Below are 230686 nucleotides of genomic sequence, written 5' to 3'. Positions count from 1 at the left end.
AGCGGACCTTTTTTATCGATGATGCGGATACAGGCTTCGTGCGTACGAATGGTCACTTTTTCGATATCCGCCGCCGTTTTACCTGCGGCCTGCAGTTGCTCGTACAGCGTCATTGCCGCTTCTACCGCAGTCTGCGAGTGGAACTCGGCCGGGAAGGAGATTTTAAACAGCACGTTTTCCATTACGTAAGAACCGTACGGGCGCTGGAAGCGGAACGACTCACCTTTAAAAGAGACGTCATAAAAGCCCCAGGTTTTCGCCGTCAGTGCGGACGGGTATCCCATCTCACCGGTTTTCGCCATCAGCGCCAGACGTACCGCACGCGAGGTGGCATCGCCTGCCGCCCAGGATTTACGCGTGCCGGTATTTGGCGCATGACGATAGGTACGCAGCGCCTGGCCGTCGACCCATGCCAGCGACACGGCGTTAAGAATTTCATCCCGGCTCAGGCCAAGCATCTCGGCAACCACCGCCGTCGAGGCCACTTTGACCAACAGGACGTGATCGAGACCTACGCGGTTAAAAGAGTTTTCCAGCGCGATACAGCCCTGAATTTCATGGGCTTTAATCATTCCGGTTAACACTTTTTTCATGGTTAACGGCGCTTTCCCCACCGCCACCGCATTGCGCGACAGCCAGTCAGCCGTAGCCAGAATACCGCCGAGGTTATCGGAAGGATGGCCCCATTCCGCGGCCAGCCAGGTGTCGTTAAAGTCCAGCCAACGGATCATCGCACCGATATTAAACGCCGCCTGCACCGGGTCAAGCTGGAACTGGGTGCCCGGAACGCGCACGCCGTTCGGCACCACAGTCCCGGGGACGACCGGCCCCAGCAGTTTTTTACAGGCCGGATATTCCAGCGCTTCCAGGCCGCAGCCTAAGGTATCCAGCAGGCAATAATGCGCGGTGTCATACGCCACCTTCGAGGTGATTTCGTAGTTCATGACGTAATCAACGATATCAACGATTTCACGGTCAAATTCCGGGCGGACGTTCGAAATATGTGCAGACATAGGGTACATTTCCTGTTTTTTATCTTTCGAGGTTTGGTATTAGCAACGTTCTTCAATCGCGACAAATTCGCGATCTTCCGGGCCGGTATAGTTGGCGGAAGGACGGATAATTTTGTTGTCCTGGCGCTGTTCGATGATGTGCGCCGCCCAGCCAGTGACGCGGGCGATGACAAACAGCGGAGTGAACATTTCAGTGGGGACGCCCATCATGTTGTAGGAAACCGCCGAGAACCAGTCGAGGTTCGGGAACATCTTTTTCGTTTCCCACATCACCTCTTCCAGGCGGTCGGCGATGTTGTACATTTTCAGTGAACCGCCTTCCTGTGAAAGCTGTTTCGCCACGCGTTTAATCACCTGATGACGCGGGTCGGCGATGGTGTAAACCGGGTGGCCAAAGCCAATCACCACCTCTTTGTTTTCAACGCGTTTACGGATATCCGCTTCAGCTTCGTCCGGCGTTTCGTAGCGCTGCTGGATCTCCAGCGACACTTCATTCGCTCCGCCATGTTTCGGCCCGCGCAGTGCGCCAATCGCCCCGATAATGGCGGAATACATATCGGAGCCTGTCCCTGCAATCACGCGACCGGTAAAGGTGGAAGCGTTAAATTCATGCTCGGCATACAGCACCAGCGAAATATGCATCGCCTTTTCCCAACTTTGCGACGGCTTTTCGCCATGCAGCAGGTGCAGAAAGTGGCCGCCGATGGAATCATCGTCGGTTTCCGGCTGAATGCGCTCGCCGTTATGGCTGTAGTGATACCAGTACAGAAGGATTGAACTGAGCGACGCCAGCAGCTTGTCGGCAATATCGCGTGCGCCGGAAACGGTATGCCCCTCTTTTTCCGGCAGCGTACAGCCCAGCGCGGAGACGCCGGTGCGCATCACGTCCATCGGATGCGAGGCGGCAGGTAGCGCTTCCAGCACGGTACGCACGTTAGCGGGCAATCCACGCAGCGCTTTTAATTTAATCTTGTAGGCGTTGAGTTCATCGCGGGTAGGCAATTTTCCGTGGATCAGCAGGTGCGCAACTTCTTCAAATTCGCACTGCTGCGCCAGGTCGAGAATATCGTAGCCGCGATAGTGCAGGTCGTTACCGCTTTTTCCTACGGTGCACAGCGCGGTATTTCCGGCGGTGACGCCTGACAGCGCAACCGATTTTTTAGGTTTAATGACATGGGTACTGTTTTGCAGGATCGTTGTGTCGCTCATGTTGTCCTCGTCATTTTTATAATATGTAGGGTGCTGAGGGTGTGCGAGTAGCTACGCAGGCCGGATAAACGCAGTGCCATCCGGCATTGCCTGATGGCGGCTTCGCCTTATCAGGCCTACGTGGCTACTTTTTTGTGTACAGCGCGTCGAGTTTCTCTTCGAACTGGTAGTAATTGATGCTTTCGTACAGTTCGTTGCGCGTCTGCATAATGTCGATAACGCTCTTTTGCGTTCCTTCCTGGCGCAGCACGTTATAAACCTTTTCCGCCGCGCGGTTCATGGCGCGGAAGGCTGACAACGGATACAGCGCCATCGCGACGTTCGCGCTGCGCAGTTCATCGGTGGTGAACAGCGGCGTAGCGCCAAATTCGGTAATATTGGCGAGGATCGGCACCTGTACCGCATCGGCAAACTGGCGGTACATCGCAAGTTCGGTAATGGCTTCCGGGAACAGCATGTCCGCACCCGCTTCAACGTATGCCTGGGCACGATCGATAGCCGCCTCTAACCCTTCCACCGCCAACGCATCGGTTCGCGCCATGATGACAAAGTTGGGATCGGTACGCGCATCCACGGCGGCGCGGATCCTGTCGACCATCTCTTCTTTCGAGACGATCGCTTTGTTCGGGCGATGACCGCAACGCTTGGCGCCGATCTGATCTTCAATATGCAGCGCGGCGGCACCGGCTTTGGCAATCGACTTCACGGTTCGCGCCACGTTGAACGCTGACGATCCAAAACCGATATCTGCATCCACCAGCAGCGGCAGCGGGCAAACGTCAGTAATGCGACGAATATCGGTCAACACGTCATCAAGGGTAGAAATACCGAGATCCGGCAAACCCAAAGAGCCCGCCGCGACGCCGCCGCCAGAGAGGTAAATGGCCTGATATCCGGCGCGTTGGGCCAGCAGAGCGTGATTGGCGTTGATGGTGCCTACGATTTGTAATGGATTTTCTTTGCTGAGCGCGGCGCGAAACGCCAGCCCTGGGGAGTGTAGAGACATATCTCGTCCTCTTGTTATCAACTTGTTAGCATTCGTTGATTTACTTAAAGCAAGGGGTATGCCAAAGACCTTAATTTTAAATTAATTTATGAATTTTAATTTAAAAACAATATGTTAAGGTCAATCATTGTCTCTGTGTTGCACAAAAGCGTGTCAGCTATCGTTTCAAGAAACGTTCCTTCACGTTTCATTGCAACATTTATGAAACACAACTAAACCCTAATACTCGGTTCCTTACTTTTTGGGTTGGTTATGGCTGATACGCATCTTCCGCCGCGGGTGAACGATGACAAACCGGTTATCTGGACGGTTTCGGTCACGCGTCTGTTCGAACTGTTTCGCGACATCAGCCTCGAGTTCGACCATCTGGCGACCATCACCCCTATTCAGCTTGGTTTCGAAAAGGCGGTGACGTATATCCGCAAGAAGTTGGCCACCGAGCGCTGTGATGCCATCATTGCCGCGGGCTCCAACGGAGCATATCTGAAAAGCCGTTTATCGATTCCGGTGATCCTGATTAAACCCAGCGGGTTTGACGTACTACAGGCGCTGGCAAAAGCGGGAAAGCTCACCTCGTCGATTGGCGTCATTACCTATCAGGAAACCATCCCTGCGCTTCTCGCCTTTCAAAAGACCTTCAATTTGCAGCTTGAACAGCGCAGCTATATCACCGAAGAAGATGCCCGTGGGCAAATCAACGAGCTGAAGGCCAGCGGCACGCAGGCAGTGGTCGGCGCGGGGTTGATCACCGACCTGGCGGAAGAAGCAGGCATGACCGGTATTTTTATCTATTCAGCAGCTACCGTGCGCCAGGCTTTTGTCGATGCGCTGGATATGACCCGGCTGACGCTGCGCAGAAACGGTCAGTACGCCTCTGGCGATACGCTACGCACCCGCTATGCGCTGGGGGATATGCGCGGTCAATCTGCGCAAATGGAACAGGTGCGGCACACCATTATGCTCTACGCCCGTTCGCGTGCGCCGGTGCTGATTCAGGGCGAAACCGGCACGGGCAAAGAGCTGGCGGCGCAGGCCATTCACCGTGAGTTTTTCACCCGTCAGGACAATCGCCGCGGGAAGCCCTCGCCGCCGTTTGTTGCTGTCAACTGCGGGGCAATCACTGAATCATTGCTGGAAGCTGAACTGTTTGGCTATGAAGATGGCGCTTTTACCGGCTCCCGTCGGGGAGGACGTGCGGGCCTGTTTGAAATCGCCCACGGCGGTACGCTGTTTCTTGATGAAATAGGCGAGATGCCGCTGCCGTTACAAACCCGACTACTGCGCGTGCTGGAAGAAAAAGAAGTTACCCGGGTCGGTGGACATCAGCCGATTCCGGTCGATGTACGTGTGATTAGCGCCACTCACTGTAATCTGGAGCAGGAGATGAAGCAGGGAGAGTTTCGTACCGATCTGTTTTATCGCCTGAGCATTTTACGCCTTAAGCTGCCGCCGCTACGCGAGCGGTTGCCCGACATCCTGCCGCTGGCGGAAGGCTTTTTAAAACAGTCGCTGGCGGAGCTGGATGTGCCGTTTTCTGAACCCGTGCGTAAGGGGCTGGGACTGAGTCAACCGACGTTGCTCAATTATGGCTGGCCGGGAAATATCCGCGAACTGCGTAATATGATGGAGCGTCTGGCGCTGTTTTTAAGCGTCGAGCCGCAGCCTGAGCTGAATGTACAATTCCTGCAGCAGTTGTTACCGGAACTGGTCGTTGCTGCTGACTCCCCGCAGCTATCCACATCGTTGACGCCGCAGCAGGTGCTGGCACAATTCAATGGTGATAAAACCGCGGCTGCACGCTATCTCGGAATTAGCAGAACCACGTTCTGGCGCAGATTAAAAGAAAACCCGCCAGTACAATGACCGACGGGTGGCGTATTTTTCACAGCAGCACGTTATTTTTTCTTGTAAATATTAGCTGTGCCATGGATTTTGTTATCCGTTTGGCCGGAGGTTAATACCACCACATCAGCGCCTTTCTCTTCAGCTTTCTTCAGCAGCTCTTCTTTAGCATCTGCAACAGAAACTTCATTACTCGTTGAAATATCACCGATTTTTGTGTACTGCGACTCAACCTTTTCAAACTCAAGTTTTGTCATAAATTCCGCAGCATAGGCGTTGGAAAAAACTAAAGCTAACGCACCAATAAGTACTTTATATCCAGTTTTCATATAAAAGCTCCAGGTTTTGTTATATATGCCATCATCGCCCCCTGAACATTCGACACGCGAGTCAAGGATGATTAATAAGTAGTTCAGGCTGATAAAAAGATCCAGAGCAGGCGGAAATATAAAGATATTTTGCTAATCGTTAAATACGCAAAACGCGCAGTGTGAGTGAATACGCAGAATGACGTGGATACTAAAATTATAGTGTTAGCTGACCCTGCTTCCGCCCTCACTAATGGATACGTTGTCTATGGAACCTCTGCACGCCGTCATACTCACCGTCAGCCTGTTTGTTTTAACTTTTTTTAATCCCGGCGCGAATCTGTTTGTGGTGGTGCAAACCAGCCTGGCGTCAGGACGACGCGCAGGCGTCATGACCGGTCTGGGCGTGGCCTTAGGCGATGCGTTTTACTCCGGCCTCGGGCTCTTTGGTATGGCGACGCTTATCACCCAGTGTGAAGAGATCTTTTCGTTGATTAAGATTGTCGGCGGCGCCTATCTGCTGTGGTTCGCCTGGAACAGCATCCGGCATCAGGCTACGCCGCAAATGGCAACGTTACAACAGCCGCTTTCCGCCCCGTGGTATGTGTTTTTCCGCCGTGGATTATTAACGGATTTATCTAATCCGCAAACCGTGCTGTTTTTTATTAGTATCTTCTCGGTCACCTTAAGCGCTGACACGCCAACGTGGGCCAGGTTGATGGCCTGGGCAGGCATTATATTGTCTTCCGTTATCTGGCGTATTTTTCTCAGTCAGGCGTTTTCATTGCCCGCCGTGCGCCGTGCTTATGGCCGAATCCAGCGGGTTGCCAGCCGGGTGATTGGCGCCATTATCGGTGTCTTCGCGCTCAGGCTTATTTATGAAGGTATTAGCCATCGATAAGAGAGTTTAACTTGACCATCGTGAGGTAATTGTCCGTAATACCGCCTGAATTTTTAATCGCACGTTGAGTGGCAGTGAGATGGAACAGGTTGAACCGGTAAACGACACATTACTCCTTACAGAATGGCAGGCGCTGATACGACAAACATCGCCTGAAGTTCACACGCTCCTGACATCGTTAAGCGATGAAGAGATCCGCCATTTAGTGACCGTTTTTTATGACTATATGCTCTCCCACGCCCAGAGCGCATTATTCCTCAATACAGAACAGGTCAGTACCCGCCTCAGCGGCAGCATGTTTGACTGGCTGCGCAGCGTCCTTGGCAGCGCGCATGAAGATCTCTCGCAACTGCTGGCCAAACAACGCAAAATTGGCGTGGTGCATGCCCGCATCGGTCTGCCCATCGATCTGGTGAACCGCGGCGCGCGTAAGCTCAAAGATGAGCTGTATCGGGTGTTGAAAACCAAAGCGGACTATTCGTCCTCTCTGCTGAGCGATGCTATCTGTTTCAGCAGTCTGGCAATGGATACCGCACTGGAGGCCATGACCGTCTCCTATTCCCCAAGCCATCAAAACTCGCTGCATACTCAGGAGCAGTATCGTCTGCAGACTATTTACGATGACGTTAACGTCGAGCGTGAGCGGCAAATCCGTTCGTTTACTGACTGGGAAAACCAGTTTATCTATAACATTGCCACCGCAATGCCTTTCGGTGAAATGGTATTTCTGGCGAACTCTGATTTTGGTATGTGGTTCTCGCATAAGGGAAAACATATTCTTGGCAACAGCAATTTGCTCAACGAAATGGAATCACTGATTGCAGAGATCGACACTCGTCTGACGACCACCCTGTCACCTCAGCATCAACCGACAGAGCCCGAACGGATGAGCTTATTACAGGATGTTCGCCAGCTCTCAGCAAAAATCCATTTCCTGCTCGCCTCAATGTTTGAGGCGCTGGTTAAGCAGGAAAATGGTAAAGATTCGCTGACCCAGTTGCTTAACCGCCGCTTTATTCCGACCATCATGCGACGCGAAATCTCGCTGGCGTTACATGCGCGTAAGCCTTTTAGCCTGGCAATGCTGGATATCGACTACTTTAAGCAAATTAACGATAACTTCGGACATAATACCGGTGATCTGACGCTCAAAAGCGTCGCGGCGGTTATTTATGATCATATCCGTAGCAGCGATTACGTGTTCCGCTACGGTGGTGAAGAATTTATGATTCTGCTCGTCGAGTCAGATGAATCGCAGGCCAGTATTATTCTGGAAACGCTGCGTATGAAAATTGCCGGGATGCGCATGGCCGCCTCTGCGACAGAAACGTTTTCCATTACCGTCAGTATCGGTATTGCCGAATATGACTATCATCCCGACTACAAACAACTGGTTGATAAAGCCGATCGCGCACTTTATCAGGCAAAAAGTAATGGTCGTGACCGCGTTGAGGTTTATCAGGAATAACCATTGCGCTGCAGAGAAATAAATACCCCGTTCAGGGTATTTATCTGACCTGTGATAAATATCAGGCTGTTATTATTATTCAGGTATTTTCGCATGATAAAAATAACAGCCGCGTAATAAGATGCAAATCAAATACACCAAATCTGAATAGCGCTAGCATATCCCGGTGATGACGCCTTCTGAATGCAGAAGGGGAAATATGAGGGACAGTATAAAATCATGAACGGGAAGAAGAGAACGCGCTGGCAGCGCCGCCCAGGCACGACCGGAGGCAAACTGCCCTGGAATGACTGGCGCAATGCCAGCAGTTGGCGAAAAGCCACCCAATTTCTCCTGCTGGCTATCAATATTTATATTGGCGTGACGTTCTGGTATTGGGTCCGCTATTTCGAAACCGCCGGTACCAGCGTCTATGTACCAAGGCCCGGCGGTATTGAGGGATGGCTACCGATAGCGGGCTTAATGAATATCCGCTATACGCTGGAGACCGGTTTTCTTCCGCCCATCCATGCCGCCTCCATGCTGCTGTTAGTTGCGTTTATCCTGATCAGCCTGTTGTTAAAAAAAGCCTTCTGTTCGTGGTTATGTCCGGTGGGCACGCTTTCCGAACAGCTCGGCAATTTGGGCAAAAAATTATTCGGTCGCAACTTCACGTTGCCGCGCTGGCTGGATATCCCGCTGCTCAGCCTGAAGTATTTGCTGCTGAGCTTCTTCTTGTATATCGCCCTGTCGATGCCCGCCCAGGGGATCCAATATTTTCTGACCTCAGCCTATGGCATCATTATCGATGTCAAGATGCTGGATTTCTTTCGCCATATTGGCTCCGCCACGCTTATCTCCGTGGTGGTTATCAGCATTCTGAGTCTGTTTATTCGCAACGCCTGGTGTCGTTATCTGTGCCCTTACGGCGCGTTGCTTGGGCTTTTCTCGCTGCTCTCACCGTTTAAAATCCGCCGCAATGCCGACAGTTGCATCGACTGCGGGAAATGCGCGAAAAACTGCCCGTCGAATATCCCGGTAGACAGACTGATTCAGGTGCGAACCGTGGAATGCACTGGCTGCATGACCTGCGTTGAATCCTGCCCGGTAGCCTCAACGCTGAGCTTTTCCCTGCAGACACCGCCAGGTGCGCAAGGCAACGGTGGTAAACCATTATGGCGCCAGACGGCGCTGTCGGGTGTTGCTATGACAATACTGGTGCTGGGAATTCTGTTTGCCACTATTGGTTACGCTGTATATGCCAATGTCTGGGATACACCGGTACCCGATCACATGTATTTCCAGCTGATCCCGAAAGCAAACATGATCGGCCATTAATTCTTTATCAGTCTGTTCAAAAACCCTGCCAATTCTGGCAGGGTTTCCCGCCTGTTACATCATTTTAAGACTATTGAACTTGTGTCATCGTGTCCTCGTTTATACAACCTTAACTATCACCCGTAATCATTTCTCTATTCTGTTATGGGCGACTGGGACCACAATAATGAACGGGATAACATCATGACTAAAATAAAACTGGCACTGCTATTACCTTTATTTCTGGCGGGCTGTACGATGAGCGACGGAGAATTAAGAAACGCCTACGCTCAGCATTATCAGCAACCCGCCGCCTATGTCGATATTTATAAGCAGAAAATAGCCAGCATGGATATTAATGCGCTGGCCCAATACGCCGCCGCAGAAGACAAGAAAAAAATGCGTGGGCAGCCAAGGCTGAAAATCGACGAATTCATTACCATTGAGAACGTGCAGGCGAAAGGAAATCGGGTGGTCTACGATTACTCGCTGTCCGAAAGCTGGCTGGCGCTGTCTGCAGATAAACAGCGCGAAAAGCAGACCAATATGAATAAAGACCTGGTCTACCGTACCTGCTCGCTGGAAACGGTACGCCTGGCGCAGGCCAAAGGGCTGGAAGAAGAGCATAACTACTACAGTCAGTACCCGGACAAGGTCGCCTTTACGCTGAGAACCAGCGCGCAAATTTGTATGCAAAACGGTTTTACAAAATAGCCGCAATCCACTATGCCTGATGCGCTGCGCTTATCAGGCATACATTTTGCGCACTGCCGGAGGCCGGATAAGGCGCCAGCGCCGCATCCGGCTAAAGCATCAGAACTTCCACGAAACGCTACCAACAATGCTGCGCTCGGCGCCGAAGTAGCAGTACGAGAGCGAGTTACAGGCCGCAACGTAGCGCTTGTCGGTCAGGTTGTTGACGTTCAACTGCGCGCTCAATCCTTTAATGCCGATATTCGTTAAGTCGTAGCCAATTGCCATATCCACCAGCGTGTAGGACGGCAGAGTGTGAGTATTCAGGCGATCGCTGGCAATACCATTCACATAACGTACGCCTGAGCCCAACGTCAGGCCGTCCAGCGGGCCGCTTTTCACCTCGTAGCTCAGCCAGGTACTGGCCTGGTTACGCGGGGCATACACTGCGCGCTTACCCTGCTCTTCCGGGCTGCTTTTCTTATAGCGAATGTCGGTATAGGTATACGCCGCCTGCAAACGGAAGCTATCCGTCAGTTGGCTAATTGCCTCCAGTTCCACCCCTTCAGATTCAATTTCCCCAATCGAGCGGTACGGATCGGTCGGCTCTTCTTTGGTGGCGATATTCGTCTGATTGATACGGAATACCGATGCGCTGAACTGGCTGTTGAGCCCTTCCGGCTCATATTTCAGCCCGGCTTCCCACTGCTTGCCTTTCATCGGATCCAGCAGATTACCGTTCTCATCGGCAAAGCTGGTTGGCGTAAAGGCAGTGGAATAACTCACGTACGGCGCAAAGCCGTTATCGAATAAATAGAGCAGCGCGGCGCGGGTACTGAAGTTGTTTTTATCCAGATCGCTGCGGGTATCGTTGATCTTATCAATGTTAGAGACGCTGACCTGATCGTAGCGACCGCCAAGCGTAATACGCCAGCGATCCCATGACATCTGATCCTGTAAATAGTACCCCGTCTGACGCAGCTTGTGCTTTTCGCGCGCATACATGTCGATGTAATCAGGCTTCGCGCCGTACACCGGATTAAAGGCATTAATCGGCGGGAACGCGCCGTAGTAGCCAGTGGTATTATTGCTGCGATCCTGATAGTCGATCCCCACCAGCAGACGGTGGTTAACCTGCCAGGTATCAAAGCTGCCGTCGAGCTGGTTATCCAACGTAATCGCCGACATTTTTTCATCGGAGCCGGAGTAGCCGCGATTAAGTTCGGTTTCATTCAGCCAGCCCGCCGCATAGACCTGGTTCAGCTCCACGTCGGTATGCAGGTAGCGCAGCTTTTGCCGCACCGACCAGCCGTTATCAAACAGGTGCTCAATGTTGTAGCCCACCATGTTTTCACGGCGATCGTATTTATCATAATCATCCTCGCCTTCGTAAAAGGTGTTGGAGATCTTTTGTCCGTAATGCGGAACCACGGTGCCGTCATACGGCAGACCAGAATGGCTACCGCCTTCCGGGTCACGGTGCAGATAGGCCATCAGATCCAAACGCGTCTGGTCGGTGATGCGCCAGGTCAGGCTGGGCATCAGCGCATAACGTTCTTCCTTCAATGGACCAAACTGCGAGTCCGCGTAACGCGTCATTCCGCTCAGTCGCGCCGCCACGCGATCGTTATCATCCAGCGCCCCGGTGACGTCAAACGCCGCGCCGCGTTGGTTATTGTTGCCGGCAAACAGCTTTACTTCTCCACCCGCATCAAACGATGGCTTACGTGAGGTCAGCGCCACAATACCGCCCGGAGAGGAGCGGCCATACAGTACGGAAGCCGGGCCGCGCACCACTTCGATATCTTCGAGGAACCACGGATCGACCACCAGCGAGCTGTGAGAGTTGGTGTCGCCCATCATCTTCAGACCATCGAGATAGACGTTGTCCAGGCTGCCGTCAGAAAAGCCGCGCAACACGATGTAGTCAAAGCGATTGGAAGCGCCAATCTGATTGCTGTACACCCCCGGCGTATAGCTGACGGCCTGGCGCACGCTGGTTGCGCCCTGCTCTTCAAATTGTTCACGGGTAACGATCGATACCGACTGCGGCGTTTCAATATCCGGCGTGGCAAGCTTCGTGGCCCCGCTCTGCATCTGTGAGGTGACAACCACCGTATCGTTTTTTGTTGTTTCCTGCGCCAGCAGAGGAAAAGCCACGCTGCCGGTAACCCATCCCACCAGCAGCGCCAAGCGAGTCTTCGCGAACATGAATATCTCCAAAGGCATGTCTAATTGTAATTGAGAATTATTACCTTTTTGCTGACGGAGATAGCTATGCCGGATGCCAGGTTGCCTATGCGCAGTGCCAAATTGTCAGGAAATCACGTGCGTAAAACGCAAATATGGATTAGCAAGGTTTGAGCAAATCGCCCGGCGAAAAGCCGTAACGGCGACGAAAAGCGGTAGAAAAGTTGGTGGCGTGCTGATAACCCGACATCCAGGCCGCCTGTTGTACGCTGTATCCTTCCAGTAGATAGCCGCGCGCACGTTCCAGACGGCAATCGCGCAGGTAGTCGAATACCGAACAGCCATAGGCCGCGCGAAACTTACTGCGCAGGCTGCTGGGACTCATCGCCGCGCGTTGGGCCAGTTCATTAAGGGTGTAGTCATTTTCGGGACTCTGCTCCAGCAGACGGCGAACGACCTCCAGCCGTTGTTGCTCACCGCTGGCCGCAAGGCGTTTGCCGCTCTCAACCTGACACACGCTAAGGCCATGGCCGAACAGTTGTAATATCAGCCCTTCCAGCATCAACTGGCGAGAAACATGGCTAATCGTGCTCTGCTGCGCGTACTGCAGTCCGCTGAGTAAAAACCCCGGTACCTGCCATATAAGCGTCGGTGTCTGGCATCTTTCCCACTCACGCATCAATGATTCAAGCAACCCCGTGCGCCACGCGCCGTCGGGATACAGACCAAGCGATAAGGTTCGCAGTTTGCAGTCGGCATGATGGCGGGCACGCATCGTCTGGTGCTCGCTCAGGCGTGAGCTAAACGCCATCCCGGAACGCACCATATGCTCCTGCCCGTTGAGCGTCAGGATCACGCAACCTTCCATGACTACCAGCATATAGAGAGGGCTGCTGTGGCGGGAGGTGGTTTCGTAAGGTTGCAATACCTGTACGTCGGAGTGCGTCACGCACATCCCGCAGGGGAGCGTCATCTCCTCCACCTCACCTTGCAGAACGGGGCTGCAGGACGGTAAATCCGGCTTTTGCGCCAACAGGGGAAAACGGTAATCAATCCCGTAGCGTTCACCAAAATCCATAAACTCGCTGACGGAAAAGGTGCGAGCAACGCGTCTGGAGGCATTCAGGGCGGTGGTGTTCTTCATGCTGTCTTCTGCACAGGAAATGGGATTAACGATTTATCACTGAAGCAACATTACCATTCCCTGAACAACACGACAATAATAATGAGAACTATTATCAATTAAATAATAACGCAGTCTCTCGCCAACCCGCCATCTCATCAGGCGGAATAACCCACTGATGAGATGAGCAGCGCCGGGTTAACGCCCTGAACACTATGCTACGATTTTTCTTCCACCTGAAACACAGCCACCGCCTCGGACAGCATGGCCGACTGCTCTTCCACACTGCCTGTCGTGGCGGCAATCTCCTCAACCAACGATGCGTTCTGTTGAGTCACTTGCTCCATCTGCGTTACCGCGACCCGGATCTGTTCAATACCACGGCTTTGTTCTCCTGATGCGCCGGAGATATCTTCCATTAATACGTTGATGTTGCGTATCGCTTTGGCGAGATCCGCCATCATGACCCCACTATTTTCAGCTATCTCAACGCCTTCTTTGACGCTGATTGCCGCTTTGGCTACCAGTTCACTGATCTCTTTCGCCGAGGCGGCGCTACGCTGGGCAAGGGTTCTGACTTCACTGGCTACAACGGCAAACCCACGCCCGGATTCACCTGTGCGTGCTGCTTCAACCGCGGCGTTTAACGCCAGGATATTGGTCTGGAACGCAATACTATCAATAACATGTGATATTTCGTTTACGCTTTGCGCATTGATGCTGATCAGGTGAATTTTCTCGACCATCTCACTCATCAAACGCTCGCCGCGCAGGGCCATTTCTGTGCTTTCACTGGTCATGGCAGATGCCTGGTGGGACTTATCGGAGTTATTTCTTGTCGTTACCGAAATCTGTTCCATGCTGGCAGCTGTTTCCACTACTGCCGCCGCCTGCTGCTCCGTTCTGGTCGATAAGTCTGAATTACCGGAAGCAATTTCCTGCATACCCGTATTAATCGATTCGACGCCATCGCGAATGGTGCTGACCGTCTCACGCAGACCGTTCTGCATATTTTGTAAATTCAAACACAACAGACCTATCTCATTATTACCCGATACCTTAACCGGATGACTCAGATCGCCTTTGCCAATCCGTGAAAAATGCTCAGACACGATATTTAATGGCCGAATGATTGTCCGGTTCATCCAGATATTGCAGATAAAAAAGATAAGTACTGTTACCATCAGGATCACAGATACCTTCAGTACTGAATTATTAAACTGAACGTGGGTCTGTTCTACGATCTTTTCACCGACCAACAGTGTTGATTTGTAATAATTCTCCACCTGGCTATCAAAGTTTTTGCGAATAGCAAGCAGTTCAGGCTCGATAGTTACCTGTGTATCCACAATACTGCCGGTAGAAATCATCTCATTTAATTTATCAACATGTTTTTGTGCCGCATTCATTTGTTGTTCAAATGCTGCCCTGATAGCTTTACCGATCTGCGGATCATCAGCGGTTAAACCTGGTATGTCCCAGAAATTATTGAACTGTTTTCTGGCTTTACCAATCTCCTCTTGCGCCTGGCTCAATGTTTGTTGGGTATCAGACACATTATTCAACTGAATATTATCAAGTCCCCCTCTTATTTTATAAACAGCCTCAGCAACCTGATGCAATGCATCCTGTTCCTTAATGACATTATGCAGTAAAAGTGTACTTTTTTGGTTCTCTTTGAGATCGATGAGCTCAAATCCATTAGAAAAAAACTGCATAAAAGTGAATAACAACAGCAATAATAACAGACTGGTTTTAATCCTCATATCCTTTAACATTTGAACATCTCCATAACAATAAAGTTCATCCACGACCTAATTGTTATCGACCCGCAAAGAAATACCTTAACCTGTAAAATGGTTAATTATCAGAACGTATTTTTGCTGGCTTTCTCGTCATAAATTAGTTGCACGATCCCACACTCTGCGGCCGGCCGCATATATCTCAAGCAGGGATAAATAAAACCAGAACAAACCCACATTAATATTATTTATGGATAATAAAATGATACGCAAATTGAACGCCAACAAGCCATTGAGAATAGCTGAGTTGGCGTTATCTGACTTAAACCAGGCAGCGAATATAGACGGTAACCTCTGCCTGTCTATCGCCCGGAACCCGCACCCAGGACAACGAATCAACGGTGATTGGCGCCATTTCATTTTCTAAGCGTAATAAAGGCGTACTGCCATCTGGCGTACCTGTGCTTTCCGCTATCTCGAGAACGCCCCGAAAAGAAATGGATACGTTGTCTGGAATATTAGACAACCTAATCCATTCACTGCCGATCGCTAACTTTCGCGTAAACATTCGCTATCCTTGGCGCGTGGTTTATATCCGATACATTGATATGTAGAACAATACATTGTTCGAATTATCAGCACACTGCTCAGTTCGTCAGTTAAGCATTACTTACCTGAAGAAAATGGAAGTGGTAAAACTCATTCGATATGTGCTTTACAAATTCAACTGCGAGGTTATGTTTGATGAAAGTTAACTTTGCAAACTCAACATCACCATACACCCGGATACAGAAGGGGTTAACAATCTCTCCCTGAATGCCAAAGCACTCCTGAAGTCTGGTGTCATCCATAAAAATAAAATTACCGTCTCTTACCTTAATTTTTTCATGCAGATCTCGCCATTTTTCCGGCGTAAGCAAAAAACTTTCCCAGCCATTATTTCTCAATACCTCGATCGTATGAGTAAACTTAAAATAGTCGTTTTGCATTGTTACATCACCACTCGAAGTCGAGTACAGGTATTCTATTTTAAATTTAAGCTGTGCATTGATGCTTTTTTTCTTTCCTTCATCAATTAACCACTGAAGCTCATTGACGATACTCCTTGAAAAGAGTTTTCTTTTTTTAGCGATGGCCAGCCAATGCATAATAAAAAGATGTTCTGACATTTTAGAGTTAATCTTACGATCCTGTGTTGCAATACCGATTGCAACTAATGCACTCCAGGTAAACGCTTCCAGGTCATCCTGATAATGGTGTCGTAACGTACTAACTTTTCCTGAATCTTTTACCACTGAAACCTGCCCAAATAAATCATTATTTCATGTCAACCTTGCATCATTCCATTTAAAAAGTACTACAACTAAAAACCTCAAAATATGATCCAGATTAATATATTTCAATGTAAAAAAAGAACCCTGAAACACATTATCTTTATTAATCATTAATAGTTGAAAGGTTGACCACAAATAATAAGAATAGCTCAATAAAGCTGAAAGCTAATAATAATTACCAGCAATCAATGCAACAACATATCAAACCAGAAAACCTCCAGATTCAATGAATCGGAGGTTTGCCTGTGCCTGCAATTGTTAATAGAAAATACCGATGATCAGAGTATGAGTAACAAAACCTACGATCAACGGCACGGCGGTCCGTTTCACCACATCAAATGGGGTTATTTTGGCTCCGCTGGAAACGGCAATCACCACGCCGGATACCGGTGAAATTGCCCGTCCCATATGCGATGCCTGCTGCATCGGCAGGATCATGGCAACAGCATTAGCCCCCATGCTGGCGGCGATTTGCGGGATGAGCTCAACAAAGGCGAGGAATGGCGCATTTCCCGAGCCCATAATGATAGCCGCGGCCAGCGTCACCAACGCAAATACCACCGCCATGGCAAACGGTGGTAACCCCACGTGTTCAGCCATCAGTATAAGTTGGTCGATCGCACCGATAACCTTAATGCCATGAGCAAAAACCCCCGCCGCCACCAACAGTCCAACCACGCCAGTAAACGCAGTGCCCATTCCCTTAAGGAAATGGCTGAATCCTTCGCATACCGACTTTAAATCACGCACCCGCAACCACTCGATCAGCATACAGATTGCCATTGAAATGAGGACAATGGTGATAATATTCAGGTTAATACCGCTGACGAACATCTCGGATGATCCCACTGCCATCAGAATTGGTAGCATCGGAAGCAGCGCGTAAAATGCCGGAGCTTTTCCTGAGTCAGTCACCTCAGCGCTACTGATTTCCCGTGGTAACGTCCCCGCTTTACGGTCACAATGTCGCTGCCAAAAAAAATGGCAAACGCCGACGACCAGAACCGTTGCCAGCGCGGCGGGTCCCTGGTGGTAGACAACATATTCCACCACATCCATATTGACCGCTTTAGAGCCCCGGATAGCATCGATTGCCGTCGGGGTGTAAGCCACGCCAAGCGAAGTGGCAATAACCCCGGCAGCCGAAGCCGCAGAAAGCCCTAATCCCAGCATAATGGGGAACATCGTCCCCATCAGCAATACGGCAAGCCCGGTTGCTGAAGGAATGGCCAACTGCAGGAGGCTGGCGAGCAGGTAGGAGAAAAAGAGCAGCACATAGGGTGAACGCAGCGTCCGTAAGGGTTTCGTGACGACGCGCACGACCGCTTCATTTGCCCCGATGTGGTCCATGTAATGCGCAAATCCCATTAACGCCATGATCATCAGGCCGAGATCGGCGGCACGGGTGCTGAAGAGATCGCGCATCACCTCGAAAGGATCAAGGAAGGAAATCCCCGTACTGGCAACGCCCTTCGGTAATACCGTCCCCCATCCGGTTAACGCGGTGCAAATCATCAGAACTAAGCCCGCAATAAATAGCACAGGTTCAGCGCGATAACCTTTCAGAATCAGACGCGCCACCATCACGATAACCAGAAGCGCGATTAACACCTGAATCATGGCTGAGCTCTCCGCTGCGAGAACTCAGTATACGTTTCCTCAATGACCGCCACCACGACATCGCTGGCAGCCCGTAAGGAACGTACCGGCAGATACTCATAAATTGAATGGAAGTTATGAGCACCGGTAAAAATATTTGGGCACGGCAATCCTTTTTGCGACAGAACCGCGCCATCATACCCGCCACGCATAGCGACAGGGGCTGGGGTAATGCCACATTTCTGATAAGCGCGTAATGCAATATCAATCGGATAGCGCGCATCACCCTGCAGGCTATTAAACACATTCTGATAGCGATCGGCTAAATGACAGACCACGCTGTTTTCTCCCCACAGCGCACAGGTGCTTACGGCAAGCTGACGGATAAACGCCATTCGCGCCTTATAACCTTCTTCACTGAAGTCGCGGATATCCAGCTTAAGGACCGTACGGGCGCTGTTACCCTGTAGCTGTTTTACCCAGTAATAACCTTCGCGCCCTTCCGTATACTCAGGCGCTTCTCCCCCTGGTAGCATCGCAATAAACTTATGCGCCATCAGCAGCGAGTTCTTGAGCTTACCTTTGGCCGACATCGGGTGTGCGGACTGCCCGGTAAAGATGATTTCCGCATCACCCGCATTCCAGTTTTCGTAAACAAACTCACCGATACCGCAGCAGTCCAGGGTATAGCCAAAATCAGCACCAAATGCCGCAACATCAAACGCTTTTGCGCCACGCAGGCCCTGTTCCTCGTCCGGGACAAAACCGACTTTCACCGGCCCATGTTTAATCTCCGGATGCGTAATCAGATACTCCAGGGCATTCATAATTGCGGCGATGGCGGCTTTATCGTCTGCTCCTAACAGACTGGTTCCATCCGTTACCAACAGGTCATCACCGATATAATTTTTCAGTTCTGGAAATTCACTTTCGCGCAGGTAAATATTCAGCTCTTTGTTCAGGCATAAATCCCCCCCGCGATAATGCAGACGCTGTGCTTTGGTGTCTGCGGTCTGTTCCGCACTGGTATCCAGATGACCAAAAAAGGAGACCACCGGGATCGCGTCATCGGTATTGCCAGGTAAGGTTGCCGTCACAATAGCGGTATCCCTGACCTCAATGTTTTCCATTCCTAATGCTTCAAGTTCTGCTGCAAGCAGTTTTGCCAGTTCCATTTGACCTGGGGAAGAAGGCATTATCCCATTAGCGCCGTTTTCCCTTGATGTCGTGGTATTGATTTTCGTGTAGTTTATAAAGCGTTCAACAATATCCATTCCAGGTGATCCTTAATGTATCATTTAAGAGGTACTGCGAGAGAAGACCAGCATGCAGCGCGGGTTGATGAATCTGAGAACCGAATAAAATCAGCGTTCATCCCAGAACGCTGATTTTATGGGCACTACGACAACGATTTATATAAAGGAAGATAAAAAGGCCAGTGGTTGTACCTGTGATTAAAAACTCCTTTCTGATTGATGAAATCATATTCCCTGTCTGTTTTTACTGCTATTTCCCATGGTGTTGAGCTAACAGAAGTCATAAATAGTATCCGTATACCTAAGAGATAATAGAAATCATTTAGATTCCTGTATTCTGCACCGGTATAAGACGTACCATCGCTATATTTTTTTAATGAACGAATACTGTTACAGCTACATGCAACCGTTTGCACTTCTCTACAAATAGCCAGTTAGCGCACTAAAATCCGTGAACAAAATCACAATTACTTCAAAATCACGCTTTTCTCATTATCATGAAAAACAGTTAGTTATAAGAGAAATCATATAATACCTCTATAAATTAAGGTGGATCCATACTATTCACAATGGAATATGTTCATAGTGGTACTATTTCAATATTACAAGACCCGTTAAGCAAAGATCTCACAAGACATTATTAAAAAGGCTCCAACAACAATATTAATATTTTATTCAAAGTGCTTAACAAATTTATCCACATACAAAAAAAACCTCTCCCCTGAGAAGAGATTCATGGCAGAGGTAATACGGGTGTTAAGGACATATTTATAGTTTTAATGATAACAGAAGAGCTTCTTGCAGGATCGAGTATACACACTTAGCAACATTAAGAAAATTCTTAAAGCAATGAAATTAAAAATTTAATTTAAAACCACTTTTATAATCAAGAAGTATTTATCAAAGCAAAAAAGCAAGCAACAGAAAACTTTAATCGCATTAATCAATGATGTCATAATAATTAAACAGCAACGCTGCGTGGCTAACGATGACGATATTTACGATGTTCAAATATTAAATTATATTGATACATCAACGCATTTTCACATAACAAGAATTAAAAAGTCGTTAAATAAGCAAAATACACTTTTTCGTTACTGATCACACTTCGTCCACAGGGAGATTCCCCCTGCTGTTCCTTGCTGGTATGATTCAGCAGGTAAATACCTTCTAACTCAACCCGAGGCTTTGATGCTGGAGAATGTAATCATCTGATAATCAGCTTCCCGACCTTTTCAGGCCGGACTGGTTATCAATGCGCCGAAATCGAATGCGGACACCGCTGTGTGTTTGCACGTTTTGCACATGATGATTAAACAGGTTTTCCAGTATGAATTTATCCCGTCAGGAACAACGTACCTTACACGTTCTCGCCAAAGGTGGTCGTATTGCTCACGTCCGCGATGCCTCAGGCCGCGTCACTTCCGTCGAATGCTATAGCCGCGAAGGATTGCTTCTCTGCGACTGCACACTCGACGTATTCAAAAAGCTCAGAACCAAAAAGCTGATCAAATCCGTCAATGGTCAGCCCTACCGTATCAATACTACCGGGCTGAACAACGTTCGCGCCCAACTGGATAATCGCTAAGGAGAGAGAAATGGATATCCCGAAGATTTTTACAATCAGCGAAAGCGCACATCGCATTCATAATCCGTTCACCGCGCAGAAATACGCCACGTTAGGTCAGGCTTTGCGAATGGCCTCAGGCACCCGCATCCTGGACCTTGGCAGCGGATCGGGTGAGATGTTGTGCACCTGGGCACGCGATCATAATATTTCCGGCGTAGGTCTCGATATGAGCATGCTGTTCAGTGAGCAAGCCACTCTACGAGCCAAAGAATTGGGCGTCACTGAGCGCGTGCGTTTTATTCATGCCGATGCAACAGGTTATATCGCTGAAGAAAAATTCGATATTGCCGCCTGCGTTGGCGCAACCTGGATTGCAGGCGGCGTTGCCGGAACGGTCAGACAGCTGGAACAAAGTCTCAAACCCGGCGGGATCATACTCATCGGCGAACCATACTGGCGTCAGATGCCCGCAACGGAGGAGATTGCCCAGACTTGCGGCGCGACGTCAGTGACTGATTTCCTCTCTCTGCCGGAACTCGTTTCGTCTTTCGACCAGCTCGGTTATGACGTGGTTGAAATGGTACTGGCTGACCAGGAGGGTTGGGACAGATACGAGGCGGCAAAATGGTTAACGATGCGCCGGTGGCTGGAGGCAAATCCGAACGATGACTTTGCCCCGGAAGTCAGAGAACAACTGAGAGGTTCACCAGCACGCCACGTTGCATTCACCCGTGAATACATTGGCTGGGGCGTGTTCGCACTTATGCAGAGGTAATAGGTAAAGTCGGTATAGCCAGGCAGGTTGTACCGACTTTCTCATGGCTTACTTCATTAATACTTCAACAAATTTAGCCAGCCATTGCGGATGCGCGGGCCATGCCGGCGCGGTAATCAGATTGCCATCAACGTGGGCCTGGTCAATACCGATGTCTGCGTAATGTCCACCGCTCAGACGAACCTCTGGCGCACAGGCCGGATAGGCGCTACAGGTCCGATTTTCTAACACCCCCGCCGCCGCTAACAGCTGAGGCCCATGACAAACCGCGGCGATAGGTTTACCGGCTGCGTTGAAATCTTGCACCAGCTTGATGACATCCGGATTCAATCGGAGATATTCCGGAGCACGTCCGCCAGGGATCAGCAGCGCGTCGTAATCTGCGGCCCGCGCCTCGGCAAAATTCGCATTCAACGTAAAACGATGCCCGGGCTTTTCACTGTAGGTCTGCGCCCCATCAAAATCATGAATAGCGGTTTGAACGTAGTCACCCTGGCTTTTATCCGGACAGACAGCATCAACACGATGGCCCAGCATTTGCAGTGCCTGAAAAGGCACCATCGTTTCATAATCTTCGACATAATCTCCGACCAGCATCAGTATCTTCTTCATTCACATCCCCCGCTCTCGATTATTAATGATGAGAAATAACGGCCATCTTTACTATAGCCCACGCATTTCACGGCATTAATAAATACAACAGAACACGCCGTAACCGACGTCAGAAAGTAGTTATCCTTGTCCCTCCATCAGATACAGGCATGTGATGATTCACCGCCGGCTGAACCCATTTTAATCTCTATAATGATGCCGTGATTGCACCAGTATTAGATACTATTCTGAATAATGGCGGCCTTTACAATATTCTGTTTATCAAAGAAATATGAGAATCCTGCCATACATCCTCAGGGCTAATAAATCCTTTCGGATTATATGCAATGCTAATTCCGGCATTGTTGAAGCAAGCGTAGACGAGTTCGGAGCAGATGTATTCCCTGTCCTTTTTCGATTTTCCCTTCCCAAGTGCTATCCTCGCAAGGATGCGTGCTATTTCTTCTTTATCATATGGACGGGTTAGTTCATTAAGACCAAAAGCGGCTACTTGCTCAACGGCAGACTTAGACAACGCATCATACCTGGCGAGAACAACCCGGCCTTTGTAAGGTTTCCCAATATCATCATAATCAGATAGATATTTTGATAATGGAGCAAGTCGTACCCCCATATCTTCCACGCTTTCCAGGAGCAACACGCGATCTATTTGCGGTAAAACAAAAACAATCCCCACATGGCTCCATGGTGAATCAGTCATCTTTTCAATTGCTTTTGATACCAGGTAGTCTCCGGAGGCGAAAAAAAGGTCACCTGATTTTAACGTTTCACGCAACGTGGCATAATTAACCACTTTCATCGCTTTGACTTGTGCTAAATCAATATGATTTGGCATGTGAACCTCGAAGAGAAAAAGGATGGCATTAAAAGTTTATCCAACCTGCTGCTATATCTCTCTACGACGAAATAACGATACCGGATCTCTTTTTACGGCCGAGGGCGCCCTTGACGGCACGCCCTGTTGTTAATACCCGAAATAGCAATGTGGTTCGTCGTCTGATTTATTCCCCATCACTCCCAGGCCCGCTCAGATTTCGCGGCATCAAACTGCGGCGGCGGTTTGCGAAAACGTCCGGTCAGCCAGGCGAGATACACCAACCCTAACCCGGCCCATACCAGTCCCAGCGTCAACGATGTCACCTCCAGATTCACCCACAGTACGGCAACGGTGGCGGCACCGACCATCGGCAATACCAGATAATGCAGCTTCTCTTGCCAGGTATGCTTGCGTCCTTCACGACGCCAGAAGTGGTTAAACACGGAGAGATTAACGAACGTAAAGGCCACCAGCGCGCCAAAATTAATCAACGCCGTAGCGGTCACCAAATCAAAAAACAGGGCCGACAGCGCCACAATCCCGACCATAATGACGTTCAGCGCGGGTGTACGCCATTTCGGATGAACATAGCCAAAGTACTTCTCCGGGAAGACATTATCGCGGCCCATCACGTACAGCAGACGCGAAACACTGGCATGCGACGCCAGACCTGACGCCAGCGTATTCACAAAGGTGGTACACAGGAAAATTGACTGGAACAGTTTACCGCCGACGTACAACGCAATCTCCGGCAGCGCCGCATCCGGGTCTTTAAATCGGCTAATGTCTGGAAAGAACAACTGCATAAAGAACGAAGCGGCAATGAAGATCAGTCCGCCGTACAGCGCGGTGAGGAAAATAGCTTTTGGGATGGTACGTGCGGCATCCGGCGTCTCTTCAGAGAGCGTCGTTACCGCATCAAAACCGAGAAACGAGAAACAGACAATGGTCGCCCCGGTGATAATCGGGATCAAATGCGCATTCTGGCTGATAAACGGTTGCAGCGACCAGACGGTCCCTACCCCCTCGCCTTTATGCAGCCCCTGTACCACGAGGAAAATGAACACCACGATTATCGCCACCTGTACCAGGACAAACAGCGCATTAAAGTTCGCCACCAGGTTAACGCTTTTCAAATTGGCCGCGGTGAGGATCGCCACGAACATCACTACCCAAATCCATGGCGCAACCCCCGGGAACAACGCGGAAAGGTAAATTTTCGCCAGTAGGACGTTAATCATCGGCAGGAAAAGATAGTCAAGCAGTGACGACCAGCCGACCATAAACCCCACATGCGGATTAATCGCTTTTTGCGCGTAGGTATAGGCCGAACCGGCTTGTGGAAACTGGCGCACCAGCTTTCCATAACTGATGGCGGTAAACAGTACTCCCGCCAGGGCCAGCAGATAAGAGGCCGGAACATGGCCGTTGCTGATACCCGAAACAATGCCAAAGGTGTCAAACACCGTCATCGGCGTGAGATAGGCCAGCCCCATCACCACCACCTGCCACAGCTTCAGGGATTTTCGCAGCTGTGCTTTGCCCGGCTGGGCAGCATGATCCGCAGAAGGATTAGTCGACATAGCGTTCCTCCCCGCGACGAGCCCTGATCTGCGTTCGAAACGTGGGTACAGCAGACCTGGGTCGTGTCGGGGAGGAGAGCCATAAGAAAGGCGTCAATGTTGCACCGCACAGGAGCGGTCCGTACTTACTGCGGGAGCCATGGATGCTCACGCGGGGCTGTTTTTTAAACATAGGCATCATCACATTTCCTCGTCACAAACTCTGTCGGTTATCTGAAGACCCGTTGTCGCCCGCGCTCCGTTACGCGACATCCGGGAAATGGCAGGTGATCCTGCAATTTTTACGGGCTGGCTCCGCTCAGCCCGCATGATGCGACTTCTTTTTCAATGACCTGTACAACGGTCAGGCGTTTTTCAGCATCCACTCAATTTCGGTGTCGGTTATCAGGCGTTCAAACTGGATCAGCTCATCGTTTTTACAGGCGTGATACACATGGCTAAAACGCTCCCCGAGCAATTCACGCAGATTGTCATTTTGCATGAACTCCCACAGCGCATCGCTCTGGCGGATAGGAAACGGTAGCCCTTCCTGCTCCAGTCCGTTGCCTTCCACCTCATCCTGCAACGGCAGTTCGTTATCCAGACCGTGGAGGATCCCGGCCAAAATGGTCGACATCACCAGGTACGGGTTAGCATCCGCCCCCGCCACGCGATATTCAACCCGATGGTTATCACGATCGCCGCAGGGAATACGCAGCGCCATCGTACGGTTGTTGTGCCCCCAGGAAGCCTGGGTCGGAACATACATCCCCGGCTGGAAACGGCGATAAGAGTTCACGTTCGGCGCCAGCAACGCCATTGACGCGGGCATCAGATCAATCATCCCGGCAAGCGCACGCTTAAGTAATGCGGAATCATCGCCATTCGCATCTGCCAGCACGTTCTCGCCTTTGTTATTCATAATGCTGATGTGGATATGCATCCCGCTACCGGCATGCTCCTCATAAGGCTTTGCCATAAACGTGGCATGCATCTTGTGTTTTTCTGCCACCAGCCGTACCAGGCGTTTCAGCGCCAGCGCGTCGTCGCAGGCGTCGAGTACGTTATCGGTATGGTAGAGATTGATTTCAAACTGCCCCGGGGAGGCTTCAGCTACCGCGCCGTCTGCCGGGATCAGCTGCAAACGGGCCAGTTCATCGATATCGTTGAGCACATCTGCAAAGTGGTTCAGGTTATCAACAGAGTAAACCTGACTTTGGGTATTACGATCGTCCGTTCCCGGCGCGCACGGCGGCTGCAGATAACCTTCGGGATCGCGCTTACGATCGAGTAAATAGAACTCCAGCTCTACCGCTACGACGGGGAACAGACCGCGCTGGCGTAGTTTCTGCCAGAGTCGGTTAAGTACGTTCCGCGGCTCAACGTCAAAGGGAGCGCCATCTTCATCCAGCATCGTCAGCATCATCTGCGCAATAAACTCCGGATCGGCGGCCGAAGGGGTTAACGTGCCGGCCACCGGAACACAGGTCCGATCCGGTTCGCCAAGCTCCTGGCCTAATCCAGCCTCTTCGACCACATTGCCAAGAATATCCATCGCGAAAACGGATGCCGGGAAATAGCAGCCTTTCTCTAACTTATGTAATCCTGCAACCGGAAGGCGCTTACCGCGAAAACAGCCATTAAGGTCGGTTAACAGCACATCCACATACTGCGTATTGGGATACCGTTCCAGATACTGTTTAACTTCACGCGCAAACGCGCTACTTCGTCTCTCTTCAGAATGCTGAACAAAATTCTCAACTTCTACGATATTGGTTTCCATGATTCACCGCCGTTGGCCTGGTAAGCTGTTCTGTGATTTGACTGTTAAATATAATGTCCACTCTTCGACTCTGGATGCAAACAAATTGTTTGCCAAATGTTAAATTAAGTTTGCTAGAAGGTTATTCCGCTGCTAGATTGAGAAAATAATGAACGGAATGGCGCAACAAGGAACCGTTTGGCAATAATTTATTCCAAAACGTGAGGTCGATCATGGGCAATATATTTGACAAGCCAGTTATTGGTGTCGTGATGTGCAGGAACAGGCTTAAGGGTCACCAGACCCAGACTCTGCAAGAAAAGTACCTGAATGCGGTATTAAATGCCGGTGGATTACCGATAGCGCTTCCCCATGCGCTCGCGGAACCCGAATTGCTAAACGCACTGTTACCGAAACTGGATGGTATCTTCCTGCCAGGAAGCCCAAGCAATGTGCAGCCGCACCTCTATGGTGAAAATGGCGATGAGTCTGACGCCGATCCCGGGCGTGATCTTCTGAGCATGGCGCTAATTACCGCCGGGCTCGAAAGGCGCATTCCCATTTTCGCCATCTGCCGGGGCTTACAGGAATTAGTTGTCGCCACTGGCGGGACTCTGTATCGTCGCCTGTGCGATCACTCACAGTTCCTGGAACATCGTGAAGATGCAGAACTCCCGGTGGAGCAGCAATATGCGCCATCTCATGAAGTCCAGGTTCAACAGGGAGGATTGCTATCTCAGTTAATACCAGGTTGCAGCACATTTTGGGTTAACTCCTTGCATGGACAGGGCGCAAAAACCCTTGGCCCGCTGCTGCGCGTGGAAGCACGCTCGCAGGATGGATTAGTGGAAGCTGCCAGCGTCCATGACCATCCTTTCGCGCTCGGCGTGCAGTGGCACCCGGAATGGAACAGTAGCGAATACGCCCTGTCGCGTTTGTTACTTGAAGGTTTTATCACCGCTTGTCAGAACCACCTCGCTGAAAAACAGCGACTCTGACCACTACTGTTAAGGAAATGCAATTATGAGCGATGACGGCCTGGCGCCGGGTAAACGTTTGTCAGAGATCCGCCAGCAATTGGGTCTTTCGCAGCGTCGTGCCGCCGAACTGTCTGGGTTAACGCATAGCGCCATCAGCACCATAGAGCAGGATAAAGTCAGTCCTGCCATCAGTACGCTGCAAAAGCTATTGAAAGTATATGGGCTGTCGCTCTCCGAGTTCTTCGCGGAACCGGAAAAGCCTGACGAACCGCAGGTGGTTATCAATCAGGAAGATTTGATTGAGATCGGGAGTCAGGGAGTATCCATGAAGCTGGTACACAACGGAAATCCGAATCGTACGCTGGCAATGATGTTTGAAACCTATCAGCCAGGCACGACAACCGGGGAGAGAATTAAACACCAGGGTGAAGAGATTGGCACAATACTGGAAGGTGAAGTGATACTGACCGTCAATGGTCAAACGTATCCTCTGGTTGCAGGACAAAGTTATGCCATAAACACCGGCATACCTCATAGTTTCAGCAACACCTCGGCAGGGATCTGCCGCATCATCAGTGCCCACACTCCCACCACTTTCTAATAAGTAGCGGCCTGAGTTTCTCAGGCCTTCTTAAGTAACGCGCATTAACAGGGTACATCCCTGGGGCATCGTGCAGCCTGATTTTGCCTGAAAAAGAACAGCAACGAACTTTATCTTATTGATATAAAAGGAGTAGCTATGAACTTTCAGAATCTTAAATATTGGCGTGAGAAAGCCAACCATTATTCGCCGGAAACCCGTTTATTTATTAACGGCGAATATTGTACCGCCGCCGATAACGAAACCTTTATTACGCTGGATCCGGCAGGACAACGTCCACTGGCTAAAGTCGCCCGCGGTAAAAAAGCGGATGTGGACCGCGCGGTCACCGCAGCCCGTACCGTATTTGAACGCGGGGACTGGTCGCAAGCCTCACCCACGGAGCGCAAAGCGGTACTGCACAAACTCGCCGATTTAATGGAGCAGCATCACGAGGAACTGGCACTACTGGAAACGCTCGATACCGGTAAACCGATTCGCCATAGCCTGCGTGATGATATTCCAGGCGCCGCACGTGCCATCCGTTGGTACGCCGAGGCGATAGATAAAGTCTATGGCGAAGTTGCCACCACCTCGGTGAACGATCTGGCGCTGATTGTGCGCGAACCGGTGGGCGTGATTGCGGCTATCGTCCCGTGGAATTTTCCCCTGCTGCTGGCCTGCTGGAAACTTGGCCCGGCACTGGCTGCCGGCAATAGCGTGATCCTCAAACCTTCCGAAAAATCACCGCTGACCGCCATTCGCCTTGCTGCGCTGGCTAAAAAAGCAGGTTTGCCCGATGGCGTTCTCAGCGTTGTTAGCGGATATGGTCACGAAGCGGGCCAGGCGTTGTCGCTGCATCCGGATGTCGATGTGATCACCTTTACCGGCTCGACCCGTACCGGCAAGCAACTGCTCAAAGACGCTGGCGACAGCAATATGAAACGCGTCTGGCTGGAGGCCGGAGGTAAAAGCGCCAACATCGTGTTTGCCGACTGTCCGGATCTACCGAAAGCCGCCGCGAATGCTGCGGCAGGTATCTTCTATAACCAGGGTCAGGTCTGTATCGCCGGTACGCGTCTGCTGCTGGAAGAGAGTATTGCCGATGAGTTCATCGCGCTGCTGAAAGAGCAGGCGAAAAACTGGCAGCCCGGCAACCCACTGGATCCGGAAACCACGATGGGCACGCTTATCGACAACGCGCATGCCGACACCGTGCACGGTTTTATTCGCGACGGTGAAGCGCAAGGCACGCTGGCGCTGGATGGCCGCAGCCACGTACATCCGGCGGCTATCGGCCCGACTATTTTTGTCGATACCGCGCCGCAAACCCACGTCAGCCGCGATGAGATCTTCGGTCCGGTACTGGTCGTCACCCGTTTTAGCAGCGAAGCCGAAGCCCTGGCGCTGGCCAACGACAGTGACTACGGCCTGGGCGCTGCGGTCTGGACCCGCGATTTGTCGCGCGCCCACCGTATGAGCCGGCGCCTGAAGGCCGGTTCGGTCTTCGTGAATAACTACAACGACGGTGATATGACCGTGCCGTTCGGCGGCTATAAGCAAAGCGGTAACGGACGCGATAAGTCCCTGCATGCGCTGGAAAAATTTAGCGAACTGAAAACCATCTGGATCTCCCTGGAGTCTTAATCATGACTGAACATACCAGCAGTTATTACGCCGCAAGCGCCAATCAGTACGAACCGTTTCCCACCCTCAGCGAATCGGTGAGCTGTGATGTTTGCGTCGTGGGCGGTGGCTATACCGGTCTCTCCTCAGCCCTGCACTTAGCCGAGATGGGTTACGACGTGGTGTTACTGGAATCCGCGCGGATTGGCTTTGGGGCCAGCGGGCGCAACGGCGGTCAGTTGGTGAACTCCTACAGTCGCGATATCGACGTCATCGAACGCACCTACGGCCCGGATGCTGCCAAAATGCTTGGCAGCATGATGTTTGAAGGCGGCAATATCATCCGCGAACGCATCAAGCGTTATCAGATCGAATGCGATTATCGTCCCGGTGGGCTGTTTGTGGCGCTGAACCACAAACAGATGGAAACGCTGGAAGAACAGAAGTCGAACTGGGAACGCTACGGCAACACGCAGCTTGAGCTATTAGACAGCAGTGAAATTCGCCGCGAAGTCAGCAGCGATCGTTATGTCGGCGCGCTGCTTGACCACAGCGGTGGCCATATTCATCCGCTGAACCTGGCGATTGGCGAAGCTAACGCCATTCGTCTGAACGGCGGACGCGTCTTCGAACAGTCGCCGGTTACCCGAATTCAACACACCAGCCCGGCGGTGGTCAGCACGGAAAAAGGTCAGGTGACGGCACGCTTTGTGATCGTCGCGGGCAATGCCTACCTCGGTGACAAACTGGAGCCTGCGCTGGCAAAAAGCAGCATGCCGTGCGGCACGCAGGTGTTAACCACCGAACCGCTGTCTGCGGAGATGGCGCGCTCGCTAATCCCGAAAAACTACTGTGTGGAAGATTGTAACTACCTGCTGGATTACTACCGTCTGACCGGCGATAACCGCCTGCTGTACGGAGGTGGCGTAGTCTACGGCGCTCGCGATCCGGACGATATTGAGCGTCTGGTGATGCCGAAACTGCTGAAGACCTTCCCGCAATTGCAGGGGGTAAAAATTGATTACCGCTGGACCGGTAATTTCCTGTTAACGCTGTCTCGCATGCCGCAGTTCGGGCGTCTTGATACCAACATCTACTATATGCAGGGCTACAGCGGTCACGGCGTGACCTGTACCCACCTGGCAGGACGGCTGATTTCGGAACTGCTGCGCGGGGACGCCGAGCGCTTTGACGCGTTCGCCAAATTGCCGCACTACCCGTTCCCGGGAGGCCGCAGCCTGCGCATTCCGTTTACCGCCATGGGGGCGGCATACTACAGCTTACGCGATCGCCTTGGGGTTTAAGTTCTTCCGCGATAAACCCGACGCACAGGGCGGTCCCCCTGTGCGTTTTTTTATTCCTGGGAAGCGAAAAACAGTGGCGATTTTTGTGCGCTTCACTGACCCTGGCCAGCGTGATCTTCACCGCCAAAATCACCCCGTTTATTCGGGGAGCCTTTTATCCCCTTTCCATCAGTTCCCCAAGACGTTTAATCTGCCGTCCCTGGCTATCGAAATTACCCTCATCGAGCCACAAATCGTAGGCAGGACGGAGTATCGGGTACTCGCCGTCAATGATTGAGTACCATGCGGTATCACGATTTCGTCCGCGGGTAACGATAGCCTGCCGAAATATACCTTCAAAACTGAAGCCAAAGCGCTCTGCCGCCCTACGGGAAGGCGCATTGAGGGCATCACATTTCCATTCAAAACGGCGATAGCCCAGATCCTCAAAAACGTACTTTAAAAGCAAGGATATGACTTCCGTTGAAATTCGCGTGCGCTTCATGCGAACGGAGTAAGAAACATGCCCTACCTCAATCACACCATTTGCGGGATCAATACGCATCAGTGCAAACGTACCAACAGGCTTCATACTGACTAAATCGATCACAGCAAAATGCATTGGATCTGTCTGTTCTTCCATCTTTTTTACATTAACCAGGAAGGCATCAAATGTTTCAAAAGGCCCAACTGGCAGATATGTCCAGTCACGATTATCGCTTGCTTCGCCGTACGCTTCATAAAGATCCTTTGCATGGCGTTCGGCGTTAATACGTTCAAGCTTGCAATAGCGACCTGCCATTTGCTGAACCAGTGGAAAGGGAGCACCTTTCCAGTCAGACAAAGACTGACCTACGGGTTGATGGAATTGATTAAAGCTGCCCGACATATCCACACCTCTTACAAAACAGGACTAAACCCGCGCAGAATATGATCAAACCAACCCGACCAAAAGAACCACAATGCGTGTTTTTTACGGATCCACAGTATTTCATTGTGCAAAAAACAGACATCATATTTTAGGCGTAGTCAAAAAAGCGCACGACAGCATTAATGATAAGAGCCGAATACACTATAATTTAAATAACCTGAGCCAGACGGCGTATTCCATCAATAATTGCTTCAGAAGGATGATTAGCAAAACCAATCAAAATTCCCTGTCGCGAGACATCTCCCTGATAATAACGACTCAGTGATAGTATCCCCATTCCGAGAGATCTGGCTTTCTCCTCGACTTCATTTCCGGTCAATCCGTTTTGAAGCCAGCACACAATATGAACCCCAGAGTCCGAAGGTTGGACAATCATTTTATCAGCCAGATATTGGTGAATGGCGCTGACCAGCGTAGTTCTTCTTTCATAACACGCCTTGCGAATTCGACGCACATGGCTGGCATAATATCCATCCTCTATAAAATTGGCCATCACTGCCTGCTCAAGATAGCTGGTACCGAGATCGGTAAAATATTTCGTCACCATAATCTGTTCTTGTAAGCCTGGCGGGACAACTAAAAAACCTAAACGAAACTCTGGATACATCATTTTAGAAAACGTTCCGGCATAAATTACCCGTTGGTTCTGATCTAATCCCTGCAATGCTTGTAAAGAACGATCGGCATAACGGAATTCACTATTATAATCATCTTCAAATATCCATGCCCGGTTAGACCTCGCCCATTCCAGCAACTCAAAACGCCGGGAGAAACTTAACGCTCCACTTAAAGGGTATTGATCCGACGGAACAACGTAGGCGAGCTTAGCGTCAGGAAAATGATCAATACCATAGCGGACGTTCATTCCTTCGCTATCTACCGGTACCGGCCTCACCATTGCGCCAACAGACATAAAAGCCCCTCGGGCGCCTTTGTAACCCGGGTCATCCAGCCAAACCTCATTTCCTGCCGACAGCAGCGCTCGTGCAGTGATGTTCAATGCCTGTTGAATACCATTTACGATGATTATCTGTTCTTCGTTACAGTTCACTCCACGCGTTGTTTTAATGTAGTGGCAAACTGCTTTTCTCAAAGGAAGGTATCCGCAAGGATGAGTATGAGCCCCCAGTTGATGTCGGGATTGTCTCCAGACCCGTTGCAGTAGCTTTCCCCATAATGCATGCGGGAAGAGATCCGTACAGCCAACGCCAACCGCGAATAGACGGTTCATGCCGCGCCCTTCATACTCATTTGACCATAAATCGTGAACAGGATTATCTCGGCTGTGAACCTGTTCATCAGGCGCGACGACGCCCCCCGACTGCACATTTGGGTAGCTATTGCTGATACTCCGATCCGGAATATTGTGTGCGACATACGTTCCAGACCCTTTGCGGGTCAGGATATACCCTTCATCTAATAGCCGGTCATAACCGGCAATCACTGAGTTTCGTGAAATTGACATCATCTCGGACAACGCCCGGGTTGAAGGCATCTTCGTTCCTGCTGGTAATCGGCCTGCAAGAATGTGATCACGAAGAGTGTGGTAGACTTGTTCTTTCACGACACCTTTTCCTAAAACAAATCCTTGAAATAAAGGTGCATTATTTTTTTTCATTGTATTAACCTTTACGCTAAAAGTGGATCCTATCAATAGATGAAAAGTGTCTCTTTACGATAATTTATAAAAACCTTAGGATCATCATCCTAACACATTATTCTTATAAAATATCAGGAGAGATATATGAACAACAAAAACAGTATTACTATTGAAGCCGCAAAACAGCAAGACTACGTCAACTGGCTTCCTTTATGGATAAATTACCAAACATTTTATCGTACTAAAATTTCAGATGAAGTAACAAAATTAACATGGGAGCGTTTCCTTACGCCGAGTGAACCTCTTTATTGTGCTGTCGCGAAATATGATGGCAAAATAGTAGGTCTGGTGCATTATCTCTTTCACCGCTCAACCTGGGCAGAATCAAATTATTGCTATCTCGAAGATCTATTTGTTAGTGAAGAGGTTCGTGGTCAACATATCGGGAAACAACTTATCGAGTATGTTCAACAGCAAGCACAGAATCACCACGCATCAAGATTATACTGGCACACGCATGAAACTAACCTGCGTGGACAACGACTGTATGACTGGGTTGCCAAAAAGAGCGGGATGATCGAATATCGTATGTGAGGAAAGTAATACTCAGGACAAATATTAATTATTCAATACTAAAAAATAAAAGATTAGCCTCTGAGTAGATATACTCAGAGGATGTATCTATCAAGCATCAAAAAGGTAAAGAGCCGGTATGGCAAAAATAAAGTAAAAATCCCCGCCATCCGATGATGGATGCGGGGACATTCACAAAGATCATAGAGAGTTAAAATTATTAAACTCGCCGTTATTATGCTTAAACGTCTTTTATTTCGTAGTCCGGTAGATGACATTGCGTAATAAAAGCATTCAGCGCTTCGATATTCGGCAGTGCGGTCAGCGCCCCCTTGCGGGTTGTCGCGAGCGCACCGCAGCCACTGGCCCAGGCGATAGCCTGGTGGAGCTGCTCAACGGACTCTGGCATCCGGTTGTCTGCAAGCCATGCCAGCAAACCGGCGACAAAAGCATCCCCTGCCCCAGTTGTATCAATGCTATCGACGGTATAGCCGTTGAAATGGATCACATTATCCTGCCAAAGCACCATTGCGCCTTGCGCTCCGTAGGTCACAACTTTCAATTGTGCAGGAAGCGCTTTAAGGCCGTCGAGCGCATGGGCAAAATCGTGTGTACCCGTCATCCAGTACCACTCTTCTTCTGAAAGCTTAAGAATGTCAGCCTGTGAAGAATACTGGCGCACCACCTTGAGCATTTCATATTTATCAGGCCACATTTGTTCGCGTAAATTCACATCGAAACTCAGTAATCCGCCGCATTTCTTAACCTGACAGATTGCGGTAGCCAATGTATCACGGCAAGTCTCGGCAACCAGAGCCAGGGAACAGAAGTGCAGAATATCGTCGCTGAAGTCTGGAAGCGCAGCGGGTGTTAAATATTGATCCGCGGAGGGATTAGTTAAAAATGTAAATCCGCGTTCTCCGCCGTTACCCAGCGAGACCAGCACCGTACTGGTTTGGTGCTGATTATCCAACTGAAGGCTTGTGGTTGAGACGCCTGCATCGAACAATGTTTTTTTCAGAAAATGGCCAAAATCGTCATCACCAACCCGGCCAATAAAACCACTTTGTCTGTCTAAACGCGCAGTACCAATTGCCACATTGAATGGCGCTCCTCCTGCACAAGCTTGATATTGCATGTCTGCAAGCGGTAAAAGATCCACCACCGCATCGCCAAGCGTCCAGATATTCATGGTATTTCCTCAACAATAATTAACGCATTTATTTAAACGTGACTGTTAAAAGTTATAATCCAGCATCAGCTTATAGTCGGTCGTTATGGCATCACCATTAGTGACCCAACTGCCACTCTGGTTTATTAACGAACCGGTAATCTCCCCGGACACCGTAAACCGAGAGGTCAATGGATAATTTGCTGACAATTTCAGAAAACGGTTACGGGTATTCTGGAATACCTCTCCATCTTCATCCCGCGCATTATTTTTCTTATAATGCCCATATCCACCGCTAAATGTTGTGGATAATTTACCCCAGTTACGCCAGACGCCGACTGATGTTGTCCAACTTTTTTCATCAATATCCCCCCATTGCGCGCGGTCTAAAATTGCAGAAGCGAATTGCTGGCGGAACCAAACTCCGGTGGTATTGTTAATAATGTATTGAACGCCAGGTTCAATCTGAAAAGAACGTATATCCCGATCATTTTGTGCCCCCCCATTACGACGATGGTCAATCTGCTGATACAGGTAATTAAAGAATGAGAAGCTGTCCGTAACACGCAGATCGGTAAAGAATTTGATACGTCCCTGCCACCGATCCTCGATGGAAGAACTTCCTCCCATGACGTCCCAGCCATAGCGTAGACGCTTGTAGAAATATTCATGGCCGATAATCAACTGAGTCCACTGATTTTGGCTGAGGTATGTTTGATCCTCCCATGTCCCGTTATAGTTGGTGGTTCTACCTTCAGAAAATGCTAAGTACCAGCCGGGTAACGCATCATGGCGCATCACCCCTTGTACAAATGTCAGTGAATCATTTCCGCTGTGGAAATGGCTGTTACGCCAGTTATTGTCCTCAATGGCATATTTCATTTTCAGTTGACCATGAACACGACCACCGGCGGGGTTGGAGGAACGGGTTGAGGTCCACATCACGTCTTCATCCAGATAAGACCATGGATCCACAGCAATAACTTTTCCCGATGCATCCTTCATGATGCTCATGCTCGCATTCGCCAGCGACGGAAACAGAAGAACAAAAATAACAGACAGGGCATGATAGTTTTTCATAGTAATATCTCGTTATATTATTTCTTTTATTTTCAATGTGGCGTGAAAATTATCATTTTGCGGCAGGCTAATACTCCATGGTTTCTCCGGCATGGAATACATTCGGGTACTGAATGCGGCTTTGTTATTTATATAAAAAACAGCAACTGAGTCTTGAAGCAAAACACGTAACTCTATTTTCTCATCAAGAGAAACATTTACCCATGACTCCGCGTTCGCCTGATGAATAGAGGCAAGTGGTGCATTGAAAAAATAGACCTTGCCTTTGCTCTTATTGAACACAACGTTGAGCTTTGCGTCGCTCACCCTGTCGTCAATCAGACCAAAACTCATCACCATTCCGGCAGAGGGGATATCTATCGTTGCACTTAACTCACCTCGTTTGGGCAGCGGTGGGTATACCGCAGATTGTAATGGACCAAACTGTGTTGCTGTTTTTAGCATTTTACCGCTTTTTAAGGTGGTCACCGGACCGGGGTTGTCATTAATGACTGTCTGAAGTTCCTGCGAGAGGATGCTTTTGAGCTGCCCCTGCTCATCCGCGATGAGCTCATGAACAACCAAATTTCCAGCCCAATCAATGTTACCACTGTCACTGCTTCCTGCCTTAGTTGGGATCCAACCAAAAACAAACAAACGATCGTTTTTAAGCGCCAGTTTTCCCGCATAAAACCCCGAGCCATCGACCGCATAATTGTCCATCTTTCGCCACGGCCCATCAGGATTATCCGCAACCCGGTACTGGGTCAAGCGTAGCGGCCATTGGTCGCTAAAGCTGAGATACCAACGTCCGTTAAAGAAAACCAGTGTCGGACATTCGAGGTTAGAGTTACTGGTAATCGTGTCATTATCAAAAAATACACCACGGTCTTCCCAGTTCTTCAAATCGGTTGAACTGTACCGGGCAATGACACCGCGCCCGTCGCGACGGGTAGTAATTAACATCCAGTACTCTTTCTTTTCTTCGACCCAAACAACATGAGGATCCCGGAAGTCATTCCCGCGATAATTATCGCCTGGCAGGATCGTATCTTGTGGATGTTTCACCCAGTGAAGACGGTCTTTACTGGTCGCGTGCATAATGGACTCAACCGGAAACACATTTTCATTGTGCGCGGTATACCAGGCATGCCAGGTATCGCCAACTTTCACAATCGAACCGGTTCCTAATAATAGTTCAGGGTCGTCAACGTCATTAACGTAAGGAATCACCTCGGAATGGTTCTGATAGTTATATAAATTGGTACTCGATAGCAAATGAATAGCATGGACCCCCAAATCGCTACCACCGCGCACATCATTAAGATAAAAAATATCAAATTCACCATCATTATAAACAGGCATTGGGTCACCAATAAAAGAACCTTCTACCCGCGGAAAAAAATCATTAACATAGCTAATACTTTTATTGTGTAATGTTTCTTTAGACGGCTGCGACCAGGCTGGCATATTGATAAGCGAAAGCGCCAACAGAGCGGCAGATACCACTAATATTATTTTTTTCATATCACACCTGAATATCAGAAGTTATAATTCACGCCAACCACGGTAAAGGGATTCCACGAATGGCCGGTAGAAGTCCAGAGCCCGGACTCTTTTGTGAATTGTGCTTTGAATTCACCATATAATCGAACTTCACCAAAGACTGGATAGCTGATGGTACCGCCAATGAATTTATAACGACCGTCATAAAAAATTTCTTTAGCATTGCTGGCGTTATCTATTTTGTCCTGACCGAAGCCTAAATACAGGGAGGTTAACAGAGGATACCAGTTTCGCCAGAGTCCAGCCGTAACCTTCCATTCTTCTTCTACAATATCGCCCCAGCTCTCGCGTTCCTGCCGGTTATAGTAATAATAGGGCCGCAAATACAGACCAAGATCGGGATTCACGCGATATTGAATAGCAGGCTCGATTTCAAAAATATATTGCTCAAGATCGCCATTCCCCGGCTCGTTGCCCTGCGGCTGGTATTCACCATAGGCGTAACCGGCCAGGCTCCATTTGTTGCTCAGTCGCAGATCTTGCCAGATTTTGTACCTATTTTTCCAACGTTTAGTTGCTGTTTCCGAACCAACCATAACCTCCGTACCGATATTACCGCGCCAGGTTTCAAAAATATGACCGACAAAAAACTCATTGATCGTATTTGTGCCCTTGTAATCCTGGTTACTAAATTGACCTTTATAGCTATCCTCGCGGGCGTTCCAGAAACCAAAGTACCAGTTTGGTAACTCATCATGCCTTAAAAAAGCCTGAATAGTGGCAAGTTTGAATTTGCCACTATTTTTCCTATTATCGCTCCAACGAACATCATCAATCTCTATCTGAGTTCCAATATTTCCGTGTAGACCACCAGCCTCCATATTGCGGCCAATACTGTTCCAGTGAACAGGAGGATCTTCCTGCCTTAAACGCAACAGACTGACATCTTCTGGGGAATCTCCTTTATTATTCGCATTCACCTCATAGGTTTTATTTTCAGTTGCTGCGGATAACGTTGCAGGCTTGGACGACGTCGTTGGCAGCGCCGTTTTACCTACAGCGTTACGTGACGTTTGCTCATTACCTTTAATTGTTGACGATGTACTCGTTACGTTGGTTTCAGATTCATCCAGAAAATAGCTTTGATAGTTTCCTGTATAAGTAACTGGTTGTTCTGTATTATCCTCAGCGATAGCGGAAAACGCTGTGACTGACGTTATAACACAGGCTAGTATCTTCTGTTTTAAAATAAGCCTTTTGATATTCATCGCAGAAACGCGATAGTGAGGCATTAATATTTCATCCATTTCGTTATCTCATTATTTTAGGCAAAATATGCCAGCCAAAGACTGGCACAAATAAAAGCTCACAATGTAAGAGGTAAAGCGAATCGGGACTATATTATTTATCTAAAGACCAGTATCCGGCTTGCTGTAATGTGGCAACTCCATGATTCGCAAACAGTGAAAGATCGCGCTGGGCCGGGTGAGGATATATTCGGCTACTTAAGCACGCATCACCATCATTAACAAATACCTCTACTGATGAGCGGTCGATAAATATACGTAATGTCAGTAAACCGTCTGCTGGCAACGGAATACTGCGAGTTCCTACCAGCGAATATTCTGGATAGCGACGCTCCACTATCAGACGCTGGGCTTGATTATCGGCGTAAATTCTTAGTCCATCCCCTAATGCCATACCAAACTGTTCAGCCGTAGAGGCGTTCAGATCCCATACCAGTTGTACCTCGACCGCTTCGGCATCAGCCGTAATAAGGACTTTCTGATTACGCAGGCAACACGCGGGTGTTGGATAATAGCTGCCACGCAGCGCGGTGACTTCGTCAGCGGGTTTCATCCTCACCCGATAGTCATCACCAAGGCTCAGTTCACGCGGTAGAGACAACATTCCGGCCCAGCCGTCCTGCTGCTCAGGCATCGGCGATTCCCACATATCCAACCAACCGATAACAATGCGACGATTATCCGGAGTCAGAAAGCTTTGCGGAGCATAAAAGTCATGACCGTGGTCCAGCTCAATAAATTGTCCATCATGGGTGAATGGTTGACCGGGCTGCCATTCACCAAGTAAATAACCGCTCTGAAAAAGGTTGCGATTGCGATAACCTTCCGCCGCGATCCCCTGCGGAGAAAACATCAGCACCCGCTTCCCTTCCAGAGTAAAGAAATCAGGGCATTCCCACATATATCCCATTCCTTCATCAGCCTCGGCAAATATCCCTTCGTCTTGCCATTTACGGAGATCGGATGAACTATACAGACGAACCTGCCCCGTATTTTCCACACGGGAACCGACCACCATGTACCAGCGCTCACCTTCGCGCCATACCTTCGGATCGCGAAAATGATGCAGCCCTGACGGTGTATCAATGACCATACCATGTCGCTCAAAATGGATACCGTCACGACTGGTTGCCAGGCACTGCACCTGGTAGAGATTGTCGTCTGTGTCTGGCGAACCGTGAAATTTATGTCCGGTATAAATCAGCGCCAGCGTATCGCCATCCACCACGGCGGAGCCGGAGAAACAGCCGTCCACATCTGCTGGACCTTCCGGCGCCAGCGCGACTGGCATATGTTCCCAGTGCACCAAATCTTTGCTGCGAGCATGCCCCCAGTGCATTGGTCCCCATTCAGGAGAATAAGGGTGATGTTGATAAAACGCATGATACCACCCATCAAACCATACCAGGCCGTTAGGATCGTTCATCCAGCCTGCGCGAGCAGCGAGGTGATACCGCGGATACCAACGCGGATTAATATCGGCTTGTGCTTTTTCAAGCATCTGTTCGGTCTGTTCTAACAAGGATGTCATCGTCTTTACTCTCAGTACATTACGCAACGTTTTGCTGCAAAAAGGATGGCTCAGATGAGGACTTATTTGAGCGCAAAAGGAAAATGGAAATAAACGTGGTGCAAAACACCATAATTCCCATGATTAGATAGGATTGGGCGAAGCCAAATTTTTCATAGCTAAAGCCTGCCAGTGGGGACAGTACGGTGCCAATAATTGAACTGGTGCAGGCGAATCCAACCAGATAAATCGTGGAGGACAGACGCTTGTCAAAATTCAGACTGTTGTATTTAAAAATGGCGACTAACAATATCGGCAGTTCGACAGCGTGAAGTAATTTTGTAATGGAAATAAGCAGTGGCCCTTCCACCAGCCCGGAAGCGATCATACGCATCGCCATCACCATTCCTGCGAATATCAAGCCATTTTTAGCGCCAATACGGTTAACCAACCAGGGGGCGCAAAACATGCCAGCGGCCTCCAGAAAAACCTGGAAAGAGTTTAAATAGCCAAACATTTCATTCCCTTCTCTTAATGACGGGAACTGTGAAGAGAAATAGACAGGGAATTGCTGATCGTATACGCCGTAAATGCAGGTGCCGACCACGAAGAATATCAACGCCCAGAAACGTGGAAGAGTAAGGAGATTCAGAGCATCTTCCAGAGAGACTTTTTTAGCACCGATTTCGAGTTTTTCCATGCTTGCCGGAGCCGCGACTTTTAAGCGGGCCAGCAGACAGAAGAAAATTATCCCAGAGCAAGAAGCCACCAGGAAGTTAAGGTCAGGGTTAATGTTAAACAGTAGCCCGGCAAAAAACGTAGCCACAGCCCAGCCCAGAGACCCCCACATGCGTGCCCGACCAAACTCAAAGGTACTCTGACGCGCAACACGCTCGGTGTAGGACTCCAGAACGCCAATACCGCCGTTAAATGTCAGCCCGATAAACAAACCGCCGAATACGCTCCCAAGCAAAATGTTGATACTCAGTAAATAGCTAAACAGCAAATAAGCGGGACCGGAGAGAATGAGTAATGTGGTGATGCACCATAACAGATGTTTGCGTAAGCCTAGTCGGTCCTGAATAAAGCCATAACAAACCTGAGCAAACAGCGCGGAGACGGATAGCACGGAAAAGATAATTCCGGTTTCCGACGCCTTTAGTCCCACTTCCTGATGCAGCCAAATAGAGAGGAGTGAACTTGATGAGGACCAGGTCACAAAGAAAAAGAACAACAGCGCGCTGAGCAGCAGATAGCTGCGAGAAGGTCTTTTTTTCATTTACGTAATCTCAGGGAAATGACATGTCAGGATGGTAACGTTAACATTTTGCAGGTACACTTGATTTTGGCGCGATAATCGATGTTAATCACAAAAGTTAACGTTAACATTATTATGTTAGGATCAAGCTCACATTTTTTATCGTCGCTTGCAATTCTTCATGGTTCGATGCCTAGAATAGGTATTTGTCTTTGTTCACAACCCGTTAATAGATGGATTGGGTACAAAATCTGGATTGGGTAGTTAGTATTTTTACGGAAGACTATGGCATCTCTAAAGGATGTGGCCAGACTGGCCAATGTATCGCTAATGACCGTATCTCGGGTGCTGAACGATCCGAAACGTGTGAAGCCAGAAACCCTGTCCAGGGTACAGGAGGCTATATTACAGCTCAATTATGTACCGGACCTCTCTGCCCGCCAGGTTCGTCGTGTCGGTTCCAGGAATAAAACGATTGGCGTGCTCGCGTTGGATACTGTCACAACCCCTTTTTCAGTGGACATTACGTTGTCTATCGAGGAAACCGCACGCGCGTACGGCTGGAATAGCTTCGTGGTTAACATGTTTGCTGATGACAATCCTGACGATATTGTTGATCTACTACTCGCACACCGACCCGGAGGGATCATTTTCACCACGATGGGATTACGTGAGGTGAACGTTCCTTCCAGGCTGCTGAAGCATCCTTGCGTACTGGCCAACTGTGAGAATAAAGGAGAACCCGTTGCCAGCTATATTCCCAATGATGAACAAGGGCAGTATACGGCAGTAAAGGCGCTATTATCAGCGGGGTACTGTCGCCCTCTTTGCTTGCATTTACCGGTCAACCATTTAGCAACACGACGCCGCCGTCGGGGGCTTGATCGTGCCTGCCGTGAAGCCAATATTAATCCTGACACGCTCAATCACTGCTATATGCAATATGGAGATGAACACTATCGTGATATTCCGGACATTTTGCTGAGATATATAGTTCAGGGCATACCACAATTTGATTCGGTAATTTGTGGTAATGACCGTATCGCATTTATGGTATATCAGACCCTGTTAACACAGGGGATCCGCATCCCACAGGACATTGCCGTTCTGGGATATGATAACCTCGTCGGGATTGGAAATTTATTCTTACCGCCGCTATCCACAGTCCAGTTACCACATTATGAGATTGGTCGGTTAAGTACGTTGCACATTATCAATGGCGACAGCCACCGGGAGAAAATTCTGGTCGACAGCCCCTGGCTACAACGAGAATCATTTTGAACATGCCGACAGGTTCCCCCATTTACGTCATTATGACGGGATAACCATCAGGTACTGCTGGCGCAGGCTATGATTATGACCTGAAACTCATCTTTATATTCCTCTTTCCTGATATCGGGCCGTTGCCATAGCGATTGAGTTGAATTCGAGTCTTGATTTCACCAGTGCTCAAAAATCGTTCCCCCCCTAAGTCCTCTCGCCATCAATTGTATGTTTATTAATCAGAATAAAACTACTTGGGCAACCGCAGGCCAGGCGTGATGAAGAAGGTGTGCCGTGAGGAACGTTCAACGGCAACCACTCCGTTGGCCTGTGCATCGGCTGCCCCTTTGATTGACAACCTGCCAGACCTGGTAACGGCACGTTGGTGGCGCTGAAAGCGCATTCCGTCTAGCATACTAAGCAGTTGTACCTACTCGCACTAAGCCTGGGCAACAAAGATGAAGGCGCGCCGGGGCATGGGCCCGCAGTATGGTCAGGGCTACTACAGTAGTACCTAAGTATGTGATCCGGATGGCAATAAGCTCGCGTCTATCTATTATGCGGCAGTACCCGGACGGATGCATTACTCAGCAGTTCTGTCTACGGGGATACTTAACGAGATCACTATTTCAGCCCAGGTGATCCCTTATAAAAAGTTGCTGCTCTACGACTGCACGCAAGACATGTTCAAAAAACTTAGAACCAAACAGCGGATTAAATCCTTCCCCTAAGATGAAAAGACATGAATACGACACGAGGGGTGAAACGTGGTAATCGTTACATGACAAAGGTAACGATACTCACAGTTGTAAGATGAACGTTGTCGGTCAAAAGACGAGTAAGTTATGTGAATTGCATAGAACTGAGATGCCTGCGGGCTCTATTTTCAGAAGGCAGTTTACCTTTATTAGGGTAATCCCATATATGGCAAAGAGCAGGCGTTTCACTAATAATCTGGTACTGCGCAATCGTTGTCATTGAACAGCCCAGAGCCGACAACATTACACAACAAATTCTGTCTGTGGCGGATCTCAAGGGCCACAACCTGCACAGGGAAAAGTTCAACGTTAATGATCTCCCCATCCTAAATCAAGCAGCTCCAATGAACACAGATATAGGTACTTACACAACTTACAGTCGAAATAAATCATTTCACTTTTGATATTACATTTTGTATCACGGTGAAAATTGTACATACATTTAAATATTAAAATTCCGAATTAGAGTGTTGACATCAAGTTATGATTTAATTGATTGATTTAACTGATTAAATTCACACCAGAACTTAATTTATTTTTGTAGTTAATTTCGAAATTAATAATGTAATGTGAATGTGGTCACAACATAGCACATATTGCATGCTATAAGGTCTACCTGCAGTATTAAGTCTCGACTTCTAATCTATGGCAGGGGAATATTTCTTACCCAGGAACTTTATGTTTCTGGATATGAATGAATTGCTTTTCCTGTCATGCATTCTATCGTCTTGAGACAAGGCAAATCATTTTTCTGAGCATTACGCATTATTACAAGACTATGGTGTCAATTGGGAGTCGTTAGAGAAATCAGTGATTTTTTGATGGAGCATCAATTATGTGGAAATTATTTGAACCACCTAAGCACAAAGAAAAAATCCCCGATAAGAAAATTGATGGCGAATATAAACAAATGCGCTTTCAACTGTTTATTGGTATCTTTCTTGGTTATGCTGGTTATTACTTCGTACGGAATAATTTTGCATTGGCTGAGCCACATCTTATTCAGCAGGGATTTTCGCATGCCGATGTGGGAATTGCGCTATCTGCGGTAGGGATAGCATACGGACTGTCGAAATTTTTTATGGGCAACATTTCTGACCGGGCCAATGCCAGAATATTCCTTCCTTTCGGGTTGCTGTTGTCCGGGCTTGTCATGTTATTTATGGGATTTGTCCCTTGGGCCATGTCAAGCGTGACAGTTATGTTTATTTTGCTGTTTATTAATGGCTGGCTGCAGGGAATGGGATGGCCGCCCTGTGGACGAGTTATGGTTCACTGGTGGACGAAGAAGGAGCGAGGACGAATTGTCGCTGTGTGGAACTGTGCACATAATGTTGGTGGTGCCGTACCTTCTCTGCTATTTATTTTAGGTATGTGGTGGTTAAAAGATTGGCGATCTGCTATTTACCTTCCCGCATTTGCGGCCATTGTATTGTCAATTATTGCTTTCATACTGGTACGTGATACCCCGCAGTCCTGTGGATTGCCTTCGGTAGAGGAATGGAAAAACGAATACCCTGAAGATTACGATGCTAAAAGAGATGAGGAAGAGTTCAGTGCCAGGGAGATTTTCGTCACTTATGTTCTGAAAAATAAAGCATTATGGTTGATTGCACTGGCAAATATTTTCGTTTATCTGATGCGGTATGGAATACTAAACTGGTCACCCGCCTACTTACAGGAAGTTAAACATTTTACGGTAACGCAATCATCTCTGGCCTATGCATACTTTGAATATGCAGGCATCCCGGGCACTATAATTTGTGGTTGGGTATCAGATAAAATCTTTAAAACAAATAGGGGAGCTGCTGGAGTAGTATTTATGATTTTAGTACTTATCTGTACTATTATTTACTGGCTTAATCCTCCAGGCCATTATGGTATAGATGTTGCGTGTATTACAGCAGAAGGTTTTTTAATTTATGGGCCTGTAATGTTGATTGGTTTACATGCGTTAGAACTTGTTCCTAAAAAAGCTGCAGGTACCGCGGCAGGGTTTACAGGCCTGTTCGGTTATTTAGGGGGTTCTACTGCTGCAAACGCTATAGTTGGTATAATGGTTGACCATTTTGGTTGGAATGGCGGTTTTTTAACAATGATAATAGGTTGTATCATTGCAATCATTTTACTTGCGTGGACCATGCTGATTGAGAAAAGGCATCATTTAGAAATTCAAAAAAAAGAAGCCAAATTATTGGCACCAAAAGGCATTTAACAATATATAAGGCATAATATTTATGAAAAAGGAAATTTTAAGCATTTTAATGATGGCATTGTTACCTAAAATGCTATTGGCACAAGAGGTTACTACTAAAGATGATATCGCATTTAATAAGACAAAAATCGGTCATGATATTTTAGTTATAGGACATCGTGGTTATCCTGGTATAATGCCAGAAGAGACAAGACCTTCTTATGAGTCAGCAGCAACAAACGGTGCTGATTACCTTGAACTTGATTTGCACATGACAAAGGATTGTCAATTAATTGCACGTCATAATCCCTGGATGAAGGATAATACAAATATTGAGGAAGTTGCTAAAACTAATCCAGAGGTTGCTAAAAGGAAAAGAACCACTCCAGGACGTTATGTAGACATAAAATGGCAGCGTGAAGTTAAAGATCATGGTCCGGATAAATACTTGACTGATTTAGTTGATCCTAACGATTATAAATCACGCTTAAAAGCGTTAATTGTAGACGGTGAAGATCATACTAATGATTGGGCTGTTAGTGACTTTACGCTTAAAGAATTAAAAGATTGGATAGGTGGTACATCATTTGATGCTGCTACTGATAGACCATCTTCTTTAAATGGTAAATTCCCAATTTTAACTTTCCAGGAAGTTATTGATATAGCCAAGGAAGAAACAAAGCGTACAGGACGTACAATTGGTATTTACCCTGAATCAAAAAACCCGATCTGGAATAATGGTCAGGCTATCGCAAATGGATGTGGGACATTAGGTTCACATCCATTCGAAGATTCTATCTTGAAAGTCATTGAAAAAAACAACTTAAACTCAAAAGAATCTCCAATTATAGTACAAAGTTTTGATCCACAAAGCCTAAAATATTTAAGGTCTAAAGGGCTAAAGACCAGGGTTATTCAGTTAATGGATGGAAATAATGTAGATTATTACACAGGGAAAGTTATTTATAATACAAATAACTATCTTACGTTTGTCTCTGGTCGTCCATACAGCTGGACTATTGAAGGAAACCCTGATTATTTTGGAAGTATGTTTACACCCGCAGGATTAAAAGAAATTGCTACATACGCTGATATTATTGGGCCATGGAAAATGGAAGTCATGACATTTCTCAACACAAAAAAAACAGGTAATCGCAATGATATAAAGTTAGTGAACTCAGTTAAGCCTAATGAAGTAATTGCTAATGCACATATATTAGGATTATTAGTACATTCATTTACTTTCAGGAATGAAAAACAGTATTTGGCAGGTATTTACCATAACCAACCAATTAATGAACTTCTTGACTTTTATGAGGCTGGTATTGATGGGGTGTTTACTGATTATACTGGGACAGCTATAGATGCGCGTGGTATATTTGAGGGAGCGATAAAACCCTTGTCCTCAACGGAGGATTCAAACTTAACTAAATTATGATAATTGATAATTAAATTTGGTAACCCCCGGCTTTGTCGGGGGAATCCTGGAAATTAAACTCATTGAGAAATGGGACTGGCAGGCTGACTAAACACCAATGAACGTGAGCACTCGAAAGATGCCAGAGCGGGAAAAAACTACGAGCTGCGCAGCAGTATCAATATTCTGCGTCTGGCTTGCGCGTATTTTAAGAAGGTGGCGTTGGGTCGTCTGTTTAACATCATGAAAATTGAGAGAAATTGTCTACAGCGATGACATGTTCTCAACGTTATTTTCAACAATGCGGTCCTGTCATATTATTTCATAATCATTTTTTTGAGTGAAGCGGCTACCTGTTCTGCAGTTTGGCCCTCGACATCAACTTTCTGCGTTTCCAATAAGTTACACGACTTTAGCCGAGAAAGTGCTCGCGGTATAATATCGATTTTACGAACACCACAAGATATATCTTTATTTAATCTCTTCAGCAGCTCCGTTTCAGAACAAGTAAGAGTATAAATATGTATATTGCATGATTCTTTATCTATCTTGCTACAAATATCATTTAACAGTAGCTTGTCGTGCAGTACCCAACAAAAAACGACGAACTGATAGGCGGAACAACCAATAAAATTATTAAGTAATGTTGTTATGTTTTTTTTAACCAACTCAATCGTTTCATCATTGACTATAAAGGGGTGGCTATCCCAACACCAGTCACCATCTAAAAAAACATTAGAGGGTAAGATTTCACATAAAGCTCTTGAAACTGTCGACTTACCAACCCCCATCGCACCATTGATAATAATAACCTTTTTCATTTTCTCCTCTTTTAAAATTGGTTATTAAGTATAATTATTCACAATCGAAATTTCCTCCGATTTGCACTCGAAGTCAATTTTAGCGCTCATAAACTATTACCATAACCTAAACCAGTGCACTTATCGAGAATAGAAAGAACGACCTCCAAATACAAACCAGCATTATCTGCGAGCTTATAGGCCTATCTCAGGGTTTAACAACGTCTACCTGTCACGCATTAACCTTCATTGGGGGTATCTCCCTAAACCGAACACAGAATGCCCCCACTTATGCCCCCAACGGTGACTTGATTCCGGTGAGTCCAGTTGATAACAGGAGATAAGACACGGGCCAGAAACCGCAGTATACGAACTTTACGTTGATTTCGGTAAACCAGGGAGAAATGTGAAATGGTGCCGATAATAGGAGTCGAACCTACGACCTTCGCATTACGAATGCGCTGCTCTACCAACTGAGCTATATCGGCCCTGAAAAGGACATGTCCACGAATGTGAGCACGGGGTAGAAGGTTAAAACTAACCGGGCGATGCGTCAATGGCCTTGTGAATCAAACGCCTAATTTTGCATCATCCGGTTTCAATAACGCACGAATCGTGTCGTGACAGGAATGCTTGTACCCGGTCGGGTAAGACTATAGCCAGCGGCGAACCTGCCGCTCAAAGCGATCCCATTCCAGCCCGAAGTGTTTTCGCAATTGTTCCTCTTCAAAATCAATATGCAATTTGGCAACCGCCAGCATAAACAGCGGTACTGCCACTACGCCAGCCGGGCTGCCGACGAACAGAGCAAAGGCAAGCTGGAGCCCGCTCATACCAAGGTAGATCGGGTTGCGACTCCAGGCGTAACATCCGCCGGTAACCAGCGTGGTCGATTTATTTGCATGAAGCGGGTTCAGGGTCGTACGTTTCATCCGCATCTGCCATGCGGTATGCAGTATCATCCACAAACTGACGCTGGCCAGTAATGCGCTTATCACGATATTTACCGCGCCAAATGTGAAACGTGGGCTCGCCGTCAACGCATCGGCAACGAGGAAAAGTACTAAGATGAATGGCGGCGGAAACCAGACTCTTAATTTTTGCAGGAAATGACGCATGGCTATGGACTAACCTCGGAAGCAGTTTGATTAACGCTGATACCGCTATAAATACCCTGTAAAAGACACATAAACAAACGATGCTTCCCTCACAACAGGCTATCGCCTTCACCAGACAGGCAGGATCTGTAGTACCAACCTCTGCAAAAATACCGGCATCAGAGGCATCCGCCCCTGATGTTCCCGACAGGTTTACGCTGAAAAAGTTGAATCCGACGCTGATTCAAACAGCCCTACAGACTGCTTGTAAAAACGCATAAAATCATCAAACATCACTGGCGGTAAAAATTGATAGCCCTGCAGGTAATCCACATTATTTTTCCCCAACCATTGCTGCTGATAGCCGTATTCAACGCCTTCCGCCACCATGCGTAATCCCAGGAGCCCGGAAAGATGAATGATTGACTCGAGCATAGGGATATGTTGCTCAGCTTCTTTAATAGCCTTGATGAACGTTTTATCAATTTTGATAACATCCAGGTCTAACTCATTGAGATAGCAGAGGTTAGCGTATCCCGTCCCAAAATCATCTAAAGCAAACAGAACCCCTCGGTTTCGCAACGATCGTATCAGCTCTTTGATGGCTGGAGTGATAGTGAGAGTCTGATTTTCGGTTATTTCAATCATTAATTTTATCGGTAGCCTTTGCGTTATCTCCATAAAATTAAGGCATTCCCAATAAAAAACGGGATTACTTAAACCTGATGGACTGACATTAAAGGAGACGAATAGCGTTTTATTTATACCCTCGCTTCCGTCGACCAGATTACGCGCAACGGTGGTCATTAAATAGCTCGTTAACTCATTCATTAAGCCACTTTTTTCAGCCAGAGGTATAAACTCACGCTGAGAAATCGCATAATTATGGCCCTGTGGCCATCGAGCTAAAACCTCAACACCACAGACATCCCCACTGATATTTACGATGGGCTGAAAATAAGGAATGATTTCTTCATTCCTTATTGCCATACTCAGTCGGCCAGAATCTGAGACATCATATGCATCGCCGTAAATTACATTCTCACCAGAATGATTGTTTGTCGGGTAACCTTCATGCAATAAATTATTCCTGGTTAAAAAAATGATGGTTTCATTAAAATGAGAAAATCCCAGTCGAGCGGTTATCCTTTCCCGATATCGATACACTGACTTAGTTGTTAGTGAGTTAGCAATACAAAAATCGTGCAATTTTTCTTTTGTGAATGATGCATACAACATTTCCTCTTCAAATTCAGTCAAATGAAAAGTAAACATCGTCGAACCTTTAGTGACCTCCACAACCTCATTGGGTGCCATTAAATTGGCTCTGAGCTGAGAAATCAATTGATCAGATAATTCTCTTCCATTAATGAATGCATACTCCTCATATCCTCGATTAACAGAACGAGTTTCATTCATCCGAAGAACAATACAGTTTATGTTGATAAACTGCGTGCTATTTCTCTGAAACCATTTTCTGACCAGTAGCAATGGTAACCGGTTATCGATCACCAGCAAACAGGACGGGTATCGTGGAATAACTGATTGGGTACCAGAAATAAATGATCGCGCATCAACCAGTACCAAATTAGGCAGCCACGCTTTTATTCCCGAGAAAAGAAAAATATCATAACTGAGCAGAAAAATCTTTTTCGTATTCATAGTTACCACCAACTTAAATTTATGGCATAGCAGGTCCCTCGTTATATACACGAGAGAATATACAACACCTTCAGCCTCCAGCAATTATAAGGCGGTTCGTGAATTAACTTTATCCATAAGTCATATCACGTAGTTTCAGAGTTTATAATCACAATTATCCATATGCGTATTCCCATTAAATGGTAAATCCATTTTAAATATCGAAAAAGGAAAATTCCTAATTTTCACCAGTACAAATCCTTTTACTCATTTTCACCACAAGACAAAATAAAAGACCACAAATACTATTAACAGCAAAACATACAACCACTAAAATCAAAATACTAACACATTACCTCGATTCATGCTGCCCGACAAACCATGAGCGTACGTCGCAGATCTCTTATCGCATAGACATTCCCGGCGATACGGATGACCTTATAATAGAAAATATCCTGTTGAGACATAAGCAGTTCGGTAATTTCATCGGGAACATTATCGTTTTTATTTTTGACAATAGCCAAGCGACGAGTCTGCACATATCCGTCGCGGTCTTTGCCAATAAAATTCAGGACAACATTACGATCTACGGCATAGTGCTTACCCTGAATATTAAGGCTCCCTACCTGGGATACCCGCCCTTCGGTAGCAGATGAAATACGAAAAACCAACAGAACTTCACCTTCAATTTTTACGCCCTGAGTTTGCGCTTGCAGATGAAGGTAATTCTTGGCAGAGCAGGTCAGCGTCTCAGGTTCTTGATGGCGATAAAAAAAGTATGCTGTTATCACAGCAAGAAAGATCGCCCCGCTAATAAATATAATTTTCGCATTCACGGGCAGCACCTCCTTTATCCAGCGTACAGATCCCCAAAAAATTCTCTTTAAGATCATTACCTGCCGATAAATTATTATCATCATAAAAAACTATTGTTTTCTTGCCATCATGACAGGTCGCGTTTAATTTTCTCCACATATCAGAAGATAAAAACGCTTTCGTTTTATCAGCATTATTGTCATCGGCTGTATAAAGTTCACAATCACCTATTGCCCTAATATAGATAAAATTCGTGGTACCTGAGTTAAGAGTTGGCAATATCAAAACCGCGCTCCCAAGAAAGGCAAACAATAAAATAAATAGAAGAATGTTTTTGCGTTTCGGTGTTGCGGGTGAGTTCACCGTTTCTGTTACCGAACGAACAGGTACATCTCCACTGAAAGATGACTGTTCATCATTGACCGAAGCATGGAACAAAAATCCCTGCCGGGGCAACGTTTCAATGGGATTTTCTGCCCCCAACTCACTAAATGCTTTTCGCAATATACTGATACTTTTATTAAGGCTATGACCCGATGGGGCCATACCATGCTTTTTCCATACTTCTTCAATGATAAACTCACGGTGGAGTTGTTGATTTTTATGGGCAATGAATAGCTCAAGTAATCTCGCTGTAGATGCCGAAAGGATTATTGTAGTATCGCGATGTTTCAGGCTTTTTCTGGTGGAATCGTACTCAACCTGATCATTAATTATACTTTTCATACTACCTGACTCTTAAATACCGTGACATGGAGTACAAATGACCAAAGTTTCATCTGTGCCGAGCTGATTACTGCATTGTATAAAGATAGTTACAGTATAGGTTCGATATCTAACCATGACATATCGGATCAGACTCAATGCTTACTATTGATTGAGTTTGAAGCACCCCTGGCCTACTGGGATGTATTTCTGCAACGCTACGATAAACTTTCGGTTTTTTGTTTTCAGCTCACTACTACGCCAGGTTTCACCCGGCAACACATAACGCATGGTGGCTTCATCATCGGTTGAGTTGCACCCCTGGTGTACGATGATTTTAAAAAAAGTATTCCCGGTGTTTTTCAGTGTTCCGTTAGCCTCATCAATGGTGTAAGCCAGATTTATGTTTCTCGGGCGAACAACCAATATGGTGTCCATAGCGATCACCGGGAGAGCCTGGCCGCCTTTCCCTTGATTACGTTCGGTAAACAGCGTGATCGGCATTTCACGAAACAGAATTCGGTAATAGCGTTCTTTATCATCCTGCGGCCCACGGTAGAAAATCTTAAAAAACTCACTCGCCTGCGGAGCCAGTGAAAAATTCAGCGGAGTAAACAGAAGTTCGCCTTCAGCAATAGCACTTCTGTTTTCACCTCCCGCTCCCGGCTTATCAATTTTTACTGCGCCGATACTGTATAAATTCTGTTTCTGACTATCGTTATAGATTCGTTTACTGATAAATGATTTATCCGATGGCATCTCATAAATGGTCGACTCCAGGTAGACTGCCTGTGTAGAGAATGCTGTCAGACCGGAAAGTAGAATAAATACCCATCTAAGCGCCAGACGGCGGCGGTTCATGGCGTCACTCCCACCCAATTCGCCGTGACTTTTATCTCTCCACTGGCGCTGACGACACCTTCCCAGTCAGCGCCGGAAACGGTTAACATCGAACGTGAATCATTCATTGGGAAAAGCAACTTTAAATCAGTAGCATAATAGCTTCCATCGTCATTGTTATTTGCGTCCCAGGGCGTCTGTTGCCACTGCGCATCTCTCATACTGACTGCCGCTTCACTGCAGCTATTTCGTTTTTGCACCACGCCCCCCGACTGACTGTTGTACTGCAGAAAAGCGGGAATTGGGACGGACAGCCCGCCTTGCGCAGACGTAAACAGACAGTAAGGGACACTGTTTATCGTCGTACTTTCCCCAATAACTTGCGCGGTAATACTGTCGGCCTGACGGGGGCCTGAGACGGTTACGGTGTAATCCATTTCTATAGGAGCGGCATTGCCAATCGTGCCACTACCGCTCGCAGAAGCTGTGTTGTCCGAAGAGACGATACTGATCCCATACTCCTTCGGCACAATATTGAGCTGTAGCGAAGGGGTAAACTGGTAGTGTCCTGACTCTGGTGTTAAGCCATTATAAAAGCCGAAGGTAAACGGCTGACTGTTAGTAATGCTGATCCCTGAATCAACAAGCTTCTTCAAAAATGCTTTTGACAGAAAAATATAAATGTATTCTCCAGAGGTGGTAAAAACGTTGTAATAAGCAGTTGAAGTACCATAGTTATACCAGTTTGAACCATTCCCGGAGTATCTCACGGTGGCCGCTCCAGGCGTAAAACCAAGCATCGCCGTGTCGACAAAAGCGCGAAATGTCAAGGAGCCGGTCAGATTGGCCGTTTGTTGCAAGTTATAACTCACCATTTTGCAAATCACACCGTCAGTACCGCCCACCACGCCAAGTTCGCAATAACCAGAGTCTTTGGTGATGCTCGGCGTACCATCGCTGGCAACCCAAAGCTCCTGAAATGCGTTAGTCGAGACAAGTGACAGATGACCGCGTTTAGTTAACGTGTAATTGACGTAATTCCATGATCCTGTCGATTGGTCTTTGCACCGTTGCCCGGAAGAATAATCATAATTTACAGAAGTATAACAGCGGTTGAACACATAGGTTTCGCTGCTACCGGTAGGCACATTGCGGAAGTACTCATAAGCAGTATCGGTCAGGGAAGCGAATCCGTAGGCGCCACCAATAACGCCTGCGACAGAGCCGACCTGCGCATGATAAAAACCGTTTTTGTCAGTGCCCAATCCGGCAATAAACCCGGTTGATGGGCACTGGGTGCCACTATAACAACGGATTCCCCGGAAAGGCCCGTTAATCGGGGAGTTATCAATCCACATGTCCTGATAATAATTTCCAGGCGCAGTCCAGCCGACAAAACCTAAATACCCGAGACTCACCTGAGAGGTACCGTATTTTATCCACGTGTTTGACCCGCTGAAACGCGGATCAAGTGCCGATGGGGTAATAAAGTATTCACTATCAATGGCATTTTCGATAAACAAATAGTTATTACTGACTGAGCCGGAAGAGATTGCATTCAACGCCAAAGCAGGTACAGGTGAAAAACTCCCTACGGCACAGATTACAGTAGCTAATTTAATTAATACTTTCATTTTATTACCTCTGCGCCATCGTGGTTTGCGTTGCACATTTCACATCACCAACCCACGCTGCGCCGCGTGCTTTTTCCAAATCAAGATCGGCTTCGCATATATTGCCATTGGCTGAAATTAACGTGATGACCGGATACTTTTTATCGATATCGATAGCAAACTCACCCTTTTCATCCGTACGCGTTTTACCGATGTGGTTATGGATATCGGTATTTGTAGCCAACTGTCCATCGGGATAACGAATGCGCCCGAATACGGTGACCATGCTTTTCACTTCAGGGTTGATAACACCCACGTTACCCGGATATAGCGTCAGCTCCTGTTTGCGTCCTGAAACAATATCGAAGCTGTCCTCAGAGTTTTTATCATTAAGGATTTCCAGCTTGTACTGAGCATAGGGCGGCAGTGCAATGAAATTTGATTTACCGCTGAGAAGATAATTGCGGTTATTAATCTTCGCAGCCAGTTTCCCCTCGCCGGTCAAATCTGTTTTCACAATGATGCCAGACCGCTGTCGCTCTTTACTCAGGCCGAAATCTTTACCTGCCCACGCCAGAGAACCCTGGGAAGAGAAGTTCATATTGGTGGAGTTGTCAGCAGAACGCGTTACCGATACGGTGCCGGCGTTATATTTCGTGTCATAACTCAAATTGCCGTTTACCGAATAATTATTGTCGTAATACTGTTCGCCACTCAGACGCGTTGATGCCGACAATCCGACCGATTTAATCGGGCCCTCAGCATACTGCTTGCGCGCGCTGAGATTACCCTGAGTACTGCCATAGCGATCGCGGGAGACGCCCATACTCAACCAGGATGCCAACGGCAACGATAAATCCAGACTGACATAACGTTCCTGCCGCCCATCGTCATTCCGGTTGTTGTAGTAATAACGCTGAATACCTGCACGCAACCCAACCGTGGCATACCTGCCTGAATAAAGGGTCGTGCTGTAGTCCAGATTACGATATTTATTTCCCGAGTAGCGATTCTCCGTCTGACTCACGGTGAGCGAGCCGCCATGAGGAATAAACTTTCCGAGGTTAAGAGTCCCGCCAATGGAATAATTATCACGCTCCTGCATGGGCAGACGATCGCCAATTTTACTGTCTTCACGAGATGCCCAAAGGGAACCGTATCCCTCAGGTACATTAAGGTTGATGTTACTGATATTTCGCCATGACGAATCGTTCGCCACCAGCGTCTGATTGCCAATGCTTACGTATTCATTCACATTGAGCGTGACATCCGTTTCATTAACCGCATTGTTGTCAAAACCGTAGAGCGTGGACTTCAGGCCCAGCCCCGACAATATTGCCAGCGTCACCGATGCGGCCCCCCCGGCAATCCAGGTCTGCTCGCTGCCCAAATCCTGATAATGATTTCGCTTATAACTCACACGGTCATAATCCAGTGAGCCACCAAACAGTTGCCACGAGAGCTGATCAATCCCGGCAGCTTGTTGGCGGGCAAAGATTTTATTAACCCTGCTGATACGACTATTAATTGTCCGGCCATTGACCACGATATCTACCGTGACGTCATAAACTCCATACGGAAAACGACTGGTATCAATTTCATAACTGCCCATATTAAAGTTCTGGACGCTGAGCAAACGCCCATCACGGAAGACATGAACCTCGCCAGCGGCTGGCAAAAATACGGTAATCGGCGTGAGTGAAAGCGCGGTATTCTCAACAACCGTACTTCCTTTGTTTCCGTAGCTCACACCGTAAATTTTCCCGCCATTCAGCGCATTCAGGCTGGCAATAGACTGGACATTCCAGGTGTCGAGCATCCCAAGCGCCAGTCGATAACCGTCATAATCACGCTCATACATCGCACGATAGAGTTTACTGGTGCCGTTGCTGTCGCCGATGCCGTAAAACGAACCGTTAATGTTGATATGGTGCTCGCGCAGCGATGTAGTATTGTCCACCGTCAGATAGCTGCGGGTACTGCTGCCATTATGATAATCGTTGTAGTAGGTACCAAAGTTATAGTTCAGGACGTTAGAGAGAGACTCCACGCTGGAAGGTCCAAGCAGGCTGCTGCGTGCGACAATCGCCTCAGTTAACGCATCTTTGCTGACAATCATCTCCAGGTGAAATGAAGAAACGTTGAGCTGCAGGCGTGCATTGTCCGATAGCTCGATATTGGTGTTATCGTGAAATTTCACATCACGAATTTTTTCTACCAACGCACGAGTTTTTCCAGATAACACGGCATTATTAGGCAATTCAGCAAGAGTCAGGGCTTTAACTGTAATATTGCCATCAACAAGTGAAATCACCGCATCGGCAATTTTTTGCTGACTTTTCTCGTCAGTCTCGTTGTAACGAATATATACCGGCACCGTCATTCCCTGCTCCAGTGAACGGGCGAAAGCGCTGGGAATAACGTAATTACCCACTTTTACTGGGGCTGCATGTGAAAATCCTGGTGTCAGCGCAAGAAAAAAACAAATGCTACCGCCGACAATATTTGTTGTTGTCATATGCATCCTTACATTCCGGTATTTTTATTTATCCCGTACAGATGGCTGCAATCGACCATCACTTCACTGTAATAAACTGCTTACCGTGCCAAATACCAATGCGTGAACGGCTATTGCTGATGTCGGTAAACTGTAATTTTATTTTCGTACCCGGCATAATGTAATAACGTTCGCGACAACCTCGTCCCTGATCGCGAGCCTTATCCTTACACGCGCCATAGGCGATCACACGAAACGAAACATTGCCAGTATTGGTAATAACATCGCCATTTCGGCTATATTCAAAACGCTCTTTTCGCGGCGCGACCACCAGAATAGTGCCAATTTCAGCCGACGCTGTTGCAACCGCCATTTTATTCGCCCGAGTTTCCGCGCTCTCGGTGACCGGCTCATCTATCCATTGCAGACGATAATAACGTTCGAGATCATCTGCAGGTCCTTTATAAAAGAAGCGAAAAACATCCTTTGCCTGACCAGGAAGAATAAGATTGGCAGGTGTAGAAAGTAACTCTCCGGAATTGACAGGTTTTATTTCGACTCCCCCCGCCAAAGGTGATGACAATTGTTTTACCGAAACACTGACATAACGCGCTGCATCAGTTGTATTAGTAATTTCTTTCGATAATGAACTCTCAGCAGAAGTCATTATCGATGTGATTTCACCCACATTAATTGCCAATCCGGGAAAAGATACTACTAACCCTACCAACATCGCTGTCGGTAAATATTTTTTCATGACGCCATTCCTGATAAATTCGGGAGAAAAAATTCTCCCGAATTTTTATTACTTAGGCAGACGGAGTCGTCCAGGTTGCATTAAACTGTACTTTTACATCTCCAGTCCAATAGCCGTCTGGCAGAGCAGAGTAATCCGTTACTGCCTGGCTACCATCAGAAGTCGCTGACGCGATGGTGAATTTGAAGTTGGATTGATCGCTGACACGAGCAGCACCGTTATAAGCGCCATCAGCCATCAGGCTTTCAAGACCAGAAGTCGAGCTGGAGTTAACCAGGACAGTATCTGATGAGTTAGTCAGCGCGGTGCCATTCCATGCCACCCCTACGTTCAGGGTAGACGCATCGCCACTGGCGTTGGTCAGCGTGTTACTAATGATCTGAGCAGTCAGCTCAAAATCAGTTGCCGTTTCCTGACCCTGAATAGTCACATCAAAAGCACCGTCCTGAGAGTTGAAGGCTTTCAGACCTTCAGCATACTGGAAAGTCAAAGAGTTCAGCGGGGTGACAACCAACATACTGGTGGTATCTTTTGTTGCCGTCGCGTCCCACGAGGCAGTTGCAGAAGCAGTAACGTCTGCCATTGCATTTGCTGCAACAAATACAGAAGCCAGAGAGGTTACTAATAATAATTTTTTCATTTTTATCTTCTCCTAAGAACAAACTCACCACCGAGTCTTATTTTTAAGTCACTCCAGCGGTTCCATTAATTGCGAGCCAGAATTGCCGCGCCAAAAAATTATCATTTGAATTAAGTAACATCTCAACAAACCCTGAAACGCAAAAATTACAAAAAACTAAGAATTTTCCCACAAAAAAATTTATCTAAGAAGTTTCCTAAGATAAAATTACTTGAAATACGCCTTGTTACAGAATTATCACCCACACAAATAAGTAATACCAAACAATTCATCTTTTTTATGTTTTTGATAAATATCAAAAAGATCATACAAATACCACCTAAGCAAAACCCTTACAAAACATAAAGATAATTAACGCCTCCATATTTTCTCTATAATGCTTATTATTTGTTGCAATTATGCTAAATTTTTAACTTCACAAGAAAATTCTCATAAAATATTCATATGAGGGGGAATATTCTTATAAAATAATCATTAAGTTGGAGGATTAGTATTCGAATTGATAATTATTTCACAAAAATAAAACCAGGAATTTTCCATATAAAAAGAATATTCCTGGAATATCAAGTGTTATATAACGTTCAACCAGGAGAGATTTAGCTGAAACCTTTTAATCCCAAATAACTATTAAGTGTTACCGTACGCACCCGATGTAGGGTAATCAAATTTTGTTGTTCGAGAGATTTAAATGACCGGCTAACGGTTTCAATTTTAAGGTCGAGATAACTGGCAATTTCCTCCCGGGAGAATGGCAAGTGAAGCGTCGTTTCTGGCCTGCCAATACGTAAATGCATCTCGTAAAACTCCACCAGAAAAGCAGCGATCCTGGCCTCAGCCTGTTTATTCGCATAGCGCCGCAGTTTTTCAACAATGAATCCATTGTCCCTGCAGAGAAACTTGATGACTGCGGCAGCAACCGACGGATCCTTTTCTGCTACTTTGAACAACCGCGCAATATCGATATGACATACCTCCGCAGCCGTTGCCGCCTTAATCGTTGTCAGGTACTTCCCCCCTTCGACAGCATCCAGCGCCATGATATCTCCCGGAACATAAAAGCGACTGATAAAATCGTTATCGCCACATTCCACGCTGGACTTGCAGTACCCCTCATGAATCACAAAAAGCATGTTTGCGGCTTCATCCTGCCGGGCGAGTATCTCCCCTGCTTTAAACCTTCTTCTTTTGTCTATTAATCGGTGTTGATTATCACGATCAATTGCCGCTCCCTTTGGACACAGCGAACAATGGCGGGGGGGAAACGGGTTGCCGAGCGGCACAACAGGAATACGATGTTTGTGAATATCCGATTTCACGCAACAACTCCTCATAAAAATGAGACTGATTCTAATAGATCGAACCATAGGAACAATACGTGAACGGCAGACCAGGAAAATTCATGCTGGCAGGGAAAATTCTGTGATACGTCGCCTTTCGGCCTCCGGTGAGAGCGTAGGTCAAAAACAGACTGATGCGGATGATGTTAAAACGCAGGATAGAAAAATAAATGCGGCAGCGAAGTGAAGTTTAGAATTAAGCGGGAGATGCCTTAATAGCTTTAAAATTAAGAGCACTATTATGGCATCGCCCGTTTTCAATTACGCCCGGATCGTGTCGTCACCGAAGCCAATCCACTTATATGTGGTCAGCGCTTCCAGCCCCATTGGGCCACGCGCGTGCAGCTTTTGCGTGCTAACTGCCACTTCCGCCCCCAGTCCGAACTGACCGCCATCGGTAAAACGAGTAGAAGCGTTCACGTACACGGCAGAAGAGTCCACTTCATTCACGAAACGGTTGGCGTTGCTGAGCGTGCGCGTCAGGATAGCATCCGAGTGCTGGGTGCCGTGTTCGCGAATATGGGCGATTGCGCCATCCATATTTTCGACCACCACTACGTTCAGATCCAGAGACAGAAACTCGTTATCCAGCTCTTCCGGTTTCAGCGGCACCAGTTTGGCCGGGCCACACAGTACCTGCATCACGATTTCGTCACCGTGCAGCGTAACACCGCTATCCGCCATCTTTTGGCTTAATGCAGGCAGGAAACGCTCAGCGATATCCTGATGCACCAGCAGAGTTTCTACGGTGTTACAGGTGCTTGGACGCTGAGTTTTGGCATTAACGATAATCTTTAACGCCGGGGCTATCTCAGCAGAATCATCAACATAAATATGGCATACGCCAATGCCGCCGGTGATGACTGGGATGGTCGACTGCTCACGACACAGCTTATGCAGGCCCGCGCCACCGCGTGGGATCAGCATATCGATGTACTTGTCCATACGCAGCATTTCAGCGACCAGCGCGCGGTCCGGATTATCTATCGACTGCACCGCTGCTGCGGGTAAACCGCAGGCTTCCAGCGCCTTTTGGATCACCGCCACGGTCGCGGCGTTGGTCCGGTACGTCTCTTTCCCACCGCGCAGAATTGCCGCATTACCGGTTTTCAGGCACAGGGAAGCAACATCAACGGTGACGTTTGGGCGCGCTTCATAAATCACGCCAATCACACCCAGCGGAACGCGACGACGTTCAAGGCGCAGGCCGCTATCCAGCAGACCACCGTCAATCACCTGCCCGACCGGGTCGGCGAGATTACAGACCTGACGCACATCGTCAGCAATCGCTTTCAAACGCGCAGGAGTCAGCGCCAGGCGATCGAGCATCGCTTCGCTCAGACCATTTTCACGCGCCTGTTCTACATCCTGCTTGTTAGCGCTAAGGATACTTTCCATTTGCGCTTCCAGCTCATCAGCAATGGTTTCCAGTACGCGATTTTTTTCACGACTGGAGAGTAGCGCCAGCTTGTATGACGCAGCTTTGGCAGCAATGCCCATTTGTTCCAGCATATGCCTGTTCCTTAACGGGTGATCATATCGTCGCGATGGACAGCAACCGGACCGTATTCGTAGCCCAGGATGGTGTCGATCTGTTGTGAGTGATGTCCGGCAATACGGCGCAGCGCATCGCTGTTATAGCGTGTAACACCGTGGGCAATATCGCGCCCTTCGAGATTACAGATACGGATCACTTCACCACGAGAGAAGTTGCCTGTCACGCTTTTAATGCCTTTTGGCAGTAATGAGCTACCGCGTTCCAGAATCGCTGCGGTCGCGCCCTCATCGACGGTAATTTCCCCGGCAGGCGGTGCGCCGAAGATCCAGCGTTTACGGTTTTCCAGCGGAGAGGCCTGAGCATGAAAACGCGTCCCGACAGAAACGCCTTCCATCACATCGCCAATAACGCCAGGCTTGCTGCCAGCGGCAATAATGGTGTCGATCCCGGCGCGGCACGCGACATCGGCAGCCTGCAGTTTTGTTCCCATGCCACCGGTTCCCAGACCCGAAACGCTATCTCCGGCAATGGCGCGCAGCGCATCATCAATACCGTGCACGTCTTTGATCAGCTCAGCCTGCGGGTTGGTGCGTGGATCGGCGGTGAACAGCCCTTGCTGATCGGTCAGCAGCAGCAGCTTATCGGCCCCGGCCAGAATCGCCGCCAGCGCAGATAGGTTGTCGTTATCACCGACTTTAATCTCGGCGGTCGCTACGGCGTCATTCTCATTAATGACAGGAACAATGTTGTTATCCAGCAGCGCACGTAGCGTATCGCGGGCATTGAGGAAGCGCTCTCTGTCTTCCATATCCGCACGCGTCAGCAGCATCTGGCCGATATGAATACCGTAAATCGAGAAAAGCTGTTCCCACAGTTGAATCAGTCGGCTCTGCCCTACCGCCGCCAACAGCTGTTTCGAGGCTATCGTTGCCGGGAGCTCAGGATAACCAAGATGCTCACGTCCGGCGGCAATCGCGCCCGAGGTAACGATAACAATACGATGCCCTGCGGCATGGAGCTGTGCGCACTGGCGAACCAGCTCTACGATATGGGCGCGGTTCAGGCGGCGCGATCCGCCCGTTAACACACTGGTGCCAAGTTTTACCACCAGCGTCTGGCTGTCACTCATGATTCTCTGCCATTCAAAATTGGGGAAAATGATATCAAACGAACGTTTTAGCAGGACTGGCCCCGGTTGCCAACAACCAGCGCACAAAGCATGAAAATTTATTGCGCAGGATCAGCAAGCGTAACGGCAGATTTTGACGCATTTATTACAGAAACAAAAAAACATCCTTTTTTAAAAATATTCTTACTTTGTCATAAAACGTTCATTGCCAGACGTTAAAAACCTTCCTGTCTTTTAACGGGGATCACACCCAGTGAATATTAGCGCGTACTTTTAATCAGGAATGAAAATGAAAAAGAGCACTCTGGCATTAGTGGTGATGGGTATTGTTGCGTCGGCATCCGTACAGGCAGCGGAAGTGTATAACAAGAACGGTAATAAACTGGACCTGTACGGTAAAGTAAAAGCCATGCATTACATGACGGATTATGACAGCAAGGACGGCGACCAAAGCTATATCCGTTTAGGCTTTAAGGGCGAAACGCAAATTAATGATGAACTGACGGGTTATGGTCGCTGGGAAGCAGAGTTCGCAGGCAATAAAGCTGAAAGTGATTCCAACCAGCAAAAAACACGTCTGGCCTTTGCCGGTCTGAAATTAAAAAATCTTGGCTCGTTTGATTATGGTCGTAACCTCGGCGCGCTGTACGATGTAGAGGCGTGGACCGATATGTTCCCGGAATTCGGTGGCGATTCATCTGCGCAGACCGATAACTTTATGACCAAACGCGCCAGCGGCCTGGCGACTTACCGTAACACCGACTTCTTCGGCGTCGTGGATGGACTGGATCTGACCCTGCAGTATCAGGGTAAAAACCAGGATCGCGATGTGAAAAAACAGAACGGCGACGGTTTTGGTACCTCCGTTACCTATGACTTTGGCGGCAGCGATTTCGCGGTCAGCGGCGCTTATACTAACTCCGATCGTACCAATCAGCAGAATCTGCAAACTCGTGGTACAGGCGATAAAGCAGAAGCCTGGGCAACCGGCTTAAAATATGATGCTAACGATATTTATATTGCGACGTTCTATTCTGAAACACGCAATATGACGCCGATTTCCGGCGGCTTCGCCAATAAAGCACAGAACTTCGAAGCGGTTGTTCAGTACCAGTTTGACTTTGGTCTGCGTCCGTCACTGGGTTATGTGCTGTCAAAAGGTAAAGATATTGAAGGCGTAGGTAATGAGGATCTGGTGAATTATATCGACGTGGGCGCAACATACTATTTCAACAAAAATATGTCCGCGTTTGTCGACTATAAAATCAACCAGCTCGATAGCGATAATAAGCTGGGCATCAACGATGATGATATCGTCGCTGTCGGTATGGTCTACCAGTTCTGATATAGCATAAAAAAATGCCGGATGGGGTTGCGCCGCCATCCGGCATTTTACTGTTCATTACGCCGTTAATTTAACCGGCTCATCGTTAAAATCGTCAGCAGGCTCCAGCGCCAGATTCAGCGAGGTTAACAACCCACGTAATTTTTCATGAAATTCACGTAAGGTGTATTCCAGTCGCTCTACCACTTCAGTCTCTTTCACCGGCACCGCCGTCCAGTTCCCGTCTTTATCAAACAAGCCAAACTGGTAGCTGTAGGTGAAGCGTTTTTCCTGCGCCTCCAGTTCCATCCACCAGCCCCAAAACTCGCGTTTTTCAGGGGCGGGTTTCACATTGACGCAAACAGCCAGACAATCGAAAAAAAACCGATTATCTTCGCACTGCCCTTCCCGGATGTACGGGCCAAGCGCGGTGAATTTCTTGATCAATCTACTTTTCGGATGCCCACTCGGTAACGTCATTACGATCTCCTTAGGTGAAGCACCTGTTTTACCAAATCGATAAAATTTAGCAAACTTTTAACACAATCTCTGATTGATCCAACCAGTGATTTCCTGCAGGCCTTTGTCAAAATTGCGATACACCGGGTTGAATGGAATCTCCAGCAGCTTACCGTCGGAAGATGAAGATGTGATTAAACGCGACTCCTCTTCCGGGCTAAATGGATCGTTTTTCCAGAACCCCGACAGCATTGGCGTTGGGCAGCGTCGACCCAGCAGGCCCTGCACTTTTAATGAATAGCGATTAAGCTCAACGCGTAGCGCTTCATCGGATGCGTCGTGCATCCCGAGGCGACTGGCCAGAACGTCAAGATACATTTCCGGGACGCTTGCCTGACGTTGTGGGTCACTTAGCAGCGCATGCACTACCGGACCAAGACAGGCAACCGCCTTCAGACGCGATGATTCCAGATACGCCAGGCGTACCGCCACGTTAGCACCAAAGCGGAAACCGAAGGCCGCCACGCGGGTGTGATCCACCCATGGAACATTCGGCAGCGCTTTTAATACGTGCTGGTGCAGCAGGCTGGAATCCTGGGTCAGTTTCCATTTTGATGAGAACCCGACCGACGGCATATCCAGCGTCAGCATAGCAATACCGCGCGGGGCAAAGTAACGCTCATACAGACTGTAATAATCCGTTTGCATGGAGTCGAGGCCACCGCACATCAACACCGTCGGGAACGGACCGTCGCCTTTTGGCATATGCAGGAAACCGGTGATCGGCGCGCCGCCGGTTACGGCAAACTCCATCTCACGCAGCGTGCCCGGCAGACGCTGCGCAGCTTCTTCATAAGCGCGATTGGCCAGAGCCTGCGCCTGCTCTGCCAGCTCATCGCCTTTTAAGTGTGGATACGCGGCAATGTTGTACAACGTGGAAGCATGCAGCCAGTGGCGTCCACTCACCTGCGGATCCTCCTCCATAGACGCTTTCTGTTGCCAGTCCATCGCCTGCTTCGCCCACTCGTAGATCCAGTTTCCACCGCGATAGCCGATGACCGTGTCATAGAGCTCTTTATCCGTGCGTTCGGCTTCGCTCATGACGATACGAGCCTGGACTTCGAGGATTTCGCGCGGATCGACGCCACGCCAGATCCACATCAGGCGATTCACCATGCGATACCAGTGTGGAACGGTTTTGCCATCCAGGGCGGATTGTACGGATGGCTGCGCGCCGTGATTAAAACGACGAACCAGCGTTGACGTTTCAGGGTGTTTGAAGCGGGGTTTAAACAGGACTTCGCTGAGGTTAGCCTGTGACATGATTGCAGCCTCCATGAGTACTCACTAAGGCATAGTGTAACCTGACACAGTGCAAAAAGAACAACGCCCGGCAGTTGCCAGGCGTTGAAAACTTTTTAGATTAGCGACCAGAGATCGGCGGGACGAACACTACGCCCATATCCCACGGCTGCTCAATCCAGGTATCCTGAGGGATATCAACAACATAATCATTCACCAGCGGGCGACCAGCCGGCTTAGCGAAAATAGTAACGAAATGCGCTTTAGGGTACATTTCGCGGATCGCAACGGCAGTTCCACCGGTGTCAACCAGGTCATCAATGACGATGAAACCTTCACCGTCGCCTTCGGCACGCTTCAGCACTTTCAGTTCGCGCTGGTTGTCGTGATCGTAGCTGGAGATGCATACGGTATCGACATGACGAATACCCAATTCACGCGCCAGCAATGCGCCCGGCACCAGACCACCACGGCTAACGGCAATAATGCCTTTCCATTGTTCAGAAGGCATCAGGCGGCTTGCCAGTTTACGTGCATGGATCTGCAACATGTCCCAGGTGACGACGTATTTTTCGCTCATGTGAAGTGTCCCAGCCTGTTTATCTACGGCTTAAAAAGTGTTCGAGGGGGAAATAGGTTGCGCGAGATTATAGAGATCTGAAGCACTAAAAACCAGTGTTTCGCGGAATCCCCGCCTCTTTTTGCATGCTTTATGCTAGCCGTCAGCGGAGAAAGTGGTATTCTCAATCGCATCGCGCAAGCCTGACTTGTGATGTTTTTAATTCTGCTAACCCCGTGGCCTGCAAGCAAGTTTTGTAGGACATCGCCAAGGAGACTCAACGTGTCTGAACTGTCTCAGTTATCCCCGCAACCGCTGTGGGATATTTTTGCCAAAATCTGTTCTATTCCTCATCCGTCTTACCATGAAGAACAGCTCGCTGAACACATTCTGAGCTGGGCCCAGGAGAAAGGTTTCCACGTCGAGCGCGATCAAGTCGGTAATATCCTGATTCGCAAACCTGCTACCGCAGGCATGGAAAATCGCAAGCCGGTCGTTCTGCAAGCGCACCTGGATATGGTCCCGCAGAAAAACAACGACACCGTACACGACTTCACTAAAGATCCTATCCAGCCTTATATTGACGGCGAATGGGTAAAAGCCCGTGGCACCACGCTGGGTGCGGATAACGGCATCGGTATGGCGTCTGCGCTGGCCGTTCTGGCTGATGACAACGTGGTACACGGCCCGTTAGAAGTCCTGCTCACCATGACCGAAGAAGCGGGTATGGATGGCGCGTTTGGTCTGCAGGCTAACTGGCTGCAGGCAGATATTCTGATCAACACCGACTCTGAAGAAGAAGGTGAGATCTACATGGGTTGCGCAGGCGGTATCGACTTTACCTCTAACCTGCCGCTGTCCCGTGAAGCAATCCCGGCTGGCTTCCAGAGCTTTAAGCTGACGTTGAAAGGCCTGAAAGGCGGCCACTCCGGCGGCGAAATCCACGTGGGTCTTGGTAACGCCAACAAGCTTCTGGTCCGCTTCCTGGCGGGTCACGCCCAAGAGCTGGATCTGCGTCTGGTTGATTTCAACGGCGGTACGCTGCGCAACGCGATTCCGCGTGAAGCCTTTGCTACCCTCGCCGTAGCTGCAGATAAAGTTGATGCGTTAAAAGCGCTGGTCGGCACTTACCAGGAAATCCTGAAAAACGAACTGGAAGCCAAAGAGAAGAACCTGGCTCTGCTGCTGGATGCCGTGACTCAAGATAAAGCCGCGCTGACCGCTCAGTCTCGCGACAGCTTCGTGCGTCTGCTGAACGCCACCCCGAACGGCGTTATCCGCAATTCCGACGTAGCAAAAGGCGTGGTAGAAACCTCCCTGAACGTCGGTGTGGTCACCATGACTGACGATAATGTACAGATCCACTGTCTGGTTCGCTCGCTGATCGATAGCGGTAAAGACTACGTGGTGAGCATGCTGGATTCACTCGGCAAGCTCGCGGGTGCCAAAACGGAAGCCAAAGGCGCGTATCCTGGCTGGCAGCCGGATGCTAACTCCCCGGTTATGCACCTGGTGCGCGAAACCTATCAGCGTCTGTTCAACAAAACGCCGAACATCCAGATTATCCACGCCGGTCTGGAATGTGGTCTGTTCAAGAAACCGTATCCAGAAATGGACATGGTTTCCATTGGGCCAACCATCACGGGTCCGCACTCCCCGGATGAGCAGGTTCATATTGAAAGCGTCGGCCACTACTGGACGCTTCTGACTGAACTGCTGAAGTCGATTCCAGCGAAGTAAGGTTCTGCGCTAAATGCCGGATGGCGCTACGCTTATCCGGCCTACACGCTAATTTGTAGGCCTGAGAAAGTTTTTACGCCGCCATCCGGTAATTGTTCTGAGTCACAGCCCCAACAGTAGCTGTCTTTCCATTTGTGGATCCAGCAGCGTGACGTGTAATCCCACCAGCCTCACACCACGCCCTCCCCGACGTTCATCCCAGGTTTTGCGCGCCGTCGCAATCAAGTCATCTTTATTTAAGCGCGGCCAGACGTGCTCCTGCGTGGTCTGCTGAAAATCATTAAACTTGAGTTTTATCCCCTGGCGAGCGATCAGGAGATCCGGCTTTACCTTTGCCAGACGCCGTTCCAGTTCGGGATACAGCCGCTCAATAATTGCCTCGCACTCTGGCCACTCGTGAATATCTTCCGCCAGCGTGCGCTCCACGCCGATGGATTTGCGCAGCCTGTCGTTGTTGACGTCCCGCTCATCAATGCCCTGGCTACGCTCCCACAGCACGCGACCAAACTTACCAAAACGTTTGAGCAACATTGCCAGGTCGTATTTTTGAACATCCTCGCAGGTACGTAATCCCATTGCTTCCAGCTTAGCGGCGGAGACTTTGCCGACGCCGGGAATTTTGCCTAACGGTAACGTTTTGAGAAATTCAGGAACGTCGGCAGGAGTAATCACATATTGCCCGTTAGGCTTGTTGAGATCGGAGGCAATTTTTGCCAGGAATTTAACCGGCGCAATTCCGGCGGAGGCGGTGAGCTGCAGCTCGTTAAAAATCGTCTGGCGGATCTCCTGGGCGATCAGCGTAGCAGAACCGTGACAGTGGGTACTGTCGGTGACATCCAGATAGGCTTCATCCAGCGAAAGAGGTTCAATCAGTGAGGTATAGCGAGAGAAGATCGCCTGAATCTGCCGGGAAGCTTCTTTATAAGCCTCATAGCGACCAGGCAATAAAGTGAGATGCGGGCACAGCTTTAACGCCATTCCCGTTGGCATCGCGCTACGTACGCCAAATTTGCGCGCCGGGTAATTGGCTGTGCTGATAACTCCCCGGCGCTCGCGGCTGCCGCCGATGGCAATGGGAATGTCTCGCAGGGCGGGGTTATCGCGCATTTCCACCGCCGCGAAAAAGCAGTCCATATCAACATGTATGATTTTGCGCATCACTCGCCTCCCACAACACTGTTTAAGTATACAGTATTTTTATAGTGTGAGAAGTATGATTATACCTTATGCCGGACCATTCATGACGAAGCGCGCATCGCACAGGTAACGCACAATATCCGTTTTCGTATGTTCCGCTGGATTGCCCGCCGTACTGACAAACAGTTTATTTACTTTGCGAATATTTGCCCGCAGCAGTTTTTCGATTGTCATCAGGCGAAAGGCATCATTCTCAACGCAGAAAAGCTCGTAATCGCCCAGACGTTCGCCACAAATTTCACAATGGTTCATCCAGTAGCGTAGCCCGGTGGTTTTACTTTTATCGAGATAGTAATTGCTGGCTTTGATGTTCTTTTTTATCTCTTCAGGCAGAGAATTAATGTGGAACAAAAAGCTGTTACGCCTGACCGACTGCCAGCCCTGACCATCCTGATTTTTCTTAATAAAGCGGGTAAACATCACGCCATGAATACGGGTAATTTGGTGGCAGCTCCAGCAGTGCATCTTCGAGGTAATCACCAGATAGTACGGGGCGACGATATTGAAACTGTCGGTATCATAAACATAGTCACGCAGCGCCCCGTTTAACTCATGGGGTTCGGTGTACCAGATACCTGAAACTTTGTCGAAATGCGCGCCCTGACAGGCCACATCGGTGACGTTATCAGTATCAATATCCAAGGGAATAATATGGGTTACATCTATCACATTGCCTTCCTGAGGGATAATTTGCCCCCACGTTGCGTGGGGGACGGGAACAGAATTAATGAGTGACGGGAGCAGATTGTTGACGTAAAGAAGTCACCTGCTTTTGCTTGTCCAGCTTATCAACCAGCGGTTGCACAACCTTCTCTCCCTGCTGGCCGAAATATTGATACAGCGTATCGGAAGCGCTTTGCGTCAACACCATGATCTCAATGCGACGGTTACCGGCGCTTTCCGGGTTTTTCGCATCCAGCAACATTTGGTCCGCCATCGCGCTGACCTGCATAACTTTATCCTGCGGCATTCCGGCATCTTCCAGTACGCGTCGTGCCGACAATGCGCGGTCGCCGGAGAGGTTCCAGTTGTTGTAAATATTGCTCTTATAGCTCATCGCGTCAGTATGCCCGGTGATGATTATCTTGTTATCCAGCGAGTCAAACACGGGAGCCAGCTCAACCAGCAGAGATTTAAAGAACGGCATAATTTTGGCGCTACCGCGTTCAAACATATTGCGGTTCTGGTCATCTTTAATCAGTACGCGCAGCCCCTGAGGAACAATCTCCATCTCGAGGTTAGTTTCCATATGCGCGTTGCGGGCGATGACGTTAATGTCGGTCGCCAGCTCGCCCAATTCACGGGCTGATTTTTGCTTCAGTAACGTTGTTTTCTCGTTCACGTCTAACGCCTTTTTCGCGTTTTCTTCCGTGATCTTCGCCGTCTCCTGCGGGTTGGCGGTTTTATCGAGTTTGTTACGCGTGACGTTTTTCTTCTGCGCACCCGGCGCTATCGGCTGCTTGCCCAGCTTGTTTAACGGCGCCATACCGCCACCGTTAAAGATTGATTGGCCATGCAGCGCTGCCACGATGTTTTCACGGTCAGCTTTACTGACGCTGTTCACGATCCACAGCGTCATAAACAGCGCCATCATCGCCAGCGTAAAGTCAGCAAATGCCACTTTCCACGCTCCACCATGATGACCTGCATGGTTCTTTTTAATTTGTCGGCGGATAATGGTGGTTTTCGCGCCGCGATCGCGACGATTTGGCCCCTTCCTCATGCTTATTCTTGCTCCAGCATCGCATTCACCCACGCATCCAGATTGGCGAATGTGGGTTTGGAAGCCAGATGAAGAAGTTTACGTCCGGCATCGACCGCCAGCAGCGTCGGCTTACCGCCCGCCTGCGCCACCAGCACGGTACGTACGCATTCAAGCAATGAGTGTTCTGCCCGCGCCTGCTGTTCCATGGCGTTTGCCAATGGGTCCATCAGGCAATAACAGATGAATACCCCCAGGAATGTCCCCACCAGCGCCGCCGCGACTTTCAGACCGATAAGCGCAATGGAACCGTCGATAGACTGCATGGTGATGATGATACCCAACACCGCCGCGCAAATCCCGAAGCCAGGCATCGCCTCGGCGGTACGTTGCAGGGAGCGCGATGGGGTTAACAGCGATTCTTCCGCCGTATCCAGTTCCTGATCGAGGATCCCTTCCAGCTCGTGGGCATCAATTTTCCCCATCGCCATCAGACGGAAATTATCGGCGATAAATGTCACCAGGCGTTTTTGAGTCAGTACCAGCGGGTATTTCTGGAAAATAGTACTTTCTTCCGGCTGTTCGATATGCTGATCCAGCATGCGCAGACCGCCGTTTTGCACCATTTCCAGTAGCTCATACAGGCACATCAGCAGTTGGCGCTGGAACTCCGGTCCCATTTTCTTTTTACTGATCACCCCTTTAATCTGGTGGACGATCTCTTTGAGTACGTGCACCGGGTTACCAATGATCATCGCCCCCAGACCCGCACCAAAGATAATAATAATTTCTGCCGGCTGCCAGATGGCAATTAATTGTCCGCCAGCCTCAAAGTAGCCACCAAATACGCAGCCTAAAACCACCAGTAAACCAAAAATCTTTTGCATTACGTCCTCCGCATGTTGATTCGGAATTGTTAATCTGGATATAAACAATCACGAATCTTGTGCGTGATTTTTTTATTCATTTGACAAATACGGGCTTCAGTCAGCCCTAATACCAGCGCAATCTCTTTTAAATTCATATCGTGCTGGTAATACATTGAGAGCACCAGTCCCTCTTTTTCGCTGAGTTGGCTCAGGGCATAACCCAGCATTTCCTGCGTGACGAATTGTTCCTCAAGCCCCCGCCCTTCGAGCGGCGCAATCGGTATATCGCCATTCAGTAACTCATCCAGACTGGCCAGCGATTCGGCGCCCTCCAGTTGTTGGTATTCCTGATAATCTTCAGACGACAACCCCAGCCGGGAAAGCTCCTCCCATGAGGGTTCATGCCCGAGCCGGGTACGCGCATCACGAATCAAATCTTTAATCTGATGGTATTTTTGTCGTAGCTGACGAGGCCGCCAGTCGAGGCTGCGCAGCTCATCGAGTATGGCGCCACGAATACGGTGGACGGCATAACCGGCAAAGCCTTCATCCGGTTGACCATAGCGGCGAATCGCATTCAGCAATCCCATCAGCGCCGTTTGTTCCATATCCTGCCTGTCCATAACGCAGGTACATTGCGGCGCAAGTTGACGCACCACTTTGCGCACCAAAGGAAGATAGGCCTGTAAATAATGGCTCTCTTGCTTTGGCGTTAGCACGGGCGTCGCATTAAAGTCTTCTGACTCGTAAGCATCCTGGATCATGTTATTTCCTGGCGTGTCGCTTATTGAAACACGACTTTTTTCACCAAAATGTCCTTATAAGGTGTCGCCATTTTGCGTTTCGCTAATTCAATTTTCAGATTTTCAAAAACTTTCTTTCTGATATCGGAGATCTTCAGCGCCCGAATATCCTCATATTTCATATTCGAGAGTTCATCTACTGTAATACTTTGATAGAGCGGTTCGTCTTTCTTAATTTTTTCAGCGTCTTTCTCTGAATCAACGACCATCACCAGCTCTGCCACCATGTATCTGTCTTCCCCTTCATTATCATGAAGCGTAACCACCGTTTCCGGCAGGGAGACAAAAATACTGCTGGACTCATCCTGGCTATCTTCCGCTTCATGCGCAGGCTTATCTGCTGCTGTTGCGGTTCCTTTAGTCATAGAATGATAAATGCCCCATCCTGCGCCCCCTGCAATACCCAGCGCCACGACGGAGCTAATCAGACACGCGATAACAATTTTCTTCATCTTGCTTTTACACTTTGATCAGAACGGATTCGTTCTGTTGAAATTGAGGCTCATCGTTAAGCGTTAGCGCCGACGTAACCTCCTCCTGTTGATGATCTGACTGCTGTTGCTGCTGTTGCGATTGCCCCTCGGAAGAGACCTGAACGTTCACTTCCATGAAGTTTTGCGCCGTGAGGTGCTGGCGTAAGTTTTCGCTAAATTGCTGCAACGAGCGGCAGACATCACTCTGATTTGCGCCGATGTGAACCATCAGCTTTCCGGCATCCAGCTGCACGGCAATTTCCAGTTTGCCAAGCGAAGGAGGATCAAGACGAATAGTCGACACCTGCTGTTGCTGGCCCAACTGGAATTGAATTCTGTCTTTGAGCAGCGCGGTAAGCTTCTCTCCGAGTTCCTCTGTTGACAGCGTGGTCGGCGTCGAAACTTGCGTCGACACCACGCTATGATCGCTCAGAGCATTCACCGGCTGATTTCCCTGTGCCGCCGTATTGAGCAAACTTTGCGTCGCAAGCGTTGGGTTAACCGCCACGCTATCCGTTTTTCTCACCGCCATCGGGCGAGGAACGCTATGATCCTCAGACTTCACGCGGGCGGAAATTTGCTGTGACGTCGAAAGCGAAGCAGGTTCAGGCGCGATCGCGCGCAGATCCTGGGAGGAGAATGTCGCCAGTTTGGCCTGCTGATCCGGCGTTGCCTGAGGCAAATCCTCGCCGATCGACGCCAGCAACGTTTGCAGCTTTGGCGGCAGTGACGATAAATCAGTGGCATGCTGCTCAGCCGACGGCGAGGACGTTTTTCCTTGTTGAGCCATCGCGCCCGCCAGTTGACGCAGCAGCGATGAACCTGATTGGGAGGTTTGCACCTGCGCCAGCATTTTCAGCATCTCACCGTCCGGCTGCTTCTGGGTTGGTGCAGACGCTGACGCCTGAGCCGGTTGCGCCAGCAGCATCGCCAGCAATGCCTGCATAGCCGCAGGATCTGCATCATCGCGCTGATGCCCGGCCGCCGACGCCTGCTGTTGGTTGACTTTTGCGCCGATCAAACGTTCAGCCACCGCGTTAAGCCCAGCCTGCGGCAAAGAAAACGTGCTGCCGCTCGTTGACGTTGTTGGGGCTGAGATAGCCGCCTTTTCCGGTGTGGCCTCTGCCAACGCACTGGCCGAGGCCAGTAATACAGGATTCATGCCTTCTCCGAAATTAAATTAACCATTGAGTACGCCAACATTCCTTCCTGATTTTGCTGATGTTGATCCATGCGCGCTTTGAGTTCTTCCGCACGCTGCGTTCGCCGGGTTATTAGCGCCTCAAACGCCGCATGCATTTTGCTTTTCACTTCCCTCAGCGCCCCGGCATCAGTTTCCCAGGCGGCATAGTCATGAAAAACGCGCATCACCTGCTGATGCAGGCCGGGTAATCGTCGCCAACGCTTGTTATCCAGCGCGTCGTTCATCTCTTGTACCAGGGCATAAAGCTGCTGTTGCTGTTGCAGACGCTCTCTTTGCATCGCCTTATCCCAGTTTTGCCGACAGACCTTCCCAGCCCGTGCGCAGATTCGTCAGGATGAGGATCACTTCATCAATTTTTTCCAGCGACAATTCGCCGCTGGCTTCGTACAGGCGGTAGACGCAGTGGTCATACAGCCGGGACAAATTCACCACCAGCTCGCCGCCGGTTTCAAACTCCAGCGAGCTGGTTAAGGCGTTGAGAATATCAATGCATTTGTTGATGCTTTGCGCCTTACGCTCATAGCGTTTGTTCTCAATGTGGCTTTTGGCGCGTTCCAGCTCGTCCATCAGCCCCGAAAACAGCACCAGCACCAGCTCTAACGGCGATGCTGCTGCGGTACGCGCAGCAAGATCCATCTCTTTGTATTGCGAATAACCATCCTGCGTGTCGTACATGTTGATTCTCAGTCCTTCTCTTAAACCAGCCGGTTACATAAACGCGGCCATACTCACTTTCATGGTGTACGTTTCAACCAGCGTATTGGTGTACTCTTCCACGTAGCGCTCGTAGTTGGTGTTATAGGTTTCAGTCAGTTGATCGCTTTCGTCCTGAATTTTGCTCTGCTGGTCATCAATGTTTTCCTGACGCATGGCGATGATGCCGTTGCTGGAATCCAGATAGCTTTCCATCAGGTCGTCCATCTGCGCGACCATGCTGTCTTCCCCGACGAAAATAGAGGTCAAACCGTCCGGATTTTCTTCCATTTCTTCGCTGAACTGGGTGGAGTCAATTTGTAAGTGACCGTCGGAATCCAGCGTGATGCCATAGTCGACAATCGAAACACCGCCATAGGAGGCGTGAGCAATATCATCCATCTGATTTGCCAGCGAATTCATCCCGGCGTCACCGGCAAAAACCCCGGCAGCCGTGTCGTCATCGCCATAGCTGGTCAACGAATCGATGGTGTCGATTAACGTGTTGTAGGCATCCACAAAGGTCTGCACTTTGGCCTGCGATCCGCTGGAGTCTTCCGCGACGGTAAACGTGGTCACATCGTCAGGATCGGTAGGGTCGCTGACCTCAGAAAAGGTCATCGTCACGCCGGGGATAACATCATCAAACGTATTGGAGCTGCTGGTAATGGCAGGGCCGTCCTCGTTACCCAAATGGATTTCGGCGTCCTGTGGATTCGTTAACATCTGCTCACTAGATGACTCCGCCGCAGCAAGATCGTCGTTGCCAGAAACGCTCACCGAAAAACCGCTTTGCTTTCCCGTAGTATCAGAGGTCAGCATGATGGTGGTGGTGCCATCGGTTTTAACCAATGCCGCCGACACGCCGGGGTTGTCGTCCGAGTCATTGATCGCGTCAACCAGTTCACTGGCATCAATGAAACTGTCGCCATCTTCATCGGCAGCAGCAAGATCGATATCCATGGTCGTGCCGTCATCCATCGATAACGTAAAGGTACCGGATGCGCTGTACTGGTCATCGCTCATGCTGAAGGTGGTTTGTTGCGCCTGCGCAAGCGCCGAAACATAAAACGAGTAAGTCCCGGCCTGCGCCTCGGAGTTCGCCGATACGGTATTCGCGTCATTATTAGAGGTAGCAGAAAACGTCAGCGGGCCGTCTGTGTTGCTGTTCAGCGCATCGATGGCCGTCTGAAAATTCGTCAGCGCGGTACTGAGCGAGTCCAGACCGCTGCTCTCTGCATTCAATTCGTTCTGTTCGTTCTGCAAATTCGCCGCCTGGGTAGCAATATCGGCGTAGGCAAACTCTTGTGCTAATTTTTGGATCGGACTCGTAAAGCTCATAATCGATGACTCCGTGCAACGTTATTTATGTAATAGCAAAAAGCATGCCAAAATTTTTTATTATTCAGATTCAGTAAGTTAACTTAGTGGCGGAAAGGCGTTTTCCCTTCCCCAGGAAGGTTTCCAGGTAAAAGCCAGGTCGCTGAAAGCACAACACCGCCGGATGGCGGTGTTGTGAATGACGTTAAGTCAGGAATTACTGCAGCAGGCTGGAAACCATGCTGGACATGCTGTTGGACTGCTTCAGCATGGTGATGCCAGTTTGCATCAGCACCTGTTGCTGGGTCATGTTGGACGCTTCCGTCGCGTAGTCGGTATCCATAATGTTACCGATCGCCACTTCAGTGTTATCCTGCATGCTGGTCAGGTTAGCTGCGGTATCGTTCAGACGGTTGATAGATGCGCCCAGTTTGGACTGGATCTTAGACACGTCATCCATTGCAGTCTGAATAGTGGTGATCATCTGGTTTGCAGAACCAGAAGTGGTCAGCTCAGTACCACCAGAGATACCGGCAGCACCAGACTGGTCAGCTTTGAAAGAGGCGCTAACATCATCCAGCGCATTAACCAGATCGCCCAGCTGGCTGGAGATATCAACGGTCATGGTGTCAGAAGACTCAGCACCAACCTGGAAGGTTACCGCACCCTGGAACAGACCATTTTTACCGGTGTTGCTGGTACCGGAAACACCGAACAGGTTGGTGCCGCCGTAAGTGGTGTTCTGCAGCATATCGGACATCTGCTGACCCAGTTCGTCGTATTCGTCCTGCATCGCCTGCAAATCTTCGTCGTTGTAGGTTCCGTTCGCTGCCTGAGTGGACAGGTCTTTCATACGGCCCAGTACGTCGGTCATTTCATCAAACATGCTGTCTGCAGTCTGCAGCATCGCAGTCGCATCGTTGATGTTGCTCAGCGCAACGCCCATACCGCTGGACTGCGCAGTCAGACGGCTGGCAATCTGTTTGCCCGCAGCGTCATCTGCAGAAGAGTTAATACGGTTACCTGTCGCCAGACGTTCCATAGAAGTAGACAGTGATGCGCTGCTTTTGTTGATAGCATTAACAGCAGACATTGATGCGGTATTAGTATTAATCGATAACATGGTACAGCTCCTTGGGAATAATCGTTTTCGTTTCGATACTCTGTAAAAACGACCACCCGTCTGGAAAACTTAAAGCGCTGCAAAAAAAATTTTTACGCTCCTCACCACCTCATTAACCAGAGAGATAAACCTCAACTCTATTTTAGCTTTCCGTGCTTCCCTTTCACCAACACCCACTACATAAAGGAGATCTCAATCAAGATTTAATTAAAAGATTATTAGAAATATCTAATAATGGGTTGATTGCTTACACACCAACAGGGCTAACATCATGATACCAATGAGATTATACTCAATCAAAAGCGCTTTAATCACCCACTCCCTGACCTTATTTTACATTTAGTTGCAAATACCCTGTATTTTTATATTGTGAGTCTCAGGCACTTTCGTTACATTTCAAATCCCTTTTTGCACAGCATAAAAAACACTCAATAGCGATTCGGCTGCTGTTTCACAGCCAAAAGACATTTCAATTTCTCCAGAATTTTAATGCACTGATTTTTAACGGTGTGACACCAGGGATATAAAAATCTTGCGCGGGTATATAAAACCATGAGTATTGTAGTCAACAACTGGCGGATGGATTCCTCGCTTAATGCGCTAATCCATTGTGAAACAGGCGAGATACGTCGTCTGGGCGAATACCATTTTATTCTGTTAGAAACATTAGCTAAAAATGCCGATGTTGTTTTATCTCGTTCATTTTTAATGACCGCAGTATGGAAGAATCGCATCGTCGGTGGAAATAGTCTGCCGACAGCCGTTCATGCCCTGCGCGTTGCTATCGATGATGATGGTAAACAGCAGGAGATTATTAAAACCATACCTAAAAAAGGGTATTTATTTAATAAAAACTATCTGACTGAAATCATTGATCCTAATGAAAATAAAGCTGATGACAGCGCCGTTGAGGTAACCGAAGAGAATGCTGAGGTGGCTGAAACCCTTGCATCTGAAGAGCGTCTACCATCAACAACAAAAGAAAAAATATATCTAAATAATAGTCATTTAAACGCAAGCAGCAAAAAAAAACTGGCAACCAGACGTCACCCTTACCGGGCCGTACTGATTACGTTACCCGTTATCGTTGTCGCCTTGTCGCTGTTTGCCCTGATCTCTTATTTTAAAGCGCCGTCAGAAACAAAAACGCCAGAAGCCCCGCAACTGGTTAAAGAGACGCTGGAAAACGCCAATCGTATTACGGCTTATCAACTTTATGATCCAGGTGAGAATAAGAAATCATTATCACTCGTTTCACAACATATTCTTCCTGGTGTCGAGCAGATCAATCAACTATTGGTCACGCATAGCGCCTCGATGACCTTGTATTATCGGGTGTCACTCAACAAGCTTGCCCTTGATATTGTGCTAAGCAATCAATGCAATGACAACTGGCAGTTAGCGCTGAGCTTTGATAACTGGCTAAATAAAGATAATGAAATGAATGGTATTTTAATTAAAGAAGTGGAGAAAATGTTAAATGAAATGCCAAAATGCAAATAATTACTTTTTCCCCTGCCTGTCCGCTTTAACGTTATTTTGTACCTTTATGGCCCAAGCCCACATTGAAAATACGGTTATTGTTAATTACGATCTTAATTCTGGCAAAAACGTACATTATGAACTCATTACGAGTCCACTGAATAAAAACACGACCGTTACTCTCGTCCCATTGGAGCAAAGTAACAAAACGCCATCAACGTTTAAGATCGCCGCCTGTATTAACCATTATGCTGGCACGTCGAAACAGGGGGAGTTTCATTTTAGTACGACCAAAACCGATCAAAACGATTCTCGGCTGGCGAATTTCGGGTCGTTTGTGACAGAACACAACCTGCATACGTGGTGGATTCATTTAGACGCGCAGCAAAATTTGCTTTTTACACAGGATGTAGGAGGTCTGTTAATCACAGACCCCTCTGCTTTTACTTTCTCAACAAAAGCATGCCATCAGGATTAGCTTAATAAACTACGGACCGTCTGGCTGGAAAGCCGGGCTTGTCCGTTTACCGCCTGTGCTAAAACCTGATAATTGTGATTAGCATGATCCAATATCCCGCCCAGTGATTCCGAAGCTTTAACCGCACTTTCTGCCTGCGGAAAACGCGCCATACCGTCAATCAGCTGTCGGGCCTTCTCCTGCTGCGCGGCCATTTGCGCACGCTGATCGCCAATGACATCCAGCGTCTGCTGTAAGCCATCCTGAGAACGGGAACCGCCCTGCGCGATATGTTGCAGAAGGTCTTCTGAACGGGACGGATCGGCAAACGTTTTGAGTAGGGTAAACGCCGATGACTTCGCATCAACATCGCGTACGCTCAGGGTTTGTTGGATCTGTGGCCACTGCTTTTCCGCAGTGGAAAAGCTCAGCGCCCCCTGCTGATCGTGCACCTGCACCCCGACACGACGCAGCGCGTTGCTCATCATCATTTTGTACTGACCGGGATCCAGATCTTCACCGACCACCACCGCCGAGTGCTGCGTTTGCCGCCCGTCAGAGACGCTGAACATACGTGAACTTATGGCGTTTTTTTGCAGCATTTGCGCCAGTTCAGGTGAGTGAAATGTCACTCGCGCCTCGCCCTGCAAAACCGGACGCAATTGCCTGTCCACCGCGCCGCCGGATAACGCCGTTCTTTTATCCAGCCACTGTGACAGCTCGGTCCCTTTTTGCTGCTGCGCCTGTGGGCCGCGGCGCGATGCGTGGCGATAGTCAAGCAAATGCTGTTCCAGTTGTCCCAGGTAGTGGTCAGCCTGCTGCAGCGTGGTGAGCTGATCGTTAAGCTGCACACTGTAGCGCTGAGGCCGGGTGGTAATGAGTGGTGAGGCCGGATAATCACTCGCCGTTGCGGGTAACTTTTGACGGACAGGGGCATTCTGCGCAACGGTATGCTGCTGCACAGAAGGATTAAGCGCTCCGCTACCGGAGAGTGATGTTGTATTTAAACCGACCTGCATACTATTCCTGAGCTACTGCTAACTGTTAAATCACACTGAAAAGGTTCAACTCACTCACTTTGGAGTAAGTTTTTAAGGTGGCTTCCATCGCCATTTCCAGACCGGTAAAGGTAATGGAGGCTGGGCCATAATCCAGATCGCTAAGTTGACTGATCAACTGATCGTTGGAGGTGGTGATATCCGTCTGAGCGCCGCTCAGCATGGTCATCGTATTCTGCGTTTCACCAATGGTAGCGATAGAGGCGTTGAGCGCGTCAGAGGCCACATCAACCGTATCGATGGCATTTTGAATATCGCTTTGTACCTGCGGATCGGCAGGGTCCACCGACGGATCCTGCAACTCTTTTGACAGCGATGTCAGGGTGTTCAGAACGTCGAGGCTGTCGCCGAAGAAATCGCTGACCGCAACATTGGTATCAACCTCGACGCCATTAGACACCGTGGTCTGGCGATGATCGTCGTTACCCTGATAGGTATAGCTGTCGGTCACCCCGTCGCCATCCTCATCCACCGCGACAATTGGTGGTTGATCGTTCACCGTCCCGCCAAACACATAGTGACCGTCTTCATCCTGATAATTCAGCGCTGAGACCATCGCTTCGGTCATCGACTGAATATCCTGCCCCAGGCTGGACAACGACTCGGCGGTATTGGTGCCGTTGGCGGCCTCCAGCAGATCGTCACGAATCGCTAACAGATCGTTATTGACGCCATCCAGAATAGACTCCTGCTGGCTCATCCCCGCTGAGGCGGAATCAATATTAGTTTGATACTGATCGAGTGCCGATTGCTGGCGGTTAAGCTGGGTGATGCGTGTCGCAGCGATAGGATCGTCTGACGGCAGCAGAATACTTTTCCCCGTCGCCATCTGCGTGACGACGTGGGAAAGATCGCTGGAAAGGTCGTTAAAACTCTGCGTCATGGACACATAGGACTGTTGTGTAGTGACTCGCATATTGATTCCTCTTCCGGTTAGCTACACATTTCCAGCACAGAGTCGAAAATATCTGCGCCCGTTGAGATAACTTTGAGGTTGGCCTCGTAAATTTGCTGGTAGGTAATGAGGTTCACCGCTTCTTCATCCATGCTGACGCCGCTAACGCTGCTCTGCTGGTTCTGCGCTTCGGAGTACACGTTCGCCGCTGCTTCCGCTTCCGTCTGGTTTTGCTGGCTGTAAATACCGATGTTACTGATGATCGACGAACAGGCTTCGCCCACGGTTACGCTGCCTAGCCCCTCTATATCCAGCGGTTCAGTAGAGATGTTGATCAGCGCCTGCAGGTTATCGCTGTTGCCGCTTTCGTCCGGCGAGCTGGAAAATGCCAGCTCATCGGCGGTGATATCAGGGTTCACCTCCAGCGGGCCATCCGATGAGTTTTCATCATAGATAAACAGCGGTTCACCGGGATTTCCGTTCAGGTCGTAGCCCTGCGCCAGTTGGGTGTTCACCGCATCGGTAAACTGCTCCGCCATGCTGTTAATCGTTCCCGTCAGCGGCGTCAGCACTTCATTCTGATAATCAAACAGCGCACCCAGCGAGCCGCCGGTATCGGTGTTCATGGATGACGTGGTTCCGGCGAACGTCAGCGACATGCTCTGCGTGCCATCGGCGTTGGTATCCAGTTCGATGGTGGAACTCTCCTGCCCGCTGACTAACGGCTGACCGTTTTGCAGCGTGACGTTATAGTTGCCTTCATCATCAATATTGACCTGGACATCCATGATGCCGCTCAGTTCTTCCACCATCTGGTCGCGGGCGTCGTACAGCGCAGAGGCGTTATCGCCATTGGCTTCAGCTTCGGCGATTTGCTGGTTATAGCTGGCAATGCCGCTGGTCAGGGTGTTCACCTGCGCCACCATCGCCTGTTCCTGGCTGACTATCTCACTGCTTTGCGAGTCGATGTAATCGAGGGTGTTATCCACGCGCAGCGCCAGCGCCCCGGACTCGCTGATCACCTGCTCACGCAGAGCGGAATCATCCGGGCTGGTAGTCGCTTCGTTGAGGGCGGCAAAAAAGTTGTCAAAGCCGCCACTCAGGCTGCTGTTATCATCGCTGAGCACGGTTTCCAGCTGAGTTAAATACTCCTGCTGGGTGTTGTAATAACCGTAATCGCTGGCGGCATACCAGACCTGGTTCACCTGATACTGGTTAGATACCCGGCGAATACTGTCCACCTGCACACCGTTACCCGCGCTGTTCGCAGAACCGGAGCTGGCGCCTATGGTACTGGTAATGGCCACCTGGCGGGTGTAACCGTCGGTCATGGCGTTGGCCGTGTTTTGCGCCGTTACGTTAAGCTCAACCTGCGCTGTCGATGCGCCGCTGTAGCCAATGTTAATCATGTCCATCAAAGAGTCCTCGCCGGTCAGTTCCCCGGTCTGTCGTTAACAACCTTGCCGATTAAAAGCGGCGAAAAAACCGCAGTTCTTAAGCCGCCGCGCAACCTTTATCCTTTGTGATGCGGGGAGAGCTGTTTGACGATCATCGCCGCAATCCCAATGCCGTGCTGCTGGGCCAGGCTGTTGCATAGCTGATCGTCGTAAAACCCCTGCATCATGCGCACCGAATCGCTGTTAAACGGGTTATCTTTGGAGTCGAAGATCTCATTGGTTTTACGCATTTCTTTCAGCATGTTGCGTAAGAAAATGGCTTCAAACTGCTGAGCGGCTTTCTGCAAATCGTTATCTTTAATTTTCGGGCCCATTAACGCATCGCTGCCGTCAATGCCCCCGCTATGATTCACTTTGATGTCGGCCATTAAATTACCTCCAGATCGGCATCCAGCGCCCCGGCTTCATGCAGGGCCTGTAAAATGGACATAATGTCGTCCGGCGTGGCCCCCAGGCTGTTGAGCGCATTAACCAACGTCTTCAGGCTGCTGGATTCAGGCAGCGTTATCATCCCCGGTCGGGCATGATTCACCGAAATATTGCTCTGCGGCGTTACCGCCGTACGACCGCCGGCAAAGGCATTCGGCTGGCTGACGTTGCTGCTTTCATTGATGGAAACCGTCAGGCTGCCATGCGATACCGCCGCCGCGTGCAGGGCAATGCCATCACCCATCACCACCGTGCCGGTACGCGAGTTAAACACCACGCGGGCGCGTACTTTCTCGGCCTGAACCTGAACGTCGTCTAACTGAGACATAAAGGCGACGCGCGCCCCGGGGCTGGTTGGCGCGCGGACGCTGACATTGGTTGAGCTTTGTGCCGTGGCAATGCCGCCAAACGAGGCGTTAATTGCCGCCGCGATGTTATTGGCATCTTTGAAGGAGGGACGCTTCAGATTAAGCGTAATGGTGTCACCCATCTGGAAGTCGCTGGGAATTTCACGTTCGACCGACGCACCGTTCGGTATCAGCCCGGCAGTGGGCGTATTCACGGTCACGCTGGAGCCGCTCGCCCCGGTCGCGTTCATCCCGCCGACCACCACGCTCCCTTGTGCGAGGGCATAAACCTCCCCATCCGCGCCGTGTAGCTGAGTGAGCAATAACGTGCCGCCGCGCAGGCTTTTGGCATCACCGATCGAGGAGACCGTGACATCAATAGTCTGTCCGCGCGAATACATTGGCGGCAGCGTCGCGCTGACCGCCACCGCCGCGACGTTTTTCACCTTCGGATCGATTTTGCTCGGCAGCTGTACGCCAAACTGGCGCAGCATGTTGGTAATGGTTTGGTTGGTGAATTTGACCTGGTTTTTATCCCCGGTTCCGTCCAGCCCCACCACCAGGCTGTAGCCGACGAGTTGGTTTTCCCTGACGCCCTGGACGTTGACCAGCGACTCCAGAGATTGCGCCTGCGTGGTGCCCGGCAGCGCCAGGCTCAGGGCGATAACGATGCCGTTTAACGCCTTCATCCAGCGCCCGCTTAAGTGTTGCATATCAAAATCCTGCATTAGATCGGGAAGAGAGGATGGTTAAACAGACGCGTCAGCCAGCCCGCCGCATTGGCATCGCTCAAGGCACCGCGGCCCGCATAGGAGATACGCGCATCGGCAATGCGCTGCGATGAGACGGAGTTGTCGTTTTGAATATCATCGGCACGCACCAGACCGCTCAGGCGGATGTACTCATCCCCCTGATTGAGGGTGAGCCATTTTTCGCCGCGAATTTCCAGAATGCCGTTCGACTGTACCGAGTGTACCGACACCGTAATTTCGCCGCGCAAACTGTTTTGCTGCTGCGAGGTCGCCGTTCCGTTGAAATCGCGATTGGCGTCCACGGAAGCGGAAAGGTTATCTTTGGTATGCCCAAACAGAGTCGGTGCGCCGATATCGACAGTATTATTCTTACCGAAATTGGTTTTCGCCTGTTTGCTCGACTGGGTAGATTCTTCCAACATCACGGTCAGGATGTCGCCCACCCGATAGGCACGGCGGTCCGCCGTCAGCGACCAGTTATACCCTGTTTCAAACACGCCACCCGCACGGCCATCCGCCGTTGGCGGCGCCTCGGTTTTGGGAGGAGCAAAGAATTCGTCATTTTTTTTGACCAGAATAGCCTGCGATTCGCACCCGCTTAACAGGGGAAGCAGGACCACCAGCCAGAGATATTTTTTCACGTTCTGCCTATATTCTGCCGGATGGCGCTACGCTTATCCGGCCTACAAATGGGTGTTGCTTATTGGCCGGATAAGCGTAGCGCCACCCGGCATATCACGTTCTTGCGTTACAGCGTCTGACTAATAAACTGCAGCATGTCGTCTGCCGCGGAGACCATTTTGGCGTTCATCTCATAGGCACGCTGTACGGTGATCATCGCCACCATTTCATTGACGATGTCGACGTTTGAGCCTTCCAGTGCGCTGTCCTGCAATGTTCCCAGGCCATCTTCCCCTGGGATACCTTCCGTCGGTTGGCCGCTGGCTGCCGTTTCCAGGTACAGGTTGTCGCCTTCGGCTGAAAGCCCCGCTGGGTTAGCGAAGTTCACCAGCGTCAGTTGCCCCAGTTCGGTCGGGTCGCTATCGCCGGGAAGGATCGCCGTCACGGTGCCGTCTTCGCCAAATGCCACGTTAGTTGCGCCGGATGGCACGTCAATTTCCGGTTGGAGGGGTAAGCCTTCGGAGTTGGTTAGCACACCGTCGGCGTTAATCTGCATGTTGCCGTCACGGGTATACGCAATATCCCCGTTGGCCTTTTGCACCTGCCAGAACCCCTGCCCCATGATGGCGACGTTCATCGCGTTGTCGGTGGTTTCCACATTCCCTTCGGTGAAGGTTTTTTGCGTTCCAACAATGCGCACACCGCTACCGAACTGCATTCCGGTCGGCATGATGTTGTTTTGATCGAGCATGGCGCCCGGCGCTTCCTGAGTCTGATAAAACAGATCCTGGAACATCACGCGGTCACGCTTAAAGCCCGTGGTGTTGACGTTAGCGATGTTGTTGGCAATCGCACTCATCTCAGCATCCTGCGCCGACAGGCCGGTTTTACTGATCCATAACGCTGCGTTCATAAAACTTTATTCCTGATTAAAGGCAACGACTCAGGAGCCGCGTAGCAGCCTGTTGCCGGAGTCGCTGAGATCTTCAGCCGTTTTCATCATCTTGATTTGCGCTTCAAACTGGCGGTTCATCGCAATGGACGACATCATTTCGCTCACCGCAGACACGTTACTGCCTTCCAGAAAGCCGCCGCTCACTTTGATGTTTTCATCGCGCTGCGCCGGTACGCCATCCACTGTCACCAGCATCCCCTCGCTATTCTTCGCCAGATTAGCAACCGGAATATCCACCAGCTTCAGACGATCGATATCCATGGTGGCGGTAACATCACCGTCGTCGGGCGTAACTGACAGCGTGCCGTCGCTGCCGAAAGAGGCAATCGCATTCGGCGGCAAAATAATCGGGCCGTTATCCCCGAGCACCACGTTACCGTCGATGGTCAGTTGCCCCTGATCGTCCTGCTGAATATTGCCGTTGCGGGTATAGACCTCGTTTCCGGCTTTATCCTGCACGGCGATATAGCCGGTACCCTGAATGGCGACGTCCAGCGGGCGTTCGGTTTTTTCCGCCACGCCGGTGCTGTCATTGACGCCGCTGGGACTTTCCTTCGCCATAAAACGCGTGTCGAAGCCACCGCCCTTCACTTTGTCATTGCTCGCCATCGCCATATCCGCACGAAAACCATTGGTGTTGACGTTGGCAAGGTTATTGGCGCTAATCTGCTGCTCCAGTAGCGTCTGGGTGGCGCCGCTCAACGCGGTATAAATCAACCGATCCATTTCTTAGCCTTACATCGCCTGGAAGAGAGCCTGATCCAGCTGCGTACTGGTGGAGATCACCTTGGTGTTCGCCTGGTAGTTACGCTGGGCGGTCATGAGATTGACCAGCTCGTTGGTAATATCCACGTTGGAGCTTTCGAGCATGCCGGAGGAGAGCGTGCCGCAGGAGCCGGAGCCTGGCGTGCCAATCAGCGGCGTACCGGATTCGCCCGTCTGCACCCAGGCAGTCCCGCTTACCGCTTCCAGCCCGTTCTCATCCGGGAAAGTGGCCAGCACCACCTGCCCCTGCAGCATGCGTTCGCCGTTGCTGTAGGTGGCGTAAACTTTTCCGTCGTCATCAACCTGCACGCCGTTTTGCGTCGCGGAGGCATAACCAGTCGCGGAGTTGGTGGTGACCGAGAAATCAGAGCCGTACTGAGTACAGTCAGAGTAGTCAATGGTCATCGAAATCGGTGCGGCTTCATCGGTGGTGAAGGTAATGGTTTGCGGCGTGGTGGGATCCGTCAGCTTACCGGTATTCGGATCGAAGGTCAGCGTGGTCGGCGGTACGCCACTTTGCGCTTCACCATCAAAGGTGTACTGCACTTCCCAGGTGTTATCCCCGGTTTTAGTAAAGTACTGGCTAACCGAATGCTCATTACCCAGCGAGTCATACACGGTGGTGGTGTAGCTGTCGGTGTAGGTATCGCTGTTATTCGCGTCAAACGGTACGCTGGCGCGATCGATCGCTTCATCGCTGGCGTCAAAGTTTGCCGTGAAGGTCATGCTGTCCGTGGCCTGCGCCGGGATGTTGCCGGTTTTAATCTGGATATCCGTAACGGTACCGGTTTGCAGCGTGCCGCTGTCATCAACCGGATAACCCTGCAGGTAATCGCCGGAGGCATTAACGATATAGCCGTTTTTGTCCGTCACGAAGGAACCGGCGCGGGTATAGGAGATGTTCCCGGCGCTGTCGCACATAACAAAAAAACCATCATCATTGATAGCCAAATCCAGCGCATTACCGGTTGAAACCATTGAGCCGCCGGTGGAGATGCTTTGTGCAGAACCCGCCACGCTCACGCCCATCGCCTGCGTTCCGGCGTACATGGCGGAGAACTGAGTGGTCATCGATTTATATCCGACCGTACCGGAGTTCGCGATGTTGTTACTGATGCCATCAAGCTGTTCGTTGACGGCGTTCAGGCCCGTCGCTGCAATTTCATAACTCATTGTTTCTTCCTGTAATGTAAACTAAATCAGAGCACCGTATTGCTGTCGGCGTTGTCGCTGCCGTCATCAGTATCAGGCGGCGTGGTGTCATCAGTGCTGTCCGGTACGCCAAACTGGGTGATCATGGTGAATGGCACTTCGCCAACGCCGTCAACGTTGAGTACCGGCGTGCTGCCATCGAGCGGAATACGCACATCTTCCACCTTACCCGTCACCTCAATCGGCACTTCCTCTTCTCCGGTATTGGTCACCACAGATACGCTGTAATCACCCGGCGGGATGCCGTAATCGGCAGGATTAATATCGAAATCCACCTGGCCTGGTCCAACGGAGGTTTCACCTTCCGGGATCAGCGACACGGTGTAGTCGTCACCCGCTTCATCGGTAAAGTGCAGATCCACATCGGTACAACTGTCATCCAGCGTGACGCGCCCCTGGATCTCCTGGCTGTTGTCTTCGATATCCAGCGAGGTGGTTTGCACCATGATGTCGTCGCCGACCATATTCCCCAGCGCCATCACCTGAATGTTGCTCATCAGTACGGCGTTGGTGTTGGCCTGGACGCTCATCTCTTCCATCATGGCAACCTGCGCCATTGAGGAGAGCTGATCGATATAGGCCGTAGGATCGGTGGGATCGGTCGGGTCCTGGTTTTCAATTTCAGCCACAAACAGCGTCAGAAACGTGTCGACCGCCGACGTTTCAGTAGATGTTGTGGTTGTCGGGGTGCTGCTGCTGTCACTGGTATCCGTGGTTGACGACGCGGCAGAAGAACTGCTGTCTCCCAAATTGGTGCTTTGCGCCGTAGCGCCGACGTTATTTTCAGCCACCGCCGTCTTCTGTGAAGAAGAGGCCAGCGCCTGAGATTGGGCATACAGAGCCAGGGTATTCATTACACTTCTCCCAGTTTGAGTAAGCTTTGCTGCATACTTTTGACGTTATTCAGCACATCAACATCGGTTTCAAAATCACGTGAGGCGGACATCATGTCGGCCATTTGCTCGACCACGTTGACGTCCGGATACCAGACGAAACCGTTCTGGTCCGCCATCGGGTGGTGCGGCTCATAACGCTTCACCGCCCCGCCGCTTTGCATGACGTCCTGTACCTGTACGCTGGCACCATCAATGGCATGGCGGTTATGCGCGCCTATCAGGCTATTGTTGTAAACCGCGGCAAAAACCGGGCTACGCGCCTTATAGGCCTGCGCCTCGCTGCTGGCGGGAGATTCCGCATTCGCCATGTTGCTGGCGACGGTATTCAGACGGATGGTTTGCGCCGTCATCGCCGAGCCGGAAATCTGGTAAATATCAGTAAACGACATGGTTATTTCCCTTCAATGGCCTCTTTGATACCGCTAAGCTGCAGATTCAAAAAGGTCAGACTGCTTTGATAATCCATACTATTTTGTGAAAACCGGGCCTGCTCGGTATTCAGCTCTACGGTATTGCCATCCTCTGAGGGCTGCATCGGCACACGGTATTTCACGTCAGCCTCGGGCAGCACATTTGTGCGACTTGCCCGTTGCATCTCAGCGGCAAAATCAATATCTTTAGCTTTGAAATTTGGTGTATCGACGTTTGCCAGATTCGCGGTCAGTAGCTCGGTCCTCTCAAGACGTAACTTCACTGCCTGCGGATGTACACCCAATGCCTGCTGAAAACTGATTCCCATTTCTTGCATCACTCCTGCGTAGATATCGCTGTTATTAGCAATATGTATGCCAACTTTTAAGTGATTGATGAGAAATGACTTTATGAAACTACCCTCCTGTGTAAGGAAGCCATCTTTCCCCTTTGCCGCGGAAATATTGCTGGCTTTATGCTGCGTCTTACCCGTACATGCCGCCGTCCATCCCATACAGCACAGCGCCCGGGAACAGATCAACGCGCTGGTCCTGACAGCGGCTGGTCATGAAATTGACGCGCTGGCACAAAAGCAGCAGTGGCAGGACTATCGCTACACGTTCAATATCTATATTCCCTCCGCCGTCAGCACCAGCGCGCTATGCGCAATCGCGCCTCAGGTCACCTCCAGCACCTCTGCGGAAATGGCCCTTTCACGAATGAACTTTGTGGTGAGCTGCCCAGGCAGCGCGGGCTGGCAATATAACGTTGCTGTGCGCCCCGACGTGTCGGTGCCGGTAGTGATGCCAAAGTCGTTGATTGCCCGAGATACGGTGATTACGGCCGACGACCTGCAGCTTAAAAAATTCAATATCAGCAACCAGCGGGAAGGGTTGATGACAAATATGGATGAGGCGATTGGTCTCACCAGCAAACGCGCCCTGCAGCCGGGTAAACCGATTACCCGTAGCGAGTTGGTTCAGCCCGTATTGGTTAAACGCGACCAGCCGGTGATGATCGTCTCCCATACGGCCGGGATTACCGCCTCGATGCCGGGCGTGGCATTGAAGAACGGTCGTAAAGGGGATGTGATAAAAATTCGCAACAGCAGCAGCCAGCGGATCATTAGCGGGATGGTGGACGATACCGGCGTGGTCACTACGCTCACTGCTGAGCAGTGAAGGGATTTTTTGTGATGGGATTAAAGTTTTCCTCTATTGCCGTCGCTTTTAGCCAATAACGGATAACCAACCCAACGAAATATGTACGAGGTTGCTATGAAAATTACCCCAACTCTGCCAGGCAATCGCCCTGCATCAACAACCGGGCAAACGCGTTCAGACAAGAGCAGCGCGCAGACCACAACCTCCAGCGCCGCAACGCTTTCTGCCGACGATATTACTCAGGCAGGATTGCAAACGGCACAGCAAACGCTGAACAGCGATCCGCAAAGCGACGTTGATTACGACAAAGTAGCGCAAATGCAGGCCATGCTGGCCGCAGGCGACATGCAGGTTGATACCCAGCAGTTGGCTGGCGACATGCTCAGCTTTTTCCAGAAATAAGAGGCCAAAATTGTGAGTACCAGGCTACAGCAGGTGAAAACTCTGCTTCAGGGCATCCGGGAAGACGGGACGCGATATGACGCGCTCAGACAGCAGTTGGAACAACAACGTCTGTGCATGATCCGTCGCGCCAGTGAAGAGCTGCTGGCGGTCAATGACACAATCCAACAGCATTATGAGCAGTTGCAAAACAGCAGCCAGCAGCGTCGATCAATCCTGCAATTACTGGGCGTAAGCGTCGATCGTGCAGGGATGGAACAGGTATTTAGCTGGTTGCCGGGCGTACAGAAAAGTGCCGCAGAGGGCTGGTGGCAGAGCCTTGAGCAGAAAGCGAAACGCTGCAAGGCGTACAACGAAAAAAATGGCGATCTGCTGATCCGCCAGTATGAATTTATTCAGGCTTTTTTAGGCACCGAGCCGGATTTTATTTACCAGCGCTAAAACTTCCTTCCCTGACGCGGAAACCTGCTTTCCGCGCCCAACCTAACTAATTGATATAAATGCAATAAAAATTCAGGCATGGATATTGCATTGATACAACCAGATTTGAATATTGGGATTGTTGAGAACAGATTATGAGTATGATTGATTGTTATGAACCTGACTTTGTCCGGTTGTTTTTATCCCACCACCCGGATTCCGCATTACTGGCCAACATACGCTGGAAAACGGAAGTACGTCAGAGTCTGGTATTAACCGATCCGGCCTGCTGCCAGGCGGCATTAGGCAATCCCAACGCCTTTGTGCTGCATACCTCGCAATGTGCAGCCGATGCGAATAGCCCGGCGTTATCCCCACGCGATCAGGTACTTAATCAATCTGCTCTGCATACCATCACGCTCCCCGGTTTGTCGCCGGAGCTGCGCCTGTATGCGCTGGGCATCATGCTCTCTTTTTCCGAGAAATGCCCGGGCGACAGCGATTCTACGTTTGAGAAGCTGGCCTCGCTGCCGCAGGTTCTGGCTGATCATGCGCAAAGTGGAAAACTGCAGGAGCAGTTCGCGCAACTGCCCAGCCTGCCCCAACTGCAGCGGGAACTGATCACCCAAATGGGCAGTTGCGAGTTCAATTGGGATCTGTTGCCGGAAAGTACGCGCAAGCTGACCTTACCTCTGCAGGTCAGCCTGCTGATGCTCCAGGATGCAAACAGTGAGGCTATGCTTCAGCAGCAGTTGCAGGCTCAGTGGTTAAATACCTTTGAGCGCTACTTTGCCCATGACGCATGGATATTCAGTAACTATCTGATTTATCGTCTGTATCACGACACATTCCCACAGCACGAGAGTGAAAGCGTGCTGCAGCGCTTCTTCTGGCTGGTGGCTGACGTCTTTATGCTGCGCACACTGTTTTGCCTGTGGACGATGGATGATTCTCCGCTGAATCATGACGAAATCTATGCTCTTTTCGCGCTGTTTGAAGCATGGCGCAACAGCGAGAATGCCCGCTCGCTGCGCCAGCATATTCTGGACATGTTGCCGGGCGATCCTCTGCTCTCGGCGTTCTCCCTGATAACACGTTAGTGCCTGTTGGCCGGGTGAATGCCCGGTCCTTTTTCGAATCGCGAATACACATCACCATGTCTGAATCCTCCAAAGCACGTTCCGCCCTGACCGGCATCGTTAAAACGCTCGACACTGGCCGCGAAAAACCGTTTGTCAGCGTCATTACACCCACGTGGAACCGCGCCGCTTTCTTACCCTATTTGCTGTATATGTTCCGTTATCAGGACTACCCTGCCGACCGCCGGGAGCTGGTTATCCTGGATGATTCCCCGCAAAGCCATCAGTCGATCATTGACAGATTGACGCAGAATCACCCGGAGAAATTTAATATTCGTTACATCTACCATGCGGAAAAACTGACGCTGGGCAAAAAGCGCAATATGCTCAATGCGCTGGCGTTAGGTGAATATATTCTCTGTATGGACGACGATGATTATTATCCGGCGGATAAGATCTCTTACACCATCGATATGATGCAGCGCCACCGGGCGTTGATTTCGGGTTCCGATCAGATCCCCATCTGGTACAGCCATATCAACCGCCTGTTTAAAAGCCGCAGCTTTGGCCCGCAGAACATTCTCAACGGTACCTTTTGCTACCACCGCAATTATTTAAAAAAGCACCGTTACGATGATGACTGCAACTTAGGCGAAGAAGAAGGATTCACCAACCAATTCACCGCCAACCCGCTGCAATTGCCGGGCGAGCGCACCATTATTTGTATCTCGCACAGCCAAAATACGTTCGATAAAGACTTTGTGCTGGGGAGCAGCGAGCCGCTCAACACCTCGCTGGCCCAGGCGATTACCGACCCGATGCTAAAAAACTGGTATCAGAGTCTGCATAACGCCACCCATCATCAGCCGATCCAGTGGGATTACATCGATCAGGTGGTGATCGTGAATCTGGAATCTCGTCCGGATCGTTTAGCACACATCCAGCAAGAGCTGGCGTTTCTCAATTTCCCTACGCAAAAGGTTACCCGCCTTGCGGCGTCAGTTGCCACTAACGGCCAGACGGGTCGCCGCCAGTCTCATATGCAGGCGCTGCAGCTGGCACAGCGTAACGGCTGGAAAAACTACCTGCTACTTGAAGACGATAGCGTGATCCTGAAGCAGGAAAAGCATATCCGGGTACTCAATTCGCTTCTGAACGCGCTGCCTGGCTTTCCGTGGGAGGTGGTTATCCTCGGCGGGGAAATTAAACAGGGCCGCGAACTCAAAAGCCTCAATGGCATGATCCATGCCCGCGACTGCAATAAGGTTTGCGCCTATCTGGTCAACAGCAGCTATTACCCGGCGCTGGCTCAGCAGATGGAACATGACCTCTCCGATACGCTCGAAGGGCAATGGCAGCCGCTGCTGCGTGAAGGGAAATGGCTCTCTTGTTATCCAAGCATCTGCTATCAGCGTGCGGGATACAGCGATATCGAGAAAAAAGAAACCGATAACATCGGGTACTACTTCAACAAAATCAATAAGAAACCCGAGACCGTCAATACGTTGGTAAGCCACTCGCCTGCTACGACATCCACGCCGATAGATGCCATTGGCTTCTATATGGAAACCTCGCTGCATTACGCGGTCTATCGCCCCATCATTACCGAACTGCAGGCGATGGGCCATACCTGCTCGCTGCTGGTCAGTGACAAAATATCCAAATCATTTCTGGATGAGATGACCGCGACGATTAAAACCATTAACGATCCTGCTCTCGGCGGAACGCGTCTTTCTGCGGTCATTGAACAGCGTCAGCGCTTCCGGTGCCTGGTCAGCCCTTACTACACACCGTTGCTGAATGGGCTGGCGGATACCCATGTTCGTACCCTGTATGGGCTGGCGAAAGAAGAGTGGAATCATGCCTGGTGGAACGCCTTTTATCATCGCATCCTGTGCTACAGCCACTATAGCCAGCGTGCGCTTGACATCGGCGGTAGCGCTAAAGTGGTGGGTAATCCCCGTTTCGATGAATGGCATAACCGCACTTACGATACCGCGCTGCCCAACAGCCTGAAGCTGAATGCGAAAAAGCAGACCATCCTGTATGCACCAACCTACGGCGCGCTAAGCTCGCTCCCCCATTGGGCGGAGCAGCTCAGCCGGTTAAGCCATGAATATAATGTCGTTACCAAACTGCATCATGGCACCCAGCACAGGCCGGAAGAAGCCGCCTCGCTGGCACTCGCGCAACGTTACTTAAAAAACAGACTGGACGATCCGCAGCATCTGCTGGCGCTTATTGCGCAGGCGGATTATGTGCTGACGGACAGCAGCGGCTTTATTTTTGACGCCATCCACATGAATAAACGCGTCATTTTACTGAGCTGGCCGGAGATGAGTTCTCTGCTGGATGGCCAGCAAAGTTTCTCGACCCCCGATAGCGCAGATCAGCGTATCCGTAACTTCCTTCCGGTGGCCCAGGATATACAGAGCTTACGCCACGCACTCTCTTGCGAGTTTGACTGGGCTGCGCTGGAAGCGCCATTGGCTGAGATTCGCCACCACTATTGCGATGCGTTTATGGATGGTCAGGCGGGGAAACGGGCGGCGTTGGAGATCGAGAGGCTGGTAAAAGCGCCACTGCCGCTAATAACAAATACGTTGCTACACAGTTTGCAAAAAAAAATGTTTAGTTGAGCATCAATTCAAAGTTATTAAAGAGAATATCAACATGACTATGAATAATTACCCTGTTGTAGATCATCGTCTGTGCCAGGTACTGGCACAGACTTCGCTAAAAAAAACCAAAAATAAAAATAGAATCTTGTTCTTTGATCGTGATGCCTTTGCAGATAATACTAAATATCTATATCTGCATATGGTAAAGAACCCGCACTTAGAATGTATATGGTGTACATGGAATGAAGCCGTTTATGACATGTTGAAAAAACATCAACTTCCTGTGCATCTGTTAGGTAAAAACAATGATGAAACTATAAATTTATTACTGGAAGCCCAGGTAGCTATTTTCTGCGTAAACCCTCATCATAGTTTACATAGAAACTGGTCATACTTTGCATGTCTGGAGGGCGCAAAACATATTCAACTATGGCATGGCATCTCGGTTAAAAATCTATTACTGCAGTTAACATCCTATTTCAGTATGACAGACCTTGGTTTTAGCACATCTTTAGCCTGGGCATCCCGTGCGGATTATGTATTAAGCACCACAGAGATTTTAAACAATTACTGGAGAGAAGTATTTGGCTGCCAAAACCTTATAAATGCTGGGTACCCTCGTAATGAGGTGTTGCTTCGTAATGCGATGCCATTAGAACTATTGGGTGCAAAACTTGACGCCAGAACACTAAGAGGACTGGCCAGCAAAAGGAAGAAGATATTCATTGCCCCTACCTGGCAACGATTTGAAAGTACTGACCTCTTAAGCAGGGAAATGCTCACAAACCTTCTTCACTATACCAGCAAAAATAATATAGATGTATTTATTAAAACACATCCATACCGTGCCGTTAATTTCAACAGCAATACACTAAAAATAAATAATTTTTATTTTATTGATGCCGACACGGACGTTTATCCGTTCCTTAATAAATTTGATATTTTGATAACTGACTATTCATCTATCATGTTTGATTTCCTGTTAACACAAAAACCAATTTTAACGTTAGATATCCAGCAAGGTGAACATAGCAACTTTGAGCCTAACTATGAGCTCTTGCCAATAGAAGGAAATTATCGCTATAAATTTACGCGAGACAATATTACCAATATTTTGCATCAGGCACTATTCAAAGACGAACAAGCAAAAGACAGAGAACAGGCCGTAGCCAGATTATTCCCCAAAGATAATATCAACGCCAGCCAGAAACTGGAGTCAATAATCATCGACATACTTAAAGGCATTGTTAGTTAACATGTCATATAAACAATACAGCCTACATCAACTATGACTAAAAATTAAAAACATGGATATTTTAAAAATATACCTTTCATCCGGTTCCGTCCCCGTCATCCCGCAGATGTTGAATTTTGCGGAGTGCGCATATGATCTTAATATTCTCAAAATTATATGTTGGTACCGCAATGAAGTGACTCCATTTCAGTTAAAAGATACAAATACTTATTACATTAAGCAACCTTATGCTGTCACTCCTGACTTTATAGCTAAACTAATCAATGTCATTCAACGAACTCAACCTAAAATAGTTGAGGTTCACTCTAATATTGTATTTACCAATGTTGAACTATATCCCGTAATCGCCGCCATATCTAAATTGTTGAAAAAAGAACAAATCAAGATACATTTATATGACGATGGCATCCGCAGTATAGGTGAGAGGCTAAAACTTAGTGAAATACGCAGTACTCTTTTTCCAGAAGTAAGTGCTGTTCATATTAAATATTTACAGACTATCCTGCAAAATGAAATCAATCCCTTCTCTGGTTACCTTAGAGAATCCTGGCCATTACTAATGAATTACCTGTGGCATCATTTTTTTGATGTCACTTATCATTTAATGGTTCAGCACGAACAAAAGTGGAAATTATTATCCACTTCATCTTTCCATAAATCTATACAGAAAAACACTACCGCATTAACGACTGCGAATATTAAAACCATTTCACCCAAACAGCTTGCATTTTGCCTCTCGCTGCTGAACTTAACAAACTCATCCATCAATGAAATAAAGAAAGAAATCAAACAGGAAAATAGTTTATTGTACATGGGTTCTGGATATTACAATCGTCAAAAAGATAACGTTATCACAGAAAAACAAGTCCTAAAGATTCATAAAATGAGAACTGCTGGGATCATCAAACCAGATGACAGGATTATATTCAAAGCCCATCCTATTAACCATCCAGAGAACAGAGCAAAAATACTTTCCGCATTTTCCAGAGATAATATATACACTCTACCTAACAACATTCCTTTTGAAATTTTACCGGTGATTGATTTAGCACCAACGGCTATTATATGTAATTTCAGCACCCTGCTATTCACCATGAAACCTGAAACTTTCAGGCACGTCATAGGGGATGCTGACACCACCACCGAATCATTAAAGAACCCGATACTTAATGAACTTATAAAATCCAGAGTTATTAAACAAGGCCTTATTGGCGGATGGCTTGATTAGCAATATCACTTTATTTTTAATACGTCCCTAAAAAAACACCAATAAATCTTTCAGGGACGTCTAAAAAAGCTTTTAGTCGTTGATACTTAGCCAAGTATAGTTTTCTTCAGCCTTTTTACATAATAAATCTAATTTACTATGCCATTGTATTTTGTGTAACGAATCCAGCCGTTCATTGTACTCCTCCTGAGTAGCAACAACAGGAGGAAGTCCATTATCATAAGCAATGGCTTCAATTTTAGGCGTGTTTGAAGAAAAATAGACCATAGGTGTACCAAAACATGCACCAGCAATTGTATAGTGGTATCGTCCAGAAATCAGTGCTGCGCTGTGCTTGATAATAGACAACCAATCCTCAAGCGTTTTCGCATCAAAGACTATTATCTCAGGAAACTTTTCCAGGTAGTGATTTATAACTGTTTGCTCTTTCTTATGGATGCCTTCTTTTTTCGAGCCTGTTAAATAGACAATTCTATGCCTTGGATAATTCTTCTTTATTTTCGCAATAATAAAATCCGTTTTTAATAAATTATAATTAACCGCCCCTGAGATACAAACATACTCACCGATAATTAACTGCCCAGGAATATCATTCTGAATATTTCTGATTGTCAGCGGTAAACTATCAAATGACTCATTACAAGGAACACCTAATACCATTCTAATAATTAAACAAGACAGACTTTCTCTGGCAGCAATAAACTCGCAGGAACGATATGCCTCTTTATAATAGTTGAGAATGGTTTCCTCTGTTGAATTAGGATAACAAGAGTGATTAATCAGATAAACTCTTTTATTGAAAAACTTTTTCGCTGCGATGATCAAAAAAAGTAATGCTCTGACACCGGGCTTGAAATCATGAATCGTACCTTCACCATTTACCACAATGAAGTCACTGGCATTCATAGCATTCGCGATGGGCGTAAAATGCTGAATAAAATCTTCCCGAGTACCGATATCACTCACTTTTTCTGGGATGTTGGGTAACCGTGGAATGGTATAAACGGGTAAGGTAAAAATATTTACCACGCCCATACGAGTTAACTGTTCTTTTATTTGCAGCGAGGTTCCGTTACACCCCCAGTGATATACATCTTCGGTATCATTAATAAGAAATACTTTTTGATTCATAACCATCCTCAAACCACAATTTCAAACAATCAGCATTGCTATTTAGTTTTATTCCAATAATCACTGCATTCAATTTCACTGGCATCATGAAGAACATTCAACTTTGTTTTATTGAGATTAGGTCTCTCCCAGGCGATATCTTTTCTTATTACCCTGGCGGGAACACCAACAGCAATACTGTTATTAGTAATTATTCCTGTTACTAATCCTCTAATGCCTATGATACTGCCATCTTCTACCCTGGCTCCACCCAGTACGATAACTTGATCGCCGAGCCAGACGTGATTACCAATAATAATCGATTGTGCAATATTGATTCTGGTTTGCGTAACAACATCAAAAATAGGATGCGAATCATGGGTTCTGAATATGGTATCAGAAGCAATCATACAATCATCACCAATGATGACATCCGTTTCTTCCGCTGTATTAATGAAACAGTTTTTGGTCACTGTTGTCTTGTTACCAATATTGACCCTACACTTATCACCAACAATTACCTGTCCACGAAAAGAGGACATTGCCCCAAGAGAGAAATGTCCGAAGTCACCATAAAACTTGACACTTCCGCTTAGTTCTTTGGCCTCGTCATGAATCAACAGAGTATTATTATTGCCTACAAACTCTACATTTACACGATGCTTAACCAGGCCACGGTAGTATATGACATTACCATTTTGGTCCCGTTCCTGTACCATCATCTATATCCTCTAAAAATTAATACTTTTCACCACCTCAATAATCGAGGTGGTGGAGATTGATGGCGTTCTGGGAAAATAGACCACTTCGCACAGGTACGACAAACTATCAAAGCGTCCTGCCCAGTCATCGCCCATCACCAGCGTATCGGCATTAAACTGGCGAATATAGTCCGCTTTTTTCTCCAGCGACTCTTCGAGGAACACGCTGTCCACGCATTTAAGTCCGGCCACAATCCCCATACGATCGCTTTGGCTGTAAACCGGCATCCGGCCTTTTTTCTGCATATTTAGCGCATCTGAAGAGATACCGACGATCAGTCGTCCCCCCAACTGCCCGGCGCGTTGCAGAATACGCAGATGCCCGATATGAAAAACATCAAACGTGCCGAAAGTAATGATCGTTTTCATACCAGCCCCAGCGTCTTCTGTCTAAGCCAGCATTGTGCAGCAATCTCATCAACGGCTTTTTGCTCTTTTATCAGCGCCTCATTGCTCAACTCGTAGCGCTTATCATCGAGCGTCATGGCGACGATTTTCTCTTCACAGGCCGCCGCGACGAGGTTTTTCTGAATACGCTGCTCTTTGATTTTAGCCAGCGTTTTCTCCTGCTCTTGCCAGGCAATAACTGTGCGCAGCGTGCCCTTGTATCCGGTGACGTTTTTGAGCGATTCAACGGAAGGCGCCTCAACGCCAGTGCCGGTTTTTTGGATCAGGTAGCCCAGCGCTTTAATGTTATTGTCAAAACCAGTGCAAACCTGCTGCTGTTTAGCCAGTTGTACCGTCATGTCTTTGACCGATTTATCCCGCAGGCGCTGCAACTGCGCCAGGGTATCGATAATTTGCCGCATGATTATTTACCTTCCGTTTTCTTCGCCAGCGGAAACAGGGCCTGTAAGCGGCTTTGCACCAGCTCCAGAGAGGCCGGTTCACTGACTTCCTGGCGCAGAAAACGCTCGATGGCGGGGAACACTTTGACAGCCTTATCCACGCTGGGGTCGGCCCCTGCAACATATCCGCCCAGCGGGATCAGCGGCTTAATTTCCATATAGGCGGCATAGTTTTGTTTCAGCAGACGAGCCGACTGTTGGTGAGCGTGGGGCGTAACCTGAGTCATACATCGACTGATCGACTGCCCAATATCAATGGCTGGATAGTGTCCGGCCTCCGCCAGTTTACGCGTCAGCACGATATGCCCGTCCAGCACCGCACGCGCGCAGTCGACGATCGGATCCTGCTGATCGTCCCCTTCAGCCAGGACCGTGTAAATGGCGGTCATCGACCCTTCGCTTTCACTGTTGCCGGCGCTTTCCACAAGCTTTGGGATCATGCCGAACGCTGAAGGCGGGTAGCCTTTCGTCGCCGGAGGTTCCCCCAGTGACAGCGCAATTTCACGCTGCGCCATGGCATAACGGGTTAACGAATCCACCAGCAGTAAAACGTGATGTCCGCGATCGCGAAACCAGGCGGCGATAGAATGGCACAGCTCGGTGGCTTTCAAGCGCATTAACGGCGACTCATCCGCCGGCGCCGCCACAATAATAGATTTTGCCAACCCTTCCGCGCCCAGCGAGTGATCGATAAACTCCTTCACCTCGCGACCACGCTCGCCAATCAACCCCACCACCACGATGTCGGCCTTGGTCTGACGGGTGATCATCCCCAGCAGCACGCTTTTTCCCACGCCGCTGCCGGCCATTAATCCCACGCGCTGGCCTTTGCCGATAGTGAGCAGTCCGTTGATTGCTTTCACGCCGACATCCAGCGGTTGATTCACCGACCGGCGCGTGAGGGGGTTGATGGAAGGTGCCTGGGGCGGCAGCACGTCATTGCCCGTGAGACGCCCTTTAGCATCCAGCGGTTCGCCCAGACCATTAACCACCCGCCCCAGCCAGCTTTCGCTTATCAGGATCTCCTGCGCTTTTTCTTCGGGAAAAACGCGTGCGCCCGCCATCAGCCCGACGGGGTGCTTGAAGGGCATCAGATAGGTGATATCGCGGTTAAACCCCACCGCCTGCGCATCGATCAACGTATGGTTGGCGCTTTCGACGCGGCACAGCTGGCCGGTCACCAGCGGACAGCCCACGCTCTCCAGCAAAATGCCGTTCACGCGCACCAGTCGCCCGGCAACCCGGGCTAAAGGGATCGACTCAATGGAGCGCAGCGCGTTGTCAAAGCAGGATAGGTCACTCACCCGTCGGCTCCGGCAGCAGCGACTCTTTCAGCGCCGACATGCATTGGTCGAGACGATGCTCGCAGCCAATATCCAGCTCGGATTTATCGGTAATCACCCGACACTCGCCCGCCTGTAGATCGGGAGATGGGGTCAACCCCCATTCAGCGACCTTCTCCGGCGCAGCATCTTTGATGCGGTTAAATTCTTCATTACTCAGCAGAACCTGTAGCGACTCAGGCATCGCCGGAAAGGCCGAAATCGCCTCTTCAACCAGCGATAGCAACTGCGTCGGTTGCAGCGCCAGCTCGCAACGAATCACCTGACGTGTAACCTTTTCAACCAGTTGCAGCAGGTCTTCCCGCTGTTTACGCTGAATGTGCGCCAGGTAATCGTTCACTTTGCCCGAGATAGCTTCCAGCGGCTGCGCTGCCCGCTCAAACTGTTTACGCCCTTCCTGCTGCCCGGCCAGGCTGCCTTCAGTGTATCCCTGACGACGGCCTTCATCGTGTCCTTTCTGATGGCCTTCCTGAAAGCCCTGCTCCTGGCCTTCGGTCATCCCTTGCTCAAAGCCTTTTTGCAGACCTTCCTGGAAGCCGTCCATCAGTTGGCGCTGATAATCCGCCGGCGTGATCCCCGGCGTGAGCTGTTCAGCCTGCAAATGGCGCTGGCGAGGAGGAAAGCGGTGCAGTCGGTAACGACCACGAATGGTTTCAATCGCCATGCGTTACTCCGCCGTCTGTTCAGCAAACAGCTGAAGCTGAATTTCACCCGCTTCCTCAAGCTCGCGGGCAATCCCCATGATCTCACGGCGGATCTGCTCAATACGGCTCACCGGAACCGGACCCAGGCGCGACGTTATCGCCTCCAGCTGTTGTACCTGACGCTTAGGCATCACGGCATAAATCGAGCGGCGCAACAGCGCTTCGGTACCTTTCAACGCGACCGCCCAGTCTTCCATCGGGACTTCATCAAGTAGACGACGGCGCACTTCATCGCTTTGGCGGCTCAGGATGAAGAAGTCGTACATTTCGTCCTGCAACTGTTCGAGGACATCTTCATCGCGTTCGCGCAGCTGATCGAGGATCACCTGCTGATTCCCCTGGAAGCGGTTTACGATATCTGCGGCCTGCTTGATCCCTTTCACTTTCGAACCATGTTCGGACAACACCGACAGCCCACGTTCGATCAACCGATCCAACTCATCCACCACGTCGCGGTTCACATCGTTGAGTTTGGCAACCCGATAGAGGATCTCGTTTTGCACCGACTCATTCATGTAAGACAGTACCGTGGCCGAGATCTCCGGCGTCAGGAAGGCAAGGAATACGGCCTGCAATTGCAAATGTTCTTCTGAGATCAGTATCGCCAACTGGCGCGGTTCGACCCATTGCAAACGCGCCATCCGCGAGCGGATCTCATCACCGTAAATGCCGTTGATCACGCTGCTGGCGATTTCTGTTCCCAGCGCTTTATTGAGGATCCCTTGCAGCATGGAACGCGAGGCGCCGTTGATGCCGCTCTGCTCGCGGAACTCATCAAAAAAGTTATTGATCACTTTTTTCGCCATGCTGGTTTTTACGCCAGACAGACGCGCCATGTTTTCGCTCAGACGAACGACCTCTTCGCGGCTGAGCTTCTGCATCACCGTGGCTGCCGCCTCCTCGCCGAGACACAGCAATAAAATTGCGGCCTGCTCGAGGTAGCTGTTGTTACTGCCGTTATTTATTGTCAATTCGCTCATTGCTGGTAATCCATTGTCTGAGAACTTCAGCTACGCGATCGGTGTCGCTCATCGCCAGTTTTTGCAGGAACTCCAGCTTCACTTCCAGACCGGAGCTCTGCGAAGGCAGGCTGTCGTCACCAGGGAAAGAAGGCAGTTCGATATTTTTGCGTTCATCTTCTGCGGCCGCAAAATGGGGTTTATCCGCAGGAATTGCGATTGGTACAGCGTCCAGCGCCAGTTCAGGCGAAGAGGTCCTGCGGCGCTCGGCGGTCAATCGTTTCATCACCGGGCGCACGACAAACAGCAGCAGCAGTAAAGCCAGCAGGCCGCAGCCAATTAAGCGAACCCAGGCCAGAATGTTGTCATCCTTCCATAAAGGCAGTTTCGGCTCGACGGGGATCGACTGCGGCACAAAATTAAGTAGCGATAAGGACAGATTGTCGCCACGCTTAGCATCAATCCCGGCGGCGTTATTCAACAGCGCCGTCAACTGGGTGGTTTGTTCCGGTTTCCAGTTCTTTAATGCAGGCGCGCTCTGATTGAGTACGATGGCCACATTTAAACGTTTGATATCGAATCCTGGATGCTGGATATGCTCAACGCTACGGTCCCAGGAGTAGTCGCGTTTGTTCTCGCTATGTTTTGACAGCGCGGCTGGCTCGCGAGATTCTTCTGGCGTTGTCCCGGCGGCGCCGTTTCCTACCTGGTTTGCCGCCAACGGAGGACGGTTACTTAGCGAGCCAGGGATCCCCATGGCGATTTGGTTGGTATCGCTATCGAGTACCGTTTCTTCACGATTTACCTTCGGCGTATCGCCGTAATGCTCCTGGGTTTCGTCGATATTGCTCAGATCGAGATCCGGCATCACGCTCACCCGGTAGTTGCCAGTGCCGACCAGCGAGTCGAGGACATTTGCAAGACTGGCACGGGTCTTATCCTGAATATCCTTGAGGATCTGGTCGCGCTTACGCGTCGCCGCAGAAACGGCCTCTCCCGCGCCAATACCGTCGGACAGTAAATTCCCCGCCTGATCGACAACGCTAACCTTCGACGCATTCAGATTGGGCACGCTGCCGGACACCAGATGCACAATGGCATTGACCTGGTCCATATCCAGCTTGCTGCCGTAATGCAGACGCACCACGACCGAGGCGCTGTTTTGCGGGTCATCGCTGACGACAAATGAGCTCTCTTCATTCAGCGCCAGATGCACGCGGGCGCTCTCGACGGCGTCCAGCGTCATAATGCTCTGCGCCAGTTCGCCTTCCAGACTCCGCTTGTAACGGACGTTTTGCACAAACTGACTGGCGCCCAGCACTTCGTCTTTATCCATCAGCTCGTAACCGCTGGGCAGCATGGCCTGCACGCCTTTCGCCGCCAGCGTCATCCGCGTTTTCGACAGCGCGTCTTCCGGAACCAGAATTTGCCCGCTCTGCGGGTCAATACGGTATTCCAGCTTTTCGCCGTCCAGCACGGTGACTATCTGTGAAACCGGGAGGTTTTCCTGGCTACCGTACAGCGAAACATAGCCATGGTTACCGTTCCACAGCACGCTGACAATTATGGCGGTAGCCGCAAGCGCCGCAGCCGCCACCAGCATCAGGCGTTTATTACCATCCAGTCTGAAAGAGAACGAGGGTAAAAACTGAGTGAGTTTTTTTATTAATTCATTCATAGCGTTAGACTGACATGCTCATCAGGTCATTGAATCCGGAAGCGACTTTATTTCTGACCTGTACCAGCGCAGAAAACGATAACGATGCCTGCTGACTGGCAATCATGGCCCCCGCCAGATCGTCACTTTTTCCCATCTCAATGGCCGTTTGTTTTTGCTCCGCGACCTGCTGGAATTGATCAACATGATTCAACGCGCCCTGCATGACGCGGTCGAACGAAACCGGAGAAGATGCCAGTTGGGTGCCCACGGCGTTAATTTGCATCGGCGAAAGGACGGGCGCCTGCGCGACCGCTTTCATCTGCTGCATGTCCTGCATCATTTGCGTCTGCATCGTACTGGCTGGGGCTATCGTATTTATGCTCATGACCTACTCTTAAAATTAAAAAAGCGTTCTCGGTACCACAGACTGATTCAGGAAAAGATCTCAATTCCCTGTTTTCGCATTGACGCCAGACGATAACGAAGCGCACGTGGGGTAATGCCTAATAAATCAGCAATTTTGGTTTTATTGCCCTGATATTTACGCATCAGGTCAGCGATATATTGATACTGCGCGCTACGGCCATGCTGACCCAGATTATCGCTGGTCGTTATTGGCATACTGGGCTTTGGCTGCCATTGCGGCTCGCTCCAGGAATCAGACTCAATGGATGGCAGACCTAAGGTATCGGGGTAAATGACGCCATCACGATTCAGGATCATTCCCCGTTGTATAGCGTTCTCCAGTTGACGCACGTTACCCGGCCATTCGTAGCTCAGTAATGCCCGGCGCGATGATTCAGAAAGCTTGATATTTTTAACCAGCACCGTGGAGTATTTTTTGATAAAGGACTCCGCCAGCGGAATAATGTCTTCCATGCGCTCGCGCAGCGGCGGCATGGTCAACGGAATAACTGATAACCGATAATAGAGATCTTCTCTGAAGCGTCCTGCAGCCACCTCTTCTTCAAGATTCTTATTGGTACAGGCAATTAAACGGAAGTTCAGTTTGATTAAACGGTTACTACCTAAGCGCTCAACCTGTTGCTCCTGCAATACACGCAATATTTTAGCCTGTAGCGCTAAAGGCATATCGCCAATCTCATCCAGCAGTAATGTGCCGTTATTGGCTAATTCCATTTTCCCCGGCACGGTAGCCACTGCCCCGGTGAATGCACCTTTATCATAGCCAAACAACGTGGCTTCGAGCATATTTTCAGGGATAGCGGCACAGTTTACCCCGATATAAGGTGCCTGAGGCTCCTGCGCAAACGCAATTGAATGGATAAATTTGGCGACACATTCTTTACCAGTACCGGTTTCACCATGGATAAGGACTGGTACATTAAACGCAGCAATACGCCTTGCCATTGAAAACACATTGATACTGGAGGCTGCTTCGGCAATAAGTTCAAACATGATTATTTTACACTTAGAAGTAAAGTTAACATCCGTTACGAGAAATATACAAATCATTCCAAAGCACAATCATCGAATAATAGATATCGCCCGTGCCATGTCTTAATCCCATCCTTGCTCATGTTTTACCGCCCCTTCAAAGGGCAGCCCTATCGAAGACTATTTTCAAATAGGGTTTTTCCTAAAAAAAATACTAACACCGGAGCCATTAACAATCTTAAATTAAAAGATAATAAAAATATTATTCATTCAAAAACAATGATTTACATTGATTGCAGCACAAAAACCAGCCACATAAGACATACCTTAAGTGGGTGAGCGGATTAGCGGTGAGCATCACGTATACGTAATTAATTATTTTTTAATTATAGCCTGACGCCATTAATAACTTGCAGAGGAGAGAGGTAAAATATCTAATATCCAGCCCTACATCAGAGACGAGAGTAGGTACTGCATTTCATATCTAATGGACTTCAACAATATGAGAATAGCGTCAAGGATGAACCATAAATTAAATGGATTTGTTTTTTCTTTGATAACCGCGGGATTTGATATCAACTCATCCGCCCCAGAAATTACAGCTGAGAAAGCGTACCATGCTGAAATATAGTCAAACGCCCGGAATCTTTAAACTTGAAGGAAACCGGCTTGGGCGTCCTTATCATCGTCTGCCGACTATGTTTACGGGTAATTTTGATACAATTGAATCACATCTCGGAAACTATTTCCTGAAAAAACATCGCACAAATATAACACTCAGAAAAATACAATGCGAGATGGATGTTATCAATAAAAGCGCCGAGTTATTAGTCTCGCAGGTTGGGCATTTGGCTTTTGATATCGATCGCGCGCTATTGTTAATGTTGCTGGGCAACTTTTATGGTCTGACATCATCGCTTGCAGACGAAAAGTCAGAAGATGATTTACCGACCAAAACAGAAACCCGACTGCGAAGCAGGCTTGCGCTGGATATTAGCAATATTATTTTTAATAAAAATATATCGGGTATTCCGCTGACGCTAAAACCAGACAGCAGTACCGTACAAACACATTGGGCATATCAGCTTACATTCGTTTTAGGTGATGAGGAAAATTGCAGTTTCCGCATCTTACTGGACGATTCCCATACTGATTACATTCTGAATTTAATCCGCCGCAGCGAACACGGCGAGAAGAAAAAGCAGGTTGATAAAGCCAGCATTGAGACGCGTAAAAAAACGCTGATCAAAGAAATTATTCATACGCTGCCACTGACCATGAACGTCAAAATTGCAGAAATCCCCCTTAATGTCGCCGACCTGACGACAATTAAGCCAGGGGATATTTTACCTATCGCCATGCCTGATACTTTCCCTGTTTATATCGGGAAATCCGAATTATTTAATGCCCTGATCGTAGAGGACAAAGACAAACTGTTTTTGTCCGAATTAACGAGCAAGACGGAGAAATCCTATGAGTAAGCCAGAAGATATTTTAGAGCAAGGTTTCGAGTTAGCACCCGAAACAACCACGCCGGCCGCACCGTCGGTAACAGAGACGCTGGTAGCGCGTTTAGAAGACCGTTTTTCCGAGTCGATGTCATTGCTGAAACGTATTCCGGTCACGCTAACGCTGGAAGTGTCATCCGTGGAAGTGATGCTGTCCGATCTACTGAACATTGATGACGACACCGTCATTGAGATGGACAAACTCGCCGGTGAACCGCTGGATATTAAGGTCAATAACATCCTGCTAGGCAAGGCTGAAGTGGTGGTGGTCAATGAAAAATATGGCCTGCGCGTTCTTGAATTCAACACGCATGAAATCAACGACCTGGCACCATGAAACGCGCACCAACACTCACGCTCATACTGGGTATCTCGTTACTCATCCTTTCTCCCTTTGCCTGCGCGCAAGGGGGAGATATCCCGTTGCTGAATGTGATTTCGCACGGTAATAGCCAGGAATACAGCGTAAAAATCCAGGTCCTGATCCTGATGACCCTGGTGGGCATCCTGCCTACGCTGGTGTTGATGATGACCTGCTTTACACGATTTATTATTGTGCTTTCCCTGCTGCGCCAGGCGTTAGGGCTGCAGCAAACGCCGCCTAACCGCATACTGATAGGCATTGCGCTGTCGTTAACCATGCTGGTGATGCGTCCAGTCTGGATCAACATTTACGACCACGCGGTTGTGCCTTTTGAAAACGATCAGATCACGCTCCCTGACGCCCTGAGCACCGCTGCCTCGCCATTGAAGCGCTTTATGCTGGCGCAGACCAACAAAAAAGCGATTGCGCAGATAATGACTATCGCCAGCGCGAAAGGGAATGCAGCCGATCAGGATCTCTCCATTATCGTACCGGCGTACGTGCTGAGCGAACTGAAAACCGCCTTCCAGATAGGCTTCATGATTTACATCCCGTTCCTGGTGATCGACCTGATCGTCGCCAGCGTGCTAATGGCGATGGGGATGATGATGCTGTCGCCGCTGATCGTTTCGCTGCCCTTTAAGCTGATGCTGTTTGTACTTATTGACGGTTGGGCGCTAACCGTCGGCACGCTGACCTCCAGCATTCGCGGTCTGGGACTGGGCTAACGGAGATCGGATATGTTAACCATTGATGTAGCCGCAGATATCGTCGCCAGCGGCATAAAAGTCGTGATCATTTTAGTCTGCGTGTTGGTCGTTCCCAGCCTGCTGGTCGGTATGTTAGTCAGCATTTTTCAGGCTGTGACGCAGATTAACGAACAAACGCTCAGCTTTTTACCCAGGCTGATCGTCACCCTCGCGGTATTAGGTATTTGCGGAAAATGGATGATCGTCCAGTTGAGCGATCTCTGCGTGCATCTGTTCACTCAGGCCGCCATTCTGGTGCACTGACATGCGCGAAACAGACGTTACACAGTTAAGTAACCTGATACTGGGCATGTGGTTTCCATTCGTGCGCATTATGGCGTTTATTCACTACGCGCCGGTGCTGGACAACGCGGCGCTCACGGTGCGGATACGCATTATTTTGTCTCTGGCGTTGGCCTTTATCATTACGCCGCTTATCCCCCATCCGGTTCCTGACAGCCTGCTGTCGATCAACAGCATTATTTTGACCGCAGAGCAGTTTTTGTGGGGCATGCTTTTCGGCCTGATGCTGCAGTTTTTATTTTTGGCGCTGCAGCTGGCGGGCCAGATCCTCTCATTCAATATGGGGATGAGCATGGCGGTGATGAACGACCCCAGCAGCGGCGCGTCAACGACGGTACTGGCGGAGATGATCAACATCTACGCGGTGATACTGTTCTTTGCGATGGATGGACACTTGTTGCTGGTAAGCATTTTATTCAAAGGCTTTACCTACTGGCCGATTGGCAATGCGCTGCATCCGCAATCTCTGCGCACCATTTCCCTGGCGCTGGGCTGGGTGTTTGCCGCGGCCACGCTGCTGGCGCTGCCGACAACCTTTATCATGCTGATTGTCCAGGGCTGCTTTGGTTTGCTTAACCGCATTGCACCTCCGCTCAACCTGTACTCGTTAGGTTTTCCGATCAACATGCTGGCAGGTCTTATCTGCTTTGCGACTCTGCTTTACAACCTGCCCGACCACTATCTGCACCTGGCGAATTTCGTCTTGCAGCAGCTTGACGCGCTCAAGGGGCACTATGGCGGATAGCAGCAGCGAAGAAAAAACAGAAAAACCCTCGGCGCAAAAACTTCGCAAAGCCAGGCAAGAGGGGCAAATTCCGCGCTCAAAAGATATGGGACTTGCCGCCAGTCTGTTTGCCGCGTTTATGGTGATTTCCAGCAGCTTCCCCTGGTATGAGGATTTTGTCCGCGAAAGCTTCATTAGCGTGCATCAGTATGCGCAGAACATTAATGACCCGGACATCATCGGCCAGTTCCTCGAGCACCATCTGCTGATTTTAGCCAAGTTCATCCTGACGCTGTTACCCATGCCGGTCGCCGCGTTGTTTGCCTCGCTGATTCCCGGAGGCTGGTTATTCCTGCCAAAGAAAATTTTGCCGGACTTTAGCAAATTAAGCCCGCTCAAAGGAATTGGCCGTCTGTTTTCCACCGACCATCTGGTGGACACCGGCAAGATGACGCTCAAAGCGATTGTGCTGCTGGTGATGCTGTGGATTAGCGTGCGCAATAATGTTGCCGCCTTCCTGGGGCTGCAGGAGCTGTATTTCAAGCAGGCCGTCAGCGATGGCCTGGCGCTGTACAGCAGCATCATGCGCAACTTTGTCATCCTGTTTGTCTTTTTCGCGGTGATCGATGTTCCTCTGGCGAAGAAAATGTTCACCAAAGGGTTGAAGATGACCAAACAGGAAGTGAAAGAAGAGTATAAAAATCAGGAAGGTAAACCAGAAGTACGGGCCAGGATCCGTCGTCTGCAACGGCAAATGGCGATGGGGCAAATCCGCAAGGTCGTGCCGAAAGCCGATGTGGTGATCACCAACCCAACCCACTATGCCGTGGCGCTGCAGTATGACCAGTCGCGCGCCGCCGCGCCTTTTGTTGTCGCCAAAGGCACCGATGAAATTGCGCTGTATATCCGTCAGGTAGCGGCAGAAAGCAACATTGAGATTGTTGAATTTCCTAAGCTGGCGCGCTCGGTTTATTACACCACCCAGGTCAATCAACAGATCCCATTTCAACTTTATCGGGCGATTGCACACGTCCTGACCTATGTACTGCAAATGAAACACTGGCGTGACGGTTCACAGGCACGCCCTTCGCTGAACAGACATATTTCCATTCCAAAAGAGGTTCTTAAACTGGATGCCGAAAACAACTAAACAACTCCTCGCATTGCTGCGCAACGGTAACATCGGCATTCCGCTGGTAATACTGTGTATTCTGGCGATGGTGATCCTGCCGTTACCACCGGCCCTGCTGGATATTCTGTTCACCTTTAACATCGTGCTGGCGGTGATGGTGCTGTTGGTGGCCGTTTCCGCGAAACGCCCGCTCGAATTCAGCCTGTTCCCGACCATTTTGCTGATCACCACCCTAATGCGCTTGACGCTGAACGTGGCGTCAACGCGCGTGGTGTTACTGCACGGTCATATGGGCGCAGGCGCTGCCGGTAAAGTGATCGAGTCCTTCGGTCAGGTGGTGATCGGCGGTAACTTTGTCGTCGGTTTTGTGGTGTTCATCATCCTGATGATCATCAACTTTATCGTGGTGACCAAGGGCGCCGAGCGTATCTCCGAAGTTTCGGCCCGCTTTACCCTCGACGCCATGCCCGGCAAGCAGATGGCGATCGACGCCGATCTGAACGCAGGGTTGATTAATCAGGCCCAGGCGCAGGCGCGACGTAAAGACGTGGCGGGCGAAGCGGATTTCTATGGCGCAATGGACGGTGCGTCGAAGTTCGTGCGCGGTGATGCCATCGCCGGGATGATGATCCTGGCCATTAACCTGATCGGCGGCGTCTGTATCGGTATTTTCAAATACGATTTAAGCGCCGAAGCTGCATTCCAGCAATACGTACTGATGACCATCGGTGACGGTCTGGTCGCCCAGATCCCGTCTCTGCTGCTGTCAACGGCGGCGGCGATTATCGTTACTCGCGTGAGCGACAGCGGCGATATTGCCACTGACGTGCGAAGCCAGCTGCTGGCCAGCCCCTCCGTGCTCTATACCGCCACCAGCATTATGTTTGTACTGGCTGTGGTGCCGGGAATGCCGCATTTCCCATTCCTGGTGTTCAGCGCCCTGCTGGGGTTCACCGCCTGGCGTATGAGCAAGCGCCCGAAGGTGGCTGAGACCGAAGAGAAAAACCTTGAGACGCTGACCAAAACTATCGTTGAAACCACTGAGCAACAGGTCAGTTGGGAAACGATCCCCTTGATTGAGCCAATCAGCCTGAGCCTGGGCTACAAGCTGGTGTCGCTGGTGGACAAATCTAAAGGGAATCCGCTCACCCAACGTATTCGCGGTGTGCGGCAGGTTATCTCAGACACGAACGGCGTGTTGCTACCGGAAATTCGCATTCGCGAAAACTTCCGTCTAAAACCGACCCAGTACGCCATTTTTATCAACGGGATCAAGGCTGATGAGGCCGATATTCCCTCAGATAAGCTGATGGCGCTGCCTTCCAGTGAAACCTACGGTGAGATCGATGGTGTTTTAGGTCACGATCCGGCCTACGGTATGCCGGTCACGTGGATTGTCCCGGCGCAAAAAGCCAAAGCGCTAAATATGGGGTATCAGGTCATTGATAGCGCCAGCGTTATTGCAACGCACGTGAATAAGATCATTCGCAACTATATTCCCGACCTGTTTAACTACGACGATATTACGCAACTGCATAACCGCCTCTCTTCGATGGCGCCCCGTCTGGCGGAGGATCTGAGCGCGGCGCTGAATTACAGCCAGCTCCTGAAGGTTTACCGGGCACTGCTGGTCGAAGGTGTGCCGCTGCGCGATATCGTCACTATTGCTACCGTTCTGGTCGCCAGTAGCGCCGTCACCAAAGATCATATTTTGTTAACGGCAGATGTGCGTCTGGCGCTTCGTCGCAGCATTACCCATCCGTTTGTACGCAAAGATGAGCTGGCGGTGTACACCCTGAATAATGAGCTGGAGAATCTGCTGGCAAATGTGGTGAATCAGGCGCAGCAAAGCGGCAAAGTGGTGCTCGATAGCGTACCGGTCGATCCGAATATGCTCAATCAATTCCAGACCAATATGCCGCAGATTAAAGAACAGATGAAAGCCGCGGGTAAAGAGCCGGTCCTGCTGGTCGCACCGCAGCTACGTCCTCTGCTCGCGCGCTATGCGCGCCTGTTCGCTCCGGGTTTGCAGGTGTTGTCTTATAACGAAGTTCCGGACGAGCTGGAATTAAAGATCATGGGGGCGTTGAGTTAACCCCTGACGAGGCGGTGTCATTCGCACCGCCTTGTTGATTACAGAATGGTATTCTCCGTAAGAATACGACGGGCGCCGAGGTAATGATCCTGCCAGAAGTCATCGGATAAATTACTCACCCGAATGGTTTCTCCCGTACGCGGCGATTCAATAAATTGTCCCTGCCCCAAATAGACGCCCATATGATCGGCAATATCCCGACTGTGAATATGAAAGAACAATAAATCCCCACGACGAAGGTCGCGATTGGCGACGATGGTCGCCCGCCGATAGTGATACATTTCATTCGCCGTACGCGGCAATTTTGCCGCCAGGATTTTGTTGTAGGCATAAAAAATCAGCCCACTGCAGTCAAAGCCCTGATCCGGGCTGGTCCCGCCCCACAAATAAGGTTTACCCAGCTGCTGCTCGAGACGGTGGATTGCCACTTCGGTCATGTTATGCAGATGATCGCTACTGAGAAAATGGTCATTCTCAGCCAGCTCTTTCCAGCGATGATCGCTCGCTTTCAGCGGCCCCGGGAACCACTCCGGGTGCTGTTTAATCAGCGTCCTGTTCTGCTGTCGCAGCGCGCTTTTACTTTGCGCATTTCCTTCCACCACATAACTTGCCTGCTTTTTTACCTGCGCGTGGTACTGCTTCAGCAGCCGGGCGCGGTTACGCATGCGCATTTGCGCCGCATAGCTTAAATGGGCGTCAGATAAGAGGGGCTGAACTTTGGCGACAGACGGTGAGGACAACACAACACACAAAGACAGCAGACCCGGCAAAAAGCGTCGGGGTGCAGAGACAAAAGACATGAAAACAAAAATACCTAATCAAACACGTTCGCCGCAGTCTACCGCTGTTGCCGGGTATTCCATTTTAATATTCGATTATTAAATTATTAATTTTTTAAATTCAATACATTAGGAATTCTGCACTCATAAGACTAAATGAAATGCGCTCACGCGCAAAATACGCCGCTGTCTGACTGCCTTTAAGTACAATTTTCCGTATAAAGAAAATCTAAAGTGTAAACGCCGCACGAGAGACTTGCGAAAAACTCTCTGGGTGATAATGTGAGCGCTCCAGATCCAGATTTATCCGATTTGGGGACTCTTTTTGCCGTCCTGGCGTGTGTAATCGTTTTATCAAGGAATAAGCAGTATGCGTAAAATCGCATTTTTTCTTGCGATGCTTTTATTGCCGTGCGTTTCATTTGCCGGTTTGCTGAGCAGCAGCCCGACTACGCCTGTCAGCAAAGAATATAAGCAGCAATTAATGGGCTCCCCCGTCTATATCCAGATCTTCAAAGAAGAGCGCACGCTGGATCTGTACGTCAAGATGGGCGAACAGTATCAATTGCTCGACAGCTATAAGATCTGCAATTATTCCGGCGGCTTAGGGCCGAAACAGCGTCAGGGTGATTTCAAAAGCCCGGAAGGATTTTACAGCGTACAGCGTGGACAGCTGAAACCGGATAGCCGCTTCTATAAAGCGATTAACATTGGTTTTCCTAACGCCTACGACCGCGCCCACGGTTATGAAGGTAAATACCTGATGATCCACGGCGCCTGTGTTTCCGTCGGCTGCTACGCGATGACCGACAACGGCATTGATGAGATTTTCCAGTTTGTCACCGGCGCGCTGGTGTTTGGACAGTCCAGCGTCCAGGTTAGCATTTACCCGTTCCGCATGACCGACGCCAACATGCAGCGCCATAAGTTCTCGTATTACAAAGAGTTCTGGTCGCAGCTAAAGCCGGGATACGATTACTTTGAACAGACGCGTAAGCCACCGACCGTTTCCGTCGTCGATGGCCGTTACGTTATCAGCAAGCCGTTGAGTCACGAAGTGGTTCAGCCGCAGCTGGCATCAAACTACACGCTCCCCGAGACAAAATAATGCCCACTCGCCTGGCATAATCTTTTGCCAGGTTTCATTGCCGGTTAGCGGCTGAGTGGCAATCACGGTGACCACATCGTTGGGTGTGGTCTCTGAGCTAAAATCGATTTCCACATCCTGATCCAACAGTGTCGCTACGCCAAACGGCGCACGGCGCGTGATCCAAAACAAATTGGTCGAGCAGAAGGCCATCACATAACGCCCGTCAGACAACAGCATGTTGAAGACGCCCTTCTCCCGCAATTCTCCTGCCAGCATCGCAATATACTTAAACACTGCCGTCATATTGCCAGGCGTGCGCGGATAACGCTCTGTCAGCTTGTGGAGCAGCCAGCAGAAGGCTTTTTCGCTGTCGGTTTCCCCAACCGGGCGGAAATTACCGGTTTCCAGCGATTTATAGCCGCTGAGCTGTCCGTTATGGGCGTACGTCCAGTTACGTCCCCACAGCTCACGCGTAAAGGGATGGGTATTTTCCAGTGCCACTTCACCGCGATTCGCCTGACGAATATGGGCAATCACGGAACAGGATTTGATGGGATAGTCTTGTACCAGTTTGGCAATAGGCGAGTTAAAGCTGGGTTGCGGATCTTTAAACGTACGGCAGCCCTTACCTTCATAAAACGTAATACCCCAGCCGTCTTTGTGCGGCCCGGTGCCTCCGCCGCGCTGGACCAGCCCGGTGAAGCTAAAGCAGATATCGGTTGGCACATTGGCGCTCATCCCGAGCAGTTCGCACATACATCACCTACCTTAAAACGGTTAATTGCCTGCCAAGACCGGCAAAGCACAGCTTGTAGGCCGGATAAGACGCTTGCGTCGCCATCCGGCACAATGCCCGATGGCGCTTCGCTTATCGGGCCTACAAGTTCCTGGCCCGATAAGACCGGCAAAAATTATCGGCTTATTTAACCATCTCTTTTTCGATCAGCTGAATCAGGATATGGATCACTTTGATATGAATTTCCTGAATACGGTCAGCGTAGCCAAAGTGCGGCACGCGAATTTCGATATCTGCGCTGCCCGCCATTTTGCCGCCATCTTTCCCGGTCAGGGTGATCACTTTCATCCCTTTCTCGCGCGCTGCGGCAATCGCTTTAATTACGTTACCGGAGTTACCCGAAGTAGAGATGCCTAACAGGACATCGCCCGCGCGGCCCACGGCTTCAACGTAGCGCGAGAACACATAATCGTAACCAAAATCGTTGCTAACGCAGGAGATATGGCTGACGTCAGAGATAGCGATCGCCGGGTAGCCTGGGCGGTTTTCACGATAGCGTCCAGTCAGCTCTTCGGCGAAGTGCATCGCGTCGCAATGGGAACCGCCGTTACCGCAAGAAAGTACCTTACCATCGGCTTTAAAGCTGTCTGCCAACAGGACCGCCGCGCGCTGAATGGCGTGAATATTGGCGTCATCTTTAAGAAAATTAGCCAGCGTTTCCGCCGCTTCGCTCAGTTCGTTACGAATAAGATCCTGGTACATGAGGATATCCTTCAGCATGAATGTAAATGACAAGATGCAGTGTACCGGATAGCGCTACCAGCGAGAAGTACAAGCCACAGGAATGGCTACGGCTTTTGATTTTTTGTGCCGGTTAAAACGGCAACAATGTGAGCTTTGTTGTAATTATTTTGTAAACACATTGCTAAAAGAATTTACATCCACTACAACCATATCATCACAAGTGGTCAGACCTCCTACAAGCAAGGGAGCTTTTCGTTATGATGATTTTGAGTATTATCGCTACGGTTGTTCTGCTCAGCGTTCTGTTTTATCACCGCGTGAGCTTATTCCTCAGCAGCTTAATTTTGCTCGCCTGGACGGCTGCGCTTGGCGTGGCTGGCCTGTGGTCAGTCTGGTTGCTGGTTCCTCTGGCCATTATCCTCGTACCGTTTAACTTTACGCCGATGCGCAAATCCATGATCTCTGCGCCGGTGTTCCGCGGTTTCCGTAAAGTCATGCCGCCGATGTCCCGCACCGAGAAAGAAGCGATTGATGCCGGTACGACCTGGTGGGAAGGCGACCTGTTCCAGGGCAAGCCTGACTGGAAAAAACTGCATAACTATCCTCAGCCGCATCTGACCGCTGAAGAACAAGCGTTTATTGATGGTCCAGTTGAAGAAGCGTGCCGCATGGCGAACGACTTCCAGATAACCCATGAACTCGCGGATCTGCCCCCGGAACTGTGGGCGTATCTGAAAGAACACCGCTTCTTCGCGATGATTATTAAGAAAGAGTACGGCGGGCTGGAATTCTCCGCCTATGCTCAGGCACGCGTTCTGCAGAAACTCTCCGGCGTATCCGGGATCCTGGCGATCACCGTTGGCGTACCTAACTCATTAGGTCCAGGCGAACTGCTGCAACATTACGGCACCGAAGAGCAGAAAAATCATTACCTGCCGCGTCTGGCTCGTGGTCAGGAGATCCCATGCTTTGCTCTGACCAGCCCGGAAGCAGGCTCCGACGCAGGTGCTATCCCTGATACCGGCGTGGTTTGTATGGGCGACTGGCAGGGTCAGCAGGTGCTGGGTATGCGCCTGACCTGGAACAAACGTTATATTACGCTGGCCCCTATCGCTACCGTACTGGGTCTGGCATTTAAACTTTCCGACCCGGAAAAACTGCTGGGTGGTGAAGAAGATCTCGGTATTACCTGTGCGCTGATCCCAACCTCAACGCCGGGCGTACAAATTGGGCGTCGCCACTTCCCGCTGAACGTACCGTTCCAGAACGGTCCGACCCTCGGTAAAGATGTGTTCGTACCGATTGATTACATCATCGGTGGCCCGAAAATGGCCGGTCAGGGCTGGCGCATGCTGGTGGAATGTCTGTCCGTGGGACGCGGTATTACCCTGCCGTCTAACTCGACGGGCGGCGTGAAATCCGTCGCGATGGCAACCGGCGCGTATGCGCACATTCGTCGCCAGTTCAAAATCTCTATCGGCAAGATGGAAGGTATTGAAGAGCCGTTGGCGCGTATTGCGGGTAACGCCTACGTGATGGATGCTGCGGCGTCGCTGATTACCTACGGTATTATGCTGGGTGAAAAACCGGCGGTGCTGTCGGCTATCGTGAAGTATCACTGTACCCACCGTGGGCAGCAGTCAATCATCGATGCCATGGATATCACTGGCGGTAAAGGCATTATGCTTGGCGAAAGCAACTTCCTCGCCCGTGCTTATCAGGGCGCGCCAATCGCTATTACCGTTGAAGGCGCCAACATTCTGACCCGTAGCATGATGATCTTCGGTCAGGGTGCTATTCGCTGCCATCCGTATGTACTGGAAGAGATGGCTGCGGCACAGAGTAACGATGTGAATGCGTTCGATAAGCTGCTGTTCAAACACATCGGTCACGTCGGCAGTAACAAAGTACGCAGCTTCTGGCTTGGCCTGACGCGCGGCTTAACCAGCAGCACGCCAACCGGCGATGCGACCAAACGTTACTACCAGCACCTGAACCGTCTGAGCGCCAACCTGGCGCTGCTTTCAGATGTATCCATGGCCGTACTGGGCGGTAGCCTGAAGCGCCGTGAACGTATCTCCGCGCGTCTGGGCGATGTGTTAAGTCAGCTGTATCTGGCCTCCGCGGTACTGAAACGTTATGACGATGAAGGCCGTAATGAAGCCGACCTGCCGTTGGTTCACTGGGGCGTTCAGGATGCGTTGTACAAAGCGGAACAGGCGATGGACGACCTGCTGATAAACTTCCCGAACCGTCTGGTCGCTGGCTTGCTGAATGTGGTTATCTTCCCTACCGGTCGCCACTACCATGCACCGTCAGACAAATTGGATCATAAAGTCGCGAAGATTTTGCAGGTTCCAAGCGCCACCCGTTCTCGTCTTGGTCGTGGTCAATACCTGACGCCAAGCGAGCATAACCCGGTTGGTTTGCTGGAAGAGGCTCTGCTGGATGTGATTGCAGCTGACCCTATCCACCAGCGGATCTGCAAAGAGCTGGGTAAGAACCTGCCGTTTACCCGCCTGGATGAACTGGCGCACAATGCGCTGGCTAAAGGACTGATTGATAAAGACGAAGCCGCGATTCTGGTGAAAGCCGAGGCGAGCCGTCTGCGCAGCATCAACGTGGATGACTTTGAACCCGAGGAGCTGGCAACTCAGCCGGTAAAGTTGCCAGAGAAGGTGCGTAAAATCGAAGCCGCATAACGACACACGCACAATGCCGGGCCCCGCTTAATGCGGGGCTTTTTATTGCCACATTTTCGTTAAAGCTCATGTTACAGTGTCAAAATGTTGTTCAACGAGGAGCCTTGATCGTGCCTGGTTTGAAAATTACTCTGCTGCAACAACCGCTGATCTGGATGGATGGCCCGGCCAACCTGCGCCATTTCGACCGTCAACTGGAAACCGTCACAGGACGTGATGTCATTGTGTTGCCCGAGATGTTTACCAGTGGATTTGCCATGGAAGCGGCAAGTAAATCGCTGGCGCAGGAAGAGGTTGTAAGCTGGATGCGCGCTAAGGCGCAGCAGACCAACGCCCTCATTGCAGGCAGCGCCGCTCTCCAGTCTGAACGCGGCCCGGTCAACCGCTTTTTACTGGTCGAACCCGAAGGTCATGTCCATTTCTATGATAAGCGCCATCTGTTCCGCATGGCGGATGAGCACCAGTATTACCAGGCAGGTGACGCGCGGGATATTTTTGAATGGCGCGGCTGGCGTATTCTGCCGTTGGTCTGTTATGACCTGCGTTTTCCAGTGTGGTCGCGCAACCGCAACGATTACGACCTGGCATTGTATGTCGCCAACTGGCCGGCGCCGCGTTCGCTGCACTGGCAGGTTCTGCTCACAGCACGGGCGATTGAGAACCAGGCTTATGTAGCAGGATGTAACCGCGTGGGCACTGACGGGAACGGCCATCATTATCGCGGTGACAGCCGGGTGATTAATCCGCAGGGTGAGATTATTGCCACCGCCGAGCCGCATCAGGCCACACGCATTGACGCAGAACTGTCACTCTCGGCGCTGCGCGAGTATCGCGAGAAGTTTCCCGCCTGGCAAGACGCCGACCCGTTCACGCTATAACTCTCGCCTTCACTCCCGCTGCACAACATTTTCCGTGGCGGGATTGTTTCACTCCGTAACCAACCGCAAAACAAATTCGCGTGGCGACATGCGGCGGGCATCGTATTCTGCAAAGGATAATCACTCGTAACCAGCGAGTGGCAGACAATGTCGATAATTCCCTTATCAGGATTTCAATAATGAAGAACTTCATACGCATGACTTTGCTGGCAGTTACCGTGGCTGGCGCTTCTTTTAGCACGCTTGCAGCAACGACATCTAATGTTCCGGCTCCCGCCCAGGATCCGATAGTTCAGCACCTTAAGTTAAGCACCGACCAGGTTGCGCAGATTAAAAAACTGCACCAGCAGCTTGAAACCAACGTTAGCCAGATTTCGGTGAAAGATGTTAAAGACGGCGCGTTGATTGACGTCATCAAGTCCGGGAAATGGGATGAAGCTGCCGTCAAGAAACAGCTTTCTGCTTTCAGCAACATCGAACAACAGGCACGTTATTATCGCGTGAAATACTATTTTGATCTGAACAAAGTGCTGACCCCAGCACAGCGCCAGCAGGTGCAAAAAGATATCGCACAGACGCTGAGCGAGTAATGACCAGGGCCTGAATCAGCAATGGTTCAGGCTTTTCGGTAAAACTTCCTGCTCAAACAGAAATCCCTGCACCGCGTCTGCGCCGCTCATGCGGCAAATGGCATAATCCTGCGGCGTTTCCACTCCCTCGACAACAACTCGGTCTCCCAGCCCGCGAAATTGATTGACCAGTACCCTCAACTGCCACTCTGATGTCCTGAACTGATGAAACATTTCGCTTTCAATTTTGATGGCATCGAAACGGATGCCAGACAGCCGCCAGACAAAAAATAGCTCGGGTGAAACGTCATCCAGCCACATGCGAAAACCATGGCGTATCAGGGTTTTTACGGCCATGCATACGGTCTGCTGTTCTGCCTTTTCCAGGCGCATCATGGTGCCTGGATCCTGAATCTCGATAACAATCCGCCCCTGATGCGCCTGCCGGGCGAGCTGCGCAATCCATGGCAGGCAGGTCAACATCCTGACGGATAAATTCAGCGAAAAGCTTCCTGAGAGTGCCAACACCCGCCGCATTTGCCACAGGAATAGCTGCTGTTTTGCCGTGATAGAAAGATGCTTGAAAAAAAGATCCAGTGGTAGCGGCGTACGTACCTGGCTTAACACTTCGCAGACATCCAGCGATGGATCATCAAAAAAATGAATGCGTTGCAAACGGATCCCGGTGATCCGCAGCAGTTCGGCGTTGCGGGGAAGCTCTGGTACATAGCGGGCCTGTTCGCTGAGTCTGTTCATATCATTCCATTTTTTGATTAAAAGGACGTCGTGCATCCTGCAGCCACGGGATACGGCGATCATTCGGATACGTCAGGTAAAAGCGCCTCGCCAGACGATGCGCCTCGACCAGGTCGCGTTGCTGCAACGCCAGTAAGATTTGCGTGAAAGAGACGTTCGGATCGGGGTGAACGAGCACATAGTCAGGCGCCCAGCGGCGGACCGCTTCAAGCCAGCGAGCATCCCGGGAGCGCTGATAGCGCTGCAGATATCCCATCTGGACATCAAACCGGTAGCGAGTGGCAAGGAGCCAGCCTCCCACAGGGAGCGGCTCAGCCAGACGCCACTGCGCTGACTGCCGCTCCGCCAGCGTCAATTGCTGTTGCGTGCGCAGCGAGAGAAGCAACAATGGTGTGAAGGCCAAAAACGAGATCAGTGCCAGTCCGCGCAACAACGACGTTGACGTAAGCGTCAGGCGAGCCCCTTTTAACGGGAGGTCTGCGCAACGAAGCAGCAGGATCAGCAGTAACCAGTGTGGCGTTGACTGCCTGACGGGGTATTCCGTCAACATATGAATCACCACCGGCAGCGCCGCCACCAGACAGGCGCGACGCCAACGATTCCCATGCTTCCAGAGCCAGAAACCACTCGCAATAAAACACAGCGCGCCCACCAGCCCAACCAGACCGCCCTCCACCAGCCATAACACCAGTTCGTTGTGCGGATGCGAGATACTGCTCAGCCCCAATGGCCCCGCGCGTTCGAGAAACACAGAAGCAAAGCTGCCCACGCCCCACCCCGTCCACGGGCGTTCGGTAAATAATGCCAGCGACGTTTTGAGCACCGTCCAGCGCACCTGGGAAGTGGTGAAGTGATCGACCGTAGCGACGGACAAAAAATGGCGGGCGAGCGACCCCGCCGCCATGCCTGACGCCAGCGGCAACAGGAGTAGCAACAACGGACGGCGCTGCGTCGGGAAAACCATCAACAGCAGCGCCTCACCGATCGCCACAGAGAGGTAACCGGTTTGCGACTGGGATTCATGCAGCACAAATCCCATCATCACCAGGCCAACCCCGATGACAATTCGATACCCGTCGCGCAGGCGTAAAAAGAGCGTGGCTGACAGCAGTACGCCACAAGCCGTGAAGCTGGCCATCAGATTAACCTGCTGAAAAATACCGTAGGGCCGCGTGCTGCGCCGCCAGGCAAACTCCCAGTAATCAACGCCCGGCCAATGCCAGTACTGATAGATAAACGCCAGACATTCGATGACGCACGCCCCCCAGAGCAGGGCCAGCAGTGTCGTCAGGGATCGTGCCGTGAGCGGAATTTGCACCGTCACCAGATAGACGAGAACGCCTCCCAGTAAGGCTCCCGCGACCAGTAGGGCCTCGGACTGCCAGACACCAGGCGTAAGCAGGCATAACAGCGTCAGAGTGAGCGCCCCCATCGTAAACCCCGTGGCAGGTACAGTGATGCGCCAGCGTTGATGAGGCACCAGCACTGATGCGCATGCAACTAGCACAACGGCGTAGATCCAGCTCGTGATATTAAGCGGTAACGACAGACCGCTGCCGCCGTTATTCGGCCAGTAGAGATGCATTGCCCCGCACCAGAAAAACAGACTAATACCGAGCAATAATTTTTGCGCAGGCAGCGGCGCAATACGATTCAGTGCGTTCATCATGCTACTGGTAGTTCAGTATCCAGGTCCCGCTGGCGCTGAACGGACCGTATTCGAGAGACTGATTTTTTATCGCCGATGGCTCCGCCGCGACCCACGCCAAAAAATTCAGCGTCATCGAGCCTTCCGTTATCTCTTTGACTGACGTGCTCTCATCAAGGCGGATTGCCGTGCCGTCCTCTTCGCTCATCCCAATACCGATCCCTGACGCGCCGCCTTGTTCACTGCTATCCAGCGCCAGATGATCGGCCAGCTCCGCATCCTCACGACCGCTGAAGGTAACCGAGATCCCGCGAAAAACCTCAGGGTTGCAGTCGCGTAACTGGATACTGAATTTTTCTGGCTTACTGCGCCCCGAGAGATAGAGATCCTGCGTCGCGATTTGCTTGAAATCGACCTCGATTTTGTCGCCACCGGGGACCAGGCTGCAGGCCAGCGCTCTGATGGTGCCGTGAAAATACATATCGCCGCCGACCAGTTTGGTATCGGCCTGCGCCGTGCCGCCAAGCAGTAGCACACCGGTCGCGATTAACGCCGTAAATCTCATGGCATCCCCCTACTGAAACTGCGCAACAACGGTGGCTGAGGCTTCAAACTCACCTTCCTTAACGCTTCCCACGCCCGGCTTAGCCACCGGTGCGGCGGTGAGATTCCAGTCGCCCTGATTCTGGTAAAACCCCTTCACGTTGTAGAATTGATTGGGCACGACGGCGCCGCCGCTCTCGTCTTTAAGCATAATGCCGAGATCGTCGCGTTTTTGTCCGCCGCTTAACGTGCCGAGGAGATTACCGTTAAATCCCGCCGTGCCTGAGGCCGTGGTCGTTTGCACGCCAAGATTGATATTCAGCGCGCCCTGATCGAAGCTGCCGCCTTCACACACCACATGTATAGGGATTGGCTTGCTGTAGTTGGTGCCGTTGAGCTTTGTAGCGGATCCAGGCAGATCGCCAAACTCAATGCTGATTTTGTCTCCCCGATTGAAGGTGCATTTGTCCGGTACGGTAATCAGCCCGGATTTAATCACCACGCGGGAAATTGGCGTTGTCGGCGTAGGGCCAGCATCCCCCAGGCGCCCGGCAACCTCCACCAGCGACTGGGAGGTAATATTGATGCCATTAATAATGGGTTTAGTGACAATAAACGTCACTTTCCCTTTTGAACCACTTTCTATGTTGGTAGCCCGCTCGTAGCCTTTGCGCTTTTTGCAGCTATGATCGTTGTAACGATTTGAAAAATTGGTAAAAGGCGCCTGAACGTAGTTGTTATAACGCCCGGCGACCCACACCTGTACTTCCACATCCAGATACTCGTTTAGACGAAAACGGTTCGCCCCCTGATTGGAAGGCGGCATCGTGGTCGTGGTGGTGTAGTAAATCGGTTGTCGGGAGATGTCAGCCTGTTCGCAGTGAAAATCCACTACATACCAACTGCCCAGATTCCACGGGAACGGCTCCGTTCTGCCGCCCACGTGGTTTTTGCTGACATCCAGCGAGTTCAGTTCAATATCGTACTGATGCGGCGATCCTCCCTGCGGCTCACCTTCCCCCTGTGTGAATGCCTGCCCGGCCAGCGGACAACCAGCCAGGGCCGTCCACAGCAGTGTGTTGCGCAATATGCTCATAGATACTCCAGCTTAAGTCTGACCAGGCCGTTAAATTCTCCGGCGGTCACCTCTGGACCAAAAGATTCCAGCGCGGCCAGAAAGTGGATCGCGTTATCGCCCGGCTTGAGGATCCACATGCGTTGCGGTTGGTTCAGGTGAAGCAACTGGTTGCGTTCGGTCAGTAACCGAATGCCCGCGCCGCGCACATCACCGCGAATACGACCCAGATCGCTGTTTTCCGGTGCGCCTTCAGCCATCAGCGTCATCGAAACGCCGCGTTCCACCGTGCTGTGCGCCAGCTCAGGCATTTCGCTGGTCTGTCCGGGGAAATCCCTGAAGGTGTGGCCGGAACCTTTTAAGCAGCCGTTCAGATACAGCGTAACCAGCACCGGCTCGCTGCGATCGCCGCCCTGGCGAAACCGACTGGCGGAAATATCACCAAGATTGATGGTCTGATCGCGTGAAGCCATATCCAGCACGCACGGCGAAACATAGACCCGGCCATGAAAGCGGACGTTGCCATACTCGCCGGACACGTTGCTCATATCCTGGCGACCACTGGTAGCCTGAGCCTGGCAGGCCATACCCGCCATCAGCAGGGCGCAAAGCATCTTTTTCATTTACGATTCCTGTTACCGGGGCTGCTGCTCCATCGGCAATGCTTTACACACATTGCCTGTGCAGCTGAATTTCAGTTCGGGATGGCCGCCAAAATCGTTCACGTACATCATGCTGAACTGACTGACGCTGCCGTCGTTCACGCTGAAATCGAGAGAGGATTTTGGTGAAACCATAACGCCTGGGAAGTCGGTCAATCTGCCGCCGCCCTGCGTTTCTGGCTTGCGGCTTAAGCCGATTAAGGTGACAAAATAAGGCGTTGGGTTGTCCACACTCCAGCGCTGGCCCTGTTTGTGAAAGACCAGTTGGTTTTGCCACACGGCGCCAGGTGTTTCCGGCACGATAGCAGTCGGACGGTAGAACAATTTGATGCGCGACTGCATCGCCAGTTGCAGCACATTCGGCTTATCCGGCTTTGGCGGAATTTCACGAACGTTCAGGTAGAACAGGCTCTCGCGATCCTGGGGCAGAGCGTTAATCCCGCTGGTTTTCGTCACCCGGGCAATCCCCTTTTGCCCGCCGTTAATTCGTTGCAGCGGCGGTAAGACCATCAGCGGCGAGGTAATTTTTGTTCCGGTGGCGTCTTCCACCCACGACTGGGCCAGGAATGGAATGCTCGGACTGGTATTGGTTAAGTTCGCACTGACAGATCGCGCATCACCGGTGATGATCATGCGGGTACGGTCGAGCGCGATACCTGCCCATGAGGCGTTGATCTCTGCAATAAAAAGCAGGCCGCAGGCCACGGGTTTCAGCCAACGCTGCACGGAGTAAAAAGCTTGATTATTCATGACAAAATTCATTCAGGTTATTGAAATTATTCACAAGGCAACAGCACGTTACCTTCCGGGTTGATTTGTTGCGGCACCTGTAAGTGACACTGCGCACGGCCAGCCCAGGCAACAGAAAGACGCTCGGCCGGATTCACACCCGCAATCCAGGCCATGCCGTTTTCCATCACCATGGCGACGCTGACGCCGTTGGCGTTAAACACTTCGGCGCCAAACGGCGGTACCGAACCATCCTTCAGGCGCAGCAGCGCCATCATTTTTTGCCCCTGCGCCACGGCAAAACGCTGGTAGCCAATCGCCCCCTCCGTCAGGGTGTTGGTGATGATGGCTTTGGTCGCGGAAATGTCCTCGTCCATTGCGTCCACATCGATACGGGTATCAAAGCTGTGATAACTGACAACGTCCGGTACCACGGCAATACCGAAGCGGTTTGAGTGCGCCTGTTCGCCGTTCAGCGGCACATTCGCCACACCATCGGTATCAACCATCACCCTGGCAGTGTTCATTGACGCCTGGCTGTTGTGCAGCGCCGCGCCATGACGCGTCGCGGTAAAGCCGCCGCGCATCGTGCCGCCAACGGAGAAATAGCGTGATTGCTGCCAGCTGACGTTAGATTCCAGTTCCGCCATCATGCTGCGGTGCTTGTAATAACCATCAAACGCCGTGTGTCCTTCACCGGAAACCCCTGCGCGCAAACGCCATGGATTGTTACGGTCGCGGTTATCTGAATACGAAACCATCTGGCTGGTCTGGTTGCCGCTGTTCTGCAATTCATAATCCATAGAGCGGCCATCGCTCCATGGCACCGAAATTGAAAGCGAGAGGCTGTCGTCCCGTTTGCCCTGATACTCAGAGCGGTAAGCCGCAAGGTTGGCGCTGACGCCCTGAATGCCAGCGAACGAAAAACTGTGTCCCATCGATAACCCATAACGATCCTGCGAACCGCGATCCCAATAGTTCTGGTGGGTATAGGTCAGGTACAGCGTGGTCGCTAAGTGCGTATCGTCGGCAAAGAAGGTTTTGTTGCCGGTGATGGTGTACATCTCTTTTTCGCTGCCAGCGCTATTGTTATTTTCATACTGCTCGTCGAGGAACTGCGAAAAAGTGCGGAAGTTACGCTGTGAGAAGCGGTAACCGGCAAAGGTGATGGCGCTGTTGTACTCATCAAAGGTTTTGGCATAGCTTAGCTTAAAGGACATCCCTTTTTGTTCATCCTGATGCTTCACACGACTCACGGATTGCGTCGCATCAGCCGACAGCGCACCCAGCCAGCTCAAATCCCGACCAATTCCCATCGACCAGGCGTTATAACGATCGCCAGTGAGCAACGCACCGCCGTACAGCGACCACGCATTGCTGACCCCCCAGGAGAAATCACCGCTATAAAACGCAGGCCCCTGAACATCATGGTTATAGCGCGATGGCTTACCGACCGCGGCGTTGTAGCGAACATAGCCCGGGCGCGTCAGGTAAGGTATATCAGCCGTATTAACCTGAAAGGTTTGTACGCTGCCATCCTGCTCTTCGACGCGAACATCCAGTGTGCCGCGTACCGAACCATGCAGATCCTGAATGTTGAATGGCCCCGCAGGAACGGTAGTTTGATAGATAACACGGCCCTGCTGGCTGACGGTGACCTTCGCATTACTGCGGGCGATGCCGTGCACTTCGGGCGCGTAGCCCTGCAAATTCGGTGGCAGCATACGCTCGTCGCTGGCGAGGTTCGCCCCGGTGAAACGCACCGAATCAAAAACCTGAGAATTCAGATAGATTTCGCCGACCGTTAGTTTTGCAGCCTGCATCGGTAACGGGCGATAGGCATAAATCTGATCCCAGTCGATACGGCCACGATTATCATCCGAAGCGTAATTGGCCTGATACTGGCCGCGAAAACGCCACGCGCCGAGGTTAAAGCCTGTCTGCCCATAGCCGGACAGAGAGCGATAGCGATCCCCGCCCTGCTCGTAATGTGTGGCCTGGCCCGAGACGCTGTAGTCAAAAATCAGCCCCGCGACGCCGTTATCCCAGCGTTCTGGCGGCGTCCAGTCAGGATCGGTATATTTCATCCATGCCTGAGGCACGGTAATATCCAGCACGCCTGCGCTATTATTCAGCACCACACCCGGCAGACGGGAAATGTCATAGCAGGTCGCGCTAATCGGATGAATATAGGTTAGCGCCTCTTCCTTGAGCGCCAGTAATTCGAGTTGTTGCGGCGTCAGACACGCCATGGATTTATGCGGGTTGGCAGGATCAACGATATAACGGATCGACTGCTGAGGAATCTCCTGGCTGTTAATACGAACATCCAGCAGATATTCTCCGGGAGTCACAAAGTTGCCTTCGGAAAAACGCTGCAAATCGACATTGTGCCTGTCGCTGGCATCCAGCACGTCGGTATTAAATTCAATGGCCTCATCCGCTTCAACCAATGAAGAGGCACAGACCAGAGCAATAAAAAGCGCCAGACGTTTTTTATCTGTTTTCAGCGTGATCATTTTCGTTCGCAAACCTTCAGATACCCGAATTGCAGTGCAGCTCAGAGATAATTCACAACAAAATGCGTGACCGCAGTAAATTCGCCGGATGTCATTCTTCCGTCGCGCGAGATCAAATAAGCCGTAAAGTTGAGCGTGTTTTTTCCTGGGTTAAGCAGATAGTCCGGTGATGGCTTGCCCAGATGAATTTGCTGTCCTTTGCCGTCATATATTTCTATTGCTAAATTTTCAGTTTCCGATTGCACGCTCAGATAATCAGGATTGTCATTATCCGCTGCGCCGGAAAAGGTAATATTGGCGCGCTGGAACAGATTCCCGGGGTGTTGAGAATCCCCTAATGAACATCCCAGCAAATGAATGCTGAAATCATGCGCAGATACTTTTTCAGGTTTTCCGGAAATATCTCTGGCAGAGAGGTCATCAAATTCAACCAGTAGCGACCGGTCGCGTGGATCGACATAACAGGCAGCCTCAATAATATTTCCCCGCATGCGCATTTTGCCGGGCGTACTGACAAGACGATGGGTGTCAGCCAAAACCCATGCAGGCGATATGAAGATAAAAAGCAGTAAAATACGCCATCCAGGCATCACCGCATTTCCTTTCAGTTATTCGCAGGAAGGGTTAAGCAGGCGCATAATTGCGCCCGCAGCAGATCGTTACTGGTAGTCGATCTGGAAATTAACGGTGGATTCGAAATCACCCGGCGTTACCGCTGCAGATGCGTTGTTTGCCTGCAGGTAAGCGACGAAATCAATGTCGGTTTCGCCATCGGTAATGTTGACCTGAGAGGCCGCTTTGCCCCATTCCACGTCCTGGTTGCCACTGTCAACCATACCAATGCCCGCGCCCTTTGCAGTACCCGAGGTGAACGCAGCCAGCGCGTTGTTATCGGAATCAATTGTTGCCGGGGTATAGGTCACGGTAGCCGTTTTTGCAACGGTCGTATCACAGCCCTGCAGAACGATTTTGGCATGCTTAACGCCAGCACGTTGGTTGTCTTTTAACTGAGAAGTTGGGATTTCGCCAAAATTTACCTGCACCGGGCTGGATTCTGGGGCCAGACCGCACGCGGAATTAACCAGAGAACCAGTGAAGTGAATTTTACCGTTAGTCGGTTCAACATTTTTTGCAGCGAAAGCAGAAGATGCAGTAAAAGTCATTCCCGCCATCAGCGCACAGGCCACAGCCACGTTTTTCATTTTCATATTACTACTTAACCTTATATCTGTTTTTTGGTTATTCCGACGATCTATTTCCGCAAACAATTTATGCAAGGGAAACCCTGATCTGCAGGCGGCGGTAGTGCATATCCTTGCAAACAATCCATCTCAAGCCACCCCGTATTTTGAACTTCATTGGTATTCCATCCGAAATACCGTCCACAGGTGTTTACGCTGTTTCGGGGCTTATATTAAGTCGACGAAAAAATGACACAATGCAAAAATCCGGTATTAATCAAACTCAGGGAATCGTGTTGTAACACTGTCTTAGGACCGATCGTTTACCTAAAAAATCGCCATAAAACACGCAAAAGTCAGTGTTAATATCTACTATTAATAGTTTTTATAGAGTTTTTATCTATCAAATATTTTTTTATTTATGCCAAATAATGGGCAAAATGTATTTATGAAAGTTTTGTAAAAATGAAATTGGATATCAAAAGCGAGTAATGACAATAAGATAGTGAATGAGGGGAAGGAGATTGGCGGTGTCTATAAAAGATATTAAAGGATTGTTATATAAATATTAATAAAGCGATCTATGGTACAACCATTTTTTATAAATGAATTATGTTATGCTATTGCTTCCCCCACTCGAATGCGAGATATCCTGCTTTAAAGGAGACATCAGTGATTTCTCATATACCAATAAACAAAATTAAATCCGTAATTATTGGTGATGGCTTAGTTTTCAGACCACATAAAAATACCCTAAAAGACCTGGCATCTGGTGAAATGGCCACATTGAACAATGCGGCAACACAATTACTGCTCTATCTGTTGCAAAATGGTAAAGAGATATCCTCACGCGATGAAATTCTGCTGAATGTTTTCCAGCATAATGGCGCCAGAGCGACGGATGCGAATCTCAACCAGCACATTTCATTTCTGCGCAAAGCAATAACGTCTACGGGCCATCCTGCAGAACTCATCGTCACCATTCCGCGTATGGGATTTCGGATGGGCGACGCCAATATCAATATTCAGCTACTGGAAGAAGCACAAGCGCCTACCAGAATTGCCCATGTTGCATCGACGCCCAGCAAAAAGAAACGAAACCGGTGGCCTGTCGCGATAACAGCGTTAATTACCGGCATCGCCGTAGTAGCGACAGCGTGGTTAACATGGATACCCAATGAAATTGCCATGACGGACGCGGCGATCCTGCGAACAATTGACTACGAGCAATGCCGTGTACATATATTAGGAAACGCTCTCACTGACACCATAACCGAAAAAAAAGCGCTGGATATTTTCAAGTCCGTAGGTATCAACCCCGACTGTTCGCACCCAAAAGATCTGTACCTTAATACCTGGGCGAGCAACCATAATCTGGTTGAGTGGTCGTTTGCCGCTGAATGCGGGCTAAACCTCGGCTATTACCATTGCATCAGCCAGTATCGCCACCATGAGGAATGATATGAAGCAGGAAAGCGATCACTCTCCTTTACTATGGTCAGTCGTAATTGCCATTCTTGGGCTGGCGGCTATCGCTTTTTTTATTATTATCGGGAATGCGAAAAAACAAGAAATCAGTTTTTCCTGTTCTTCGGAATTCACGTCGATACTCGACATCCAAAATACCAAAAAGGAACTCCACGGAATAATGCTGATTACCAGCTACAACTCCGGGCACCTCTCATTGTCAGTACAAGGGAAACTCAAAAGTGATGACGGCGAGTTTGCTGTTAACCGTAAACTATTCTTTCGCTATGCCCGTCCGCTCGGCCATACCGCCGGCGTTTTTATGCTCACCCCCGACGGACGCGAAAAATCCCCGGATGATGAAGCAACGGATGCCATCGATTATCTTTTCTTCGACGCTTACGAACGTGCTGACAAGCTGTATATGCTAAAACACCTGAATGAGGAAACGGTTCTTATCGGCGATAACTTTTCACCCCGCTTCGCCTGCGTGATGAATCACTTCGCGGGTTGATCGCCTTCTGGATATGCGTCGGGTTAAGGATGACCTGATGTGTTGCCCGCCCGAAAGCACAGGCGCGGTCGATATAAGGCATGATAATGGAATTTTTTTGCGGGCTGAAACGACGAAAGCCTGAATCATTTCTGATTCAGGCTTTCTGAATAGTGGCGGAATGGACGGGACTCGAACCCGCGACCCCCTGCGTGACAGGCAGGTATTCTAACCAACTGAACTACCACTCCGCGTTGTGTTCCGCTTGGGAACGAAGCGAATATTACGGATTGCCTCGCGCCTCGTCAACGCTTTTTCTCACGTTTTTAATCGTTTGCTGCAAAAATCGCCCGAATGGCCATTTTCCTACGGTAAACGTACAAACTATGCCCGCCAGAGGCAACTTCCGCCTTTCTTCTGCACCAGGTCAAGACGTGACTCATGGGCCGCTAACTCTTCATCAGTGGCAAAAACAACGCGTAGTTTGCTGGACTGTCTGACAATGCGCTGGATCCCCGTGTCATTCTGCTGCTGGCTATCACCTTCCATTGAAAACGCCATCGTGGTCTGCCCACCGGTCATCATCAGATAAACGTCGGCCAGAATCTGGGCATCGAGCAATGCGCCGTGCAGGGTTCGTTTACTGTTGTCTATCTCATAGCGCGAGCACAACGCATCAAGGCTGTTTCGCTTGCCAGGAAACATTTTCCTCGCCAGCGCCAGGCTATCGGTTATTTTGCAGAATTCGTTCGTCTTCGGAATATCCCGCCTGAGCTTAGCGAATTCGTAATCCATAAAGCCGATATCGAACGATGCGTTATGGATGACCAGTTCCGCGCCGCGCATGTAGTCGAGAAACTCATCGGCTACATCGGCAAACGTAGGTTTATCAAGCAGGAATTCGTCTGCGATTCCGTGTACGCCAAACGCTTCCGGATCCACCAGCCGATCCGGCTTCAGATAAACGTGGAAGTTATTTCCGGTCAGGCGGCGGTTGACCACTTCAACCGCACCGATCTCAATGATCTTGTGGCCTTCGTAGTGGGCGCCAATCTGGTTCATACCGGTGGTTTCGGTATCGAGGACGATCTGTCGTGTAATTCCAGTGCTCATAACGGTCATTTATGTCAGACTTATCGTTTGATTTCGATTTGCTAAAACAGGAAGTCTACCAGAGATGCTTAAACAGGTAGAAATTTTCACCGATGGTTCTTGCCTGGGAAATCCAGGGCCAGGTGGTTATGGGGCGATTTTACGTTATCGCGGGCGCGAAAAAACCTTTAGCGAAGGCTACAACCTCACCACCAATAATCGCATGGAGCTGATGGCGGCAATCGTTGCGCTGGAAGCGCTGAAAGAACAGTGTGAAGTGATACTCAGCACGGACAGCCAGTATGTGCGCCAGGGCATAACGCAGTGGATCCACAACTGGAAGAAGCGCGGCTGGAAAACAGCAGATAAAAAACCGGTGAAGAACGTCGATCTGTGGAAACGTCTTGATGCCGCATTGGGGCCGCATCAAATCAAATGGGAATGGGTTAAAGGCCATGCGGGCCATCCGGAAAACGAACGCTGCGATGAGCTTGCGCGCGCCGCAGCCATGCGTCCCTCTCAGGATGATATTGGATATCAGGCTGAGGCTTAAGCGTCCGGTTTACGGTATTGCCGGGTAGCGCCAACGGCCTGGCGGATAGGCGCTTTGCTTTTATTTTGTTTCATCGGATTGAGCGTAAGCGGAATGGTTCGCTTACGCGCAACCACCAGTTGCAAACAGCCCAGTGCAGGAATATGGGCGCTTAACATTTTCCCCCCCTTCTTGTTCCAGGGCAGGACATGAAAACGGCTGTAATGCAGCACTTCAAAGTTCAGCAATGAGAGCCAGTCCAACTGGCGCATGAGGGTAAACATCCGGCTGTTATAGGGTGATGTCTTGCGCAATATGGGTACCAGTTTACGCAATCCCATCAGGCTTAACGGGTTAAAGCCGCTCAAAATCAACCAACCGTCATCAATCAGCACGCGATCGGCTTCACGCAGTAGGCGATGCGGATCGGAACACCACGGTAGCGTATGCGCTAACAAACAGACATCTACGGACTTATCGGCAAAGGGAAGATGTAAAGGATCGGCCGTTACCTGTATGGGAGAGCCTTGCAAAGAAACATTTACCTGATGAGAAACCGCGCACGCTTCAGAATCGATTTCTGCGCTTAAATTACCAATCTTAAGCAGATGAAATCCGTACATTTTTGCAAACCACGGGTTAAGCTGATGCTCCAGCGCCTGACGATAGTGTTCGCCCCAGGGTAAATCACCCCAGCTAACGGGCGCTACGACAGTTTGAGGGATCCTTGCCGGTTTCATCACAACCTTCCGTTACGCATTGAGAGGTAATCTATGAATCTTAACAGTATTCCTGCATTTCAGGACAATTACATCTGGGTCCTGTCGAATAATGACAAACATTGTCTGATTGTGGACCCGGGTGAAGCAGCTCCCGTGCTGAAAGCCATTGCAGAACATAACTGGGTTCCCGAAGCCATTCTGCTGACCCACCATCATCAGGATCACGTGGGCGGCGTAAAAGAGCTACTGCAACATTTCCCACACATAGTGGTATACGGACCGGCTGAAACGCAAGATAAGGGAACGACGCATATAGTCGAAGATGGCGATATTGCACTCGTTTTGGGGCATGAATTTACGGTAATTGCCACTCCGGGTCACACTTTAGGACATATCTGTTACTTTAGTCAGCCTTATCTATTTTGTGGCGACACGCTCTTTTCTGGAGGCTGCGGCCGGCTTTTTGAAGGCACACCATCCCAAATGTATCAATCACTTAAAAAACTAAACTCACTTCCTGACGACACATTGATTTGTTGCGCACATGAATACACATTAGCAAATATGAAGTTTGCTTTAAGCATTCTGCCGCACGATTCGTTCATAAATGAATATTATCGTAAAGTTAATGAGTTACGCGTAAAAAAACAAATGACACTACCCGTAATTCTGAAAAATGAGCGACGAATTAATCTTTTTTTGAGAACAGAAGATGTTGATTTAATTGATGAAATCAACAAAGAAACAATATTGCAACAACCTGAAGAGCGTTTTGCCTGGTTAAGGTCAAAGAAAGATACGTTCTGACAATTCCGGGTTGCCTTTTGAAAACTTCGCCGTTATGATCGGTCGTCTTTTAAGCAACTATTGACACACACATGAAGGCAAAAGCGATATTACTCGCCTCTGTCCTGCTTGTTGGGTGCCAGAATACTGGTAACGTCCAACAACACGCACAGAGCCTTTCTGCAGCTGGTCAAGGGGAAGCAGGAAAGTTTACAAGTCAGGCGCGATGGATGGACGACGGAACATCTATCGCTGCTGATCAAGATTTGTGGGCTTTCATTGGTGACGAGCTAAAGATGGGAATTCCGGAAAACAACCGGATTCGCGAACAGAAACAGAAGTATTTACGCAATAAGAGCTATCTCCACGATGTAACTTTACGGGCAGAGCCGTATATGTACTGGATAGCCGGGCAGGTTAAGAAACGTAACATGCCAATGGAACTGGTACTACTACCCATAGTGGAGAGCGCTTTTGATCCTCACGCAACGTCTGGCGCCAATGCCGCAGGTATTTGGCAGATCATTCCGAGCACGGGGCGCAATTATGGTTTAAAACAGACCCGCAATTATGATGCACGTCGCGACGTTGTGGCTTCCACCACCGCCGCACTGGACATGATGCAGCGTCTGAACAAGATGTTTGATGGCGACTGGCTGCTGACCGTTGCTGCTTATAATAGCGGTGAAGGTCGTGTCATGAAGGCAATTAAAACGAACAAAGCCCGTGGAAAACCCACTGACTTCTGGTCGTTGCCATTGCCTCAGGAAACGAAGCTATACGTGCCCAAAATGCTGGCATTGAGCGATATACTCAAAAACAGCAAACGCTATGGCGTGCGTCTGCCAACAACAGACGAAAGCCGCGCGTTGGCGCGTGTTCGCCTGAGTAGCCCGGTTGAAATGGCTCAGGTTGCGGATATGGCGGGGATTTCCGTCAGCAAGCTGAAGACCTTTAATGCCGGCGTGAAAGGCTCCACGTTGGGTGCCAGCGGCCCGCAATATGTGATGGTGCCAAAGAAGCATGCAGAGAAGCTGCGTGAGTCTCTGGCTTCAGGCGAAATTGCAGCCGTGCAGTCAACGCTGGTTGCGGATAACACGCCGCTGAACAGCCGTAGCTACAAAGTTCGCTCTGGCGATACGCTTTCTGGCGTCGCTTCACGTCTTGGCGTGAGCACCAATGACCTTAAGCAGTGGAATAATCTGCGCGGGTCGTCGCTGAAAGTGGGCCAGAATCTGACCGTGGGCGCAGGTACCAGCGCACAGCGTCTGGCGAACAACAGCGATAGCATCACCTATCGTGTGCGTAAAGGCGACTCGCTCTCGAGCATTGCCAAACGCCACGGGGTTAACATCAAGGATGTGATGCGCTGGAATAGTGATACGAATAATCTACAGCCTGGCGATCAGCTAACGTTGTTTGTGAAAAACAACGACATGCCGGACTCCTGATCGCATTGTAGAAATGAAGGCACTGGTTCCCCCCCAGTGCCTTTTTTATTTATCCCGCTTTATGTGCCTCAACCATTATCGTGTCGCTGGTAAATGAGCCATCCTCCTGTAACGCAAAGTAGGCTTTCACTTGTGCAGAAGCACTTTGTTGATATACGCGAATCGCGTCGCTCAACGCTGCAGGCGTGCGCATCCGCGCCACCCACGAACTGTACTCCAGTGCCAGACGATCGGTTAACACTGTATCGGCAATCAGATTAGCGTCGTTGATTAACGACAGCCACTCTCCGCTGGAATAGTTGCGTACGTGTGAGGTATCGCGTAACGCTTCTACAGTTTGCAACCAGATATCACGCACAGGATGGCCCGGCGACATCACATCCATCACAATCAGCACACCGCCGGGCTTCAGAATGCGGTTCACTTCCCGCAGGGCGCGACCGACATCATGCCAGTGATGCGCAGAATAACGGCTAATCACCACGTCAAATTCGTTATCTTCAAATGGCAGACTTTCGGCATATCCCTGCCGCGTGGCGATATTATCCAGACCTCTGCCTTTTGCCGCCTCAGCGACCACCTCAAGCATTTGCGAGGATAAATCATACGCCACTACCTGCTTTACGTGTTGCGCGGCCACAAAGCTGGCATGCCCCGCTCCGCATCCCATATCCAAAACGTGGGCTCGCGGAAATGCCGACAACCTTTCCCCCAGACGTTGCAAGTCACGGCCAGAGGCGTGCACCGCACTGGTTAAGTAGGCATTCGCCTGAGAGCCAAACTGTTTTTCGACATTGTCATGGTGAGAGCGTGTTGTCATTGTGTTGTCCTTCGGTTGTTGTGAAATAGGAAGGGCAACCATCACAGGCCTGCCCTACGGCAGACCTGACACACCGTTATTGTTCAGGTTTGCCGGGACTGAATTCAACGAGTAGCGGGTTGTGGTCGGAGGCGCGGGTGACCAGCACAGAGGCTTCACTCACGTTCAGACCGCGATAGAACACAAAGTCGAGAGGACGACCAAACGCGCGGCGGCGCTGATCGTCGGTAAAGCGCACCTGGCGCAGCGACATTTCACGCGCAAAGCGGTACAGCGCATTCATCCGTCGGCGGCTCCAGGCATTAAAATCACCGGCCATGATCACCGGACCGCTGTGATGAGCAATCTGATCGCCAATGGGAAGTAACTGCTTACTATAAACATCAACGCCAAGGCTAAAGTTAACCGCGTGGATATTCACCACCATTAATAACCGAGAGTCAGGCAGCGGATACACCGTTACCAGAGCCGATTTCGCCAGCCGTAAAATAGGCTCACGCTCGCGCAATGGACAACAGTAAACAGGATGGGCAGCAGAGAGCGTCATGACGCCAGAGGGATGCTGAGGCAACACAAAGGCGGGAACCTGGTCGGCAGCAAGATAGTTAGCGGTCGCAAACTGCACCAGTTCAGGCGTGGTTTGTGCTTCCTGCAATAACACCAGATGCGCGTCTTTGCCAAAATTCTTCAGCACCGACTGCCATTCTGCGCGCTGCTGTTTAAAAATATTCCATACCAGCACGCGAATGCGATCTTCACTGCTTAACGGTACGCCTGCAGGTAATGCCTGGCCAATATGCGCAAACGACCCCGGCGGTAAAATCCGCTCGGCGGGTTGTCCGGCAACATAACGCATGGCATAGGTGTTTTTTCGCACTTTAGACTTTCAAACCTCTGTAACGTCAACCAGTCCGCAGCCGGACTGGTTCTTCTGTTATAGGGATTTTAGCACTCACTTTCAACGAACAATTGCAGTTTGTTTTGTAAGTGGGCGCTTACATCAGTGATTTACCCCAGAGCAACGCGCGTGGGCTTATCAAGACGACCACTGAGCCCCATCAGCAGGAAAGCCACCAGAACAATGAGTGCACCAATCCACGGTGTCTGCGCCAAACCATAATGCTCGACCGTTTGTCCGCCAATCACTGAACCCAGTGCAATACCGATGTTAAACGCCGCAATGTTCAGCCCTGAGGCCACATCAACAGCATTAGGCGTAAATTGTTCCGCTTTCTGTACCACGTAGACCTGTAGTCCCGGTACGTTACCAAAGGCAAAGATCCCCATAACCAGAATGGTAGCCAGCGCGGCGTACTGTGTGGAGGCTGTCACCTGGAAGACCATCAGCAGAACAAACAGCGCGGCGAAAATGAATTTCAACGCCGGAACCGCACCATGCTTATCCGCCAGCTTACCGCCCCAGATATTGCCGATAGCGACTGATACACCGTAACCCAGTAAGATCCAGCTTACTGCTGCCGGGGAGAATCCGGCCAGATCCTGCATCATCGGTGCCAGAAAGGTAAATGCAGTAAACACGCCGCCGTAGCCCAGCGCCGTAACGGCGTAAATCAGCAACAGACGAGGATGAGTCAGCACCTTCACCTGGTCGCGAATGCTGGCGGCAGCCCGACCGGGAATGTTAGCCGGGATCAGTAGCTGGCTACTAATCAGCGCAATCACGCCTAACATTGATACTGCCAGGAAAGTCTCACGCCAGCCAAAGTGCTGACCGATAAACGTACCCAGCGGTACACCGGTTACCAGCGCCACCGTTAAGCCGCCGAACATAATGGCGATGGCGGAAGCCGCTTTCTCTTTTGGCACCAGACTTGTCGCGATAGTAGAGCCAATCGAGAAGAATACGCCGTGTGCCAGCCCAGTCAGCAGACGAGCGACAATGAGTGTCATATACCCGGGTGCCTGCCATGCCAGCAAATTCCCCGCCGTAAACAGAACCATCAGCGCAACCAGCAACTGTTTACGTGGCAGGCTGCCAGTCAGAGCGGTCAGTACCGGTGCACCAATCGCCACACCCAGCGCATAGATTGAAACCAGCATCCCGGCGGAAGGTAACGAGATCGCCAGTTGTTGAGCGATGGTCGGCACCAGGCCAACAATCACAAACTCAGTCGTGCCTATAGCGAAGGCACTTATTGTTAGTGCAAATAAAGCGAGAGGCATAAATAACTCCGTAACATCAGTAATCAGATGACACGCAGTATGCCGGGATGCTTTAATAACAAAAATATTCAAAATCTCAATATAATTTTGCGTCAGGTGCAAAAATGAAGGCAACCTCAGAAGAACTTGCGATTTTTGTGGCCGTTGTGGAAAGCGGCAGCTTCAGTCGGGCGGCAGAACAGCTCGGTCAGGCTAATTCCGCGGTCAGTCGGGCGGTAAAAAAGCTGGAGATGAAGCTGGGCGTAAGTCTGCTTAATCGCACGACCCGACAACTGAGCCTCACTGAAGAAGGAGAGCGTTACTTCAGGCGTGTGCAGCAGATACTGCAAGAGATGGCAGCAGCAGAAACAGAAATCATGGAGTCACGCAATACCCCGCGCGGTCTGCTGCGTATTGATGCGGCAACGCCGGTAATGCTGCATTTCCTGATGCCGTTGATCAAACCGTTCCGTGAGCGGTATCCCGAGATGACATTGTCTCTTGTCTCCTCAGAAACGTTCATCAATCTTATTGAACGAAAAGTGGATGTCGCGATACGAGCAGGTACGCTGACTGACTCGAGTCTGCGTGCACGTCCTTTATTTACCAGCTATCGTAAGATTATCGCTTCACCGGACTATATTGCCCGTTTTGGCAAGCCAGAGACCGTCGAACAGTTAAAACAGCATCTGTGTCTGGGATTTTCCGAACCCGTTTCACTCAATACCTGGCCGATTGCCTGTAGTGACGGACAGCTCCATGAGGTCGAGTGTGGGATTTCTTCCAACAGTGGGGAAACGTTAAAACAGCTTTGTCTGAGTGGTAACGGTATCGCATGTCTTTCAGATTATATGATTGATAAAGAGATCGCGCAGGGAGAACTGGTGGAACTGCTGGCGGATAAGCGTCTGCCAGTAGAAATGCCTTTCAGCGCCGTTTACTACAGCGATCGTGCGGTCAGTACACGTATTCGGGCATTTATAGATTTTTTAAGTGAATATATAAGAACAGCTCCCGAAGGAGCTGTGAAAGAGGGTTAAAGAGTACAAAGGATTGGGCAATTAATCCCAGGCAGGAGCGAGGCCTTCCGGGCTAACCAGGCGATCGTTGCAATCCAGTGCCGCGATCGCTTTTTTATCTTCGGCATCCAGATGCAAATCCTGCGCCAGCAGGTTGCTTGCCAGATTTTCACGCCTGGTAGATGAAGGGATAACGGAGTAACCTTCATCCATTGCCCATGCCAGAATAACCTGCGCCGGGGTTGCGTTATGCTTAGCGGCAATGCGCGCAATCACTTCATCTTTCAGTGCTTTACCGTAAGCCAGCGTCATGTAAGAGGTGATGTGGATACCGTGCGCCTTCGCCCAGTCGACCACATTACGGCTCTGCAGATACGGAGACAGCTCAATCTGGTTGGTCGCGATATTGTCTACGCCTACTGTGGCAATGGCTTTTTCCATCAACGGAATGGTGAAGTTTGAGATACCAATTTCACGAGTCAACCCCTGGTGTTTGGCTTCAAGCAGCGCCTGCATGAACTCCTCAACAGATACCGCATCGCCCGGAGATGGCCAGTGGATCAGCGTCAGATCGACATAATCTGTACGCAGTTTCTTCAGGCTTTCTTTCAGGCTTGGGATCAATTTGTCTTGGCTAAGATTTTCAATCCAGATCTTGGTGGTGATATACAGCTCGTTACGCGGTACGCCGCTTTCAGCAATCGCCTGACCAACAGCCGCTTCATTATCATAGATTTGCGCAGTGTCGACAGCACGGTAGCCCAGCTCTAGCGCCGTTTTAACGGAAGCGATAACTACGTCGTCTTTCAGGCGGAAAGTACCTAAACCGAATGCAGGGATAGTCATAGAATTCCTCTTTTTAATCACTATGTTCGTTAACTAAGAGGATTATGACCATCAGTTCTTTATAGAAAAAGAGTGATAAATGCAGAGGATTTTTGCGGATTCAGCAATAATTAAATGCAGGAAAAGAAAAAGCCCTGAGCTAATGCTCAGGGCTCTTAATAAGTGGCGGAACGGACGGGACTCGAACCCGCGACCCCCTGCGTGACAGGCAGGTATTCTAACCAACTGAACTACCGCTCCACCGAATTTCTTTGTCACTACCCGGATTCTTCATCCCGGTTTACTGCAATTTGATGCCTGGCAGTTCCCTACTCTCGCATGGGGAGACCCCACACTACCATCGGCGCTACGGCGTTTCACTTCTGAGTTCGGCATGGGGTCAGGTGGGACCACCGCGCTACAGCCGCCAGGCAAATTCTTTGTGCTCTGTCCTGTGTCTTTTGCGCTGATACTGCGTTGGCTGCACTTGCGAACGTCAGTCACATACCAATGTATGCTCCTTCCGTCGCTTCACTTGCCGCCTTGTCTTAGCGCAAAATCCTTCGGACTTACTAATCTGTAATCTAAGCTGAAAATCTTCTCAAATCCGCCAAAACATCTTCGGCGTTGTAAGGTTAAGCCTCACGGTTCATTAGTATCGGTTAGCTCAATGTATCGCTACACTTACACACCCGACCTATCAACGTCATAGTCTTTAACGTTCCTTCAGGAGACTTATAGTCTCAGGGAGAACTCATCTCGGGGCAAGTTTCGTGCTTAGATGCTTTCAGCACTTATCTCTTCCGCATTTAGCTACCGGGCAATGCCATTGGCATGACAACCCGAACACCAGTGATGCGTCCACTCCGGTCCTCTCGTACTAGGAGCAGCCCCCCTCAATTCTCCAGCGCCCACGGCAGATAGGGACCGAACTGTCTCACGACGTTCTAAACCCAGCTCGCGTACCACTTTAAATGGCGAACAGCCATACCCTTGGGACCTACTTCAGCCCCAGGATGTGATGAGCCGACATCGAGGTGCCAAACACCGCCGTCGATATGAACTCTTGGGCGGTATCAGCCTGTTATCCCCGGAGTACCTTTTATCCGTTGAGCGATGGCCCTTCCATTCAGAACCACCGGATCACTAAGACCTGCTTTCGCACCTGCTCGAGCCGTCACTCTCGCAGTCAAGCTAGCTTATGCCTTTGCACTAACCTCCTGATGTCCGACCAGGATTAGCTAACCTTCGTGCTCCTCCGTTACTCTTTAGGAGGAGACCGCCCCAGTCAAACTACCCACCAGACACTGTCCGCAACCCGGATAACGGGTCTACGTTAGAACACCAGCCATTAAAGGGTGGTATTTCAAGGTTGGCTCCACGCAGACTGGCGTCCACGCTTCAAAGCCTCCCACCTATCCTACACATCAAGGACCAGTGTTCAGTGTCAAGCTATAGTAAAGGTTCACGGGGTCTTTCCGTCTTGCCGCGGGTACACTGCATCTTCACAGCGAGTTCAATTTCACTGAGTCTCGGGTGGAGACAGCCTGGCCATCATTACGCCATTCGTGCAGGTCGGAACTTACCCGACAAGGAATTTCGCTACCTTAGGACCGTTATAGTTACGGCCGCCGTTTACCGGGGCTTCGATCAAGAGCTTCTCCTTACGGATAACCCCATCAATTAACCTTCCGGCACCGGGCAGGCGTCACACCGTATACGTCCACTTTCGTGTTTGCACAGTGCTGTGTTTTTAATAAACAGTTGCAGCCAGCTGGTATCTTCGACTGATTTCAGCTCCATGGGTAAACCACTTCACCTACATATCAGCGTGCCTTCTCCCGAAGTTACGGCACCATTTTGCCTAGTTCCTTCACCCGAGTTCTCTCAAGCGCCTTGGTATTCTCTACCTGACCACCTGTGTCGGTTTGGGGTACGATTTTGTGTTACCTGATGCTTAGAGGCTTTTCCTGGAAGCAGGGCATTTGTTACTTCAGCACCGTAGTGCCTCGTCATCACACCTCAGCGTTAACAGTGTTCCGGATTTACCTAAAACACCCGCCTACATGCTTAAACCGGGACAACCGTCGCCCGGCTAACATAGCCTTCTCCGTCCCCCCTTCGCAGTAACACCAAGTACAGGAATATTAACCTGTTTCCCATCGACTACGCCTTTCGGCCTCGCCTTAGGGGTCGACTCACCCTGCCCCGATTAACGTTGGACAGGAACCCTTGGTCTTCCGGCGTGCGGGTTTTTCACCCGCATTATCGTTACTTATGTCAGCATTCGCACTTCTGATACCTCCAGCATGCCTCACGACACACCTTCAACGGCTTACAGAACGCTCCCCTACCCAACAACACATAGTGTCGCTGCCGCAGCTTCGGTGCATGGTTTAGCCCCGTTACATCTTCCGCGCAGGCCGACTCGACCAGTGAGCTATTACGCTTTCTTTAAATGATGGCTGCTTCTAAGCCAACATCCTGGCTGTCTGTGCCTTCCCACATCGTTTCCCACTTAACCATGACTTTGGGACCTTAGCTGGCGGTCTGGGTTGTTTCCCTCTTCACGACGGACGTTAGCACCCGCCGTGTGTCTCCCGTGATAACATTCTTCGGTATTCGCAGTTTGCATCGGGTTGGTAAGTCGGGATGACCCCCTAGCCGAAACAGTGCTCTACCCCCGAAGATGAGTTCACGAGGCGCTACCTAAATAGCTTTCGGGGAGAACCAGCTATCTCCCGGTTTGATTGGCCTTTCACCCCCAGCCACAAGTCATCCGCTAATTTTTCAACATTAGTCGGTTCGGTCCTCCAGTTAGTGTTACCCAACCTTCAACCTGCCCATGGCTAGATCACCGGGTTTCGGGTCTATACCCTGCAACTTAACGCCCAGTTAAGACTCGGTTTCCCTTCGGCTCCCCTATTCGGTTAACCTTGCTACAGAATATAAGTCGCTGACCCATTATACAAAAGGTACGCAGTCACACCCCAAAGGGTGCTCCCACTGCTTGTACGTACACGGTTTCAGGTTCTTTTTCACTCCCCTCGCCGGGGTTCTTTTCGCCTTTCCCTCACGGTACTGGTTCACTATCGGTCAGTCAGGAGTATTTAGCCTTGGAGGATGGTCCCCCCATATTCAGACAGGATACCACGTGTCCCGCCCTACTCTTCGAGTTCACAACATATGCACTTTTGTGTACGGGGCTATCACCCTGTATCGCCGGACTTTCCAGACCGTTCCACTAACACACATGCTGATTCAGACTCTGGGCTGCTCCCCGTTCGCTCGCCGCTACTGGGGGAATCTCGGTTGATTTCTTTTCCTCGGGGTACTTAGATGTTTCAGTTCCCCCGGTTCGCTTCATTACGCTATGTATTCACGTAATGATAGTGTGACGAATCACACTGGGTTTCCCCATTCGGAAATCGCCGGTTATAACGGTTCATATCACCTTACCGACGCTTATCGCAGATTAGCACGTCCTTCATCGCCTCTGACTGCCAGGGCATCCACCGTGTACGCTTAGTCGCTTAACCTCACAACCCGAAGATGTTTCACTTCTGATTGCGAAAATTTGAGAGACTCGAACACACCATTTTTCATTTCTTATTACGGAGAAATGAAACAGTGTGTCGTTTCAATTTTCAGCTTGATCCAGATTTTTAAAGAGCAAATATCTCAAACATGACTCGGAAGTCAGTTTTGAGATATTAAGGTCGGCGACTTTCACTCACACATACCAGCAAGTGGCGTCCCCTAGGGGATTCGAACCCCTGTTACCGCCGTGAAAGGGCGGTGTCCTGGGCCTCTAGACGAAGGGGACGTGAAGTCTCAATCGCAAGACGCCTTGCTATTTACTTTTCATCAGACAATCTGTGTGAGCACTACAAAGGTCGGTTCTTTAAGGTAAGGAGGTGATCCAACCGCAGGTTCCCCTACGGTTACCTTGTTACGACTTCACCCCAGTCATGAATCACAAAGTGGTAAGCGCCCTCCCGAAGGTTAAGCTACCTACTTCTTTTGCAACCCACTCCCATGGTGTGACGGGCGGTGTGTACAAGGCCCGGGAACGTATTCACCGTGGCATTCTGATCCACGATTACTAGCGATTCCGACTTCATGGAGTCGAGTTGCAGACTCCAATCCGGACTACGACATACTTTATGAGGTCCGCTTGCTCTCGCGAGGTCGCTTCTCTTTGTATATGCCATTGTAGCACGTGTGTAGCCCTACTCGTAAGGGCCATGATGACTTGACGTCATCCCCACCTTCCTCCAGTTTATCACTGGCAGTCTCCTTTGAGTTCCCGGCCTAACCGCTGGCAACAAAGGATAAGGGTTGCGCTCGTTGCGGGACTTAACCCAACATTTCACAACACGAGCTGACGACAGCCATGCAGCACCTGTCTCAGAGTTCCCGAAGGCACCAAAGCATCTCTGCTAAGTTCTCTGGATGTCAAGAGTAGGTAAGGTTCTTCGCGTTGCATCGAATTAAACCACATGCTCCACCGCTTGTGCGGGCCCCCGTCAATTCATTTGAGTTTTAACCTTGCGGCCGTACTCCCCAGGCGGTCGACTTAACGCGTTAGCTCCGGAAGCCACGCCTCAAGGGCACAACCTCCAAGTCGACATCGTTTACGGCGTGGACTACCAGGGTATCTAATCCTGTTTGCTCCCCACGCTTTCGCACCTGAGCGTCAGTCTTTGTCCAGGGGGCCGCCTTCGCCACCGGTATTCCTCCAGATCTCTACGCATTTCACCGCTACACCTGGAATTCTACCCCCCTCTACAAGACTCTAGCCTGCCAGTTTCGGATGCAGTTCCCAGGTTGAGCCCGGGGATTTCACATCCGACTTGACAGACCGCCTGCGTGCGCTTTACGCCCAGTAATTCCGATTAACGCTTGCACCCTCCGTATTACCGCGGCTGCTGGCACGGAGTTAGCCGGTGCTTCTTCTGCGAGTAACGTCAATCACTAAGGTTATTAACCTTAATGCCTTCCTCCTCGCTGAAAGTACTTTACAACCCGAAGGCCTTCTTCATACACGCGGCATGGCTGCATCAGGCTTGCGCCCATTGTGCAATATTCCCCACTGCTGCCTCCCGTAGGAGTCTGGACCGTGTCTCAGTTCCAGTGTGGCTGGTCATCCTCTCAGACCAGCTAGGGATCGTCGCCTAGGTGAGCCGTTACCCCACCTACTAGCTAATCCCATCTGGGCACATCCGATGGCAAGAGGCCCGAAGGTCCCCCTCTTTGGTCTTGCGACGTTATGCGGTATTAGCTACCGTTTCCAGTAGTTATCCCCCTCCATCGGGCAGTTTCCCAGACATTACTCACCCGTCCGCCACTCGTCACCCGAGAGCAAGCTCTCTGTGCTACCGTTCGACTTGCATGTGTTAGGCCTGCCGCCAGCGTTCAATCTGAGCCATGATCAAACTCTTCAATTTAAGTTTGATGCTCGTGAATTAAACTTCGTAATGAATTACGTATGTTCACTCAGAGACTTGGTATTCATTTTTCGTCTTGCGACGTTAAGAATCCGTATCTTCGAGTGCCCACACAGATTGTCTGATAAATTGTTAAAGAGCAGTTGCGACGCGCTTTAGCGCTCTGTCGCGAGGTGGCGTATATTACGCTTTCCTCTTTCAGAGTCAACCCTGAATCTCAGAATTTTTCTCTTCAATCAACCGGCTGTTTGTGTGAAGTGATTCACATCTGCCGTGTCGATGGAGGCGCATTATAGGGAGTCGACTCAGGAAGACAAGCGGAAAAATGCATTTTTGCTTCAACCGCTCACCTTTTATCCATTACGCTTACTTTTGCTGCTTTTTTATTGCCATTGGCAAGTCTGCCAGACTGTTTATGACCAAATCTGCCGCATTTTCTGCTTCCGGGGTAACAGGTTTACCCGTGCGCACCAGTACCCTGGTGCCAACATTCGCAGCCGCCGCCGCCTGCATATCTTCTATTTTGTCGCCTACCATATAAGAAGCGGCCATATCGATGTGCAGGAAGTCTCGGGCGGAGATCAACATTCCAGGATGCGGTTTACGGCAGTCGCAGACCTGACGATATTCTTCTACAGTTCCTTGCGGATGATGTGGGCAATAGTAGATACCATCCAGATCAACGTCGCGATCCGCCAGCGACCAGTCCATCCATTCGGTCAACGTTTCAAACTGTGCCTCAGTAAATTTACCGCGAGCGATACCAGACTGGTTGGTCACGACGATCAGTGCGTAACCCATGCTTTTAAGTTCACGCATGGCATCAATAACGCCGTCGATAAACTCGAACTCGTCAATCTCATGTACGTAACCATGGTCCACATTAATGGTGCCGTCACGGTCGAGAAAAATTGCGGGTACAGATTTTGCCACCTTTTATAGCTCCTGAATAAGGCATGTGGCTCTAGTATCGCATGTTTCGGCGGGCAAGAAAGTGCTCATCGTGCAAAGCTAGATTGATTTAGACGTCTGGATGCCTTAACATCCATCTTGTTGACGGCTTCGACCGTACCAGACAGACGAAAATGCCACGGCTAACTTAATTACGATAATAAATAACCAATGATTAAACTTTCGAATATCACCAAAGTGTTCCTGCAGGGGACTCGCACCATTCAGGCGCTTAATAACGTCAGCCTGCACGTTCCTGCCGGGCAGATTTATGGCGTCATTGGCGCCTCGGGTGCCGGTAAAAGTACGCTCATCCGCTGCGTTAACTTACTTGAACGCCCTACCGAAGGCAGCGTTCAGGTTGGCGGTCAGGAGCTGACGACGCTTTCTGAGTCAGAACTGACTAAAGCTCGCCGTCAAATCGGCATGATTTTCCAGCACTTTAACCTGCTATCTTCCCGTACCGTGTTTGGCAACGTCGCGCTGCCGCTGGAACTGGATAACACGCCAAAGGAAGAGATCAAACGCCGTGTAACAGAGTTGCTTGATTTAGTCGGTCTTGGCGACAAGCACGATAGCTATCCGGCCAACCTTTCCGGTGGACAAAAACAACGTGTGGCGATCGCCCGTGCGTTGGCAAGTAATCCCAAGGTGCTGCTGTGCGATGAAGCCACCAGCGCACTCGATCCGGCAACAACCCGTTCGATTCTGGAATTATTGAAAGACATTAACCGTCGCCTGGGACTCACCATTCTGCTGATTACCCACGAGATGGACGTTGTAAAACGTATTTGTGACTGCGTGGCGGTCATCAGTAATGGTGAACTGATTGAGCAGGACACCGTCAGTGAAGTGTTCTCACACCCGAAAACGCCGCTGGCACAGAAATTTATCCAGTCCACGCTGCACCTGGATATTCCGGAAGATTATCTGGAACGTTTAAAAGCGGAGCCGGAAGCCGACAGCGTGCCGATGCTGCGTATGGAATTCACCGGTCATTCGGTCGATGCACCATTACTCTCTGAGACGGCCCGTCGCTTTAATGTGAATAACAACATTATTAGTGCGCAGATGGATTATGCCGGCGGCGTGAAGTTCGGCATCATGCTGACTGAAATGCACGGCACACAAGAAGATACACAAGCGGCCATTAACTGGTTGCAGGAACACCATGTAAAAGTAGAGGTACTGGGTTATGTCTGAGCCGATGATGTGGCTGCTGGTTCGCGGCGTATGGGAAACGCTGGCAATGACCTTTGTGTCCGGTTTTTTTGGTTTTGTGATTGGCCTGCCAGTTGGCGTGTTGCTGTACGTAACCCGCCCTGGGCAAATCATTGAGAACGCGAAGCTCTATCGTACGCTCTCTGCGCTAGTGAACATTTTCCGTTCCATCCCATTTATCATCTTGCTGGTGTGGATGATTCCGTTCACCCGCATGATCGTGGGTACCTCTATCGGGCTGCAGGCCGCTATCGTCCCGCTGACCGTTGGCGCCGCGCCTTTTATCGCCCGTATGGTGGAAAACGCACTGCTCGAAATCCCGACCGGGCTGATTGAAGCCTCGCGTGCAATGGGCGCTACTCCGCTGCAGATTGTGCGTAAGGTATTACTGCCAGAAGCACTGCCAGGACTGGTAAATGCGGCCACCATCACCCTCATTACGCTGGTTGGTTACTCGGCGATGGGCGGTGCCGTCGGTGCAGGTGGTCTTGGACAGATTGGTTATCAGTACGGCTATATTGGTTACAACGCTACCGTAATGAATACAGTACTGGTATTGCTCGTCGTTCTGGTTTATTTAATTCAGTTATCCGGCGATCGTATCGTTCGGGCTGTCACGCACAAATAACGTTGCACACAACACTAAAAACTCATTAAGAAAAGGAAATAAGCATGGCGTTCAAATTCAAAACCTTTGCGGCAGTTGGAGCCCTGATCGGTTCTCTGGCACTTGTGGGTTGCGGTCAGGATGAAAAAGATCCTAACCACATCAAAGTGGGCGTTATTGTTGGCGCAGAGCAGCAGGTTGCAGAAGTCGCGCAGAAAGTGGCTAAAGAAAAATACGGTCTGGACGTTGAGCTGGTCACGTTTAACGATTACGTTCTGCCTAACGAAGCGCTGAGCAAAGGCGATATCGATGCTAACGCCTTCCAGCACAAACCGTACCTGGATCAGCAGATCAAAGATCGCGGTTACAAACTGGTTGCCGCAGGTAATACTTTTGTTTACCCGATTGCGGGTTACTCCAAAAAAATCAAATCATTGGATGAGCTGCAGGAAGGTTCTCAGGTCGCGATTCCAAACGACCCGACTAACCTTGGCCGTTCCTTGCTGCTGCTGCAAAAAGTGGGCTTAATCAAACTGAAAGACGGTGTTGGCCTGCTGCCGACCGCACTGGACGTGATTGAAAACCCGAAAAACCTGAAGCTGGTTGAACTGGAAGCGCCGCAGCTGCCGCGTTCTCTGGACGATGCGCAAATCGCCCTGGCGGTCATCAACACCACCTACGCCAGCCAGATCGGCCTGACCCCGGCAAAAGACGGTATCTTTGTTGAAGATAAAGATTCTCCGTACGTAAACCTGATCGTGACTCGTGAAGACAATAAAGATGCTGAGAACGTGAAGAAATTCGTTCAGGCATACCAGTCTGATGAAGTGTACGAAGCAGCAAACAAAGTCTTCAACGGCGGTGCTGTTAAGGGCTGGTAATTTTAGGCTGTTTACAGAATCTGTAATATCATCAGGACGGGCGCTTGCCCGTCTTGTCATTTATGCAAGCACCTGATTCAATATCTGACGTTTAGATCATTCATTGAGGAAATATTATGCGTGCTTTACCGATCTGTTTAGTAGCACTCATGCTGAGCGGCTGTTCTATGTTAAGCAGATCCCCTGTTGAACCCGTTCAAAGCACCGCTACCCCGCCTAAAGCGGAGCCGGAAAAACCAAAAGCACCGCGCGCGACGCCGGTAAGAATCATTACTAACGCTGAAGATTTAGTGGGTAAACCGTTCCGCGATCTCGGCGAAGTTAGCGGCGAATCCTGCCAGGCATCCAACCAGGATTCCCCTCCGAGCATTCCAACCGCACGCAAACGCATGCAGATTAACGCCTCTAAAATGAAAGCGAATGCGGTATTGCTGCACAGTTGCGAAGTGACCAGCGGAACGCCGGGTTGCTATCGCCAGGCGGTTTGCATCGGTTCTGCACTGAACATTTCGGCGAAATGAGCCATTTTCAGTTCGAGCAAATAGGCGTTATCCGCTCACCCTATAAAGAAAAGTTCGCCGTGCCACGCCAGCCAGGTCTGGTGAAAAGCGCCAGCGGTGAACTGCATTTGCTCGCACCTTATAACCAGGCCGATGCCGTTCGCGGCCTGGAAGCCTTCAGCCATTTGTGGGTGATTTTTGTTTTTCACCAGACGATGGAAGGTGGATGGCGTCCAACCGTGCGCCCTCCCCGTCTGGGCGGCAACGCCAGAATGGGTGTTTTCGCCACGCGTTCAACGTTTCGCCCTAACCCTGTTGGCATGTCATTGGTTGAGCTGCGGGGCATCCGCTGCCATAAAGAGCACGTCATCCTCGAGCTTGGCGGGCTGGATCTTGTTGATGGCACGCCAGTAGTGGATATCAAACCGTATCTGCCGTTTGCCGAATCGCTGCCTGATGCTCGCGCCAGCTATGCTCAGGACGCGCCGCAGGCCAGTGTAGATGTGACGTTCAGTAAAGAGCTCACTGAGCAGCTATTAAAGCTCGAACAACGTTACCCGCATCTTCGTCAGTTTATTGCCGAAGTGCTGGCGCAGGATCCACGCCCTGCCTACCGCAAAAACGAGGAAGAAGGCAAAACCTACGCCGTCTGGCTGCTGGACTTTAACGTTCGCTGGCGCGTCACGCCGTCAGGATTTGAGGTCTTTGCGCTGGAAGCCCGCTAATTTGCGTCGCCTACTCTTTTGACATCCCTTTCTCGCTGGTAAACTAAACCACTTTTGTTTTGTGCCAGGCTCATTTTGAGCCTGTTCGATCGTTCAACTGGAACCGTAACAACATGCGTACTAGCCAATATTTGCTCTCCACTCTGAAGGAGACACCTGCCGACGCCGAGGTCATCAGCCACCAGCTGATGTTGCGCGCCGGGATGATCCGCAAGCTGGCCTCCGGGTTATATACCTGGCTGCCGACCGGCGTGCGCGTCCTGAAAAAAGTCGAAAACATCGTGCGTGAAGAGATGAATAACGCCGGTGCGATCGAGGTGTTGATGCCGGTCGTTCAGCCTTCTGAACTGTGGGAAGAGAGCGGCCGTTGGGAACAATATGGTCCGGAACTGCTGCGTATTGCTGACCGTGGCGATCGTCCGTTCGTACTCGGCCCAACGCATGAAGAAGTGATCACCGACCTGATCCGTAACGAGCTGAGCTCCTACAAACAGCTGCCGCTGAACTTCTATCAGATCCAGACCAAATTCCGTGACGAAGTCCGTCCGCGCTTCGGCGTGATGCGTTCCCGCGAATTCCTGATGAAAGATGCCTACTCTTTCCACACCTCTCAGGAATCCCTGCAGGAAACCTACGACGCGATGTACGCCGCGTACAGCAAAATCTTCAGCCGTATGGGTCTTGATTTCCGTGCGGTACAAGCGGATACCGGTTCTATCGGCGGCAGCGCCTCTCACGAATTCCAGGTGCTGGCGCAGAGCGGTGAAGACGATGTGATCTTCTCCGACTCCTCCGACTATGCAGCAAACATCGAATTCGCCGAAGCCGTGGCGCCGAAAGAGCCGCGTGCGGCAGCAACCCAGGAAATGACGCTGGTCGATACGCCGAACGCTAAAACCATCGCCGAGTTGGTTGAGCAGTTCAACCTGCCTATCGAAAAAACCGTGAAAACCCTGCTGGTGAAAGCGGTTGAAGGCAGCAGCTACCCGCTGGTTGCGTTGCTGGTTCGTGGCGATCACGAGCTGAACGAAGTCAAAGCGGAAAAACTGCCGCAGGTTGCCAGCCCGCTGACCTTCGCCACCGAAGAAGAAATTCGTGCGCTGGTAAAAGCAGGTCCAGGATCGCTGGGGCCAGTGAACATGCCGATTCCTGTGGTTATCGACCGTACCGTTGCGGTAATGAGTGATTTTGCCGCCGGTGCCAACATCGACGGTAAACACTATTTCGGTATCAACTGGGATCGCGACGTGGCTACGCCAGAAGTTGCTGATATTCGTAACGTCGTCGCCGGCGACCCAAGCCCGGATGGCAAAGGTACGCTGATGATCAAACGCGGTATCGAAGTGGGCCACATCTTCCAGCTGGGGACCAAGTACTCTGAAGCGATGAAAGCCGCCGTTCAGGGCGAAGATGGTCGTAACCAAACGCTGACCATGGGCTGCTACGGTATCGGGGTTACTCGCGTGGTGGCTGCCGCTATTGAGCAAAACTTTGACGATCGCGGCATTGTATGGCCAGACGCTATCGCCCCGTTCCAGGTGGCGATTCTGCCAATGAACATGCACAAGTCCTACCGTGTGCAGGAGCTGGCTGAGAAGCTGTATGCTGAGCTGCGCGCGCAGGGTATTGAAGTACTGATGGACGATCGTAAAGAGCGTCCGGGCGTGATGTTTGCCGATATGGAACTGATCGGTATTCCACACACTATCGTGCTGGGCGACCGTAACCTCGACAACGACGATATCGAATACAAATACCGTCGTAACGGCGAGAAAGAGCTGATTAAAACCGGCGACATCGTCGACTTCCTGGTCAAAGCCATTAAAGGCTAATACCGACAAAAGGCCCTGATTATCAGGGCCTTTTTTACATGGATTGTATAAAATGGCTAAACCAGCGGCGTATTATCGCCTGCTCTTCCCCTTCTTTTTTCTGCTTTCAGCCTGCACGCTTGACGTCAGTCAACAGAATTCATCTGCAACCGCCGTCGATGCCCAGGCAAAAAAATGGGCGATAAAATTCCAGCGACAAAGCTCCTTTACTGCTAAGGCATTGCATGAGATTACAGATACCGAACTCAAGCCTGGCGATCTGTTATTTTCTTCTAGCCTTGGGGTTACCTCATTCAGTATCCGCGCGTTCAGTACTTCTTCTGTCAGCCATGTTGCCGTTTACCTGGGTAATAATGAAGTTGCAGAAGCAACCGGGGCGGGTGTGCAAATCATTTCTCTTGAGCAGGTGGAAAAGCACAGCGATAAGCTTTTTGCCCTGAGGGTCCCCGACCTCACTCCACTGCAGGCCGAAGAAATCAAAATATTTGCCTATAAAATCAAGGACAGCGGCTATAACTATCGCGGCATCGCAGAATTTATTCCGTTTATGATGACCAGGCAAATATGTTCGTTAAATCCTTTCTCAGAGGATTTTCGCCAGCAGTGCGTCAGTGGACTGGCGAAAGCACAACTGAGCAATGCCAGCGAGGGAGAAAAGAAGGCGTGGTTTTGCTCCGAATTCGTGACTGATGCGTTTGCCAAAGCCGGGCACCCGCTAACGATGGCGCAGTCGGGTTGGATTAGCCCTTCCGACCTGATGCATATGCGCGAAGGCGACATTTCCGCGTTTAAGTCTGAAACGAAGCTGCAGTATGTCGGCCATCTGAAGTTAGGTATTTATATCAAAACGAGTCGTTTTGTTGGATTGATCCGATAAAACCTTATCAGCCGAAAACAGGAAAACTGTCCGGGAAATCACCGGACAGTTTTTATAAGCGACAAATTAATTTTCGCAACTCTGCCCAGGGATAAACTTAATTTCTTTATCCGCTATTAACGTTTTCACGGGCGCGCCCGTATCCGGATTTGCTTCCATCGTGAAGTGCCCTTCCACCGTGAGCAGCACCGCCTTATCCGTTGCGCCACGCGCAACCAGATAATCTCGCTCCAGTTGTGCATTGTTCGCGACAGAAACACGCTTACCCGTTGTGCAGTCGGTAAAGATTGCGGCATCCGCCATATAGAAATACATCCCCCGCATCGGCATTGGCGTCACCGGTAAGCTGGCGGAAACCGGCTGGAGCGTGTAGTTGAACTGTGACTCAATCGGGTTACCTTCACGATCGAGCATCTCCAGCGCTTCACCTTTTGCCCGGTAGTACGACTTTTCACCTTTACTGTCAGTCAGCACCAGTTTGTCGGCAGTGCGCGCCCATGTACCATAAGAGGCAAAAGAGGACGGTTCATCCCGCACGCCCTGATAGCGTTCGTTCATCACCCATGTGCCGTCTTTTTCCAGGAACAGAGAAGTTTCAATTCCTTCGCAGTCCGCGCAAGGCAAAATGCCACGCCAGCTTTGCTGCATCGGTTTTAATTCTGCCGCCCGCGTCGGCTGTAGTACTTCGACTTCAGTACGGTTGTTACAGCCGATCAAGGAAAAAAGCGTACATGCAGCGACTACGGACAATATTGCTGTTTTCACTATGAATTCCTTATAAATTTTTATTCCTGCTCGTCAGTCTTGTGTTCGACGAACTCTCCCGCGCAGTGCTTTCACTGTGGACTTTTGCGCCTTCGATGACAACCTGCGCTCTTTCGAGGCGCGCGTAGGGCGAGTTGCCTGTCGGCTTTTTTGCACTGCGGTTAATTCTTTTATTACCGCGACCAGTCGGGCGATTGCCGCTTCCCGATTAAGCTCCTGGCTACGGTATTCCTGTGCCTTAATGATAATCACGCCATCACCGCTAATCAGATGATGGCTGGCGGCAAGCAGTCGTTCCTTATAATACTCTGGCAGGCCAGAGGCCCGAATGTCAAAGCGCAAATGGATAGCCGTCGAGGTCTTGTTAACGTGCTGACCGCCCGCGCCCTGCGCCCGAATCGCCGTGATTTCCAGCTCATTGTCAGGGATAGAGACGTTTCGGGAGATAACAATCATGAACGCGGCTGCCACGCGGTCAGATGAATTTCCAGATTGTTCTGAGAGTCAGACAACCAGATAGCGCCGTCCTGGATAGTCGCCTGCAGCGCCATTGTACGACCAGCAAAATCACTCAGTTGCGCCAGTTGTTCATCATCCAGATACCACACGGTCAGATTTTTAAACTGCGCGCACTTGTTCTGGTTTTGCTGCCACCAGATCTGGGCCGCACGGCTGTTGTAAGCAAACAGGGCAACCTCACCAGACTGGGTACAGGCTTTTTTAATACGGCGCTCATCCGGCAAACCCAGCTCAATCCAGAGATCAATGCCCAGATGGTCGTTACGCAGCCATGCTTCAGGCTCGTCTTCCGCGCTCAGGCCACGCGTGAACTGCAGCCGTTCATCGGCATATTTAATCCATGCCAGCAGGCGCAGCATCATGCGCTCCTGGGTTTCAGAGGGGTGACGCGCCAGCGTCAAGGCCGCGTCAAGGAACTGGTTGCGGTCGAGATCCGCTACGTTGACAACGGCTTTATAAATTGTCGCTTTAAGCGCCATGAGAGAACTCCTTTCGAATCAGGCGCACATTGTAGCGAAAACTGCGGCAAAAGGCTGCTAACTGCTCCTCTATCAAGGCGCTGATATTGCTTGAATGAGTATGGTATAGTCACCTTGCTAAACAGAGTTTATCTTCGTAGGCTTAGACTTGCATCCACGGTTAAGTCAGAATGCTGACAGGAGGGCATGTGGAAAAATATTGTGAGTTAATACGCAAGCGGTACGCGGAAATCGCCAGCGGAGACTTAGGGTATATCCCGGATGCGCTGGGTTGCGTATTGAAGGTGCTTAATGAAGTGGCGGCAGACAGCGCCCTTCCAGAGTCGGTCAGGGAAAAAGCGGCGTATGCTGCCGCGAACTTACTGGTGAGCGATTATGTCAATGAATGAAACGTATCAACCCATCAACTGCGATGATTACGACAATCTTGAACTCGCCTGCCAGCACCATTTGTTACTGACGCTGGCGCTAAAAGATGGCGAAGTTTTGCAGGCGAAGGCGAATGACCTGGTTTCGCGTAAAAACGTGGAATATCTGGTCGCCGATGTCGCGGGTGAAACCCGGGAGCTTCGTCTCGACAAAATTGCCAGCTTCAGCCACCCGCAAATCGGTACCGTGGTGGTCAGCGAATCTTAACTTTCTTGTACCTTATCAGGCCTAAATGACCAGGCCTGATAAGCGCAGCGCCATCAGGCATGCCAAACCAGACTCACACCAGCCCCATCTTCCGCTATACCCTCACGCGTCACAAAGACACCCGAAGCCGCTATCAGCGTTTCGCCATAAAACAACAGCGGCGTGGTATCTCGACGCCAGGGTGGGATCCCCTGCTCCTGCCAGATTTTCTTTAATTTACGCCCACCGTTACGCCCGACAATATGCAATACGCCTGGCGCTTTAAAACGAATGCTGACGGCTTCATCCGCTTGTGGCATACGCAATTCACCAGCAGAGATGAGCTGCACAGAGCCTAACCCAACTGGCAGCGTCAACGGCGTTTCCCAGCATGGCCACGGGATGACGGTTTCACTTTGCCCATCGACCGGTTTGACCCACCATAGCTGTGACTGATAGCGACGGACCTCGTATTCTCCAAGTCGAAAACAGGGAGAAGCATCTTCCCGCGCCAGCGCCACTTCCTGCCAGATACGTTCCAGTCCATCACGGGAAGGCATCGGTGCATTTAACCCCGCCAGCCAGCGACGAAGCAGAGCGGCACGCCGTACGCCGCTCATTGTCATTAACGGCGTCAGTAACAGTGTGCCCTGGACAGTCACACATTGCGCTAAATCGTTGGCCAGCAGTTCATCCAGTAAACTTTCCTGCTCGGCGCACAGCGCGGCGCTGCGGGCAACGGCTTGCGCGAAGTGCGGCCAGCGCTGTTGCAGTTGCGGGATAACGCGCAGACGCAGGAAATTGCGATCGTAGGCATCATCCTGATTACTTTCATCTTCGATCCAGCATAATTCATGCTGCCGCGCCCATGTTTCAAGCGCCTCTCGCGTTTGCGCCAGCAACGGTCGAATCAGTTGGGTTCCGGCGAACGGTGAGTTTTCGCCCATGGCAGAAAGTCCGGCAGGACCGCTGCCGCGCTTAAGCGCCAGCAGAAAGGTTTCACACTGGTCATCGAGATGCTGGGCGGTCATCAGCACCTCGCCCGGTAGTAAGGTCTGCGCAAATGCCTGATAGCGCGCGCGTCGCGCCTGAGCTTCGATGCCCAGACCATCATCCTCAAGATGGACTCGTTCAACCACCAGCGGCACCTGCCACTGCGCACATACCGACTCACAGTGCTGCACCCAACTGTCTGCCTGCGGGCTTAATCCGTGATGAATATGGATTGCGCGTAAAGCGAGCTCAGGATTTTGCGCTCGCCACAGCACCAGTTGATGCAGCAGTACGGTAGAGTCCAGCCCGCCGCTAAAGGCGACCAGAATCGATTGAGAATTCAGCAGTGAAGTGTTCAGCGTGAGTGTCGTCATGATGGTTACTTACAAGGGCATTGCCCGGCACGTTACCGGGCTAACGCCACAATGACAAGCCTTACAGCTCGTACAGTTCGAGCGGTAATCCGTCAGGATCGTTAAAAAACGTAAAGCGTTTGCCGGTAAACGGATCGATACGCACGGATTCGCACTTCACGTGGTGAGCTTCCAGATGCGCAATCGCTTTTTCCACGTCGTCCACGCTGAACGCCAGATGGCGTAAACCGCAGGCTTCCGGTCGACTCGGGCGGCAAGGTGGAAACGGAAAAGAAAAAAGCTCAATCACATAATGACCGTTCAATGCCAGATCGCCTTTCCACGAGTCACGTTCTTCCCGGTAGGCTTCGCTGATTAGCGTAAAGCCCAGCACATCGCAGTAAAATGCCTTACTCGCCGCGTAGTCCGTCGCAATGATAGCAATATGGTGAACCTGTTTTAATCCCAGCATAGGGTCATCGCCTCTTTCGTTTTTCTGTCAGCACGTTACTCGTACGTAATAGGTTCACGCAAGCCGTTCGGCCGATTTTAGGACTCTCACGCGATACACGCCGTCCTCACCCAGTTTAGCGCCATGAATATCGGTTTCAAATCCAGGATAATGCTGGCCCACTGAACACAACATCAGCAGAAAATCGAGTACAGCGCGGCTATTGGCAGTGATCATTTCCCCAGGCATCAGGAGCGGCACGCCGGGAGGATAAGGCAGGATCATATTAGCGGAAATGCGCCCCACCAGTTGATCAAGCGCGACGGTTTCAACCTCACCTTTGATCTGCCGCTGCCAGGCCTGGTGCGGCGTCATTTTCATCTCCGGCAAGGTATCAAATGCCCGCAGCATCAGCCCGGAGAGATCGTGTTGACGGATGAGCTTATGGATCCCCTGCGCCAGATCCTGAATACGCATATTGCGATAGAAATCGGGATCCTCGGCATACAGATCCGGCAGCATATTTTTCACGCGTAAATTCAGATCGTACGAGCGCTTAAATTCCGTCAGGCCGCGCAACAGCCCCATCGCCCGGGTTTTATCAATGCCGATACTGAACAGGAATAACAGATTATACGGTCCTGTTTTCTCGACAACGACGCCGCGTTCATCAAGGAATTTCGCCACCAGCGCGGCAGGAATCCCCTCTTCACTCATATTTCCCTGTTCATCCATCCCCGGCGTCAGAATCGTGACTTTCACCGGGTCGAGGAACATGTGGTCGGCATCAGCATCGACAAATCCGTGCCAGTCTTCACCAGGCGCTACTGGCCAGCACTCCGCTTCATCTACCTTTTCCGGCTGCCAGATATCAAAGAACCAGCCATCTGATTCTTCGCGTAGCCGCTGCACTTCTTTGCGAAAATGCAGTGCTCGTTCCACCGAACGATTGATTAACCGCTTGCCTGAATTACCACGCAGCATTGCCGCCGCCGTTTCTATCGACGCCACTATCGGGTAGCTCGGAGACGTGGAGGTATGCATCATAAAGGCTTCGTTGAACGTGTCTTCGTCGTAATCGCCCTTAATGTGGATCAGAGAAGCTTGTGACAACGCCGCCAACATCTTGTGGGTGGACTGGGTCTCAAAAATCACCTTTCCCGGTACCCGTTCACCGCTCATCCCGCTTTTCCCCTGATAGATCGGATGAAAATGGGTATACGGCACCCAGGCAGAATCAAAATGGATGGAGGGCACATCCAGGGTTTGCTTGATCCAGTTGGTGTTATACAGCAGGCCGTCATAGGTGGAGTTGGTGATCACCGCATGTACCGGCCATTGCGCCTGAGGGGTCTCTTCTACCTTGCGTTCAATACTTACGCGGGTAAATTCCCGGCGGGGTATACCGCCCAGGATCCCCAGCGCGTTACGCGTAGGTTTCAGCCAGATGGGCACGACATCGTTCATCATCAGCAAATGCGCCAGCGACTTATGGCAGTTGCGGTCGATCAGCAGCGTACTGCCTGCAGGCGCGGCGTACATGCCAACAATCTTGTTCGACGTCGAGGTGCCGTTGGTCACCATATAGCTCTGCTCGGCGCCAAAAGTGCGTGCAATATACTCCTCCGCTTCCAGATGCGGCCCGGTATGATCCAGCAACGAGCCCAGCTCGGTCACAGAAATTGACACGTCGGCTTTCAGCGTATTGCCGCCAAAGAAATCATAGAACAGGCAGCCGACCGGGCTTTTCTGATACGCCGTTCCCGCCATGTGTCCTGGCGTGCAGAAGGTATACTTTCCTTCCTTCACATAGGTAAACAGCGCTTTGGTGAAAGGAGGCGTGATGTTATCGAGGTATTCGCTGGTGTACTGGCGAATGCGGGTGGCAATGTCCTCAGACTGGCCCAGCGCATACTCAAAAAACCACAGCGCCATGCGCAGGTCGTGCGCGCTGACATCCATCGTCGAATGGGTATTAATAAAGGCGTAGAGTGGGAGATACTCGTTGAGCTGGTTGATATCACTGCACAGCTCCAGGCTGTATTCATCCCAGTCAAAAATGACGCCGCAAATTCGCGGGTTGTGTTCGATAAACTTCAGCAGGTCGACGCTGTTCTGCGGCCAGATAATCTGAAACCCCTGCTGTTGCAGCGCACGCTCAAGTTCCTTGATGGGCTCATCTTTATAAAAGACGCCATGCGGTCCCATGATGGCAATGATATTCATGCGTTCCTCCTGGAAAAACCTTAGTTAATCATAGCCTGGCCAAACCACAGGTAAAAAAAAGGGCCACAGCATAGTGGCCCTTTTCAGAATTAATGCAGTTTACGCGTAACCGTAGCTCATCAGACGCTGGTAACGACGGTTTTTCAAATCTTCTTTGCCTAACACGTCGAGGTCGGCGAGATCGGCCAGCAGCTGTGCCTTCAGGGACGCAGCCATGACTTCCGGGTTGCGGTGCGCGCCGCCCAGCGGTTCCGGGATGATAGAGTCGATAAGCTTCAGCTCTTTCAGACGCGGCGCGATAATCCCCATCGCTTCTGCGGCCAGCGGCGCTTTGTCGGCGCTTTTCCACAGAATGGAGGCGCAACCTTCCGGGGAGATAACGGAATAGGTGCTGTATTGCAGCATGTTCACTTTATCGCCTACGCCGATCGCCAGCGCGCCGCCGGAACCACCTTCACCGATGACGGTGCAGATTACCGGTACGCTCAGACGCGACATTTCACGCAGGTTGCGTGCGATCGCTTCAGACTGACCACGCTCTTCCGCGCCCACGCCCGGGTAAGCCCCTGGGGTATCGATGAAGGTAATGATCGGCATATTGAAACGCTCGGCCATTTCCATCAGACGCAGCGCTTTGCGATAGCCTTCCGGCGCTGGCATGCCGAAATTGCGACGGATTTTTTCTTTGGTCTCACGGCCTTTCTGATGACCAATAATCATCACCGGACGGCCATCCAGACGCGCGATGCCGCCGACAATAGCTTTATCATCCGCATAGGCACGATCGCCCGCCAGCTCATCAAATTCATCAAATGCCAGGCGGACATAATCCAGGGTGTACGGACGCTGTGGATGGCGCGCCAGCTGGGCTACCTGCCATGCGCCGAGATCGGCGAAGATTTTACGCGTCAGTTCTACGCTTTTTTCACGCAGACGATGCACTTCTTCATCGATGTTAATATCCAGTTTCTCATCCTGACGGCTAACCGCAGTCAGAGAATCGATTTTTGCTTCCAGCTCTGCAATCGGCTGTTCAAAATCAAGGAAATTCAGACTCATAGTATTCCTGTATTAGTCAAACTCCAGTTCCACCTGCTCCGAACCAATAAGGCCACGGAGATCGTTTAGCAAACGATCGCTCGGAGAGACACGCCACGTTGCGCCAAAACGCAATCGCGCACGTGCATCCGCCCTCTGATAGTAGAGATGTACTGGAATTGTCCCCGAGCGGTGGGGTTCCAGAGACTGACGGAGTCGGTTTAAAAGCTGGTCATCAATTTGCCTGTCCGTCAGCGAGATAGCAAGCCCGCGAGCATATTTTTCCCGGGCTTCGTCAATATCCATGACTTCACGGGCCATCATTTTAAGCCCGCCGCTGAAGTCATCAAAGCTGACCTGTCCGCTGACGATAAGTATGCGGTCTTTTTCCAGCAATTGCTGGTATTTATCCAGGGCATCGGTAAACAACATAACTTCCAGACGCCCGGAACGGTCATCCAGGGTACAGATGCCGATACGATTGCCGCGCTTGGTGACCATTACCCGCGCAGCAATGACGAGCCCCGCAGCCGTGGTGACTTTACCACGTTCTGTCGGATGCATGTCTTTCAGCCTGTGGCCTCCAACATAGCGCTCAATTTCTTTTAGATACTGATTGATGGGGTGTCCCGTCAGGTAAAGCCCTAACGTTTCACGTTCCCCTTCTAATACCACCTGCTCCGGCCATGGAGTACAGTTGGCATAAGACTGTTCAATTTGTTCCGGCTCTTCCGCCAGCACGCCAAACATATCAGCCTGACCAATAGCCTCGGCTTTCGCATGCTGATCGGCGGCTTTGAGCGCATCGTTGAGCGAATTCATCAACGCCGCGCGATGTGGTCCAAGGCGGTCGAACGCCCCGGACATGATTAACTTTTCCAGCACCCGACGGTTGAGTTTTTTGATATCCGTGCGGGCACAGAGATCAAACAGCTCGCGGAAATAACCGCCTTCGTTGCGCGCCTCAATAATAGCTTCAATTGGCCCTTCACCCACGCCTTTTATCGCGCCAATGCCGTAGACAATCTCACCATCATCATTCACGTGAAAATGATAAAGCCCGGAGTTGATATCCGGCGGCAGGATTTTGAGCCCCATACGCCAGCACTCATCCACCAGCCCGACCACTTTCTCGGTGTTATCCATATCGGCCGTCATTACTGCCGCCATAAACTCGGCTGGGTAATGCGCCTTCAGCCACAGCGTCTGGTAAGAGACCAACGCATAGGCAGCGGAGTGCGATTTGTTAAATCCGTAACCGGCGAATTTCTCCACCAGGTCAAAGATTTTCATCGCCAGTTCGCCGTCGACGCCGCGCTTTTTCGCTCCTTCTTCAAAGGTGCCGCGCTGCTTAGCCATCTCTTCCGGCTTTTTCTTACCCATCGCACGACGCAGCATGTCCGCGCCGCCAAGGGTATATCCGGACAGCTCCTGGGCAATCTGCATAACCTGTTCCTGATACAGGATAATGCCGTAGGTCGGCTCCAGCACCGGTTTCAGACACTCATGCTGCCATTGTACATCCGGGTAGGAAATCTCTTCGCGACCATGCTTACGGTCGATAAAGTTATCTACCATCCCCGACTGCAGCGGACCAGGACGGAACAGGGCCACCAGTGCGATCATATCTTCGAAGCAGTCAGGCTGCAGACGTTTGATAAGATCTTTCATGCCGCGGGATTCAAGCTGGAAGACCGCCGTGGTCTCCGAGCGTTGCAGCATGTCGAAGCTTTTCTTGTCATCCAGCGGGATCGCGGCGATATCCAGCGGCGGCTCGCCGTTCTTTTCACGGCGCGCGTTGATCATTTCCAATGCCCAGTTGATGATAGTGAGCGTACGCAGACCAAGGAAGTCGAACTTCACAAGGCCGGCATATTCCACGTCGTTCTTATCAAACTGAGTAACCGGGTGCAGCCCCTGTTCATCGCAGTACAGCGGCGCAAAATCGGTAATTTTGGTCGGCGCGATAACCACGCCACCGGCGTGCTTACCGGCGTTACGCGTGACGCCTTCCAGCTTACGCGCCATATCAATCAGCGCTTTAACCTCTTCATCTGCCTCATAAATTTCCGGCAGTTGGGGTTCGGCTTCAAAGGCTTTGGCCAGCGTCATGCCCGGATCGGGCGGCACCAGTTTCGAAATACGGTCAACGAAGCCGTACGGGTGACCGAGCACACGGCCCACGTCACGGATAACCGCCTTAGCCGCCATGGTACCGAAGGTAATAATCTGCGAAACCGCATCACGACCATACATTTCTGCCACGTGCTCGATGACCTGGTCGCGTTTCTCCATACAGAAGTCAACGTCGAAGTCGGGCATTGAGACACGTTCCGGGTTCAGGAAACGTTCGAACAGCAGGTCAAATTCCAGCGGATCCAGGTCGGTAATTTTCAGTGCATAGGCGACAAGCGAGCCGGCGCCGGAACCACGTCCCGGGCCTACCGGTACGCCGTTATCTTTCGACCACTGGATAAACTCCATAACGATCAGGAAGTAGCCTGGGAATCCCATCTGGTTGATAACTTTAAGTTCAATCTCCAGACGTTCGTCATAAGGTGGGCGCTTCTGCGCGCGAACTTCTGGGTCAGGGAACAAAAATTCCAGACGTTCTTCCAGACCTTCGCGTGATTTTGCCACGAGGAAATCCTCAGTGGTCATATCACCAGTCGGGAACTGCGGCAGGAAATACTCGCCCAGACGCACCGTCACATTACAACGTTTGGCTATCTCGACGGTGTTTTGCAGCGCTTCCGGAATATCCGAGAACAGCTCACACATCTCGTCTTCACTGCGCATATACTGCTGCGGTGAATAGTTACGCGGGCGTTTCGGGTCATCAAGGGTGAACCCGTCGTGGATTGCCACGCGGATTTCATGCGCGTCAAAATCACCGGTTTCAAGGAAGCGAACATCGTTGGTCGCCACCACCGGAAGACCACGCGTTTCAGCCAGTTCTACTGCGGCATGCAGATAATTCTCTTCATCTTGCCTGCCGGTGCGGATAAGTTCGAGGAAGTAGCAATTGGGAAAATGTTCTTCGTAAAACCCCACGCACTCATCAACCAGTGCGCTATTACCGCGCAGCAGGCTACGCCCGACGTCGCCCATGCGACCGCCGGAAAGCAAAATCAAACCTTCTTTAAGCTCGACCAGCCAGTCCCTGTCGATGACCGGCCCTTCTGCGCCATAACCACGCTGATAGGCTTTCGATATCAACAACGTCAGGTTCTGATAGCCGGTATTGTTTGCGGCCAGCACGGTGAGCTGTGTGAGTTCATCGCCCAACAGCTCGCTGCGGACATGAAAATCTGCGCCAACTATCGGCTTGATACCCGCACCGTGACCCGCTCCGTAAAACTTCACCAGACCACACAGGTTGGTAAAATCGGTGATCGCCAGCGCAGGCATGCCTAACGCGGCCGCCTTTTTCACCAGCGGCCCGGTTTTCGCCAGCCCATCGATCATGGAGTAGTCGCTGTGCACCCGCAGGTGGACGAAACGAGGTTCAGACATCTTCAGATTCCTTCGACACAAGAATCAGGACGTGAGTCCCAGTGCGCGTTTGACGGGGCCAAAACTACGGCGATGGTGCTCGGTTGCACCATGCATTGCCAACTTTTCCAGATGAAAAGCGGTTGGATAGCCTTTGTGCTGTGCAAAGCCATACTGCGGGAACACCGTATCCAGGGCCGCCATTTCAGCGTCACGGGTGACTTTTGCCAGTATCGACGCCGCGCTAATCTCCGCCACGCGGCTGTCGCCTTTGACCACCGCCATCGATGGCACCGGTAATGCCGGGCAACGATTGCCGTCAATTAATACGTATTCCGGCGCAATATGCAGACCCGCAACCGCACGCTGCATGGCCAGCATGGTGGCATGCAAAATATTCAGTTCGTCGATTTCATGCGGTTCTGCACGCCCCAGACTCCAGCTTAACGCTTTTTCTTTAATTTCATCAAACAGCGCCAGGCGACGTTTTTCTGACAGTTTTTTTGAGTCGTTAAGACCGATAATAGGGCGAGCCGGATCCAGAATGACGGCGGCGGTGACAACGGCGCCGACCAAAGGACCACGTCCAACTTCATCCACACCCGCCACTAAATGCGTATGTGGATACACAAACTCAATCATTGCGCTAACTCCAGGACCGCATCCGCCGCCTGCTCATCAGCATTACAACGGATCTGCTGGTGCAGTTCACGGAATGTGTCGTGCATTGCATGGCTGGTTTTACCATTCGCCAACAACGGCAACAGCGCTTGCGACAGCGCCTGCGGTTCACACTCTTCCTGCAACAGCTCTTTAACCAGTTCTCTTCCCGCCAGCAGGTTAGGTAGCGAAACGTAGTCGGTCTTCACCAGACGCTTCGCCAGCCAGAAGGTGAAAGGTTTCATTCGGTAGCCAACCACCATCGGGCATTTTGCCAGCATACATTCCAGCGCGGCGGTACCTGAAGCCAGCAGTGCAGCATCGCTGGCCACCATTGCTTCACGTCCCATCCCGTTGAGCAGATGAACAGAAAGCTCCGGTGCTACTTCAGCTTTAATTCGCTCAAACTGCTCGCGACGTTTGGCATTCACCAACGGCACCACCACTTCGAGATCCGGATAATGCTGACGTAACAGCTGCGCCGTTTTCAGAAAATCGGCACTGAGCATCTCCACTTCTGCGCCACGGCTTCCAGGCAATAGCGCCAGGCAGTGAGCGTCATGGGGAATGCCCAGAACATCGCGTGCCGCGTTTTTATCCGGATCCAACGGCATGGCATCCGCCATGGTATGGCCGATAAAGCGACACGGGACGTTAAATTTGTCATAAAACGCTTTTTCGAAAGGCAGAAAGGCCAGCACCATATTGGTGGATCTGCCTATTTTGAAAACGCGTTTCTGTCGCCAGGCCCAAACAGAAGGGCTGACGTAATGAATGGTTTTAATGCCCTGCTTTTTCAGGTTCCCTTCAAGGGTAATGTTGAAGTCAGGCGCATCAATACCAACAAAAACATCCGGCTTTAAGTCGGTGAACCGGCGAGTAAGATCGGCGCGAATATGCAGTAAACGGCGCAGGCGTCCGAGCACTTCAACAATGCCCATTACCGCCAGCTCTTCCATTTCGTACCAGGCTTCACAGCCTTCAGCCTGCATCAGCGGACCCGCCACGCCAACAAAACGCGCATTCGGAACGCGAGCCTTGAGCGCACGGATTAACCCTGCACCAAGAATATCGCCGGAGGTTTCTCCGGCGACGAGGGCAATCGTTAAAGGACGCTGCTCAGTCATTAACGAATCAGGCCACGCGTTGAGCGCTCAAAGAAGTCGCTGAAAGCCTGAACTTCGGGATACTGTTTCGCCAGTTCCGCGATTTCTGGTTTCACTTCTTCCAGCGTTTTACCACTACGGTACAACGCTTTGTAGGCGTTACGAATCGCGGTAATCGCTTCGCGGGTGAATCCACGACGCTTCAGACCTTCGATATTGACGCCAAACGGCGTCGCGTGGTTGCCCTGGGCGATAACGTATGGAGGCACGTCCTGGGCTACGCCAGAACAGCCGCCAACCATCACATGCGCGCCAATGATGCAGAACTGATGCACCGCAGTCATGCCACCGATGATAACAAAATCATCAAGCGAAACATGTCCGGCAAGCGTGGCGTTATTCGCCAGAATACAGCGGTTGCCTACCGTACAATCATGCGCGACGTGCGCATTAATCATCAGTAAGTTATCGCTGCCCACCTTCGTCACTCCACCGCCCTGCACTGTGCCACGATGAATGGTGACGCTTTCGCGGATGCGGTTGCGATCGCCAATTTCCACGCGGGTCGGTTCGCCAGCATATTTCAGATCCTGGTTAACTTCGCCGATGGAGGCAAACTGATAGATCTCGTTATCGCGACCAATTTTTGTATGGCCATTCACGACAACGTGAGACTTCAGTACGGTACCCTCACCAATTTCAACATGGGGTCCAACAATACAAAATGGGCCAATGTGAGCGTTAGCGCCAATGCTGGCGCCGTCTTCCACAATGGCGGTTGGGTGAATAAAGGCGGATTTATCAATCACGTATCAGGCCTCCCGGCTACGGGCACACATCATCGTTGCTTCGCACACAACTTTACCGTCGACCAGCGCAACCCCTTTAAAACGGGTCAGGCCGCGGCGCGTTTTCTCGAAAGTCACTTCCATGATCATCTGATCGCCTGGCACGACAGGACGCTTAAAGCGCGCTTCGTCAATACCCGCGAAATAGTACAGTTCGCCTGGTTCCAGCTTTCCTACGCTTTTAAACGCGAGGATACCGGTGGCCTGCGCCATCGCTTCCAGAATCAGTACGCCTGGGAAAATAGGTTTACCCGGAAAGTGGCCCTGGAAGAAAGGCTCGTTAACGGATACATTTTTCACTGCGCGCAGAAAACGACCTTCTTCAAAATCCAGCACGCGGTCAACCAGCAGAAACGGAAAACGGTGCGGCAGAAGTTCTAAAATCTCTTCAATATGCAGAGTATGAGTGTTAGTAGTCAAAATACTCTTCCTGTCAAAATATACTAAAAGGCAATAATAACACGGCCTGTCGCAATCGTATGAATGGGACAGGCCGAAAAGTCAGACATGCAAAAAAGGTGTTTTAGTCTTGTTGATTAACCTTGCGCTCAATCGCTTTGAGACGCTTGCTCATATCATCAATATTCATCACCAGTGCAGCTGTTTTACGCCATACCTTGTTGGGCTGTAGCGGAATGCCTGAGGAATAGACGCCAGGTTCAGTGATAGGACGCATCACCATACCCATGCCAGTAACCGTGACTTTATCGCATATTTCCATATGCCCATTGATCACGCTGGCGCCACCAATCATGCAGTAACGGCCAATCTTCAGGCTACCCGCCATAATGACGCCACCGGCTACCGCCGTATTGTCGCCAATCACAACGTTATGCGCAATCTGGCACTGGTTATCAATGATAACACCATTGCCGATCACAGTATCGTCCAGAGCACCACGGTCAATAGTGGTACAAGCGCCGATCTCGACGCGATCGCCGATAATCACCCGACCAAGCTGTGGGATCTTCACCCAGTTACCGCGATCGTTCGCGTAACCGAATCCATCAGATCCGACGACAGTACTGGACTGGATCAGGCAATTCTCACCGATCTGAATATCGTGGTAAATCGTCACATTCGCCCACAAGCGAGAACCTGCGCCGATTTTTGTATTTTTTCCGACGAAGCAGCCTGCGCCGATAACGACGTTATCGCCCAGTTCTACGCCAGACTCAATGACCGCATTTGCGCCCACAGAGACATTATTACCCAGCTTCGCCGTCGCATCGATCGCTGCACTCGGTGCAATGTTTTGTGCGGGCTGCGGCGTGGTATCTAAGATTTGCGCCATGCGTGCATAGGTCAGGTAGGGATTCTTCACTACCAGCGCTGCACACTTAGCAAAAGGAAGATCGTCCTGCGTCATCACAACGGCAGAGGCCTGGCATACGCCTAAGTGTTCACGGTACTTAGGATTCACCATGAACGTGATATTGCCAGTTTGCGCAGATTGCATGGACGCTACGCCGGTGATGACGATATCGCCATCACCGTGTAATTCTGCATCCAACTGCTCTGCTAAATCAGCCAGTCGAATTGAAGGCATTACTTATTTAACCTGTTTCAGTACGTCAGCGGTGATGTCTTTTACATCGCTGCTGTTGTATGCAACGGTGTTAGCGTCAACAACCAGATCGATGCTCTGGCTGTTAGCAACAGATTTCACAGCTGTCTGGATACGAGTAACCAGTTTGCCACGTTCTTCGTTGGAACGACGCGCACGATCCTGCTCAAAAGCCTGAGCTTTCTGAGAGAAAGTCTGACGCTGAGCCATAACGTCTTTTTCCAGCTTGGTACGATCGCTACCCGCTTTCATGGATTGCAGACGCTGCATTTTAGATTGCAGATCGGATTCCATACGCTGCAGTTCGCTGGCACGGCCTTTGAACTCGTTTTCCAGCGTAGCAGAAACGCCCGTCTTCTGTGCAACCTGTTGGAACAGGCTACCCATGTTGACGATTGCAATTTTGTCAGCAGCCTGTGCGGACGTTGCCATCGCTAAACCGAGACCTGCAGCTAATAACCACTTTTTCACAATTAACTCCTTACCATCCCATTTGCACCCGAAGGTACAGTTCTTTGCGTGGCCAGGCGATCCCATGCAAGATCGCCTAAAGTCAGCGCTACACTACCACTACATTCCTTTGCGAAGAACAATTACCAGGTTTTACCAATGTTAAACTGGAACTGTTCCGCTTTGTCTCCATCGTACTTCTTGAACGGCTGGGCGTAGGAGAAAACCAACGGCCCCAATGGGGACATCCATTGTAAAGCGATACCCGCGGACATACGGATATTGCTTGGATCGCTGTAGTCCGGATAACCAGAGTACTTAGCTGAATCCCAGTTCGTATCCCAAACGGTACCCATATCCCAGAAGAACGAGGTACGGACCGAGTTGGCATACTTGTCGCTGATAAACGGCGTCGGGGTGATGAATTCCAGGCTGGCGACAGCCATGGCGTTACCGCCCACCGCATCATCCGATTCACACGGTGAAGTATTGCTGGCGTCACACTCGTTATCATAATTGTCATCGTCGTGATAACGATTAGCCGGTAAATAGACAGCCTTCGGACCGATGGTATTGGACTGGAAGCCACGCACGGTGCTGGAACCACCGGCATAGAAGTTCTCGTAGAACGGCATCTCTTTGCCGCCTATTCCATCACCGTAACCCCACTTGGTACGACCCAGAACAACCCACTTGTGATCGTCATCGATCGGTACATAGGTCGCGGTATCCAGCGTCGCTTTGTAGTATTCGTTGTCAGAACCCGGAATGGTCACTTTACCGTTCAGGTTGACACGCGTACCTTCCGTTGGGAAGTAGCCACGGTCCAGCTTGTTATATGTCCAACCATAGTTGAAGGTGAAGTCGTCTGATTTGAAGCTATCAGCGTCAGGATTTTCACCCATGGATTCCAGATAACGTTGCATCGCAACCTGTGGATCCATGTTAGACAAGGAGTTATGTACATAACCGACACCCGCACGCAACGTGTTGTATTCGTTAATCGGGAAGCCAAGCGTTACGTCAGTACCATAACTTTTGTTGGTATAGTCAGACAGGTCTGCGTCATCCGCTTCAAAATCGTTATAGAAGACGCGGCCACCGAGACTCACACCATCAACGGTGAAGTACGGGTTAGTTACAGACAACTCAGTATAGGTCTGGTAGTCGTTTTTGGTGCCGTTAATTCCGACAGAATAACCGGTACCTAACCAGTTATCTTGCTGGACACCGGCCTGGAAGCTCACACCGCTCTCAGTACCGTAACCGACGCCGAAGTTAAAGCTACCGGTGTTACGCTCTTTGACCTTGTAGACCACATCAACCTGATCCGGGCTGCCCGGTATACGCTGAGTATCGGTATCAACGGTTTCAAAGTAACCCAGACGGTTCAGACGCTCTTTACCCTGATCGACCAGATCGCTACCCAACCAGGCACCTTCCATCTGGCGCATTTCGCGACGCAGAACGGAATCTTTAGAGGTGTCGTTACCTTCAAAACGAATCTTACGCACATAGAAACGGTTACCCGCATCTACGTTTACACGTAATTTAACGGTTTTATCGGCATCGTTGATTTCAGGCTGCGACTGTACGCGCGGATAGGCATAACCATAGCGACCCAGAAGCTTCTTGATATCATCTTCCATTTTGGTCACTTTGGTGCCGTTATAGAGTTCGCCTGGCTCGATTTTAGTCAGGGTCTCAATTTCGGCGGAATGCCCGGCCAGGTTACCGCTCACCTGTACCCCAGAAAGCTTGTACTGTTCGCCTTCAGTGATGTTAACGGTGATATAGATACCTTTTTTATCCGGCGTCAGGCTGACCTGGGTAGAATCGATATTGAAGCGAGCATAACCGCGATCCAGATAGTAACTGCGCAGGGTTTCGAGGTCGCCCGCCAGTTTCTGTTTCTGGTATTTACGATCGCCCACTACGTTCCACCACGGCACTTCATCACGCAGTTGGAAGTGAGAGATCAGTTCGTCGGTCGAGAAGGCATGGTTGCCGACGATGTTGATCTGTTGGATCTTCGCCGAAACGCCTTCCTGGAAGACCAGCTTGAGGTCAACGCGGTTACGCGGCAACGGCGTTACCACCGCTTTCACACTGGCGCTGTACTTACCGACGCTGTAGTAGAAATCTTCCAGCCCTTTTTCGATATCGGCAAGCGTGGTGCGATCCAGAGACTCGCCAACACGTACGCCAGACGCCTCGAGGTTTTGCTTGAGCATGTCATCTTTCACCGATTTGTTACCGGAGAAAGTGATGCTGGCAATCGTCGGACGTTCTTTTACCTGAACCAGAAGGGTATCACCATCGCGCAGGACGCGGACATCCTCAAAGTTACCGGTGGCGAACAGAGCACGAATGGTATTACTGATGTCTTCATCATTAACCGTGTCGCCTGTGCGCACCGGCATACTGAGGAGAGCCGCACCAACGGCGACTCGCTGTAGGCCTTCGAAATGAATGTCCTTCACTACGAACCCTTCAGCACCGTATACGGTGGCGCTGCTAAACAGCAGCGACGCTATGAGCAACTTTTTCATCGCCATCGTTATTATGCGTTCTTCCTAACACTCTCTTACAACCGAGAGAAATCATTGAAAAGTGCAAGCCCCATTAACAACACCAGCAAGATAGAGCCAATGCGATAACTAAAGTCTTGAACCCGCTCGGATACCGGACCGCCCTTCAGCTTTTCAATCGCCAGGAACAGCAGATGCCCCCCGTCAAGAACGGGCAACGGAAACAGGTTGATTATCCCTAAGTTCACGCTGATAAGCGCAAGGAACATCAGGTAATAAATAACCCCGAACTCCGCTGACATCCCAGCCCCCTGGGCGATAGAAATCGGCCCACTGAGGTTGTTCAGTTTTACATCACCGGTAATCAATTTTCCCAGCATACTGACCGTCAGCTTCATCAACTGCCACGTTTTATCCGAGGCTTCGAGGATGGCGCTGAATGGCCCATACTGGCGTACAGTCTTATACTCATCAGGCAGAGGAATAACTTTAGGCACCACGCCCGCAAAACCTTCTGCCTTTCCGTTAACCGGTTTTGAATCTGGGGTTAACGTTAAAGACAAGGAACTTCCTTGTCTTTCAATATCTAGCGCTAACGGCTTATCCGGATTATCGCGCACCAGCGTCACGAACGTCATCCATTGCGTAAGCGGCTGACCATTGACTTTAACGATCCTGTCGCCAGCTTGCAAACCCGCCTTACTTGCAGCGGAGTTAACCTGCACTTCTGACAGCACCGATTCGATCTGCGGACCGCGCGGACGAATCCCTAAACTGGAGACGGGATCCTCTTTGTCTGGCTCAAATGCCCAATGGCGTAAATCCAGCGTTTTGTTCTGCCGCTGGTCGCTGCCAAACTGCGCCACGCTGAGAGTCGTACGCTCATCGCCGATTTTGGATACCAGTTGCAATCGCACAGCATCCCAATCAGGGGTTTCGATACCATCAACCGCTTTTAGTTCCGTACCCGGCTGAATTTGCGCCTGTGCGGCAATCGAGTTGGGCGTTATTTCACCAACAACCGGACGAACGCCAGGGACACCGATGATAAACACCAGCCAGTAAGCGAAAATAGCAAAAAGGAAGTTTGCAATCGGACCTGCGGCGATGATGGCTGCGCGTTGTCCAACCGTTTTATTGTTGAAAGCGTAATGGCGCAGCTCCGGTGCGACCGGTTCAGCGCGCTCATCCAGCATCTTGACGTAACCGCCGAGGGGAATCAGGGCGATGACGTATTCCGTACCCGATTTATCGGTACGCCGCCAAAGCGCTTTTCCAAAGCCAATGGAAAAGCGTTCGACGCGGACTCCGCAGCGCCGTGCAACCCAGAAATGACCAAATTCATGCACGGTGATAAGCACACCAAGTGCGACAATGAATGCAGCCAGATTCCAGAGAATACTCAGCATAAGACCATCCGTTAGAGCGTCCTGAATACCAGTAACAACAGGCAGGCAAAGACCGGTACCGCAGCCGTCAGGCTATCAATACGATCCAGAATACCGCCGTGTCCTGGGATTAAGTGACCACTGTCCTTAATACCTGCTTCACGCTTAAACATACTCTCGGTCAGGTCACCCAGCACGGAGGCCAGGGCTGCAACGATGGAGCAAATGAGCAAGGTGACAGGCGCAACCTCAAGATTCGCCCACATGCCATAACCCCATGAGATCACGGCCGCAGTGGCGAGTCCGCCAATAAAACCCTGCCAGGTTTTACCGGGAGAAACCTTCGGCGCCAGCTTATGTTTGCCAAACAGCTTACCAAACATATAGGCACCAGAGTCCGCTCCCCAAACGAGGATCATGACATACAGAAGCCATAGCGCGCCACTATAATGATTCTCATCATAGTGCCATGCGCGTAGCGCCAGCATTCCCCAAAAGAATGGGACAATGGTTAACACGCCGAAAATTATGCGTAATGTTTTGGAATTACGCCAGACCGACGCAGAGCCGGGATAAAACAGCACCAGTAACAGCGCCACAACCCACCAGCCCAGCGATGCCCACAGCGATATTTCAACCAGCGGTTGATGAATATTGCGATGATATTCTGGCAGCAAAAATAGCATCAGTGCCAGCAATAGCCCGCACAAAACCGCCAGCCAGACTCGCTGCGTACGCGTGGTAAAACCGCTTAACTGTCCCCATTCCCAGGCGGCCAACATACAGACGACCAACGTAACAATGGCGAACCCCACCGGCGGCAGCAAAAACAGCGCCGCGATGACAACGGGTATTAAAACAAAAGCAGAAATCAGGCGATACTTCAGCAAAAGCGACCCCCATCAGGCTTTTTCATCACCGGGCTCGGTGCCGCCGAAACGACGCTCACGATTAGCAAAGGCATGCAGCGCACCTTCAAAGTCTTGTTCATCGAAATCGGGCCAGAGAACATCCGTAAAGTAAAGTTCGGCATAGGCGATTTGCCACAACAGAAAATTACTAATACGATGCTCCCCCCCAGTCCTTATCACTAAATCCACAGGAGCCAGTTCATGCATACAAATTTGCTGCCCAAGCATCTCTTCATCGATTTGCTCTGGACGCAGCAAACCATCCTGCACCTGTTGTGCCAGTTGCCTGACTCCCTGGACTATATCCCACCGTCCACCGTAATTCGCTGCAATATTCAGCGTCAACCCGGTATTCTGGGCGGTAATCGCTTCTGATTTGCGAATCCGTTCTTGCAAACGTGAGTTAAATCGACTGATATCCCCGATAATACGCAGGCGTACGTTATGGCGGTGCAGGTTTTTCACTTCGCTATCAAGCGCCCACACAAACAGTTCCATTAACGCGCTCACTTCCTGCGCAGGTCGGTTCCAGTTCTCACTGCTAAAGGCATACAGCGTTAACGCATCAATACCGTTATTGGCAGCAAAAGAGACAGCCCGGCGGACGGATTTTGCTCCGGCCTTATGCCCAAAGGCGCGAATCTTCCCTTGCTTTTTCGCCCAGCGGCCATTGCCATCCATGATAATTGCTACATGGCGACAACCATGTGCTGGCAAATTTTCGCTTAATGGTTTAGTTGCAGACAACATAACGCGTTTTTAGTCCCTGAAAGGATTTACGGTACTCAGGAATACTGAAGCCCATCCACAAAAAAGCCGTGTCAAACCACGGCTTACCCGACCGGAAAAAAGCAAATACCCGCGATCGAGTGGCGCAGACTATATCACTGAAGCCCAACGCTAACAAATAGCGCGATTCTCCGTAGAGGGATTATCATCAGCTTGAGAGTCGCATCACTTCTTTTCTGGCGACGTCCCGCGCGATGGCATCAACCTTCAGCACGTCATCAACGCTCTGCGGCTCCTGCAAATCCATCTTATCCAGCACGGATAAATTCAGGTCAGCAATATCGGTAAATCGGATCTGCTGCGCCAGGAACGCGGCAACGGTAATTTCATTCGCAGCATTCAACGCGGTCGTCGCCGCCTGCCCTTGCTCAAACGCGTCCATCGCCAGTTTCAGGCACGGATAACGCTGGTAATCAGGTGCGGAAAACGTCAACGCACTGAGTTGGCAAAAATCGACAGGCTTAACGCCGGACGTCACTCGTTCTGGCCATGCCATGGTATGAGCAATTGGTGTACGCATATCAGGTTCCCCCAACTGCGCCAGAACGCTACCATCCTGATAACGAACCATCGAATGAATAACCGACTGCGGGTGAATCAGCACTTCCATCTGGCTTGCGCTGGCATTAAATAGCCAACGCGCTTCAATGTATTCCAGACCTTTATTCATCATAGTGGCGGAATCGACAGAGATTTTTCGTCCCATCGACCAATTCGGATGACGACATGCCTGATCGGGGGTCATAGAAACCAGATCGGACAATGGCGTTTCACGGAAAGGGCCACCAGACCCGGTAAGCAGAACTGACATAACGCCGTTTTGCTCAAGGTCAGCGTATCCCAGATTGTGTTGGATAGGTTGCGGTAAACTCTGAAAAATCGCGTTATGTTCGCTATCTACCGGCAAAAGCTGCGCTTTGTGGCGTTTCACGTCGTCCATAAACAAACGCCCACAGGTCACCAGAGACTCTTTATTCGCCAGTAAAATGCTTTTGCTCGCACGAATTGCCGCCAGCGTCGGCAGCAGGCCCGCCGCGCCAACAATCGCCGCCATCACCTGATCAACTTCATCCAGCGCAGCCATATCACAGGCAGCCTGTTGACCGCTCATGACCTCAGTGCGACTGCCCTGCTCCAGCAGAGCTGCTTTTACCAACGCAGCGCTTTTTTCATCGTCCATTACCGCATAGCGAGGAGAAAACTCCAGGCACTGCTCTACCATGCGGGCGACATTTTTACCCGCCACCAACGCAGCAACACGAAATTTTTCCGGGTTATGGCGTACTACATCCAGCGTACTGCAACCAATGGAACCGGTTGATCCCAGGATGGTTAATTGCTTCATGAGACATCCAGAAGAATTTTACCCTTTAAGGTATATAGACAGAAAAAAGCAAAACGCCGCCATCCAGCCTTCTCAGGCCTTCTAAGCGGCGTTTTTAGCGTACAGGCGAATCAGAACTGCATCAGTTCCGTTTCTTTCTCTGCCAGCGCCGCATCAACTTTCTTGATAGCTGCGTCAGTCAGTTTCTGCACGTCGTCCTGAGAACGGCGATCGTCATCTTCGCTGATCTCTTTTTCTTTCAACAGCGCTTTCACTTTGTCGTTGGCATCGCGACGAACGTTACGTACGGCAACGCGCGCGCCTTCTGCTTCGCCACGCACGATCTTGGTCAGATCTTTACGACGTTCTTCAGTCAGCGGCGGCAGCGGAACGCGGATGTCGGAACCGGCAGAGCTTGGATTCAGACCGAGGTCGGAAGCCATAATTGCTTTCTCAACGGCTGGACCCATAGAACGGTCGAACACGTTGATTTTCAGGGTACGGGAATCTTCAACCGTTACGCTTGCCAGCTGGCGCAGCGGGGTCGGCGTGCCGTAATATTCCACGACAATACCATCCAGCAGGCTAGGAGAAGCACGGCCCGTGCGAATTTTGCTGATTTGGTTTTTGAATGCTTCGACGCATTTTTCCATGCGTACTTCAGCATCTTTTCTGATATCGTTGATCACGTTACGAATCCTTGAAAGCTTGTTTCAGTCAGACCATACCCACCACGTAAGATGTGACAAGTATAGTCTTGATTAATTTTGAGGGACGTATCCCGCGACATTAAAGCGGAATATTACCTGCATTTAGCCGCAACGGGAATTATTCCGTGATTAACGTGCCTTCTTTTTCACCCATAACAACGCGGCGCAGTGCACCCGGTTTGTTCATGTTAAAGACACGAATCGGTAATTTGTGGTCACGAGCCAGCGTGAACGCCGCCAGATCCATCACTTTCAGCTCTTTATCCAGTACTTCAGCATAGGTCAACTGTTCGTACATGGTCGCGGTTGGATCTTTAGCCGGGTCAGCAGTAAATACGCCATCGACTTTGGTGGCTTTCAGTACCACATCCGCTTCAATTTCAATACCGCGCAGGCAGGCCGCAGAGTCGGTAGTAAAGAACGGATTGCCAGTACCCGCAGACAAAATAACAACGCGGTTGTTACGCAGCAGGCTGATCGCTTCCGCCCAGCTGTAGTTATCACACACGCCGTTCAGAGGAATTGCGGACATCAAGCGAGCGTTCACATAGGCGCGGTGAAGCGCATCGCGCATCGCCAGACCGTTCATGACGGTGGCTAACATGCCCATGTGGTCGCCCACAACACGGTTCATCCCTGCTTTCGCCAGACCAGCGCCACGGAACAGGTTACCACCACCAATCACTACGCCAACCTGGATACCCAGCTCAACCAGCTCTTTGATTTCCTGAGCCATACGGTCAAGGATGCTTGCATCAATACCGAAGCCTTCTGAACCTTGCAGAGCTTCGCCACTTAACTTAAGCAGAATACGTTTGTAGACGGGTTTTGCATTGGTAGCCATGTTTCTTTCCTGAGACTGTCAACGAATGAGATGAGTTAATTCCGGCGACATTGTATGTCGCTTTTCAGCATGACCACTATAGCGGTTCGCTGAATTTACAAGCCAGACACAAAAAGAAGCCGCCCTCAGGCGGCTCCTTTAAAAATTAAGACTGCTTGGACATCGCAGCAACTTCTGCTGCAAAGTCAGTCTCAACTTTCTCGATACCTTCACCCACTTCAAAGCGGATGAAGCCTGTTACGTCAGCGTTGTGCTCTTTCAGCAGCTGACCAACAGATTTGCTCGGATCCATAACGAAAGGCTGGCCAGTCAGAGAAACTTCGCCGGTGAATTTCTTCATGCGGCCTTCAACCATTTTCTCTGCGATTTCTTTCGGCTTACCAGACTGCATCGCGATGTCCAGCTGAACCTGGTATTCTTTCTCTACCACTTCAGCAGAAACGTCTTCCGGCTTAACGAATTCTGGTTTGCTTGCAGCAACGTGCATTGCCAGCTGTTTAACCAGCTCTTCGTCAGCGCCAGTTGCAGCAACCAGAACACCGATACGAGCACCGTGCTGGTAGTTACCCAGAACTTCGCCTTCCAGGGAAGCAACGCGACGGATGTTGATGTTCTCACCGATTTTAGCAACCAGAGCAACACGTTCTTCTTCGAACTGTGCTTTCAGAACTTCAACGTCAGTGATTTTGCCAGCAACGGCAGCGTCCAGTACTTTGTCAGCAAATGCCTGGAAACCAGCATCTTTAGCAACGAAGTCAGTCTGGCAGTTAACTTCCAGAATGAAAGCGATGTTGCCGTCGATTTTGGTTTTGATTACGCCGTCAGCAGCAACGTTGCCTGCTTTTTTCGCCGCTTTGATTGCGCCAGACTTACGCATGTTTTCGATTGCCAGCTCGATGTCGCCATTAGCTTCAGTCAGTGCTTTTTTGCAATCCATCATGCCTGCGCCAGTACGCTCACGCAGCTCTTTTACCAGGGATGCGGTAATTTCAGCCATTCTAAAATCCTCGGAAGATTTGATCTGCCCGGCATGAAACCGCACAGATTTAAAAGTGAAAAAGGGGCCTAAAGGGCCCCTAACCAAACATGATACTACCTGGTTTATAAGGGCTCTTCCCCTTCATATTCCGAGCCGCAGGTGCGTTGCCTTCGCTCGCTCATCCCAGTCACTTACTTATGTAAGCTCCCGGGAATTCTCGAGCTTGCCGCCTTCCTGCAACTCGAACTATCTCAGGGAAGTTATCAAGCCTTATTATTCAGCTTCTACGAAGCTTTCTTCCGCCTGGGAAGCCAGATCCTGAGAACGGCCTTCACGAACGGTAGTAGCTACAGCGCCCAGGTACAGGGTCACAGCACGGATTGCGTCGTCGTTACCCGGGATAACGAAATCAACACCGTCCGGATCAGAGTTGGTATCAACGATAGCAAATACTGGGATACCCAGGTTGTTTGCTTCTTTAATAGCAATGTGCTCGTGGTCAGCATCGATTACGAACAGAGCGTCCGGCAGACCGCCCATGTCTTTGATACCGCCCAGGCTGTTTTCCAGTTTCTCAAGCTCACGAGTACGCATCAGCGCTTCTTTCTTGGTCAGCTTTTCGAAAGTACCGTCCTGAGACTGAGTTTCCAGATCTTTCAGACGTTTGATGGACTGACGAACGGTTTTCCAGTTAGTCAGCATGCCGCCCAACCAGCGATGGTTCACGAAGAACTGGTCGCAGTTGTTAGCAGCTTCTTTCACCGCTTCGCTTGCAGCGCGTTTAGTACCAACGAAAAGGATTTTACCTTTACGAGCAGAGATCTTGTTCAGTTCAGCCAGAGCTTCGTTGAACATCGGTACAGTTTTCTCAAGGTTGATGATGTGAACTTTGTTACGCGCACCGAAGATGAACGGCTTCATTTTCGGGTTCCAGTAACGGGTCTGGTGACCAAAGTGAACACCAGCCTTGAGCATGTCGCGCATGGAAACAGTTGCCATGATTAAAACCTCTATATATAAAAGTTGGGGTTAAGCCTCCACGCATCCCATATTACCGACCCCAAAGGGCACCCCGGAATATGTGCCGATACGTGTGTGTTGTTACACAAAGTGAGATTTGTCGCTCCCGTCCATCGTGTGTAGTCTTCGAATGGATCGGAAGTCCGGCGCGCTTTATACCACAAATACGCCACCGACACCAATAATTGTTGGCGGTCCGTGCTGGATTGAACAATGAATTTCGTGTTACAGGCAGGCGGCAAATTTTTGAATCCCCGGGAGCTTACGACCAGTAAGTGACCGGGGTGAAAAAATGTAGCCAACGCATCTGTGGCACGAAAGGCGAAGTTCAGAATGATTCTCAATTTGGCAGGGTACACCCCAGACTGATACCATTGACCGCACTTACACAATTATTGTCGAAATAATCGACACTGATGGACAGAATTCATGGCTATCTCAATCAAGACCCCTGAAGAAATCGAAAAAATGCGCGTCGCTGGCCGCCTGGCCGCCGATGTTCTGGAAATGATCGAACCGTTTGTTAAACCGGGCGTCAGCACCGGCGAGCTGGATCGCATCTGTAATGACTACATCGTGAACGAGCAACAGGCCATTTCCGCCTGCCTGGGCTATCACGGTTATCCGAAATCCGTGTGCATCTCTATTAATGAGGTGGTGTGCCACGGGATCCCGGACGACGCCAAACTCCTGAAAGACGGCGATATCGTTAACATCGACGTCACCGTAATTAAAGACGAGTTCCACGGCGACACCTCGAAAATGTTCATCGTCGGCAAACCAACCATTCTGGGCGAGCGTCTGTGCCGCGTCACGCAGGAAAGCCTGTACCTGGCGCTGCGGATGGTAAAACCGGGCATTCGCCTGCGCACGCTGGGCGCTGCGATTCAGAAATATGCGGAAGGCGAAGGTTTCTCTGTAGTCCGCGAATACTGCGGTCATGGCATTGGTCGCGGCTTCCATGAGGAGCCGCAGGTTCTGCACTACGATGCAGACGACGGCGGTGTGGTTCTGCAACCGGGTATGACCTTCACCGTAGAACCCATGCTGAATGCTGGTGATTACCGTATTCGCACCATGAAAGACGGCTGGACGGTGAAAACCAAAGACCGGAGCTTGTCTGCTCAGTACGAGCATACTATTGTGGTGACGGAAAATGGTTGTGAAATTCTGACGCTGCGCAAGGATGACACCATCCCGGCGATTATTACGCACGACGAATAACTTATTGCCTGATGGCGCTGTCGCTTATCAGGCCTACAAATGGCACTCTCCCGTAGGCCGGATAAGCGTAAGCGTCATCCGGCTTTTTAATGGGTGGTAACAATGAATACTCTTCCTGAACAGCACGCAAATACGGCCCTCCCCACCCTGCCAGGCCAACCGCAAAACCCCGGCACCTGGCCACAGCACGATCTCAACTGCCCCGGCATTAAAGCGCATATCGACACGTTCCAGCTCTGGTTAGGTGACGCGTTTGACAGTGGAATTTCCGCAGAGCAGCTGATAGAAGCCCGCACCGAATTTATTGATCAGTTGCTTCAGCGCCTGTGGATTGAAGCCGGTTTCGGCCAAATTGCCGACCTGGCGCTGGTTGCCGTTGGTGGTTACGGGCGCGGCGAACTGCATCCGCTTTCCGACATCGACCTGCTAATCCTCAGTCGTAAAAAGCTACCTGACGCGCAGGCCGAAAAAGTCGGCGAACTGTTAACGCTGCTCTGGGACGTAAGGCTGGAAGTGGGGCACAGCGTGCGTACGCTGGAAGAGTGTCTGCTGGAAGGATTGTCAGATTTAACCGTCGCCACCAACCTGATTGAAACACGCCTGCTGATTGGCGACGTGGCGCTGTTTCTTGAGCTACAAAAACATATTTTTAGCGAAGGTTTCTGGCCTTCCGATAAGTTTTACGCCGCCAAAGTGGAAGAACAAAATCAGCGCCACCAGCGCTATCACGGCACCAGCTACAACCTCGAGCCAGATATCAAAAGCAGTCCCGGCGGCCTGCGCGATATCCATACCCTGCAGTGGGTGGCCCGCCGCCATTTTGGCGCCACCTCGCTGGACGAAATGGTCGGTTTCGGCTTTTTGACGCTGGCAGAACGTGCCGAGCTCAATGAATGTTTGCATATCCTGTGGCGCATACGTTTTGCCCTGCATCTGGTCGTTAGTCGTTACGACAATCGTCTGCTGTTTGACCGTCAGCTCAGCGTGGCGCAACGCCTGAACTACGGCGGCGAAGGCAACGAGCCTATCGAGCGGATGATGAAAGACTATTTCCGCGTCACCCGACGGGTCAGCGAGCTGAACCACATGCTGTTGCAGCTATTCGACGAGGCGATCCTCGCCATGCCCGCCGACGAAAAGCCGCGTCCGATTGATGATGACTTTCAACTGCGCGGCACATTGATCGATCTGCGCAACGACGACCTGTTTATCCGCAAACCCGAAGCGATACTGCGGATGTTTTACATCATGGTACGTAACAGCGCGATCAGCGGGATTTACTCCACCACGCTGCGCCATCTGCGCCATGCCCGCCGTCATTTAACCCAGCCGCTATGCTACATTCCGGAAGCGCGTTCGCTGTTTCTCAGTATGTTGCGCCATCCAGGCGCGGTGAGTCGCGGCCTGCTGCCAATGCATCGCCACAGCGTGTTGTGGGCCTATATGCCGCAATGGTCGCATATTGTCGGCCAAATGCAATTTGACCTGTTTCATGCCTATACGGTGGATGAGCACACCATCCGCGTAATGCTCAAGCTGGAAAGTTTTGCCAATGAAGAAACCCGCCAGCGCCATCCGCTGTGTGTGGATCTGTGGCCGCGTCTGCGACAGCCGGAGCTGATTCTGATTGCCGCGCTGTTCCACGATATCGCCAAAGGTCGCGGCGGCGATCATTCGGTTCTCGGCGCTCAGGACGTGCTCAAATTCGCCGAACTGCACGGTCTGAACTCCCGCGAAACGCAGCTGATCGCATGGCTGGTGCGCCAGCATTTACTGATGTCGGTTACCGCTCAGCGTCGCGATATTCAGGATCCCGAAGTGATCAAGCAATTCGCCGAAGAAGTGCAAACGGAACATCGTCTGCGCTTTCTGGTGTGCCTGACCGTCGCGGATATTTGCGCCACCAACGAAACGCTGTGGAATAGCTGGAAGCAAAGCCTGCTGCGTGAGCTGTATTTCGCCACGGAAAAACAGTTACGTCGTGGGATGCAAAACACGCCAGATATGCGTGAGCGCGTGCGCCATCATCAGCTTCAGGCGCTGGCGCTACTGCGCATGGACAACATCGATGAAGAAGCGCTGCACCACATCTGGTCACGCTGTCGCGCCAACTACTTCGTGCGTCACAGCCCAAATCAGCTGGCCTGGCATGCGCGTCATCTGCTGCAACACGATCTCAGCAAGCCGCTGATCCTGCTAAGCCCGCAGGCCACCCGCGGCGGGACGGAGATTTTCATCTGGAGCCCTGACCGCCCTTACCTGTTTGCCGCCGTTTGCGCCGAACTGGACCGGCGTAATCTTAGCGTCCACGACGCGCAGATCTTCACCACACGCGATGGGATGGCGATGGATACGTTCATCGTACTGGAACCGGACGGCAGTCCGCTGTCGTCAGACCGACACGAAGCGATCCGTTTTGGACTGGAACAGGCGATCACCCAGCGTAGCTGGCAGCCGCCGCAACCGCGTCGTCAGCCGGCAAAATTACGTCACTTTACCGTCGATACCGAGGTCACCTTTCTGCCGACCCATACCGACCGAAAATCATTCCTTGAGCTTATCGCTCTCGACCAGCCTGGGCTGCTGGCGCGGGTCGGGCAGATTTTTGCCGATCTGGGAATTTCGCTGCATGGCGCCCGAATTACAACTATTGGCGAGCGAGTAGAAGATTTATTCATAATCGCCACCGCCGACCGGCGCGCTCTTAATAATGAGCTGCAGCAGGAAGTGCATCAACGGTTGACAGAGGCCCTCAATCCAAACGATAAAGGGTAATGTTTTTATTTATTATGGAAAGAGTTTAACAATGCAGCAGTTACAGAACGTTATTGAGTCCGCTTTCGAGCGCCGTGCCGACATTACTCCGGCAAATGTAGATACCGTAACCCGCGAAGCGGTGAATCAGGTTATTTCCTTACTGGATTCCGGTGCACTGCGCGTCGCAGAAAAGATTGAGGGTCAGTGGGTCACGCATCAGTGGCTGAAAAAGGCGGTCCTGCTCTCTTTCCGTATTAACGATAATCAGGTTATCGAGGGTGCGGAAAGCCGTTACTTCGATAAAGTGCCGATGAAATTCGCCAACTACGACGAAGCGCGCTTCCAGAAAGAAGGTTTCCGCGTGGTTCCGCCAGCTGCCGTGCGTCAGGGCGCGTTTATCGCCCGTAACACCGTGCTGATGCCGTCTTACGTGAACATCGGCGCTTATGTGGATGAAGGCACGATGGTTGATACCTGGGCGACCGTGGGTTCCTGCGCGCAAATCGGTAAAAACGTTCACCTGTCCGGCGGCGTTGGCATCGGCGGCGTACTGGAGCCGTTACAGGCTAACCCGACCATCATCGAAGACAACTGCTTCATCGGCGCACGTTCTGAAGTGGTTGAAGGCGTAATCGTCGAAGAAGGCTCTGTTATTTCTATGGGCGTATACCTGGGCCAGAGCACCAAAATCTATGACCGCGAAACCGGCGAAGTTTTCTACGGCCGCGTTCCGGCGGGCTCCGTGGTTGTCTCCGGCAACCTGCCGTCGAAAGATGGCAAGTACAGCCTGTACTGCGCGGTCATCGTGAAGAAAGTCGATGCCAAAACGCGCGGCAAAGTGGGAATCAACGAACTGTTACGCACCATCGACTAACAGCGATTTGAAAAAGCGGGCTTAGCCCGCTTTTTTTACATCTGCGAGTGGCATAAACAAGGCTTTTCGTTAATTATTCAATGGTTATAGTGAGCTTAAGGGTACCGCTATGTATGACAATCTGAAAAGTCTGGGCATTACTAATCCTGAAGAAATCGATCGTTACAGCCTGCGGCAAGAAGCCAACAACGATATCCTGAAAATCTATTTCCAGAAGGATAAAGGCGAGTTTTTTGCCAAGAGCGTGAAGTTCAAATATCCCCGTCAGCGTAAAACGGTTGTCGCCGATGGCGTCGGCCAGGGTTACAAAGAGGTGCAGGAGATCAGCCCCAACCTGCGCTACGTGATCGACGAACTGGATCAGATCTGCCAGCGCGATCGCAGCGAAGTCGATCTTAAACGCAAGATCCTCGATGATTTACGTCATCTGGAAAGCGTTGTGACCAACAAGATCAGCGAAATTGAAGCCGATCTGGAAAAACTAACGCGTAAATAACCGTGAGTGGATGTATTTGTAGGCCGGGTAAGGCGATGCCGCCACCCGGCATTTTGCCTGATAAGCTTGCCGCCATCAGGCAATTAATCAATGCTGCTCATCTAACTGCAACGCCACATACAACAGCAGCCGATCGTCAAAATTCCCCAGATCCAGCCCGGTTAGTTCTGAAATACGGTTCAGACGATACTCCAGCGTATTGCGGTGAATAAACAATGCTTTTGAGGTTGCCAGCGGCTGAACGTTATGCCGAAACCATGCCGCTAATGTCCGACGCAGCAAGCCGTTGTTATCCATCGCTTTCAGCCTTGCCAGCGGGCGCGCCAGCTCATTGGCCTGCCAGCCGCCACGCAGACTGTCCAGCAGTACAGGCAGCATCAAATCCTGATAGAAATAGCTACGGCTTTCCGGCATCCGCTGCTTGCCGACCATCATGGTGGTGCGCGCCGTACGATACGAACGGGCAATGCTGCCAGGCCCGGTAAAATAGTTGCCCAGCGACACGCGAAAACGCAGCTGTCCATTCTCTTTCATACGGGTAATAAGCTGCTCAACGCGCTTGCGATGATCTTCAGCGTCCCAGCGACCAAACTGATTGAGCGCCGGTTTCAACACTACCATCTCGGTCAGGGAAACAATCGCAATCAGATTATTACGTTCAGGCGTGGTCAACGCGTTCTGCAATTGCTGTAGCTCTGCCATCGCGCTGTCAACGCCAAGCTGGCCGCTGTCGACCTCCACCACCGCCACCACGCGCGGCTGGTTCAAATCAATGCCCAGTCGCTGGGCCCATTCCATCAGCGCCGGAGTATTCTCCTCCGCCTGAATCAGGTTCATCACCAGCTCTTCACGCAGACGGCTATCCTGCGCTAACAGATGCATCAGACGCGACTGTTCCAGCATCATTTCGGCGGTCATGCACACCAGTTCGCCATACTTGCGCAGATGTTCCGGTTCGCCGGTAAGGCCGATAACGCCAACAATTTCGCCTTCCAGACGCAGCGGCAGGTTTATCCCCTGACGCACACCGTGCAGATGCCGGGCTACCGCATCGTCAATATCGACCACTCGACCTTGCGAAAGCACCAGCAGCGCCCCTTCGTGCAATTCACCAATACGCTCGCGATCGCCGCTGCCGATTATCCGCCCACGGGCATCCATTACGTTGATATTGGTATCGATGATGCGCATGGTGCGCGCAACGATATCCTGCGCCATTTTGGTATCAAGATGCCAGCCAGCCATAAATCCCTCCTGTGAGCAGAGCTCAAGCATAGGGAAGATAATAAGCGCCGACATTGTGCAAATGCACAAAGCAGAAGGGAGAAGTATGGAGTTGTGGCAAATATCACAAAAAGAAACCCCTTCCTGTGCAGGAAGGGGTTGAGGGAGATTACTGCATCAACAGATAGATGGAGCTGTCACCACGCTGAATGTTCAGCGCCAGCACCGCCGGTTTGCTGTCGAGGATTTTGCGCAGTTCGGCGATGTTTTTCACCGGCTGCTGGTTAGCACCGATAATCACGTCACCTTTCTTCAGGCCAATCTGTGCAGCCGGAGTATTCGGTTTCACGTCGCTGACCACGACCCCTTTATCCTGGCCTTTGTTGCTCATATCCGCACCTTCAATGCCTTTGAAGATAGAGCTGGAATCAACCTGAGTCTGGCTGCTCTGCTGCAGTTCCAGATTCACGGTGACCGGCTTACCGTCGCGCAGCAGGCCAAGGTTAATTTTGCTGCCTACCGGCATCGTACCCACCTGCGCACGCAGGGCGGCGAAGCTGCTGATAGGTTTGCCATTCAGGGAGGTAATCACATCCCCGGCTTTAATACCGGCTTTCGCTGCGGAAGAGTTCGGCATTACCTGGCTGACGAATGCGCCGCGCTGAGCGTCAACTTTCATCGCTTTCGCCAGCTCAGAGCTCAGTTCGGTCCCCATAATACCCAGCTCACCACGTTTAACCTGACCAAACTCAACCATCTGCGAAGTCAGGTTTTTCACCATGTTGCTTGGGATTGCAAAACCGATACCGATGTTACCGCCGTCCGGCGCGAGGATCGCAGTGTTAATGCCGATCAGCTCACCGTTCAGGTTGACCAGCGCGCCACCGGAGTTACCACGGTTGATCGCAGCATCCGTCTGAATAAAGTTTTCATAGTTCTCCGCGTTCAGGCCGCTACGACCCAGCGCAGAAACGATGCCGGAGGTCACGGTCTCACCGAGGCCAAACGGGTTACCGATTGCTACGGTGTAATCACCCACGCGCAGCGCGTCGGAATCTGCCAGCTTAATCGCCGTCAGATTTTTCGGATCCTGAATTTGGATCAGCGCGATATCGGAACGCGGATCTTTACCCACGATCTTCGCGTCAAATTTACGGCCATCGCTCAGTTGAACCTTAATCACCGTAGCGTTATCCACCACGTGGTTGTTGGTTACGACATATCCTTTCGCGGCATCAATAATTACACCAGAACCCAGCGCCATAAATTTCTGCTGCTGGCCGCCGCCGTTACCAGCGCCCGGCGCGCCGCCCTGACAGAACGGTGAACTCTGGAACGGAGAACCGTCCTGGCAGAACGGTGAGTTATCACCAAAGAACTGCTGGAAATTACGCGGCATACGCGGCGTATTTACCGTCGTGCTCCCCTCGACGTTAATACTTACCACCGATGGCATCACTTTTTCGAGCATCGGGGCCAGGCTTGGCATCTGTTGGGCGGTCATTGCTGAAGACGACGTCTCAGCCGCTGTGGCAGACAGGGGGGACAACGCCAAACCTAAACTCAGAGCCAGTGCACTCATTGCTAATGTGGTTTTTTTCATGTGTTTCGTTCTCGATTAACAGATAACGCAAAATTGCTGTATACGTCAGAGTCGTTTTATAGCGCTAAGTTCCAGAATTGAGTTTAAGGAAAAAGTAAAATTTTATTGGCCGTCTTTACAAATGAGTATTTATTGTTCTACGGCCATCAAGCGACGATATTCATCCCATGCATACAAATCTGTCATCCCGCTGATATAATCCTGAATCAGCCGACAGCGATAATAATATTCCAGAACCGGAAACTCGGCGCAACCCGTTGATATTTTACTAACCGCCTCAACATAAGCAAGACGATGGCGAGTTGACAACTTCTGAAATAATCGGGATTCGATAGGAAAACGTTTTACTCTTTCATTGTCGACCAGTTCAGTAAAATCTGACTGGGACATTTTTAATAAAGGCTGATAGATTTCCAACAACCCGGTGATCACCCGATAGCCCTGCAATTCCAGCTGCTCTACGTCAGGATGACTAAAGACATGTTTTACCGCCACATTTTTATAGACACCCAGCAACTGGCTAAAGCTACTGGCATCTTCCAACAGCGCGTGATTAAAGCTGCCGGCAAATATCTGCGGTAAGTTATCAATAAACCGCTGGGCCGCATACGGCACCAGTTTATTCAGCGTATTAACGCGTAAATACATAAAGAACTGATCTTCGGTGCTCCGGCTTAATGTATTTGAACGTGACTTCTCCCAGGCGTTCTCAACAACCTGACTAAACAGAGAGCCTTTTTCGTGATGCCCCCACGCCTCATGCAGATGGTGATAAAGTTGCTCGACGCTAAAGATTCTTTTCTCAACGGCATCTTCCAGGTCGGCCACGCAATATGAGATATCATCGGCAGCTTCCATAATCCAGGTTAATGGAAAACGACTGTAAGGTGCTAATGATAATTCTTTACGTAACCGCTCAATATACGGTTCCTCGGAAAGGTAATAGCCCGGCTTCTTCATTAAATAGTTATGCGTCGCGGGCGTATCGCCTCGCCACCACGCCGGACGGGTATATTTTAAAATACCGCCGACCTGCGCCCAGGTAAGATTCATACGCATCAAAGTATGCACCAGACGAATACCCTGCGCATTGCCTTCAAAATGGCACAGGTCCTGGCGCACCTTACGGCGAATATCATTCAGCGACTCTTCACCTTCGCGCAAACGCAACGCCGCTACCAGGCAGCGGTCATCGCTAAGCGGCTGACTTTCCGCGTCGGCCGGATACAGTCGCTGGCGGAACCAGTCATTAATCGCCGCTTCGCCAAAATGACCAAACGGCGGATTACCGATGTCATGCATCAGACACGACATTTCGACAATACTCTCAAACGGTCCCGTCAGTTCATCCAGACCATACAGCTCCAGCAGCTTTAGCTCTTTCAGCCGGCTGAGGATCTCTTTCGCGATATAGCGCCCAACCTGCTGCACTTCCATCGAGTGCGTCAGGCGCGTACGCACCGCCGCGTTACGCTCCAGCGGAAAGACCTGGGTTTTTTGTTGCAGTCGGCGAATTGCCGGAGAATTGATAATACGTCCACGATCGCTTTCAAAAATTCGCAGGATCTCATGCTCCGTCTTCACGCCCTGCGGCGAACGGTAACGGCGATGCCAGTTTATTTTTTTTCGGAAATCGATCTGTACCATATCCTCTCCCGCCTGAGAAATGCGCTACCCCTTAAGCGCATGATAGACTATGCCCTCAAATCTGGCTTATCGCGAGTAAATCTATGAAAATCGGCATCATTGGTGCAATGGAAGAAGAAGTTACGCTGCTGCGTGACAAAATCGAAAACCGTCAGACCATCACTCTCGGCGGTTGTGAAATTTACACCGGCCAACTGAACGGTACAGAGGTTGCGCTACTGAAATCAGGTATCGGTAAAGTGGCTGCAGCGCTGGGCGCTACGCTGCTGCTTGAACGCTGCAAGCCGGACGCCATTATTAACACCGGTTCAGCGGGCGGCCTGGCCTCAACGCTGAAAGTCGGCGATATCGTGGTTTCTGACGAAGCGCGCTATCACGATGCTGACGTTACCGCCTTTGGCTATGAATTTGGCCAACTCCCGGGCTGCCCGGCTGGTTTTAAAGCCGACCCGGCGCTGATTGCTGCAGCAGAATCCTGCATTGCAGAACTTAATCTGAACGCCGTTCGCGGTCTTATCGTCAGCGGCGATGCCTTTATTAATGGCTCTGTGGGCCTGGCTAAAATCAAGCATAACTTCCCGCAGGCGATCGCCGTTGAGATGGAAGCGACCGCAATTGCGCACGTTTGCCATAACTTTAATGTGCCGTTCGTCGTGGTTCGCGCCATCTCTGACGTCGCCGATCAGCAGTCCCATCTCAGCTTTGACGAGTTCCTGGTCGTTGCCGCGAAACAGTCAAGCCTGATGGTTGAAACGCTGGTACAGAAACTGGCGCATGGCTAAATTACTCTCCAGGGCGCTGGTCGCCCTGCTTTTCACTCTCCCGGCGTTCCTTTACGCCGCACCGCGCGTTGTGACGCTTTCTCCTGCCAATACTGAACTCGCTTTTGCCGCTGGCATTACCCCCGTAGGCGTCAGTAGCTATTCAAATTACCCGCCAGAGGCCAAAAATATCGAGGAGGTCTCCACCTGGCAAGGCATGAATCTGGAACGCATTGTGGCGCTCAAACCGGATTTAGTCATCGCCTGGCGCGGGGGAAATGCAGAGCGGCAGGTGAATCAACTGACCGCCCTGGGAATTAAGGTCATCTGGGTAGACGCCGTTACCATCGAGCAGGTTGCCGATGCGCTCCGCCAGTTGGCGGCATGGAGCCCTAAGCCTGAGCAAGCCAAACAGGCGGCGCAAACCCTGCTTGATGACTATGCTTTACTTAAATCTCGATATGCCAACAAACCGAAAAAACGCGTGTTTCTCCAGTTTGGCGCTAATCCTCTGTTTACCAGTGGAAAAGGCTCCATTCAGCACGAGGTTCTTGAGGTATGCGGCGGAGAAAACATCTTTGCCAGCAGTCGGGTTCCCTGGCCACAGGTTAGCCGTGAGCAGGTCCTGGCACGAGCGCCCCAGGCGATTGTTGCAACCGGAGGCCCGGGCGAAACTCTGAAAATTGAGCAATACTGGGGAAACCAGCTAAAAATACCCATTATTACACTTAATAGTGACTGGTTCGAACGCGCGAGCCCGCGTATTATCCTCGCCGCAAAACAACTCTGTAATGCGCTTTCACAGATAAATTAGCGCCTGCCCCCACCAGGTCTGTTGTGAGGATTTAAAAATGCTCGTCTATTGGCTGGATATTGTCGGCACCGCGGTATTTGCTATCTCTGGCGTCTTACTGGCCGGAAAATTGCGTATGGATCCGTTTGGCGTCCTGGTCCTCGGCGTGGTTACCGCCGTTGGCGGCGGTACGATCCGCGATATGGCATTGGATCACGGACCGGTTTTTTGGGTTAAGGATCCGACCGATCTGGTGGTGGCGATGATCACCAGCATGCTGACAATCCTGCTGGTACGTCAGCCACGACGAATACCGAAGTGGATCCTTCCGGTGCTGGATGCCGTGGGCCTGGCGGTGTTCGTAGGGATTGGCGTCAATAAAGCATTTCTTGCAGGGACGGGACCGCTAGTGGCGATTTGTATGGGGGTGATTACCGGCGTTGGCGGCGGGATCATTCGCGACGTGTTAGCGCGTGAAGTCCCAATGATTCTGCGCACCGAAATCTACGCCACGGCGTGTATTATCGGCGGCATCGTGCATGCGACAGCGTTTTATACCTTTAATGTATCGCTGGAAAACGCCAGTATGATGGGGATGATCGTTACCCTGCTGATTCGGCTTGCCGCCATTCGCTGGCATTTGAAATTGCCGACGTTTGCGCTGGATGATAACGGACGTTGATGTGACGATACAGAACATGTAGGCCGGATAAGGCGTTTACGCCGCCATCCGGCACATTGCCCGGTGGCGCTACGCTTACCGGGCCTACACCATCAGACCATCGGTATTACAGACAGCAATCAGATGCTGAAAGAAGAGCCACACCCGCAGGTGCTTTTCGCATTCGGGTTAGTCACAACGAAGCGGGAACCTTCCAGACCTTCGGTATAGTCAACCGCGCCGCCCACCAGATATTGCAGGCTCATCGGATCAACTACCAGACCAACACCTTGTTTCTCAATGGTCATATCACCATCGTTCACCTGATCATCAAAGGTGAAACCATACTGGAAACCGCTGCAACCACCGCCGGTGATATACACGCGTAATTTCAGATTCGGGTTATCTTCGTCAGCGATCAGGCTTTTTACTTTATTGGCTGCTGCTTCTGTAAATTGCAGTGGCAGCGCTACGTCATCACTCATATTTTGCTCCAAACGACATTGGCAATTGGGCAAATTATAACCCAATGGTTAAGGCCATTATCTAATACCCTGGTATTTCGTTCAAGTATTCTCGCCAGCGGCAGTACCCTGACTTTTTGCCGCCTGCTCCGCTTCCTGTTTTGCCAGCGTGCGGGCAAGGATAGTCGAGTATAGCGGCTTTCCGCCCATAAATTGGGCTAATAGTGTTGCGCCAAGACAGGTAATAATCATTGGCAAAATGAGCTGATAGTTATCGGTCATCTCCAGCACCAGCACAATACCGGTTAACGGCGCACGCACCGAAGCCGCTAACAAAGCCCCCATTCCGGCAATGGCAAAGGTTCCGGCCTCCAGATGATACTGCGGAAAAGAGGCTGCCGCAGCCATACCGAACGCGGTGCCAAGCAACGTGCCCAACGCCAGCATCGGGGCAAAAATCCCACCGGGCGCGCCGGACGAGAAGCACAGCAGCGTGGTGACGACCCTGGTAATAAATATAAACAGCAGCAGACCAACGCTAAAATTGCCTGCCGCGGCGATAGGAATCAGGTTAAACCCGCCGCCTGCCGCTTCCGGTTGAATTAACCCGAGGATCCCGCACAGGCCGCCGATCGCGCCGCCCATCAGCACCCATTTTTTAATTTTACCACCGTGGAAGCGCTGGAACATATCCTGGGTACGCAACACCATGGTGTTAAACAATGGCCCGACACAGCCAAAAATAAGCCCGAGCACCAGATACAGCCACAGCGTATTTACCGGCGCATTGGAGAGCTTCCCAACTTCAATAATCGGCGCTTCGCCGTTGAACACGCGAAACACAATGCTCGACATAATAACGCCGGTAAACACAGCTTTGATCGAGACAAGGTTATAGCGAAACTGCGGGCGCATCTCTTCAATAATGAACAGGATCCCGGCCAGAGGCGCATTAAACGCCGCCGACAGCCCCGCAGCCGCACCGGTGGCCAGCAGGGTATGCCGCGCTTCGGCGCTGCGCATGCGGAAAATATCCAGCACCATGCGCCCAATATTGCCGCCAATCTGCACGGTCGGCCCTTCTCGCCCAAGCACCATCCCGGCCCCCAGCGTCCCCATACCGCCGATAAATTTCACCGGCAGAACGCGCCACCAGCGCACAGGCCGTAGCTCTTCCAGCGCGCCTTCAATCTCAGGGATCCCGGAACCTCCCGCTTCCGGCGCAAATTTACGCACCAGAAAATAGCCGACCATCGCCAGCAGCGCGGAGAGAATAAACGCCAGCGGCCACAGCAGAATGGCATGGTCCGCAACCTGAGCCAGCGCGCCAATACGGTGGTTCTGTACCCAGGTCACCGCTTTTTCAAATGCCACGCCAACCAGTCCCGTCACGGTACCGACAACTGCGGCCATCAACAGGATCGCCAACGGCGTTTTGTCTCGTTCCAGGAGTCGACGGATTTGATCCCTGCGGCGTAAACGCACAATTTGTTGTGCTTCAAAAGAGGGAGAGTCAGTCTTCATCAGATGATCATTAATTGGTAATACAAATACGGAATCGGCATTCTACTCGCACATTTCACGAAAATCCCCTGCAAATCGCATTGTTTCAATTGCGTAAAACTTTCATAACCTTCTCTGAATAACTAGAATAGCGGGCATTTACTTTTTCTACGAACCAGGACCCCATCCATGAGTAAGTCTGAAAATCTCTACAGCGCAGCACGCGAACTTATCCCTGGCGGCGTTAACTCCCCTGTTCGCGCCTTTACTGGCGTGGGTGGAACTCCGCTGTTTATCGAAAAAGCGGACGGCGCATATCTGTACGATGTTGATGGTAAAGCCTATGTCGATTACGTCGGTTCCTGGGGACCGATGGTACTGGGCCATAACCACCCGGCAATCCGTAATGCGGTGATTGAAGCTGCGGAGCGCGGTTTAAGCTTCGGCGCGCCGACCGAGATGGAAGTAAAAATGGCGGCGCTGGTCACTGAACTCGTGCCAACCATGGACATGGTACGTATGGTGAACTCCGGTACGGAAGCGACGATGAGCGCAATCCGTCTGGCGCGCGGTTTCACCGGACGCGATAAGATCATCAAATTTGAAGGCTGCTATCACGGTCATGCCGACTGCCTGCTGGTCAAAGCCGGTTCCGGCGCATTAACGCTGGGCCAGCCTAACTCACCGGGCGTTCCGGCCGATTTTGCGAAACACACCCTCACCTGCACCTACAACGATCTCTCTTCAGTACGTGCGGCATTTGAACAGTACCCACAAGAGATCGCCTGCATCATCGTTGAGCCGGTCGCGGGCAACATGAACTGCATCCCGCCGCTGCCGGAATTCCTGCCGGGCCTGCGCGCGCTGTGCGATGAGTTTGGCGCGCTGTTGATCATCGATGAAGTCATGACCGGTTTCCGCGTAGCGCTGGCCGGTGCACAGGATTATTACGGCGTCGTTCCGGATCTGACCTGCCTGGGTAAAATCATCGGCGGCGGGATGCCCGTTGGCGCATTCGGCGGCCGCCGCGATGTGATGGACGCGCTGGCGCCGACCGGTCCGGTTTACCAGGCGGGTACGCTTTCCGGTAACCCAATTGCGATGGCAGCAGGCTTTGCCTGTCTGACCGAAGTAGCCCAACCGGGTATTCATGAAACGCTGAACGAACTGACGACGCGTCTGGCGGAAGGTCTGCTGGAAGCTGCCGAAGAAGCGAATATTCCGCTGGTAGTTAACCATGTGGGCGGAATGTTCGGGATTTTCTTCACCGATGCAGAAACCGTAACCTGCTATCAGGATGTGATGGCATGCGACGTTGAACGCTTCAAGCGTTTCTTCCACATGATGCTGGATGAAGGGATTTACCTGGCGCCTTCTGCTTTCGAAGCGGGCTTTATGTCCGTGGCGCACAGCGAAGACGATATCAATAACACCATCGACGCCGCGCGCCGGGTGTTTGCGAAACTGTAAAAGAGAACGTACAGAAACAACGTAGGCCGGGTAAGGCGAAGCCGCCACCCGGCTTTTTTATTGCCGGATGGCGACGCAAAGCGTCTTATCCGACCTACATGAAAAGAATCAGCCTCAGCGACTCTGTTTTCTCAGCAGATAGATAAAGTACGGCGCGCCAATAAACGTCGACAATAACCCCGCCGGGATCTGATACGGAAACAGCACCATTCTGCCGCACCAGTCAGCAAAGACCAGAAGTACGCCTCCCGCCAGCGCCGAAATCAGCATATGCGGCATCGCCCGACGAAAACCCATCATTCGGGCAATATGCGGAGCCATCAACCCGACAAAGCTCAACGGTCCAATGGTCATGGTTGCTGTCGCCGTCAGCCCTGCTGCCAGGAGCAGTAACCCTACGCGCGACGGCGTGATTGCCATCCCCACCGCCCGCGCCGTATCACCGCCGAGCGGTAAAATCGTCAGCCAACGACGGCACAGCGGCGTCATCGCCAGCAGGATAACCATCACAATCCCGGTGCGCAGTACCTGTTCACCCGTCGCGTTATAGGTTGAGCCGGAGATCCAGGTCAGTACGCCCGCCATACGCGGATCGCCGCTGGCCTGCAGCATCATCAGCAACATTGTAAACGCCGTGCTGAGCGCCATCCCTGCCAGCAGCATACGGTGCGGCGAAAAACCACCGCGCCCGGCGGCAATCATAATGATAAGCAAGGTGGCCGCAGCCCCGAGACTCCCGGCAGGCATCAGCCAGCCAAAGGCATTTCCTGGGACCAGAAACAGCATCAGCACTACGCCAAATGCTGCACCGGAGCTAATGCCCAGCACTTCCGGGCTGGCCATTGGGTTGCCCGTCAGACGTTGAATAATACAGCCCGCTACCGCCAACATTACCCCGGCAATCAGCGCCGCCATAATACGTGGCCAGCGCCAGGGCATCAGCTCATCCAGCATCGCGCCGCTGGCCCATGTCCAGCCGTGCGCATCGCGGCCAAACGACAGCGCCACCACCAGGGTCAACAGCAAGAGCGCCCCACCCGCCAGCGTAAACATCAGCACATTCTGACGCTCAGCGGCGATGCGGTTGCTGGCATTCATATCCGGCGCGCTCATACTCCTAAGGCGCGGTAACAGCCACAGCAGTAATGGCGCGCCAATCAGCGCCGTCACCGATCCGGTGGAGACTTCCATCCATACGCGGGTCAGCCACAGAATGATTTGGTCGGAGAGCCAGAGGATCAACGCACCAATCAGCGGGGCCAGCATCAGACGCGCCAGCAGACGACGTGCACCGAGCATTTTCGCCAGCAGCGGCGCAAACAGGCCAATAAAGCCGATAATCCCCACGGCGTTCACCAGCAAGGCGCTGAGAACAATCGCCAGCGATAAAGCCGCCAGACGCGCCAGCGACAGCGCCAGACCAAGGTTACGCGCCACGCCGTCATCCAGTCCCATCAGCGTCATAGGCCGCAACAGCAACAGAGTCAGCATCACGCCACCCAGCAGTTGCGGCCACAGGCGCTGTACGCCGCTCCAGTCGGTTTGCGTTAGCGTACCGCTGCTCCATAAAAACATGCTTTGCAGCTGATCGTGATGGAAGATAACCATCAACTGGTTAATTGCCCCGCAGTACAGGCTGACCACCAGCCCGGCAAGGATTAACGTCACCGGGGAAAGACGCTTGCCCCAGGCTACGCCAAACACCAACGCCCCAACGACACATGCCCCCGCCAGCGCCGCAAATTGCGTGGTCAGCGCACCGGGAATAGCCCACAGCGTGGTAACCGTAATGCCCAACTGCGCACCGGTCGCCACGCCCAACGTGGTTGGCTCCGCCAGCGGGTTACGCAGCACCTGCTGAAACAATACGCCGACCAGCCCCAGCCCGGCACCGACCAGAAGCGAAATCGCCAGCCTCGGCAGCAGGCTATAGTGGAAAACCATCTGTTTAATGGCGTCGATATCCGGTGACCAGATAGCCTGTTGCCACTGGCTGCGCGGTAGCGCAACGGAGAAGTTAGCCCACGTGAGCCAGCAGGCAGCAACAAACAGAACCGCCAGCAGAAGCGTTGGGAACAGCGCAATACGTTTACTCACGCTTTGCCTCCCAGCGCATTATCCAGAATACGGGCAAAATGCATTGCCGAGAGCGTTGCGCCATAGAACCAGACGGCCGGCACGCGCTGAAAACGTCCGCTACGGACAAACGGCATCGCTTGCCACAACGGCGTAGACATCAGTGCAGTCATCTCTTTATCGTTGCCGTGGTCAAAACACAATACATCAACATCCTGAAAGGCAGCCAGACGGTCAATACTCACGGCAGTGCTGCCCCAAAAGTTTGTCTCTCCCTGCCAGGCGTTGGGGATCCCATAATCGTCCAGCACGTCCTGGAACAGGCTGTTTGGGCCAAACACCAGCATATGTCGCGAATCAAGCAGGGAAGTGAGAAGTACAGGGCGCGCGCCGCGTTGAATGAAGCGCGGCTTCAGGCTGGCGATAAAACGATCGTATTCGGTCAGATGGCGTTCAGCAGAGGCCTGCAGATTGAACAATTGCGCCATTTCCTGCAGCGATTGTCGCGCAACCGCCAGCGGTTTTTTGCCGTCGCTGAAGTTAAATCCCCGGCCAGGCGCAATCCGCGCCAGCTTTTCGGGAGAAGGACCATAGCCTGCCGACCAGAGCAAAAACGAGGGTTTCATTTCGGTCAGCAGTTCGAGATTGGGTTCCGTGCGTAGCCCGACATCAATCACCGAGTCCGGCAGCGGGGGCTCATTGACCCACAGCTTGTAGTTAGGGATATCGGCAATGCCATACGGCGTAATACCCAGCGCCAGCAATAGCTCTACCGGCAGCCATTCCAGCGCCACAATGCGCTGTGGATCAACCGCCGCGGCGTGCGCCGTATTCATCTGCCACAGCAGCGGCGACAGCGCCATCGCCGTAAGCAAGCGCCGACGGGTAATATGATGTAATTCAATCATTAATAGACAAAACTCACGGGTGCGGCACCGGCCGGATGCGGCAAAATGCCCATCGGGATACCGTAAATCTGTTCCAGAGTTTCACTGCGCATCAGTTCAGCAGGCGTCCCTTGCGCAATCATTTCACCGCCGCGCAGCGCAACTAAGTAATCACAGTAGCGGGCCGCCATGTTGATATCATGCAGCACTGCAATCACCGTCAGCCCGCGCTGCTGGCTTAAGCGATGCACCAGCGCCAGTACGTCAACCTGATGGGCGATATCCAGCGCGGAAGTCGGTTCATCAAGCAGCAGACAGCGGCTGTCCTGCGCAACCAGCATGGCTATCCACGCGCGCTGGCGTTCTCCGCCGGACAGACTATCAACCAAACGGTGCGCCAGCGGTTTTAAGCCAACCAGCGAAATCGCTTCTTCTACTTTCTCTCTGTCGGCAACGCCAAAACGTCCCAGCGCCCCGTGCCACGGATAACGACCAATCGCCACCAGTTCGCGCACCGTCATCCCTTCGGCCTGCGGCAGCTGCTGCGGCAGATAGGCGACCTTGCGGGCAAACGCTTTACTGCTCCAGCTCTCCAGCGGCTGTTCGTCGAGCAGGATTTCACCTTCTGACGGCGGCTGATGACGTCCCAGCATTTTCAATAACGTCGATTTTCCGGAACCGTTGTGGCCGATAAGACCAGTCACTTTCCCCACAGGAAAAGTTAATGAGAGAGGATGCAAAAGCGTGCGGCCAGGCACACGAAAGGAGACATTACGCAACGCAAAAGTAGTGTCGGGATGGGATCTGTTTTCCTGCATAGCAGCCAACTTGTAAAACGGGCACGCAAAGCGTGCCCAAAAAGAAATTAGAAACGGAAGGTTGCGGTTGCAACGACCTGACGTTCTGCGCCCCAGAAGCAGCCATAGGTATTGAAGCAGCTGGCGACGTATTCACGGTCAAACAGGTTGTTCACATGCAGCGCCACGTTGGAGCCCGCCATGCCGACGCGCGCCAGATCGTAACGTACTAACGCATCCACCAGCGTATAGCTCCCCACTTTAAAGGAGTTTGCCGGATCGCCATAGCTGGAGCCAGTATAACGAACACCCGTACCCAACGTCAGCCCGGAAAGCGCGCCGTCATAAAGGGTGTAGTCCCCCCACAGTGATGCCATATGTTTTGGCACCTGAGCAGGCGTGTTGCCTTTGTAGGTGGTGTCGGTGGTGTATTCCGCGTCGGTGTAGGTATAAGAACCCACTACGTTGACGCTGGCAGACAGCGCCGCTTTCGCTTCGATTTCCACACCGCGTGAGCGAATTTCACCGCCTTCAACTGACCAGAACGATCCATTCGGGTCGGCCATCAGGTTGTTGGTTTTGGTCAACTGGTAAACGGCACCAGTTAATACGATCGGACGATCGCTCGGCACGTACTTCACGCCCGCTTCGTACTGCTTACCTTTAGATGGCGCAAAGATATTACCGCTTTCCCCGACCTGAGAACTAGGTTCAAACGATTCGCTGTAGCTGAAATACGGGGTCACGCCGTTGTCGAACAGGTAGTTAACACCGCCACGCCAGGTGAACTGTCTGTCATCACGGGAATCCAGCACGCCAGAAACGCGGTTCAGGGAGTCCTGCTTTGCCCAGTCGTAACGGCCGCCCAGAGTGACCAGCACCTTATCCCACTGCATCTGATCCTGAGCGTACAGGCCCGTTTGTTCCTGTTTATTCAGAACGCGATAAGGTGCGCCTGGCCCATTATGCGCTCCAAAATCAAAGTCGCTACGGTCAAGGTTATAGATATCAGACGGCGCAACCGAACCAGCCCAACCGAACCAGGAGTTGATATCGTTACGCATACGCATATAGTCAACGCCGGTCAGCAGCGTGTGATCCAGGGAACCGGTAGCGAATTTGCTCTGTAACTGGGTATCAACAGAGAAATTCTGCAATTTTTCATTATCGTCAACGTACTGACGAGTTAGCGTGTGATCCCAATCTGACTGAGGGATACTTTTACAAGGACTAGCGTTGAGTGCTGCCTGGTCTTTTGTATAGAGCGGATCGGAGCACATGCCGTAGCCATACACGCTATTCTGCGAAACCTTGTTTTGCGCATAACGCAGGTTCTGACGCACGGTAAAGGTGTCGTTAAATTCGTGATCGAAGCTGTAGCCCACCATCTTCTCGTTACGAGAATAGGTATTGTTGTTCGCACCTTCGTTGAAATCGGTAGACAGACGCGAACCGTTTGGCAGCTTAGATACGGTCCCCTCTTTCGGCAACCAGCCGTAATAGCCGGTTTCCGGCTCGTTCTGGAAGTAGGAGAGGAAGGTGAAGTTTGTCTTATCATCCGGACGCCATGAGAACGATGGCGCGATGGCGTAGCGTTGTTCTTCCGCACCCTGCTGCTGCGCATTCGCGGAACGCGCCAGGCCGGTCAGGCGGTATGAGTACACACCATCGTCATCCAGCGCATCGCTGAAGTCGAAACCGGTCTGGAACAGGCTGTCAGTGCCCATCTTGAACTGAACTTCTTTCAGCGGCTCCGTCGTCGGACGCTTGCTGACCATGTTCAACAACCCGCCAGGGTTGCTCTTTCCGTAAAGAACGGAAACCGGACCGCGCATCACTTCAGCGCGTTCCAGCATATAGGGGTCGATTACCGCATCGTTATAGAAGTTACCCTGCATCTTCAGGCCATTCAGATAGTTATTCTGACTTTGGCCGTCGGCGGCAAATCCGCGAATAATCAGATAGTCATAGGTATTGGACGCACCACGCGTACCCACGGCAACGCCAGGGGTGTAGCTGAGCGCCTCTTTAACCGATTTCGGCTGATGCAACGCCATCTCTTCGGCGGTGACCACGGAAATAGACTGAGGAACTTTTTGAATCGGAGTATCGGTTTTGGTCGCCGTAGCAGACTGTCGTGCAGCGATGGTTGCCGCTGGCCCCCATGCGCTTTCCTGCGGAGCAGGCGCAGCAGTTACGGTGATGGTTTCTTCTTTCGGGTCAACCGCCGCCTGTGCATAGACAGACATGCCGCTAACCGCTGTGGCTACCACTACTGCGATTTTACGCAGCGATGAACTTGGCTGAGCAGTTTTAAGACGCGCCATTGGTATTTCTCTGATGAAAGTGAATGATAACGTAAACGAGAATTATTATTATAACGGCAGCATAATATTCGAAACTCTGGCGAGATAGCAAGCAATACGCGTCCCTACTAAAACTGAGGGGTTAAGAAATAACCAGATGAAAAGAAAGGGTTAATAAATTAGGCTGAAATGTTAGGGCTCCAAAAGAACCCCGTAGGGGTATCGCGTCTGCATAGATCCACATTAGCGGTAATACACTTCAAAGGTAGCCAGCGCATCAACCTGGCCCCCCTTCACCGTTCCGGTTTTAGCGTATCGCGCTTTCAGCGGGATCGCCTCTGTTCCCTGCCCGGTCGCGCTTTCGATCCCCGTATATTCCTGATCAAAATTCAGCACATGATTGTCTTTGTCGAGGATCTGGATCCCGACGCCGCTGGCGGCCCCTTCTCCGCGGGCAATGTTCAGAATAGTGCCGTCGGTAACACCGGTTGAACCGGCGCTGGTAAACTTATAATCAATGTGCGTTCCGGCAGTACAATTGGCGACTTCAATTTTAAAGCTGTCATCGGTGAGCACGGATGAATATCCCTGAGATAATCCACCGGCTGTCACCGTATCCAGCAACACATTGATATTTTTGCTTTTCAGATTGCAGGTATTAGCAATCACATCAACCGTGGCAGGCGCAAAGCGTAATTTCGCTACGGTTAAACTTCCCATTTGATAATCGGCGTTAAATTTACTGGTATCCAGCGTGCCAGACTGGACCGTCCCGATAACCACTAACTGAACGCCAACATGATAAGTTGAATCGTAAGAGGACCAGTTGCCCGTCATGCCAATGTAATGCCAGGGGGTAATCAGGTTTTCATCGATAAACGTGGCGGTTTTATTTTCCGCGCGGGCGGCGCGAAACCCGATGCCCGGCACAGTGGTTTTATAAACGCCGCTTAACACTCCCGAGTAATCGGCATCGGTCAATACCGTGTAACCTTCGCGAACCTGTACATCTGTATTACAGGTCAATCCGTGTGATTCTCCGACCGTTTCTCCGGAATAAACAATGGTTCCTACGGCGGCATCGGAGTCAATCACAATCTGCGCGGGCATGGTAAACGTAATCGTTGGATTCGCATTCGGATTGGTAAACGAGCAGTCCGCTCTGGCCTGCTGAAAACAGACGCTCACCAAGGCTAAAACCAACATCATGAAGAGCCTGGAAAATCCCTTTTTCCCTTTACTCATTGGTTAACTTCCCTGTTTGCTAAACAACATCCCTGGGTGCGTTCCCCAGTGGATTACCGGTAATAAACGGCAAACGTCGCCACCGCATCAACCTGACCCGCCTTTACGTTACCCGTTTTGATATAGCGCGCCTTAAGTGGAATGGTCACCGACTGATCCTGTGTCGTTTGCGCGACCGCCGTATAGTTGCGATCAAACTGCAGCACGTTGTCGTTACTGTCCATAATTTGAATGCCGACCCCGTCAGCAGCGTGATCGCCCGTAGCAATATTCAGGATATTGCCATCCGTGACGCCGGTCGAACCCGCGGTAGTGAACTGATAGTCAACCTGAATGCCCGCGCTGCAATTATTAAGCTGAATTTTAAAGCTGTCGTCGGACACCGTTCTGGACACGCCATTAGCCAGTTCGCTGGCGACAATCGTAGAGAGCGGCGCCAGAACATTCTTTTCAACCAGGTTACAGCTGTTTGACTGAACGATTACGGTAGTCGGTGAAACTCTGATTCTCGCCACAGTAACGCCGTCGTAGATCCAATCAGCGCTTAACTGTGAAGTATCAATGTCCCCTGAACTCACCTCTCCGGTCACGACAAACTGTGCCTCAGCGTGTGAGTCCATTGCATAAATACTCTTCGGTTCGGTTCGGGATGACCCAGTATGCATCGGTGTTACCAACGAGCCTGGCGTTATCGCCTGGATGTCTTTAACCCACGCCATGCGTACGCCAATCCCGGGAACGTTGGTCTGATAAACCCGGGACAATGGATTATCGGTACGCTCATCGCTGGCGGTTAAAAAGGTGTAGCCCGTCTTGATCTCTCCATCGCTGGTACATGAAACAGAAATCGCATCCCCTAATGACTCTTGCGAGTAGAGCACGGTTCCCGGTTCGGCATCGGCATTCACCACTAATGCTGGCAGCGTGATTACCGCAGTCGAAGGTTCCTTACCATTTAAAATTGAACAACTGGCGCTTGCCGTCTGGTAGCACATCAACAATCCACCGCATACCACCACCTGACACCCGCGTTTTATCATCCTTTGCATATTGCCTCCTTTTATCAATGGCAGTTGAGCGTTGCGGTAAAAATACCCGGTTCCGGTTGTGCCGGAACCGTCACCTCCGCCGAGCAGCGCTGCTGCGCCGTATCGCCCCATTGTGCGGTCACACGCTGCGTCCCTTTTAACCCGGTGACATACACTTCACCGGCATCGCCTACGATTGACGTCGCGCCGTCCATACTCAGCACGGCCCCAAAAGGCACTACGCCCTGGCCATATCGCAACGTCAGCAAGGCGCGTTTACCCGCGCGCGCGGTAAAGTCAGCCGCCACCACCGCACCTTTAGTCGGAATCACGTCCAGAGACGCATCCTGAATATCTAAATCATCGCGCCCCTGGGTATTCACGGTGATAGTATTGCGCCGATAGTTGGTTAAGGTCGGCACAATGGCATTGCCCCAACGGTCGGTATACACCCCTTGTGAATTCTGGATTTTGACGTTATCGCCATCGGCGATATGCACCACCGCAAAAGCGTCCTGGATTGATTGTCCCAGCGTGATTCCCTGCGAGTGCGCGACCACGGATCCCTGCGCGCTATAGCCCCACTGCTTGCTGTCTTGCTGATAGCTGTAATTCGCGCTGAATTCCCCCACCGAGGCCCGATAGCGCGAGGAGAGATAGGCGCCGTAGCCCACGTTGTTATCGGTGTAGGTCTGCTGAAGATTGTAATTTAAGTTGTTATTTTCCAGCAGCGTACCGCTGACGCCCGCCTGGTGTGAAGTGTTACCTTTTTTCGAACTGGTCAGGTTGTAGGTGCCCCAGGAGTTCGCCAGCCAGCGCGAGAGCGGTACGTTAATCGAAATCGAAACCTGCTGGTCGTTATCGGTTGAAGGCGTTTTCGTCAGGCTGTAGTTCAGCGACCAGTTAACGCCCTGCCAGCTACTGCTGTAACCCAGGCTGACGCTGCGCTCATGGCCTTCCATTCCCCAGTAGTCCTGCTGATAGGCGTTGGCATATACCGACCCCCAGCTATGTAACGACTGTGAAAGGTTTAGCTGTAAGCGGCTCCGGCGGTTAAAAGCATTGCGATAGCTATAAATGCTGTCGTCATCATAGGTGTTATTGCGCTGATCGAGCGCCTCCTGAAAGGTATAAAACCCGGAGGTGGAATAACGATAGCTGGCCAGCGTGACCGTGGTATTGGTCAGCGGAAAATCTTTTGCGTACTGCGCGCGCCACGACTGGCCGTTCGCATCTGCACGACCGTCGTCAAACGCGGTTCTCGCCGCCGTCAAATCCATCGACACGGAACCAAAATCGCGTAAATCGGCCCCGATGCCGACCAGCCCGGCATGATACATCGACGCGCCCTGCAGACCGCCGTAGGCGGTAATCCCGTAAGGTAAGCCGTAAATGGCCGTCGCCTGGCCGAATTCCGGTTCTTCACCGTTATCCACATCGCGATATTTCCCGGCCGCCAGGCTGTACTTCAGCGCGCCTTCGCGCTGCATAATCGGCACCGAGGAGCTGGCCTGAATAAAGCTGCGCTCCGTTCCGTCGGCCTCCGTGACGGTGACTTCCAGATCCGCCCCTGCCGTGACCTGGGTTAAATCACGGATTTCAAACGGGCCGGGCGAGACGTTGGTCTGGTAGATGGTGTAACCGTTTTGTTTGATGGTCACTTTGGCATCGCTGTTGGCAATGCCGCGCACCACCGGGGCGAACCCCTGTAATCCGCTGGGCAGCATGCTGGTATCGGTCTCCAGCTTCACCCCGGTCATTTGCACGCTGTCGAACAGTTCGCCGTTGGTGTAGGTTTGCCCAAGCTGAAGCTGGCTGCGCAGGCGTTTGATATCACGCTCCAGCGTTGTGCTTATAGATTGCCAGCCGCTGTCATTCCCCCAGTTGCTGGAATTGCGCACCCGCCATGGGCCGATGTTCATACCCGAATTGAGACTGGCCCAGTTAGAAGCATTGTTGTCCCCATTCGACTGCTGATGCGAACCCGAAACATAGTAGCTGGTCCACAGCGCCGGAATGCCATCGTCCCAGGAAGCAGGATTGCTTTCGCCCGAAATTTGTTTGTCGCGGTAGATTTGCGGAATACGTAATTGCAGTACCTGAGTTTCCGGGCTGAAGTCATAGCGCGCATCAGCAATATAATCACTGATATCGCCCAGCAGCGTATCTTCATTAATATTATTTAATGCCGGGACGGTATCGACTTTGACGCCTAATTCACGCAGTTCCGCTTTGGTGAATTGCGGAATCAGTTTGCTGTTATCTTTTGAAAGGAGGTAATTTAAATTTCGTTTATCGATGCGATCCTGATCCCAGACAATGGACGTTAAATATCGCCCGGGAGATAATCCGTTATGGCGTAAATAGGCTTCAAGCGCGCCGGTATTCTCCAGCGGCGTCCCCGTTTCCAGCGCGTTGAGATTGAAATAATCGTCAGCGCAAACGGAACCACTCGCCGTTAATATCGCGAATGTCAGCGTATTGAGTGCAAAAAGCCGGACAGTACGATGAGAAGACATAAACGCCACCCGTAAGAAATCGATAGCTCATTTACAGCGACTGTTTCCGCTGTCCGGTTTCTGATCCGTAATCATTAATTGCGGTCCAGACAACGTTACCTTTTACTGCCGATGGCAACGGAAAACGCTGCTCAGCAAACGGCGCGACCATCATGGTTAATGCCGAGGGAGAGTTTTGCTCTGATGCTGCTTTAATCTCTGTTCCCGCGACTTTTAGCTGTCCGAAGGTGACATAGAATGGCGTAGGGTTTTTCACCACTAACTGGTTTTGGCTGCGGCTAAACTGCAATGACTGCCAGGCCGTTTTCGCCTCACTTTCTTTCAGCGAAGCCGGGCGATAGAACAGCTTTAATTTGGTCTTAATCGCAAATTGCAGCGTATTGTTATCGCGTAATTCTTCCGGGATCGCAGAAACAGATTTTATATTCGCCATAAACAGCGATTCACGGTCCTGCGGCAAGGCCGTTTTATTACCGGTATAAACTACGTGCAGCAGCGTCTGGCGATTTTCATCCAGTTTATAAATCGGTGGGGTGATAATAAATGGCGCTTTACTGTCATCAATATTACTGACCCAACTATGCACCAGATAACGTTTATCATTATCTTTATTTTTTAATGTTACCTGTACTTCAGACTGGTTGGCAGGATAAATAATTCGCGTTCCGCCAACCACTACGCCAGCATGAGCAATATTAATGCCAGTAGCTAACACCAGGGCTAATGTGGTAATGAGTCGTTTCATTTTTCCATTCCATTGAAATACTGGCCCAGCCTGGGCCAGGTTGTATGACAATTAACGATAAATCAGGGTATAAGTCGCTTGCGCGGTATAATCACCGGTGGTCGGTACCGTGCTGCCAACCTGAATAACTTCAGCTTTATAATTGAACACTACGCTGTCGCCATTGGCTTTATTCAGCGATGCATCAGGATCTGAGCCATCAAATTTTACGTAATTACTGCTGCCTTCCGGCAACATACGCACGCCGAGGTTCGTCGCGGTTCCCGTCGGTTGCAATACTTCCTCGTTATATCCGGCGATACGCGTACCATCAAATTTGATATTGAGGTTGGCAATCGCGTCATCACATTCCGTCAGCGTGATAGCAAAAGATTGTGAATCCCCCACTTTCTTATCTGCGCCAAATGCGGTTTGTGAAAGATTATTAAACGTCACCGTACCGTTTGTCGTTGTACCGTTAACATCCACTACGCAGCTATCAGGAATAATCTTTCCGTTAAAGGTTACGGTTCCCGTATCAACGGCTAACGCAGGCATTGCGGCACCCGCCAGCACACTGCTTACAAACAACGAGGTGAGAATTTTTTTGCACATAACGTATTCCTTACATATGCTCACAAAAAGTAACAAAGAAAAAAGCAATTTTAACGAAAGGAACTTAAGACTGGCTGGGGATACGGATGCAACAACATCACTTGATATATAATATATCTTTATCGACTCATTCAATCCAAAACATTCCTTTGCGTGATCTATTCTACGGTTCATAACCTATAAAAGCGAACTAACATATTCACCAAAGATGATGCCGAATGCTGACAATCCCTTAAAATTCATAACGATAAGAGTAGACACAATATTTTCTTAAATTTGAATTAAGAAGACTTTAATCAATTCAATAAAGGAATATTAAATACCACCTTATGATCCCCAAAAAATAAGAATAGCGAAAAAACAAGCACAAAAAGGCGAGCAAAATTAGTCAATACCGAATATATACAAAAAAGTAATATATTGAGTCTATGATTAACAGCCCAAGTGCGGGCCACAAATACCGCAGCAGATCAATTTTACTTACTGCGGCAAGTAACCAAGAAATGTGATCTAAAGCAAATTAGTCGCATACGCAAAGACAAGCGCAGATATTCAGCACACAGAGAGAAAATGAAAAGAGAGGGAAAGGTGCCAGTAACACGAGGGGGAAGTCCCCCACACCGGCCTGTGCCGATGCGGGGGAAGAACTGTTAAAACCAAAATCAGTTACTGCCGAACATGTCCTTAATCCAGCCAGCGACACCGTCGCTATCTTTCTTCTCCTGCTGCGGCGGTTGTTGCTGTTGCTGCTGTTGCTGCTGTTGTGGCTGCTGCGACGGCGTTGACTGATCGAACGGATTACCCGACTGCTGCAGCATTTCACCCTGCTGACACAGCGAATCCGGATCGGTGGTCCACACCGGGAGCGCACGCATCCCGCCGCTACATACGAAGTTACCGTCGTAGTCCACGCCCATATCTACCACATCTTCCGGCGGCGTCAGCACCAGCGGGGTCGGCGTCTGGTTCGCCAGATAACGCTGATAAATCGACATCGCGCCGCTGGCGCCGTACAGCTTGGTTGGCTGGTTGTTATCACGGCCCACCCAGGTAATGGTCACCTGGCTGCCATCAATCCCGGCAAACCAGGTATCCACGTTGTTGTTGGTGGTCCCGGTTTTCCCTGCCAGATGCAGCCCTGGATACTTCGCGCCAAGCTGGCGACCCGTACCACGCTGAACCACCTGCTGCATGGTCCACAGCGTCATATACGCCGCCTGCGCCGGAACGGCGCGCTCGGCCTGCGGGAAGCTCTGGTACAGCACCGTACCATCTTCAGCGATCACCGAACGCAGCGCCGACAGCGGCGCGCGGTTTCCGCCGCTGGCGATAGTCTGGAACGCCTGCGCTACTTCGATTGGCGTCAGGTTCAACGCTCCAAGCAGCATGGCCGGAACCGGGTTAAGCTGATCTTTCGGCGCGCCCAGCTTCAGCCAGGTGTCGGTCACAGCAGGCAGGCCCAGCGCCATCCCCAGATTTACCGTTGGCACGTTCATCGAGCGCGTTAGCGCATCCACCAGCATCACTTTTCCGCTTTCGCTATAGCGACGGTCATCGTTCTGCGGCGACCACACCTGGCCGTTCGGCTGACGCAGCGCAATCGGCGCATCGGCAATCCAGGTATTGAGACGGTACAGCTTCGGCTGACTGAGCGCGGTCAGATAGGTCGCAGGCTTGGCCAGAGAGCCAATCGAACGACGCGCCTGCATCGCACGGTTATAGCCCGCAAACTGCGGTTCTGCTCCGCCGACCATGGCGCGAACTTCACCGCTAAAGCGGTCAACCACCACAATCGCCGTTTCCAGATCGCTCAGCTTACGCTGTTTCTTCAGCACCGGAATACCTTCCACCGCCGCTTTTTCTGCGGCGTCCTGCGCCACGGAATCAAAGGTGGTGAAGATTTTCACGCCAGAGAGATCTTTAACTTTATCGCCCAGCTTCGCCTGTAGCTCCTGACGCACCATCTGCATAAACGCTGGCTGCGGGGAGATCACCCCGCCGCGCGGCTGTACGCCTAACGGACGCGCGCTCAGCATGTCATACAGATCCTGGTCGATAATCTGCTGTTGTTGCAGCAAACGCAGAACCAGGTTACGACGCTCCAGCGCCAGCTTCGGGTTACGCCATGGGTTGTAGATCGACGCCCCTTTAACCATCCCCACCAGCAGCGCCTGCTGGTCGAGGCTCAGTTCTTCCACCGGACGACCGAAATAATAGAGGCTCGCCAGCGGGAAGCCGCGGATCTCGTTATCACCGCTTTGACCGAGATAGACTTCGTTCATGTACAGCTCAAGAATGCGATCTTTGCTGTAACGCGCGTCCATAATCAGCGCCATATAGGCTTCGTTGGCTTTACGCCAGTAAGAGCGTTCGCTGGAGAGGAACAGGTTTTTCACCAACTGCTGAGTCAGCGTACTGGCACCCTGTACCGTACGACCCGCCGTCAGGTTCGCCAGCACCGCACGACCAATGGAATAGAGGCTGATACCGTCATGTTCATAGAAGTGACGGTCTTCGGTCGCCAGCAGCGTATCCACCAGCAGATCCGGGAAGCCGCTACGCGGAACAAACAGGCGCTGCTCGCCGTTAGGCGAAGAAAGCATGGTGATCAGACGCGGATCGAGACGGAAGAAACCGAACTGGCGGTTGTTATCCATATTCTCGATGGTGTCCAGATGATCGCCGTCAAAGGTCAGACGCGCGCGCACCTGCCCTTCTTTGCTGTCCGGGAAGTCAAACGGACGACGGATCATCTCGATGCTCTTCGCCTGCACGGTAAATTCGCCCGGACGCGTCATCTTCGTCACCTGACGATACTGCGTGGCCTCCAGCAGCTTCACCATCTCGTTCTTACCGATAGGCATTTCTGGCTCAAGGTTAACCATACGGCCATATACCGCCGCAGGAAGCTGCCAGACTTTGCCATCAATACGGCTACGGATTTTTTGGTCCAGATACACGCCGTAAATGGCGATCAGCACCAAAAAGACAATCGACAGTTTTACCAGCAGCCAGAACCAGCCGCGCTTACCACGAGGCTTACGCCCTTTGCCCTTACCCTTACGCGGCATCGGTTCTTCATCCTCATAGTCATCATCATCATAATCGTCGTCATACTCTTCATCTCTGAGTTGACGACGGCTCACCTTTTGTTTCACCGGACGCGATGGTTTCCCTTTACGTCCAATTGGCTCGCGGTCATTCCCCGCCATGCTTTTTCTCCGCAACATTCAGGCGCAAGGGCCCGATTCTCTGTTCTTCCGTCCTGCGACAGAAGAAGAAATCTCTCAATTATTACCGCTCTTTCGCCGGACGCGGCATAAACGCCTTATCCGGCCTACCGTTTCATTACGAATACTTTTTGGTGCGCCGCGTTGGCGCGGTATTCGCCGGATCGTCCGGCCAGACATGTTTGGGATAGCGCCCTTTCATCTCTTTTTGCACCTCGCGGTACGATCCCTGCCAGAACGCGCTCAAATCACTGGTCACCTGTAGCGGTCGCTGGGCAGGAGACAGCAGTTCCAGCACCAACGGTATGCGTCCCTGGGCGATGGTTGGGGTCTTCGCTTCACCAAACATTTCCTGCATCCGCACCGCCAGTACCGGAGGATTATCCTCATGATAGCGAATGGCGATCCGGCTTCCCGTCGGCACAGTGTAATGCGCCGGCAGTTCACTATCCAGACGTTGCAGCATTGACCAATCCAGCAAACCGCGCAACGCCTGGGCCACATTTAGCGCTTTTAACGCGCGTAACGAGTGCACACCGCTCATTTGCGGCAGCAGCCAGCTCTCCAGCGACGCCAGCAGAGAGTCCTCATCTACCGCGGGCCAGTCATACTCTGGCAACCAGTTTGCCGCGCATTGCAGACGCAGGCGAAACTGCTCGGCTTCCGGCGTCCAGTTGAGCACACTGAGTCCTTTATCGCGAATGCCGTTCAACATCGCCTGGTGCAACTCCTCTTCCGAGGGTTTGGCCAGCGGCTGCACTTTTACCGTTAGCTGACCAATGCGCGACCGACGCAATGCCTTTAACGTTCCCTGAGTCTCATCCCATTCGATGGTGTCGGACTGTTGCAGCAGTTCAGGACATGCCTGCATCAACGCCTCGATATCCAGCGGCAAGGCCAGCAGAATACGCGCATCCGGCGAAGCGCTGCCCTGCAGTAACAACGGTGCTATCAGCCATTCATGGCGTCCTGAGGCGTCATCAGCATCCAGCATTGCCCCCATACCGTTGGCCAGTTGATAGCGTCCTTCCTGCCCGCGTCGACGCGCGATCCGATCGGCAAACGCCTGCGCCAGCAATGAGGGGAGCAGCGCGCTGTCGGGCTGTCCGTTGCGAACGTTAAGCCGTTTCAGCAATTGTTGACTGCGCTGCTGCCAGGCAGGCTGATTTCGTGAAAACGCCACAGCCAGATCGGTACTGCCGCCGCGCGGCGGCTCTTCCAGAATCGCAGCCAGTTTCGCCGCCGTTGCCGCTTCATCGTCATTGTTGGCGCTAACCAGCATAGCCGCTAAACGGGGGTCGTTACCCAACGCCGCCATTTTCTGCCCCGTGGCGCTGAGCCTGTCGCCTGCAAGCGCGCCCAGCATCTCCAGCAGCCGTTTTGCCGCCTGCAGGTTGATAGTGGGCGGCGCATCCAGCCAGTTCAGTTGCTCGGGGTCAGTGCATCCCCATTGCAGCAACTCCATCAATAGCCCGGACAGGTCGCTCTGTAATATCTCCGCGTCTCCCTGCGCCGCCGCTCTTTCCGCCTGCTCTTTAGCAAGCAGATGCAAACAGATACCGGGCTCCAGACGCCCTGCACGACCCGCTCGCTGGGTCATTGAAGCCTGACTGATGCGCTGGGTAATCAGCCGCGTCAAACCGGTACGTGCGTCATAGCGCGCCACGCGCTCCTGGGCGCAGTCCACCACCAGCCGGATACCTTCAATCGTTAAGCTGGTTTCGGCAATATTGGTCGCCAGCACCACTTTGCGCTTACCTTGCGGCGCGGGCAAAATCGCCTGACGCTGTTCGGCAAGCGTCAATGCGCCATACAGCGGGCACAGCAGCACATCGCTGCCTACTCGCGTTGCCAGCTGCTCCTGCACGCGCAGGATTTCGCCCACTCCCGGTAAAAACAGCAGCAGCGACCCGCTTTCATGGCGCAGTAGCTCTGCTGTTGCTATCGCCACCGCTTCATCAAAACGCAGATGTGCCGCTAACGGTTGATACCGTCGCTCGACCGGAAATGTGCGGCCTTCAGAGATAATCATGGGCGCATCGGGCAATAACTGCTGCAAGCGCCCGTTATCGAGCGTTGCGGACATGATCAACAGTTTCAGATCGTCACGCAGTCCCTGCTGTACATCCAGCAACAGCGCCAGCGCCAGGTCGGCCTGCAGGCTCCGCTCGTGAAATTCGTCGAGGATCACTAACCCAACGCCCGCCAGTTCGGGATCGCGCTGAACCATGCGCGTCAGCACACCTTCCGTTACCACCTCCAGTCGGGTCTGCGGCCCTATGCAGCTTTGCGCGCGCATGCGATACCCCACAGTCTCGCCCGGCTTTTCATTCAGCAATTCCGCTAACCGCTGCGCCACGTTGCGCGCAGCCAGACGGCGCGGCTCCAGCAGAATAATCCGTCCCTTGATCCCGCGATGCTCAAGAAGCCGCAACGGCAGCCAGGTCGATTTCCCGGCCCCGGTCGGCGCCGTCAGCAGAACCTGCGACGAGGCATCAAGGGCGGTAAGCAGTTCAGGCACTACGGCGGCAACGGGCAACGACGTCACAAATGGCTCCAGAGGGTTAACATTCTTCGCGCTGCATTGTAGCATCGCGTTAATTCATAACCGAGTATCCATCATGTCTGAGCCAAAAAGGCTGTTCTTTGCGATTGAATTGCCAGGCGAGGTTCGGGAGCAGTTAATCCACTGGCGGGCCGCGCAGTTCCCCTCAGAAGCGGGTCGTCCCGTCGCCGCCGATAATCTGCATTTGACGCTGGCCTTTTTAGGCGATGTCAGCGCGGAGAAGCAGCAGGCGCTGTCGCAGCTCGCGGGGCGTATTCGCCAGCCGGGTTTTACGCTCAAGTTCGATGATGCCGGGCAATGGCTGCGATCCAGAGTCGTGTGGCTGGGAATGCGTCAGCCGCCGCGCGGGCTGCTGCAACTGGCGAATATGCTGCGGGCGCAGGCCGCGCGCAGTGGGTGCTACCAAAGCCCGCAGCCGTTTCATCCGCATATCACGCTGCTGCGCGATGCCGGCCACGCGGTTCTCATCCCCCCACCGGGCTTTGGCTGGTCGTTTCCGGTCACGGAATTTGCGCTTTACTCCTCCTCATTTGCACGAGGACGCACGCGTTATACACAGCTGCAACGCTGGACGCTGACTGAATAATTAAAGGGACTGCTGATGCAATTTTCTCCACCTTTACAACCGGCTACGCTCATACAGCGCTACAAGCGCTTTTTAGCGGATGTGATCACACCGGATGGCACTGAGTTAACGCTACACTGCCCAAATACCGGCGCGATGACCGGATGCGCAACCCCGGGTGACACCGTCTGGTATTCGACATCAGAAAATACTAAACGGAAATATCCACATACCTGGGAATTAACGCAAACCCAATCCGGGGCATTTATTTGTGTTAACACACTGTGGGCCAATAGATTAACGAAAGAGTCGATTCAGCAGGCGTTAATTTCGGAAGTTTCAGGCTACAGCGTCTTGAAAAGCGAAGTAAAATACGGCGCCGAAGGGAGCCGCATCGACTTTTTGTTGCAGGCGAATTCCCGACCAGACTGCTATATTGAAGTGAAATCAGTCACGTTGGCGGAAAAAGATCAGGGTTATTTTCCCGATGCCATCACTGAACGAGGTCAGAAACATCTTCGGGAATTGATGAGCGTAGCGGCCGAAGGCAAGCGGGCGGTGATATTTTTCGCGGTGCTGCATTCAGCCATTACACGGTTTTCACCCGCGCGCCATATCGATGCAAAATATGCGCAATTATTAGTTGAAGCACAGCTTAAGGGGGTAGAAATTCTGGTTTATAAAGCGGAACTTTCTGCCCATGGTATGACTCTTAAAGAGCCGTTGCCCATTACCTTGTAATGGTGTAAACATTTGGTTAATTAGTATTCTGGGCGCGTGGGCAAATACGCTTTTCCTCACAGGGTTGTCAAGTGTTACGTTTAGATAATTGCTATCCGGAAAAGCATCTGCTATTTATAGCGACCTGATTTTTCCCCCGAACATGGGGATCGATAGTGCGTGTTAAGGAGAAGCAACATGCAAGAAGGGCAAAACCGTAAAACATCGTCCCTGAGTATTCTCGCCATCGCTGGGGTGGAGCCGTACCAGGAGAAACCGGGCGAAGAGTATATGAACGAAGCCCAGCTGTCGCACTTCAGGCGTATTCTTGAGGCATGGCGTAATCAACTTAGGGATGAAGTTGATCGCACCGTATCTCATATGCAAGACGAAGCGGCTAACTTCCCTGATCCGGTGGACCGCGCCGCACAGGAAGAAGAATTCAGCCTTGAGCTGCGTAACCGTGACCGTGAGCGCAAACTGATCAAAAAGATCGAGAAGACGCTGAAGAAAGTGGAAGACGAAGATTTCGGCTACTGCGAATCATGCGGCGTAGAAATTGGTATTCGCCGTCTGGAAGCGCGTCCGACAGCCGATCTGTGCATCGACTGTAAAACGCTGGCAGAAATCCGCGAAAAACAAATGGCAGGTTAATTCCGGTCATTTTTACCACGTTTACTACAGGCGGGAGCATCTCCCGCCTTATTATTTGTTAGTCCGCAAAATGAGCGATTCACATTATATTGGCCGCTTCGCCCCTTCCCCCTCCGGCGAACTGCATTTCGGTTCACTGATTGCCGCCCTCGGCAGTTACCTGCAGGCTCGTGCCCGGCGCGGAATCTGGCGAGTACGCATTGAAGATATTGACCCCCCTCGTGAAGTTCCCGGTGCTGCAGATACGATTCTGCGTCAGCTGGAACATTACGGACTGCACTGGGATGGCGACATTTTGTGGCAATCCCAGCGCCATGACGCCTACAGAGAAGCGCTCGCCTGGCTGCATCAACAGGATCTGAGCTATTACTGCACCTGTACGCGCGCGCGTATTCAAAGCGTCGGCGGCATTTACGATGGTCACTGCCGTGAGCTGCGCCACGGGCCTGAACAGGCCGCAGTTCGCATTAAGCAACGCCATCCGGTAATGCAGTTTACGGACCAGTTGCGCGGCGTGATTCAGGCCGACCCACAGCTTGCAGGCGAAGATTTTATTATCCACCGGCGCGACGGACTGTTTGCCTATAACCTCGCGGTGGTCGTCGATGACCACTTCCAGGGCGTAACCGAGATTGTGCGCGGCGCCGATCTTATCGAGCCAACGGTACGGCAGATTTCGTTGTATCAGCAGTTTGGCTGGCAGGCGCCAGACTATATTCATCTGCCGCTGGCGCTTAACGAGCAAGGCGCTAAACTTTCCAAGCAAAATCATGCACCTGCATTGCCGAAAGGCGATCCGCGTCCGGTGATTGTCGCCGCGCTGCGCTTTCTCGGCCAGCGCGCCGATCTTCCGTGGCAGGAGATGCGCGTGGAGCAGATCCTGGCGTTTGCAGTGGAAAACTGGAGCCTGAAAGCAGTGCCAGAATCGGCGATATTAAATCCGCCATTCTCAAATGCGCCATGCTGAGCTATGATTAGCCGCTATTTTTACACAGCAACACTTGTTCTGATTGAAGTTTGACACTACCGAGGTGCACTATTTTTACCCGAGTCGCTAATTTTTGCCGCAAGGTGCTAAGCCGCGAGGAGCGCGAGGCCGAGCTTGCCGTCGCCCGTCCACATATGACGGTAATCCCGCGTGAGCAGCACTCTATCTCCCGCAAAGATATCAGTGAAAATGCCCTGAAGGTAATGTACAGGCTCAATAAGGCCGGATACGAGGCATGGCTGGTTGGCGGAGGCGTACGCGATCTTTTGCTGGGCAAAAAGCCGAAAGATTTTGATGTCACCACTAACGCTACGCCAGATCAGGTGCGAAAACTGTTTCGTAACTGTCGCCTGGTCGGTCGCCGTTTCCGTCTGGCCCATGTCATGTTTGGCCCGGAAATCATCGAAGTGGCGACTTTCCGCGGTCATCATGAAGGCAGCGAGTCCGATCGCACAACTTCCCAGCGCGGACAAAACGGCATGCTGCTGCGCGACAACATCTTCGGCTCCATTGAAGAAGATGCCCAGCGTCGCGACTTCACGATTAACAGCCTATATTACAGCGTGGCCGATTTCACCGTGCGCGATTACGTCGGCGGCATGCAGGATCTCGAAGAGGGCATCATTCGCCTGATCGGTAATCCGGAAACGCGCTATCGCGAAGACCCTGTGCGTATGCTGCGCGCCGTGCGCTTTGCCGCCAAGCTCGACATGCGTATCAGCCCGGAAACCGCAGAGCCGATCCCGCGTCTGGCAACGCTGCTTAACGATATTCCCCCCGCACGCCTGTTCGAAGAAGCGCTTAAGCTGTTACAAGCGGGCTATGGGTATGAAACCTATAAAAAACTGCGTGAGTACAGCCTGTTCCAGCCGCTGTTCCCAACCATTACGCGCTATTTCACCGAAGACGGTGACAGCCCGATGGAACGCATCATCGCCCAGGTACTGAAGAATACCGATAACCGCATTCACAATGATATGCGCGTTAACCCGGCGTTCTTGTTCGCCGCCATGTTCTGGTATCCGTTACTGGAAGCCGCACAGAAAATTGCGCAGGAAAGCGGTCTGGCCTACTACGACGCATTCGCGCTGGCAATGAACGACGTGCTGGACGAAGCCTGCCGCTCGCTGGCTATACCAAAACGTCTGACCTCGCTGACCCGCGATATCTGGCAGTTGCAGCTACGCATGTCTCGTCGTCAGGGTAAACGCGCCTGGAAGCTGATGGAGCATCCGAAGTTCCGCGCCGCTTACGATCTGCTGGCCCTGCGCGCCGAAGTAGAAAACAATGCCGAACTGCAACGACTGGCGAAATGGTGGGGTGAATTCCAGGTTTCAGCGCCGCCAGAACAAAAAGGCATGCTGAACGAACTGGATGAAGAGCCAGACGTACGCCGTCGTCATCGTCGCCCGCGTAAACGCGCGCCGCGTCGTGAAGGTTCCGCATGACCCATCACGTATACCCAATGGATTTCGGGTTGCATCAAGGCGGCGACGCAGATGCAGCCTGAAACACGACGGGTATATATCGCCCTCGGCAGTAACCTCGCTTCCCCACTGGAGCAGGTTAATGCTGCCGTCAAAGCGATTGGCGACATTCCCGACAGCCGCATCGTGGCAATCTCCTCGTTTTACCGTACACCACCGTTAGGTCCTCAGGATCAACCAGACTACCTGAACGCCGCCGTGGCGCTGGAAACCACTCTCACCCCCGAAGCATTGCTGGACCATACTCAGCGTATTGAACTGCAACAGGGCCGCGTGCGCAAAGCTGAACGCTGGGGGCCACGTACGCTGGACCTCGACATTATGCTGTTTGGCGATGAAGTGATTAACACCGACCGTCTGACCGTGCCGCACTACGACATGAAAAACCGTGGTTTTATGCTGTGGCCGTTATTCGAAATTGCGCCTGAGCTTATCTTCCCGGATGATCAACAATCACTTGCGTTGCTCGTCCAGCAAACCTCCCCCTGCCCTGCACGCTGGTAGCAGCGTTATATAACAAAGTTAATTACGGAAAAACACCTTCCATATAAATTAAACTACAATTTGTTTTTAGCAAAACTAATTTATACACGTTCATCCGCCACAACCCATGTAAAATAATTATTATTAATGAATAATTATTGATTAGTTTCCATGCGCTCTTACAAAAAACCATATCCTGTAATAATATGACAAAAAGAACAAAATAAGACTTTCCCCAAAATAATGCCAAAATAAAATGATTCCCCCAAATTCATAAACACAAATTATTTTACAAAACATTACCAACAACTAAAATATGCCCCTGCTATTTAACATAGCAAAAGTAGCAATTATCTAATATTTCAAATCCTGTAAGGATACAGTAATGAAAAAAGCAATTTTGGCAGCAGCCATGGTTATGGCAATGGGTTCAACTTCAGCAATGGCAGCGGATGCAGAAGGCGGCCAGATTAATTTTCACGGTTTAGTGAGCGCAACAACCTGTTCTAAAGTCGTTTCCACCAGCCGTGGTGACGAGTCCACCGATGGCAACGTCTATCTGGAGACCGCAACACCTGCTGATATCACCACTGAAGTCGCTGATTCTACTTACGGCGCAAAAGCAGAACCTTTCTCCATCATTCTGAACTGTAAAGATGCTGCCGAAGTGACCACCACCACTAAGGCTAGTCTGTCAATGGTCTCTGCTTTTGGTAACACCAAAGGGACTCTGGATAACGACACCAACCTGACTGCTGCTGGCATGGCTGCTGCGAAGAACGTAAACATCGCTATCCATGACGACGTCAGCAAAACGCTGATGAAAGTTGATGGTGCAGACGTTCACGAAGCTACTTTCAATGAAGGCAAAATCGCGACCTATAACTTCGTAGCTTCTTACGTTAAAGCGAACGGTACTGATACAGTAACCCCAGGTCACGTTACCACCAACGCAATGTATACCTTTACCTATCAGTAATCGTTTTTTTTAACGATGAAATAAACAGGTAATAAGACGATCGTTAATAGCACCATGTAGTATTCAGGATTCATTTCTATTAACACGTCGTGTAATAACGGGGTAGTGATGACTACAGCAATCACTCCCCCGTCATTTATATATAAACATCCAACTATTTACAGGCAAGGAATACTCATGTTGAATTTTAAGAAAACGCTTACCACATTGGTACTTGCAGGAAGCTTATTTAGTAATATCAGCTATGCCGATATCATTATTTCCGGCACGCGCATCATTTATGATGAAAATAAAAAAGATGTCAGTGTTCGCCTGGAAAACAAAGGGACTCGCCCATTACTGGTGCAAAACTGGATTGATATGGGGAATGAAAACAGCGATCCGGGCAGTATTAAGGCGCCTTTCGTCTCCACACCTCCGGTTTCACGTATTGAACCCAAACGCGGTCAATCCGTAAAAATCATGTATACCCAGGCCACCGCATTGCCAAAAGACCGCGAAAGCGTGTTCTGGTTTAACGTGCTGGAAGTACCGCCTAAAGCCGACACCAGCAAAGAAGAAAACAAAAATTTGCTGCAGTTGGCCTTCCGCACTCGCATCAAATTGTTTTACCGCCCTGCGGGTCTTCAGGGTTCACCTGCCGAAGCCACCAAACAGTTGAAGTGGCAGATGGGGAATGAACAAGGCAAAGCAGCCGTGCAGGTGAATAACCCAACCCCTTACTACGTTTCGTTTAATGATGCCGTCGTTACGGTTGGCGGAAAACGCTACACCGTCGACGCCACCATGGTTGCACCTCTGAGTAAAGCATCCTTCAGCGTTAAAGGTCTGCAAAACGCCACCTCAGGCAAGCTGGACTACCACGCCATTAATGATTACGGCGGCATGATCGAAGGTTCCGTTTCTCTGTAATCAATTAATCAAAACGCAGGATGAAAAGACGGTGCAAAACGTTCCTCATAAAAATAAGATGCCGAAAAAAACGCTGCTGGCGGTTTGCTGCGCACTGTTTTATAGCCAGTCGGGTTTAACCGCCGAAAGCGTTGAATATGACAGCACCTTCCTGATGGGGAGCAGTGCCTCAACGATTGATATCAGTAAATATGCCGATGGCAACCCAACGCCAGCGGGGATCTACAATGTAAAGGTTTACGTTAACGAAAAAGCGGTTGCCACCCTGTCGATACCGTTTATTGATACCGGTAAAAAGAGTGCGCAAGCCTGCCTGACGTCAAAAAACCTGGCGCAGTTGCATATCAAACAGCCTGAACTCTCCGGTGAGCAGGCCATTCTGAAGAAAGGCAATGAAGAAGAGGAAGACTGTTTAAACCTTCCGGCGCTCATCGATCAGTCAAACGTGAGCTTTGATATGGGCGAACAACGTCTGGATGTCTCCATTCCGCAGGCGTGGCTGATCAAAGGTTATTCTGGCTATGTTGAACCATCCCTGTGGGAAAGTGGTATTCCGGCGGCGTTATTTTCCTATAACCTTAACGGCTACCACAGCACCAGCAGTGGTACTGACAACGACAGCCTGTACGCCGCATTTAACACCGGTATCAACCTCGGCGCATGGCGCCTGCGCGCCAGCGGCAACTATAACTGGACGAAAGATGGCGACAGTAATTTCGACTATCAGAACCGTTATCTGCAGCGCGACCTGCCGGCGCTACGCTCACAGCTGATCGTCGGCGAAGCCTATACCACCGGCGAAACCTTCGACTCGGTGAGTATTCGCGGCGCGCGTCTGTATAGCGACACGCGCATGCTGCCTTCGCAGTTGGCTAACTACGCGCCGATCATCCGTGGCGTCGCCAACACCAACGCCAAAGTGACCATCACTCAGGGCAGCTACAAGATTTATGAAGCGACCGTCCCGCCGGGACCTTTCGAAATCAACGATATCAGCCCGTCCGGCTACGGTAGCGATCTGGTCGTCACCATCGAAGAAGCCGACGGCAGCAAACGCACCTTCTCTCAGCCGTTTTCTTCAGTCATGCAGATGCAGCGTCCGGGCGTCGGGCGCTGGGATCTGAGCGTCGGGGAAGTCAATAACGACGAACTTCACGACAAGCCCAATATGGCGCAGGGTTCGTACTACTACGGTCTGAACAACGTGCTGACGGCCTACACCGGCGTTCAGGCCACGGATAATAACTACCTTGCAGGGCTCTTCGGCCTCGGCCTGAACACGTCCTTTGGCGCGCTGGCGGTCGACGTAACCCACTCGCGCGCGGAAATCCCGGACGACAAAACCTATCAGGGACAAAGCTATCGCGTAACGTGGAACAAACTGATTGAAGCGACCGATACGTCGTTCAACGTCGCGGCATACCGCTATTCGACGCAAAACTATCTCGGCCTGAATGATGCTATCGAGCTTATCGACGACGCCAAATTCAAAGGTGAAGATGCCGAGCAGGACACCATGAATAACTTCTCGCGCATGAAGAATCAGGTCACCGTCAGCATGAACCAGCCTTTGCAGTCGGCTGAGGTTGATTACGGTTCATTTTATCTGTCAGCCACCTGGACCGACTATTGGGCGAGCAACGAGAGCCGCAGCGATTACAGCATGGGCTACGGAAAAGGCTTCTCCTGGGGCAGCATGAGCATCAACCTGCAGCGCACCTGGGATGAAGAAGGTCAGAAGGATGATTCGCTCTATATCAACTTCAACATACCGCTGGCAAACCTGCTGGGCGGTGAACATCGCCGCTCAGGCTTCAATAACCTGAGCACCCAGATGCGTACCGATTTTAACGGTGGGCATCAGCTCAGCATGAACAGTAGCGGCAGCAGTGAAGACAACAAGTTCAACTACAGCGTCAACACCGGCTACACCATGCAAAAAGAGGGTAAGAACATCTCTGATGTCGGCGGCTACACCAGCTACCAGTCGCCGTGGGGTGATATTTCGGCATCCGCTTCGGCGAATAACGACAGCAACCGTCAGTACTCGCTTTCCACCAATGGCGGCTTTGTACTGCACAGCGGCGGTCTGACCTTCTCCAGCGACAGCTTCGGCAACAACGATGCCATCGTGCTGGTGAAAGCCCCTGGCGCCAAAGGCGCCAAAATTAACGGCGGCAGCAGCACCATTGACCGCTGGGGTTACGGCGCAACGAACTCGCTGACGGCCTACCGTGAAAACCAGGTCAACCTCGACATTGACACAATGGATAACGACGTCGAGCTCAAGAGCACCAGCGCCACCCTGGTTCCACGCGATGGCGCGGTCGTTTTCGCCAGTTTTGAAACCGATGAAGGGCGTTCAGCCATTCTCAACATGACGCGCGACGATGGTAAAACCATTCCATTCGGCGCTGAAGTCTACGAGAACGACGTGCAGATCGGCAATATGGGCCAGGGCGGCCAGGCATTTGTTCGCGGCATTAGCGACAGCGGCGAACTTTCGGTGAACTGGTTCGAAAATAACCAGCCAACCCGTTGTCAGGCAACTTTCCAGTTGCCGGCAACACAACAAACGGTCGGCGCCAGCCAGACCCTACTGTTAGACAACATTACGTGTCGTGTCATCAACCACAATGTAAATGGAATCCCCAATGAAAAGGAATAAGCGCTTTTTAGCTGCCTCCGTACTCGCGGTACTTTTTCCGCTGACCAGCCAGGCGGAAACAGTGAACGTCGACTTCACCGCGACCGTACTGGGCACCACCTGTAACATGACCATTGCCGCGCTGGATGGTTCATCCGTTTCCGGCGACGCCACCAACGGCTTTAAGTTAACGGTGGGCGACGTCGGTCTGGATAAGATCGTCAAAAAATCGGCGGAATCGCAGAAGAACTTTAAGTTTGTCTCCAGCGAATGTGCCGGCTCAATGACCAATATCGCCACCTCGCTGGCCACCTCGGCCTCCGCCAGCGGCAATTTTATTAAAAATGAATCCGCCGAAACCGGTGCGGCCACCAATATCGGTATGGGCTTTAAGCGTAAAAGCGCCAGCGGCGAAACCTATTTAACGCCGGGGTCCGGCACCCTCAACTGGACTCCTGAAGAGCGCACCAACAACGCCCTTGAAATGACCGTGGCGCTGCGTGAACTGACGGATGGCGCGGGCACCACCGGCGCATTCAGCGCCAAAGCGACCTTTACCTTCACTTATCAATAACAGGGACGATGATAATGAAAAAACAATTTTTGCGCGGGTTAATTTTTGGCGCACTGGCAACGATGGGTACGGGCGTTTCTACCCTGGCGCAGGCCGACGGCACGGCAAGCCTGGATTTAACCGTAGAGGCTAATATCACCGCCGGCACCTGTTCGGCATCGGTGGTTGACGGCGAGACCGCCACCGCTACGATTGGCCTGGGCAACGTGTACATCTCGGAAGTCTGGGCCAAAAGCAAATCAAAACCTTTTAGCCTGCGCTTTAGCGACTGCGCCGGGTTAAAAGATAAAACGGCAAAACTGCGGATTACTCCGTCAAATACCTTGTGCACCGGCGGAAGCTCCAACAATCCTGAGTTTGCCAACAACTCAGCGTCAGAAACCAAAGCGGCTAAAACCGGTATTGAAATATGGTCAACAGCAACGCCCGCTGGCTCAGGTAGCGTCCAGTTCAACTGCGGTCACCCTGATACAAGCGAGCAAACTATCGATCTCTCAGCCGCGACCTCTACTACGCCTGTCGATTATCCGTTAAGCGCGCGTCTGGTGCCGGTATCCGGGGGGACAACACTCCTTTCTCAACTGACTGCGGGTGATTTCCTGAGTAATACTGTTTTCACCATTACTTATCAGTAACGGTAATCGCCATGATGCGTTTGCGTAGATTCACACTCTCCGCGTTAATTCCAGGGCTGGCAACAGCCCTGGTTGTCGCGCCGCTGTATGCCGACACCAACGTGGATTTCACCGCCACCGTGCAGAAGGATACCTGCCAGATAGAAATTAATGGCAGTGGAACGGTAAATTTCGCAACCGTAGGTCCCGCCTATTTCGCTGACGGCATTTCCGCCGAAAGCGACTATAAGGGGGGAGAAGAGTTCTCCATTAAGCTCCTGAGCTGCCCGGTCAGCGACGGGGCCATGACCAATGTGACGTTTGAATTCACGCCGCAAAGCGGGCAGTTTGCCGCGGGTAATCAGCAGGTGTTTGCCAATGAGCTCACCCAGAGCGCAGGCGGAGCAGACAACGTCGGCGTGGTGATCTTTACCACGGACGCCCCGCGTAAGAATGTGTTGAATACGGATGGCACATCGCGAGCAACCTTTAACGCAACGGCCTACAGCGATACCACCTGGACCTTTTACTCCAGAATGCAAAAAATTCTTGATAGCGGCACGGTGACGCCAGGTGAGTTAAACAGTCGCGTATTGGTGAATGTAAAATACGAATAACCCCACGGTCCCTTCACAACGGTATGCTCACTGAACATATTCCCGACGGAGCACCGTCGGGAATTCCCACAAAGGGCTAACGCTTTTCTGCTTCATTCCCCTACAATGCGCCCATTCTATTCATCAATATTATGGCCGGAGAGGTTATGAGCAAACCCACTACTATCGCTGTGCTGCAGAAATGCAAACAAGAGAAAAAGCGCTTCGCAACAATCACCGCCTACGACTATAGCTTTGCCAAACTGTTCGCCGACGTTGGTCTCAACGTGATGCTGGTTGGCGATTCGCTGGGCATGACGGTACAGGGGCACGACTCCACCCTGCCGGTCACCGTGGAAGATATCGCCTATCACACCCGCGCCGTACGCCGTGGCGCGCCCAACTGTCTGCTGCTCGCCGACCTGCCGTTTATGGCTTACGCCACGCCGGAGCAGACATTTGAAAATGCCGCCATCGTGATGCGCGCGGGCGCGAATATGGTCAAAATCGAAGGTGGCGCCTGGCTTACGGATACCGTAAAAATGCTCACCGAACGCGCGGTGCCGGTTTGCGGTCATCTGGGATTAACCCCCCAGTCGGTGAATATCTTCGGCGGCTATAAAATTCAAGGCCGCGGCGACGCCGGACAGGTACTGCTGGATGATGCGCTGGCCTTAGAAGCCGCGGGCGCTCAGTTGCTGGTACTCGAGTGCGTGCCGGTGGAACTGGCGAAGCGCGTCACTGAGGCGCTGTCGATTCCGGTAATCGGCATTGGCGCGGGCAACGTCACCGACGGTCAGATCCTGGTGATGCACGATGCGTTTGGCATCACCGGCGGTCATGTTCCAAAATTCGCGAAAAATTTCCTTGCCGAAGCGGGCGACATGCGCGCCGCCGTACGGCAGTATATGGCTGAAGTGGAGTCCGGCGTTTATCCGGGCGAAGAACACAGTTTCCATTAAGGAGTCTCGTTGTGTTGATTATTGAAACCCTGCCGCTGCTGCGCCAGCATATTCGCCGTCTGCGTCAGGAAGGCAAACGCGTCGCCCTGGTTCCCACTATGGGCAACCTGCACGACGGCCATATGAAGTTGGTCGATGAGGCAAAAGCCCGGGCCGATGTGGTCATCGTCAGCATTTTCGTCAATCCGATGCAGTTTGACCGGCCGGACGATCTGGTACGTTATCCGCGCACGCTGCAGGAAGACTGCGAAAAGCTGAACAAACGCAAAGTCGATTATGTATTTGCCCCAGCCGTGGAAGAAATTTATCCGCAGGGTCTGGAAGGCCAGACTTTCGTTGATGTTCCCGGCCTCTCCACCATGCTGGAAGGCGCCAGCCGTCCAGGCCACTTCCGTGGCGTTGCCACGATCGTCAGCAAGCTGTTTAACCTGATCCAGCCAGATATCGCCTGCTTCGGTGAGAAAGATTTCCAACAACTTGCGCTGATCCGCAAAATGGTGGCGGATATGGGTTATGACATTGAGATCGTTGGCGTGCCGATTATCCGCGCCAAAGATGGTCTGGCGCTTAGCTCACGTAACGGTTATCTGACCACAGAGCAGCGCAAAATTGCGCCAGGTCTGCACAAAGTGATGAACGGCATCGCTGAAAAACTGATTGCGGGTAATCGTGAGCTGCAAGAGATTATTGCCATTGCCGAGCAGGAACTGAATGAAAAAGGCTTCCGTGCCGACGACATTCAAATCCGTGATGCCGACACGCTACAGGAACTGACGGAAACCAGTAAACGCGCGGTGATTCTGGCCGCCGCCTGGCTGGGTCAGGCGCGCCTGATCGATAATCAAAGCGTTACATTAGCCCAGTAGACACGGGTTAAAAATCAGGCAATACTGCCTGAGAATTTCTCAAAGCAGGCCACTCGCGCCTGCTTAGCCAAGGTAAACGACAGGGTATAGAAGTTATGATTCGCACCATGCTGCAAGGCAAGCTCCACCGCGTAAAAGTTACGCAGGCGGACCTGCACTACGAAGGCTCCTGCGCCATCGACCAGGATTTCCTCGATGCCTCTGGTATTCTGGAAAACGAAGCTATTGATATCTGGAACGTGACCAACGGTAAACGTTTCTCAACCTATGCGATTGCGGCTGAACGCGGCTCCAGAATCATCTCGGTGAACGGCGCGGCGGCGCACTGTGCTGAAGTTGGCGACATTGTGATTATCGCCAGCTTCGTCACCATGTCTGATGAAGAAGCCCGTACCTGGCGTCCGAAAGTCGCCTACTTTGAAGGCGACAACGAGATGAAGCGTACCGCGAAAGCCATTCCGGTACAGGTTGCCTGACAGCCCTTACCCCTGCGGCTGATTGACTATCAGCCGCGACATCGTCTCCAGCGAATCCGTTCTTAAAATATAAAGCCTTTTCAATAAGAACGGATTATCCCCCGGCTTAACCTTCCCTCTCACCGTGGTGACCGCCATATGGAATCCCGCGTCGCCTGCCGCTTTTACCGCCGTAGCGTTATAACCGCCAAACGGATAGGAAAGATACAGGACGTGAGGATTAAACTGGGACAGCGCCCGGCGCGAACGGGCAAAATCAAACAGAATGTTGTGATAGCTGCGACTCAGCAGGATTGGCCGGTGACTGGCATCCACCCGATGTAAAAAATGAGTATGCGACTGGAAGTCGAACACGTCGCGGATCTCGTTCAGTTCAGAGAGGCTCATAAACTGCAGCGATTTCGGATCCCACTTCTGCGGGTGGCGCTTGATGCGTGAGGAGATGATAAACGCCGTTGCCTTCATGCCGTGCTGCTTCAGAATCGGGTAAGCATAACGGCTCACCGACTTCAGCCCATCATCAAAAGTCAGCACCACCGCCCGCGCCGGGAGGTTCATATTGTTGCGGATATAGCCTTCCAGTTGGTACATCGTCAACGTGGTATAGCCGCGGTCGTGGAGCCAGGCCATCTGGTTGCTGAAGGCGCGTACGGAGGTTGTCGTGGAGGTGTGACGAAAGCGGGTGTTCTCTTCATCGCGCAGAATATGGTGATAGGTTAACACCGGGATACCGTTGTCTTCCTGCGCATCCAGCGCGCTAATGTAGGCCAGTCTGCCGCCGATGCGGATCTGGTACCAGGTCTGGTTGAGACGGTCTTTAAGCTTGCTGATAACCGGATATCGCAGATTATCCGCCAGCACGCCAAACGGAGCGCTACCGACATCCGGAGCGTTATACACCGGCGTATCTTTCCAGGTCACCAGGCTTTGATTGCTGAGGGGTTTATTGAGATCGCCCAGACCATCGTCAACTTTCTGCCGCCCCTGAACCGGCTCCAGATGTCCCTTATCAATAAATCCGGTGCCAAAGCCAAAGGTAAATTCGTAATAGTCTGCCGCGATGGGCTCAACGGCAAGGATCTGCCCGGCGCGAATATTCCCGACCGTCACCATCTTATTGCCAATCTGCGCCCATACGGCGGCCGCTTCGGTGGTTTGCATATAGCGAGCAGGCAAAGCCGCGGCGACGCTGCCAGAGAACAGGAGCACTACAACAAGCAGAACGCGCATAACCATATGAGATAACCGAGGCGAGAAACCCCGGCTATTGTAGCAAAAGCGCCATCAATACCAATGATTAATACTCATACAAATCATGCTTCAACACGAACGGGGGATTTTTCTGTTGTTGGTGCCACAGGCTAGAGACTTCAGGCCCGCCAAGCGCGACGATGCAATCGCGAAACGCAGAACTGCTCATCGATTCCCGCGACGATATCATTCGCTCAAGCAATGGATAGCTGATACCTGAAATCACTTCACACTGGGAATGTTTGTGGCTCATTAACGAAGCGACGCGGTAAGGCGCGGCCCCGGCCATATCCGTCAGGAAGATCACGCCCTCGCCTGAGTCGGTGGCATGCAGGGCATGACACATCATGCGGCTTAGCATATTCGAACTGAGTCCACGCCAAAAGCTTACCGCCTGGCATTGGACCAACGGGCCGTACTTTTTCTCCAGACGATGCAGCATGTCCTGTGCCTTATCGTCATGACAGGTAATTACCCAACCTAACATTGCCTACCTCCTTAGCAGGCAAGTAGTTTATCAGGGTGATAAATCGGTAATGGTGATAAGCATCAAAAGTCTTCCTCTCCCGGCCAGGGAGAGGAAGAAAGAATTAGCTACGCAGGCCGCGTCCGCGCTGAATCAGGTACCAGCACAGCAGGTAAAACGCTGCAATGAACACCACCAGCACGCCAAACGTGGTGACCAGCGGAACATCATGAATACCCAGGAAGCCGTAGCGGAAACCGCTAATCATGTAGACAATCGGGTTCAGATGCGACAGTCCCTGCCAGAAAGGCGGCAGCAGCGTTAACGAATAGAACACGCCACCCAGATAGGTCAGCGGCGTCAGCACGAAAGTCGGGATCAGGCTGATATCGTCAAAGGTTTTAGCGAAAACCGCGTTCAACAATCCGGCCAGCGAGAACAACACCGCCGTCAGCACCAGCGTAAGCGCTACAAAGACCCACGAGTGCACCTGGAACGGCACGAAGAACAGTGAGATAGCCGTGACCAGAATGCCTACGCACAGGCCGCGCGCCACGCCGCCGCCGACAAAACCGGCGATGATCACGTGCGTCGGCACCGGGGCGACCAGCAGTTCTTCAATATTGCGCTGAAACTTGGCGCTAAAGAATGACGATGCCACGTTAGCGTACGAGTTGGTGATCACCGCCATCATAATCAGCCCCGGCACGATAAACTGCATGTAGCTAAAACCGTGCATTTCACCGATACGCGAGCCGATCAAATTACCGAAGATAATAAAATAGAGCGTCATGGTAATGACCGGAGGAACCAGCGTTTGGATCCAGATCCGCATAAAGCGGTGGATCTCTTTCGCCCAGATGCTTTTCAGCGCTACCCAGTAAAGCTGCATCATGCGCGATCTCCTTGTTTTTCATGCACCAGGGAAACAAACAGTTCCTCCAGTCGGTTCGCCTTGTTGCGCATACTCAATACCTGTACCCCCTGGGCGCTCAGCTGTGAGAACACGCTGTTGACCCCCTGTTCACGCAGAACTTCCACTTCCAGCGTGGAGGTATCCACCAGCCGGTACTGATAACCTTCCAGTTTTGGCAGCGGGCTTTTCGGCGCCAGATCGAGGATAAAAGTTTCGGATTTCAGTTTAGAGAGCAGGCTCTTCATGGAGGTATTTTCCACCAGCTCGCCGTGCTGAATAATACCGATATTACGACACAGCATTTCCGCTTCTTCGAGATAGTGGGTGGTCAGAATAATCGTGGTGCCTTTGTCGTTTAAATCTTTTAAAAAGCCCCACATTGAACGACGCAGCTCAATGTCGACGCCCGCCGTCGGCTCATCGAGAATCAACAGTTTTGGCTGATGCATCAGCGCCCGCGCGATCATCAGACGACGTTTCATCCCGCCGGAAAGCATACGCGCACGTTCGTTACGTTTTTCCCACAAGTCGAGCTGTTTTAGATATATTTCGCTACGCTTAACGGCTTCTTTATGCTCAACGCCGTAGTAGCCTGCCTGGTTGACCACGATCTGCTGCACGGTTTCAAACGGGTTAAAGTTAAACTCCTGTGGCACCAGACCAAGCTGACGTTTAGCGTTAACCGTATCTTTATCGAGATCGTAGCCGAAGACGCTTACCCGTCCGGAAGTTTTATTCACCAGCGAACTGATAATGCCGATGGTGGTAGATTTACCTGCGCCATTCGGTCCCAAAAGCGCATAAAAATCACCCGCTTCGACTTGCAAATCTATGCCGCGTAGCGCCTGAACGCCACCGGGATAGGTTTTTTTAAGTTGTTGAAGTTCCAGAGCAATGGTCATGGTTTTTTACTTACCTTACGTTCTGACATTTTATATATAGTTTAATTAATGCTGGAGTTACCCTATATTAGCCCATCGAATTTATCTGGCTTCGGGTCGTACAACTCCATGAAAGACATAGATACACTCATCAGCAACAATGCACTATGGTCAAAGATGCTGGTAGAAGAGGATCCCGGATTTTTTGGCAAACTCGCGCAAGCGCAAAACCCGCGCTTTCTGTGGATTGGCTGCTCTGACAGCCGCGTACCAGCCGAACGCCTGACCGGCCTTGAGC

The 230686-nt window shown here is 51.1% G+C and carries 210 protein-coding genes, 4 tRNA genes, 3 rRNA genes and 2 pseudogenes (2 of these 219 cut by a window edge); 77 read left to right on the top strand and 142 right to left on the bottom strand.

Annotated features, from left to right (window positions below; all coding sequences use genetic code 11):
* The 3 genes from LA337_04610 to prpB all read right to left on the bottom strand — a co-directional run.
* On the bottom strand, window positions 1–1013 hold the 5' portion of the coding sequence (locus LA337_04610) for a bifunctional 2-methylcitrate dehydratase/aconitate hydratase (protein UBI16984.1). 439 nt of this gene lie to the left of the window's left edge; only the first 1013 of its 1452 coding nucleotides appear in the window; it begins with the start codon at window positions 1011–1013; its stop codon lies off the left edge, out of view.
* 39 nt (window positions 1014–1052) lie between these two features.
* On the bottom strand, window positions 1053–2222 hold the full coding sequence (gene prpC / locus LA337_04605) for a 2-methylcitrate synthase (protein ID UBI16983.1): 1170 nt from the start codon (window positions 2220–2222) through the stop codon (window positions 1053–1055).
* Between the two features lie 124 nt (window positions 2223–2346).
* Window positions 2347–3228, bottom strand: a complete 882-nt coding sequence (gene prpB, locus LA337_04600; GenBank protein ID UBI16982.1) for a methylisocitrate lyase — start codon at window positions 3226–3228, stop codon at window positions 2347–2349.
* 252 nt (window positions 3229–3480) lie between these two features.
* Here prpB and prpR point away from each other — a divergent pair, with 252 nt between their 5' ends.
* Window positions 3481–5091 carry a propionate catabolism operon regulatory protein PrpR gene (gene prpR, locus LA337_04595; protein ID UBI16981.1) on the top strand — a complete coding sequence of 537 codons (1611 nt, stop codon included), beginning with the start codon at window positions 3481–3483 and terminating at the stop codon, window positions 5089–5091.
* 32 nt (window positions 5092–5123) lie between these two features.
* Here prpR and yahO read toward each other — a convergent pair whose 3' ends face one another.
* Window positions 5124–5399, bottom strand: coding sequence for a DUF1471 family periplasmic protein YahO (gene yahO / locus LA337_04590; protein ID UBI16980.1), 276 nt, complete (start codon window positions 5397–5399; stop codon window positions 5124–5126).
* 247 nt (window positions 5400–5646) lie between these two features.
* On the opposite strand from yahO, the gene LA337_04585 reads away from it, so the two are divergent.
* From LA337_04585 to LA337_04570, 4 genes are all read left to right on the top strand, one after another.
* Entirely contained in the window at window positions 5647–6279 is a 633-nt protein-coding gene (locus LA337_04585) for a LysE family transporter (protein ID UBI16979.1), read from the top strand.
* A gap of 79 nt (window positions 6280–6358) precedes the next feature.
* Window positions 6359–7747: a diguanylate cyclase gene (locus tag LA337_04580; protein ID UBI16978.1), complete on the top strand. Its 1389-nt coding sequence runs from the start codon at window positions 6359–6361 to the stop codon at window positions 7745–7747.
* Between the two features lie 219 nt (window positions 7748–7966).
* Window positions 7967–9064 carry a 4Fe-4S binding protein gene (locus LA337_04575; GenBank protein UBI16977.1) on the top strand — a complete coding sequence of 366 codons (1098 nt, stop codon included), beginning with the start codon at window positions 7967–7969 and terminating at the stop codon, window positions 9062–9064.
* Window positions 9065–9247: 183 nt separating this feature from the next.
* Window positions 9248–9757 (top strand): hypothetical protein, encoded by a 510-nt coding sequence (locus LA337_04570; GenBank protein UBI16976.1) that lies wholly within the window; start codon window positions 9248–9250, stop codon window positions 9755–9757.
* Window positions 9758–9856: 99 nt separating this feature from the next.
* Here LA337_04570 and foxA read toward each other — a convergent pair whose 3' ends face one another.
* From foxA to pepT, 7 genes are all read right to left on the bottom strand, one after another.
* Window positions 9857–11965 carry a ferrioxamine B receptor FoxA gene (gene foxA / locus LA337_04565; protein UBI16975.1) on the bottom strand — a complete coding sequence of 703 codons (2109 nt, stop codon included), beginning with the start codon at window positions 11963–11965 and terminating at the stop codon, window positions 9857–9859.
* A gap of 121 nt (window positions 11966–12086) precedes the next feature.
* Entirely contained in the window at window positions 12087–13070 is a 984-nt protein-coding gene (locus LA337_04560; protein UBI16974.1) for a helix-turn-helix transcriptional regulator, read from the bottom strand.
* Window positions 13071–13267: 197 nt separating this feature from the next.
* Window positions 13268–14827: a methyl-accepting chemotaxis protein gene (locus LA337_04555; protein UBI16973.1), complete on the bottom strand. Its 1560-nt coding sequence runs from the start codon at window positions 14825–14827 to the stop codon at window positions 13268–13270.
* Between the two features lie 286 nt (window positions 14828–15113).
* Window positions 15114–15359: a hypothetical protein gene (locus tag LA337_04550; GenBank protein ID UBI16972.1), complete on the bottom strand. Its 246-nt coding sequence runs from the start codon at window positions 15357–15359 to the stop codon at window positions 15114–15116.
* A 91-nt stretch (window positions 15360–15450) separates the two neighbouring features.
* Complete coding sequence (locus LA337_04545; GenBank protein ID UBI16971.1) at window positions 15451–16086, bottom strand: DUF2913 family protein; 636 nt, start codon at window positions 16084–16086, stop codon at window positions 15451–15453.
* A gap of 297 nt (window positions 16087–16383) precedes the next feature.
* On the bottom strand, window positions 16384–17745 hold the full coding sequence (gene dcuC, locus LA337_04540) for a C4-dicarboxylate transporter DcuC (protein UBI16970.1): 1362 nt from the start codon (window positions 17743–17745) through the stop codon (window positions 16384–16386).
* Window positions 17742–18998, bottom strand: coding sequence for a peptidase T (pepT, locus tag LA337_04535; GenBank protein ID UBI16969.1), 1257 nt, complete (start codon window positions 18996–18998; stop codon window positions 17742–17744). The genes dcuC and pepT overlap by 4 nt, the downstream gene beginning before the upstream one ends.
* A gap of 1312 nt (window positions 18999–20310) precedes the next feature.
* Between pepT and LA337_04530 the strand changes: the two genes are divergently transcribed.
* Window positions 20311–20568 (top strand): YjhX family toxin, encoded by a 258-nt coding sequence (locus tag LA337_04530; GenBank protein UBI16968.1) that lies wholly within the window; start codon window positions 20311–20313, stop codon window positions 20566–20568.
* Between the two features lie 10 nt (window positions 20569–20578).
* On the top strand, window positions 20579–21325 hold the full coding sequence (locus tag LA337_04525) for a class I SAM-dependent methyltransferase (GenBank protein UBI16967.1): 747 nt from the start codon (window positions 20579–20581) through the stop codon (window positions 21323–21325).
* A 48-nt stretch (window positions 21326–21373) separates the two neighbouring features.
* Here the strand turns inward: LA337_04525 and LA337_04520 are convergent, their stop codons facing one another.
* From LA337_04520 to LA337_04505, 4 genes are all read right to left on the bottom strand, one after another.
* A complete protein-coding gene (locus LA337_04520) occupies window positions 21374–21937 on the bottom strand; it encodes a DJ-1/PfpI family protein (protein UBI16966.1) in 564 nt (187 codons plus the stop codon).
* A 244-nt stretch (window positions 21938–22181) separates the two neighbouring features.
* Window positions 22182–22772, bottom strand: coding sequence for a hypothetical protein (locus LA337_04515; protein ID UBI16965.1), 591 nt, complete (start codon window positions 22770–22772; stop codon window positions 22182–22184).
* Between the two features lie 176 nt (window positions 22773–22948).
* Window positions 22949–24337, bottom strand: coding sequence for an APC family permease (locus tag LA337_04510; protein UBI16964.1), 1389 nt, complete (start codon window positions 24335–24337; stop codon window positions 22949–22951).
* 343 nt (window positions 24338–24680) lie between these two features.
* Window positions 24681–26099 carry a glutamine synthetase family protein gene (locus tag LA337_04505; GenBank protein ID UBI16963.1) on the bottom strand — a complete coding sequence of 473 codons (1419 nt, stop codon included), beginning with the start codon at window positions 26097–26099 and terminating at the stop codon, window positions 24681–24683.
* A 212-nt stretch (window positions 26100–26311) separates the two neighbouring features.
* On the opposite strand from LA337_04505, the gene puuD reads away from it, so the two are divergent.
* The 4 genes from puuD to LA337_04485 all read left to right on the top strand — a co-directional run bounded on the left by puuD (window position 26312) and on the right by LA337_04485 (window position 30568).
* Window positions 26312–27076 (top strand): gamma-glutamyl-gamma-aminobutyrate hydrolase, encoded by a 765-nt coding sequence (gene puuD / locus LA337_04500; GenBank protein UBI16962.1) that lies wholly within the window; start codon window positions 26312–26314, stop codon window positions 27074–27076.
* Between the two features lie 25 nt (window positions 27077–27101).
* Window positions 27102–27659 (top strand): HTH-type transcriptional regulator PuuR, encoded by a 558-nt coding sequence (gene puuR, locus LA337_04495; GenBank protein UBI16961.1) that lies wholly within the window; start codon window positions 27102–27104, stop codon window positions 27657–27659.
* Window positions 27660–27797: 138 nt separating this feature from the next.
* Complete coding sequence (gene puuC, locus LA337_04490; GenBank protein ID UBI16960.1) at window positions 27798–29285, top strand: aldehyde dehydrogenase PuuC; 1488 nt, start codon at window positions 27798–27800, stop codon at window positions 29283–29285.
* A gap of 2 nt (window positions 29286–29287) precedes the next feature.
* Window positions 29288–30568 carry an FAD-binding oxidoreductase gene (locus tag LA337_04485; GenBank protein ID UBI16959.1) on the top strand — a complete coding sequence of 427 codons (1281 nt, stop codon included), beginning with the start codon at window positions 29288–29290 and terminating at the stop codon, window positions 30566–30568.
* A gap of 154 nt (window positions 30569–30722) precedes the next feature.
* On the opposite strand, the gene LA337_04480 is transcribed toward LA337_04485, so the two are convergent.
* Window positions 30723–31436, bottom strand: coding sequence for a GNAT family N-acetyltransferase (locus LA337_04480; protein ID UBI16958.1), 714 nt, complete (start codon window positions 31434–31436; stop codon window positions 30723–30725).
* Between the two features lie 190 nt (window positions 31437–31626).
* Entirely contained in the window at window positions 31627–33096 is a 1470-nt protein-coding gene (locus LA337_04475) for a PLP-dependent aminotransferase family protein (GenBank protein ID UBI16957.1), read from the bottom strand.
* A 126-nt stretch (window positions 33097–33222) separates the two neighbouring features.
* On the opposite strand from LA337_04475, the gene LA337_04470 reads away from it, so the two are divergent.
* Complete coding sequence (locus LA337_04470) at window positions 33223–33672, top strand: GNAT family N-acetyltransferase (GenBank protein ID UBI16956.1); 450 nt, start codon at window positions 33223–33225, stop codon at window positions 33670–33672.
* A gap of 220 nt (window positions 33673–33892) precedes the next feature.
* Here LA337_04470 and LA337_04465 read toward each other — a convergent pair whose 3' ends face one another.
* From LA337_04465 to LA337_04440, 6 genes are all read right to left on the bottom strand, one after another.
* Window positions 33893–34843: an aminoimidazole riboside kinase gene (locus tag LA337_04465; protein UBI16955.1), complete on the bottom strand. Its 951-nt coding sequence runs from the start codon at window positions 34841–34843 to the stop codon at window positions 33893–33895.
* 45 nt (window positions 34844–34888) lie between these two features.
* Entirely contained in the window at window positions 34889–35902 is a 1014-nt protein-coding gene (locus LA337_04460; GenBank protein ID UBI16954.1) for a hypothetical protein, read from the bottom strand.
* 12 nt (window positions 35903–35914) lie between these two features.
* On the bottom strand, window positions 35915–37408 hold the full coding sequence (locus LA337_04455; GenBank protein UBI16953.1) for a family 43 glycosylhydrolase: 1494 nt from the start codon (window positions 37406–37408) through the stop codon (window positions 35915–35917).
* A gap of 14 nt (window positions 37409–37422) precedes the next feature.
* Window positions 37423–38694 (bottom strand): hypothetical protein, encoded by a 1272-nt coding sequence (locus tag LA337_04450; protein ID UBI16952.1) that lies wholly within the window; start codon window positions 38692–38694, stop codon window positions 37423–37425.
* Between the two features lie 94 nt (window positions 38695–38788).
* Window positions 38789–40225 carry a glycoside hydrolase family 32 protein gene (locus tag LA337_04445; GenBank protein UBI16951.1) on the bottom strand — a complete coding sequence of 479 codons (1437 nt, stop codon included), beginning with the start codon at window positions 40223–40225 and terminating at the stop codon, window positions 38789–38791.
* 19 nt (window positions 40226–40244) lie between these two features.
* Window positions 40245–41483 (bottom strand): MFS transporter, encoded by a 1239-nt coding sequence (locus LA337_04440; GenBank protein ID UBI16950.1) that lies wholly within the window; start codon window positions 41481–41483, stop codon window positions 40245–40247.
* Window positions 41484–41747: 264 nt separating this feature from the next.
* Between LA337_04440 and LA337_04435 the strand changes: the two genes are divergently transcribed.
* The 4 genes and pseudogenes from LA337_04435 (at window position 41748) to LA337_04420 (ending at window position 47115) form a co-directional block, all read left to right on the top strand.
* The gene (locus LA337_04435; protein UBI16949.1) at window positions 41748–42743 is read left to right on the top strand and encodes a LacI family DNA-binding transcriptional regulator; all 996 of its coding nucleotides are present in this window, start codon (window positions 41748–41750) and stop codon (window positions 42741–42743) included.
* A 226-nt stretch (window positions 42744–42969) separates the two neighbouring features.
* Window positions 42970–43243 (top strand): annotated as a pseudogene (locus tag LA337_04430) (VOC family protein).
* Between the two features lie 1075 nt (window positions 43244–44318).
* Window positions 44319–45698 (top strand): glycerol-3-phosphate transporter, encoded by a 1380-nt coding sequence (glpT, locus tag LA337_04425; protein UBI16948.1) that lies wholly within the window; start codon window positions 44319–44321, stop codon window positions 45696–45698.
* A 22-nt stretch (window positions 45699–45720) separates the two neighbouring features.
* Complete coding sequence (locus tag LA337_04420) at window positions 45721–47115, top strand: glycerophosphodiester phosphodiesterase (GenBank protein ID UBI16947.1); 1395 nt, start codon at window positions 45721–45723, stop codon at window positions 47113–47115.
* Window positions 47116–47411: 296 nt separating this feature from the next.
* Here the strand turns inward: LA337_04420 and LA337_04415 are convergent, their stop codons facing one another.
* The 14 genes from LA337_04415 to proB form a co-directional block, all read right to left on the bottom strand.
* Window positions 47412–47915: an AAA family ATPase gene (locus LA337_04415; protein UBI16946.1), complete on the bottom strand. Its 504-nt coding sequence runs from the start codon at window positions 47913–47915 to the stop codon at window positions 47412–47414.
* Window positions 47916–48306: 391 nt separating this feature from the next.
* Window positions 48307–48382: transfer RNA gene (locus tag LA337_04410), tRNA-Thr, on the bottom strand.
* A gap of 165 nt (window positions 48383–48547) precedes the next feature.
* A complete protein-coding gene (locus tag LA337_04405; protein ID UBI16945.1) occupies window positions 48548–49012 on the bottom strand; it encodes an isoprenylcysteine carboxylmethyltransferase family protein in 465 nt (154 codons plus the stop codon).
* 192 nt (window positions 49013–49204) lie between these two features.
* Complete coding sequence (locus LA337_04400; protein UBI16944.1) at window positions 49205–50653, bottom strand: EAL domain-containing protein; 1449 nt, start codon at window positions 50651–50653, stop codon at window positions 49205–49207.
* A gap of 341 nt (window positions 50654–50994) precedes the next feature.
* Window positions 50995–51468: a hypothetical protein gene (locus LA337_04395; GenBank protein ID UBI16943.1), complete on the bottom strand. Its 474-nt coding sequence runs from the start codon at window positions 51466–51468 to the stop codon at window positions 50995–50997.
* Complete coding sequence (locus LA337_04390; protein UBI16942.1) at window positions 51443–52174, bottom strand: winged helix-turn-helix domain-containing protein; 732 nt, start codon at window positions 52172–52174, stop codon at window positions 51443–51445. The genes LA337_04395 and LA337_04390 overlap by 26 nt, the downstream gene beginning before the upstream one ends.
* 144 nt (window positions 52175–52318) lie before the next feature.
* Window positions 52319–53014: a fimbria/pilus periplasmic chaperone gene (locus LA337_04385; GenBank protein UBI16941.1), complete on the bottom strand. Its 696-nt coding sequence runs from the start codon at window positions 53012–53014 to the stop codon at window positions 52319–52321.
* Window positions 53011–54627, bottom strand: coding sequence for a fimbrial protein (locus tag LA337_04380; protein UBI16940.1), 1617 nt, complete (start codon window positions 54625–54627; stop codon window positions 53011–53013). The genes LA337_04385 and LA337_04380 overlap by 4 nt, the downstream gene beginning before the upstream one ends.
* Window positions 54628–54631: 4 nt before the next feature.
* Window positions 54632–57124 carry a CS1-pili formation C-terminal domain-containing protein gene (locus LA337_04375; protein ID UBI16939.1) on the bottom strand — a complete coding sequence of 831 codons (2493 nt, stop codon included), beginning with the start codon at window positions 57122–57124 and terminating at the stop codon, window positions 54632–54634.
* 58 nt (window positions 57125–57182) lie between these two features.
* A complete protein-coding gene (locus tag LA337_04370; protein ID UBI16938.1) occupies window positions 57183–57860 on the bottom strand; it encodes a hypothetical protein in 678 nt (225 codons plus the stop codon).
* 52 nt (window positions 57861–57912) lie between these two features.
* Window positions 57913–58500, bottom strand: a complete 588-nt coding sequence (locus tag LA337_04365) for a common pilus major fimbrillin subunit EcpA (protein ID UBI16937.1) — start codon at window positions 58498–58500, stop codon at window positions 57913–57915.
* 596 nt (window positions 58501–59096) lie between these two features.
* The gene (locus LA337_04360; GenBank protein ID UBI16936.1) at window positions 59097–59816 is read right to left on the bottom strand and encodes a Crp/Fnr family transcriptional regulator; all 720 of its coding nucleotides are present in this window, start codon (window positions 59814–59816) and stop codon (window positions 59097–59099) included.
* A gap of 282 nt (window positions 59817–60098) precedes the next feature.
* Entirely contained in the window at window positions 60099–61349 is a 1251-nt protein-coding gene (gene proA / locus LA337_04355; GenBank protein ID UBI16935.1) for a glutamate-5-semialdehyde dehydrogenase, read from the bottom strand.
* Between the two features lie 11 nt (window positions 61350–61360).
* A complete protein-coding gene (proB, locus tag LA337_04350) occupies window positions 61361–62464 on the bottom strand; it encodes a glutamate 5-kinase (GenBank protein ID UBI16934.1) in 1104 nt (367 codons plus the stop codon).
* Window positions 62465–62753: 289 nt separating this feature from the next.
* On the opposite strand from proB, the gene phoE reads away from it, so the two are divergent.
* A complete protein-coding gene (gene phoE / locus LA337_04345) occupies window positions 62754–63809 on the top strand; it encodes a phosphoporin PhoE (protein UBI16933.1) in 1056 nt (351 codons plus the stop codon).
* A gap of 57 nt (window positions 63810–63866) precedes the next feature.
* Here the strand turns inward: phoE and crl are convergent, their stop codons facing one another.
* The 3 genes from crl to gpt all read right to left on the bottom strand — a co-directional run bounded on the left by crl (window position 63867) and on the right by gpt (window position 66129).
* Window positions 63867–64268, bottom strand: coding sequence for a sigma factor-binding protein Crl (crl, locus tag LA337_04340; GenBank protein UBI16932.1), 402 nt, complete (start codon window positions 64266–64268; stop codon window positions 63867–63869).
* Between the two features lie 57 nt (window positions 64269–64325).
* Window positions 64326–65570, bottom strand: coding sequence for an esterase FrsA (frsA, locus tag LA337_04335; GenBank protein ID UBI16931.1), 1245 nt, complete (start codon window positions 65568–65570; stop codon window positions 64326–64328).
* 100 nt (window positions 65571–65670) lie between these two features.
* Window positions 65671–66129 carry a xanthine phosphoribosyltransferase gene (gene gpt, locus LA337_04330; GenBank protein ID UBI16930.1) on the bottom strand — a complete coding sequence of 153 codons (459 nt, stop codon included), beginning with the start codon at window positions 66127–66129 and terminating at the stop codon, window positions 65671–65673.
* 261 nt (window positions 66130–66390) lie between these two features.
* Between gpt and pepD the strand changes: the two genes are divergently transcribed.
* Window positions 66391–67848 carry a cytosol nonspecific dipeptidase gene (gene pepD / locus LA337_04325; GenBank protein ID UBI16929.1) on the top strand — a complete coding sequence of 486 codons (1458 nt, stop codon included), beginning with the start codon at window positions 66391–66393 and terminating at the stop codon, window positions 67846–67848.
* Window positions 67849–67950: 102 nt separating this feature from the next.
* On the opposite strand, the gene dinB is transcribed toward pepD, so the two are convergent.
* From dinB to lafA, 11 genes are all read right to left on the bottom strand, one after another.
* On the bottom strand, window positions 67951–69006 hold the full coding sequence (gene dinB / locus LA337_04320) for a DNA polymerase IV (GenBank protein UBI16928.1): 1056 nt from the start codon (window positions 69004–69006) through the stop codon (window positions 67951–67953).
* A gap of 66 nt (window positions 69007–69072) precedes the next feature.
* Window positions 69073–69714, bottom strand: coding sequence for a DNA primase (locus LA337_04315; GenBank protein UBI16927.1), 642 nt, complete (start codon window positions 69712–69714; stop codon window positions 69073–69075).
* Between the two features lie 55 nt (window positions 69715–69769).
* Window positions 69770–70768: a putative lateral flagellar export/assembly protein LafU gene (lafU, locus tag LA337_04310; protein UBI16926.1), complete on the bottom strand. Its 999-nt coding sequence runs from the start codon at window positions 70766–70768 to the stop codon at window positions 69770–69772.
* Window positions 70769–70770: 2 nt separating this feature from the next.
* Complete coding sequence (motA, locus tag LA337_04305; GenBank protein ID UBI16925.1) at window positions 70771–71634, bottom strand: flagellar motor stator protein MotA; 864 nt, start codon at window positions 71632–71634, stop codon at window positions 70771–70773.
* 29 nt (window positions 71635–71663) lie between these two features.
* Entirely contained in the window at window positions 71664–72380 is a 717-nt protein-coding gene (locus LA337_04300) for a FliA/WhiG family RNA polymerase sigma factor (protein ID UBI16924.1), read from the bottom strand.
* A 20-nt stretch (window positions 72381–72400) separates the two neighbouring features.
* Complete coding sequence (locus LA337_04295) at window positions 72401–72871, bottom strand: flagellar basal body-associated FliL family protein (protein ID UBI16923.1); 471 nt, start codon at window positions 72869–72871, stop codon at window positions 72401–72403.
* Window positions 72872–72878: 7 nt separating this feature from the next.
* Window positions 72879–74054, bottom strand: coding sequence for a flagellar hook-length control protein FliK (locus LA337_04290; protein ID UBI16922.1), 1176 nt, complete (start codon window positions 74052–74054; stop codon window positions 72879–72881).
* Window positions 74051–74374: a flagellar protein FliT gene (locus LA337_04285; GenBank protein ID UBI16921.1), complete on the bottom strand. Its 324-nt coding sequence runs from the start codon at window positions 74372–74374 to the stop codon at window positions 74051–74053. The genes LA337_04290 and LA337_04285 overlap by 4 nt, the downstream gene beginning before the upstream one ends.
* 4 nt (window positions 74375–74378) lie before the next feature.
* The gene (gene fliS / locus LA337_04280) at window positions 74379–74771 is read right to left on the bottom strand and encodes a flagellar export chaperone FliS (protein ID UBI16920.1); all 393 of its coding nucleotides are present in this window, start codon (window positions 74769–74771) and stop codon (window positions 74379–74381) included.
* Window positions 74772–74804: 33 nt separating this feature from the next.
* The gene (fliD, locus tag LA337_04275) at window positions 74805–76130 is read right to left on the bottom strand and encodes a flagellar filament capping protein FliD (GenBank protein ID UBI16919.1); all 1326 of its coding nucleotides are present in this window, start codon (window positions 76128–76130) and stop codon (window positions 74805–74807) included.
* Window positions 76131–76326: 196 nt separating this feature from the next.
* The gene (lafA, locus tag LA337_04270) at window positions 76327–77232 is read right to left on the bottom strand and encodes a lateral flagellin LafA (protein ID UBI16918.1); all 906 of its coding nucleotides are present in this window, start codon (window positions 77230–77232) and stop codon (window positions 76327–76329) included.
* Between the two features lie 552 nt (window positions 77233–77784).
* On the opposite strand from lafA, the gene LA337_04265 reads away from it, so the two are divergent.
* Both LA337_04265 and LA337_04260 read left to right on the top strand, forming a co-directional pair.
* Window positions 77785–78735, top strand: a complete 951-nt coding sequence (locus LA337_04265) for a winged helix-turn-helix domain-containing protein (protein ID UBI16917.1) — start codon at window positions 77785–77787, stop codon at window positions 78733–78735.
* On the top strand, window positions 78713–79192 hold the full coding sequence (locus LA337_04260; GenBank protein UBI16916.1) for a hypothetical protein: 480 nt from the start codon (window positions 78713–78715) through the stop codon (window positions 79190–79192). Before LA337_04265 ends, LA337_04260 begins: the two co-directional genes overlap by 23 nt.
* On the opposite strand, the gene LA337_04255 is transcribed toward LA337_04260, so the two are convergent.
* The 12 genes from LA337_04255 to flgB all read right to left on the bottom strand — a co-directional run bounded on the left by LA337_04255 (window position 79189) and on the right by flgB (window position 89297).
* Complete coding sequence (locus LA337_04255; GenBank protein UBI16915.1) at window positions 79189–80190, bottom strand: flagellar hook-associated protein; 1002 nt, start codon at window positions 80188–80190, stop codon at window positions 79189–79191. The two genes, LA337_04260 and LA337_04255, sit on opposite strands and share 4 nt — an antisense overlap.
* A gap of 25 nt (window positions 80191–80215) precedes the next feature.
* The gene (flgL, locus tag LA337_04250) at window positions 80216–81145 is read right to left on the bottom strand and encodes a flagellar hook-associated protein FlgL (protein ID UBI16914.1); all 930 of its coding nucleotides are present in this window, start codon (window positions 81143–81145) and stop codon (window positions 80216–80218) included.
* 17 nt (window positions 81146–81162) lie between these two features.
* The gene (gene flgK / locus LA337_04245; GenBank protein UBI16913.1) at window positions 81163–82539 is read right to left on the bottom strand and encodes a flagellar hook-associated protein FlgK; all 1377 of its coding nucleotides are present in this window, start codon (window positions 82537–82539) and stop codon (window positions 81163–81165) included.
* Window positions 82540–82637: 98 nt separating this feature from the next.
* Window positions 82638–82940, bottom strand: a complete 303-nt coding sequence (locus LA337_04240) for a rod-binding protein (GenBank protein UBI18399.1) — start codon at window positions 82938–82940, stop codon at window positions 82638–82640.
* An 8-nt stretch (window positions 82941–82948) separates the two neighbouring features.
* Window positions 82949–84046: a flagellar basal body P-ring protein FlgI gene (locus LA337_04235; GenBank protein UBI18398.1), complete on the bottom strand. Its 1098-nt coding sequence runs from the start codon at window positions 84044–84046 to the stop codon at window positions 82949–82951.
* A 38-nt stretch (window positions 84047–84084) separates the two neighbouring features.
* Window positions 84085–84750, bottom strand: coding sequence for a flagellar basal body L-ring protein FlgH (gene flgH / locus LA337_04230; GenBank protein UBI16912.1), 666 nt, complete (start codon window positions 84748–84750; stop codon window positions 84085–84087).
* A gap of 107 nt (window positions 84751–84857) precedes the next feature.
* On the bottom strand, window positions 84858–85643 hold the full coding sequence (gene flgG, locus LA337_04225; GenBank protein UBI16911.1) for a flagellar basal-body rod protein FlgG: 786 nt from the start codon (window positions 85641–85643) through the stop codon (window positions 84858–84860).
* Between the two features lie 30 nt (window positions 85644–85673).
* Window positions 85674–86411, bottom strand: a complete 738-nt coding sequence (locus tag LA337_04220) for a flagellar basal body rod protein FlgF (protein ID UBI16910.1) — start codon at window positions 86409–86411, stop codon at window positions 85674–85676.
* A 9-nt stretch (window positions 86412–86420) separates the two neighbouring features.
* The gene (gene flgE, locus LA337_04215; GenBank protein ID UBI16909.1) at window positions 86421–87623 is read right to left on the bottom strand and encodes a flagellar basal body protein FlgE; all 1203 of its coding nucleotides are present in this window, start codon (window positions 87621–87623) and stop codon (window positions 86421–86423) included.
* A 26-nt stretch (window positions 87624–87649) separates the two neighbouring features.
* The gene (locus tag LA337_04210; protein UBI16908.1) at window positions 87650–88516 is read right to left on the bottom strand and encodes a flagellar rod protein; all 867 of its coding nucleotides are present in this window, start codon (window positions 88514–88516) and stop codon (window positions 87650–87652) included.
* Window positions 88516–88947: a flagellar basal body rod protein FlgC gene (gene flgC / locus LA337_04205; GenBank protein UBI16907.1), complete on the bottom strand. Its 432-nt coding sequence runs from the start codon at window positions 88945–88947 to the stop codon at window positions 88516–88518. The genes LA337_04210 and flgC overlap by 1 nt, the downstream gene beginning before the upstream one ends.
* A 2-nt stretch (window positions 88948–88949) precedes the next feature.
* A complete protein-coding gene (gene flgB, locus LA337_04200; protein UBI16906.1) occupies window positions 88950–89297 on the bottom strand; it encodes a flagellar basal body rod protein FlgB in 348 nt (115 codons plus the stop codon).
* An 82-nt stretch (window positions 89298–89379) separates the two neighbouring features.
* Between flgB and flgA the strand changes: the two genes are divergently transcribed.
* The 7 genes from flgA to LA337_04165 all read left to right on the top strand — a co-directional run bounded on the left by flgA (window position 89380) and on the right by LA337_04165 (window position 97137).
* Window positions 89380–90150, top strand: a complete 771-nt coding sequence (gene flgA / locus LA337_04195; protein ID UBI16905.1) for a flagellar basal body P-ring formation chaperone FlgA — start codon at window positions 89380–89382, stop codon at window positions 90148–90150.
* A gap of 96 nt (window positions 90151–90246) precedes the next feature.
* The gene (gene flgM, locus LA337_04190) at window positions 90247–90534 is read left to right on the top strand and encodes a flagellar biosynthesis anti-sigma factor FlgM (protein UBI16904.1); all 288 of its coding nucleotides are present in this window, start codon (window positions 90247–90249) and stop codon (window positions 90532–90534) included.
* Between the two features lie 12 nt (window positions 90535–90546).
* Window positions 90547–90975, top strand: coding sequence for a flagellar protein FlgN (locus tag LA337_04185; GenBank protein ID UBI16903.1), 429 nt, complete (start codon window positions 90547–90549; stop codon window positions 90973–90975).
* Window positions 90976–91109: 134 nt separating this feature from the next.
* Window positions 91110–92054, top strand: coding sequence for a lysine-N-methylase (locus LA337_04180; GenBank protein ID UBI16902.1), 945 nt, complete (start codon window positions 91110–91112; stop codon window positions 92052–92054).
* 56 nt (window positions 92055–92110) lie between these two features.
* On the top strand, window positions 92111–94672 hold the full coding sequence (locus LA337_04175; protein UBI16901.1) for a bifunctional glycosyltransferase family 2 protein/CDP-glycerol:glycerophosphate glycerophosphotransferase: 2562 nt from the start codon (window positions 92111–92113) through the stop codon (window positions 94670–94672).
* 34 nt (window positions 94673–94706) lie between these two features.
* Entirely contained in the window at window positions 94707–95909 is a 1203-nt protein-coding gene (locus tag LA337_04170; GenBank protein UBI16900.1) for a CDP-glycerol glycerophosphotransferase family protein, read from the top strand.
* A 52-nt stretch (window positions 95910–95961) separates the two neighbouring features.
* Window positions 95962–97137, top strand: coding sequence for a hypothetical protein (locus LA337_04165; GenBank protein UBI16899.1), 1176 nt, complete (start codon window positions 95962–95964; stop codon window positions 97135–97137).
* A gap of 72 nt (window positions 97138–97209) precedes the next feature.
* Here the strand turns inward: LA337_04165 and LA337_04160 are convergent, their stop codons facing one another.
* Genes LA337_04160 through LA337_04115 form a run of 10 tightly spaced genes read right to left on the bottom strand, consistent with a single transcriptional unit; the run spans window position 97210 to window position 105941 of the window.
* Window positions 97210–98268 (bottom strand): polysaccharide pyruvyl transferase family protein, encoded by a 1059-nt coding sequence (locus LA337_04160; GenBank protein UBI16898.1) that lies wholly within the window; start codon window positions 98266–98268, stop codon window positions 97210–97212.
* 38 nt (window positions 98269–98306) lie between these two features.
* On the bottom strand, window positions 98307–98969 hold the full coding sequence (locus LA337_04155) for an acyltransferase (protein ID UBI16897.1): 663 nt from the start codon (window positions 98967–98969) through the stop codon (window positions 98307–98309).
* Between the two features lie 9 nt (window positions 98970–98978).
* Window positions 98979–99377, bottom strand: a complete 399-nt coding sequence (locus LA337_04150; protein UBI16896.1) for an adenylyltransferase/cytidyltransferase family protein — start codon at window positions 99375–99377, stop codon at window positions 98979–98981.
* Window positions 99374–99817, bottom strand: coding sequence for a flagellar export protein FliJ (gene fliJ / locus LA337_04145; GenBank protein ID UBI16895.1), 444 nt, complete (start codon window positions 99815–99817; stop codon window positions 99374–99376). The genes LA337_04150 and fliJ overlap by 4 nt, the downstream gene beginning before the upstream one ends.
* Window positions 99818–99819: 2 nt before the next feature.
* Entirely contained in the window at window positions 99820–101160 is a 1341-nt protein-coding gene (gene fliI / locus LA337_04140; protein ID UBI16894.1) for a flagellar protein export ATPase FliI, read from the bottom strand.
* Entirely contained in the window at window positions 101153–101863 is a 711-nt protein-coding gene (locus tag LA337_04135; protein UBI16893.1) for a flagellar assembly protein H, read from the bottom strand. Before LA337_04135 ends, fliI begins: the two co-directional genes overlap by 8 nt.
* Before the next feature lie 3 nt (window positions 101864–101866).
* Window positions 101867–102883, bottom strand: coding sequence for a flagellar motor switch protein FliG (locus LA337_04130; protein UBI16892.1), 1017 nt, complete (start codon window positions 102881–102883; stop codon window positions 101867–101869).
* On the bottom strand, window positions 102861–104540 hold the full coding sequence (gene fliF / locus LA337_04125) for a flagellar M-ring protein FliF (GenBank protein UBI16891.1): 1680 nt from the start codon (window positions 104538–104540) through the stop codon (window positions 102861–102863). The genes LA337_04130 and fliF overlap by 23 nt, the downstream gene beginning before the upstream one ends.
* Before the next feature lie 4 nt (window positions 104541–104544).
* Window positions 104545–104907 (bottom strand): flagellar hook-basal body complex protein FliE, encoded by a 363-nt coding sequence (locus LA337_04120; GenBank protein UBI16890.1) that lies wholly within the window; start codon window positions 104905–104907, stop codon window positions 104545–104547.
* A gap of 47 nt (window positions 104908–104954) precedes the next feature.
* Window positions 104955–105941 (bottom strand): sigma-54 dependent transcriptional regulator, encoded by a 987-nt coding sequence (locus tag LA337_04115; GenBank protein UBI16889.1) that lies wholly within the window; start codon window positions 105939–105941, stop codon window positions 104955–104957.
* A 596-nt stretch (window positions 105942–106537) separates the two neighbouring features.
* Between LA337_04115 and LA337_04110 the strand changes: the two genes are divergently transcribed.
* From LA337_04110 to LA337_04080, 7 genes are read left to right on the top strand one after another with little or no spacing between them, the layout of a single operon-like run.
* On the top strand, window positions 106538–107401 hold the full coding sequence (locus LA337_04110) for a FliM/FliN family flagellar motor switch protein (protein UBI16888.1): 864 nt from the start codon (window positions 106538–106540) through the stop codon (window positions 107399–107401).
* Window positions 107394–107765, top strand: a complete 372-nt coding sequence (locus LA337_04105) for a FliM/FliN family flagellar motor switch protein (GenBank protein ID UBI16887.1) — start codon at window positions 107394–107396, stop codon at window positions 107763–107765. The genes LA337_04110 and LA337_04105 overlap by 8 nt, the downstream gene beginning before the upstream one ends.
* The gene (gene fliP, locus LA337_04100; GenBank protein UBI16886.1) at window positions 107762–108520 is read left to right on the top strand and encodes a flagellar type III secretion system pore protein FliP; all 759 of its coding nucleotides are present in this window, start codon (window positions 107762–107764) and stop codon (window positions 108518–108520) included. Before LA337_04105 ends, fliP begins: the two co-directional genes overlap by 4 nt.
* Window positions 108521–108532: 12 nt before the next feature.
* Entirely contained in the window at window positions 108533–108805 is a 273-nt protein-coding gene (fliQ, locus tag LA337_04095) for a flagellar type III secretion system protein FliQ (GenBank protein ID UBI16885.1), read from the top strand.
* A 1-nt stretch (window position 108806) separates the two neighbouring features.
* A complete protein-coding gene (gene fliR / locus LA337_04090) occupies window positions 108807–109589 on the top strand; it encodes a flagellar biosynthetic protein FliR (GenBank protein UBI16884.1) in 783 nt (260 codons plus the stop codon).
* Window positions 109579–110718, top strand: coding sequence for a flagellar type III secretion system protein FlhB (gene flhB / locus LA337_04085; protein UBI16883.1), 1140 nt, complete (start codon window positions 109579–109581; stop codon window positions 110716–110718). The genes fliR and flhB overlap by 11 nt, the downstream gene beginning before the upstream one ends.
* The gene (locus LA337_04080; protein ID UBI16882.1) at window positions 110702–112795 is read left to right on the top strand and encodes a flagellar biosynthesis protein FlhA; all 2094 of its coding nucleotides are present in this window, start codon (window positions 110702–110704) and stop codon (window positions 112793–112795) included. The genes flhB and LA337_04080 overlap by 17 nt, the downstream gene beginning before the upstream one ends.
* Window positions 112796–112833: 38 nt before the next feature.
* On the opposite strand, the gene LA337_04075 is transcribed toward LA337_04080, so the two are convergent.
* Complete coding sequence (locus LA337_04075) at window positions 112834–113595, bottom strand: C40 family peptidase (protein UBI16881.1); 762 nt, start codon at window positions 113593–113595, stop codon at window positions 112834–112836.
* Window positions 113596–113944: 349 nt separating this feature from the next.
* Here LA337_04075 and LA337_04070 point away from each other — a divergent pair, with 349 nt between their 5' ends.
* Complete coding sequence (locus LA337_04070; protein UBI16880.1) at window positions 113945–114682, top strand: murein L,D-transpeptidase; 738 nt, start codon at window positions 113945–113947, stop codon at window positions 114680–114682.
* Here the strand turns inward: LA337_04070 and LA337_04065 are convergent.
* Window positions 114653–115420 (bottom strand): class II glutamine amidotransferase, encoded by a 768-nt coding sequence (locus LA337_04065; protein UBI16879.1) that lies wholly within the window; start codon window positions 115418–115420, stop codon window positions 114653–114655. The two genes, LA337_04070 and LA337_04065, sit on opposite strands and share 30 nt — an antisense overlap.
* Before the next feature lie 163 nt (window positions 115421–115583).
* Window positions 115584–116162, bottom strand: a complete 579-nt coding sequence (gene lpcA, locus LA337_04060; GenBank protein UBI16878.1) for a D-sedoheptulose 7-phosphate isomerase — start codon at window positions 116160–116162, stop codon at window positions 115584–115586.
* Window positions 116163–116401: 239 nt separating this feature from the next.
* On the opposite strand from lpcA, the gene fadE reads away from it, so the two are divergent.
* From fadE to LA337_04045, 3 genes are all read left to right on the top strand, one after another.
* Entirely contained in the window at window positions 116402–118846 is a 2445-nt protein-coding gene (gene fadE, locus LA337_04055; protein ID UBI16877.1) for an acyl-CoA dehydrogenase FadE, read from the top strand.
* A 110-nt stretch (window positions 118847–118956) separates the two neighbouring features.
* Window positions 118957–119724, top strand: a complete 768-nt coding sequence (locus LA337_04050; GenBank protein UBI16876.1) for an amidohydrolase — start codon at window positions 118957–118959, stop codon at window positions 119722–119724.
* Between the two features lie 179 nt (window positions 119725–119903).
* On the top strand, window positions 119904–120314 hold the full coding sequence (locus LA337_04045; protein UBI16875.1) for a Spy/CpxP family protein refolding chaperone: 411 nt from the start codon (window positions 119904–119906) through the stop codon (window positions 120312–120314).
* A gap of 15 nt (window positions 120315–120329) precedes the next feature.
* On the opposite strand, the gene LA337_04040 is transcribed toward LA337_04045, so the two are convergent.
* The 9 genes from LA337_04040 to LA337_04000 form a co-directional block, all read right to left on the bottom strand.
* Entirely contained in the window at window positions 120330–121049 is a 720-nt protein-coding gene (locus LA337_04040; protein ID UBI16874.1) for an EAL domain-containing protein, read from the bottom strand.
* 1 nt (window position 121050) lies between these two features.
* Window positions 121051–122718, bottom strand: a complete 1668-nt coding sequence (locus LA337_04035; GenBank protein UBI16873.1) for a Wzy polymerase domain-containing protein — start codon at window positions 122716–122718, stop codon at window positions 121051–121053.
* 1 nt (window position 122719) lies between these two features.
* Window positions 122720–123262 carry a type 1 fimbrial protein gene (locus tag LA337_04030; GenBank protein ID UBI16872.1) on the bottom strand — a complete coding sequence of 181 codons (543 nt, stop codon included), beginning with the start codon at window positions 123260–123262 and terminating at the stop codon, window positions 122720–122722.
* Window positions 123263–123271: 9 nt separating this feature from the next.
* On the bottom strand, window positions 123272–124336 hold the full coding sequence (locus tag LA337_04025; GenBank protein UBI16871.1) for a fimbrial protein: 1065 nt from the start codon (window positions 124334–124336) through the stop codon (window positions 123272–123274).
* Window positions 124333–124938 (bottom strand): type 1 fimbrial protein, encoded by a 606-nt coding sequence (locus LA337_04020; protein UBI16870.1) that lies wholly within the window; start codon window positions 124936–124938, stop codon window positions 124333–124335. Before LA337_04020 ends, LA337_04025 begins: the two co-directional genes overlap by 4 nt.
* Before the next feature lie 12 nt (window positions 124939–124950).
* Window positions 124951–125727, bottom strand: a complete 777-nt coding sequence (locus LA337_04015; GenBank protein ID UBI16869.1) for a fimbria/pilus periplasmic chaperone — start codon at window positions 125725–125727, stop codon at window positions 124951–124953.
* Window positions 125728–125753: 26 nt separating this feature from the next.
* Complete coding sequence (locus LA337_04010) at window positions 125754–128225, bottom strand: fimbria/pilus outer membrane usher protein (GenBank protein UBI16868.1); 2472 nt, start codon at window positions 128223–128225, stop codon at window positions 125754–125756.
* Between the two features lie 41 nt (window positions 128226–128266).
* Window positions 128267–128815: a type 1 fimbrial protein gene (locus LA337_04005; GenBank protein ID UBI16867.1), complete on the bottom strand. Its 549-nt coding sequence runs from the start codon at window positions 128813–128815 to the stop codon at window positions 128267–128269.
* Window positions 128816–128884: 69 nt separating this feature from the next.
* Window positions 128885–129433: a type 1 fimbrial protein gene (locus tag LA337_04000; GenBank protein UBI16866.1), complete on the bottom strand. Its 549-nt coding sequence runs from the start codon at window positions 129431–129433 to the stop codon at window positions 128885–128887.
* Between the two features lie 750 nt (window positions 129434–130183).
* Here LA337_04000 and LA337_03995 point away from each other — a divergent pair.
* Complete coding sequence (locus LA337_03995; protein ID UBI16865.1) at window positions 130184–130867, top strand: winged helix-turn-helix domain-containing protein; 684 nt, start codon at window positions 130184–130186, stop codon at window positions 130865–130867.
* 1 nt (window position 130868) lies between these two features.
* Window positions 130869–131387, top strand: coding sequence for a hypothetical protein (locus LA337_03990; GenBank protein UBI16864.1), 519 nt, complete (start codon window positions 130869–130871; stop codon window positions 131385–131387).
* A gap of 153 nt (window positions 131388–131540) precedes the next feature.
* On the opposite strand, the gene LA337_03985 is transcribed toward LA337_03990, so the two are convergent.
* Window positions 131541–131617: transfer RNA gene (locus LA337_03985), tRNA-Asp, on the bottom strand.
* 133 nt (window positions 131618–131750) lie between these two features.
* Window positions 131751–132479: a DNA polymerase III subunit epsilon gene (gene dnaQ, locus LA337_03980; GenBank protein ID UBI16863.1), complete on the bottom strand. Its 729-nt coding sequence runs from the start codon at window positions 132477–132479 to the stop codon at window positions 131751–131753.
* Window positions 132480–132543: 64 nt separating this feature from the next.
* Between dnaQ and rnhA the strand changes: the two genes are divergently transcribed.
* The gene (gene rnhA, locus LA337_03975) at window positions 132544–133011 is read left to right on the top strand and encodes a ribonuclease HI (GenBank protein UBI16862.1); all 468 of its coding nucleotides are present in this window, start codon (window positions 132544–132546) and stop codon (window positions 133009–133011) included.
* Here the strand turns inward: rnhA and LA337_03970 are convergent.
* Window positions 133008–133730 (bottom strand): class I SAM-dependent methyltransferase, encoded by a 723-nt coding sequence (locus LA337_03970; GenBank protein ID UBI16861.1) that lies wholly within the window; start codon window positions 133728–133730, stop codon window positions 133008–133010. The two genes, rnhA and LA337_03970, sit on opposite strands and share 4 nt — an antisense overlap.
* Window positions 133731–133763: 33 nt before the next feature.
* Between LA337_03970 and gloB the strand changes: the two genes are divergently transcribed.
* On the top strand, window positions 133764–134519 hold the full coding sequence (gene gloB / locus LA337_03965; GenBank protein UBI16860.1) for a hydroxyacylglutathione hydrolase: 756 nt from the start codon (window positions 133764–133766) through the stop codon (window positions 134517–134519).
* Window positions 134520–134590: 71 nt separating this feature from the next.
* Window positions 134591–135949 (top strand): murein transglycosylase D, encoded by a 1359-nt coding sequence (mltD, locus tag LA337_03960; protein ID UBI16859.1) that lies wholly within the window; start codon window positions 134591–134593, stop codon window positions 135947–135949.
* A 49-nt stretch (window positions 135950–135998) separates the two neighbouring features.
* Here mltD and LA337_03955 read toward each other — a convergent pair whose 3' ends face one another.
* From LA337_03955 to LA337_03945, 3 genes are all read right to left on the bottom strand, one after another.
* Window positions 135999–136769 (bottom strand): class I SAM-dependent methyltransferase, encoded by a 771-nt coding sequence (locus LA337_03955; GenBank protein ID UBI16858.1) that lies wholly within the window; start codon window positions 136767–136769, stop codon window positions 135999–136001.
* 76 nt (window positions 136770–136845) lie between these two features.
* On the bottom strand, window positions 136846–137646 hold the full coding sequence (locus tag LA337_03950; protein UBI16857.1) for an endonuclease/exonuclease/phosphatase family protein: 801 nt from the start codon (window positions 137644–137646) through the stop codon (window positions 136846–136848).
* Window positions 137647–137777: 131 nt separating this feature from the next.
* On the bottom strand, window positions 137778–138953 hold the full coding sequence (locus LA337_03945) for an MFS transporter (GenBank protein ID UBI16856.1): 1176 nt from the start codon (window positions 138951–138953) through the stop codon (window positions 137778–137780).
* Between the two features lie 104 nt (window positions 138954–139057).
* Here LA337_03945 and LA337_03940 point away from each other — a divergent pair, with 104 nt between their 5' ends.
* Window positions 139058–139972: a LysR family transcriptional regulator gene (locus tag LA337_03940; GenBank protein UBI16855.1), complete on the top strand. Its 915-nt coding sequence runs from the start codon at window positions 139058–139060 to the stop codon at window positions 139970–139972.
* A 21-nt stretch (window positions 139973–139993) separates the two neighbouring features.
* On the opposite strand, the gene dkgB is transcribed toward LA337_03940, so the two are convergent.
* The 7 genes from dkgB to gmhB all read right to left on the bottom strand — a co-directional run bounded on the left by dkgB (window position 139994) and on the right by gmhB (window position 147159).
* Window positions 139994–140797 (bottom strand): 2,5-didehydrogluconate reductase DkgB, encoded by an 804-nt coding sequence (gene dkgB / locus LA337_03935; protein UBI16854.1) that lies wholly within the window; start codon window positions 140795–140797, stop codon window positions 139994–139996.
* Window positions 140798–140960: 163 nt separating this feature from the next.
* Window positions 140961–141037: transfer RNA gene (locus tag LA337_03930), tRNA-Asp, on the bottom strand.
* 55 nt (window positions 141038–141092) lie between these two features.
* Window positions 141093–141208: ribosomal RNA gene (gene rrf / locus LA337_03925) — 5S ribosomal RNA — on the bottom strand.
* Between the two features lie 199 nt (window positions 141209–141407).
* Window positions 141408–144315, bottom strand: a 23S ribosomal RNA gene (locus LA337_03920).
* A 211-nt stretch (window positions 144316–144526) separates the two neighbouring features.
* Window positions 144527–144602: transfer RNA gene (locus LA337_03915), tRNA-Glu, on the bottom strand.
* Window positions 144603–144686: 84 nt separating this feature from the next.
* Window positions 144687–146226, bottom strand: a 16S ribosomal RNA gene (locus tag LA337_03910).
* The 16S, 23S and 5S rRNA genes sit together here with 2 tRNA genes alongside, the layout of an rRNA operon.
* 366 nt (window positions 146227–146592) lie before the next feature.
* Window positions 146593–147159 (bottom strand): D-glycero-beta-D-manno-heptose 1,7-bisphosphate 7-phosphatase, encoded by a 567-nt coding sequence (gene gmhB / locus LA337_03905; GenBank protein ID UBI16853.1) that lies wholly within the window; start codon window positions 147157–147159, stop codon window positions 146593–146595.
* Between the two features lie 189 nt (window positions 147160–147348).
* Between gmhB and metN the strand changes: the two genes are divergently transcribed.
* The 7 genes from metN to LA337_03870 all read left to right on the top strand — a co-directional run bounded on the left by metN (window position 147349) and on the right by LA337_03870 (window position 153820).
* Window positions 147349–148380, top strand: a complete 1032-nt coding sequence (metN, locus tag LA337_03900; GenBank protein ID UBI16852.1) for a methionine ABC transporter ATP-binding protein MetN — start codon at window positions 147349–147351, stop codon at window positions 148378–148380.
* The gene (locus LA337_03895; protein UBI16851.1) at window positions 148373–149026 is read left to right on the top strand and encodes a methionine ABC transporter permease MetI; all 654 of its coding nucleotides are present in this window, start codon (window positions 148373–148375) and stop codon (window positions 149024–149026) included. The genes metN and LA337_03895 overlap by 8 nt, the downstream gene beginning before the upstream one ends.
* Before the next feature lie 44 nt (window positions 149027–149070).
* Window positions 149071–149886 (top strand): methionine ABC transporter substrate-binding lipoprotein MetQ, encoded by an 816-nt coding sequence (metQ, locus tag LA337_03890; GenBank protein UBI16850.1) that lies wholly within the window; start codon window positions 149071–149073, stop codon window positions 149884–149886.
* A gap of 116 nt (window positions 149887–150002) precedes the next feature.
* The gene (gene rcsF, locus LA337_03885; protein ID UBI16849.1) at window positions 150003–150407 is read left to right on the top strand and encodes an Rcs stress response system protein RcsF; all 405 of its coding nucleotides are present in this window, start codon (window positions 150003–150005) and stop codon (window positions 150405–150407) included.
* Complete coding sequence (gene tsaA / locus LA337_03880) at window positions 150404–151111, top strand: tRNA (N6-threonylcarbamoyladenosine(37)-N6)-methyltransferase TrmO (GenBank protein ID UBI16848.1); 708 nt, start codon at window positions 150404–150406, stop codon at window positions 151109–151111. Before rcsF ends, tsaA begins: the two co-directional genes overlap by 4 nt.
* A gap of 113 nt (window positions 151112–151224) precedes the next feature.
* Window positions 151225–152943, top strand: a complete 1719-nt coding sequence (gene proS, locus LA337_03875) for a proline--tRNA ligase (GenBank protein UBI16847.1) — start codon at window positions 151225–151227, stop codon at window positions 152941–152943.
* Window positions 152944–152995: 52 nt separating this feature from the next.
* Window positions 152996–153820, top strand: coding sequence for a YaeF family permuted papain-like enzyme (locus LA337_03870; GenBank protein UBI16846.1), 825 nt, complete (start codon window positions 152996–152998; stop codon window positions 153818–153820).
* Window positions 153821–153886: 66 nt separating this feature from the next.
* Here LA337_03870 and nlpE read toward each other — a convergent pair whose 3' ends face one another.
* Genes nlpE through LA337_03855 form a run of 3 tightly spaced genes read right to left on the bottom strand, consistent with a single transcriptional unit; the run spans window position 153887 to window position 155583 of the window.
* Window positions 153887–154588 carry an envelope stress response activation lipoprotein NlpE gene (gene nlpE / locus LA337_03865; protein UBI18397.1) on the bottom strand — a complete coding sequence of 234 codons (702 nt, stop codon included), beginning with the start codon at window positions 154586–154588 and terminating at the stop codon, window positions 153887–153889.
* A gap of 30 nt (window positions 154589–154618) precedes the next feature.
* Window positions 154619–155041, bottom strand: coding sequence for an aminoacyl-tRNA hydrolase (arfB, locus tag LA337_03860; GenBank protein UBI16845.1), 423 nt, complete (start codon window positions 155039–155041; stop codon window positions 154619–154621).
* Window positions 155038–155583 carry a YaeQ family protein gene (locus LA337_03855; GenBank protein ID UBI16844.1) on the bottom strand — a complete coding sequence of 182 codons (546 nt, stop codon included), beginning with the start codon at window positions 155581–155583 and terminating at the stop codon, window positions 155038–155040. Before LA337_03855 ends, arfB begins: the two co-directional genes overlap by 4 nt.
* A 188-nt stretch (window positions 155584–155771) precedes the next feature.
* On the opposite strand from LA337_03855, the gene LA337_03850 reads away from it, so the two are divergent.
* Together LA337_03850 and rof are read left to right on the top strand one after the other, a co-directional pair.
* Window positions 155772–155972 (top strand): YaeP family protein, encoded by a 201-nt coding sequence (locus tag LA337_03850; protein UBI16843.1) that lies wholly within the window; start codon window positions 155772–155774, stop codon window positions 155970–155972.
* A complete protein-coding gene (gene rof / locus LA337_03845; protein UBI16842.1) occupies window positions 155959–156219 on the top strand; it encodes a Rho-binding antiterminator in 261 nt (86 codons plus the stop codon). Before LA337_03850 ends, rof begins: the two co-directional genes overlap by 14 nt.
* A gap of 53 nt (window positions 156220–156272) precedes the next feature.
* On the opposite strand, the gene tilS is transcribed toward rof, so the two are convergent.
* The 20 genes from tilS to rpsB all read right to left on the bottom strand — a co-directional run bounded on the left by tilS (window position 156273) and on the right by rpsB (window position 179860).
* On the bottom strand, window positions 156273–157565 hold the full coding sequence (gene tilS / locus LA337_03840) for a tRNA lysidine(34) synthetase TilS (GenBank protein ID UBI16841.1): 1293 nt from the start codon (window positions 157563–157565) through the stop codon (window positions 156273–156275).
* Between the two features lie 61 nt (window positions 157566–157626).
* Window positions 157627–158016, bottom strand: coding sequence for a VOC family protein (locus LA337_03835; protein ID UBI16840.1), 390 nt, complete (start codon window positions 158014–158016; stop codon window positions 157627–157629).
* A 54-nt stretch (window positions 158017–158070) separates the two neighbouring features.
* Window positions 158071–160221, bottom strand: coding sequence for a lysine decarboxylase LdcC (gene ldcC / locus LA337_03830; protein UBI16839.1), 2151 nt, complete (start codon window positions 160219–160221; stop codon window positions 158071–158073).
* 99 nt (window positions 160222–160320) lie between these two features.
* The gene (gene accA / locus LA337_03825) at window positions 160321–161280 is read right to left on the bottom strand and encodes an acetyl-CoA carboxylase carboxyl transferase subunit alpha (protein UBI16838.1); all 960 of its coding nucleotides are present in this window, start codon (window positions 161278–161280) and stop codon (window positions 160321–160323) included.
* Between the two features lie 12 nt (window positions 161281–161292).
* Window positions 161293–164775 (bottom strand): DNA polymerase III subunit alpha, encoded by a 3483-nt coding sequence (gene dnaE / locus LA337_03820; GenBank protein ID UBI16837.1) that lies wholly within the window; start codon window positions 164773–164775, stop codon window positions 161293–161295.
* Window positions 164776–164799: 24 nt separating this feature from the next.
* Window positions 164800–165396 carry a ribonuclease HII gene (gene rnhB / locus LA337_03815; GenBank protein ID UBI16836.1) on the bottom strand — a complete coding sequence of 199 codons (597 nt, stop codon included), beginning with the start codon at window positions 165394–165396 and terminating at the stop codon, window positions 164800–164802.
* Entirely contained in the window at window positions 165393–166541 is a 1149-nt protein-coding gene (gene lpxB, locus LA337_03810) for a lipid-A-disaccharide synthase (protein UBI16835.1), read from the bottom strand. Before lpxB ends, rnhB begins: the two co-directional genes overlap by 4 nt.
* A complete protein-coding gene (gene lpxA, locus LA337_03805; GenBank protein ID UBI16834.1) occupies window positions 166541–167329 on the bottom strand; it encodes an acyl-ACP--UDP-N-acetylglucosamine O-acyltransferase in 789 nt (262 codons plus the stop codon). The genes lpxB and lpxA overlap by 1 nt, the downstream gene beginning before the upstream one ends.
* Window positions 167330–167332: 3 nt before the next feature.
* Window positions 167333–167788: a 3-hydroxyacyl-ACP dehydratase FabZ gene (fabZ, locus tag LA337_03800; GenBank protein UBI16833.1), complete on the bottom strand. Its 456-nt coding sequence runs from the start codon at window positions 167786–167788 to the stop codon at window positions 167333–167335.
* A gap of 103 nt (window positions 167789–167891) precedes the next feature.
* Complete coding sequence (lpxD, locus tag LA337_03795) at window positions 167892–168917, bottom strand: UDP-3-O-(3-hydroxymyristoyl)glucosamine N-acyltransferase (GenBank protein ID UBI16832.1); 1026 nt, start codon at window positions 168915–168917, stop codon at window positions 167892–167894.
* A 3-nt stretch (window positions 168918–168920) separates the two neighbouring features.
* A complete protein-coding gene (gene skp / locus LA337_03790) occupies window positions 168921–169406 on the bottom strand; it encodes a molecular chaperone Skp (protein UBI16831.1) in 486 nt (161 codons plus the stop codon).
* 122 nt (window positions 169407–169528) lie between these two features.
* Window positions 169529–171943 (bottom strand): outer membrane protein assembly factor BamA, encoded by a 2415-nt coding sequence (bamA, locus tag LA337_03785; protein ID UBI16830.1) that lies wholly within the window; start codon window positions 171941–171943, stop codon window positions 169529–169531.
* A 29-nt stretch (window positions 171944–171972) separates the two neighbouring features.
* On the bottom strand, window positions 171973–173325 hold the full coding sequence (gene rseP / locus LA337_03780) for a sigma E protease regulator RseP (GenBank protein UBI16829.1): 1353 nt from the start codon (window positions 173323–173325) through the stop codon (window positions 171973–171975).
* Between the two features lie 11 nt (window positions 173326–173336).
* A complete protein-coding gene (gene cdsA / locus LA337_03775; GenBank protein UBI16828.1) occupies window positions 173337–174194 on the bottom strand; it encodes a phosphatidate cytidylyltransferase in 858 nt (285 codons plus the stop codon).
* A gap of 12 nt (window positions 174195–174206) precedes the next feature.
* Complete coding sequence (gene ispU / locus LA337_03770; protein UBI16827.1) at window positions 174207–174965, bottom strand: (2E,6E)-farnesyl-diphosphate-specific ditrans,polycis-undecaprenyl-diphosphate synthase; 759 nt, start codon at window positions 174963–174965, stop codon at window positions 174207–174209.
* A 187-nt stretch (window positions 174966–175152) separates the two neighbouring features.
* The gene (gene ispC / locus LA337_03765) at window positions 175153–176349 is read right to left on the bottom strand and encodes a 1-deoxy-D-xylulose-5-phosphate reductoisomerase (GenBank protein ID UBI16826.1); all 1197 of its coding nucleotides are present in this window, start codon (window positions 176347–176349) and stop codon (window positions 175153–175155) included.
* A gap of 110 nt (window positions 176350–176459) precedes the next feature.
* A complete protein-coding gene (gene frr, locus LA337_03760) occupies window positions 176460–177017 on the bottom strand; it encodes a ribosome recycling factor (GenBank protein ID UBI16825.1) in 558 nt (185 codons plus the stop codon).
* A gap of 139 nt (window positions 177018–177156) precedes the next feature.
* On the bottom strand, window positions 177157–177882 hold the full coding sequence (gene pyrH, locus LA337_03755; GenBank protein UBI16824.1) for a UMP kinase: 726 nt from the start codon (window positions 177880–177882) through the stop codon (window positions 177157–177159).
* 145 nt (window positions 177883–178027) lie between these two features.
* Complete coding sequence (gene tsf / locus LA337_03750; GenBank protein ID UBI16823.1) at window positions 178028–178879, bottom strand: translation elongation factor Ts; 852 nt, start codon at window positions 178877–178879, stop codon at window positions 178028–178030.
* Window positions 178880–179134: 255 nt separating this feature from the next.
* Window positions 179135–179860 carry a 30S ribosomal protein S2 gene (gene rpsB, locus LA337_03745; protein ID UBI16822.1) on the bottom strand — a complete coding sequence of 242 codons (726 nt, stop codon included), beginning with the start codon at window positions 179858–179860 and terminating at the stop codon, window positions 179135–179137.
* 450 nt (window positions 179861–180310) lie between these two features.
* Between rpsB and map the strand changes: the two genes are divergently transcribed.
* From map to LA337_03725, 4 genes are all read left to right on the top strand, one after another.
* A complete protein-coding gene (gene map / locus LA337_03740; GenBank protein ID UBI16821.1) occupies window positions 180311–181105 on the top strand; it encodes a type I methionyl aminopeptidase in 795 nt (264 codons plus the stop codon).
* Between the two features lie 102 nt (window positions 181106–181207).
* Window positions 181208–183880, top strand: a complete 2673-nt coding sequence (glnD, locus tag LA337_03735) for a bifunctional uridylyltransferase/uridylyl-removing protein GlnD (GenBank protein UBI16820.1) — start codon at window positions 181208–181210, stop codon at window positions 183878–183880.
* 31 nt (window positions 183881–183911) lie between these two features.
* On the top strand, window positions 183912–184736 hold the full coding sequence (dapD, locus tag LA337_03730; GenBank protein ID UBI16819.1) for a 2,3,4,5-tetrahydropyridine-2,6-dicarboxylate N-succinyltransferase: 825 nt from the start codon (window positions 183912–183914) through the stop codon (window positions 184734–184736).
* A 109-nt stretch (window positions 184737–184845) separates the two neighbouring features.
* Window positions 184846–185232, top strand: a complete 387-nt coding sequence (locus tag LA337_03725; protein UBI16818.1) for a DUF3461 family protein — start codon at window positions 184846–184848, stop codon at window positions 185230–185232.
* An 87-nt stretch (window positions 185233–185319) separates the two neighbouring features.
* Here the strand turns inward: LA337_03725 and cdaR are convergent, their stop codons facing one another.
* The 3 genes from cdaR to dgt all read right to left on the bottom strand — a co-directional run bounded on the left by cdaR (window position 185320) and on the right by dgt (window position 189706).
* Window positions 185320–186477 (bottom strand): DNA-binding transcriptional regulator CdaR, encoded by a 1158-nt coding sequence (cdaR, locus tag LA337_03720; GenBank protein UBI16817.1) that lies wholly within the window; start codon window positions 186475–186477, stop codon window positions 185320–185322.
* A 148-nt stretch (window positions 186478–186625) separates the two neighbouring features.
* Window positions 186626–188059, bottom strand: a complete 1434-nt coding sequence (degP, locus tag LA337_03715; protein ID UBI16816.1) for a serine endoprotease DegP — start codon at window positions 188057–188059, stop codon at window positions 186626–186628.
* A gap of 129 nt (window positions 188060–188188) precedes the next feature.
* Entirely contained in the window at window positions 188189–189706 is a 1518-nt protein-coding gene (gene dgt, locus LA337_03710; GenBank protein UBI16815.1) for a dGTPase, read from the bottom strand.
* Window positions 189707–189789: 83 nt separating this feature from the next.
* On the opposite strand from dgt, the gene mtnN reads away from it, so the two are divergent.
* The 3 genes from mtnN to LA337_03695 are packed head-to-tail and all read left to right on the top strand — an operon-like array spanning window position 189790 to window position 191942.
* Window positions 189790–190488, top strand: coding sequence for a 5'-methylthioadenosine/S-adenosylhomocysteine nucleosidase (mtnN, locus tag LA337_03705; protein ID UBI16814.1), 699 nt, complete (start codon window positions 189790–189792; stop codon window positions 190486–190488).
* Window positions 190481–191281 carry a vitamin B12 ABC transporter substrate-binding protein BtuF gene (gene btuF, locus LA337_03700; GenBank protein ID UBI16813.1) on the top strand — a complete coding sequence of 267 codons (801 nt, stop codon included), beginning with the start codon at window positions 190481–190483 and terminating at the stop codon, window positions 191279–191281. Before mtnN ends, btuF begins: the two co-directional genes overlap by 8 nt.
* A 37-nt stretch (window positions 191282–191318) precedes the next feature.
* Window positions 191319–191942, top strand: coding sequence for a TRIC cation channel family protein (locus LA337_03695; protein ID UBI16812.1), 624 nt, complete (start codon window positions 191319–191321; stop codon window positions 191940–191942).
* 119 nt (window positions 191943–192061) lie between these two features.
* On the opposite strand, the gene erpA is transcribed toward LA337_03695, so the two are convergent.
* The 3 genes and pseudogenes from erpA to clcA form a co-directional block, all read right to left on the bottom strand.
* Window positions 192062–192406 (bottom strand): iron-sulfur cluster insertion protein ErpA, encoded by a 345-nt coding sequence (erpA, locus tag LA337_03690; protein UBI16811.1) that lies wholly within the window; start codon window positions 192404–192406, stop codon window positions 192062–192064.
* A pseudogene (locus LA337_03685) lies at window positions 192399–192464 on the bottom strand (hypothetical protein). Before LA337_03685 ends, erpA begins: the two are co-directional and overlap by 8 nt.
* Window positions 192465–192487: 23 nt before the next feature.
* Window positions 192488–193909, bottom strand: coding sequence for a H(+)/Cl(-) exchange transporter ClcA (gene clcA / locus LA337_03680; protein UBI16810.1), 1422 nt, complete (start codon window positions 193907–193909; stop codon window positions 192488–192490).
* A 168-nt stretch (window positions 193910–194077) separates the two neighbouring features.
* Between clcA and hemL the strand changes: the two genes are divergently transcribed.
* Window positions 194078–195358 carry a glutamate-1-semialdehyde 2,1-aminomutase gene (gene hemL, locus LA337_03675; protein ID UBI16809.1) on the top strand — a complete coding sequence of 427 codons (1281 nt, stop codon included), beginning with the start codon at window positions 194078–194080 and terminating at the stop codon, window positions 195356–195358.
* 114 nt (window positions 195359–195472) lie between these two features.
* Here the strand turns inward: hemL and fhuB are convergent, their stop codons facing one another.
* The 11 genes from fhuB to hrpB all read right to left on the bottom strand — a co-directional run bounded on the left by fhuB (window position 195473) and on the right by hrpB (window position 213333).
* Entirely contained in the window at window positions 195473–197455 is a 1983-nt protein-coding gene (gene fhuB / locus LA337_03670; protein ID UBI16808.1) for a Fe(3+)-hydroxamate ABC transporter permease FhuB, read from the bottom strand.
* Window positions 197452–198342: a Fe(3+)-hydroxamate ABC transporter substrate-binding protein FhuD gene (gene fhuD, locus LA337_03665; GenBank protein UBI16807.1), complete on the bottom strand. Its 891-nt coding sequence runs from the start codon at window positions 198340–198342 to the stop codon at window positions 197452–197454. The genes fhuB and fhuD overlap by 4 nt, the downstream gene beginning before the upstream one ends.
* A complete protein-coding gene (fhuC, locus tag LA337_03660; protein UBI16806.1) occupies window positions 198342–199139 on the bottom strand; it encodes a Fe3+-hydroxamate ABC transporter ATP-binding protein FhuC in 798 nt (265 codons plus the stop codon). Before fhuC ends, fhuD begins: the two co-directional genes overlap by 1 nt.
* Before the next feature lie 47 nt (window positions 199140–199186).
* The gene (gene fhuA / locus LA337_03655; protein ID UBI16805.1) at window positions 199187–201445 is read right to left on the bottom strand and encodes a ferrichrome porin FhuA; all 2259 of its coding nucleotides are present in this window, start codon (window positions 201443–201445) and stop codon (window positions 199187–199189) included.
* 222 nt (window positions 201446–201667) lie between these two features.
* On the bottom strand, window positions 201668–202633 hold the full coding sequence (locus LA337_03650; GenBank protein UBI16804.1) for a fimbrial protein: 966 nt from the start codon (window positions 202631–202633) through the stop codon (window positions 201668–201670).
* Between the two features lie 89 nt (window positions 202634–202722).
* Window positions 202723–203718, bottom strand: a complete 996-nt coding sequence (locus LA337_03645; protein ID UBI16803.1) for a fimbrial protein — start codon at window positions 203716–203718, stop codon at window positions 202723–202725.
* A gap of 14 nt (window positions 203719–203732) precedes the next feature.
* Window positions 203733–206216 (bottom strand): fimbrial biogenesis outer membrane usher protein, encoded by a 2484-nt coding sequence (locus LA337_03640; GenBank protein UBI16802.1) that lies wholly within the window; start codon window positions 206214–206216, stop codon window positions 203733–203735.
* A gap of 31 nt (window positions 206217–206247) precedes the next feature.
* Window positions 206248–206961, bottom strand: coding sequence for a molecular chaperone (locus LA337_03635; protein ID UBI16801.1), 714 nt, complete (start codon window positions 206959–206961; stop codon window positions 206248–206250).
* A gap of 51 nt (window positions 206962–207012) precedes the next feature.
* Complete coding sequence (locus LA337_03630; GenBank protein UBI16800.1) at window positions 207013–207555, bottom strand: type 1 fimbrial protein; 543 nt, start codon at window positions 207553–207555, stop codon at window positions 207013–207015.
* 662 nt (window positions 207556–208217) lie between these two features.
* Entirely contained in the window at window positions 208218–210767 is a 2550-nt protein-coding gene (gene mrcB, locus LA337_03625; GenBank protein UBI16799.1) for a bifunctional glycosyl transferase/transpeptidase, read from the bottom strand.
* 136 nt (window positions 210768–210903) lie between these two features.
* Window positions 210904–213333, bottom strand: a complete 2430-nt coding sequence (gene hrpB, locus LA337_03620; GenBank protein ID UBI16798.1) for an ATP-dependent helicase HrpB — start codon at window positions 213331–213333, stop codon at window positions 210904–210906.
* A gap of 73 nt (window positions 213334–213406) precedes the next feature.
* Between hrpB and thpR the strand changes: the two genes are divergently transcribed.
* The 15 genes from thpR (at window position 213407) to panD (ending at window position 226874) form a co-directional block, all read left to right on the top strand.
* Entirely contained in the window at window positions 213407–213937 is a 531-nt protein-coding gene (thpR, locus tag LA337_03615) for an RNA 2',3'-cyclic phosphodiesterase (GenBank protein ID UBI16797.1), read from the top strand.
* A 15-nt stretch (window positions 213938–213952) separates the two neighbouring features.
* Window positions 213953–214657 (top strand): DNA/RNA nuclease SfsA, encoded by a 705-nt coding sequence (sfsA, locus tag LA337_03610; protein UBI16796.1) that lies wholly within the window; start codon window positions 213953–213955, stop codon window positions 214655–214657.
* A gap of 177 nt (window positions 214658–214834) precedes the next feature.
* Window positions 214835–215290 (top strand): RNA polymerase-binding protein DksA, encoded by a 456-nt coding sequence (gene dksA, locus LA337_03605; GenBank protein UBI16795.1) that lies wholly within the window; start codon window positions 214835–214837, stop codon window positions 215288–215290.
* Window positions 215291–215360: 70 nt separating this feature from the next.
* Window positions 215361–216257 carry a tRNA glutamyl-Q(34) synthetase GluQRS gene (gene gluQRS, locus LA337_03600; protein UBI16794.1) on the top strand — a complete coding sequence of 299 codons (897 nt, stop codon included), beginning with the start codon at window positions 215361–215363 and terminating at the stop codon, window positions 216255–216257.
* A 71-nt stretch (window positions 216258–216328) separates the two neighbouring features.
* Window positions 216329–217726 (top strand): polynucleotide adenylyltransferase PcnB, encoded by a 1398-nt coding sequence (gene pcnB, locus LA337_03595; protein ID UBI18396.1) that lies wholly within the window; start codon window positions 216329–216331, stop codon window positions 217724–217726.
* 51 nt (window positions 217727–217777) lie between these two features.
* Entirely contained in the window at window positions 217778–218269 is a 492-nt protein-coding gene (gene folK, locus LA337_03590; protein ID UBI16793.1) for a 2-amino-4-hydroxy-6-hydroxymethyldihydropteridine diphosphokinase, read from the top strand.
* 364 nt (window positions 218270–218633) lie between these two features.
* Entirely contained in the window at window positions 218634–219227 is a 594-nt protein-coding gene (locus LA337_03585) for a fimbrial protein (GenBank protein UBI16792.1), read from the top strand.
* A gap of 177 nt (window positions 219228–219404) precedes the next feature.
* Window positions 219405–220139, top strand: coding sequence for a fimbrial chaperone (locus LA337_03580; protein ID UBI16791.1), 735 nt, complete (start codon window positions 219405–219407; stop codon window positions 220137–220139).
* Window positions 220140–220170: 31 nt separating this feature from the next.
* A complete protein-coding gene (locus LA337_03575; GenBank protein ID UBI16790.1) occupies window positions 220171–222807 on the top strand; it encodes an outer membrane usher protein in 2637 nt (878 codons plus the stop codon).
* On the top strand, window positions 222794–223360 hold the full coding sequence (locus LA337_03570; GenBank protein UBI16789.1) for a fimbrial protein: 567 nt from the start codon (window positions 222794–222796) through the stop codon (window positions 223358–223360). Before LA337_03575 ends, LA337_03570 begins: the two co-directional genes overlap by 14 nt.
* A gap of 14 nt (window positions 223361–223374) precedes the next feature.
* Entirely contained in the window at window positions 223375–223995 is a 621-nt protein-coding gene (locus LA337_03565) for a fimbrial protein (GenBank protein UBI16788.1), read from the top strand.
* Between the two features lie 11 nt (window positions 223996–224006).
* Window positions 224007–224591: a fimbrial protein gene (locus tag LA337_03560; GenBank protein UBI16787.1), complete on the top strand. Its 585-nt coding sequence runs from the start codon at window positions 224007–224009 to the stop codon at window positions 224589–224591.
* A gap of 146 nt (window positions 224592–224737) precedes the next feature.
* Window positions 224738–225532 carry a 3-methyl-2-oxobutanoate hydroxymethyltransferase gene (panB, locus tag LA337_03555; GenBank protein UBI16786.1) on the top strand — a complete coding sequence of 265 codons (795 nt, stop codon included), beginning with the start codon at window positions 224738–224740 and terminating at the stop codon, window positions 225530–225532.
* Window positions 225533–225543: 11 nt separating this feature from the next.
* Window positions 225544–226398 (top strand): pantoate--beta-alanine ligase, encoded by an 855-nt coding sequence (gene panC, locus LA337_03550; GenBank protein ID UBI16785.1) that lies wholly within the window; start codon window positions 225544–225546, stop codon window positions 226396–226398.
* 95 nt (window positions 226399–226493) lie between these two features.
* Window positions 226494–226874, top strand: coding sequence for an aspartate 1-decarboxylase (panD, locus tag LA337_03545; GenBank protein UBI16784.1), 381 nt, complete (start codon window positions 226494–226496; stop codon window positions 226872–226874).
* A 6-nt stretch (window positions 226875–226880) separates the two neighbouring features.
* Here panD and LA337_03540 read toward each other — a convergent pair whose 3' ends face one another.
* From LA337_03540 to LA337_03525, 4 genes are all read right to left on the bottom strand, one after another.
* Window positions 226881–228110 (bottom strand): polysaccharide deacetylase family protein, encoded by a 1230-nt coding sequence (locus tag LA337_03540; GenBank protein UBI16783.1) that lies wholly within the window; start codon window positions 228108–228110, stop codon window positions 226881–226883.
* 61 nt (window positions 228111–228171) lie between these two features.
* Window positions 228172–228612 carry a PTS sugar transporter subunit IIA gene (locus LA337_03535; GenBank protein ID UBI16782.1) on the bottom strand — a complete coding sequence of 147 codons (441 nt, stop codon included), beginning with the start codon at window positions 228610–228612 and terminating at the stop codon, window positions 228172–228174.
* Between the two features lie 103 nt (window positions 228613–228715).
* Window positions 228716–229486, bottom strand: a complete 771-nt coding sequence (locus LA337_03530) for an ABC transporter permease (protein ID UBI16781.1) — start codon at window positions 229484–229486, stop codon at window positions 228716–228718.
* Window positions 229483–230409: an ABC transporter ATP-binding protein gene (locus tag LA337_03525; GenBank protein ID UBI16780.1), complete on the bottom strand. Its 927-nt coding sequence runs from the start codon at window positions 230407–230409 to the stop codon at window positions 229483–229485. Before LA337_03525 ends, LA337_03530 begins: the two co-directional genes overlap by 4 nt.
* Before the next feature lie 108 nt (window positions 230410–230517).
* On the opposite strand from LA337_03525, the gene can reads away from it, so the two are divergent.
* Window positions 230518–230686: the start of a carbonate dehydratase gene (can, locus tag LA337_03520; protein ID UBI16779.1), read on the top strand. 494 nt of this gene lie beyond the right edge of the window; only the first 169 of its 663 coding nucleotides appear in the window; its start codon is at window positions 230518–230520; its stop codon lies beyond the right edge, outside the window.

Source organism: Citrobacter europaeus, from assembly GCA_020099315.1.
In the GTDB taxonomy this organism is placed as follows: domain Bacteria; phylum Pseudomonadota; class Gammaproteobacteria; order Enterobacterales; family Enterobacteriaceae; genus Citrobacter; species Citrobacter europaeus.
Note: the sequence above shows the minus strand (reverse complement) of the source record. Positions and strands in the feature narration are given on the sequence as shown.

Bases quoted from the DNA above. Each gene is read 5' to 3' on its own strand.
- prpC (UBI16983.1), bottom strand. From the start codon at position 2,222: ATGAGCGACACAACGATCCTGCAAAACAGTACCCATGTCATTAAACCT.
- prpB (UBI16982.1), bottom strand. From the start codon at position 3,228: ATGTCTCTACACTCCCCAGGGCTGGCGTTTCGCGCCGCGCTCAGCAAA.
- prpR (UBI16981.1), top strand. From the start codon at position 3,481: ATGGCTGATACGCATCTTCCGCCGCGGGTGAACGATGACAAACCGGTT.
- yahO (UBI16980.1), bottom strand. From the start codon at position 5,399: ATGAAAACTGGATATAAAGTACTTATTGGTGCGTTAGCTTTAGTTTTT.
- LA337_04585 (UBI16979.1), top strand. From the start codon at position 5,647: ATGGAACCTCTGCACGCCGTCATACTCACCGTCAGCCTGTTTGTTTTA.
- LA337_04580 (UBI16978.1), top strand. From the start codon at position 6,359: ATGGAACAGGTTGAACCGGTAAACGACACATTACTCCTTACAGAATGG.
- LA337_04575 (UBI16977.1), top strand. From the start codon at position 7,967: ATGAACGGGAAGAAGAGAACGCGCTGGCAGCGCCGCCCAGGCACGACC.
- LA337_04570 (UBI16976.1), top strand. From the start codon at position 9,248: ATGACTAAAATAAAACTGGCACTGCTATTACCTTTATTTCTGGCGGGC.
- foxA (UBI16975.1), bottom strand. From the start codon at position 11,965: ATGCCTTTGGAGATATTCATGTTCGCGAAGACTCGCTTGGCGCTGCTG.
- LA337_04560 (UBI16974.1), bottom strand. From the start codon at position 13,070: ATGAAGAACACCACCGCCCTGAATGCCTCCAGACGCGTTGCTCGCACC.
- LA337_04555 (UBI16973.1), bottom strand. From the start codon at position 14,827: ATGTTAAAGGATATGAGGATTAAAACCAGTCTGTTATTATTGCTGTTG.
- LA337_04550 (UBI16972.1), bottom strand. From the start codon at position 15,359: ATGTTTACGCGAAAGTTAGCGATCGGCAGTGAATGGATTAGGTTGTCT.
- dcuC (UBI16970.1), bottom strand. From the start codon at position 17,745: ATGATTCAGGTGTTAATCGCGCTTCTGGTTATCGTGATGGTGGCGCGT.
- pepT (UBI16969.1), bottom strand. From the start codon at position 18,998: ATGGATATTGTTGAACGCTTTATAAACTACACGAAAATCAATACCACG.
- LA337_04530 (UBI16968.1), top strand. From the start codon at position 20,311: ATGAATTTATCCCGTCAGGAACAACGTACCTTACACGTTCTCGCCAAA.
- LA337_04525 (UBI16967.1), top strand. From the start codon at position 20,579: ATGGATATCCCGAAGATTTTTACAATCAGCGAAAGCGCACATCGCATT.
- LA337_04520 (UBI16966.1), bottom strand. From the start codon at position 21,937: ATGAAGAAGATACTGATGCTGGTCGGAGATTATGTCGAAGATTATGAA.
- LA337_04515 (UBI16965.1), bottom strand. From the start codon at position 22,772: ATGCCAAATCATATTGATTTAGCACAAGTCAAAGCGATGAAAGTGGTT.
- LA337_04510 (UBI16964.1), bottom strand. From the start codon at position 24,337: ATGTCGACTAATCCTTCTGCGGATCATGCTGCCCAGCCGGGCAAAGCA.
- LA337_04505 (UBI16963.1), bottom strand. From the start codon at position 26,099: ATGGAAACCAATATCGTAGAAGTTGAGAATTTTGTTCAGCATTCTGAA.
- puuD (UBI16962.1), top strand. From the start codon at position 26,312: ATGGGCAATATATTTGACAAGCCAGTTATTGGTGTCGTGATGTGCAGG.
- puuR (UBI16961.1), top strand. From the start codon at position 27,102: ATGAGCGATGACGGCCTGGCGCCGGGTAAACGTTTGTCAGAGATCCGC.
- puuC (UBI16960.1), top strand. From the start codon at position 27,798: ATGAACTTTCAGAATCTTAAATATTGGCGTGAGAAAGCCAACCATTAT.
- LA337_04485 (UBI16959.1), top strand. From the start codon at position 29,288: ATGACTGAACATACCAGCAGTTATTACGCCGCAAGCGCCAATCAGTAC.
- LA337_04480 (UBI16958.1), bottom strand. From the start codon at position 31,436: ATGTCGGGCAGCTTTAATCAATTCCATCAACCCGTAGGTCAGTCTTTG.
- LA337_04475 (UBI16957.1), bottom strand. From the start codon at position 33,096: ATGAAAAAAAATAATGCACCTTTATTTCAAGGATTTGTTTTAGGAAAA.
- LA337_04470 (UBI16956.1), top strand. From the start codon at position 33,223: ATGAACAACAAAAACAGTATTACTATTGAAGCCGCAAAACAGCAAGAC.
- LA337_04465 (UBI16955.1), bottom strand. From the start codon at position 34,843: ATGAATATCTGGACGCTTGGCGATGCGGTGGTGGATCTTTTACCGCTT.
- LA337_04460 (UBI16954.1), bottom strand. From the start codon at position 35,902: ATGAAAAACTATCATGCCCTGTCTGTTATTTTTGTTCTTCTGTTTCCG.
- LA337_04455 (UBI16953.1), bottom strand. From the start codon at position 37,408: ATGAAAAAAATAATATTAGTGGTATCTGCCGCTCTGTTGGCGCTTTCG.
- LA337_04450 (UBI16952.1), bottom strand. From the start codon at position 38,694: ATGGATGAAATATTAATGCCTCACTATCGCGTTTCTGCGATGAATATC.
- LA337_04445 (UBI16951.1), bottom strand. From the start codon at position 40,225: ATGACATCCTTGTTAGAACAGACCGAACAGATGCTTGAAAAAGCACAA.
- LA337_04440 (UBI16950.1), bottom strand. From the start codon at position 41,483: ATGAAAAAAAGACCTTCTCGCAGCTATCTGCTGCTCAGCGCGCTGTTG.
- LA337_04435 (UBI16949.1), top strand. From the start codon at position 41,748: ATGGCATCTCTAAAGGATGTGGCCAGACTGGCCAATGTATCGCTAATG.
- glpT (UBI16948.1), top strand. From the start codon at position 44,319: ATGTGGAAATTATTTGAACCACCTAAGCACAAAGAAAAAATCCCCGAT.
- LA337_04420 (UBI16947.1), top strand. From the start codon at position 45,721: ATGAAAAAGGAAATTTTAAGCATTTTAATGATGGCATTGTTACCTAAA.
- LA337_04415 (UBI16946.1), bottom strand. From the start codon at position 47,915: ATGAAAAAGGTTATTATTATCAATGGTGCGATGGGGGTTGGTAAGTCG.
- LA337_04405 (UBI16945.1), bottom strand. From the start codon at position 49,012: ATGCGTCATTTCCTGCAAAAATTAAGAGTCTGGTTTCCGCCGCCATTC.
- LA337_04400 (UBI16944.1), bottom strand. From the start codon at position 50,653: ATGAATACGAAAAAGATTTTTCTGCTCAGTTATGATATTTTTCTTTTC.
- LA337_04390 (UBI16942.1), bottom strand. From the start codon at position 52,174: ATGAAAAGTATAATTAATGATCAGGTTGAGTACGATTCCACCAGAAAA.
- LA337_04385 (UBI16941.1), bottom strand. From the start codon at position 53,014: ATGAACCGCCGCCGTCTGGCGCTTAGATGGGTATTTATTCTACTTTCC.
- LA337_04380 (UBI16940.1), bottom strand. From the start codon at position 54,627: ATGAAAGTATTAATTAAATTAGCTACTGTAATCTGTGCCGTAGGGAGT.
- LA337_04375 (UBI16939.1), bottom strand. From the start codon at position 57,124: ATGACAACAACAAATATTGTCGGCGGTAGCATTTGTTTTTTTCTTGCG.
- LA337_04370 (UBI16938.1), bottom strand. From the start codon at position 57,860: ATGAAAAAATATTTACCGACAGCGATGTTGGTAGGGTTAGTAGTATCT.
- LA337_04365 (UBI16937.1), bottom strand. From the start codon at position 58,500: ATGAAAAAATTATTATTAGTAACCTCTCTGGCTTCTGTATTTGTTGCA.
- proA (UBI16935.1), bottom strand. From the start codon at position 61,349: ATGCTGGAACAAATGGGCATTGCTGCCAAAGCTGCGTCATACAAGCTG.
- proB (UBI16934.1), bottom strand. From the start codon at position 62,464: ATGAGTGACAGCCAGACGCTGGTGGTAAAACTTGGCACCAGTGTGTTA.
- phoE (UBI16933.1), top strand. From the start codon at position 62,754: ATGAAAAAGAGCACTCTGGCATTAGTGGTGATGGGTATTGTTGCGTCG.
- crl (UBI16932.1), bottom strand. From the start codon at position 64,268: ATGACGTTACCGAGTGGGCATCCGAAAAGTAGATTGATCAAGAAATTC.
- frsA (UBI16931.1), bottom strand. From the start codon at position 65,570: ATGTCACAGGCTAACCTCAGCGAAGTCCTGTTTAAACCCCGCTTCAAA.
- gpt (UBI16930.1), bottom strand. From the start codon at position 66,129: ATGAGCGAAAAATACGTCGTCACCTGGGACATGTTGCAGATCCATGCA.
- dinB (UBI16928.1), bottom strand. From the start codon at position 69,006: ATGCGCAAAATCATACATGTTGATATGGACTGCTTTTTCGCGGCGGTG.
- lafU (UBI16926.1), bottom strand. From the start codon at position 70,768: ATGAGGAAGGGGCCAAATCGTCGCGATCGCGGCGCGAAAACCACCATT.
- motA (UBI16925.1), bottom strand. From the start codon at position 71,634: ATGCAAAAGATTTTTGGTTTACTGGTGGTTTTAGGCTGCGTATTTGGT.
- LA337_04300 (UBI16924.1), bottom strand. From the start codon at position 72,380: ATGATCCAGGATGCTTACGAGTCAGAAGACTTTAATGCGACGCCCGTG.
- LA337_04295 (UBI16923.1), bottom strand. From the start codon at position 72,871: ATGAAGAAAATTGTTATCGCGTGTCTGATTAGCTCCGTCGTGGCGCTG.
- LA337_04290 (UBI16922.1), bottom strand. From the start codon at position 74,054: ATGAATCCTGTATTACTGGCCTCGGCCAGTGCGTTGGCAGAGGCCACA.
- LA337_04285 (UBI16921.1), bottom strand. From the start codon at position 74,374: ATGCAAAGAGAGCGTCTGCAACAGCAACAGCAGCTTTATGCCCTGGTA.
- fliS (UBI16920.1), bottom strand. From the start codon at position 74,771: ATGTACGACACGCAGGATGGTTATTCGCAATACAAAGAGATGGATCTT.
- fliD (UBI16919.1), bottom strand. From the start codon at position 76,130: ATGAGCTTTACGAGTCCGATCCAAAAATTAGCACAAGAGTTTGCCTAC.
- lafA (UBI16918.1), bottom strand. From the start codon at position 77,232: ATGTTATCGATTAATACTAATACCGCATCAATGTCTGCTGTTAATGCT.
- LA337_04265 (UBI16917.1), top strand. From the start codon at position 77,785: ATGAGTATTGTAGTCAACAACTGGCGGATGGATTCCTCGCTTAATGCG.
- LA337_04260 (UBI16916.1), top strand. From the start codon at position 78,713: ATGAAATGCCAAAATGCAAATAATTACTTTTTCCCCTGCCTGTCCGCT.
- LA337_04255 (UBI16915.1), bottom strand. From the start codon at position 80,190: ATGCAGGTCGGTTTAAATACAACATCACTCTCCGGTAGCGGAGCGCTT.
- flgL (UBI16914.1), bottom strand. From the start codon at position 81,145: ATGCGAGTCACTACACAACAGTCCTATGTGTCCATGACGCAGAGTTTT.
- flgK (UBI16913.1), bottom strand. From the start codon at position 82,539: ATGGACATGATTAACATTGGCTACAGCGGCGCATCGACAGCGCAGGTT.
- LA337_04235 (UBI18398.1), bottom strand. From the start codon at position 84,046: ATGAAGGCGTTAAACGGCATCGTTATCGCCCTGAGCCTGGCGCTGCCG.
- flgG (UBI16911.1), bottom strand. From the start codon at position 85,643: ATGAACGCAGCGTTATGGATCAGTAAAACCGGCCTGTCGGCGCAGGAT.
- LA337_04220 (UBI16910.1), bottom strand. From the start codon at position 86,411: ATGGATCGGTTGATTTATACCGCGTTGAGCGGCGCCACCCAGACGCTA.
- flgE (UBI16909.1), bottom strand. From the start codon at position 87,623: ATGAGTTATGAAATTGCAGCGACGGGCCTGAACGCCGTCAACGAACAG.
- LA337_04210 (UBI16908.1), bottom strand. From the start codon at position 88,516: ATGAATACCCTGGCTCTGTATGCCCAATCTCAGGCGCTGGCCTCTTCT.
- flgC (UBI16907.1), bottom strand. From the start codon at position 88,947: ATGTCGTTTACTGATATTTACCAGATTTCCGGCTCGGCGATGACGGCG.
- flgB (UBI16906.1), bottom strand. From the start codon at position 89,297: ATGGGAATCAGTTTTCAGCAGGCATTGGGTGTACATCCGCAGGCAGTG.
- flgA (UBI16905.1), top strand. From the start codon at position 89,380: ATGAAACTACCCTCCTGTGTAAGGAAGCCATCTTTCCCCTTTGCCGCG.
- flgM (UBI16904.1), top strand. From the start codon at position 90,247: ATGAAAATTACCCCAACTCTGCCAGGCAATCGCCCTGCATCAACAACC.
- LA337_04180 (UBI16902.1), top strand. From the start codon at position 91,110: ATGAGTATGATTGATTGTTATGAACCTGACTTTGTCCGGTTGTTTTTA.
- LA337_04175 (UBI16901.1), top strand. From the start codon at position 92,111: ATGTCTGAATCCTCCAAAGCACGTTCCGCCCTGACCGGCATCGTTAAA.
- LA337_04170 (UBI16900.1), top strand. From the start codon at position 94,707: ATGACTATGAATAATTACCCTGTTGTAGATCATCGTCTGTGCCAGGTA.
- LA337_04165 (UBI16899.1), top strand. From the start codon at position 95,962: ATGGATATTTTAAAAATATACCTTTCATCCGGTTCCGTCCCCGTCATC.
- LA337_04160 (UBI16898.1), bottom strand. From the start codon at position 98,268: ATGAATCAAAAAGTATTTCTTATTAATGATACCGAAGATGTATATCAC.
- LA337_04155 (UBI16897.1), bottom strand. From the start codon at position 98,969: ATGATGGTACAGGAACGGGACCAAAATGGTAATGTCATATACTACCGT.
- LA337_04150 (UBI16896.1), bottom strand. From the start codon at position 99,377: ATGAAAACGATCATTACTTTCGGCACGTTTGATGTTTTTCATATCGGG.
- fliJ (UBI16895.1), bottom strand. From the start codon at position 99,817: ATGCGGCAAATTATCGATACCCTGGCGCAGTTGCAGCGCCTGCGGGAT.
- LA337_04135 (UBI16893.1), bottom strand. From the start codon at position 101,863: ATGGCGATTGAAACCATTCGTGGTCGTTACCGACTGCACCGCTTTCCT.
- LA337_04130 (UBI16892.1), bottom strand. From the start codon at position 102,883: ATGAGCGAATTGACAATAAATAACGGCAGTAACAACAGCTACCTCGAG.
- fliF (UBI16891.1), bottom strand. From the start codon at position 104,540: ATGAATGAATTAATAAAAAAACTCACTCAGTTTTTACCCTCGTTCTCT.
- LA337_04120 (UBI16890.1), bottom strand. From the start codon at position 104,907: ATGAGCATAAATACGATAGCCCCAGCCAGTACGATGCAGACGCAAATG.
- LA337_04115 (UBI16889.1), bottom strand. From the start codon at position 105,941: ATGTTTGAACTTATTGCCGAAGCAGCCTCCAGTATCAATGTGTTTTCA.
- LA337_04110 (UBI16888.1), top strand. From the start codon at position 106,538: ATGCTGAAATATAGTCAAACGCCCGGAATCTTTAAACTTGAAGGAAAC.
- LA337_04105 (UBI16887.1), top strand. From the start codon at position 107,394: ATGAGTAAGCCAGAAGATATTTTAGAGCAAGGTTTCGAGTTAGCACCC.
- fliP (UBI16886.1), top strand. From the start codon at position 107,762: ATGAAACGCGCACCAACACTCACGCTCATACTGGGTATCTCGTTACTC.
- fliQ (UBI16885.1), top strand. From the start codon at position 108,533: ATGTTAACCATTGATGTAGCCGCAGATATCGTCGCCAGCGGCATAAAA.
- fliR (UBI16884.1), top strand. From the start codon at position 108,807: ATGCGCGAAACAGACGTTACACAGTTAAGTAACCTGATACTGGGCATG.
- flhB (UBI16883.1), top strand. From the start codon at position 109,579: ATGGCGGATAGCAGCAGCGAAGAAAAAACAGAAAAACCCTCGGCGCAA.
- LA337_04080 (UBI16882.1), top strand. From the start codon at position 110,702: ATGCCGAAAACAACTAAACAACTCCTCGCATTGCTGCGCAACGGTAAC.
- LA337_04075 (UBI16881.1), bottom strand. From the start codon at position 113,595: ATGTCTTTTGTCTCTGCACCCCGACGCTTTTTGCCGGGTCTGCTGTCT.
- LA337_04070 (UBI16880.1), top strand. From the start codon at position 113,945: ATGCGTAAAATCGCATTTTTTCTTGCGATGCTTTTATTGCCGTGCGTT.
- LA337_04065 (UBI16879.1), bottom strand. From the start codon at position 115,420: ATGTGCGAACTGCTCGGGATGAGCGCCAATGTGCCAACCGATATCTGC.
- lpcA (UBI16878.1), bottom strand. From the start codon at position 116,162: ATGTACCAGGATCTTATTCGTAACGAACTGAGCGAAGCGGCGGAAACG.
- fadE (UBI16877.1), top strand. From the start codon at position 116,402: ATGATGATTTTGAGTATTATCGCTACGGTTGTTCTGCTCAGCGTTCTG.
- LA337_04045 (UBI16875.1), top strand. From the start codon at position 119,904: ATGAAGAACTTCATACGCATGACTTTGCTGGCAGTTACCGTGGCTGGC.
- LA337_04040 (UBI16874.1), bottom strand. From the start codon at position 121,049: ATGAACAGACTCAGCGAACAGGCCCGCTATGTACCAGAGCTTCCCCGC.
- LA337_04035 (UBI16873.1), bottom strand. From the start codon at position 122,718: ATGATGAACGCACTGAATCGTATTGCGCCGCTGCCTGCGCAAAAATTA.
- LA337_04030 (UBI16872.1), bottom strand. From the start codon at position 123,262: ATGAGATTTACGGCGTTAATCGCGACCGGTGTGCTACTGCTTGGCGGC.
- LA337_04025 (UBI16871.1), bottom strand. From the start codon at position 124,336: ATGAGCATATTGCGCAACACACTGCTGTGGACGGCCCTGGCTGGTTGT.
- LA337_04020 (UBI16870.1), bottom strand. From the start codon at position 124,938: ATGAAAAAGATGCTTTGCGCCCTGCTGATGGCGGGTATGGCCTGCCAG.
- LA337_04015 (UBI16869.1), bottom strand. From the start codon at position 125,727: ATGAATAATCAAGCTTTTTACTCCGTGCAGCGTTGGCTGAAACCCGTG.
- LA337_04010 (UBI16868.1), bottom strand. From the start codon at position 128,225: ATGATCACGCTGAAAACAGATAAAAAACGTCTGGCGCTTTTTATTGCT.
- LA337_04005 (UBI16867.1), bottom strand. From the start codon at position 128,815: ATGCCTGGATGGCGTATTTTACTGCTTTTTATCTTCATATCGCCTGCA.
- LA337_04000 (UBI16866.1), bottom strand. From the start codon at position 129,433: ATGAAAATGAAAAACGTGGCTGTGGCCTGTGCGCTGATGGCGGGAATG.
- LA337_03995 (UBI16865.1), top strand. From the start codon at position 130,184: ATGGCCACATTGAACAATGCGGCAACACAATTACTGCTCTATCTGTTG.
- LA337_03990 (UBI16864.1), top strand. From the start codon at position 130,869: ATGAAGCAGGAAAGCGATCACTCTCCTTTACTATGGTCAGTCGTAATT.
- dnaQ (UBI16863.1), bottom strand. From the start codon at position 132,479: ATGAGCACTGGAATTACACGACAGATCGTCCTCGATACCGAAACCACC.
- rnhA (UBI16862.1), top strand. From the start codon at position 132,544: ATGCTTAAACAGGTAGAAATTTTCACCGATGGTTCTTGCCTGGGAAAT.
- LA337_03970 (UBI16861.1), bottom strand. From the start codon at position 133,730: ATGAAACCGGCAAGGATCCCTCAAACTGTCGTAGCGCCCGTTAGCTGG.
- gloB (UBI16860.1), top strand. From the start codon at position 133,764: ATGAATCTTAACAGTATTCCTGCATTTCAGGACAATTACATCTGGGTC.
- mltD (UBI16859.1), top strand. From the start codon at position 134,591: ATGAAGGCAAAAGCGATATTACTCGCCTCTGTCCTGCTTGTTGGGTGC.
- LA337_03955 (UBI16858.1), bottom strand. From the start codon at position 136,769: ATGACAACACGCTCTCACCATGACAATGTCGAAAAACAGTTTGGCTCT.
- LA337_03945 (UBI16856.1), bottom strand. From the start codon at position 138,953: ATGCCTCTCGCTTTATTTGCACTAACAATAAGTGCCTTCGCTATAGGC.
- LA337_03940 (UBI16855.1), top strand. From the start codon at position 139,058: ATGAAGGCAACCTCAGAAGAACTTGCGATTTTTGTGGCCGTTGTGGAA.
- dkgB (UBI16854.1), bottom strand. From the start codon at position 140,797: ATGACTATCCCTGCATTCGGTTTAGGTACTTTCCGCCTGAAAGACGAC.
- metN (UBI16852.1), top strand. From the start codon at position 147,349: ATGATTAAACTTTCGAATATCACCAAAGTGTTCCTGCAGGGGACTCGC.
- LA337_03895 (UBI16851.1), top strand. From the start codon at position 148,373: ATGTCTGAGCCGATGATGTGGCTGCTGGTTCGCGGCGTATGGGAAACG.
- metQ (UBI16850.1), top strand. From the start codon at position 149,071: ATGGCGTTCAAATTCAAAACCTTTGCGGCAGTTGGAGCCCTGATCGGT.
- rcsF (UBI16849.1), top strand. From the start codon at position 150,003: ATGCGTGCTTTACCGATCTGTTTAGTAGCACTCATGCTGAGCGGCTGT.
- tsaA (UBI16848.1), top strand. From the start codon at position 150,404: ATGAGCCATTTTCAGTTCGAGCAAATAGGCGTTATCCGCTCACCCTAT.
- proS (UBI16847.1), top strand. From the start codon at position 151,225: ATGCGTACTAGCCAATATTTGCTCTCCACTCTGAAGGAGACACCTGCC.
- LA337_03870 (UBI16846.1), top strand. From the start codon at position 152,996: ATGGCTAAACCAGCGGCGTATTATCGCCTGCTCTTCCCCTTCTTTTTT.
- arfB (UBI16845.1), bottom strand. From the start codon at position 155,041: ATGATTGTTATCTCCCGAAACGTCTCTATCCCTGACAATGAGCTGGAA.
- LA337_03855 (UBI16844.1), bottom strand. From the start codon at position 155,583: ATGGCGCTTAAAGCGACAATTTATAAAGCCGTTGTCAACGTAGCGGAT.
- rof (UBI16842.1), top strand. From the start codon at position 155,959: ATGTCAATGAATGAAACGTATCAACCCATCAACTGCGATGATTACGAC.
- tilS (UBI16841.1), bottom strand. From the start codon at position 157,565: ATGACGACACTCACGCTGAACACTTCACTGCTGAATTCTCAATCGATT.
- LA337_03835 (UBI16840.1), bottom strand. From the start codon at position 158,016: ATGCTGGGATTAAAACAGGTTCACCATATTGCTATCATTGCGACGGAC.
- ldcC (UBI16839.1), bottom strand. From the start codon at position 160,221: ATGAATATCATTGCCATCATGGGACCGCATGGCGTCTTTTATAAAGAT.
- accA (UBI16838.1), bottom strand. From the start codon at position 161,280: ATGAGTCTGAATTTCCTTGATTTTGAACAGCCGATTGCAGAGCTGGAA.
- dnaE (UBI16837.1), bottom strand. From the start codon at position 164,775: ATGTCTGAACCTCGTTTCGTCCACCTGCGGGTGCACAGCGACTACTCC.
- rnhB (UBI16836.1), bottom strand. From the start codon at position 165,396: ATGATTGAGTTTGTGTATCCACATACGCATTTAGTGGCGGGTGTGGAT.
- lpxB (UBI16835.1), bottom strand. From the start codon at position 166,541: ATGACTGAGCAGCGTCCTTTAACGATTGCCCTCGTCGCCGGAGAAACC.
- lpxD (UBI16832.1), bottom strand. From the start codon at position 168,917: ATGCCTTCAATTCGACTGGCTGATTTAGCAGAGCAGTTGGATGCAGAA.
- bamA (UBI16830.1), bottom strand. From the start codon at position 171,943: ATGGCGATGAAAAAGTTGCTCATAGCGTCGCTGCTGTTTAGCAGCGCC.
- rseP (UBI16829.1), bottom strand. From the start codon at position 173,325: ATGCTGAGTATTCTCTGGAATCTGGCTGCATTCATTGTCGCACTTGGT.
- ispU (UBI16827.1), bottom strand. From the start codon at position 174,965: ATGTTGTCTGCAACTAAACCATTAAGCGAAAATTTGCCAGCACATGGT.
- ispC (UBI16826.1), bottom strand. From the start codon at position 176,349: ATGAAGCAATTAACCATCCTGGGATCAACCGGTTCCATTGGTTGCAGT.
- pyrH (UBI16824.1), bottom strand. From the start codon at position 177,882: ATGGCTACCAATGCAAAACCCGTCTACAAACGTATTCTGCTTAAGTTA.
- tsf (UBI16823.1), bottom strand. From the start codon at position 178,879: ATGGCTGAAATTACCGCATCCCTGGTAAAAGAGCTGCGTGAGCGTACT.
- rpsB (UBI16822.1), bottom strand. From the start codon at position 179,860: ATGGCAACTGTTTCCATGCGCGACATGCTCAAGGCTGGTGTTCACTTT.
- map (UBI16821.1), top strand. From the start codon at position 180,311: ATGGCTATCTCAATCAAGACCCCTGAAGAAATCGAAAAAATGCGCGTC.
- glnD (UBI16820.1), top strand. From the start codon at position 181,208: ATGAATACTCTTCCTGAACAGCACGCAAATACGGCCCTCCCCACCCTG.
- dapD (UBI16819.1), top strand. From the start codon at position 183,912: ATGCAGCAGTTACAGAACGTTATTGAGTCCGCTTTCGAGCGCCGTGCC.
- LA337_03725 (UBI16818.1), top strand. From the start codon at position 184,846: ATGTATGACAATCTGAAAAGTCTGGGCATTACTAATCCTGAAGAAATC.
- cdaR (UBI16817.1), bottom strand. From the start codon at position 186,477: ATGGCTGGCTGGCATCTTGATACCAAAATGGCGCAGGATATCGTTGCG.
- degP (UBI16816.1), bottom strand. From the start codon at position 188,059: ATGAAAAAAACCACATTAGCAATGAGTGCACTGGCTCTGAGTTTAGGT.
- dgt (UBI16815.1), bottom strand. From the start codon at position 189,706: ATGGTACAGATCGATTTCCGAAAAAAAATAAACTGGCATCGCCGTTAC.
- mtnN (UBI16814.1), top strand. From the start codon at position 189,790: ATGAAAATCGGCATCATTGGTGCAATGGAAGAAGAAGTTACGCTGCTG.
- btuF (UBI16813.1), top strand. From the start codon at position 190,481: ATGGCTAAATTACTCTCCAGGGCGCTGGTCGCCCTGCTTTTCACTCTC.
- LA337_03695 (UBI16812.1), top strand. From the start codon at position 191,319: ATGCTCGTCTATTGGCTGGATATTGTCGGCACCGCGGTATTTGCTATC.
- erpA (UBI16811.1), bottom strand. From the start codon at position 192,406: ATGAGTGATGACGTAGCGCTGCCACTGCAATTTACAGAAGCAGCAGCC.
- clcA (UBI16810.1), bottom strand. From the start codon at position 193,909: ATGAAGACTGACTCTCCCTCTTTTGAAGCACAACAAATTGTGCGTTTA.
- hemL (UBI16809.1), top strand. From the start codon at position 194,078: ATGAGTAAGTCTGAAAATCTCTACAGCGCAGCACGCGAACTTATCCCT.
- fhuD (UBI16807.1), bottom strand. From the start codon at position 198,342: ATGATTGAATTACATCATATTACCCGTCGGCGCTTGCTTACGGCGATG.
- fhuC (UBI16806.1), bottom strand. From the start codon at position 199,139: ATGCAGGAAAACAGATCCCATCCCGACACTACTTTTGCGTTGCGTAAT.
- fhuA (UBI16805.1), bottom strand. From the start codon at position 201,445: ATGGCGCGTCTTAAAACTGCTCAGCCAAGTTCATCGCTGCGTAAAATC.
- LA337_03650 (UBI16804.1), bottom strand. From the start codon at position 202,633: ATGATGTTGGTTTTAGCCTTGGTGAGCGTCTGTTTTCAGCAGGCCAGA.
- LA337_03645 (UBI16803.1), bottom strand. From the start codon at position 203,718: ATGCAAAGGATGATAAAACGCGGGTGTCAGGTGGTGGTATGCGGTGGA.
- LA337_03640 (UBI16802.1), bottom strand. From the start codon at position 206,216: ATGTCTTCTCATCGTACTGTCCGGCTTTTTGCACTCAATACGCTGACA.
- LA337_03635 (UBI16801.1), bottom strand. From the start codon at position 206,961: ATGAAACGACTCATTACCACATTAGCCCTGGTGTTAGCTACTGGCATT.
- LA337_03630 (UBI16800.1), bottom strand. From the start codon at position 207,555: ATGTGCAAAAAAATTCTCACCTCGTTGTTTGTAAGCAGTGTGCTGGCG.
- mrcB (UBI16799.1), bottom strand. From the start codon at position 210,767: ATGGCGGGGAATGACCGCGAGCCAATTGGACGTAAAGGGAAACCATCG.
- thpR (UBI16797.1), top strand. From the start codon at position 213,407: ATGTCTGAGCCAAAAAGGCTGTTCTTTGCGATTGAATTGCCAGGCGAG.
- sfsA (UBI16796.1), top strand. From the start codon at position 213,953: ATGCAATTTTCTCCACCTTTACAACCGGCTACGCTCATACAGCGCTAC.
- dksA (UBI16795.1), top strand. From the start codon at position 214,835: ATGCAAGAAGGGCAAAACCGTAAAACATCGTCCCTGAGTATTCTCGCC.
- gluQRS (UBI16794.1), top strand. From the start codon at position 215,361: ATGAGCGATTCACATTATATTGGCCGCTTCGCCCCTTCCCCCTCCGGC.
- folK (UBI16793.1), top strand. From the start codon at position 217,778: ATGCAGCCTGAAACACGACGGGTATATATCGCCCTCGGCAGTAACCTC.
- LA337_03585 (UBI16792.1), top strand. From the start codon at position 218,634: ATGAAAAAAGCAATTTTGGCAGCAGCCATGGTTATGGCAATGGGTTCA.
- LA337_03580 (UBI16791.1), top strand. From the start codon at position 219,405: ATGTTGAATTTTAAGAAAACGCTTACCACATTGGTACTTGCAGGAAGC.
- LA337_03570 (UBI16789.1), top strand. From the start codon at position 222,794: ATGAAAAGGAATAAGCGCTTTTTAGCTGCCTCCGTACTCGCGGTACTT.
- LA337_03565 (UBI16788.1), top strand. From the start codon at position 223,375: ATGAAAAAACAATTTTTGCGCGGGTTAATTTTTGGCGCACTGGCAACG.
- LA337_03560 (UBI16787.1), top strand. From the start codon at position 224,007: ATGATGCGTTTGCGTAGATTCACACTCTCCGCGTTAATTCCAGGGCTG.
- panB (UBI16786.1), top strand. From the start codon at position 224,738: ATGAGCAAACCCACTACTATCGCTGTGCTGCAGAAATGCAAACAAGAG.
- panD (UBI16784.1), top strand. From the start codon at position 226,494: ATGATTCGCACCATGCTGCAAGGCAAGCTCCACCGCGTAAAAGTTACG.
- LA337_03540 (UBI16783.1), bottom strand. From the start codon at position 228,110: ATGGTTATGCGCGTTCTGCTTGTTGTAGTGCTCCTGTTCTCTGGCAGC.
- LA337_03535 (UBI16782.1), bottom strand. From the start codon at position 228,612: ATGTTAGGTTGGGTAATTACCTGTCATGACGATAAGGCACAGGACATG.
- LA337_03530 (UBI16781.1), bottom strand. From the start codon at position 229,486: ATGATGCAGCTTTACTGGGTAGCGCTGAAAAGCATCTGGGCGAAAGAG.
- LA337_03525 (UBI16780.1), bottom strand. From the start codon at position 230,409: ATGACCATTGCTCTGGAACTTCAACAACTTAAAAAAACCTATCCCGGT.